This is a genomic window from Mycolicibacterium parafortuitum (assembly GCF_002086815.1).
Lineage (GTDB): Bacteria > Actinomycetota > Actinomycetes > Mycobacteriales > Mycobacteriaceae > Mycobacterium > Mycobacterium parafortuitum.
Map to the genome: position 1 here is coordinate 1 of NZ_MVID01000005.1, position 228,767 is coordinate 228,767.

The 228,767-nt window shown below is 68.9% G+C and carries 221 protein-coding genes, 6 tRNA genes and 1 other RNA gene (1 of these 228 running past the window's edge); 102 read left to right on the forward strand and 126 right to left on the reverse strand.

Annotated features, from left to right (window positions below):
- Positions 1–174: 174 nt before the first annotated feature.
- Both BST38_RS08145 and BST38_RS08150 read right to left on the reverse strand, forming a co-directional pair.
- Entirely contained in the window at positions 175–942 is a 768-nt protein-coding gene (locus BST38_RS08145; protein ID WP_083142784.1) for a CPBP family intramembrane glutamic endopeptidase, read from the reverse strand.
- 20 nt (positions 943–962) lie between these two features.
- On the reverse strand, positions 963–1,760 hold the full coding sequence (locus tag BST38_RS08150; protein ID WP_083142983.1) for a DUF2470 domain-containing protein: 798 nt from the start codon (positions 1,758–1,760) through the stop codon (positions 963–965).
- 113 nt (positions 1,761–1,873) lie between these two features.
- Here BST38_RS08150 and pheA point away from each other — a divergent pair, with 113 nt between their 5' ends.
- Both pheA and BST38_RS08160 read left to right on the forward strand, forming a co-directional pair.
- The gene (gene pheA, locus BST38_RS08155; protein WP_083142785.1) at positions 1,874–2,803 is read left to right on the forward strand and encodes a prephenate dehydratase; all 930 of its coding nucleotides are present in this window, start codon (positions 1,874–1,876) and stop codon (positions 2,801–2,803) included.
- On the forward strand, positions 2,800–3,495 hold the full coding sequence (locus BST38_RS08160) for a histidine phosphatase family protein (RefSeq protein ID WP_083142786.1): 696 nt from the start codon (positions 2,800–2,802) through the stop codon (positions 3,493–3,495). Before pheA ends, BST38_RS08160 begins: the two co-directional genes overlap by 4 nt.
- Here BST38_RS08160 and BST38_RS08165 read toward each other — a convergent pair.
- From BST38_RS08165 to BST38_RS08175, 3 genes are all read right to left on the reverse strand, one after another.
- On the reverse strand, positions 3,475–3,675 hold the full coding sequence (locus BST38_RS08165; RefSeq protein ID WP_083142787.1) for a hypothetical protein: 201 nt from the start codon (positions 3,673–3,675) through the stop codon (positions 3,475–3,477). The two genes, BST38_RS08160 and BST38_RS08165, sit on opposite strands and share 21 nt — an antisense overlap.
- 63 nt (positions 3,676–3,738) lie before the next feature.
- A complete protein-coding gene (locus BST38_RS08170) occupies positions 3,739–4,089 on the reverse strand; it encodes a metallopeptidase family protein (RefSeq protein WP_083142788.1) in 351 nt (116 codons plus the stop codon).
- Between the two features lie 4 nt (positions 4,090–4,093).
- Entirely contained in the window at positions 4,094–5,473 is a 1,380-nt protein-coding gene (locus BST38_RS08175) for a septum formation family protein (RefSeq protein WP_083142789.1), read from the reverse strand.
- A gap of 123 nt (positions 5,474–5,596) precedes the next feature.
- Here BST38_RS08175 and serS point away from each other — a divergent pair, with 123 nt between their 5' ends.
- Complete coding sequence (gene serS / locus BST38_RS08180; RefSeq protein ID WP_083142790.1) at positions 5,597–6,856, forward strand: serine--tRNA ligase; 1,260 nt, start codon at positions 5,597–5,599, stop codon at positions 6,854–6,856.
- On the opposite strand, the gene BST38_RS08185 is transcribed toward serS, so the two are convergent.
- The gene (locus BST38_RS08185) at positions 6,853–7,200 is read right to left on the reverse strand and encodes a hypothetical protein (RefSeq protein ID WP_083142791.1); all 348 of its coding nucleotides are present in this window, start codon (positions 7,198–7,200) and stop codon (positions 6,853–6,855) included. The two genes, serS and BST38_RS08185, sit on opposite strands and share 4 nt — an antisense overlap.
- Positions 7,197–8,759, reverse strand: a complete 1,563-nt coding sequence (locus BST38_RS08190; RefSeq protein ID WP_083142792.1) for an MBL fold metallo-hydrolase — start codon at positions 8,757–8,759, stop codon at positions 7,197–7,199. The genes BST38_RS08185 and BST38_RS08190 overlap by 4 nt, the downstream gene beginning before the upstream one ends.
- A gap of 131 nt (positions 8,760–8,890) precedes the next feature.
- On the opposite strand from BST38_RS08190, the gene BST38_RS08195 reads away from it, so the two are divergent.
- From BST38_RS08195 to BST38_RS08205, 3 genes are read left to right on the forward strand one after another with little or no spacing between them, the layout of a single operon-like run.
- Complete coding sequence (locus BST38_RS08195) at positions 8,891–9,679, forward strand: lysophospholipid acyltransferase family protein (protein ID WP_083142793.1); 789 nt, start codon at positions 8,891–8,893, stop codon at positions 9,677–9,679.
- A gap of 5 nt (positions 9,680–9,684) precedes the next feature.
- Complete coding sequence (locus BST38_RS08200) at positions 9,685–10,431, forward strand: lysophospholipid acyltransferase family protein (RefSeq protein ID WP_083142794.1); 747 nt, start codon at positions 9,685–9,687, stop codon at positions 10,429–10,431.
- The gene (locus BST38_RS08205; protein ID WP_083142795.1) at positions 10,428–11,240 is read left to right on the forward strand and encodes a Cof-type HAD-IIB family hydrolase; all 813 of its coding nucleotides are present in this window, start codon (positions 10,428–10,430) and stop codon (positions 11,238–11,240) included. The genes BST38_RS08200 and BST38_RS08205 overlap by 4 nt, the downstream gene beginning before the upstream one ends.
- A gap of 34 nt (positions 11,241–11,274) precedes the next feature.
- Here the strand turns inward: BST38_RS08205 and BST38_RS08210 are convergent, their stop codons facing one another.
- Positions 11,275–12,882, reverse strand: a complete 1,608-nt coding sequence (locus BST38_RS08210) for an N-acetylmuramoyl-L-alanine amidase (RefSeq protein ID WP_083142796.1) — start codon at positions 12,880–12,882, stop codon at positions 11,275–11,277.
- 157 nt (positions 12,883–13,039) lie between these two features.
- Positions 13,040–14,230, reverse strand: a complete 1,191-nt coding sequence (locus tag BST38_RS08215) for a hypothetical protein (RefSeq protein WP_083142797.1) — start codon at positions 14,228–14,230, stop codon at positions 13,040–13,042.
- 171 nt (positions 14,231–14,401) lie between these two features.
- Between BST38_RS08215 and glf the strand changes: the two genes are divergently transcribed.
- The 14 genes from glf to BST38_RS08285 all read left to right on the forward strand — a co-directional run bounded on the left by glf (position 14,402) and on the right by BST38_RS08285 (position 36,363).
- On the forward strand, positions 14,402–15,601 hold the full coding sequence (gene glf, locus BST38_RS08220) for a UDP-galactopyranose mutase (protein WP_083142798.1): 1,200 nt from the start codon (positions 14,402–14,404) through the stop codon (positions 15,599–15,601).
- 2 nt (positions 15,602–15,603) lie between these two features.
- Complete coding sequence (locus BST38_RS08225) at positions 15,604–17,547, forward strand: glycosyltransferase (protein WP_083142799.1); 1,944 nt, start codon at positions 15,604–15,606, stop codon at positions 17,545–17,547.
- Positions 17,540–18,049: a phosphatase PAP2 family protein gene (locus tag BST38_RS08230; RefSeq protein WP_083142800.1), complete on the forward strand. Its 510-nt coding sequence runs from the start codon at positions 17,540–17,542 to the stop codon at positions 18,047–18,049. Before BST38_RS08225 ends, BST38_RS08230 begins: the two co-directional genes overlap by 8 nt.
- Positions 18,046–18,975: a decaprenyl-phosphate phosphoribosyltransferase gene (locus tag BST38_RS08235; protein ID WP_083142801.1), complete on the forward strand. Its 930-nt coding sequence runs from the start codon at positions 18,046–18,048 to the stop codon at positions 18,973–18,975. Before BST38_RS08230 ends, BST38_RS08235 begins: the two co-directional genes overlap by 4 nt.
- Before the next feature lie 37 nt (positions 18,976–19,012).
- On the forward strand, positions 19,013–20,878 hold the full coding sequence (gene aftB / locus BST38_RS08240) for a terminal beta-(1->2)-arabinofuranosyltransferase (protein ID WP_181792083.1): 1,866 nt from the start codon (positions 19,013–19,015) through the stop codon (positions 20,876–20,878).
- A 362-nt stretch (positions 20,879–21,240) separates the two neighbouring features.
- Positions 21,241–22,293, forward strand: a complete 1,053-nt coding sequence (locus BST38_RS08245; protein ID WP_083142803.1) for an esterase family protein — start codon at positions 21,241–21,243, stop codon at positions 22,291–22,293.
- A 158-nt stretch (positions 22,294–22,451) separates the two neighbouring features.
- Positions 22,452–23,354 carry an esterase family protein gene (locus tag BST38_RS08250; protein WP_083142804.1) on the forward strand — a complete coding sequence of 301 codons (903 nt, stop codon included), beginning with the start codon at positions 22,452–22,454 and terminating at the stop codon, positions 23,352–23,354.
- Between the two features lie 36 nt (positions 23,355–23,390).
- Positions 23,391–23,876 (forward strand): DUF732 domain-containing protein, encoded by a 486-nt coding sequence (locus tag BST38_RS08255; RefSeq protein WP_237160709.1) that lies wholly within the window; start codon positions 23,391–23,393, stop codon positions 23,874–23,876.
- A gap of 15 nt (positions 23,877–23,891) precedes the next feature.
- A complete protein-coding gene (gene culp6, locus BST38_RS08260) occupies positions 23,892–24,899 on the forward strand; it encodes a carboxylesterase Culp6 (RefSeq protein ID WP_083142805.1) in 1,008 nt (335 codons plus the stop codon).
- A 199-nt stretch (positions 24,900–25,098) separates the two neighbouring features.
- Positions 25,099–26,988, forward strand: coding sequence for a long-chain-fatty-acid--AMP ligase FadD32 (gene fadD32, locus BST38_RS08265; RefSeq protein ID WP_083142806.1), 1,890 nt, complete (start codon positions 25,099–25,101; stop codon positions 26,986–26,988).
- 55 nt (positions 26,989–27,043) lie between these two features.
- Complete coding sequence (gene pks13 / locus BST38_RS08270; protein WP_083142807.1) at positions 27,044–32,488, forward strand: polyketide synthase Pks13; 5,445 nt, start codon at positions 27,044–27,046, stop codon at positions 32,486–32,488.
- The gene (locus BST38_RS08275) at positions 32,485–34,035 is read left to right on the forward strand and encodes an acyl-CoA carboxylase subunit beta (protein WP_083142808.1); all 1,551 of its coding nucleotides are present in this window, start codon (positions 32,485–32,487) and stop codon (positions 34,033–34,035) included. Before pks13 ends, BST38_RS08275 begins: the two co-directional genes overlap by 4 nt.
- A gap of 26 nt (positions 34,036–34,061) precedes the next feature.
- Positions 34,062–34,973: a DUF4331 family protein gene (locus tag BST38_RS08280; protein WP_083142985.1), complete on the forward strand. Its 912-nt coding sequence runs from the start codon at positions 34,062–34,064 to the stop codon at positions 34,971–34,973.
- A gap of 19 nt (positions 34,974–34,992) precedes the next feature.
- Complete coding sequence (locus tag BST38_RS08285; protein ID WP_083142809.1) at positions 34,993–36,363, forward strand: serine/threonine-protein kinase; 1,371 nt, start codon at positions 34,993–34,995, stop codon at positions 36,361–36,363.
- Between the two features lie 7 nt (positions 36,364–36,370).
- Here BST38_RS08285 and BST38_RS08290 read toward each other — a convergent pair whose 3' ends face one another.
- From BST38_RS08290 to pdxR, 10 genes are all read right to left on the reverse strand, one after another.
- Complete coding sequence (locus tag BST38_RS08290; protein WP_110781693.1) at positions 36,371–39,580, reverse strand: arabinosyltransferase domain-containing protein; 3,210 nt, start codon at positions 39,578–39,580, stop codon at positions 36,371–36,373.
- Positions 39,577–42,837, reverse strand: coding sequence for an arabinosyltransferase domain-containing protein (locus tag BST38_RS08295; RefSeq protein WP_083142811.1), 3,261 nt, complete (start codon positions 42,835–42,837; stop codon positions 39,577–39,579). Before BST38_RS08295 ends, BST38_RS08290 begins: the two co-directional genes overlap by 4 nt.
- A 66-nt stretch (positions 42,838–42,903) precedes the next feature.
- Positions 42,904–46,134: an arabinosyltransferase domain-containing protein gene (locus BST38_RS08300; protein ID WP_083142812.1), complete on the reverse strand. Its 3,231-nt coding sequence runs from the start codon at positions 46,132–46,134 to the stop codon at positions 42,904–42,906.
- Between the two features lie 4 nt (positions 46,135–46,138).
- Positions 46,139–48,004 carry a galactan 5-O-arabinofuranosyltransferase gene (locus BST38_RS08305; RefSeq protein ID WP_083142813.1) on the reverse strand — a complete coding sequence of 622 codons (1,866 nt, stop codon included), beginning with the start codon at positions 48,002–48,004 and terminating at the stop codon, positions 46,139–46,141.
- Entirely contained in the window at positions 48,004–48,786 is a 783-nt protein-coding gene (gene dprE2 / locus BST38_RS08310; RefSeq protein WP_083142814.1) for a decaprenylphospho-beta-D-erythro-pentofuranosid-2-ulose 2-reductase, read from the reverse strand. Before dprE2 ends, BST38_RS08305 begins: the two co-directional genes overlap by 1 nt.
- The gene (gene dprE1 / locus BST38_RS08315) at positions 48,787–50,178 is read right to left on the reverse strand and encodes a decaprenylphosphoryl-beta-D-ribose oxidase (RefSeq protein ID WP_083142986.1); all 1,392 of its coding nucleotides are present in this window, start codon (positions 50,176–50,178) and stop codon (positions 48,787–48,789) included.
- A 31-nt stretch (positions 50,179–50,209) separates the two neighbouring features.
- Positions 50,210–50,605 carry a GtrA family protein gene (locus BST38_RS08320; RefSeq protein WP_083142815.1) on the reverse strand — a complete coding sequence of 132 codons (396 nt, stop codon included), beginning with the start codon at positions 50,603–50,605 and terminating at the stop codon, positions 50,210–50,212.
- 32 nt (positions 50,606–50,637) lie between these two features.
- Positions 50,638–52,239: an HNH endonuclease signature motif containing protein gene (locus tag BST38_RS08325; RefSeq protein ID WP_083142816.1), complete on the reverse strand. Its 1,602-nt coding sequence runs from the start codon at positions 52,237–52,239 to the stop codon at positions 50,638–50,640.
- Positions 52,240–52,285: 46 nt separating this feature from the next.
- Positions 52,286–52,762 carry a nitroreductase family deazaflavin-dependent oxidoreductase gene (locus tag BST38_RS08330; protein WP_083142817.1) on the reverse strand — a complete coding sequence of 159 codons (477 nt, stop codon included), beginning with the start codon at positions 52,760–52,762 and terminating at the stop codon, positions 52,286–52,288.
- Between the two features lie 9 nt (positions 52,763–52,771).
- Entirely contained in the window at positions 52,772–54,193 is a 1,422-nt protein-coding gene (gene pdxR / locus BST38_RS08335; protein ID WP_181791965.1) for a MocR-like pyridoxine biosynthesis transcription factor PdxR, read from the reverse strand.
- A gap of 49 nt (positions 54,194–54,242) precedes the next feature.
- On the opposite strand from pdxR, the gene BST38_RS08340 reads away from it, so the two are divergent.
- A complete protein-coding gene (locus BST38_RS08340) occupies positions 54,243–54,704 on the forward strand; it encodes a carboxymuconolactone decarboxylase family protein (protein WP_083142818.1) in 462 nt (153 codons plus the stop codon).
- 71 nt (positions 54,705–54,775) lie between these two features.
- The gene (locus BST38_RS08345) at positions 54,776–55,219 is read left to right on the forward strand and encodes a pyridoxamine 5'-phosphate oxidase family protein (protein ID WP_083142819.1); all 444 of its coding nucleotides are present in this window, start codon (positions 54,776–54,778) and stop codon (positions 55,217–55,219) included.
- 3 nt (positions 55,220–55,222) lie between these two features.
- Here BST38_RS08345 and wzm read toward each other — a convergent pair whose 3' ends face one another.
- Genes wzm through BST38_RS08365 form a run of 4 tightly spaced genes read right to left on the reverse strand, consistent with a single transcriptional unit; the run spans position 55,223 to position 58,275 of the window.
- The gene (wzm, locus tag BST38_RS08350; protein WP_083142820.1) at positions 55,223–56,053 is read right to left on the reverse strand and encodes a galactan export ABC transporter permease subunit Wzm/RfbD; all 831 of its coding nucleotides are present in this window, start codon (positions 56,051–56,053) and stop codon (positions 55,223–55,225) included.
- Positions 56,050–56,946 (reverse strand): galactofuranosyltransferase GlfT1, encoded by an 897-nt coding sequence (glfT1, locus tag BST38_RS08355; RefSeq protein WP_083142821.1) that lies wholly within the window; start codon positions 56,944–56,946, stop codon positions 56,050–56,052. Before glfT1 ends, wzm begins: the two co-directional genes overlap by 4 nt.
- Positions 56,943–57,758, reverse strand: a complete 816-nt coding sequence (gene wzt / locus BST38_RS08360; protein WP_083142822.1) for a galactan export ABC transporter ATP-binding subunit Wzt/RfbE — start codon at positions 57,756–57,758, stop codon at positions 56,943–56,945. The genes glfT1 and wzt overlap by 4 nt, the downstream gene beginning before the upstream one ends.
- A 7-nt stretch (positions 57,759–57,765) precedes the next feature.
- Positions 57,766–58,275 (reverse strand): bacterial proteasome activator family protein, encoded by a 510-nt coding sequence (locus BST38_RS08365; protein WP_083142823.1) that lies wholly within the window; start codon positions 58,273–58,275, stop codon positions 57,766–57,768.
- A gap of 505 nt (positions 58,276–58,780) precedes the next feature.
- Here BST38_RS08365 and BST38_RS08370 point away from each other — a divergent pair.
- Positions 58,781–59,977 (forward strand): cysteine desulfurase-like protein, encoded by a 1,197-nt coding sequence (locus tag BST38_RS08370; RefSeq protein ID WP_083142824.1) that lies wholly within the window; start codon positions 58,781–58,783, stop codon positions 59,975–59,977.
- A gap of 6 nt (positions 59,978–59,983) precedes the next feature.
- Here BST38_RS08370 and BST38_RS08375 read toward each other — a convergent pair whose 3' ends face one another.
- Complete coding sequence (locus BST38_RS08375) at positions 59,984–60,958, reverse strand: NAD(P)H-quinone oxidoreductase (RefSeq protein ID WP_083142988.1); 975 nt, start codon at positions 60,956–60,958, stop codon at positions 59,984–59,986.
- Between the two features lie 78 nt (positions 60,959–61,036).
- Between BST38_RS08375 and BST38_RS08380 the strand changes: the two genes are divergently transcribed.
- The 3 genes from BST38_RS08380 to BST38_RS08390 all read left to right on the forward strand — a co-directional run bounded on the left by BST38_RS08380 (position 61,037) and on the right by BST38_RS08390 (position 63,067).
- Positions 61,037–61,549, forward strand: a complete 513-nt coding sequence (locus BST38_RS08380; protein WP_083142825.1) for a MarR family winged helix-turn-helix transcriptional regulator — start codon at positions 61,037–61,039, stop codon at positions 61,547–61,549.
- Between the two features lie 10 nt (positions 61,550–61,559).
- Positions 61,560–61,649 (forward strand) — tRNA-Ser (locus BST38_RS08385).
- Positions 61,650–61,735: 86 nt separating this feature from the next.
- Complete coding sequence (locus tag BST38_RS08390) at positions 61,736–63,067, forward strand: MFS transporter (protein WP_083142826.1); 1,332 nt, start codon at positions 61,736–61,738, stop codon at positions 63,065–63,067.
- 1 nt (position 63,068) lies between these two features.
- On the opposite strand, the gene BST38_RS08395 is transcribed toward BST38_RS08390, so the two are convergent.
- From BST38_RS08395 to hisC, 3 genes are all read right to left on the reverse strand, one after another.
- Positions 63,069–63,890, reverse strand: coding sequence for a crotonase/enoyl-CoA hydratase family protein (locus BST38_RS08395; RefSeq protein WP_083142827.1), 822 nt, complete (start codon positions 63,888–63,890; stop codon positions 63,069–63,071).
- 66 nt (positions 63,891–63,956) lie between these two features.
- A complete protein-coding gene (locus BST38_RS08400; RefSeq protein WP_083142989.1) occupies positions 63,957–64,391 on the reverse strand; it encodes a hypothetical protein in 435 nt (144 codons plus the stop codon).
- A gap of 44 nt (positions 64,392–64,435) precedes the next feature.
- On the reverse strand, positions 64,436–65,491 hold the full coding sequence (hisC, locus tag BST38_RS08405) for a histidinol-phosphate transaminase (RefSeq protein WP_083142828.1): 1,056 nt from the start codon (positions 65,489–65,491) through the stop codon (positions 64,436–64,438).
- 83 nt (positions 65,492–65,574) lie between these two features.
- On the opposite strand from hisC, the gene BST38_RS08410 reads away from it, so the two are divergent.
- Both BST38_RS08410 and BST38_RS08415 read left to right on the forward strand, forming a co-directional pair.
- A tRNA-Ser gene (locus BST38_RS08410) sits at positions 65,575–65,663 on the forward strand.
- A gap of 45 nt (positions 65,664–65,708) precedes the next feature.
- Positions 65,709–65,781 (forward strand) — tRNA-Arg (locus tag BST38_RS08415).
- Positions 65,782–65,785: 4 nt separating this feature from the next.
- Here the strand turns inward: BST38_RS08415 and BST38_RS08420 are convergent.
- Positions 65,786–66,148, reverse strand: coding sequence for a hypothetical protein (locus BST38_RS08420; RefSeq protein WP_083142829.1), 363 nt, complete (start codon positions 66,146–66,148; stop codon positions 65,786–65,788).
- Between the two features lie 48 nt (positions 66,149–66,196).
- On the opposite strand from BST38_RS08420, the gene BST38_RS08425 reads away from it, so the two are divergent.
- Complete coding sequence (locus BST38_RS08425; RefSeq protein ID WP_083142830.1) at positions 66,197–66,697, forward strand: metallophosphoesterase family protein; 501 nt, start codon at positions 66,197–66,199, stop codon at positions 66,695–66,697.
- Between the two features lie 27 nt (positions 66,698–66,724).
- A complete protein-coding gene (locus tag BST38_RS08430) occupies positions 66,725–67,138 on the forward strand; it encodes an MmcQ/YjbR family DNA-binding protein (RefSeq protein ID WP_083142831.1) in 414 nt (137 codons plus the stop codon).
- A 60-nt stretch (positions 67,139–67,198) separates the two neighbouring features.
- Here the strand turns inward: BST38_RS08430 and BST38_RS08435 are convergent, their stop codons facing one another.
- Entirely contained in the window at positions 67,199–67,759 is a 561-nt protein-coding gene (locus BST38_RS08435) for a cupin domain-containing protein (protein WP_083142832.1), read from the reverse strand.
- A gap of 49 nt (positions 67,760–67,808) precedes the next feature.
- On the opposite strand from BST38_RS08435, the gene BST38_RS08440 reads away from it, so the two are divergent.
- Positions 67,809–69,686 carry an alkyl/aryl-sulfatase gene (locus BST38_RS08440; RefSeq protein ID WP_083142833.1) on the forward strand — a complete coding sequence of 626 codons (1,878 nt, stop codon included), beginning with the start codon at positions 67,809–67,811 and terminating at the stop codon, positions 69,684–69,686.
- Between the two features lie 84 nt (positions 69,687–69,770).
- Here BST38_RS08440 and BST38_RS08445 read toward each other — a convergent pair whose 3' ends face one another.
- Positions 69,771–70,532 carry an SDR family NAD(P)-dependent oxidoreductase gene (locus tag BST38_RS08445; RefSeq protein WP_083142834.1) on the reverse strand — a complete coding sequence of 254 codons (762 nt, stop codon included), beginning with the start codon at positions 70,530–70,532 and terminating at the stop codon, positions 69,771–69,773.
- Between the two features lie 18 nt (positions 70,533–70,550).
- Between BST38_RS08445 and BST38_RS08450 the strand changes: the two genes are divergently transcribed.
- The 3 genes from BST38_RS08450 (at position 70,551) to BST38_RS08460 (ending at position 73,147) form a co-directional block, all read left to right on the forward strand.
- Entirely contained in the window at positions 70,551–71,162 is a 612-nt protein-coding gene (locus BST38_RS08450) for a histidine phosphatase family protein (RefSeq protein WP_083142835.1), read from the forward strand.
- Between the two features lie 10 nt (positions 71,163–71,172).
- On the forward strand, positions 71,173–72,195 hold the full coding sequence (locus BST38_RS08455) for a phosphotransferase family protein (protein WP_083142836.1): 1,023 nt from the start codon (positions 71,173–71,175) through the stop codon (positions 72,193–72,195).
- 100 nt (positions 72,196–72,295) lie between these two features.
- Positions 72,296–73,147, forward strand: coding sequence for a transglutaminase-like domain-containing protein (locus BST38_RS08460; RefSeq protein WP_083142837.1), 852 nt, complete (start codon positions 72,296–72,298; stop codon positions 73,145–73,147).
- On the opposite strand, the gene BST38_RS08465 is transcribed toward BST38_RS08460, so the two are convergent.
- The gene (locus BST38_RS08465) at positions 73,140–73,502 is read right to left on the reverse strand and encodes a LapA family protein (protein WP_083142838.1); all 363 of its coding nucleotides are present in this window, start codon (positions 73,500–73,502) and stop codon (positions 73,140–73,142) included. The genes BST38_RS08460 and BST38_RS08465 overlap by 8 nt on opposite strands.
- A 106-nt stretch (positions 73,503–73,608) precedes the next feature.
- On the opposite strand from BST38_RS08465, the gene BST38_RS08470 reads away from it, so the two are divergent.
- Genes BST38_RS08470 through BST38_RS08490 form a run of 5 tightly spaced genes read left to right on the forward strand, consistent with a single transcriptional unit; the run spans position 73,609 to position 77,730 of the window.
- Positions 73,609–74,559, forward strand: coding sequence for a glycine betaine ABC transporter substrate-binding protein (locus BST38_RS08470; protein WP_083142839.1), 951 nt, complete (start codon positions 73,609–73,611; stop codon positions 74,557–74,559).
- Between the two features lie 12 nt (positions 74,560–74,571).
- Positions 74,572–75,681, forward strand: coding sequence for an ABC transporter ATP-binding protein (locus BST38_RS08475; protein ID WP_083142840.1), 1,110 nt, complete (start codon positions 74,572–74,574; stop codon positions 75,679–75,681).
- 2 nt (positions 75,682–75,683) lie between these two features.
- Positions 75,684–76,358 (forward strand): ABC transporter permease, encoded by a 675-nt coding sequence (locus BST38_RS08480; protein ID WP_083142841.1) that lies wholly within the window; start codon positions 75,684–75,686, stop codon positions 76,356–76,358.
- Positions 76,355–77,137 carry an ABC transporter permease gene (locus tag BST38_RS08485; protein WP_083142842.1) on the forward strand — a complete coding sequence of 261 codons (783 nt, stop codon included), beginning with the start codon at positions 76,355–76,357 and terminating at the stop codon, positions 77,135–77,137. The genes BST38_RS08480 and BST38_RS08485 overlap by 4 nt, the downstream gene beginning before the upstream one ends.
- On the forward strand, positions 77,134–77,730 hold the full coding sequence (locus BST38_RS08490; RefSeq protein WP_083142843.1) for a putative glycolipid-binding domain-containing protein: 597 nt from the start codon (positions 77,134–77,136) through the stop codon (positions 77,728–77,730). The genes BST38_RS08485 and BST38_RS08490 overlap by 4 nt, the downstream gene beginning before the upstream one ends.
- On the opposite strand, the gene BST38_RS08495 is transcribed toward BST38_RS08490, so the two are convergent.
- Complete coding sequence (locus BST38_RS08495; protein WP_083142990.1) at positions 77,693–78,637, reverse strand: prephenate dehydrogenase; 945 nt, start codon at positions 78,635–78,637, stop codon at positions 77,693–77,695. The two genes, BST38_RS08490 and BST38_RS08495, sit on opposite strands and share 38 nt — an antisense overlap.
- Positions 78,638–78,710: 73 nt before the next feature.
- On the opposite strand from BST38_RS08495, the gene BST38_RS08500 reads away from it, so the two are divergent.
- The 3 genes from BST38_RS08500 (at position 78,711) to BST38_RS08510 (ending at position 79,908) form a co-directional block, all read left to right on the forward strand.
- The gene (locus BST38_RS08500; protein ID WP_083142844.1) at positions 78,711–79,235 is read left to right on the forward strand and encodes a tRNA adenosine deaminase-associated protein; all 525 of its coding nucleotides are present in this window, start codon (positions 78,711–78,713) and stop codon (positions 79,233–79,235) included.
- Positions 79,225–79,686, forward strand: a complete 462-nt coding sequence (locus BST38_RS08505) for a nucleoside deaminase (RefSeq protein ID WP_083142845.1) — start codon at positions 79,225–79,227, stop codon at positions 79,684–79,686. The genes BST38_RS08500 and BST38_RS08505 overlap by 11 nt, the downstream gene beginning before the upstream one ends.
- Positions 79,687–79,817: 131 nt before the next feature.
- Positions 79,818–79,908, forward strand: a tRNA-Ser gene (locus tag BST38_RS08510).
- A 56-nt stretch (positions 79,909–79,964) separates the two neighbouring features.
- Here BST38_RS08510 and BST38_RS08515 read toward each other — a convergent pair.
- From BST38_RS08515 to BST38_RS08525, 3 genes are all read right to left on the reverse strand, one after another.
- On the reverse strand, positions 79,965–80,954 hold the full coding sequence (locus BST38_RS08515; RefSeq protein WP_133057214.1) for a hypothetical protein: 990 nt from the start codon (positions 80,952–80,954) through the stop codon (positions 79,965–79,967).
- Positions 80,955–81,263: 309 nt separating this feature from the next.
- Positions 81,264–81,437, reverse strand: a complete 174-nt coding sequence (locus BST38_RS08520) for a CsbD family protein (protein ID WP_083142847.1) — start codon at positions 81,435–81,437, stop codon at positions 81,264–81,266.
- A gap of 82 nt (positions 81,438–81,519) precedes the next feature.
- Positions 81,520–82,605, reverse strand: coding sequence for a zinc-dependent dehydrogenase (locus BST38_RS08525; RefSeq protein ID WP_083142848.1), 1,086 nt, complete (start codon positions 82,603–82,605; stop codon positions 81,520–81,522).
- Between the two features lie 193 nt (positions 82,606–82,798).
- On the opposite strand from BST38_RS08525, the gene BST38_RS08530 reads away from it, so the two are divergent.
- A complete protein-coding gene (locus BST38_RS08530; RefSeq protein ID WP_083142991.1) occupies positions 82,799–84,784 on the forward strand; it encodes a PTS mannitol transporter subunit IICBA in 1,986 nt (661 codons plus the stop codon).
- Between the two features lie 9 nt (positions 84,785–84,793).
- Positions 84,794–85,552 carry a DeoR/GlpR family DNA-binding transcription regulator gene (locus tag BST38_RS08535; protein WP_083142992.1) on the forward strand — a complete coding sequence of 253 codons (759 nt, stop codon included), beginning with the start codon at positions 84,794–84,796 and terminating at the stop codon, positions 85,550–85,552.
- On the opposite strand, the gene BST38_RS08540 is transcribed toward BST38_RS08535, so the two are convergent.
- Genes BST38_RS08540 through BST38_RS08550 form a run of 3 tightly spaced genes read right to left on the reverse strand, consistent with a single transcriptional unit; the run spans position 85,549 to position 87,525 of the window.
- Positions 85,549–86,223: an SGNH/GDSL hydrolase family protein gene (locus tag BST38_RS08540; protein WP_083142849.1), complete on the reverse strand. Its 675-nt coding sequence runs from the start codon at positions 86,221–86,223 to the stop codon at positions 85,549–85,551. The two genes, BST38_RS08535 and BST38_RS08540, sit on opposite strands and share 4 nt — an antisense overlap.
- Before the next feature lie 9 nt (positions 86,224–86,232).
- The gene (locus tag BST38_RS08545; RefSeq protein ID WP_083142850.1) at positions 86,233–86,577 is read right to left on the reverse strand and encodes a hypothetical protein; all 345 of its coding nucleotides are present in this window, start codon (positions 86,575–86,577) and stop codon (positions 86,233–86,235) included.
- A 30-nt stretch (positions 86,578–86,607) separates the two neighbouring features.
- On the reverse strand, positions 86,608–87,525 hold the full coding sequence (locus BST38_RS08550; RefSeq protein ID WP_083142851.1) for an NAD(P)H-dependent flavin oxidoreductase: 918 nt from the start codon (positions 87,523–87,525) through the stop codon (positions 86,608–86,610).
- A 77-nt stretch (positions 87,526–87,602) separates the two neighbouring features.
- On the opposite strand from BST38_RS08550, the gene BST38_RS08555 reads away from it, so the two are divergent.
- Positions 87,603–88,619, forward strand: a complete 1,017-nt coding sequence (locus BST38_RS08555; protein WP_083142993.1) for a dihydrodipicolinate reductase — start codon at positions 87,603–87,605, stop codon at positions 88,617–88,619.
- Positions 88,620–88,651: 32 nt separating this feature from the next.
- On the opposite strand, the gene BST38_RS08560 is transcribed toward BST38_RS08555, so the two are convergent.
- Complete coding sequence (locus BST38_RS08560; RefSeq protein WP_083142852.1) at positions 88,652–89,020, reverse strand: hypothetical protein; 369 nt, start codon at positions 89,018–89,020, stop codon at positions 88,652–88,654.
- 89 nt (positions 89,021–89,109) lie between these two features.
- Between BST38_RS08560 and BST38_RS08565 the strand changes: the two genes are divergently transcribed.
- Positions 89,110–89,454: a DUF732 domain-containing protein gene (locus tag BST38_RS08565; RefSeq protein WP_083142853.1), complete on the forward strand. Its 345-nt coding sequence runs from the start codon at positions 89,110–89,112 to the stop codon at positions 89,452–89,454.
- A gap of 27 nt (positions 89,455–89,481) precedes the next feature.
- Here BST38_RS08565 and BST38_RS08570 read toward each other — a convergent pair whose 3' ends face one another.
- Together BST38_RS08570 and BST38_RS08575 are read right to left on the reverse strand one after the other, a co-directional pair.
- Positions 89,482–89,943, reverse strand: coding sequence for a lipoprotein LpqH (locus tag BST38_RS08570; protein WP_083142854.1), 462 nt, complete (start codon positions 89,941–89,943; stop codon positions 89,482–89,484).
- 75 nt (positions 89,944–90,018) lie between these two features.
- The gene (locus tag BST38_RS08575) at positions 90,019–90,477 is read right to left on the reverse strand and encodes a lipoprotein LpqH (protein ID WP_083142855.1); all 459 of its coding nucleotides are present in this window, start codon (positions 90,475–90,477) and stop codon (positions 90,019–90,021) included.
- Between the two features lie 17 nt (positions 90,478–90,494).
- Between BST38_RS08575 and tgt the strand changes: the two genes are divergently transcribed.
- Together tgt and BST38_RS08585 are read left to right on the forward strand one after the other, a co-directional pair.
- Complete coding sequence (tgt, locus tag BST38_RS08580; RefSeq protein WP_181791964.1) at positions 90,495–91,724, forward strand: tRNA guanosine(34) transglycosylase Tgt; 1,230 nt, start codon at positions 90,495–90,497, stop codon at positions 91,722–91,724.
- Positions 91,725–91,819: 95 nt separating this feature from the next.
- A complete protein-coding gene (locus BST38_RS08585; protein ID WP_083142856.1) occupies positions 91,820–93,037 on the forward strand; it encodes a cytochrome P450 in 1,218 nt (405 codons plus the stop codon).
- Between the two features lie 6 nt (positions 93,038–93,043).
- Here BST38_RS08585 and BST38_RS08590 read toward each other — a convergent pair whose 3' ends face one another.
- The 14 genes from BST38_RS08590 to BST38_RS08655 all read right to left on the reverse strand — a co-directional run bounded on the left by BST38_RS08590 (position 93,044) and on the right by BST38_RS08655 (position 105,476).
- Positions 93,044–94,402 (reverse strand): flavin monoamine oxidase family protein, encoded by a 1,359-nt coding sequence (locus BST38_RS08590; protein WP_083142857.1) that lies wholly within the window; start codon positions 94,400–94,402, stop codon positions 93,044–93,046.
- Between the two features lie 23 nt (positions 94,403–94,425).
- Entirely contained in the window at positions 94,426–95,196 is a 771-nt protein-coding gene (locus BST38_RS08595; RefSeq protein ID WP_083142995.1) for an amino acid ABC transporter ATP-binding protein, read from the reverse strand.
- Between the two features lie 28 nt (positions 95,197–95,224).
- Complete coding sequence (locus BST38_RS08600; protein WP_083142858.1) at positions 95,225–96,688, reverse strand: ABC transporter permease subunit; 1,464 nt, start codon at positions 96,686–96,688, stop codon at positions 95,225–95,227.
- A 44-nt stretch (positions 96,689–96,732) separates the two neighbouring features.
- Complete coding sequence (gene gluQRS, locus BST38_RS08605; protein WP_083142859.1) at positions 96,733–97,617, reverse strand: tRNA glutamyl-Q(34) synthetase GluQRS; 885 nt, start codon at positions 97,615–97,617, stop codon at positions 96,733–96,735.
- Positions 97,618–97,645: 28 nt separating this feature from the next.
- Complete coding sequence (locus tag BST38_RS08610; RefSeq protein ID WP_083142860.1) at positions 97,646–98,413, reverse strand: GntR family transcriptional regulator; 768 nt, start codon at positions 98,411–98,413, stop codon at positions 97,646–97,648.
- Between the two features lie 53 nt (positions 98,414–98,466).
- Positions 98,467–99,246 (reverse strand): 3-oxoacyl-ACP reductase FabG, encoded by a 780-nt coding sequence (gene fabG / locus BST38_RS08615; protein ID WP_083142861.1) that lies wholly within the window; start codon positions 99,244–99,246, stop codon positions 98,467–98,469.
- 25 nt (positions 99,247–99,271) lie between these two features.
- On the reverse strand, positions 99,272–100,264 hold the full coding sequence (locus BST38_RS08620; protein ID WP_083142862.1) for a phosphotransferase enzyme family protein: 993 nt from the start codon (positions 100,262–100,264) through the stop codon (positions 99,272–99,274).
- On the reverse strand, positions 100,261–100,926 hold the full coding sequence (locus BST38_RS08625; RefSeq protein ID WP_083142863.1) for a microcompartment protein: 666 nt from the start codon (positions 100,924–100,926) through the stop codon (positions 100,261–100,263). Before BST38_RS08625 ends, BST38_RS08620 begins: the two co-directional genes overlap by 4 nt.
- Positions 100,927–100,936: 10 nt before the next feature.
- Positions 100,937–101,218, reverse strand: a complete 282-nt coding sequence (locus tag BST38_RS08630; protein ID WP_011782687.1) for a BMC domain-containing protein — start codon at positions 101,216–101,218, stop codon at positions 100,937–100,939.
- Positions 101,219–101,291: 73 nt separating this feature from the next.
- On the reverse strand, positions 101,292–101,537 hold the full coding sequence (locus tag BST38_RS08635; RefSeq protein ID WP_083142864.1) for a EutN/CcmL family microcompartment protein: 246 nt from the start codon (positions 101,535–101,537) through the stop codon (positions 101,292–101,294).
- Positions 101,534–102,034 (reverse strand): hypothetical protein, encoded by a 501-nt coding sequence (locus tag BST38_RS08640; protein WP_083142865.1) that lies wholly within the window; start codon positions 102,032–102,034, stop codon positions 101,534–101,536. The genes BST38_RS08635 and BST38_RS08640 overlap by 4 nt, the downstream gene beginning before the upstream one ends.
- Positions 102,031–102,636 (reverse strand): BMC domain-containing protein, encoded by a 606-nt coding sequence (locus BST38_RS08645; protein ID WP_083142866.1) that lies wholly within the window; start codon positions 102,634–102,636, stop codon positions 102,031–102,033. Before BST38_RS08645 ends, BST38_RS08640 begins: the two co-directional genes overlap by 4 nt.
- Positions 102,637–102,639: 3 nt before the next feature.
- The gene (locus BST38_RS08650) at positions 102,640–104,199 is read right to left on the reverse strand and encodes an aldehyde dehydrogenase family protein (protein ID WP_083142867.1); all 1,560 of its coding nucleotides are present in this window, start codon (positions 104,197–104,199) and stop codon (positions 102,640–102,642) included.
- Positions 104,196–105,476, reverse strand: coding sequence for a class-III pyridoxal-phosphate-dependent aminotransferase (locus BST38_RS08655; protein WP_083142868.1), 1,281 nt, complete (start codon positions 105,474–105,476; stop codon positions 104,196–104,198). Before BST38_RS08655 ends, BST38_RS08650 begins: the two co-directional genes overlap by 4 nt.
- Positions 105,477–105,682: 206 nt before the next feature.
- Here BST38_RS08655 and BST38_RS08660 point away from each other — a divergent pair, with 206 nt between their 5' ends.
- The 4 genes from BST38_RS08660 to BST38_RS08675 are packed head-to-tail and all read left to right on the forward strand — an operon-like array spanning position 105,683 to position 111,510.
- Positions 105,683–107,215: an APC family permease gene (locus tag BST38_RS08660; RefSeq protein ID WP_083142869.1), complete on the forward strand. Its 1,533-nt coding sequence runs from the start codon at positions 105,683–105,685 to the stop codon at positions 107,213–107,215.
- A gap of 13 nt (positions 107,216–107,228) precedes the next feature.
- Positions 107,229–109,481: a propanediol/glycerol family dehydratase large subunit gene (locus BST38_RS08665; RefSeq protein WP_083142870.1), complete on the forward strand. Its 2,253-nt coding sequence runs from the start codon at positions 107,229–107,231 to the stop codon at positions 109,479–109,481.
- Positions 109,478–109,807 carry a diol dehydratase small subunit gene (locus tag BST38_RS08670; protein WP_083142871.1) on the forward strand — a complete coding sequence of 110 codons (330 nt, stop codon included), beginning with the start codon at positions 109,478–109,480 and terminating at the stop codon, positions 109,805–109,807. The genes BST38_RS08665 and BST38_RS08670 overlap by 4 nt, the downstream gene beginning before the upstream one ends.
- Positions 109,804–111,510, forward strand: coding sequence for a diol dehydratase reactivase ATPase-like domain-containing protein (locus BST38_RS08675; RefSeq protein ID WP_237160710.1), 1,707 nt, complete (start codon positions 109,804–109,806; stop codon positions 111,508–111,510). Before BST38_RS08670 ends, BST38_RS08675 begins: the two co-directional genes overlap by 4 nt.
- On the opposite strand, the gene BST38_RS08680 is transcribed toward BST38_RS08675, so the two are convergent.
- From BST38_RS08680 to BST38_RS08695, 4 genes are all read right to left on the reverse strand, one after another.
- Positions 111,491–112,138, reverse strand: coding sequence for an MBL fold metallo-hydrolase (locus BST38_RS08680; protein ID WP_083142873.1), 648 nt, complete (start codon positions 112,136–112,138; stop codon positions 111,491–111,493). The two genes, BST38_RS08675 and BST38_RS08680, sit on opposite strands and share 20 nt — an antisense overlap.
- Positions 112,139–112,253: 115 nt before the next feature.
- On the reverse strand, positions 112,254–113,129 hold the full coding sequence (locus BST38_RS08685; RefSeq protein WP_083142874.1) for an LLM class F420-dependent oxidoreductase: 876 nt from the start codon (positions 113,127–113,129) through the stop codon (positions 112,254–112,256).
- Between the two features lie 49 nt (positions 113,130–113,178).
- On the reverse strand, positions 113,179–114,261 hold the full coding sequence (locus BST38_RS08690; protein ID WP_181791963.1) for an ATP-dependent DNA ligase: 1,083 nt from the start codon (positions 114,259–114,261) through the stop codon (positions 113,179–113,181).
- Between the two features lie 35 nt (positions 114,262–114,296).
- Entirely contained in the window at positions 114,297–115,364 is a 1,068-nt protein-coding gene (locus BST38_RS08695; protein ID WP_083142875.1) for a S1C family serine protease, read from the reverse strand.
- A 122-nt stretch (positions 115,365–115,486) separates the two neighbouring features.
- Here BST38_RS08695 and BST38_RS08700 point away from each other — a divergent pair, with 122 nt between their 5' ends.
- The gene (locus tag BST38_RS08700; protein WP_083142876.1) at positions 115,487–117,085 is read left to right on the forward strand and encodes a GMC family oxidoreductase; all 1,599 of its coding nucleotides are present in this window, start codon (positions 115,487–115,489) and stop codon (positions 117,083–117,085) included.
- Positions 117,086–117,087: 2 nt separating this feature from the next.
- Here the strand turns inward: BST38_RS08700 and BST38_RS08705 are convergent, their stop codons facing one another.
- Complete coding sequence (locus tag BST38_RS08705; protein WP_083142877.1) at positions 117,088–117,906, reverse strand: mycofactocin-coupled SDR family oxidoreductase; 819 nt, start codon at positions 117,904–117,906, stop codon at positions 117,088–117,090.
- A gap of 74 nt (positions 117,907–117,980) precedes the next feature.
- Between BST38_RS08705 and BST38_RS08710 the strand changes: the two genes are divergently transcribed.
- From BST38_RS08710 to BST38_RS08730, 5 genes are read left to right on the forward strand one after another with little or no spacing between them, the layout of a single operon-like run.
- Positions 117,981–118,724, forward strand: coding sequence for an SDR family NAD(P)-dependent oxidoreductase (locus BST38_RS08710; protein WP_083142878.1), 744 nt, complete (start codon positions 117,981–117,983; stop codon positions 118,722–118,724).
- A gap of 40 nt (positions 118,725–118,764) precedes the next feature.
- Entirely contained in the window at positions 118,765–118,971 is a 207-nt protein-coding gene (locus BST38_RS08715; protein WP_083142997.1) for a ferredoxin, read from the forward strand.
- The gene (locus BST38_RS08720; RefSeq protein WP_083142879.1) at positions 118,968–120,302 is read left to right on the forward strand and encodes a cytochrome P450; all 1,335 of its coding nucleotides are present in this window, start codon (positions 118,968–118,970) and stop codon (positions 120,300–120,302) included. Before BST38_RS08715 ends, BST38_RS08720 begins: the two co-directional genes overlap by 4 nt.
- Positions 120,299–121,153 (forward strand): SDR family NAD(P)-dependent oxidoreductase, encoded by an 855-nt coding sequence (locus BST38_RS08725; protein ID WP_083142880.1) that lies wholly within the window; start codon positions 120,299–120,301, stop codon positions 121,151–121,153. Before BST38_RS08720 ends, BST38_RS08725 begins: the two co-directional genes overlap by 4 nt.
- Positions 121,154–121,157: 4 nt before the next feature.
- Positions 121,158–122,099: a TIGR03564 family F420-dependent LLM class oxidoreductase gene (locus BST38_RS08730; RefSeq protein ID WP_083142881.1), complete on the forward strand. Its 942-nt coding sequence runs from the start codon at positions 121,158–121,160 to the stop codon at positions 122,097–122,099.
- Here the strand turns inward: BST38_RS08730 and BST38_RS08735 are convergent.
- On the reverse strand, positions 122,062–122,733 hold the full coding sequence (locus BST38_RS08735; RefSeq protein WP_110781703.1) for a nitroreductase family protein: 672 nt from the start codon (positions 122,731–122,733) through the stop codon (positions 122,062–122,064). The genes BST38_RS08730 and BST38_RS08735 overlap by 38 nt on opposite strands.
- 93 nt (positions 122,734–122,826) lie before the next feature.
- Between BST38_RS08735 and BST38_RS08740 the strand changes: the two genes are divergently transcribed.
- Both BST38_RS08740 and BST38_RS08745 read left to right on the forward strand, forming a co-directional pair.
- On the forward strand, positions 122,827–123,597 hold the full coding sequence (locus tag BST38_RS08740) for an SDR family NAD(P)-dependent oxidoreductase (RefSeq protein ID WP_083142883.1): 771 nt from the start codon (positions 122,827–122,829) through the stop codon (positions 123,595–123,597).
- A 2-nt stretch (positions 123,598–123,599) separates the two neighbouring features.
- The gene (locus BST38_RS08745) at positions 123,600–124,022 is read left to right on the forward strand and encodes a VOC family protein (protein WP_083142884.1); all 423 of its coding nucleotides are present in this window, start codon (positions 123,600–123,602) and stop codon (positions 124,020–124,022) included.
- On the opposite strand, the gene BST38_RS08750 is transcribed toward BST38_RS08745, so the two are convergent.
- Positions 124,015–124,866: a TIGR03619 family F420-dependent LLM class oxidoreductase gene (locus BST38_RS08750; RefSeq protein WP_083142885.1), complete on the reverse strand. Its 852-nt coding sequence runs from the start codon at positions 124,864–124,866 to the stop codon at positions 124,015–124,017. The genes BST38_RS08745 and BST38_RS08750 overlap by 8 nt on opposite strands.
- Before the next feature lie 44 nt (positions 124,867–124,910).
- Here BST38_RS08750 and BST38_RS08755 point away from each other — a divergent pair, with 44 nt between their 5' ends.
- Positions 124,911–126,092 carry a cytochrome P450 gene (locus tag BST38_RS08755; protein WP_083142886.1) on the forward strand — a complete coding sequence of 394 codons (1,182 nt, stop codon included), beginning with the start codon at positions 124,911–124,913 and terminating at the stop codon, positions 126,090–126,092.
- On the opposite strand, the gene BST38_RS08760 is transcribed toward BST38_RS08755, so the two are convergent.
- The 5 genes from BST38_RS08760 to BST38_RS08780 all read right to left on the reverse strand — a co-directional run bounded on the left by BST38_RS08760 (position 126,089) and on the right by BST38_RS08780 (position 130,046).
- Positions 126,089–126,874: an SDR family NAD(P)-dependent oxidoreductase gene (locus BST38_RS08760; protein ID WP_083142887.1), complete on the reverse strand. Its 786-nt coding sequence runs from the start codon at positions 126,872–126,874 to the stop codon at positions 126,089–126,091. The genes BST38_RS08755 and BST38_RS08760 overlap by 4 nt on opposite strands.
- 4 nt (positions 126,875–126,878) lie before the next feature.
- The gene (locus BST38_RS08765) at positions 126,879–127,433 is read right to left on the reverse strand and encodes a nuclear transport factor 2 family protein (RefSeq protein WP_083142998.1); all 555 of its coding nucleotides are present in this window, start codon (positions 127,431–127,433) and stop codon (positions 126,879–126,881) included.
- An 87-nt stretch (positions 127,434–127,520) separates the two neighbouring features.
- Positions 127,521–128,147, reverse strand: coding sequence for a TetR/AcrR family transcriptional regulator (locus tag BST38_RS08770; protein WP_083142888.1), 627 nt, complete (start codon positions 128,145–128,147; stop codon positions 127,521–127,523).
- A 32-nt stretch (positions 128,148–128,179) separates the two neighbouring features.
- Positions 128,180–128,533 carry a VOC family protein gene (locus BST38_RS08775; protein ID WP_083142889.1) on the reverse strand — a complete coding sequence of 118 codons (354 nt, stop codon included), beginning with the start codon at positions 128,531–128,533 and terminating at the stop codon, positions 128,180–128,182.
- Between the two features lie 88 nt (positions 128,534–128,621).
- Entirely contained in the window at positions 128,622–130,046 is a 1,425-nt protein-coding gene (locus tag BST38_RS08780) for an aminotransferase class I/II-fold pyridoxal phosphate-dependent enzyme (protein ID WP_083142890.1), read from the reverse strand.
- Between the two features lie 52 nt (positions 130,047–130,098).
- Between BST38_RS08780 and BST38_RS08785 the strand changes: the two genes are divergently transcribed.
- From BST38_RS08785 to BST38_RS08800, 4 genes are read left to right on the forward strand one after another with little or no spacing between them, the layout of a single operon-like run.
- Positions 130,099–131,166, forward strand: a complete 1,068-nt coding sequence (locus BST38_RS08785; protein WP_083142891.1) for an ATP-dependent DNA ligase — start codon at positions 130,099–130,101, stop codon at positions 131,164–131,166.
- Position 131,167: 1 nt separating this feature from the next.
- On the forward strand, positions 131,168–132,226 hold the full coding sequence (gene ligD / locus BST38_RS08790; RefSeq protein WP_083142892.1) for a non-homologous end-joining DNA ligase: 1,059 nt from the start codon (positions 131,168–131,170) through the stop codon (positions 132,224–132,226).
- A 23-nt stretch (positions 132,227–132,249) separates the two neighbouring features.
- Positions 132,250–132,759, forward strand: a complete 510-nt coding sequence (locus BST38_RS08795; RefSeq protein ID WP_083142893.1) for a hypothetical protein — start codon at positions 132,250–132,252, stop codon at positions 132,757–132,759.
- A complete protein-coding gene (locus BST38_RS08800; RefSeq protein WP_083142894.1) occupies positions 132,756–133,508 on the forward strand; it encodes a thioesterase II family protein in 753 nt (250 codons plus the stop codon). Before BST38_RS08795 ends, BST38_RS08800 begins: the two co-directional genes overlap by 4 nt.
- Positions 133,509–133,581: 73 nt before the next feature.
- Here BST38_RS08800 and BST38_RS08805 read toward each other — a convergent pair whose 3' ends face one another.
- From BST38_RS08805 to BST38_RS08820, 4 genes are all read right to left on the reverse strand, one after another.
- Positions 133,582–134,652: an NAD(P)H-dependent amine dehydrogenase family protein gene (locus tag BST38_RS08805; protein WP_083142895.1), complete on the reverse strand. Its 1,071-nt coding sequence runs from the start codon at positions 134,650–134,652 to the stop codon at positions 133,582–133,584.
- A 50-nt stretch (positions 134,653–134,702) separates the two neighbouring features.
- Positions 134,703–135,716, reverse strand: a complete 1,014-nt coding sequence (locus BST38_RS08810; RefSeq protein ID WP_083142896.1) for a S1C family serine protease — start codon at positions 135,714–135,716, stop codon at positions 134,703–134,705.
- Positions 135,717–135,768: 52 nt separating this feature from the next.
- Positions 135,769–136,545, reverse strand: a complete 777-nt coding sequence (lucA, locus tag BST38_RS08815) for a lipid uptake coordinator LucA (protein WP_083142897.1) — start codon at positions 136,543–136,545, stop codon at positions 135,769–135,771.
- Positions 136,546–136,613: 68 nt separating this feature from the next.
- Positions 136,614–136,699: transfer RNA gene (locus BST38_RS08820), tRNA-Ser, on the reverse strand.
- Positions 136,700–136,792: 93 nt separating this feature from the next.
- Here BST38_RS08820 and ffs point away from each other — a divergent pair.
- From ffs to BST38_RS08835, 3 genes are all read left to right on the forward strand, one after another.
- An RNA gene (gene ffs, locus BST38_RS08825) (signal recognition particle sRNA small type) lies at positions 136,793–136,887 on the forward strand.
- A 41-nt stretch (positions 136,888–136,928) separates the two neighbouring features.
- Positions 136,929–138,215 carry an aspartate aminotransferase type Ic gene (locus BST38_RS08830; protein WP_083142898.1) on the forward strand — a complete coding sequence of 429 codons (1,287 nt, stop codon included), beginning with the start codon at positions 136,929–136,931 and terminating at the stop codon, positions 138,213–138,215.
- 140 nt (positions 138,216–138,355) lie between these two features.
- Positions 138,356–140,368, forward strand: a complete 2,013-nt coding sequence (locus tag BST38_RS08835; protein ID WP_083142899.1) for a DNA polymerase III subunits gamma/tau — start codon at positions 138,356–138,358, stop codon at positions 140,366–140,368.
- Positions 140,369–140,392: 24 nt separating this feature from the next.
- On the opposite strand, the gene BST38_RS08840 is transcribed toward BST38_RS08835, so the two are convergent.
- Genes BST38_RS08840 through BST38_RS08850 form a run of 3 tightly spaced genes read right to left on the reverse strand, consistent with a single transcriptional unit; the run spans position 140,393 to position 143,485 of the window.
- Positions 140,393–140,770, reverse strand: coding sequence for a phage holin family protein (locus BST38_RS08840; protein WP_083142900.1), 378 nt, complete (start codon positions 140,768–140,770; stop codon positions 140,393–140,395).
- A 16-nt stretch (positions 140,771–140,786) separates the two neighbouring features.
- Positions 140,787–142,109, reverse strand: a complete 1,323-nt coding sequence (locus BST38_RS08845) for a class I SAM-dependent methyltransferase (protein ID WP_083142901.1) — start codon at positions 142,107–142,109, stop codon at positions 140,787–140,789.
- Positions 142,106–143,485, reverse strand: a complete 1,380-nt coding sequence (locus tag BST38_RS08850) for an FAD-binding oxidoreductase (protein WP_083142902.1) — start codon at positions 143,483–143,485, stop codon at positions 142,106–142,108. Before BST38_RS08850 ends, BST38_RS08845 begins: the two co-directional genes overlap by 4 nt.
- Positions 143,486–143,589: 104 nt before the next feature.
- Between BST38_RS08850 and BST38_RS08855 the strand changes: the two genes are divergently transcribed.
- The gene (locus BST38_RS08855) at positions 143,590–144,036 is read left to right on the forward strand and encodes an SRPBCC family protein (RefSeq protein ID WP_083142903.1); all 447 of its coding nucleotides are present in this window, start codon (positions 143,590–143,592) and stop codon (positions 144,034–144,036) included.
- An 84-nt stretch (positions 144,037–144,120) separates the two neighbouring features.
- Here BST38_RS08855 and BST38_RS08860 read toward each other — a convergent pair whose 3' ends face one another.
- Positions 144,121–144,858 carry an Rv3717 family N-acetylmuramoyl-L-alanine amidase gene (locus BST38_RS08860; protein ID WP_083142904.1) on the reverse strand — a complete coding sequence of 246 codons (738 nt, stop codon included), beginning with the start codon at positions 144,856–144,858 and terminating at the stop codon, positions 144,121–144,123.
- A gap of 118 nt (positions 144,859–144,976) precedes the next feature.
- Here BST38_RS08860 and BST38_RS08865 point away from each other — a divergent pair, with 118 nt between their 5' ends.
- From BST38_RS08865 to BST38_RS08875, 3 genes are all read left to right on the forward strand, one after another.
- The gene (locus BST38_RS08865; RefSeq protein ID WP_083142905.1) at positions 144,977–145,309 is read left to right on the forward strand and encodes a YbaB/EbfC family nucleoid-associated protein; all 333 of its coding nucleotides are present in this window, start codon (positions 144,977–144,979) and stop codon (positions 145,307–145,309) included.
- Between the two features lie 4 nt (positions 145,310–145,313).
- Positions 145,314–145,925 (forward strand): recombination mediator RecR, encoded by a 612-nt coding sequence (recR, locus tag BST38_RS08870; protein WP_083142906.1) that lies wholly within the window; start codon positions 145,314–145,316, stop codon positions 145,923–145,925.
- 113 nt (positions 145,926–146,038) lie between these two features.
- Positions 146,039–146,923, forward strand: a complete 885-nt coding sequence (locus BST38_RS08875; RefSeq protein WP_083142999.1) for a hypothetical protein — start codon at positions 146,039–146,041, stop codon at positions 146,921–146,923.
- A 1-nt stretch (position 146,924) separates the two neighbouring features.
- Here BST38_RS08875 and BST38_RS08880 read toward each other — a convergent pair whose 3' ends face one another.
- Together BST38_RS08880 and BST38_RS08885 are read right to left on the reverse strand one after the other, a co-directional pair.
- Positions 146,925–147,641 carry a type 1 glutamine amidotransferase gene (locus tag BST38_RS08880; RefSeq protein ID WP_083142907.1) on the reverse strand — a complete coding sequence of 239 codons (717 nt, stop codon included), beginning with the start codon at positions 147,639–147,641 and terminating at the stop codon, positions 146,925–146,927.
- A complete protein-coding gene (locus BST38_RS08885; protein ID WP_083142908.1) occupies positions 147,638–148,858 on the reverse strand; it encodes a Mur ligase family protein in 1,221 nt (406 codons plus the stop codon). Before BST38_RS08885 ends, BST38_RS08880 begins: the two co-directional genes overlap by 4 nt.
- A gap of 77 nt (positions 148,859–148,935) precedes the next feature.
- Here BST38_RS08885 and BST38_RS08890 point away from each other — a divergent pair, with 77 nt between their 5' ends.
- Positions 148,936–149,937 carry a DEDDh family exonuclease gene (locus BST38_RS08890; protein ID WP_083142909.1) on the forward strand — a complete coding sequence of 334 codons (1,002 nt, stop codon included), beginning with the start codon at positions 148,936–148,938 and terminating at the stop codon, positions 149,935–149,937.
- Here BST38_RS08890 and BST38_RS08895 read toward each other — a convergent pair.
- Complete coding sequence (locus BST38_RS08895; RefSeq protein WP_083142910.1) at positions 149,924–150,781, reverse strand: helix-turn-helix transcriptional regulator; 858 nt, start codon at positions 150,779–150,781, stop codon at positions 149,924–149,926. The two genes, BST38_RS08890 and BST38_RS08895, sit on opposite strands and share 14 nt — an antisense overlap.
- A gap of 73 nt (positions 150,782–150,854) precedes the next feature.
- Between BST38_RS08895 and BST38_RS08900 the strand changes: the two genes are divergently transcribed.
- Positions 150,855–151,487, forward strand: a complete 633-nt coding sequence (locus tag BST38_RS08900) for a class I SAM-dependent methyltransferase (protein ID WP_083142911.1) — start codon at positions 150,855–150,857, stop codon at positions 151,485–151,487.
- Here BST38_RS08900 and leuA read toward each other — a convergent pair.
- The 9 genes from leuA to BST38_RS08945 all read right to left on the reverse strand — a co-directional run bounded on the left by leuA (position 151,456) and on the right by BST38_RS08945 (position 162,149).
- Entirely contained in the window at positions 151,456–153,276 is a 1,821-nt protein-coding gene (gene leuA, locus BST38_RS08905) for a 2-isopropylmalate synthase (RefSeq protein ID WP_083142912.1), read from the reverse strand. The genes BST38_RS08900 and leuA overlap by 32 nt on opposite strands.
- A gap of 166 nt (positions 153,277–153,442) precedes the next feature.
- Positions 153,443–154,603, reverse strand: coding sequence for a hypothetical protein (locus BST38_RS08910; RefSeq protein WP_083142913.1), 1,161 nt, complete (start codon positions 154,601–154,603; stop codon positions 153,443–153,445).
- Positions 154,604–154,622: 19 nt separating this feature from the next.
- Positions 154,623–155,282, reverse strand: a complete 660-nt coding sequence (locus tag BST38_RS08915; protein WP_083142914.1) for a helix-turn-helix domain-containing protein — start codon at positions 155,280–155,282, stop codon at positions 154,623–154,625.
- Between the two features lie 11 nt (positions 155,283–155,293).
- On the reverse strand, positions 155,294–156,490 hold the full coding sequence (locus BST38_RS08920) for an NAD(P)/FAD-dependent oxidoreductase (RefSeq protein ID WP_083142915.1): 1,197 nt from the start codon (positions 156,488–156,490) through the stop codon (positions 155,294–155,296).
- 28 nt (positions 156,491–156,518) lie between these two features.
- The gene (locus tag BST38_RS08925) at positions 156,519–157,853 is read right to left on the reverse strand and encodes an FMN-binding glutamate synthase family protein (RefSeq protein WP_083142916.1); all 1,335 of its coding nucleotides are present in this window, start codon (positions 157,851–157,853) and stop codon (positions 156,519–156,521) included.
- Between the two features lie 8 nt (positions 157,854–157,861).
- A complete protein-coding gene (locus BST38_RS08930) occupies positions 157,862–158,545 on the reverse strand; it encodes a GltB/FmdC/FwdC-like GXGXG domain-containing protein (RefSeq protein ID WP_083142917.1) in 684 nt (227 codons plus the stop codon).
- Entirely contained in the window at positions 158,533–159,441 is a 909-nt protein-coding gene (locus tag BST38_RS08935) for a class II glutamine amidotransferase domain-containing protein (RefSeq protein ID WP_083142918.1), read from the reverse strand. The genes BST38_RS08930 and BST38_RS08935 overlap by 13 nt, the downstream gene beginning before the upstream one ends.
- Positions 159,442–159,475: 34 nt before the next feature.
- Positions 159,476–160,783 carry a type III glutamate--ammonia ligase gene (gene glnT, locus BST38_RS08940; RefSeq protein WP_083142919.1) on the reverse strand — a complete coding sequence of 436 codons (1,308 nt, stop codon included), beginning with the start codon at positions 160,781–160,783 and terminating at the stop codon, positions 159,476–159,478.
- Positions 160,784–160,895: 112 nt separating this feature from the next.
- On the reverse strand, positions 160,896–162,149 hold the full coding sequence (locus BST38_RS08945; protein ID WP_083142920.1) for an ammonium transporter: 1,254 nt from the start codon (positions 162,147–162,149) through the stop codon (positions 160,896–160,898).
- A 148-nt stretch (positions 162,150–162,297) separates the two neighbouring features.
- On the opposite strand from BST38_RS08945, the gene BST38_RS08950 reads away from it, so the two are divergent.
- Positions 162,298–163,281: a bile salt hydrolase gene (locus BST38_RS08950; RefSeq protein WP_083143000.1), complete on the forward strand. Its 984-nt coding sequence runs from the start codon at positions 162,298–162,300 to the stop codon at positions 163,279–163,281.
- On the opposite strand, the gene BST38_RS08955 is transcribed toward BST38_RS08950, so the two are convergent.
- Positions 163,259–163,846 (reverse strand): nitroreductase family protein, encoded by a 588-nt coding sequence (locus BST38_RS08955; RefSeq protein WP_083143001.1) that lies wholly within the window; start codon positions 163,844–163,846, stop codon positions 163,259–163,261. The genes BST38_RS08950 and BST38_RS08955 overlap by 23 nt on opposite strands.
- 106 nt (positions 163,847–163,952) lie before the next feature.
- Between BST38_RS08955 and BST38_RS08960 the strand changes: the two genes are divergently transcribed.
- The 4 genes from BST38_RS08960 (at position 163,953) to BST38_RS08975 (ending at position 167,948) form a co-directional block, all read left to right on the forward strand.
- Positions 163,953–165,218, forward strand: coding sequence for an aspartate kinase (locus tag BST38_RS08960; protein ID WP_083142921.1), 1,266 nt, complete (start codon positions 163,953–163,955; stop codon positions 165,216–165,218).
- A gap of 2 nt (positions 165,219–165,220) precedes the next feature.
- Positions 165,221–166,267: an aspartate-semialdehyde dehydrogenase gene (locus tag BST38_RS08965; RefSeq protein ID WP_083142922.1), complete on the forward strand. Its 1,047-nt coding sequence runs from the start codon at positions 165,221–165,223 to the stop codon at positions 166,265–166,267.
- 6 nt (positions 166,268–166,273) lie between these two features.
- A complete protein-coding gene (locus BST38_RS08970) occupies positions 166,274–167,377 on the forward strand; it encodes a DUF4185 domain-containing protein (protein WP_083142923.1) in 1,104 nt (367 codons plus the stop codon).
- Between the two features lie 145 nt (positions 167,378–167,522).
- Positions 167,523–167,948 (forward strand): hypothetical protein, encoded by a 426-nt coding sequence (locus BST38_RS08975; RefSeq protein WP_083142924.1) that lies wholly within the window; start codon positions 167,523–167,525, stop codon positions 167,946–167,948.
- 3 nt (positions 167,949–167,951) lie between these two features.
- Here the strand turns inward: BST38_RS08975 and BST38_RS08980 are convergent, their stop codons facing one another.
- Complete coding sequence (locus tag BST38_RS08980) at positions 167,952–168,161, reverse strand: hypothetical protein (protein WP_133057215.1); 210 nt, start codon at positions 168,159–168,161, stop codon at positions 167,952–167,954.
- Positions 168,162–168,301: 140 nt separating this feature from the next.
- Between BST38_RS08980 and BST38_RS08985 the strand changes: the two genes are divergently transcribed.
- A complete protein-coding gene (locus BST38_RS08985; RefSeq protein ID WP_083142926.1) occupies positions 168,302–169,744 on the forward strand; it encodes a catalase in 1,443 nt (480 codons plus the stop codon).
- Between the two features lie 4 nt (positions 169,745–169,748).
- On the opposite strand, the gene rpsR is transcribed toward BST38_RS08985, so the two are convergent.
- The 4 genes from rpsR to rpmB are packed head-to-tail and all read right to left on the reverse strand — an operon-like array spanning position 169,749 to position 170,690.
- Positions 169,749–169,988 (reverse strand): 30S ribosomal protein S18, encoded by a 240-nt coding sequence (rpsR, locus tag BST38_RS08990; protein ID WP_083142927.1) that lies wholly within the window; start codon positions 169,986–169,988, stop codon positions 169,749–169,751.
- Positions 169,985–170,290, reverse strand: coding sequence for a 30S ribosomal protein S14 (gene rpsN, locus BST38_RS08995; RefSeq protein ID WP_083142928.1), 306 nt, complete (start codon positions 170,288–170,290; stop codon positions 169,985–169,987). The genes rpsR and rpsN overlap by 4 nt, the downstream gene beginning before the upstream one ends.
- Positions 170,290–170,454, reverse strand: coding sequence for a 50S ribosomal protein L33 (gene rpmG / locus BST38_RS09000; protein WP_083142929.1), 165 nt, complete (start codon positions 170,452–170,454; stop codon positions 170,290–170,292). The genes rpsN and rpmG overlap by 1 nt, the downstream gene beginning before the upstream one ends.
- On the reverse strand, positions 170,454–170,690 hold the full coding sequence (rpmB, locus tag BST38_RS09005; protein ID WP_083142930.1) for a 50S ribosomal protein L28: 237 nt from the start codon (positions 170,688–170,690) through the stop codon (positions 170,454–170,456). Before rpmB ends, rpmG begins: the two co-directional genes overlap by 1 nt.
- A gap of 102 nt (positions 170,691–170,792) precedes the next feature.
- Here rpmB and mrf point away from each other — a divergent pair, with 102 nt between their 5' ends.
- The 7 genes from mrf (at position 170,793) to egtE (ending at position 177,991) form a co-directional block, all read left to right on the forward strand.
- Positions 170,793–171,905, forward strand: a complete 1,113-nt coding sequence (mrf, locus tag BST38_RS09010) for a ribosome hibernation factor-recruiting GTPase MRF (RefSeq protein WP_083142931.1) — start codon at positions 170,793–170,795, stop codon at positions 171,903–171,905.
- An 8-nt stretch (positions 171,906–171,913) separates the two neighbouring features.
- Positions 171,914–172,570 (forward strand): sensor domain-containing protein, encoded by a 657-nt coding sequence (locus BST38_RS09015; protein ID WP_083142932.1) that lies wholly within the window; start codon positions 171,914–171,916, stop codon positions 172,568–172,570.
- Positions 172,571–172,672: 102 nt separating this feature from the next.
- Positions 172,673–173,947, forward strand: coding sequence for an ergothioneine biosynthesis glutamate--cysteine ligase EgtA (gene egtA, locus BST38_RS09020; RefSeq protein ID WP_083142933.1), 1,275 nt, complete (start codon positions 172,673–172,675; stop codon positions 173,945–173,947).
- On the forward strand, positions 173,944–175,233 hold the full coding sequence (gene egtB / locus BST38_RS09025; RefSeq protein ID WP_083142934.1) for an ergothioneine biosynthesis protein EgtB: 1,290 nt from the start codon (positions 173,944–173,946) through the stop codon (positions 175,231–175,233). Before egtA ends, egtB begins: the two co-directional genes overlap by 4 nt.
- On the forward strand, positions 175,226–175,909 hold the full coding sequence (gene egtC, locus BST38_RS09030; protein WP_083142935.1) for an ergothioneine biosynthesis protein EgtC: 684 nt from the start codon (positions 175,226–175,228) through the stop codon (positions 175,907–175,909). The genes egtB and egtC overlap by 8 nt, the downstream gene beginning before the upstream one ends.
- Before the next feature lie 19 nt (positions 175,910–175,928).
- Positions 175,929–176,894, forward strand: coding sequence for an L-histidine N(alpha)-methyltransferase (gene egtD / locus BST38_RS09035; RefSeq protein WP_083142936.1), 966 nt, complete (start codon positions 175,929–175,931; stop codon positions 176,892–176,894).
- Positions 176,891–177,991 carry an ergothioneine biosynthesis PLP-dependent enzyme EgtE gene (egtE, locus tag BST38_RS09040; RefSeq protein WP_083142937.1) on the forward strand — a complete coding sequence of 367 codons (1,101 nt, stop codon included), beginning with the start codon at positions 176,891–176,893 and terminating at the stop codon, positions 177,989–177,991. The genes egtD and egtE overlap by 4 nt, the downstream gene beginning before the upstream one ends.
- On the opposite strand, the gene BST38_RS09045 is transcribed toward egtE, so the two are convergent.
- Complete coding sequence (locus BST38_RS09045) at positions 177,978–179,291, reverse strand: sensor domain-containing phosphodiesterase (RefSeq protein WP_083142938.1); 1,314 nt, start codon at positions 179,289–179,291, stop codon at positions 177,978–177,980. The genes egtE and BST38_RS09045 overlap by 14 nt on opposite strands.
- 205 nt (positions 179,292–179,496) lie before the next feature.
- Between BST38_RS09045 and BST38_RS09050 the strand changes: the two genes are divergently transcribed.
- Positions 179,497–180,882: a cation:dicarboxylate symporter family transporter gene (locus BST38_RS09050; protein ID WP_083143002.1), complete on the forward strand. Its 1,386-nt coding sequence runs from the start codon at positions 179,497–179,499 to the stop codon at positions 180,880–180,882.
- Here the strand turns inward: BST38_RS09050 and BST38_RS09055 are convergent.
- From BST38_RS09055 to BST38_RS09075, 5 genes are all read right to left on the reverse strand, one after another.
- Positions 180,879–181,553 (reverse strand): SAM-dependent methyltransferase, encoded by a 675-nt coding sequence (locus BST38_RS09055; protein ID WP_083142939.1) that lies wholly within the window; start codon positions 181,551–181,553, stop codon positions 180,879–180,881. The two genes, BST38_RS09050 and BST38_RS09055, sit on opposite strands and share 4 nt — an antisense overlap.
- Positions 181,541–182,035, reverse strand: a complete 495-nt coding sequence (locus BST38_RS09060; protein WP_083143003.1) for a UCP032817 domain-containing protein — start codon at positions 182,033–182,035, stop codon at positions 181,541–181,543. Before BST38_RS09060 ends, BST38_RS09055 begins: the two co-directional genes overlap by 13 nt.
- Complete coding sequence (locus BST38_RS09065; protein WP_083143004.1) at positions 182,025–182,753, reverse strand: GOLPH3/VPS74 family protein; 729 nt, start codon at positions 182,751–182,753, stop codon at positions 182,025–182,027. Before BST38_RS09065 ends, BST38_RS09060 begins: the two co-directional genes overlap by 11 nt.
- Before the next feature lie 112 nt (positions 182,754–182,865).
- Positions 182,866–184,356, reverse strand: a complete 1,491-nt coding sequence (locus tag BST38_RS09070; RefSeq protein WP_083142940.1) for a glutamate-cysteine ligase family protein — start codon at positions 184,354–184,356, stop codon at positions 182,866–182,868.
- Between the two features lie 10 nt (positions 184,357–184,366).
- Positions 184,367–185,131 (reverse strand): class I SAM-dependent methyltransferase, encoded by a 765-nt coding sequence (locus BST38_RS09075; protein WP_181792081.1) that lies wholly within the window; start codon positions 185,129–185,131, stop codon positions 184,367–184,369.
- A gap of 9 nt (positions 185,132–185,140) precedes the next feature.
- On the opposite strand from BST38_RS09075, the gene glpK reads away from it, so the two are divergent.
- Positions 185,141–186,658, forward strand: coding sequence for a glycerol kinase GlpK (glpK, locus tag BST38_RS09080; protein WP_083142941.1), 1,518 nt, complete (start codon positions 185,141–185,143; stop codon positions 186,656–186,658).
- A 4-nt stretch (positions 186,659–186,662) separates the two neighbouring features.
- Here the strand turns inward: glpK and BST38_RS09085 are convergent, their stop codons facing one another.
- On the reverse strand, positions 186,663–187,514 hold the full coding sequence (locus BST38_RS09085; protein WP_083142942.1) for an SDR family oxidoreductase: 852 nt from the start codon (positions 187,512–187,514) through the stop codon (positions 186,663–186,665).
- A gap of 165 nt (positions 187,515–187,679) precedes the next feature.
- Here BST38_RS09085 and BST38_RS09090 point away from each other — a divergent pair, with 165 nt between their 5' ends.
- Positions 187,680–188,546, forward strand: coding sequence for a helix-turn-helix domain-containing protein (locus tag BST38_RS09090; protein WP_237160711.1), 867 nt, complete (start codon positions 187,680–187,682; stop codon positions 188,544–188,546).
- Here BST38_RS09090 and BST38_RS09095 read toward each other — a convergent pair whose 3' ends face one another.
- The 6 genes from BST38_RS09095 to BST38_RS09120 all read right to left on the reverse strand — a co-directional run bounded on the left by BST38_RS09095 (position 188,547) and on the right by BST38_RS09120 (position 194,900).
- Positions 188,547–190,184 (reverse strand): peptide chain release factor 3, encoded by a 1,638-nt coding sequence (locus BST38_RS09095; protein WP_181791962.1) that lies wholly within the window; start codon positions 190,182–190,184, stop codon positions 188,547–188,549.
- A gap of 51 nt (positions 190,185–190,235) precedes the next feature.
- Positions 190,236–191,108, reverse strand: a complete 873-nt coding sequence (locus BST38_RS09100; RefSeq protein WP_083142944.1) for an oxidoreductase — start codon at positions 191,106–191,108, stop codon at positions 190,236–190,238.
- 71 nt (positions 191,109–191,179) lie between these two features.
- Positions 191,180–191,878 carry a PadR family transcriptional regulator gene (locus tag BST38_RS09105; RefSeq protein ID WP_083142945.1) on the reverse strand — a complete coding sequence of 233 codons (699 nt, stop codon included), beginning with the start codon at positions 191,876–191,878 and terminating at the stop codon, positions 191,180–191,182.
- 81 nt (positions 191,879–191,959) lie between these two features.
- Complete coding sequence (locus BST38_RS09110; RefSeq protein WP_110781699.1) at positions 191,960–192,487, reverse strand: PadR family transcriptional regulator; 528 nt, start codon at positions 192,485–192,487, stop codon at positions 191,960–191,962.
- Between the two features lie 61 nt (positions 192,488–192,548).
- Positions 192,549–194,105 (reverse strand): NCS1 family nucleobase:cation symporter-1, encoded by a 1,557-nt coding sequence (locus BST38_RS09115; RefSeq protein WP_083142947.1) that lies wholly within the window; start codon positions 194,103–194,105, stop codon positions 192,549–192,551.
- Positions 194,106–194,198: 93 nt separating this feature from the next.
- A complete protein-coding gene (locus BST38_RS09120) occupies positions 194,199–194,900 on the reverse strand; it encodes a GntR family transcriptional regulator (RefSeq protein ID WP_083142948.1) in 702 nt (233 codons plus the stop codon).
- A gap of 108 nt (positions 194,901–195,008) precedes the next feature.
- Between BST38_RS09120 and BST38_RS09125 the strand changes: the two genes are divergently transcribed.
- Complete coding sequence (locus tag BST38_RS09125; RefSeq protein ID WP_083142949.1) at positions 195,009–196,343, forward strand: carotenoid oxygenase family protein; 1,335 nt, start codon at positions 195,009–195,011, stop codon at positions 196,341–196,343.
- A 13-nt stretch (positions 196,344–196,356) separates the two neighbouring features.
- On the opposite strand, the gene BST38_RS09130 is transcribed toward BST38_RS09125, so the two are convergent.
- Positions 196,357–197,193, reverse strand: coding sequence for an RDD family protein (locus tag BST38_RS09130; protein WP_083142950.1), 837 nt, complete (start codon positions 197,191–197,193; stop codon positions 196,357–196,359).
- Between the two features lie 28 nt (positions 197,194–197,221).
- Between BST38_RS09130 and BST38_RS09135 the strand changes: the two genes are divergently transcribed.
- Positions 197,222–198,214, forward strand: coding sequence for a stage II sporulation protein M (locus BST38_RS09135; RefSeq protein ID WP_083142951.1), 993 nt, complete (start codon positions 197,222–197,224; stop codon positions 198,212–198,214).
- 65 nt (positions 198,215–198,279) lie between these two features.
- On the opposite strand, the gene BST38_RS09140 is transcribed toward BST38_RS09135, so the two are convergent.
- The 7 genes from BST38_RS09140 to BST38_RS09170 all read right to left on the reverse strand — a co-directional run bounded on the left by BST38_RS09140 (position 198,280) and on the right by BST38_RS09170 (position 205,759).
- Positions 198,280–199,164, reverse strand: a complete 885-nt coding sequence (locus tag BST38_RS09140; RefSeq protein WP_083143007.1) for a type IV toxin-antitoxin system AbiEi family antitoxin domain-containing protein — start codon at positions 199,162–199,164, stop codon at positions 198,280–198,282.
- Positions 199,165–199,327: 163 nt separating this feature from the next.
- Positions 199,328–200,653: a DUF58 domain-containing protein gene (locus BST38_RS09145; protein ID WP_083142952.1), complete on the reverse strand. Its 1,326-nt coding sequence runs from the start codon at positions 200,651–200,653 to the stop codon at positions 199,328–199,330.
- Positions 200,654–200,662: 9 nt separating this feature from the next.
- Positions 200,663–201,583: an AAA family ATPase gene (locus tag BST38_RS09150; RefSeq protein ID WP_420872558.1), complete on the reverse strand. Its 921-nt coding sequence runs from the start codon at positions 201,581–201,583 to the stop codon at positions 200,663–200,665.
- 38 nt (positions 201,584–201,621) lie between these two features.
- Positions 201,622–202,767: a DUF4350 domain-containing protein gene (locus BST38_RS09155; protein WP_083143008.1), complete on the reverse strand. Its 1,146-nt coding sequence runs from the start codon at positions 202,765–202,767 to the stop codon at positions 201,622–201,624.
- Complete coding sequence (locus BST38_RS09160) at positions 202,764–203,414, reverse strand: DUF4129 domain-containing protein (RefSeq protein WP_083142954.1); 651 nt, start codon at positions 203,412–203,414, stop codon at positions 202,764–202,766. Before BST38_RS09160 ends, BST38_RS09155 begins: the two co-directional genes overlap by 4 nt.
- A gap of 1 nt (position 203,415) precedes the next feature.
- Positions 203,416–204,591, reverse strand: coding sequence for a glycerophosphodiester phosphodiesterase family protein (locus tag BST38_RS09165; protein WP_181791960.1), 1,176 nt, complete (start codon positions 204,589–204,591; stop codon positions 203,416–203,418).
- Positions 204,592–204,691: 100 nt separating this feature from the next.
- Positions 204,692–205,759 carry an NAD(P)-dependent alcohol dehydrogenase gene (locus tag BST38_RS09170; protein WP_083143009.1) on the reverse strand — a complete coding sequence of 356 codons (1,068 nt, stop codon included), beginning with the start codon at positions 205,757–205,759 and terminating at the stop codon, positions 204,692–204,694.
- 138 nt (positions 205,760–205,897) lie between these two features.
- On the opposite strand from BST38_RS09170, the gene BST38_RS09175 reads away from it, so the two are divergent.
- Both BST38_RS09175 and BST38_RS29340 read left to right on the forward strand, forming a co-directional pair.
- Entirely contained in the window at positions 205,898–206,884 is a 987-nt protein-coding gene (locus BST38_RS09175; RefSeq protein WP_083142956.1) for an LLM class F420-dependent oxidoreductase, read from the forward strand.
- A gap of 10 nt (positions 206,885–206,894) precedes the next feature.
- Positions 206,895–207,032, forward strand: a complete 138-nt coding sequence (locus tag BST38_RS29340) for a hypothetical protein (protein WP_165761568.1) — start codon at positions 206,895–206,897, stop codon at positions 207,030–207,032.
- Here BST38_RS29340 and BST38_RS09180 read toward each other — a convergent pair.
- The 5 genes from BST38_RS09180 to BST38_RS09200 all read right to left on the reverse strand — a co-directional run bounded on the left by BST38_RS09180 (position 207,029) and on the right by BST38_RS09200 (position 212,711).
- A complete protein-coding gene (locus BST38_RS09180) occupies positions 207,029–207,940 on the reverse strand; it encodes a phosphatase PAP2 family protein (RefSeq protein ID WP_083142957.1) in 912 nt (303 codons plus the stop codon). The two genes, BST38_RS29340 and BST38_RS09180, sit on opposite strands and share 4 nt — an antisense overlap.
- Positions 207,941–207,992: 52 nt before the next feature.
- Complete coding sequence (locus BST38_RS09185; protein ID WP_133057216.1) at positions 207,993–208,967, reverse strand: hypothetical protein; 975 nt, start codon at positions 208,965–208,967, stop codon at positions 207,993–207,995.
- A gap of 165 nt (positions 208,968–209,132) precedes the next feature.
- Positions 209,133–210,128 (reverse strand): hypothetical protein, encoded by a 996-nt coding sequence (locus BST38_RS09190; RefSeq protein WP_083142959.1) that lies wholly within the window; start codon positions 210,126–210,128, stop codon positions 209,133–209,135.
- The gene (locus BST38_RS09195; RefSeq protein ID WP_083142960.1) at positions 210,118–211,770 is read right to left on the reverse strand and encodes an Eco57I restriction-modification methylase domain-containing protein; all 1,653 of its coding nucleotides are present in this window, start codon (positions 211,768–211,770) and stop codon (positions 210,118–210,120) included. The genes BST38_RS09190 and BST38_RS09195 overlap by 11 nt, the downstream gene beginning before the upstream one ends.
- A 56-nt stretch (positions 211,771–211,826) precedes the next feature.
- Positions 211,827–212,711: a LysR substrate-binding domain-containing protein gene (locus BST38_RS09200; protein WP_083142961.1), complete on the reverse strand. Its 885-nt coding sequence runs from the start codon at positions 212,709–212,711 to the stop codon at positions 211,827–211,829.
- Positions 212,712–212,780: 69 nt separating this feature from the next.
- Between BST38_RS09200 and BST38_RS09205 the strand changes: the two genes are divergently transcribed.
- The 4 genes from BST38_RS09205 to BST38_RS09220 are packed head-to-tail and all read left to right on the forward strand — an operon-like array spanning position 212,781 to position 216,239.
- Positions 212,781–214,007, forward strand: a complete 1,227-nt coding sequence (locus BST38_RS09205) for an acetyl-CoA C-acetyltransferase (RefSeq protein ID WP_083142962.1) — start codon at positions 212,781–212,783, stop codon at positions 214,005–214,007.
- Positions 214,004–214,774 carry a 3-oxoadipate enol-lactonase gene (gene pcaD / locus BST38_RS09210; protein WP_083142963.1) on the forward strand — a complete coding sequence of 257 codons (771 nt, stop codon included), beginning with the start codon at positions 214,004–214,006 and terminating at the stop codon, positions 214,772–214,774. Before BST38_RS09205 ends, pcaD begins: the two co-directional genes overlap by 4 nt.
- The gene (locus BST38_RS09215) at positions 214,771–215,556 is read left to right on the forward strand and encodes a CoA transferase subunit A (protein ID WP_083142964.1); all 786 of its coding nucleotides are present in this window, start codon (positions 214,771–214,773) and stop codon (positions 215,554–215,556) included. The genes pcaD and BST38_RS09215 overlap by 4 nt, the downstream gene beginning before the upstream one ends.
- Positions 215,553–216,239 carry a CoA transferase subunit B gene (locus BST38_RS09220; RefSeq protein ID WP_083142965.1) on the forward strand — a complete coding sequence of 229 codons (687 nt, stop codon included), beginning with the start codon at positions 215,553–215,555 and terminating at the stop codon, positions 216,237–216,239. The genes BST38_RS09215 and BST38_RS09220 overlap by 4 nt, the downstream gene beginning before the upstream one ends.
- Here BST38_RS09220 and BST38_RS09225 read toward each other — a convergent pair.
- From BST38_RS09225 to benA, 4 genes are read right to left on the reverse strand one after another with little or no spacing between them, the layout of a single operon-like run.
- On the reverse strand, positions 216,185–218,812 hold the full coding sequence (locus BST38_RS09225) for a helix-turn-helix transcriptional regulator (RefSeq protein WP_083142966.1): 2,628 nt from the start codon (positions 218,810–218,812) through the stop codon (positions 216,185–216,187). The two genes, BST38_RS09220 and BST38_RS09225, sit on opposite strands and share 55 nt — an antisense overlap.
- Before the next feature lie 46 nt (positions 218,813–218,858).
- Positions 218,859–221,537, reverse strand: coding sequence for a benzoate 1,2-dioxygenase electron transfer component BenC (gene benC / locus BST38_RS09230; protein ID WP_083143010.1), 2,679 nt, complete (start codon positions 221,535–221,537; stop codon positions 218,859–218,861).
- A gap of 10 nt (positions 221,538–221,547) precedes the next feature.
- The gene (gene benB / locus BST38_RS09235; RefSeq protein ID WP_083142967.1) at positions 221,548–222,075 is read right to left on the reverse strand and encodes a benzoate 1,2-dioxygenase small subunit; all 528 of its coding nucleotides are present in this window, start codon (positions 222,073–222,075) and stop codon (positions 221,548–221,550) included.
- Position 222,076: 1 nt separating this feature from the next.
- Positions 222,077–223,444: a benzoate 1,2-dioxygenase large subunit gene (benA, locus tag BST38_RS09240; RefSeq protein WP_083142968.1), complete on the reverse strand. Its 1,368-nt coding sequence runs from the start codon at positions 223,442–223,444 to the stop codon at positions 222,077–222,079.
- Positions 223,445–223,696: 252 nt separating this feature from the next.
- Between benA and BST38_RS09245 the strand changes: the two genes are divergently transcribed.
- The 4 genes from BST38_RS09245 to catC are packed head-to-tail and all read left to right on the forward strand — an operon-like array spanning position 223,697 to position 226,884.
- Positions 223,697–224,608 carry a LysR substrate-binding domain-containing protein gene (locus BST38_RS09245; protein ID WP_083142969.1) on the forward strand — a complete coding sequence of 304 codons (912 nt, stop codon included), beginning with the start codon at positions 223,697–223,699 and terminating at the stop codon, positions 224,606–224,608.
- Positions 224,605–225,729, forward strand: a complete 1,125-nt coding sequence (locus BST38_RS09250) for a mandelate racemase/muconate lactonizing enzyme family protein (RefSeq protein WP_083142970.1) — start codon at positions 224,605–224,607, stop codon at positions 225,727–225,729. The genes BST38_RS09245 and BST38_RS09250 overlap by 4 nt, the downstream gene beginning before the upstream one ends.
- Positions 225,726–226,592, forward strand: coding sequence for a catechol 1,2-dioxygenase (gene catA, locus BST38_RS09255; protein WP_083142971.1), 867 nt, complete (start codon positions 225,726–225,728; stop codon positions 226,590–226,592). The genes BST38_RS09250 and catA overlap by 4 nt, the downstream gene beginning before the upstream one ends.
- Before the next feature lie 7 nt (positions 226,593–226,599).
- Positions 226,600–226,884, forward strand: a complete 285-nt coding sequence (catC, locus tag BST38_RS09260; RefSeq protein ID WP_083142972.1) for a muconolactone Delta-isomerase — start codon at positions 226,600–226,602, stop codon at positions 226,882–226,884.
- 3 nt (positions 226,885–226,887) lie between these two features.
- Here catC and BST38_RS09265 read toward each other — a convergent pair whose 3' ends face one another.
- The 3 genes from BST38_RS09265 to cds1 all read right to left on the reverse strand — a co-directional run.
- Positions 226,888–227,814, reverse strand: a complete 927-nt coding sequence (locus BST38_RS09265; RefSeq protein WP_083142973.1) for a phosphatase PAP2 family protein — start codon at positions 227,812–227,814, stop codon at positions 226,888–226,890.
- Between the two features lie 143 nt (positions 227,815–227,957).
- Positions 227,958–228,031 (reverse strand) — tRNA-Pro (locus tag BST38_RS09270).
- Between the two features lie 243 nt (positions 228,032–228,274).
- On the reverse strand, positions 228,275–228,767 hold the 3' end of the coding sequence (cds1, locus tag BST38_RS09280; RefSeq protein ID WP_083142975.1) for an L-cysteine desulfhydrase Cds1. The gene runs 602 nt beyond the window's last position; 493 of the gene's 1,095 nt are visible here — the last part of the coding sequence; the start codon falls outside the window, past its right edge; the stop codon is at positions 228,275–228,277.

The window sequence follows — 228,767 nt, forward strand, 5'->3', positions numbered from 1 at the left end:
GCCTGGCGGGGAGGTGGCGCCTGGCGGGGAGACGGGGTGAGCGGCGGACGGTAGTTCGGGTCGCGCCGGATGACCTCCGAGTGCTCGCGGCGCCACGGGGTTCCGCGCGGAGGAGGCGGCGGCACCGGCCCCGGGAAGGGTGGCCGCTTGTCGGTCACCCTAAGAATGTACGTGTTAGAGCAGCCAACTCAGCCGACCCGCCAGTAGCGAGTATCCGACGAACGCGACGACGTCGATCAGTGTGTGCGCGACGATCAACGGCCACAACCGGCCGGTGCGCTGCCATACGTAGCCGAACACCAGTCCCATCGCGACGTTGCCCAGGCCCGCGCCGAACCCCTGGTACAGGTGATAGAGGCCACGGAGCAGAGCCGAGGCCGCCAGCGCCACCCACGGATTCACGCGCAGCTGGCGCAGCCGGGTCATCAGGAACCCGACGACGATCACCTCTTCGGCCCAGCCGTTGCCGAACGCCAGCAGCAGCAGAACCGGGATGCGCCACCAGGTGTCGTTGAGCTCGGCCGGCTCGACCGACGCGTTGGCGCCGAGGAGGCGGGCGATCTGATAGAGCGCCAGGCCGGGGACGCCGATCAGCAGCGCGAGCCCGACGCCGCCGAGAATGTCCTGGCGCCAACGGATCCGGGCCAGTCCGATGCGGGCCGGGCCGTCGCCGCCGCGCCAGAGCAGGTAGACCGCGAGCGCACCCCAGGCGAGCAGCTGGAACAGGCTGGCGAGGTTCAGTCCCAGATCGATCAGATCGAACGGGGACCTCTTCGGATTCAGCGCGACGGTCTGCCCGGCCAGGCCGAGCAGCACGCCCTCGATGATCCTCAGCAGCGCCGTGTACGCGCTGAGCCCGAACGTGACCGCCAGCACGACGGCGATCTCCAGTCGTAGCGCCCGGCGTTGCGGCTCGGTCAGCTCGTCGTCGGTCGCGCTCACCGCAGTCACGGTAGTGGCTGTCAGGCTCCCCGCGCGCGCAGCCCGTTGAGGAACGGGCAGCCCATCAGCACCCGGATCGCCCGGCTGAGCCCGGTCACGTCGTCAACGGGTTTGCCGAACGGCAGCCGCACGTCGTGGTCGCCGTTCTCGCTCTCGACCCGCAGTGAGACGCCGTAGCGGTCCAGGCCGAGCGGGCGGACCCGGCCGCGCTGCAGCGAGGTGGGCAGTCGGGTGGCGAGGCGGTCGACCATGTCGCGATGTGCGGACTCCATGTGCTGCAGCCAGCTGGATTCCATGGCGCAGAACGGGTCCGGGCGTGCGCCGAGCAGTTCACCGACCGCGACGGACTCCGCGCCGGTCGAATCGGCGACCACGACGGACTCGATCTCCAGGCGCAGCAACGCATAGCGGGTCTCGCCGTCCCGGTTGTCACCGGAATTGACCTGCAGCAGCGCTGGATTGGGCTCGGATGTGGCGATCAGGTCGAGCAGTCCGGCGACCTCGGAGCTCGCGACGTCGCGCAGCACTCCCTGGATCCAGACCAGCGAGCGCACCGGTTCGCGCAGCGGCAGCGGCGAGTAGTCGGTCATCTCCAGCACGGCCTGGATGCCCGCGTTGCCCGAGGACACCACCGCCGCGGCCAGCGCGCCGTGGCCCGGCACGGTGATCGCGAACGACCCGTCGTCGAGGAGGTGGTGCACCGGCGTGGTGGCCGGTTCGAGTCCCTCGACGGCGAGCATCGCGCCGCCGGCCCGCGCGCACGCGCTGCGGATCCGCTCCGCCGTCGTGGGAGCTGCAGTCAGTGCCGGAGAAGCCATCATGCCCGCCTTTCACTTGGTAAGGTGAGCCTAAGTTAACTTGGGTGCCCGGCGGAGCGCAAGGCCTTCCCGCAGCGGAACGGGATTACCGCGCCGACAGATAAGGTGGGGCGGTGCCCGGCATCGCATACCTCGGTCCCGAGGGGACCTTCACCGAGGCAGCGCTGCGCGCACTCGCCGCCATCGGCATGATCCCGTCGGCGGATTCGGGCGCCGAGGCGCTGACCCCGGTCGCGACCGACAGCACGCCCGCCGCGCTGGAGGCGGTCCGCGCCGGCGCCGTGCAGTTCGCCTGTGTGCCGATCGAGAACTCCATCGACGGCCCGGTCCTCCCGACGCTGGACAGCCTGGCCGAAGGTGACCCGCTGCAGATCTACGCCGAACTGACCCTGGACGTGTCGTTCACGATCGCGGTGCGCCCCGGTCTCGCCGCGGCCGACGTGCGCACCGTCGCGGCGTTCCCGGTGGCCGCCGCCCAGGTGAAGAAGTGGCTGAGCGCCAACCTGCCGAACACCGAACTGGTTCCGTCGAATTCGAACGCCGCCGCCGCGCAGGACGTCGCGGCCGGCCGGGCGGACGCGGCGGTCAGCACCGCGCTGGCCACCGAGCGTTACGGCCTCGACACGCTGGCGTCGGGCATCGTCGACGAACCGAACGCCCGCACCCGGTTCGTACTCGTCGGCTGCCCCGGTCCGCCGCCGCCGCGCACCGGCGCCGACCGGACGTCGGTGGTGCTGCGACTCGACAACAAACCCGGTGCGCTGGTCGGTGCGATGAACGAGCTCGCGATCCGCGACATCGACCTGACCGGTATCGAATCCCGGCCCACCCGAACGGAATTGGGCACCTACAAGTTCTATCTCGACTTCATCGGGCATATCGACGACGATTCGGTGGCCGAGGCGATGCGGGCGCTGTACCGCCGCTGCGCCGACGTCCGCTATCTCGGGTCCTGGCCGACGGGGGACGTCGTCGGCGCCCTGCCGCCGTCGTTCGACGACGCGGCGGCGTGGCTACAGCGGCTGCGGGAGGGCAAACCGTGAGCGGACGGCTTGTCCTGGTCCGGCACGGTCAGTCGCATGCCAACGTGGAACGGCGCCTCGACACCCGCCCGCCCGGTGCCGAGCTGACCGGTCTCGGCCGCGATCAGGCACGCGAGTTCGCGCGGGGCCTGACCCGGCCGCCGGCGATGATCACCCATTCGATCGCGACCCGCGCCGTGCAGACCGCGGCCCAGATCGCCGAGGAGATCGGCCGGACCTTCGCCGGCGCGGGACCGGTGCCGTTCGAGGGCATCCACGAGGTCCAGGCCGGTGAGCTGGAGGACCGCTCCGACGAGGCCGCCCACGACGAGTTCAACGACGTCTACCGGCGGTGGCACGGCGGCGAACTGGACCTCGCCGTGCCCGGCGGCGAGACCGCGCGCCAGGTGCTCGGGCGCTACGTGCCCGTGCTCGACCAGCTGCGGATGCACTACCTCGACGACGCGGCATGGCGCGGCGACATCGTCGTGGTCAGCCACGGCGCCGCGATCCGCCTCGTGTCGGCGGTCCTGGCCGGGGTCGACAGCACGTTCGCGATCGACCACCACCTGGCCAACACCGAATCGGTGGTACTGGCGCCCGTCACCGGCGGGCGGTGGAGTTGTGTGCAGTGGGGCACGCTGACGCCGCCCTTCGAACCGGAGGCGCCGGTGACGACGGCTGACGCGCGCTCAGCCGACCCGATGGGCTGATTCGGCGGCGAACTCGTCACACAGGCATCCGACCGCGCTGCAGTCGAGGTGCATGTCGTGGTCGGAGGCGGCGACGAAGCAGTCGTCCTCGGTGCATTCGGGGCGCCGGACGGTGTGGTGGATCAACGCGCCATGGCAGTGCTCCAACCCCGTACGGCAGGCGCGGCACTGTTCGGTCATGTGCCGTTCATAGCACTCGGGACCGACGAATCACAGCGGGCGCGCGGTCATTTCGCCGGCCGGTCAGCCCCAGCCCAGTTCGTGCAGACGTTCGTCGTCGATGCCGAAGTGGTGCGCGATCTCGTGGATGACGGTGATCGCGACCTCGTCGACGACCTCCTGTTCGTCACCGCACACGTCGAGCAGAGCTTCGCGGTAGATGGTGATGGTGTCCGGCAACGATCCGGCGTACCAGGAATCCCGCTCGGTCAGCGCGACGCCCTCGTAGAGGCCCAGCAGATCGGGCTCGTCCTCGTTGCGGTCGGCGACCAGGATCACGACGTTGTCGATCGCAGACGCCAACTGCGGCGGAAGGAGATCGAGCGCGTCGCCGACCAACTCTTCGAACCGTTGCGGGCTCATCCGCACGGCCACCCGGCTACACCCCGGGCGGTAGCGGCGGCGCGGGCGGCAACGGTTCCGCGGGCGGAGCCGGCGGCGGGAACAGCGGCGGCGGTGGTGGTACGGCCTCGGGTGGTGGCGGAGGCAGCTGATCGGCGGGCGGAGCCGTACCAGGCGGAGGCGGGGGCCCGTTCAGGAACGTGTTGCCGCCCTGTTCGGGCAGTGGCTCGGCCGGTGGCTGGGGTGCCTCGGCGACGGGTGCGGGCGGGCCGTGCACGGTCTGCTGGTCGCTGCTGTCCGACGTCGAGGTCGACGAGCCCGAACCGGACGAACTCGAGGACGAACTGGAGCTCGACGAACCGGAACTCGACGACGAGCTCGGTGAGTCGGGGATCGGGATCGGCGGGAGGTTCAGCCGCTCCTCCGGGATGTCCGGCGGCGGGACCGGAGGCTGGCCGTTGATCATCAGCGGCCCCTTGGCGCTGTTGAGCAGCGTGGACCAACCGCCGTTGCCCAGCGTCGCGCCGATGCTGCACGACACCTGGCGGCTGCCCGCCGACCAGCTCGGCAACGACACCGTGCTGTAGACCAGGGTCAGCGTCGTCTCGCGCAGTTTGATCGGCGCCAGGTAGGCGTCGGTCATCTTGGTGCACTCGTCCTTGATGAACGTGTCCTGCTGGTTCTCCGCGGGCAGGGCGTCCGGGAACTTCGCGGCGAGGTCGACCGCGCCGGTGACCTCCATCGCGTGCGGCGCGGCGCAGTCGACCGGGATGTCGGTGGGCTGATTGGTGGCCGGGTCGATGCCCAGGCACGTGCCCGCGGGCCAGACCTTTGACTGGTCGATCTCGGCGACCTTGCCGGTGAACGCGAGCTGCTGATTGTTCGGGCCGGGCAGTTGCAGTCCGCACAGCATCCGGCGCTCGCCGGACTGCCGCCAGGCCTTGTCGCCGGACCACAGCATGCTGACGCTGAAGCGGCTGTTCGGGTCGAAACGCGGGCCCAGGTAGCGCTGGACCGCCGCCGAGCACTGCTCCTGGCTGATCTGCTGGATGCGCGCCGGGGACGGCGGCGCGGCGTCGGGGCCGTACTCGCTGCCCGGGAAGGTCCGCATGTCGACCGACTCGGCCACCTCGAACCGGTGCTCACCGGCGCAATCGACGATCTCGGCCGCGTCCGGGGTCCGTTCCGGCCAGTTCAGGCAGTCACCGGATTTGGCGTGGTCGAAGGTGTCGTTGCCGCGGGGACCCAGCGAGATCGAGTTCGCGGTGAGCCCACCGCTCGGGGAGGTCTCGGGGAGCACGGTGATCACCCCGGCGATCAAGAGCCCGCCGAGCGCCGTCAGAAGGAGGGCGCGCCGCGTCGAGGCGGCTTGCAGGCTCCTCCACCAGGGACCGGAAGACTCAGACATCCGCTCCATTGTGACAGGCGTGTCAGGTGCTGTGACAAGTGATGCAGTTGTAATGTGATGCGACTGAAGCCGCGCCGGTGACGACGGCACACGGTTGTGCCGGGCGGCTGTCGGACACCGTAGGGTTGGCCCGTGATCGACCTCAAAGTGCTGCGAGAGAACCCGGATGTCGTGCGCGCCTCGCAACGGGCCCGGGGCGAGGATCCCGGTCTCGTCGACGCGCTGGCCGACGCGGACACCGCTCGGCGCGCGGCGATCTCGGCCGCCGACAACCTGCGTGCGGAGCAGAAAGCGGCCAGCAAGCTGATCGGCAAGGCCTCCCCGGAGGAGCGGCCCGCACTGCTGGCCAACGCGAAGGAACTCGCCGAGAAGGTCAAGGCCGCCGAGGCCGAGCAGGCCGCCGCCGAAGCCGCGTATGCCGCGGCGCACATGGCGATCTCGAACGTGATCATCGACGGAGTCCCGGCCGGGGGCGAGGACGACTTCGTGGTGCTCGACACCGTCGGTGAACCGCCGGTCATCCCCGACGCCAAGGACCACCTCGAGCTCGGTGAGGCGCTGGGACTGATCGACATGGAGCGCGGCGCCAAGGTGTCCGGCTCGCGGTTCTACTTCCTGACCGGCTACGGCGCGCTACTGCAGCTGGGCCTGTTCCAGCTCGCGGTGCGCACCGCGACCGAGAACGGTTTCACGCTGGTGGTGCCGCCGGTGCTGGTGCGGCCCGAGATCATGCGTGGCACCGGGTTCCTGGGTGCGCACGCCGACGAGATCTACCACCTCGAAGAAGATGATCTGTACCTGGTCGGGACGTCCGAGGTGCCGCTGGCCGGGTTCCGCTCCAACGAGATCCTCGACCTCTCCGACGGTCCGCTGCGCTACGCCGGATGGTCGTCGTGCTTCCGCCGCGAGGCGGGCAGCTACGGCAAGGACACCCGCGGCATCATCCGGGTGCACCAGTTCGACAAGGTCGAGGGCTTCGTCTACTGCAGGCCCGAGGACGCCGAGGCCGAGCACGAACGGCTGCTCGGCTGGCAGCGGCAGATGCTGGCCGCGATCGAGGTGCCCTACCGCGTCATCGACATCGCCGCAGGTGACCTCGGCTCGTCGGCGGCGCGCAAGTACGACTGCGAGGCGTGGGTGCCGACCCAGCAGACCTACCGCGAGCTGACCTCGACATCGAACTGCACCACGTTCCAGGCCCGCAGGCTCTCGGTGCGCTACCGCGACGAGAACGGCAAGCCGCAGACGGCTGCGACGCTGAACGGGACGCTGGCCACCACCCGCTGGCTGGTCGCGATCCTGGAGAACCATCAGCAGCCCGACGGCAGCGTGCGGGTTCCCGAGGCGCTGGTGCCCTACGTCGGCACCGACGTCCTGCGCCCGAAAAGCTAACGGGCGGCCAGTAGCCGGTCGAGCACGCGGACGAACTCGTCCGGGTCGGCCGGGGTGCACGCCGGTTTGAACCGCACTCCCTCGACGTCGAGGGTCACCAGCGTGGACCGGAACGGCCTGCTGGTGTCCAGTGGCAGCCAGCGGCGGAAGTCGGAGCTGCCCCACACCCGGAAACGGTGGGTGAACGTGCCGAGCGGGTCGGCGGAGTAGCTCCGGATCTTGCGCAGCGGAATGACTTTCGACGTGCCCGACGGAAAGTGGTAGCGCCGCAGCGTCAGTGCCTCGTGATCGAGCTGGATGCGTCCGTCGTCGTAGTAGAGGGTCTGCGCGCCGGCGTCTGTCATAGCTTCTCCGACCTCAGTTCGTGGCCTTTGGTGGTCAGGCATCTCCCGTTGGGCAGGTTCCACTGCCAGCCGTGCAGATTGCAGGTCAGGGTGTCGCCCTCGACGACGCCGAACTTGGACAGATCGGCCTTCAGATGCGGGCAGCGGCGCTGGATCTCCCAGCCGTCGAGCGTGATCGACGCGCTGTCGTCATGGGCCTCGGCGAACCAGCCGTCGGCGTAGGCGATGCGCTCGTCGGTGAGGCACTTGAAGAACGTGTACAGGTACTCGTTGTATCCGCCGACCCGCCACGCGGTGAACCGGGTCGACAGGAAGATGGTGTTCACCCAGTCGGGTTCGTTGTCGCGCAGTACGGTGCGCACCAGTTCGGGCGCGATGCCGAAACCGTAGCGGAACTTCTCGTCCGGGATCGGTTCGCGCACAGCGCGTTTCGGGAAGTCCAACACCACTACTTCTTCGCGGTCCCCGGATCGCAGCCGCAACTCGACGGGATAACCGATGCCGTCGCAGATCTGATCGGACTGCACCATGATCGGTTCGAACAGCTCGCGCAGCGGCTCCAGCAGCGGCTCACCGGTGGCCGGCGCCCAGCCCGCCTTCTCGGCAGCGAGCACGGGCGCCATCCGCTCGGCGAAATCCTCGATGTAGGCGGCCTTGCCGGTCGTGAAGATCGCCTCGACGTCGGCCTCCGGGATCGGGTGTGTCAGCGAATTCAGTTGCGAACCGGTCAGATCCGCGGTCGAACCGGGGATCATCAGCAGTCCGCCGTGGTGGCCGTGGCTGCGCATCTGGTCCAGGAACACCATCTGGTCGGGGAAGATGTTCGCCGGGTCGCCGTGGTCGTCGTTGAGGTCGCGCAGCTCCGGATCCAGGAAGCACGGGGGGCCGGCGGACGGGATCACCCATGTCGCGCCGACCTGGGCGATGTACTGGCGGCAGCGGTCCATCTGTCGTTGCCGCTTCTGCACGCCGAACGCCTCCTTGGCGCGGGCCGGCATGTCGTAGACCATCGGGTACCAGATCGCCCCCGAGTACTGCAGCATGTGCACGTCGACCTGGCCGAAGTCGGCGTGCACCATGTCGAGATCCACGGGGCGCGCGTCGTTCATGTTGAACGCGACCGTCTCGCCGTCGTCGACGATCAGGCCGGAGTCGCCGATCGGGCCGTCGGCGGGCGCGCGCAGCGCGACGATCATCACATCGAGGTCGCCCTTGGGGCCGCTGACCCGGTGCTTGACCGAATCGGTGGTCTCGAAGAACGTGTGGAACCCGAGTTTCTCCAGTTCGCGGCGCAGATCCGGCACCGGGAAGTCCGGCAGCAGGACCACCGCGTCCTTGTTGACGTTCTCGCTGAGGTTCTTGGGGTCGAAGTGGTCCTTGTGCAGGTGCGAGACGTAGAGGTAGTCGACGTCGCCGAGCGCGGCCCAGTCCAGTCCGGTGTTGTCGGGGAACGGAAACCAGGACGCGAAGTAAGCGGGGTTGACCCACGGGTCGCACAGAATGCTGCCCGCTTTGGTGTCGATGCGGAAACCCGCATGCCCGACGCTGGTGACCTGCACAGATGTCCCTTCCGGGCCGGATACCCAAACTCCTTGCCCGTCTGGCAGTTTAGCCGGGCGCAAGGGGCTCCTCGTGCCGGCGAACGCCTCCGCTTGCCTCGGGTGTGCCCCAGCGCACTACGCTGGCGGCTGTGGAACCGGTATATGGCACCGCCATCCAGATCGCTCGGCTGGTCTGGCGGATCCAGGGGCTGAAGTTCACGATCACCGGCGTCGAGAATCTGCCCAAGACCGGTGGCGCGGTCATCGCGATCAACCACACCAGCTATTTCGACTTCACGTTCGCCGGGCTGCCCGCCTACCAGCAGCACCTGGGCCGCAAGGTGCGGTTCATGGCGAAGAAGGAAGTCTTCGACAACAAGATCAGCGGCCCGTTGATGCGCGGAATGCGCCACATCCCGGTCGACCGGGACAGCGGCGCGGCGTCCTTCGACGAGGCCTGCCGCAGGCTGGCCGCCGGGGAGTTCGTCGGCGTCTATCCCGAGGCGACGATCAGCCGCAGCTTCGAGATCAAGGAGTTCAAGTCCGGCGCGGCGCGGATGGCGATCGCGGCGAACGTGCCGATCGTGCCGCACATCGTGTGGGGCGCCCAGCGGATCTGGACCAAGGGCCATCCGAAGAACATGAAGCGGCCGAAGGTGCCGATCCACATCGCCGTCGGCACCCCGATCGAGCCGACGCTGCCCGCGTCCGAGTTGACCGCGCTGTTGCACTCCCGCATGCAGCATCTGCTGGAGCAGGTGCAGGACGCCTACGGCCCGCACCCGCCCGGTGAGTTCTGGGTGCCGCACCGGATGGGCGGCGGCGCGCCGACGCTCGCCGAGGCCAACCGGATGGACGCCGAGGAAGCAGCGCAAAAGGCCGCCCGGCGCGGCGGGACGCCCGGACTGGACGCCGGAGCCTCCGAGGCGCCGGGGTAGCCCAGATGGAACCGGTCTTCCGCGCGCTCGAGGTCACGGCCAAGTTCGCGGTGTGGGCCACCGGCACGAAGATCACCTTCCGCGGCCTCGACAACCTGCCCGCCACCGGTGGCGCGGTGGTCGCCATCAACCACACCGGCTACGTCGACTTCCTGCCCGCCGCACTCGCCGCGAACCGGCGGGGGCGCCGCATGCGGTTCATGATCAAGGCGGAGATGAACGAGGTGCGGCCCATCGGCTGGCTGATCAAGCACACCAGGACGATCCCGGTCGACCGGCAGGCCGGAGCGGGCGCCTACGCCGCCGCGGTCGCCTCGCTTCGCGACGGAGAACTCGTCGGGGTTTACCCGGAGGCGACGATCAGCCGCAGCTTCGAGCTCAAGGAATTCAAGTCCGGTGCGGTCCGGATGGCCCGGGAGGCGCAGGTGCCGATCGTGCCGCTGATCGTCTGGGGCGCCCAGCGGATTTGGACCAAGGGTCACCCGAAAGCGGTGGGACGCAACAAGTTCCCGGTGACCGTCATCGTCGGTGCGCCGATCGATTCGTCCGGTGATGCGGTGGCGCTGGACGCGACGCTTCGTGCCGAGATGAACCGTCTGCTGCACCGGGCGCAGGACGGCTACGAACAGCCGCCGGGAGCGTTCTGGCTGCCGCGGCGCCTCGGCGGTGGGGCACCGACCCCGGCGGAGGCGCGACTGATAGAGGAGGCCGAGATGGCAGAGCGCGCGCACAGACGGGGCGAGCGCCGATGACGCCGCTGCTGATCGCGACGGACGTCGACGGCACCCTGATCGACGACGACGAGAACGTCACCCCCCGCACGCGGTCGGTGGTGCGCGCCGCCGTGGACGCGGGTACGCGATTCGTGCTCGCGACGGGCAGGCCGCCGCGGTGGGTGCAGCCGATCGTGGACCAGCTGGGGTTCGCGCCGATGGCGGTGTGCGCCAACGGCGCGGTGATCTACGACCCGGCCACCGACCGGATCGTGTCGGCACGCACGCTGTCGACCGACGAACTCGGTGAGCTCGCCGAGATCGCGACGCGGGTGATCCCCGGAGCGGGTCTGGCCGTGGAACGCGTCGGCCAGAGCGCGCACGACGCGGCCACCCCGCAGTTCGTCAGCTCACCGGGCTACGAGCACGCGTGGCTGAACCCGGACAACACCGAGGTCTCGGTCGAGGACCTGCTGAGCGCACCCGCGGTGAAGCTGCTGATCCGTAAGGCCGGGGCGCGCAGCGCCGACATGGCCGAGGTGCTGGCCCGACACGTCGGCCTGGCGGGGGACCTGACGTATTCGACCAACAACGGGCTGATCGAGGTGGTGCCGCTCGGGGTCAGCAAGGCCACCGGTATCGACGAGGTGGCCCGCCCGCTGGGCATCGACGCGGCCGACATCGTGACGTTCGGGGACATGCCCAACGACATTCCGATGCTCGGGTGGGCCGGCCTCGGCGTCGCGATGGGCAATGCGCACCCGGAAGCGATCGCCGCGGCCGACGAGGTGACCGTGACGAACGCCGAAGACGGTGTCGCGCGTGTCCTCGAACGCTGGTGGCGTTAGACACCGGGATACGACAGGAACCGGCAGGTTCGCGTCAGGCCGGGTTGCTCGGCGGGGTGAACCGCTCCAGCTGAACGGGATTGAGATCGGCGGGCGGCAGTTCGACGGGCACCCCGTCGGTCACTCGTGTCACCCTGCCGTTCTCCCGGTCGAAGTTCAGCGTGCCGTGCTGGAAGTTCTGCACGATCCACAGCGGTTCCGGGATCTCGCCGCTGGTCGGCAGTCCCAGCGCGCCGCGCTCGAACCCGAGCGCACCCCAGGCGCGGTACAGCTCACCGGTGATCGGCTGCGCCCCGGTCTCTGGGGACCAGTACACGGCCCCGTGCTCGAAGGTCACATAGCGCGTCGCGCCCAGCCCGGAGGCCTCCGGCGACGTGGGCCGGCCGAGGTAGCTGTTCATCCCGCCCATGGCCTCCCACTTGGCGTGGATCGCGCCACCGCGCAGGGTTTCGGCGAGTTGCTCCGGTCCGGGCGGATCGTTGAACCGCGCGGCGATGTTGCGGATCTCGGGCATCAGCGCATACGCGGCAGCGCCAGGGCACTCGGTGTTCCCGACGTCGCGGTGGGTGAAGATCGTCGGCAGCGTCGGGGTGGCGCCGAACGGGAACTTGGTGAACGAGCCGCCCTCGGACGGCAGCACCACCGAACCCAGCGGGTCGACACTGGACTGGCCCAGCACCCAGCCGAGAAGCCGTGCGGTGTTACGCAATTGCACCGGGGTCGGCGGCACGGTCTCGAAGTTGCCGAGCATCGCGACGCCCCAGGTGTTGTGGTTGAAGCCGCCGGTGTGCGCACCCTCGACGGGCCGCGTCATACCGCCCGCGCGGCCCTCGAAGACCTGGCCGTACTTGTCCACCATCGCGTTGTAGGCGATGTCGCACCAGCCCAGCGTCCGGGTGTGGTACTCGTAGATCGATCTGATGATGCCCGCGGAATCCTCCGGCGCGTACTCGTTGCTGCCGGCCGTGTGGTGGACGACACCGGCGCGAACCTTGGTGTCGTAGCGCGGCTCTCCGCACCGCATCCCCTCGTCGGCACCCCACTGCGCGCGGTTGATGATGTGCGGAGGCTGGCCGGCGGGGGTCAAGGCGTTGGGCAGCGGGCCGAGATCCGGCGGCGCCTCGGGCGGGCTGATCAGCACCGCGGTGATGTTCTGGGCGAACGACTGCTCGACGTTGGCGGGCACGTACCCGAGCTCCGGGCCGTCGGTCTCGGGGGCCGCCGGCGCGGTGACCGGGGCGTCGTGCGGGCGCGTCACCGCGATCTGCACGGTCGTGGTGCGGCCGATGAACACCGGTTCGGTGCCGCGGGGGCCGGGCAGGTCGGCGCCGACGCCCTCGAGGGGTTCGGCCTGGTACCACGGGCCCCAGGTGCCGTCGTCCTTCTTGGCCCGCACCCGTGCCGACGTGCCGGTGAGATCGTCGGAGGTCAGCGCGACCATCGAGAACGGGGTGTCCTGGTGGAGCTCCCGGATGGTCTCACCGCCGCCGAGATCGGGCAGCGGTTGCTGGGCGAGTTGGGGCGCGGACGCGGCGGGACGGTCGTCCTCGCCGGGGAGTCCGGTGATCGCCCACGGCAGCAGCAGCACTGTCGCCGCTAGCGCGGTGAACAGCACCGATGGTGCGCGGCGCGGATACAGCACGGACTGATGTTACGTATGTGACAACTGATACCCGTGTTGCGACACACCGAAACCGCAGGACCCCTTACGCGCGGGGCCCTCTACACGCAACGGCACCGCAGAGCGTGCTGGCGCTTCTGCGGTGCCGTTCCGTGACAGGACTGAGAAGGAGTCTGGCTCAGGCTCCCGGCTCGAAGCTGGCCTCGGCGGCACCCAGGCCGGCCTCGACCGGGGCGGCCTCGCCGACCTCACCGGCGGCGGTGGCCAGCGGCGCGGCCGGGACCGGCGGTACGGGCGGCTTGACCGCCGACATGATCGCGGGCATCAGCACGCCCTTGAGCAGGTCGATCGCCTCGCCGGCACCCAGCGAATCGGCCGCGCTGGCCAGATCGCCGAGCAGCCCGCCGCTGCTGGTCGACACCGGCTGCGTCGCGGCCAGCGTCGGATCGCCGAGCACCGGGTAGGAGCCCAGCGCCGGGTCGAGGCCGATCGGCGCCGAGATCGGGATCTCACCGGGGGCCGTCAGGCCCGTCGAGATCGGCGAGACACCGAGTGCGGGGTCGGTCAGGCTCGGCGTGGTCAGTCCGGGCGTACTCAGTCCGGGCGTGGACAGGGCCGGGTCGGTCAGCGACGGGGTCGTCAGGCCGGGGGAGGCCAGCGCCGGGTCGGTCAGGCTGGGCGTGGTCAGACCGGGCGTGGTCAGACCGGGGGAGGCCAGCGCCGGGTCGGTCAGGCTGGGCGTGGTCAGACCGGGCGTGGTCAGACCGGGGGAGGCCAGCGCCGGGTCGGTCAGGCTGGGCGTGGTCAGACCGGGCGTGGTCAGGCCGGGGGAGGCCAGCGCCGGGTCGGTCAGGCTGGGCGTGGTCAGACCGGGCGTGGTCAGACCGGGGGAGGCCAGCGCCGGGTCGGTCAGGCTGGGCGTGGTCAGACCGGGCGTGGTCAACCCGGGCATGGCGCCGGTCGGGCTGGTCAGCGCCGGATTGGTCAGGGCCGGATTGGCCAGGCTCGGATCGGTCAGCGACGGGGCCGCGGACAGCCCGGGCATCAACCCGGGGGAGGTGAGCCCGGCGGTGCCCAGTCCGGGCATCAGCGTGGTCGGCGACGAGCTGGTTCCGGTCAACAGGCCGGTCGGAAGCGGAGGCAGGTTGATACCGAACTGGGAAAGGCCCTGCGACAGCGCCGTCATCAGCTCGCCGGGTAGGTCGGCGATGCTGGCGGCCTGGACGAACTCGCGATGCTGCGGCTCGTTGTCGAGCGCTCCTGCGGCGGACAATTCGGAAACGGCAATGACTGCAACTGGACTTGCGACGGCCAGAGCGGCGACTGTGCTCAGGGCTGTCGAGAGCCGGCGGCGACGTCGGTTCGGCACGGAAGTCTCCCTAATACATGGATTACGCGGATACGGTTCTGGCGTACGTGACTGATGCTACTGATGTGACAGCTGTGACTAGAGTGACGATATGGAATCGTGAGCGAATCGCGACCTGGACGGCTCGGCCAACTCGGGTGATCAGTGCGCGGTCGGATACCCTTGCTGCCGATGAACTCTGGATTCGATCTCTTCGTCGTGGGCTCCGGGTTCTTCGGTCTCACAATCGCCGAGCGGGCGGCCACGCAGCTCGGTAAGCGTGTTCTGGTCGTCGAACGGCGCCCGCACATCGGCGGTAACGCCTACTCCGAACCGGAGCCCGAGACCGGCATCGAGATCCACAAGTACGGCGCGCACCTGTTCCACACCAGTAATCAGCGGGTGTGGGATTACGTGCGCCAATTCACCGATTTCACCGGCTATCAGCACCGCGTCTTCGCGCTGCACAACGGTCAGGCCTACCAGTTCCCGATGGGGCTGGGCCTGGTCAGCCAGTTCTTCGGCCGGTACTTCACGCCGGACGAGGCGCGCGCGCTGATCAAGGAGCAGTCCGCCGAGATCGAAACGGCCGACGCGCAGAACCTCGAAGAGAAGGCGATCTCGCTGATCGGGCGCCCGCTGTACGAGGCGTTCGTCAAGCACTACACCGCCAAGCAATGGCAGACCGACCCCAAGCAGCTGCCCGCGAGCAACATCACCCGGCTGCCGGTGCGCTACACCTTCGACAACCGGTACTTCAACGACACCTACGAGGGTCTGCCCGTCGACGGCTACACCGCGTGGCTGGAGAACATGGCCGCCGACGAGCGCATCGAGGTGCGGCTGGACACCGACTGGTTCGACGTCGGTGAAGAACTGCGGGCCGCGAACCCGGACGCCCCGGTCGTGTACACCGGCCCGCTGGACCGCTACTTCGGCTACGCCGAGGGCCGGCTGGGCTGGCGCACGCTGGACTTCGAGCTCGAGGTGGTGCCGACCGGAGATTTCCAGGGCACGCCGGTGATGAACTACAACGACGCCGACGTGCCCTTCACCCGGATCCACGAGTTCCGGCACTTCCACCCGGAGCGGGACTATCCCGACGACAAGACGGTGATCATGCGGGAGTACTCGCGGTTCGCCGAGAACGACGACGAGCCCTACTATCCGATCAACACCGACGCCGACCGCGCGGTGCTCGCCGCCTACCGGGCGCGGGCCAAGGCGGAGACGGCGTCGTCGAAGGTCCTGTTCGGCGGCCGGCTCGGCACCTACCAGTACCTGGACATGCACATGGCGATCGCCAGCGCGCTGAATATGTACGACAACGTCCTCGCGCCGCATCTGCGCGACGGCGCGCCGCTGGCCGACCCCGAGACAGAAAGCAGTTGAGCATGAGTGACATTCCGTCCGGTGCGCTGGATACCGGGCAGTCACGCGCGGTCAGCCCGTTGGCCCGCATCATCCTGCCGCGGCCAGGCGAGCCGTTGGACGTCCGCAAGCTCTACGTCGAGGAATCGGAGACCAACGCCCGCCGCGCACACGCCCCGACCCGAACGTCGCTGGAGATCGGGCCCGAGTCCGAGGTGTCGTTCGCCACCTACTTCAACGCGTTCCCGGCCAGCTACTGGCGGCGCTGGTCGATCCTGGAGTCGGTGGTGCTGCGCGTCGAACTGTCGGGCAGCGCCCGGGTGGACGTGTACCGCTCGAAGGCCACCGGTGCCCGCATCACCGTCGGCGGGGCCCCGGTCGTCAGCACGGTCGAGGGCGAACCAGCCGTCGCCGAGTTCGAGATCGAACTGGCCCCGTTCGAGGACGGCGGCTGGATCTGGTTCGACATCACCACCGACGCGAAGTCCACGCTGCACCACGCGGCCTGGTACGCGCCGCTGCCCGCCCCCGGACGGGCGAGCGTCGCCGTCGGCATCCCGACCTTCAACCGGCCGGCCGACTGCGTCAGCGCGCTGGCCGCGCTGACCTCCGACCCGCTGGTCGACGAGGTCATCACCGCGGTGATCGTGTCCGACCAGGGCAACAACAAGGCCAAGGACCATCCCGGTTTCACCGAAGCCGCCGCGGCGCTCGGTGACCGGTTGTCCATCCACAACCAGCCGAACCTCGGCGGGTCCGGCGGCTACAGCCGCGTGATGTACGAGGCGCTGAAGAACACCGACTGTGAGCAGATCCTGTTCATGGACGACGACATCCGCATCGAACCCGATTCGATCCTGCGGGCGCTGGCGCTCAACCGGTTCGCGAAGGTGCCCACCCTCGTCGGGGGCCAGATGCTCAACCTGCAGGAGCCCTCGCACCTGCACGTGATGGGCGAGATGGTCGACGCCGCGACCTTCATGTGGACCGGCGCGGTCAACACCGAGTACGACCACAACTTCGCCAAGTACCCGCTCAACGACGAAGAGGAATACCGCAGCAGGCTGCTGCACCGCCGCATCGACGTCGACTACAACGGCTGGTGGATGTGCATGATCCCGCGGCAGGTCGCCGAGGAACTCGGCCAGCCGCTGCCGCTGTTCATCAAGTGGGACGACGCCGACTACGGCCTGCGCGCCGGCGAGCACGGCTATCCGACGGTGACGCTGCCGGGTGCGGCGATCTGGCATATGGCCTGGAGCGACAAGGACGACGCGATCGATTGGCAGGCGTACTTCCACCTGCGCAACCGGTTGGTGGTCGCGGCGCTGCACTGGGACGGCGACATCAAGGGCCTGCTCGCCAGCCACGTCAAGGCGACGCTCAAACACCTTCTGTGCCTTGAGTATTCGACGGTCGCCATCCAGAACAAGGCGATGGACGACTTCCTGGCCGGGCCCGAGAACCTGTTCTCGATCCTGGAGTCGGCGCTGCCGGACGTGCGCAGGATGCGTCAGGACTACCCCGACGCCGTCGTGCTGCCCAGCGCGACCACGCTCCCGGCGCCGTCGGACAAGCGGTGGCGCAAGAAGGTCACCATCCCGACCAACCCGCTGGCGATCTCGACCCGGTTGGCGCGCGGCGTCGTCCACCAGTTGCGTCCGCACGACCCGATCCATCACCAGCGCCCGCAGATCAACGTCGCGACGCAGGACGCGCGCTGGTTCTCGCTGTGCAAGGTCGACGGTGTCACGGTGACCACGGCCGACGGACGCGGCGTCGTGTTCCGCCAGCGGGACCGCGACAAGATGTTCGAGTTGCTGCGTGAGTCGCTGAAGCGGCAGGCGTTGCTGGCCCGCAAGTTCAACCACATGCGCAAGGTGTACCGCGCCGCGCTGCCGACGCTGACGAGCCAGCAGCGGTGGGAGAGCGTGCTGAACTCGGCGCCGGAGTCGGTCAATGGCTGAGAGCCCACGCGGTGAGGACGCCGTGCTGGTCGCGGTGCAATCCGCGGTGGCCGAGCGGCCCGGCGTTCTGCCTGCGGCGCGGGCACTTTCACACTTCGGTGAACACAGCCTGGGCTGGCTCGCGGTCGCCGGCCTGGGCGCGCTGCTGTCCAAGAGCAAGCGCGACGAGTACGTGGCCGCCGGGGTGGGCGCCTTCCTGGCACACGCGGCCGCCGTGGTGATCAAGCGGGTGGTGCGCCGCGAGCGGCCGCATCACCCGGCGATCGCGGTGAACGTCGGAACGCCGAGCCGGCTGAGCTTCCCGTCCGCGCACGCGACGTCGACCACGGCGGCGGCGGTGTTGCTGGCGCGCCCCACCGGGCTGCCGCTGCCCGCGCTGCTGGTGCCGCCGATGGCGTTGTCGCGTCTGGTGCTCGGCGTGCATTACCCGACGGATGTGGTGACCGGTGTCGTCGTCGGGGCGGCGGTGGCAAAGGCGGTCGAAAAAGTGAGGCGGTCATGAGTACGTCCGAGGTCGCACACGGCACCAGCTCCACCGCGGGCCCGCCGAAGAACATCTTCACCGGTGTCATCAAGGCGATGCGGCCACGTCAGTGGGTGAAGAACCTGCTCGTGCTGGCCGCGCCGGTCGCCGCGCTCGGTGGCGACGTCCGATACGACTTCGACGAACTGGCGATCAACATCCTGATCGCGTTCGTCGCGTTCTCGCTCGCGGCGTCCTGCATCTACCTGGTGAACGACTCGCGCGACGTCGAGGCCGACCGCCAGCACCCGACCAAGAGATTCCGGCCGATCGCCGCGGGCGTGGTCCCGGAATGGCTGGCCTACACGCTGGCGGTGGTGCTGGCCGTCGTGTCGCTGGGTATCTCGCTGCTGGCCTCGGTGAACCTCACGATCGTCATCGCGGTGTACATCGCGATGCAGCTCGCCTACTGCTTCGGCCTCAAACACCAAGCGGTGCTCGACATCTGCATCGTGTCGTCGGCCTACCTGATCCGCGCCATCGCGGGCGGGGCGGCGGCGGGCATCCCGCTGTCGCAGTGGTTCCTGCTGGTGATGACGTTCGGTTCGCTGTTCATGGTGGCCGGCAAGCGCTACGCCGAACTGCAACTCGCCGAGCGCACCGGGGCCAAGATCCGCAAGTCGCTGGAGAGTTACACGGCGTCGTACCTGCGGTTCGTGTGGACGGTGGCCGCCACCGCGATGGTGGTCTGCTACAGCCTGTGGGCGTTCGAGCGCGACGGCTCCGCGGCTTCGTGGTACGCGGTCACGATCATTCCGATAACCATCGCGATCCTGCGCTACGCCGTCGACGTCGACGGCGGACTCGCCGGTGAGCCCGAGGAGATCGCGCTGAAGGACCGGGTACTGCAACTGCTGTTGCTGGCATGGATCGGGACCATCGGTGCGGCAGTCTTCCTCGGCTGAGACCGGCTCGTCCGCTTCGGTGCGGATCAGCCTGTGGATGAGCACCGCGGTGGTCGCGGTGCTCTTCGGCTGGGGCGCGTGGCAGCGGCGCTGGATCGCCGACGACGGGCTGATCGTGCTGCGCACGACGCGGAACATGTTGGCGGGCAACGGCCCGGTGTTCAACGCCGGCGAGCGGGTGGAGGCCAACACCTCGACGGCGTGGTCCTATCTGATGTATTTCGGCGGCCTGGTGGCGGGGCCGGCCCGGCTGGAGTACGTCGCGCTGACGTTCGCCCTGATCCTCAGCGTGCTGGGGGTCGTGTTCGTGATGCTGGGCACCGCGGGGCTGTACGGCCCGGTCCTGGGCGGGCGGTCGGCGGTGATGCTTCCCGCCGGTGTGCTCGTCTACATCGCGATCCCCCCGGCGCGCGATTTCGCCACCTCCGGTCTCGAAAACGGTTTGGTGCTGGCCTATCTGGGCCTGCTGTGGTGGATGATGGCGAGCTGGGCGCTGCGTCGCGACAAACCGGCTTCGACGTGGTTCGACATGACGCTGGCGTTCGTCGCCGGATTCAGTGTGCTGGTGCGCCCGGAACTCGCACTGGTCGGCGGGCTGGCGTTGGTGATGATGCTGATCGTCGCCTCCGGCTGGCGCAGGCGCATCCTGATCGTCCTCGCCGGAGGCCTGCTTCCGGTCGCCTACCAGATCTTCCGGATGGGCTACTACGGACTTCTGGTGCCTGGGACCGCGGTGGCCAAGGACGCCACCGGGTCGAAGTGGCATCAGGGTTTCATCTACCTGGCGAACTTCAACCAGCCGTATCTGCTGTGGGCGCCCGCGGTCCTGCTGATCGGGCTGGCGCTGATGGTGATGCTGCTGTGCGGGCGCTCCCCGCGGGTGCACCGGCCGACCGCCACGGGGTCGGGCCGGTTCGCCCGGATGGTGCAAAGTCCCTCTGCGGTGGTGGCTTTCATGCTCCTCAGCGGATTCCTGCAGGGCCTGTACTGGATCCGCCAGGGCGGCGACTTCATGCACGGTCGCGTGCTGCTGACACCGTTGTTCATGATGCTGGCCCCGGTTTCGGTGATCCCGCTGATGCTGCCCGACGTGCGCAGGATGGCGCGCGGTGCCGGCTACCTGTACGCCGGCGCGACCGCGCTGTTGTGGCTGGCGGTCGCGGGCTGGTCGCTGTGGACCGCGAACTCGCCGGGCATGGGTGCCGATGCGACGCGGGTGACCTACACCGGCATCGTCGACGAGCGACGGTTCTACGCGCAGGCGACCGGCCACGCCCACCCGCTGACCGCCGCCGATTATCTGGACTACCCGCGCATGCGCGCGGTGCTCACCGCGATCGAGAACACCCCGGACGGCGCGTTGCTGCTGCCGTCGGGCAACTACGACATGTGGGATGTGGTGCCGGCCTATCCGCCGCCCCCGGACGCGCCGCCGGATTACCGGGGGCCGCACACCGTCTTCTTCACCAACCTGGGCATGGTCGGCATGAATCTCGGCCTCGACGTCCGCGTGATCGACCAGATCGGTCTGGCGAATCCGCTTGCCGCACACACCGAACGGATCGAGAACGGCCGGATCGGCCACGACAAGAACCTGTTCCCGGACTGGGCGGTCGCCGAGGGACCGTTCTTCAAGGAACGGCCCTACATCCCGAGGTACCTCGACGAGGACTGGATCCGGCAGGCAGAGGCGGCGCTGCAGTGCCCCGAGACCCAGGAGATGCTCGACGCGGTCCGCGCCCCGATGGGGCCGCGCCGTTTCCTGTCAAACCTGGTGCACGCCGCCGAGTACACCAGCTACCGCTTCGACCGGGTGCCGCGATACGAACTGGCGCGCTGTGGTGTGCCGCTGCCCGAACCGGTCCATCCGCCCTACACCGGGATGCCGCCGACGGGTCCGTGAGGCGCCGCGCTCGGTTTGGTCACTCCCGCAACAGCTGTCCGCTTCGCAGGTGCTCAGACGTGTGACGGGTGTCTGACGGATCCGGATTGTGCCGCTGCTTGTGTCTTTGAAATGCGATCACGCGATTTGCTGGCAGAGCGGTCTTTCTGATTTCGTAACGCTGTAGCCATGTCGGTCGGATAAGGCATGTGACGCAATGTCTGCGGCTTCGCAGCGGTGTTACGGAAATGAGAGATCACCACAAAGGTGTGGTTGACTACAAGGCAACTGGGCCGGACTCGGGGATCGCTCTGATGGAGCTCGTTCCTTCACAGGAACGACGGGCCTGCTGCCGTTGAACGACAGATGGGAAAAACTCAAGCATGAAGTTCGTTGGGAGGCTGCGTGCCGCAGCCCGCCGATTCACGGTGGTCGCTGCTGCGGCTGTCGTGCTGCCCGGCCTGATCAGCGCGGTGGGTGGCTCGGCCACTGCCGGCGCGTTCTCGCGTCCGGGTCTGCCGGTCGAATACCTGATGGTGCCCTCGGCCGGAATGGGCCGTGACATCAAGGTCCAGTTCCAGAGCGGCGGGCCGAACGCCCCGGGTGTCTACCTGCTCGACGGTCTGCGCGCCCAGGACGACTTCAACGGCTGGGACATCAACACCCAGGCGTTCGAGTGGTACCTCGACTCCGGTCTCGCGGTGATCATGCCCGTCGGCGGCCAGTCCAGCTTCTACAGCGACTGGTACAGCCCGGCCTGCGGCAAGGCCGGCTGCCAGACCTACAAGTGGGAGACGTTCCTGACCCAGGAGCTGCCTGCCTACCTCGCCGCCAACAAGGGCGTCGACCCGAACCGCAACGCGGCCGTCGGTCTGTCCATGGCCGGTTCGGCGGCGCTGACGCTGGCGATCTACCACCCGCAGCAGTTCCAGTACGCGGCGTCGCTGTCGGGCTACCTGAACCCGTCCGAGGGCTGGTGGCCGTTCCTGATCAACATCTCGATGGGTGACGCGGGCGGCTACAAGGCCAACGACATGTGGGGCCGCACCGAGGACGAGAGCAGCGCCTGGAAGCGCAACGACCCGATGGTCAACATCGGCAAGCTGGTCGCCAACAACACCCGCATCTGGGTCTTCTGCGGCAACGGCAAGCCCGCCGAGGTCAACGGCAGCGTGGCGGGCGACAACCTGCCCGCGAAGTTCCTGGAGAGCCTCACGCTGCGCACCAACAAGACCTTCCAGGAGGAGTACATGGCCGCGGGCGGTAAGAACGGCGTGTTCAACTTCCCGGCCGGCGGTACGCACGACTGGCCGTACTGGGGTCAGCAGCTGCAGCAGATGAAGCCCGACATCCAGCGGGTGCTCGGCGCCGTGCCGCAGCCGTCGGCTCCGGTCGACGCCGCGGTTCCGGCCGAGACCGCGGCCACGGGCGGCTGACGCACCGATAGGCTGACGCACCGATAGACGGCACTGACGGCGGTGATCCCCAGGGGTCACCGCCGTCAGTCGTTTTGGCCTCCAGCCCGTGCAGGTGATGTGATTCACTACGCCAGGTAGGAAGCCAGGCAGGAAACGGACGGCGAGAGAGGTCGCAGATGCGCGGGATGTTTCGAGCGGTAGCCGCTGCGGCGATGGCGGTGCTGCTGTGGTCGGGTGTGGCGGCACCGTTCACGCCGTCCACTCCGGTGGCCCGGGCCCAGGGCGTCGAGATGCTGATGGTGCCCTCGGCGGCGATGGGCCGCGCGATCCCGGTCGCGTTCCAGGGCGGCGGCCCGCACGCGGTCGTCCTGCTCGACGCGTTCAACGCCGCACCCGACGTCAGCAACTGGGTGACCGCCGGCAACGCGATGAACACCCTGTCGGGTCTCGGTATCTCGGTGGTCGCGCCCGCGGGCGGCGCCTGGTCCATGTACACCAACTGGGAGCAGGACGGCAGCAAGCAGTGGGAGACGTTCCTGGCCGACGAGCTGCCGAACTGGCTGGCCGCCAACAAGGGCCTGGCCCCGGGCGGGCACGGGATCGTCGGCGCGGCCATGGGCGGCACCGGCGCGATGACGATGGCCGCGTTCCACCCCGACCGGTACCGGTTCGCCGGCTCGCTGTCGGGCTTCCTGACCCCGTCGGCGACGGCGATGAACGGTGCGATCACCGCGGGCCTGGCCCGGTTCGGCGGCGTCGACACCCGGAACATGTGGGGATTGCCACAGCTGGGCCGGTGGAAGTGGCATGACCCGGACGTGCACGTGCAGCTGCTGGCCAACAACAACACCAGGCTGTGGGTGTTCAGTCCGGCGACCACCACCTGCACCGACGTGCCCGCCATGATCGGGTACTGCGACCAGGCACAAGGCAGCAACCGCACCTTCTACCAGCACTACCGCGGGGTCGGTGGCGGCAACGGTCACTTCGACTTCCCGACCTCGGGAAACCACGACTGGGGCAGCTGGAGCGGACAGCTCGCAGCGATGTCCGGCGAACTCGTCGCGACCATCGCCTGACCCGGTGTGGCCGGCGCAGGCCGGTACGTTGGAGTCGTGCAACACGGCTCACGCTCGGCGATCGCGGGATTGGCAGGACTGTCCGCGCTGGTCGCTCTCCCCGCGGCGTGGCTGACCGGCTGTTCGAGCGACATGATGGCCGGCATGGGCTCGGAGGTCGAGACAGCGCCCCCGCACGCGCAGTCCAGCGTCCAGCCGCCCGGGCCCGGTAATGCGGGCGCGAAGTCCAACGCCCTGGTCGTCACCCCGAACCAGCAGGACTATCTCGACGCGCTGGGCGCGGCGGGTGTGACGCCGTCGAGCGAGTTGTCGGCGCTGAGCATCGGCTCCTACGTGTGCCAGGCCCGCGCGGCCGGCCAACCCGACCAGGCGGTGTGGGATTTCGTCGCACCGCTGGTCCGCAACGACCTCCGCGGCGCCGAGGAGTCCGACGGCGCGCGCGCCGAGTCGCCGTCGGCGGATGACACCGACGCCGCGACGGCCGACTACATTCGGATCGCGACCGAACGACTCTGTCAGTAGGAGCTCCACACCCTCATGGCGAAGACCAACCGGCGGAAACGCCATCGCATCCTCGCGCTCGCTGCCGCCGGGGCAGTGGCCCTTGTCGTGGTGCTGATCGTCGCGATCGTGATCGTGGTGCTGCGCCGCCCCGACGCGCCGCCGACCGCGGTGCCGCCGTCGGCGGTACCGCCGGCCGGGGTGCCCCCGACGTCGAAGCCGCGCCCGGACTTCCAGGATGCGAGCTGCCCCGACGTCCAGCTGGTGTCGATTCCGGGCACCTGGGAGTCGTCGGTGGTGCTGGATCCGTTCAACCCGGTGCAGTTCCCGGCGGCGCTGCTGCTGAACGTCACCAATCCGATCCGCGGTGCGTTCGACAACCAGCGCCTCGAGGTCTACACCGTCCCGTACACCGCGCAGTTCCGTAACCCGTTGTCGGCGGACGGGCAGATGTCCTACAACGACAGTCGCGCCGAGGGCACCCGCAACGCGATCCAGGCGATCACCGACATGAACAACCGGTGCCCGCTGACCAGCTACGTGCTCGTCGGGTTCTCGCAGGGCGCGGTGATCGCCGGCGACATCGCCTCCGACATCGGCAACGGGCGCGGACCGGTCGACCAGGACTTGGTGCTCGGGGTGGCGCTGATCGCCGACGGCCGGCGCCAGGCCGGGGTCGGCCAGGAGATCGGGCCGAATCCGCCCGGGCAGGGCGCGGAGATCACGCTGCACGAGGTGCCGACCCTGTCGGCGTTGGGGCTGACGATGAGCGGCCCGCGGCCCGGGGGCTTCGGGATGCTCAACGACCGCACCTTCGAGATCTGCGCCAGGGGCGACCTGATCTGCGCGGCCCCGGAGTCGGCGTTCAACATCACCCAGCTGCCGCAGACCCTGCAGGTGCTCTCCGGCGGGGCGGGCCAGCCGGTGCACGCGATGTACGCGACGCCGGATTTCTGGAACCTGGACGGTTTACCCGCCACAGGATGGGCATTGAACTGGGCGCAGGGTTTGGTGGACAACGCGCCGCGACCGAAGCACGGCTGACGTGAGCCTCGTAACGTTTCGAGCAAAATTCGTCAGGTCGACGGCAGGTTGATTTGGCCTCGGTTGCGCAGGTCGCCTAGCATATCGTCAGATTAAGGAAAATCTAAGAGCGGTCGCCGGTGGTTGATGGGTTGGGGGCCTCCTCCCCGGTACGATTTTCCGGGGTTTCCGGGATCCCGCTTGATTGGAGTTTAAGAAAATGGCCTTCCACAATCCGTTCCTCAAGGACGGTTTGATCAAGTTCCCGGACAACGGAAACCTGGTCAAACACATCGAGCGATGGGCAAAGGTGCGCGGCGACAAGGTCGCGTACCGGTTCATCGACTTCTCGACCGAGCGCGACGGTGTGGAGCGCGATCTGAACTGGGCCGACTTCGGCGCCCGCAACAAGGCCATCGGTGCACGGCTGCAGCAGGTCACCCAGCCCGGTGATCGCGTCGCGATCCTGTGCCCGCAGAACCTGGAGTACCTGGTGGCCTTCTTCGGCACGCTGTACTCCGGGCGCATCGCGGTGCCGCTGTTCGATCCGAACGAGCCCGGACACGTCGGGCGGCTGCACGCGGTCCTCGACGACTGCTCGCCGTCGGCGATCCTGACCACCACCGCCGCGGCCGAGGGGGTGCGCAAGTTCTTCCGGACCCGGCCCGCCAAGGACCGTCCCCGCGTCATCGCGGTCGACGCGGTCCCCAACGAGGTCGGCGCCACCTGGGAGCCGGTCCACGTCGAGCACGACACGATCGCGTACCTGCAGTACACGTCGGGATCGACCCGGATCCCGACGGGTGTGCAGATCACCCACCTCAACCTCGCCACCAACGTGGTGCAGGTGATCGAGGCGCTGGACGCCGAAGAGGGCGACCGCGGGGTGTCCTGGCTGCCGTTCTTCCACGACATGGGGCTGATCACGGTGCTGCTGTCGCCGATGCTCGGCCACTACATCACCTTCATGACGCCCGCCGCGTTCGTCCGCAGGCCGGGTCGCTGGATCCGGGCGATGGCGCGCAAACCCGACGACACCGGCGGTGTCATCTCGGTGGCCCCGAACTTCGCGTTCGACCATGCCGCCGCTCGCGCGGTGCCCAAGGACGACGAGCCGCCGCTGGACCTGTCGAACATCAAGTGCATCCTCAACGGCAGCGAGCCGATCTCGGCGGCCACCGTGCGCCGGTTCAACGAGGCGTTCAGCCCGTTCGGCTTCAAGCCCGAGGCGATCAAGCCGTCCTACGGCCTGGCCGAGGCGACGCTGTTCGTGTCCACCACCCCGATCCACGAGCATCCGAAGATCGTCCTGGTGGATCGCGACGAGCTGAACAACCACCGGTTCGTGCCGGTGCCCGACGGTTCGCCCAAGGGTGTCGCGCAGGCAGGCGCCGGCAAGGTCGGCGTCGCGGAATGGGCGGTGATCGTCGACCACGAGACCGCCACCGAGTTGCCCGACGGCCAGATCGGCGAGATCTGGATCAGCGGCCAGAACATGGGCACCGGGTACTGGGGGAAAGAGGAAGCGACCCGCGAGACGTTTCACAACATCCTCAAGTCGCGCACCACGCCGTCGCACGCCGAGGGTGCCACCGACGACGCCACCTGGGTGCGCACCGGTGACCTCGGCGCGTACTACGACGGCGAGCTGTTCATCACCGGCCGCGTGAAGGATCTGGTGATCATCGACGGCCGCAACCACTACCCGCAGGACCTGGAGTACTCCGCGCAGGAGGCCACCAAGGCGCTGCGGACGGGGTTCGTCGCGGCGTTCTCGGTACCGGCGAACCAGTTGCCCGACGAGGTGTTCGACGATTCGCACGCCGGCCTCAAGCGCGACCCCGACGACACCTCGGAGCAGTTGGTCATCGTCGGTGAGCGCGCGCCGGGCGCGCACAAGCTCGACGTCGGGCCCATCATCGACGACATCCGCGCCGCGATCGCGGTCCGTCACGGCGTCACGGTGCGTGACGTGCTGCTGACCGCAGCGGGCGCGATTCCGCGCACCTCCAGCGGCAAGATCGGCAGGCGGGCCTGCCGGTCGGCGTACCTGGACGGCAGCCTGCGCAGCGGCCGGGTGGCCAACGCCTTCCCCGATGAAATGGACTGACGCTCAACACATCTGCGGCCGTGCCGGTCGCTTCGCGATCGTGAGGTAAACGAACATGGCTGAAGCACAAGACGACTCGGCGAAGACCGGTCCGGATATGACCGTCGCCGAGATGCGTGAATGGCTGCGCAACTGGGTGGGCAACGCGACGGGGCAGTCCCCGGACTCGATCAACGAGAGCGCACCGCTTGTCGAACTCGGGCTGTCGTCGCGCGACGCGGTCGCGATGGCCAGTGACATCGAGGACCTCACCGGGGTCACGCTGACCGCGACCGTCGCGTTCCGGCATCCGACCATCGAGTCGCTCGCGACGGTGATCATCGAGGGCGAGCCCGAGGAAGATGAGGTGGACACTTCCTTCGACTGGTCGCGCACGGTCGACGAGGGCATCACCAACATCGCGATCGTCGGTGTGGGAACCCGTTTCCCGGGCGATATGAACACCCCCGACGAGATGTGGAAGGCCCTGCTCGAGGGTCGTGACGCGATCACCGACCTGCCCGAGGGACGCTGGTCGGAGTTCCTGTCCGAGCCGCGGGTGGCCGAGCGTGTCGCCAAGGCCCGCACCCGGGGCGGCTACCTGTCCGATATCAAGGGGTTCGACTCCGAGTTCTTCGCGCTGTCGAAGATGGAAGCCGACAACATCGATCCGCAGCAGCGGATGGCGCTCGAGCTGACGTGGGAAGCGTTGGAGCACGCGCGGATTCCCGCATCCAGCCTGCGCGGGGAAAGCGTCGGCGTCTACATCGGCAGCTCGGTCAACGACTACATGTTCATGTCGGTCGCCGACCCCGCCGTCGCGCACCCGTACGCGATCACCGGCAACTCCAGCGCGGTGATCGCCAACCGGGTGTCGTATTTCTTCGACTTCCGCGGCCCGTCCATGTCGATCGACACGGCCTGTTCGTCGTCGCTGGTCGCCGTGCACGAGGGCATCAAGGCGCTGCGCGCCGGGGATGCCGACGTGGTGGTGGCCGGTGGCGTCAACGCGCTGATCACCCCGCTGGTCACCCTCGGCTTCGACGAGGTCGGCGGCGTGCTGGCCCCCGACGGCCGGATCAAGTCGTTCTCCCAGGACGCCGACGGATACGCCCGCTCCGAGGGTGGCGGCATGGTGGTGCTCAAGCGCCTGGCCGACGCGCGCCGTGACGGCGACCAGATCCTCGCGGTGATCGCCGGTGGCGCGGTCAACCACGACGGCCGTTCCAACGGCATGCTCGCACCGAATCCCGATGCGCAGGAAGAGGTGCTGCGCAAGGCCTACAAGGATGCCGGCATCGACCCGCGCAGCGTCGACTACGTCGAGGCGCACGGCACCGGCACCATCCTCGGCGACCCGATCGAGGCCGACGCGCTGGGCCGCGTCATCGGCCGCGGCCGCGCTGCCGACAAGCCCGCGCTGCTGGGCGCGGTGAAGTCCAACATCGGTCACCTGGAGTCCGCCGCCGGCGCGGCCAGCCTCGCCAAGGTGGCGCTGTCGTTGCGCAACAACAAGATTCCGCCGTCGATCAACTACACGGGCCCGAACCCGTACATCGACTTCGAGAAGGAACACCTGAAGGTCACCGACACCGCGACCGACTGGCCGCGCTACAGCGGCTGCGCCATCGCCGGCGTGTCGGGCTTCGGGTTCGGCGGCGCGAACGCGCACCTGGTGGTGCGCGAGTTGCTGCCCACCGATCTGGTCGAGCCGGCTCCCGAGCCGGACCTCGCGGTGGTCTCGCCGGCCAACGACGACGCCAAGGCGGTCTACGTCGGTGGCGTCCGGATGGACGAGTACGGCGAGTTCATGAACGACGACAACGACGACGACCGCGGGGACGACGAGTTCTACGGCCGGATCGCCGACGACGAGCCGGAACTGCCCGGGCTGACCGACGAGGCGCTGCGCCTGCTCGAGGTCGCCCGCGAGGAACTGGCCGCGCAGGAGGCCGCCGAGCCGCCGGCAAGGATTGTGCCGCTTGCGGTTTCGGGATTCCTGACCTCCCGTAAGAAGGCCACCGCCGCCGAGCTCGCCGACTGGATCGACAGCCCCGAGGGGCGCGCCGCGTCGCTGGAGTCGATCGGACGGTCGCTGTCGCGGCGCAACCACGGCCGGTCCCGCGCCGTGGTGCTCGCCCACGACCACGACGAGGCGATCAAGGGTCTGCGCGCGATCGCCGAGGGCAAGCCGAACCCGATCGTGATCACCGCCGACGGCCCGGTCACCAACGGCCCGGTGTGGGTGCTGGCCGGATTCGGTGCCCAGCACCGCAAGATGGCCAAGAGCCTGTATCTGCACGACGACACGTTCGCCGAGTGGATCAACAAGGTGGACGCGCTGATCCAGGACGAGCGCGGCCATTCGATCGTCGAGATGATCCTCGACGACGCGATCGACTACACCGACGAGACCACCGACCTGCCGATCGAGAAGGTGCAGCTGGTCATCTTCGGGATCCAGATCGCGCTCGGCGAGGTGCTCAAGGCGCACGGAGCGAAACCCGGTGCGCTGATCGGGCAGTCGCTCGGCGAGGCCGCGGCCGCGTACTTCTCCGGCGGTCTATCGCTGGAGGACGCGACCCGCACCATCTGCTCGCGCGCCCACCTGATGGGTGAGGGCGAGGCGATGCTGTTCGGCGAGTACATCCGGTTGATGGCGCTGGTCGAGTACTCGGCCGAGGAGATCGAGACCGTCTTCGCCGATTACAAGAACCTCGAAGTGTGCGTGTACGCCGCACCGACCCAGACCGTCATCGGCGGTCCGCCTGACGAGGTGGACGCGATCATCGCCCGCGCCGAATCGGAGGGCAAGTTCGCCCGCAAGTTCCAGACCAAGGGCGCCAGCCACACCACGCAGATGGACCCGCTGCTCGGCGAACTCGCCGCCGAACTGCAGGGCATCGAGCCGCATACCGTGCAGGTGCCGTACTACTCGACGGTGCACGAGGGCTCGCTGGTGCGGGCCGGCTCGGACCCGATCCACGACGTGGACTACTGGAAGAAGGGTCTGCGCCACAGCGTGTACTTCACGCAGGGCATCCGTAACGCCATCGACAACGGGCACACCACGTTCCTGGAGCTGGCGCCCAACCCGGTGGCGCTGATGCAGGTGGGTCTGACCACCGCCACGGCGGGACTGCATGACGCGCAGCTGATTCCGACGCTCGCGCGCAAGCAGGACGAGGTCGACTCGATGACCACGGCGATGGCGCACCTGTTCGTGCACGGGCACGACCTGGACTTCCGGACGCTGTTCCCGCTGCCGAAGGACCGGGCGCTGGACCCGGCGGTGGACTACGCCGACATCCCGCCGACCCGGTTCCGGCGCAAGCCGCACTGGCTCGACGTGCGCTTCACCGGCGACAGCTCGACGGTGATGCCGGGCAACCACGTCGCCACCCCGGACGGCAGGCACGTGTGGGAGTACGTCGGGCGGGGCGCCGTCGACGCGCAGACCCTGGCCGCGCTCGTGAAAGCCGCTGCCGCAGCGGTGCTTCCGGATGCCAAGCTGACCGCGTCCGAGCAGCGCGCGGTGCCCGCCGAGGGGGCCCGGCTGGTGACGACGCTGACCCGTCACCCGGGTGGTGCCAGCGTGCAGGTGCACGCCCGGATCGACGAGTCCTTCACGCTCGTCTACGACGCGATCGTGACGCGCGGCGGTGCGCAGACCGCGCTGCCGACCGCCGTCGGTGCCGGCGCCGTCAGCGAGATCGCCGCTGTGGCACCGGAGCCCGAGCCTGAAGAGGACAATGCGGCGATCCTGCAGGACAACCTCACCGCGGGAGCGGGCCTGGCGGCCGGCTTCGCGAAGTGGTCGCCGGACTCCGGGGAGACCATCGGTGAGCGGCTCGGCGCGATCGTCGGTGCGGCGATGGGTTACGAGCCCGAGGACCTTCCGTGGGAGGTGCCGCTGATCGAGCTCGGGCTGGATTCGCTGATGGCGGTGCGCATCAAGAACCGTGTCGAGTACGACTTCGACCTGCCGCCGATCCAGCTGACCGCGGTGCGCGACGCGAACCTGTACGCGGTCGAGAAGCTGATCGCCTACGCGATCGAGAACCGCGACCAGGTCGAGGAGATCGCCGAGGCGCAGAAGGGGCAGACCGCCGAGGAGATCGCCGCGGCGCAGGCCGAGCTGATGGGCGGCGCGACCACGGTCGCCGAACTCGAGGCGAAGCTGGCCGAGGCCGGTCATCCGATCGCCGCCAAGCCTGAGGACTTGGGCGACGAGGTCACCCAGGCCGCGGGAACCGAAGCGCCGCCCAGCATCCCCGCGCCGGCGTCTGATGTCGCGGGCGTCCCCGCTCCGCCGTCGGATCCGTCGGGGCCTTCCCTCCCGCCGCCGCCGAGCAACCCGGCCGGACCCGCGGCAGCCGAGCGCTCGTCAGCCGCAGGCATGGCCGCCAAGGTCCTCACCCAGGAAGCGGTCGCCGAGGCGCTCGGCGCCGACGTGCCGCCGCGCGACGCGGCCGAACGCGTCACGTTCGCGACGTGGGCGATCGTGACCGGCAAGTCGCCGGGCGGCATCTTCAACGAATTGCCGTCGATCGGCGACGACGTCGCCGAGAAGATCGCCCAGCGGCTCTCCGAGCGTGCCGAGGGCACCATCACCGCCGAGCAGGTCAAGACGGCTCGCACCATCCAGGACCTGTCCGTCGCGGTGCGCGATGAGATGGACGCCGGTGAGCTCGACGGGTTCGTCCGCGTCCTGCGTCCCCGGCCCGAAGGGTCCACCCGCGTCCCGGTGTTCGTGTTCCATCCCGCAGGCGGCACCACCGTCGTGTACGAGCCGCTGATGAAGCGGCTGCCCGCCGACACCCCGGTGTACGGCATCGAGCGGGTCGAGGGCTCCATCGAGGAGCGGGCCCGCGAGTACGTGCCGAAGCTGATGGAGATCCAGGGCAACGGCCCCTACATCCTGGCCGGCTGGTCGCTGGGCGGGGCGCTGGCCTACGCCTGCGCGGTCGGGCTGAAGAGCCAGGGTGCGGACGTGAAGTTCGTCGGTCTGATCGACACGGTACGCGCGGGTGAGGAGGTGCCGCAGACCAAGGAGGAGATCCGGGCCCGCTGGGACCGCTACGCCTTGTTCGCGCAGCGCACCTTCAACGTCGAGGTACCGCCGATCCCGTACGAGGAGCTCGAAGCGCTCGACGACGAGGGTCAGGTGAAGTTCATCCTCGACGCGGTCAAGGCCAGCGGCGTCGACATCCCCGGCGGCATCATCGAGCACCAGCGCACGTCCTACCTGGACAACCGCGCGCTCGACACCGCGAAGATCGAGCATTACGACGGGCACGTCACGCTCTACATGGCCGACCGATACCACGACGACGCGATCATGTTCGAGCCGCGCTACGCGACCCGTAAACCCGATGGTGGATGGGGTGAATTCGTCGACGACCTGGAGGTCGTGCCGATCGGGGGCGAACACATCCAGGCCATCGACGAGCCGTACATTGCAAAGGTCGGTGCCCACATGAGCGAGGCGATCAGCGCGATCGAGAGCGAGAACAAGTGACCGAACGAACGACTGCCGAACTCCTGGCCGAACTCCGCGAGAAGCTGGAGATCGCCAAGGAACCCGGTGGTGAGAAGGCCGTCGCCAAGCGGGAGAAGAAGGGCATCCCGAGCGCCCGCGCCCGGATCCACGCGCTGCTCGACCCGGGCAGCTTCCTGGAGATCGGTGCGCTGGCCAAGACCCCCGGCGACCCGGACGCGCTCTACGGCGACGGTGTGGTCACCGGTCACGGCACCATCAACGGCCGTCCGGTCGGCGTGTTCAGCCACGACCAGACGGTGTTCCAGGGTTCGGTCGGAGAGATGTTCGGCCGCAAGGTCGCCCGGCTGATGGAGTGGGTCGCGATGGTCGGCTGCCCGATCATCGGCATCAACGACTCCGCGGGCGCGCGGATCCAGGACACCGCGACGTCGCTGGCCTGGTACGCCGAGCTGGGGCGCCGCCACGAGCTGCTGCGCGGTCTGGTCCCCGAGATCTCGCTGATCTTCGGTAAGTGCGCCGGCGGTGCGGTGTACTCGCCGATCCAGACCGACCTGATCGTCGCGGTGCGCGACCAGGGCTACATGTTCGTCACCGGGCCCGACGTGATCAAGGACGTCACCGGTGAGGAGGTCACCCTCGACGAGCTCGGCGGCGCCGACGCCCAGGCCCGCTACGGCAACATCCACCAGGTCGTCGAGTCCGAGGCCGCGGCGTTCCAGTACGTCCGCGACTACCTGAGCTTCCTGCCCGCCAACACCTTCGACGATCCGCCGATCGTCAATCCGGGTCTGGAACCGGAGATCACGCCGCACGACCTCGAGCTGGACGCGATCGTGCCGGACGCCGACAACCAGGCCTACGACATGATGGAGATCCTGCTGCGGATCTTCGACGACGGCGACGTGTTCCAGGTCGGCGAGCAGTCCGGGCCCGCGATCATCACGGCGTTCGCGCGCGTCGACGGCCGTCCGGTCGGCATCATCGCCAACCAGCCGATGTACATGTCCGGTGCGATCGACAACGAGGCGTCGGACAAGGCGGCCCGCTTCGTCCGGTTCTGCGACTCGTTCAACACCCCGCTGATCTTCGTGGTCGACACCCCGGGCTTCATGCCGGGCGTCGAGCAGGAGAAGGGCGGCATCATCAAGCGCGGTGGCCGCTTCCTCAACGCCGTGGTGGAGTGCGACGTCCCGAAGGTGACGATCACCATCCGCAAGTCCTACGGCGGCGCCTACGCGGTGATGGGCTCCAAGCAGCTCACGTCGGACTTCAACTTCGCGTGGCCGACCGCGCGGATCGCGGTGATCGGCGCCGAGGGGGCCGCCCAGCTTCTGGTCAAGCGGTTCCCCGATCCGACGGCGCCCGAGGTGCAGAAGATCCGGGCCGACTTCATCGAGGGCTACAACACCAGCCTGGCCACGCCGTGGATCGCGGCCGAGCGCGGCTTCATCGACGGCGTCATCGAGCCGCACGAAACCCGCCTGCTCATCCGCAAGTGCCTGCACCTGCTTCGCGACAAGCAGATCAATCGCGTGCAGCGCAAGCATGGCCTGACACCCATCTAGAAAGCGGATGCGGTTGGATGGGGTCTGTGTCTGCTGATTTCACCGGGTTGAGGCGCGCGGCGCCGCTCGGCGACCCCCGCTTGGACCTGTGCGATCTGTACGTGTTCCAGTCACCCACCGATCCCGAGCGGACCACGCTGATCCTGACGGCGAATCCGGAAGCGGGTCCGCTGCACCCCAAAGCGGTGTACCGCATCGGCATCGACAACGACGGCGATCTGCGCAACGACATCGCGTTCAACTTCGTGTTCTCCGAACCGACCTACGACGGCGAACAGCCGCACCAGCGCGTCGACGTCCGGCTGGCGTTGCAGGCCGAGGCGAGGGTCGAGTCCGCGTGCGGGTCGGAGATCTTCGGCAACGTCGACGTGTCGTTCCACGGGGATCCGCACATCTGGCGGTCCCGCGGCGGGGGTTTCGTGTTCTTCGCCGGCGCCCGCCGCGACGCGTCGTTCGACTCGAACGTGATCGCGATGGCCGTCGAGCTGCCCACCAGCTATCTCGGGGCCGCCCCCGACGTGCGGATCTGGGCGCGGTGCACGCTGCGCCAGGACGGCCGCTGGGTACACGCCGACCGCATCGGCCACCCGTGGGTGAGCGGTTTCTTCAGCACCGACGAGGAACTGGCCGAGTTCAGCTCCGGCGAGCCGAACATGGACCGTCCGCACTGGATGGGTCACCTGATCGAGCTGATGGCCGAGACGGGCGGCTACAGCCGTGAGGAGGCCATCGACGCGATCGAGGCCGAGGGCACGCTGCCGGACGTGTTGACGTTCAACCCGGCCAAACCGGCCGCGTACCCGAACGGGCGGGCGCTGACCGACGATGTCGCCGACTACCGGTCGCGGTTCCTGACCAAGGGGCAGAAGGGCTTCTCCGGGCTCGGTGCGCCGACGGATCTGCTGCCCGAATTCCCGTACCTGAGCGATCCTCGGTAAGCGCTTATAGGATGCGCGCATGCCGCTGAGCGACGGCGAGGTCATCTCCGGATACACGATCTCGCGCATGTTGGGAGCCGGCGGTATGGGCGAGGTGTACCTCGCCAAGCATCCGCGCCTGCCGCGCTACGACGCGCTGAAGGTGCTCTCGGCGGCGGTGTCCACCGACAGCGAGTACCGGGAGCGGTTCAACCGTGAGGCCGACATCGCCGCGTCGCTGTGGCATCCGCACATCGTGCAGGTCCACGACCGCGGTGAGTTCGACGGCCGGTTGTGGATCTCGATGGACCATGTCGAGGGCACCGACGCGGCCAAGCTGCTCGCCGACCGGTATCCCGGCGGGATGCCGCCGGACCTGGTGGTCCGGCTGGTGACCGCGGTCGGGGAGGCGCTCGACTACGCGCATCAACGGGGTCTGCTGCACCGCGACGTCAAACCCGCCAACATCCTGATCGCCGACCCGGAGACCGAGAACGAGCGGATCATGTTGGCCGACTTCGGCATTGCCCGCCGGCTCGGCGAGGTCAGTGCGTTGACCGGGACGAACATGACGGTCGGCACCGTCGCGTACTCCGCCCCCGAGCAGCTGACGGCCGACGAGGCGATCGACGGCCGCGCCGACCAGTACGCGTTGGCGGCCACGGCGTTTCAGTTGCTGACCGGGACCCCGCCGTTCCAGCATTCGAATCCGGCGATCGTGATCAGCCAGCACCTCACCGCGCAGCCCCCGTCGATCGCGGTGCACCGGCCCGAATTGTCGGGTCTGGGTGAGGCGTTCACCAAGGCGCTGTCGAAGTCGCCGTCGGACCGGTTCGACCGGTGCGTGGATTTCGCCCGTGCGCTGGGGAATCGCAGTGGCGTGACCGGGCGGGGGAGTTCGGTGGACCACGACGCGACGACGTATTCACCGGCCGCCCCGGCCGGCCCCCGGCACGCCAAACCGGTGCCGGCCGCACCGGCCGGTTCCGGTATGCGCAACCGCATCCTGATCGGCTCGGCGGTGGTGCTGGCACTGGCCGCGGCGGCGGCGGTGGCCCTGCTCGCGGTGTTCGAGAAGGACGAGATCCGCGCCGGCGCCAAGGGACCGTCACTGCCGGTGGTGGTGGTCGGCGCGGACTGCGCGACGCTCGGCGGGGCCGGGATCACCCAGGACGGCAAGTCCGCCTACTGTGCCCGGCTGTCGTCGACGGGTGAGCCGCTGTGGTCGCTGTACGACGGGGAGATCCCGCACCCCAGCGCCACACCGGAACCCGGAAGCACCGCGCCCGCGGACGCCCCGGTGCTGGTGTGCATGGAGCAGACGGGCCAGAGCCAGAACGACTGTCACAGCGACATCCAGCAGGAGAACTCCGACCCGACCGCCAACGACAACCAGGGCGGCCAGAACTAGCCTCGCGTCACGGCCGGAATCGCATCGGCCCCGGCGAGTACAGACCCGAGTGGGTCGTCGACCCCAGTTCGATCTCGGCCGGCGTGGCGTCGACGATGGTGTCGAAGCGCCGCAGCGAACCCCAGTCCTGACCCCAGTCGTTCGACAGGTAGGTCGACATCACCGACGCCCGCAGCAGCAGGTCCGTGATGCCCAGCAGGCCGCCGTTGAGGCCGTCCTGCCAGGTGTCGGTGCTCTGCAGCTTCGCGTAGTAGTCCGGTGAGATCCTGAATTTGGGTACTTCGGTGACACCGTTGGCGTGCAGCATCGGCTGCTGGCACGGGAACGCCAGCCCGACCGCCCAGTCCATCAGCACCGGCTGCTCAGAGCCGACGTATTCCTGCACCGAGCGCAGCTCGGGAACCCGCGGCGGGGTCACCGCGACCCAATCCCCTTGTCCCAGCGACAGATCCTCGGCGACGACACGCACCGCGACCGCGTCGGCGGGTATCGCCGAGCGCGGGTAGCGCAGGTTGCGCCACGACGGGGTCGGGCCGATGTCGTACGGGCTGACCCGTCCCGCGGGCACCGGCGCCCCGTCGGGGCCGGCCACGGCGTACTCCAGATCCACGGTCTGGCCGGTGGTCAGGTTGTTCGCGACGCTGGTTCCGGTGATGGTGCCGGCGGCGGTGATCACCACCAGCGGGTGCGCGTCATCCGGTGCGGGCAGCTCGTACCATGCCGACGCGAGGCGGCTTTCCTGTTGCGGCCCCGTGGAATACGTGCCCGCCACCGGTACCCGGGCCGGGTCGAGCCCGTAGGGCAGCGGCACCGTGGACCCGTTCACGCCGGGCCGGGACAGCTTGATCGGACGGTTCCAGTCGTAATCGGTGCCGGGCTGCGGATTGTTCAGCCGGATCGCCTCGGCGATGATCCGGTCCGGAACTCCGTTGGGGGAGAAGCCCGTCGGCTCCTCACCGCCGAGCGCTCCGAGTGGGCCCCAGGAGGGTTGACCGGGGCCGTCCGGCAGGGGTGACAGGAAGCCGTCGTTGGAATCGGGTTCGACCAGCACGTCGTCGGCGAGGCCGCAGCCGCCGGCGAACGCGCGGATGTTGGCCCAGCCGTTGGAGTACGTCGGGTACTGGCGAACCACCCCGATGGCCATCGACGCCACCATGAACAGCACCATGAAGCCGGCCGCGATCGGGATCGGCGCCGCGGTCAGCACGTCGACGACGCGGGACTGCTGCTTGCCCCGCAGGTGCAGCCAGAACGCCGCGAACGCGGCGACGAAGAACAGTACGAAGAACACCGTGCTGGCGGTGACCCCGCCCAGTTGCGGTACCGAGTTGTTGAACGGCGCACCGAAATTCGACACGTACCACCACCCGTTGGTGGACGCGAAGCACAACGCCAGCACGAGCAGCAGCCCGGCCAGGAACGCCATCCGGTTGCGCGCCGAGCGCAGCACCGCCGGGGACACCAACACCGTGGCCAGTGCCGCCATCGCACCGCCCACAGCCGCGAACAGTCCGAAGTGGTGGATCCACTTGGTGGGGGTGAACATCAGGAAGAAGATCGTCGCGAAGATCACGCCCATCAGCCGCCACGCCGGCCCGCGGGCGACGCCGGGAACACGCTTGCGGCGCAACATGATGAACAGCGACGCGAACAGGCTCAGCGCGGTGAACAGGAACGCCACCCGGCGGGCGATCGCCCCGTCGGTGGTCGGCAGGATCAGGTAGTAGTAGCGCAGGTTCTCGGTCCACCACTCCTGGCTCGGACCGATCGCGGTGCGGATCTTGGTCGCCTCCAGCACCGTCGCCAGCGTCTGGTCGGCGAACACCACGGCCAGGATTACGGTGCCGGCGGCCAGCAGCGGCGCCAGCAGCGGCCACAGCCCGACGCTCTGGCGGCGCCGCATCAGGATCCGCAGGATCGGGCGGCCGCCCGCGAGCAGCGCGGCGACCGCGATCAGGCCGGTCGGCTGGATACCGAGGGTGAACGCCGCGGTGGTGATCGCCAGCGCGGCCGGGGTGAGCCGGCCCGAGGTGATCGCGCGTTCGATCAGGACGTAGGTGATCAGCGCGCCGGTGGCGATCTGGCCCTCGGGGCGCAGCCCGTTGTTGAACGGCATCCACGCGCCCAGCAGCACCAGCCCGGCCGCCCACAGCGCGGGGCGGCTCGCGATCACCGCGGGCCCGAGGCGGGGCAGCACCTCACGCGACAGCAGCAGCCAGCAGATCACCGCGCAGATCAGGTCGGGCAGCCGCATCCAGATGCTCGCGGTGCTGACCTGGCTCATCAGCGCCAGCACGTTGTAGTACCAGCCGAACGGGTCCTCGGGGCTGCCGAACCAGCGGAAGTAGTTCGACATGTAACCGGCGTGTTCGGCGACCCGCGCCATCTGCAGGATGTAGCCGTCGTCGGACGAGTTCGCCCCGATCACGTACCAGATCGCGAAGCCGCCGAGCACCACGCCGTCCACCGCGGTCACGGTGCGCCAGCGGGTCGGGATCAGGTGGTGCATCCGGCGCCCGTCGAGGCGGTCGAGCCGCCACAGCGCCAGGATCGCCAGGATCGTGCACACGACGGCGAGCACCATCGCGGCCAGTTTCAGCGCGGTCGGGTGCGTCGTGAAGCGGGTGTCGATCTCGGCGGAGAACTGCAGGCCGGGCGGGGCCGGGCCGGTCAGGTCGGTGAAGACGCCGACGATCGCGGGCCGCAGGTTCGGGTCCGGGTAGCCGCTGCGCTGCGGTTGGCCGGCGTCGGCGCCGTCGGTCTTGGTCAGACCGACGAACTCGGCGTAGGTGCCGTCGTGATTCGACGTGATCTCGATGCTGGAACAACCGGGGGCACCCCCGGTTCCGGCGACCCGATCACGCTCGACGCTGGCGACCACGACGTTGCGCACGATCACGTCGACGCGGTCCTCGGTGACGTTGAGCAGCATCGCGTTCAGCGCGGCGTCGCGGCCCTGCGCGGGGGCGGTGCCGAACACCAGGCCGCCGTCGGCGGGCATACCGCGCACGACGTCGCAGGGCACCGTCGCGGTCAGACTGACCGGGGCCTGGGAGATCAGCGGCGCGGTGACGTTGGCGAGCTGTCCCTGCTGCGGCCAGTTCAGCGTCGCGGTGGTCTGGGTGACCGGCAGCAGCGGCACCGCGACGGCCATCACGAAGCCGAGCAGGCCGGCGATGGTGGCGACCCAGCGCGCGATCTTCACGTCATCTTTCACGGGAGTGCCCTGATCGGTCCGCCGCGGCTCCAGCCGAACACTCGCTTCGACCCTTCCTCGATCACCGCGTCAGGTGCCTGCTCGGGCGGCACGACGCGCAGGTAGCGCTCCAGCGAGCCCCAGTCGCGGTACCAGTCGCCGCTCAGATAGCTCGGGATCGACTCGGTCCGCAGCAGCGCCTGGATGAACAGGAACGGCCCGCCGTCCTGGGCGGCCTGCCACTGGTTCGACGACACCACGATCTGCTTGAAGTTCGGCATGATCCGGTACTGCGGCAGCTCCGCGATGCCGAGGTGCTCGGCGAACGGGCGCTGGCACGGGAAGTTCGCGGCGGTGGCGATGTCCATCAGCACCGGGGTCTGCGTGCCGAGGAACTCGCTCGCGGTCTGCAGCACCGGAACCCGCGGCGGGGTGAACCCGAACCACTGGTCCTCCGACAGGTTCGGGTCGTCGGCGACGATGCGCGCGACGTTGGCCTCCGGCGGTGCGGTGTCCAGCGGGAAACGCAGGTTGCGCCAAGCCTTCTGGGCGAAGATGTCGATCGGGTCGACCTCGTTGAGCGCCTCGTACGAGCCGTCGGGGCGGTGCACACCCCACTGCAGCTTCAGCGACTGGCCGTAGTTGAACGAGCCGTCCTCGTTGTAGTACCAGATCGCGCCCGCGGCGGCGACGGCCACCAGCGGCCGGTCGGGGGTGCGGGGCGGCAGCTGATACCAGGCCGAGGTGGCCTTGGCGGCGATCCCGGCCTCGTCCGAACCGGGCTCCGCCCAGCTGCCCATCACCGGGGTGGTCTGCGGGTCGAGCCCGAACGGCAGGAACACCCGGGATCCGTTGACACCTTCGGGGCCGTAGCCGCCGCCGGTGCCGGCCGCGTAGCCGACACCGATGTTCGGCTTGTCGACGGGCCCGTCGGAGTTCGGGGTGCCGGGGTTGGCGGCCACCGGTTCGGCGGGCTCGAGGGTGTCGCTGACGCCGTTGGGGGTGAAGCCGACGGGGTTCTCGCCGCCGAGCGGGCCGTACTCACCGAAGCGCTGCCCCGGAACCGGTTGCAGCATCCCGGCGTTGGTGTCGGCTTCGACGAGGACGTCGTCGGCCATCGCGCAGCTCGTGCCGCCGGAGCGCAGCGCGGCGATGTTGGCCGCGCCGATGGTGTAGACGGGGTAGCGGCCGACGGTGGCCTTGACCATCGAGCCGAGTTCGAGCACGACCATGATCACCGCGACGATCAGCAGCGGCGTCGAGGCCAGCGCGCGGTTGCGGCCGGTGTCGGCGACCTGGGTGTGGCCGGCATAGTCCATCCGGAAGTGCAGCCAGCCCGTCAGCAGGCCGCAGGCGATGGCCAGCACCAGGAAGATCGTGGTGACGGGGTAGCCGACGATCACCGGCTGCTTGTCGAACCACGGCACGCCGTAGTTGGCGTTGTAGAACCAGCCGTTGATGCCCGAGGTGGCCCAGGCCAGCACGAACAGCAGTGCGGTCACGTACAGCGCCAGGTTGCGTCGGCTGTGCAGCCCGACCCGGGCGAACGCGAACGCGGTGACCGCGCCGAGCGCGCCCGCCAGCCCGGCGAACGCGCCGAACTGCACCGCCCACTTCGTCGGGGTCGGGATCAGCAGCAGCAGCCCGATCCCGGTGGTGCCGACCAGCCGCCACAGCGGCCCGTTCACCGCACCGGGCACGCTGCCGCGGCGCAGCAGCACCGCGATCACGCCGAACAGGCACAGCAGCAGGATCAGCACCGAGAAGCGCCGCGTCAGTGAGCCGTCGACGCTGTCCTCGACGGTCAGGTAGTAGTAGCGCAGGAACTCCTGGTACCACGGCACCGTCGGGCCGACGACGTACTTGATGCGCACCGACTCGGCGACCGAGGCCAGCGTCTGGTCCCGGAACACGACCACGAACAGCAGCGACGTGGCCGCGGTGAACGGTGCGACGGCCGAGAGCAGTCCGTCGGTGGCGCGCCGGGCCGACACCACGCGGGCGACGGCGCGCGCCCCGACCAGCAGCGGCGCGACCGCGACGAGGCCCTGCGGGGCCAGCGTCACGCAGAACACGGCGACGACGATCGCCACCGCGTAGGGCGCCAACTGCCGTCGCGCGACGCAGAGTTCGACCAGCATCCACACCGCGATCACACCGAACGCGATCAGCGGTTCGGGGCGCAGCCCGTTGTTGAACGGCAGCCACGCGGCCAGGAACACCGCGCCCGCGGTCAGCACCGCGACCCGGTTGTCGGCCAGCCGTTTCCCGAGCCGGGGCAGCACACAGTGGCTCAGGATCAGCCACGTAGCGATCGCGGCGGCGGTGGCGGGCAGCCGCAGCCACACACTGGCCGTGCTGATCGACGCCATGTGGGCCAGCACGCTCTGGTACCAGTCGAACGGCGCTTCGGACGCGCCGAAGTACCGGTAGTAGTTGGTGGTGTAGCCGGCCTCGGCGGACACCCGCGCGATGGTGGTGTTGTAGCCGTCGTCGGAGGTCTGGGCGCCGACGATGTGCCAGATCAGCAGGCCGCCGACCACGGCGGCATCGGTCAGCCACGTCCACAGCCCGGCGCGGCGCCCGCGGCGCAGCTCGCGCGGGATCCGGCGCCCGGACCGGCGGTCCAGGACGGCCAGCGCGACGATCGACGCGAGCACGCAGAGCACGCCGAGGGTCATCACGGCCAGCTTCAGCGTGGTCGGCGACGTGATGAACCGGGTGTCGACGTCGACGTGGGCGCGCAACCCGGCGTCGAGCCCGGTCTCCAGGTCGGTGAACATGCCCGACACCTGGGGCCGCTTGTCCGGGGGCAGCGTGCCCGCGGCGCCGGGGATCCCGACGAAGTCGGCGCCGACCGCGCCGACGTCGGCCCACACCCGCAGTTCACTGCACTCGCCGGCGTCGACGGCCTCGCGCGGGGCGACCGCGGCGACCGTGTCTCGGAACGCGACGTAGACGACGTCGGCGTTGGCACGCACGAACAGGCCGTTGCGTCCAGCGTCGATGCCGTCGGCCGGGTTGGTGGAGAACACCACGCCGTCCTCACCGGGCAGGCTCGCCACGGCGCGGCACGGGATGGTGACGTCGAGCGAGCGCGGCGCCCCGGACACCAGCGGCGCGGTGACGTCACTGACGTAGCCGTCGGCGTCCACGCTTTGCGGCCAGCTGATGGCCGCGGTGGACTGGGTGACCGGAAGCAGCGGGGTGAGCCCGCACAGCACGAGTCCGGCGAGCCCCGCGATGACGGCGACGAGGCGGGCGGACGGGGCAGGCACGAGGGTCGATCGTAGGCGACGTTCTTAAGCGGCCGGGTCCGGCGTGCCGGGGTTCAGCCCAACCGGCTAGCTCAGGCGAAGCGGCGCCGGGCTCCACAGGCCGCCGCGCTGGACCGTGCCGAGGTCCAGCCGCGCGGGTTCGGCGTCGGGGTAGAACGGCACCAGCCGCTGCAGCGCGCCCCAGTCGCGGAACCAGTCGTCCTTCAGGTAGGTCGGCACGCTGACCGGCCGCAGCAGCAGCTCGGTGATGCCGAGCGGGCCACCGCCGAGGTAGTCCATCACCGGTGAGTTGGCCTCGGCGCCGAACCTGTCGGGCAGGATCCGCCACTTCGGCACCTCGACGACTCCGTTGCGGTGGCCGAACGGCCGCTGGCACGGGAACGCGAGCCCGACCAGCCAGTCCAGCAGCACCGGGTCGGAGGATCCGACCACGTCCTGCAGGGTGCGCAGCTCGGGGATCCGCGGCGGGGTGATCGCGATCCAGTGCTCGGGGTTGAGGTCGTCGTCGCTGGCGACCAGCCTGACGCGGGTGGCCTCGGCCGGGATCGACGACAGCGGGACCCGCAGGTTGCGCCACGCCGGGGACGCCCCGACGTCGCCGAGGCTGATGTCGCCCGCCGGTTCGCCGTCGGCGCCGGCCCACTGTACGAGGACCTCTCCGGTGTCGAAGCGCCCGGCGGCGGCGACCACGAGCAGCGCGTCGGACGGGTCTTCCTCGTTCCAGCCCGCCGGCAGCTGGTACCACGCCGACCGCAGGAACGCCGGTTGCTGAATGTTGCTGCTCCAACTGCCCATCACCGGGACGCGGGCCGGGTCCAGCCCGAACGGCAACCGGGCCCTGGAGCCGTTGATGCCCGCCCGGGCGGTTGTGCCGCCCTCGGTGCCGGGTTCGCTGCCGCTGGCGGCGTCGCTGTCGGAGTCGGCGAAGTTGTCCGAGCCGGGCTGGTCCATCACCGGGTCGGCGGACAGATCCGACGGGATGCCGTTGGGACTGAAGCCTTCCGCGGTCGTGCCGCCGAGCGCCTCACCGACGGGGACGCCGTCGGCCGGTGCCAGGACACCCGCGTTGACGTCCTGCTCGACGAGGACGTCCTCGGCGAGCCCGCACGTCTTGCCGGTCAGGGCGCCCAGGTTGGAGCGCCCGACCGTCCAGGCCGGGTACTGGCCCAGCATCGCCGTGGTCAGCGACACCACCTCGAAGGTCACCAGCGCCCAGGTGGCGACCGCCAGCGGTGCCCGGGTGACGCGTTTCCAGATCGGTGGAGTGCCCGGCGGGGGCGGCTTGTCGCGGCCGGTGAAGTGCAGCCAGGCGGCGATCAGCAGCGCCAGCAGCGAGGCGCCGAGCAGCATGGTGGTGAAGCCGAACTTCCATTCCGGGAACGCGTTCGACCACGGCACCCCGAAGTTGGACACGTACCACCAGCCGTTGACCGTCGCGAACGACAGCGCGGTGATGAACAGCACCGCGGCGGCGAACACCGCGCGGTTGCGCGGTGAGCGCATCGCGGCCGCCGACACCGCGACCGCGGCGAGTGCGCCGAGCGATCCGGCCAGCCCGGCGAACACCCCGAAGTGGTGGGTCCACTTGGTCGGGGTGAACATCATCGCCAGGAACGAGATGATCGTGATGCCGATGATGCGCTGGCTCGGTCCCGCGGCCGTGCCGGGGATGCGGCCCTTGCGCAGCGTCATCGCGAGCGCGACGGTCAGCGACAGCAGCACCGCGAGCACCGCGAACCGGCGCGCCACCGAGCCGTCGGGGCTGGTGGTGAACAGCCGCGAGTAGCGGATGTGCTCGTCGAACCAGGCCAGGCTCGGGCCGACGGCGGACTTGAAGCTGCTGGCCTGCATCTCGGCGGCCAGGGTCTGGTCGCGGAAGATCAGGAAGATCGTGACGGTGCCCGCGGCGGCGATCGGCGCCAGCAGCGCCCAGTAGCCGAAGCGTGAGACATGGGCGGCCACAATGGTTTTCAGCGGTCCGATGGCGACCAGTAGGGCGCCGACGGCGGCGATGCCGGTCGGCCCGGAGAACAGGGTCAGCGCGCCGATGATGATCGCGACGGCGACCGGCAGCAGCCGGCTGGTCGCCACGCCGCGCTCCACCGAGCACCAGGTCAGCAGGATGCCCAGGGCGATGATCGGTTCGGGGCGCAACCCGTTGTTCAGCGGCAGCCAGAACGCGAGGAACAGACCGGCGGCCGTCCACGCCGCGGCGCGGCTGTGTTTGACCGAGGTGCCCAGGCGCGGGATCACCTCGCGGCTGATCACCCACCAGCAGGCCAGGGCCATCAGCAGTGTCGGCAGCCGCATCCACACGCTGGCGGTGCTGACGTGCGACCACAGCGCGAGCAGGTCGTAGTACCAGCCGAACGGGGCCTCGGGGGTGCCGAACCAGCGGTAGTAGTTCGCCATGTAGCCGGCGTTCTCCGACACCCGCGCCATGGTCAGGATGTAGCCGTCGTCGGCGGTATTGGCCCCGACGAAGTGCCACCACACCAGCACCGCGGTGACCAGCCCGTCCAGCGGCGACATCGACCACCAGCGCGGCGGCAGGAAGCGCTTGTGGCGGCGCCCGTCGGCGCGGTCCAGCACGTGCAGCGCGCCCAGCGCGATCACCGTCATCGCGACGCCGAGGATCATCGCGAGCAGCTTGATCCACGTCGGGGAGGTGCTGTAGCGGGTGTCGATGGTGGCCGAGAACTCCAGGCCGGGCGGGGCGGGGCCGGACAGGTCGGTGAAGACGCCGACGATCTGGGGCCGGAAGTCGTAGCCGCCCCGCTCACCGCGCAGCGGTTCGGGTCCGTCGGTGTCGGGCTGGCCGGCGCGGTCGGATTCGTCGGTCAGGCCGACGAACTCGCCGGTCACCTTGTCGGCGTGCGCGGTGAACCGCAGTTCCCGGCAGTCCGGGCCGAGCACCTGGTCCAGCGGGGCGCTGACGACCGGGGTGTTGCGGACGATCACCAGCAGGTCGTTGTTGACGCGCTCGATCAGCAGCCCGCGGTCGACGGCCTTGGGCGCCTGCTTCGGGACGGTGGACAGCAGCACGGTCCGGCCGGGCCGGTCCAGGCCGGCGGCGGCGCTGCACGGGATGGTGATCTCGAGATCGGTCGCGACATAGCCGATCAGCGGCGCGTCGACGCTGTTCAGCACGCCGTCCTGCGGCCAGTTCAGTTCTGCGGTGGTCTGGTCGACCGGCAGCAACGGGGTTGCCACAGCGAGCACCGTGCCGAGCAGCCCCGCGATGATCGCGATGAGGCGCGCGGTGCGGTGGTTGCTACCTGCAACGGGCTTGACCACGGGGCTAGATGGTAATTGGCTTGCGGATGGCCAGTACGAACGGCCCGATGGTGGACACGTCGAACCGCGGGTCGTCGAACAGCGCGTCGTCGAGGGAGACGTGGTAGCGCCGGACGTTCGGCTGGTTCGGATAGACGTCCTCGGCCAGGCGCAGCGTGTAGGTGTCGTTGGCGCCGCGGCGCATCAGGAACACCGCCGGCGGCTCCCACGGCATCGCGTCGAGTTCGGCGATGAACCGGTCGGCGTCGGTCAGCATCGCCCAGCTCTCGATCGCGCGGGCGCGCTGCTCGAACTCCGCGAGCGGGTTCGCGTAATGCGAGGTCAGGCCCTGGAAACCGTAGTACGGGTAGTACGACAGGAAGCTGTAGTCAGCGGTCAGCACCACCGTCTCGTTGCGGGGCCGGCCGGTGACCTCCTGGATGCGGGCGTCGACCTCGCGGTAGTACTGCTCGGCGCCGGGCGGGCGGCGGTCGGCGCGTTCGCCGTAGCCGTCGGTGTCGGTGTAGGCGACCACGATGTCGGGGCGCAGCACGTCGGGGATGTCCTGGGCGAAGGTCAGTGCGCCGAGTGTGCCGATCGCGGTCGCGGCGGCGACCACCCGCGGCGCGTTCTCGGCCTTCACCCGGGCCGCGACCATGCGGGTCACCTCGATGAAGCCGAACGCGCCCGCGGCGGCCAGCAGGATCGTCAGCGTCGGCTGCAGCCGGAACGACAGCAGCGTGGTGCCCAGCAGCGTCGTCAGCATCGACAGCAGCGACCACGCGTACACCGCGAGGACGGCGACCGTCAGCGCGCCGGCCCGGGTCGAGGAGCGGGCCCGGATCACCAGCCAGATCGTGCCGAGCATGCACAGCGCGCCGAGCAGGGTGAACTGCAGCATCGGGAACGACAGCTCGGCGCCGTCCTTGGGCAGGTAGTGCTGGGCGGTGCCGGACTCGGCGGGGGTGCCCCGAGCGGCCGCGAGCAGGTACGGACCCCAGGTGAGCAGCATGATCAGGCCCGAGACGACCGCGATCACGGCGACGCGCAGCAGCGGATCCCAGCGCCTGCGGGCGACGGCCAGCAGCACCGCCATGATCGCGATGGTGAACGCCGCGTAGCCGAACAGCAGCGTGTAGAACAGGCCCGCGACGCCGAGGAAGATGCCGGTGCCCAGCACGGCCGCCCAGCCGCCGTGGGGTCGGTCGCCCCCTTGCAGGCCGGACCACGCCAGCACGAACACCGGCGGCAGCAGCACCGCGATGATCGCGGCGTACGGCTCGGCGGGGGAATAGGCCAGCGCGGCGGCCGCGGTGGCGGTGGCGACCACCAGCGCGTACTCGAAGCGGATCATCCGCGCCCACAGCACGAACGCGAGCACGATCGCGATCGTGATCGAGACGATCGACCAGGGTTTGAACATCTCCCAGGCCGGCGTCCCGGTCAGCGCGGCGAGCCGGCCGCCGATCCAGAACCAGCCGGCCGGGTAGAACGGCGGCAGCCCGATGTAGGTCATGTCGTGCAGGCCGGGCGCATCGGCGAGCCGGGTCAGGTATTCGGTGCGGAACTGCTGGTCGACGGAGATGCCGAACAGGTAGAGCCGGGTCGCGCCGAGCGGCATCGCGAGCGTGACGACCGAGAACGCGGCCAGGAACAGCACCGCCGCGATCCGCGCCACCAGCTGGCGGCCCCGTCGCCACAGGATTCCGGCGGCGAGCAGGCCGATCAGACAGCCGACCTGGCCGACGGTGGTCAGCGCGTGCAACTGATTCGACGAGTTGTAGGCCGGCCACTCGACGCGTGAGATCGCGACGAGGCTGACGGTCGCGACGAGCGCGGCCACGACCGTCGCGACGAGCATCTGACCGAGCGTGGCCAGCGCTGCGCGCATCAGATAGGCAGCTTGCGGAAGATCGGCCGCGGGATGTGGCGCAGCACCATCATCACGAACCGGAACGCTCCCGGCGCCCAGATCAGGTCCTTGCCCTTGTTCGACGCGGTGACGGCCAGTTCGGCGACGTCCTCCTTGTCGACGGTGAACGGCGCCTCCTTGGCCCCGGTGGACTTCCAGTGCTCGATCGTCGTGGTGGTGCGGACCTGGCCGGGACGGATCACCAGCACGCGAACGCCGTACTCGCGCAACGCCTCTCCGAGGCCGAGGTAGAAGCCGTCCAGCCCCGCCTTGGTGGAGCCGTAGACGAAGTTGGAGCGGCGCACCCGCTCACCGGCGGCCGAGCTCATCGCGATGATGCGGCCCGAACCCTGGGCGCGCATCTTCTCTCCGAGCAGCACGCCGACCGAAACCGCTGCGGTGTAGTTGATTCCGGCGATCTGCACGGCCTTGCGCTGGTTCTGCCAGAGCTCCTCGGCGTCGCCGAGCAGACCGAACGCGACGACGGCGACGTCGACGTCACCGTCGGCGAACGCGGCGTCGATCACCTTCGGGTGGTTCTCGGTGTCGAGGGCGTCGAAGTCCAGCCACTCGACGGACTTGGCGCCGGCAGCGGCGATCTGCGCGAGCGCGGCGTCCTTGCGGGGGTGGTTCGGCAGATCGGCGAGGATCACCCGGGCCTTCGCGTTGCGCAGGTAGCGCTCGGCGATCGCGAGGGCGATCTCCGAGGTGCCGCCGAGAAGCAGGATCGCCTGGGGGTTGCCGGTGGCGTCAAAGACCATCTAGAGGAGCTCCAGTCGTCGGGCCATGTCGGAGGCGAACACCCCGTCGGGATCGACGCTGCGGCGCAACGCGATCCATTCGTCGATCCGGGGATACATGGCGTGGAAGGTTTCTGCGGTGGTGCGCGAATCCTTGGCGGTGTAGAGGCGTCCGCCGAACTCGAGCACCCGTTTGTCGAGACCGTTGAGGAATTCGTTCAGGCCGGCGGTGATCGGGAAGTCGACGCACACGTTCCAGCCCTTCATCGGAAAGCTCAGCGGCGCTTGATTTCCGGGGCCGAACAGCTTGAACACGTTGAGGAACGAGTAGAACCCCGAGCGTTGGATGTCGACGATGATCGCCTTGAACTCGTCGACCGCGTCGGTGGGCACCACGAACTGGTACTGGCTGAATCCGGCAGAGCCGTAGGCGCGGTTCCACTCACCGAACATGTCGAGCGGGTGGTAGAACTGCGTCAGGTTCTGCACCTTGCCGCGGTAGGTGCCCGATTTGAGGTACCAGAGCTCGCCGATCGGGCCGAACGTGTACTTGTTGGCCAGGCCGTTGGGGAACACGTCGGGGAACGTCAGCAGTTGTGGCGCATCGAATTTCAGCGGATTCTTCTGCAGCTTCTTCGGGAGCTGGTCGAGGGTGGCCAGCGATCCGCGCGAGATTGCGGCGCGGCCGAGCTTCGGGGGTGCGCTGATCGCGTCGAACCACGCGCTGGAGTAGGTGTAGTTGTCCTCGGTGCCGTCGCTGTGGAACGCGATGGTCTCGTCGAGGGTTCTGGTGACGTCGCCGTCGGCGATGAAATACGCGGTCTCGGTGGGGGTCATCTCGATGGTGGCGCGCAGGATGATGCCGGTGAGTCCGTTGCCGCCGACGGTGGCCCAGAACAGTGCGCTGTCGTCGCCGTCGGGCGTCACGGTGCGGATCCGGCCGTCGGCGGTGAGCAGGTCCATCGAGCGGACGTGGTTGCCGAAGCTCCCCGCGCTGTGGTGGTTCTTACCGTGGATGTCGCAGGCGATGGCGCCGCCGACGGTGACCTGGCGGGTACCGGGCAGCACAGGGACCCACAGTCCCAGCGGGAGCGCGGCGCGCATCAGTTGGTCGAGGTTGACGCCGGCATCCACGTCGACGAGGCAACTGTCGGAGTCCATCGAGTGGATGCGGTCGAGCGCGTTCATGTCGATGACGAGCCCGCCGCCGTTCTGGGCGTTGTCGCCGTAGGAACGGCCGAGGCCGCGCGCGATCACCCCGCGGCGGGATCCCTTCGGGCCCTCGGCGACCTGCGCGACGGCCTTGGCGATCACCTCGGGATCCGGCGTCGACAGCACCTGCGCGACGGACGGGGCGGTACGGCCCCACCCGGTCAGCCGCTGGGCGGTGGTCGGAAACTCGGTGCTCAACATCGTCACAGAGGGTACCGCCTGCGGCAGGTGGTCAGCGGAGCCGGAATATCACCGCTCGCTGGACGATGAAGTTGATCACGGTCGCGGTGCCCTGCGCGATCACGAACGCGACCGGCACCCGCCAGGGCTTTTCGTCGAACTCCATGTAGAAGAAGTAGTTGATGCCGACCTGCACGGCGTAGGTCAGCGCGTAGAGCACGCAGACCGCGATGAAGCGGGCCTTGCTCGGGGGCGCCTGGAACGTCCAACGCCGGTTGATCAGGTACGCGGTGGTGGTTCCCGCGATGAAGCTGAGCGTCTTGGCGATGTTGACGTGCAACCCGGCGGCCAGCATCAGCACGTACAACCCGAAGTCCACGACCGCCGCCAGCCCGCCGGTCACGAGGAACCGCCAGATCTGTGTCTTCAGGCTCAGCTGGGGTGACATCGGAGGCTCGGCCACCCGCGCAGCTTACGGGTTCAGAACGGCGGCGGGTCATCGCCGTAGTCCGGGTGATGTCGGTATCCGGGAATGGCGACACCGGGTAGCGGTGTGCGTCCCCGGGCGGCAGGTTGGCGTGCCAGGGCGGCGCGCTCGGCGGCGTTGCGCCGGCGTTCGGCGGTGATCCGGGCGGCCCGGTTCTGGCTGCGTGTGCGCCGCCGGGTGGGCATCGACAGGTGCCGTCCGGCGCGCGGCGGCGGCGTCTCTCCGGCGGGCGGCGGCGGTGGGGTGGTGGTGTCCCAGTCGGCAAACAGCAAGCCACTCAAGGGGTGTGTGGTGTACGTGTGCCCGGTCGGTGTGGTGATCGTGACACGGCCGTCCGGGTACTGGGTGTCGCTCCAGCCGGCCCAGAAAGTCTTGAGGAGATGGTGAAGACGGCAGTAGCACTTGGTGTTGGCGGGGTGGGTGACGCCCGCGGGCCACGGCACGGTGTGGTCGATGTCGGCGGTGTCGGCGGGCCGGTCGCACCCGGGGAAGCGGCACGTCAGGTCGCGTGCGCGGATGAACTCCTGCAGTTTCGCCGACGGCCGGTAGTGATCCTCGGTGCCGGTGGGGTCGCCGACGAATCGGACCGCGGCGCCGTGCGCGATGAGTTCGGCCAGCATCGGCGCGGGCAGCATCGCCCCGCGGGCGGTATAGATCAGGGCGGGCTTGGGGCGCGGTGGGGGCCCGGGCGTCTCGGGCGTCTCTGGCCCGGGTGTCGCGGCGTCCTCGCGGGGTTCCGCGCCGTGCAGCAGCGGGTCCTGGTCGGCGTCGATCGACTCCCGATCGGCGACGACGTGGATGACGAAGCTGGAGGCGCGGCCATCGTCGCCTTTGGCGGCGCACTCGGGGTTGTCACATCGGCAGGCCAGGAACGTCGCACCCGCGCTGATCGCCCCGGCCGCGTCGCTTCGGCGCTGATCGAGGGTCCGCGGATCGTCGGGGCAGACTCCGCGGGCGAACGTGGCGACGCGATGCTCAAGCAGTGCGGCATCGGAGACCGACATCCGGCCGTGCACGCTGGTGGTGCCCGCGGCGTCGGTGTGGGAGCCGACGGTGAAGTAACGCCCTCGGCTGCTGTGCTGGGTGCGCTTGACCGCATCGGGGTCATAGCGGTCGACCCAGGTGTCCACGGCCTGCTTCAGCTTGTACTTCGACAGCGGGCCCCACTTCGCCGCCCGCTCGGCCAGCGCGGTGTCCAGTTCGGCCAACGCCGTGGGGTCGGTGACCAGTTCCGTCCGCTCCAGGATGACCGTCACGGTCCATACCGGGATGTCTCCTGCCAGGAAGCGGGCGCCGAGTTTCGGGAAGCGATCATGCACCCCGACCGCAAGCTCGATCTGCTCGATCGCCCGCCCGTGCCCCAGGTTCAACGCGCACGCCAGCTGCGCGGCCAGCGCATCGCAGTCGTCGCACACCCAGAACGGATGATCCGCGCCCGCCTCGTCGCACAGGCGGCGGTGCAGTTCGGCGATCGCGGCCGTCTTGCGGGCCTCGGCCGCTGCGGCGGTGCGCGCCCAGGCGGTCACGGCGTCGATGAGCTCGGCATCCGAGCGCCCGGCGAGGTCGCGGAGCTCTGGAGCCGATCCATCGAACATGTGTTCGAGTCTACCTGCTCCTGCCGACAGGCCACGGCACCGAAAGTCAGCGGACCAGGCGGATCAACGGGATCGTCCGATTGCCGGCGCGCACTTCGTAGTCGCTGTAGCCCGCGTACATGTCGAGGGCTTTGTCCCATGCCGCCGAGCGCTCAGCGGGGTCGGTGATCTCACTGGCGGTATACGTGCCGCTGTGCTTGCCGGCGAGCACCTCGACGCGAGGGTTCGCTGTCAGGTTGCGGTACCAGGCCGGATGTCCGGGGCGACCGTAGTTCGATGCGATCAGGATCAGGGAATCGCCGTCGACGGCGTAAACCAGAGGTAGCTGGCGGCGCAACCCCGATTTCGCCCCCGTCGTCGTCAAGAGCATGACGGGAAGTGGGTAGACGCTGCTGACCCTGCCGCCGGTGAGTTTCAGTAGCGGTGGATCGAGCTTCGGTGCGACGCGGGTGGCGAACCACATGCCGGTACGGGTGCGGCCGAACTGCTCGATCGCCTTCCGGTACACGTCGAGCGCAGCCATGCCAAAACGCTACAACCCGCTGGCGCGCAGCACGTCGCATAACGCGGAAACCGCTGCGGCGAAGGCATGTTCGGCCGGGGCCGCGAAGCCGATGACGAGCCCGTCGCGGTGCGGGACGTCGGGTCCGGCGTGCGGGTGGCGCATGAGGGACAGGCCGACCAGCGTGATACCGGCCTCTCCGCACCGGTGCATCACCTCCGGTTCGGCGCCGTCGGGGAGCGTCACCAACAGGTTGAGCCCGGCATCCAACCCGCCCACCTCGACCTGAAACCGGGACAGCGCGGAGACGAGCGTGTCGCGCCGCCGCCGGTAGCGGTTGCGCATTCGGCGGATGTGGCGGTCGTAGTGCCCGCCGGTGATGAAGTCGGCGAGCGTCAGTTGGGTGATGGCGTCGACGTAAAACTGTTGTCCGCCAGCGGTTTCCACGACACGATCCACGAGCTCGTCCGGTAGCACCATCCAGCCCAGCCGCAGCACCTGGGTCAGGCTCTTGCTCGTCGAACCCAGATACGCGACGCGCTCCGGCCGCAGCGCCTGCAGTGCGCCCACCGGTTGGCGATCGAAGCGGAACTCGCCGTCGTAGTCGTCGTCGAACACGAAACCCCCGGTGCGGTCGGCCCATTCGACTGCTGCCATCCGGCGTGCCGGGTCCAGCGGCACGCCCAGCGGGTTGTGGTGCGCCGGTGTCAGGAGCGCCGACGTCGCGGTGCTGGACTCCAGGTCGGCGACGACGGCCCCTTTTTCGTCGATGCCGATCGGCACCGTGTCGACTCCGCACGCGGCGATCACGTCGCGGAAGATGAACAGGCCGTAGGCCTCCACGGCGATCGGGCCACCGAGCGTGCGCGCCAGTAGTTCGACGGCATGACGCACCCCGGCGCAGATCACGATGGAGTCCGCGGAAGCCCGCACCCCACGGGCGCGGGCGAGGTATTCGGCCAGCGCAGAACGCAATTCGGGCCGTCCCCGCGGATCTCCCATGCGGAGCGCCTCGGTCGGTGCCGCGCTCAGGGCCCGACGGGTCGACGCGGCCCACTGGGTACGCGGGAATTCGGAGACGTCGGGGGTGCCTGCCATCAGGTTGTGCACCGGAGCGACCCGGGCGCCGTGCGGGCGCGGCGGAACCGGACTCGCCGGCGCGGACACGTGGGCGGTGTCGACGACCCACGTTCCCGCGCCCTGCTTGGCGGCCAGCCAGCCTTCGGCCACCAGCTCGGCATAGGCGTCGGCGACGGTGTTGCGGGCCAGCCCCAGGTCCGCGGCCAGCGTGCGTGACGGCGGCAGCACGGTGCCCGCCGCCAATCGGCCGGACCGCACGGCGTCGCGCAACGCCGCAATCAACGTGTCCTTGGTGCCCCGGGCCCCCGGCCGCAGCACCCCGCGCAGATCCAGGTGCAGATCCCGGGCACCAGAATTGGACCATGAAGTCACGACGCAATTGAACCATCATTGTGGGTCAATGACTCCTAGTGTCGAAGACATGACCGCCACACTCAGCACCCAGTCCCGACTCAAGATCTACAAGTCCTCGCCAGAGCTGTACGACGCCATGATGGCGCTGTCCACGGCAGCGGCCAAGGACGTGGACCCGAAACTGGGCGAACTCATCAAGATCCGCGCGTCCCAGATCAACCGGTGCGCTTTCTGCCTCGACATGCACACCCGCGACGCCCGCAAGATCGGCGTCAGCGAGCAGAAGCTGGACGTGGTCGCCGCCTGGTCGGAAGCCGGTGACCTGTTCGACGAGACCGAACGTGCCGCGCTCGCGCTGACCGAGGCGATCACCGTCCTCGGCCCGCACGGCGTCCCCGACGACGTCTACGAGGACGCCGCGGCCGCGTTCTCCGATCGCGAACTCGGCCAGGTCATCGCGCTGGCCGTCACCATCAACGCCTGGAACCGCATCAACGCGGCCGTGCACACCGCGCCACCGCGCCGCTGACCCGAAGCCCGAGCGCGGGAAGTGTCTTTGGACCCTAGGGGGCGCCGGCGACAGCGACGAGGCTGAGTGGCATGGACGTCAAGACCTCTACCGATGCCCCGGTCACCGTGCTGTCGGACAGCGAGAGCTGGGATCTGCTGGGCAGCGTGTCGCTGGGCCGGCTCGTCACCACGGTCAACGGCTGGACCGAGATCTTCCCGGTGAACTTCGTCGTGCAGAAGAACACCGTGTTGTTCCGGACCGCCGAGGGCACGAAACTGCTGACCACCGCGCTGAACGAGTACGTCGTGTTCGAGGCCGACGACCACAACCTCGCCGAGGGATGGAGTGTGGTGGTGCGGGGCAAGGCCAGGCTGCTGGCCACCTCGACCGAGATCGCCGAGGCGCGGCGGGCGTCCCTGTACCCGTGGATCGCCACCCAGAAGGAACGCTTCGTCCGCATCACACCGCAGACGGTGACGGGCCGTCGCTTCGTCTTCGGCCCCGAACCCGACGCCACCGGGCTGTCGAGCTGAGCGTCACACCCAGTACGCGACGCGGGCGCGGTACTGGCGCATGGCCAGTGCCGCGAAGCCCCAGCCGACGACGGTGAGCACCAGCACCACGATCCAGTGCCGCAGTTCCTGATCGGCACCCAGCAGTGGGGCGCGGACGATGTCCAGATAGTGCAGCAGCGGGTTGAGTTCGACGATCTTGGCCCATCCGCCCGCGCCTTGGGCCTGCAGCGTCGACTCGTTCCAGATGATCGGCGTCATGAAGAACAACAGCTGCACGAGGCTGCCCAGCAGCGGGCTGATGTCGCGGTAGCGGGTGGCCAGGATGCCGAAACACAGGGCGACCCAGACACAGTTGAGCGCCAGCAGCATCAGGGCGGGGATCACCGAGAGGTCTGTCCAGCTCCACGGTTTCGGATAGATGATCGCGATGATCACGAAGATGATGATGTTGTGCGCGAACAGCAGCATCTGGCGCCACACCAACCGGTACACGTGCACCGACAGCGGTGTCGGGAGCTGTTTGATCAGACCCTCGTTGGCGACGAACACATCGGCGCCCTCGAGGATCGATGCGTTGATCAGGTTCCAGACGATCAGGCCCAGCGTGACGTACGGGAGATGCTCGGAGAGTTCGAGTTTGAACAGCATCGAGTACAGCCCGCCCATCGCGACGGCCGTCGTGCCGGTCGCGATGGTGATCCAGAACGGGCCGAGCACCGACCGCCGGTAGCGCTGCTTGATGTCCTGCCAGCCCAGGTGAAGCCACAGCTCGCGCTTGCCGAAGCCCGCCACCAGGTCGCCCCACGCCCGCGCGAACGTCCTGGACTGCGCGGCGGCATCCATGATCGTCATCGTCCAAACCTTTCGCGCCTACCCAAGCGGCGCAAGCGAATCCACTCGCGCAGGCCGGCGGGGTCTCGCCGGGAGATCAGAAAGTACCAGCCGTAGCGCAGCCACTCCTGCAGCAGCAGCTTGCGCATACCGGGCTGCGCCTGAAGGTAGCCGCGGTTGCGATAGGTGAAGTAGCGCTTCGTGTCGTTGTCCGGGTACTGGGCGTGCATCTTGCCACCGAGAATCGGTTTGAACTCGTCGCCGCCCTGCGGATGCAGGTACACCGCTTTGAGACAGGTGCCGAACGGAAGCCCGGAGCGCTGCAGCCGCCGATGGAGTTCGGTCTCGTCGCCGCGGAAGAACAGTCGCAGGTCCGGCACGCCGACGGCTTCGAGCGTCTCGGCGCGAAACAGCGCGCCGTTGAACAGATGTGAGATGCCCGGCATCAGGTCCGGCAGGCTCGATTCCACCCGAAGCTCGCTGACGTACCGCCGCCACGACAACCCCCGCCGTAGCGGGAACGCGAGCTTGTCCGGGTTGTCGAGATCGCAGATCATCGGTGAGACCTCGGCAAGGCCGTGCCGTTCGGCGCAGTCCAGCAGCGTGGCCAGCACGTCGGAATCCGCCGGACGGCCGTCGTCGTCGGCCAGCCAGACCCAGTCGGCGCCCAGGCTCAACGCGTGCAGCATTCCGAGCGCGAATCCGCCTGCCCCGCCGAGGTTCCGGAGGGACCCGAGGTACGACGTCGGCACCGGTTGGCCGGTGACGAGGTCGCGTACCCGGTCGTCGTGGTCGTTGTCGACGACGATCAGGTGGTCGGGGCGGCGGCTCTGCGCGCACACCGCGTCCAGGGATTTCGCGAGCTCGTCGGGCCTGCGGTGGGTGACGACGACCGCGACGATGGTCTCCGTCATGCGGACCGGTTCTCCCGCTTGTTCTCTTCCAGCACCTCACGCACATGCCGAGCGGCGTCCTCGCCCTCGTACGCCCGCACGACGTCCTCGATCTCGCCCTGCATCCTGATCGTGCCGTGGTCGATCCACATCGCCGTATCGCACAGCCGGGCCAGGAACTCGTTGGAGTGGCTCGCGAACACCAGGATCCCGGAGCGCGCGACCAGATCGGACAGCCGTGACTGCGCCTTCTTCAGGAACTCCGCGTCGACCGCGCCGATGCCCTCGTCGAGCAGCAGGATCTCCGGGTCGATGCTGGTGACCACGCCCATGGCCAGGCGCACCCGCATGCCGGTGGAGTAGGTGCGCAGCGGCATGTTCAGGTAGTCGCCGAGCTCGGTGAACTCCGCGATCTCGTCGACCTTGGCCATCATCTGCTTGCGGGTCTGCCCGAGGAACAGGCCGCGGATGATGATGTTCTCGAACCCGGAGATCTCCGGATCCATCCCGACGCCGAGGTCGAAGACGGGGGCGACGCGCCCGCGCACCGAGGCGACGCCGCGTGTGGGCTCATAGATGCCCGACAGCAGCCGCAGCAGCGTCGACTTGCCCGCTCCGTTGTGGCCGACCAGGCCGACCCGGTCACCGAGCTTGAGGGACAGCGTGATGTCGCGCAGCGCCTCGATGACCACCACGTTGGACTCGTTGCGCCCGATCGCCCCGCCGGCCTTGCCCAGGAAGGCCTTCTTCAGGGAGCGCGTCTTGGCGTCGAAGATCGGGAACTCGACCCATGCGTTGCGCGTCTCGATACAGGGTTCGTCGGGACTGGTCACGCGGCTCTCACAGGTACTGGCCGGTGCCGTGTCCCTGACCGCCGCGCTGGTTGGGGATCACCACACCGGGCGGCAGCGCGCCCTGACGCATCTGTTCCAGCTGCTGGCGCGCGGCCATCTGCTGGGCGAACAGCGCGGTCTGGATGCCGTGGAACAAGCCCTCCAGCCAGCCGACGAGCTGGGCCTGCGCGATGCGCAGCTCGGCGTCCGACGGCAGGGACTCGTCGGTGAACGGCAGGGTCAACCGCTCCAGCTCGTCGCGCAGCTCGGGGGCCAGGCCCTCCTCGAGCTCCTGGATGCTGGTGCGGTGGATATCGCGGAGCCGGCCGCGGCTGGCCTCGTCGAGCGGAGCGGCGCGGACCTCCTCGAGCAGCTGCTTGATCATCGTGCCGATCCGCATCACCTTGGCGGGCTGCTCGACGAGCTCGGTCAGCGACTTGCTGTCGGCGTCCCGCTCGGACTCGAGCTCGCCGTCACCGATCACCTCGATGTTGTCGTCCTCGGAATTGGTAGCCATGTCCTTAAGAGTGCCCCAGCTTTTCTGACCTGTTGCGTCCGGGCTCCAGGTCGGTGGCGGACGCGGCGTCACCCGCTGCGTAGATCATCTCCCACCGCGGCGATTTGTCCAGCGAAGCGGGCCCGCCGAATGACGTGCGGGACGGCCGGCCGAGGGGCCCGGGCCTGAGACGAACGCCACAGGCGCGCACCCCGAGTGCGTCCAACCGGGCGCGGCCGGGCGATTTCGGCAAACCTCATCGTGCTGCGACAAAGGGGCCGTGGGGTGCTCGCCGCAGCGGGTGCGACCAGCGAATTCGTCTGGCGTGCGGACAGATTGCCGGTCGGCGCACCAGCAACGGGGCTTCCACAGACCCTCCGTGCTTGTCGGTGACTCGACTAGTATGGCTGCGCAGATGACCTGTGCTCGATCGGGCACGGGCGGCAAATAGCGAAGTCAGGCAGAGCCGGACCGCCCTCTCGGCGGCGGCACGGCTAATTTCAAAGACGCACGAAGGTGGGCTGGCATGGCATATGACGTCGCCCGGGTGCGTGGTTTGCATCCTTCGCTGGGCGATGGCTGGGTGCACATGGACCCCCAGAACGGCATGTTGCTTCCCGACTCGGTGGGCCGGGCGGTCTCCACCGCATTCCGCGGCTCGATGCCGACGACGGCCAGTGCCCATCCCGCGGCCAGGCGCAGTGCAGCGGTGCTGGCCGCGGCCCGCCAAGCGGTGGCCGACCTCGTCAACGCCGATCCGGCGGGTGTGGTGCTGGGCGCCGACCGGGCGGTGCTGCTGACCTCGCTGGCCGACGCCGCATCGGGTCGCGTCGGCCTGGGCTACGAGCTGGTGGTGACCCGCCTGGACGACGAGGCCAACATCGCGCCGTGGCTGCGCGCCGCCGACCGCTTCGGCGCGAAGGTGAAGTGGGCCGAGGTCGACATCGAGACCGGTGAGCTGCCCAGCTGGCAGTGGGAGGGCCTGGTCAGCCGGCCCACCCGGGTCGTCGCAATCACCTCTGCCTCAGCGACTCTGGGGACCGTCACCGAATTGCGCGAGGTGACCAAGCTGGTGCACGAGGTCAACGGCATGGTGATCGTCGACCATTCCGCCGGCGCGCCGTACCGGCTGCTCGACATCAACGAGATCGATGCCGACGTGATCGCCGTCAACGCCCAAGCCTGGGGCGGCCCGCCGATCGGGGCGTTGGTGTTCCGCGACCCGTCGGTGATCGACAACTTCGGTTCGGTCTCGCTGGATCCGTACGCCACCGGTGCAGCCCGTCTCGAGCTCGGCGCCCACCAGTTCGGCATGCTGGCCGGGGTGGTCGCGAGCATTGAATACCTTTCCGCTCTTGATGACTCGGCTCAGGGCACGCGCAGGGAGCGGCTGGCCCTTTCGATGCGGTCGGCGGCGGCCTACATGAGTGGGTTGTTCGACTACCTGCTGACGTCGCTGCGCTCGCTGCCGACGGTCACGGTGATCGGAAGCCCCGAGGTCCGGATCCCGGTGCTGAGCCTCGCGATGGAGAACGTGCCGGCCGAGCGTGTCGTGCAGCGACTGGCGGACAACGGGATTCTGGCGATCGCGAACGCGCAATCGCGGGTGCTGGACGTGATCGGGGTCAACGACGTCGGCGGTGCGGTCACCATCGGGCTGGCGCACTACAGCACCGCGGCCGAGGTCGATCAGCTGGTGCGCGCACTCGCCTCGCTCGGTTGATCCTCGCTAAACGTCAACGCGCAGAATGACTTTCCCGGACACGTCGCCGGAGGCCAGCAGTTCGTGGGCGGCCTTGGCCTCCGACATCGGGAACTCGGCGCCGATCACCGGACGTACCTCGCCGTCCTGAACCAGCGGCCACACGTTCTCGACCACCTCGGCGACGATCTCGCTCTTGCTGCCGGGCCCGTCGACGGGCCGTGAGCGCAGCGCGGTGGCGATCACGCTGCCGCGCTTGGCGAGGAGCTTGCCGATGTTGAGTTCTGCTTTGACGCCGCCCTGCATGCCGATGATCACCAGCCGTCCGCCGGTGGCAAGCGCGTCGATGTTGCGGTCGAGGTAGGCCGCGCCCATGATGTCGAGGATCACCCCGGCGCCACCGGCCTCGCGGACCACCGAGACGAAGTCCTCGTTGCGGTAGTCGATGGTGATCTCGGCGCCGAGTTCGGCGCACAGATCGAGCTTGTTGCGGGAGCCCGCGGTGACGGCGACCGGACAGCCCAACGCCCGCGCGACCTGGGTGGCGTGGGAACCGATACCGCTGGCCCCGCCGTGCACGAGGAACAGTTCGGGAGCGGTCAGGCGCGCGGTCATCACCACGTTGGACCAGACGGTGCACGCGACCTCGGGCAGCCCCGCGGCGTGATGCAGCGGCACCCCGTCCGGAACCGGCATCACCTGACCGGCGGGCACCGCGACGTACTCGGCGTAGCCACCGCCGGCCAGCAAAGCGCAGACCGGCTGCCCCTCGGTCCAGCCGGTGACCCCGTCGCCGAGCGCGGCGATCGTTCCCGCCGCTTCCAGGCCGAGAACGTCGCTGGCCCCGGGCGGCGGGGGGTACTTTCCGGCGGCCTGAAGCAGGTCGGCGCGATTCACCCCGGCCGCCACGACCTTGATCAAAATCTCGCCCGATTTGGGGGCGGCGTCTGTCACAGACTGCCAATTCAGCTGGTCAGGGGCCCCCGCCACGATCGCACGCATTCCCATAACGCTACTACGCTGGGGAAAGTCCCTGAGAATTTCCCACGGGCAACACCTTTGCGGCCCTACTATGTGGCCATGGAGGGGATCATCGGGGGGCGCACGGCGAGCGATACGCCGGGGCTCGACATTGCTGAGCAAAGAGCGTGGCAGAACTTTCTGGACGCCGCGCTGAGGTTGTACGCGACCATGAACCGGTCGCTTTCGGACGAACACGGGCTGACGCTGAACGACGTGCGGCTGCTCGACATGCTGGCGAAGTCGCCGACGGGGTCGGCGCGGATGGGGGACGTGGCGGAGACGCTGATGTCGCTGCCCAGCCGGGTGACACGCCAGATCCACCGGCTGGAGGTGCAAGGCCTCGTGCTGCGCGGCGCCAGCCCGGACGACGGGCGCGGGGTGCTGGCCAGCATCACACCCGACGGCAGGACGGCTCTTGCCAAGGCGTTGCAGACGTACGGGTCCGCCGTGCGCGCGCACTTCCTGGACCGGCTCAGCCGGCCGCAGGTCACCGCCATGGGGGAGAACTGCCGGCGGATCAGCGCCGGGCTGAAAGCCGGTGGCCCGGCCGCGAAGATCGGTCGCGTCTAGACTGTCCCGCGGTGGCGTGGCAGAGCGGCCTAATGCACTCGCCTTGAAAGCGAGAGACGGCTAACACCGTCCGGGGGTTCAAATCCCTCCGCCACCGCCAAGGGTCTGGTGTCCCCCGATCGGTGGACACCAGCATCAGCCGATCAACGGCTATGCGCGCGAGGCGATCTCGGCGACGATAGCGCCATGCAGACGAGCGCACCGTTGGCCGGGGCCACCGATTTCGGCACCGATTCCGGCACCGATCGCGAGCTCCGGAAGATCTCGGTGGCCGGCTATGTCGGCTCGGCGATCGAGTTCTACGACTTCTTCATCTACGGCACCGCCGCGGCTCTGGTGTTCCCGACGGTGTTCTTTCCCGACCTCGGGCACACCATGGCGATCACCGCGTCGCTGGGCACCTTCGCCGCGGCCTTCGTCGCCCGGCCCGTCGGCGCGGCGGTGTTCGGCCACTTCGGTGACCGGATCAGCCGCAAGCAGATGCTCGTCGCGACGCTGATGCTGATGGGTGTCGCGACCGTCGGCGTCGGCCTGATCCCGAGCACCGCGAGCATCGGGATCGTCGCGCCGCTGCTGCTGCTCACGATGCGGCTGGTGCAGGGCTTCGCCGTCGGCGGCGAATGGGCCGGGGCAGTGCTGATGAGCGCCGAGAATGCGCCCGCGCGCCGCCGCGGCTTCTACGGCATGTTCACCCAGCTCGGGCTCGGCACGGCGCTGGTGATGTCGAACCTGGTGTTCCTGGCCGTGCACGTCGCCGTCGGCGACGCGACCCCGGCGTTCATGCAGTGGGGCTGGCGCATCCCGTTCCTGCTCAGCGGGGTGCTGATCGTGACGGCGCTGGTCATCCGCCTCAGGATCAAGGACGACGCGATCGATGCCGGATCGTCCACGCGCTCAAAGGATTCCGGTATCCCGCTGGTGGCGTTGCTGCGCCGCCAGGGCAAGACGGTGCTGCTGGCCGGGGGCGCGGCGATGTGCGCGCCGATGCTGGTGTTCCAGGCCGGGACCTTCATCACCCACTACGCGGCCGACCACATGGAGTACTCGACCAACGTCGTGCTGCTCAACAACGTGGTCGGCGGAATCTGCGCGATCGGGTGCGCGGCGCTGACCGCGATCCTCAGCGACACCCGCGGCAGGCGCCGGGTCATGCTGATCGGGCTGTCGCTGGCCGCGCCGTGGTCGTTCGTGGTGATCCCGCTGATCGAGACCAACAACGAGATGGTGTTCGGGCTCGCGGTGGTGATCACCTACGCGTTGATCGGGACGTGCATGGGCCCGCTCGCGGCGTTCGTGCCGGAGGTGTTCGCCGGCGAGTACCGCTACACCGCGGCCGCGCTGGCGCACACCGGCGGGGCGATCATCGGCGGCGCGCTGCCGCCGGTGGTGTCGCCGGTGCTGATGGACACGTTCGGCGGCTGGGTGGTCGCGGTGATGATGGGCGGGCTCGCCGTGATCAGCGTGCTGTGCGCGGCGGCGCTGCCCGAGACATTGCCGCGGTTGACTGCTCCCCGGTGATCTACTCGCCGGTGAACTGAGGAGGCCGCTTCTCGAACATCGCCTTGATGCCCTCGGTGAGGTCCTTCGACGGCAGGAAGGCGGAGTTCCACGCGGCGACGTAGCGCAGGCTGGCCGCGACCTGGGCGGTGCGCTGCTCGTCGAGCACGTCCTTGACACCGTGCACGGTGTGCGGCGGGTTGGCGGCGATCTCGGCGGCGGTGGCCCGCGCGGCGGCCAGCGACGCGCCGGCGTCGGGGTAGACGTCGTTGACGAGCCCGATCTTCTCGGCGCGCGCGGCATCGATGTCCTTGCCCGTCAACGCCAGCTCGCGCAGATGCCCGTCGGACAGGATCAGCGGAAGCCGCGCCAGCGAGCCCACGTCGGCGACGATCGCGAGCTTGACCTCGCGCACCGAGAACTTGGCGTCGGCGCTGGCGTAGCGGATGTCGACGGCCGAGATCAGGTCCACGCCGCCGCCGATGCACCAGCCGTGCACCGACGCGATGGTCGGGGTCCGGCAGTCGGCGACCGCGGTGATCGCGTCCTGCATCGACTTCAGTCGGGCGTGGAAGTCGGCGCGGGGCTTCGACGAGCCCGCGTCGGACATCATCGAGCCGAGGGTCTCGCCCATCGCCGCCAGGTCGAGGCCGTAGCTGAAGTTGCGGCCCGAACCGGTCAGCACGATCGCGCGGACGTCGGGATCGGCGTCGAGCTCGTTGAACACGACCGGCATCTCGGCCCAGAACGCCGGGCCCATCGCATTGCCCTTGCCCGGTCCGATCAGCGTCACCGTAGCGATGTGGTCGCCGATCTCGACGGTGACCGATTCGTAGTTACTCATGGGTAGCAGGCTAGCTACTCACGGCGGCGAGCCGCCTATCGGGCACGGCGGCGAGCCGCCTATCGGCTAGGGCGGCGAGCCGCCCATCAGGACGTCGCTGACCTTCGCGCTCGGGATGAACTGGCAGGCCGCATCGGCGAGCACCTGCCCGATGAACTCCCCGTCGGGGCCGAGCGGATTGCCCTCCTGCGACAGGATCTCGCGCACCACCGCGACCCGCGTCGCCTCGTCCAGCGCGTTGTACTCCCGGCACGGCATCTGCAGCGAGTTCGCCGGAGCGGGCACCTCGGGCACGTCGGTGTTGCGGGTCGGCAGCGGCAGGTTCGGGATCTGGATGTCCGGCAGGCCCGGGATCAGCGGTTCGCGGGTGCTGGGGCTGCGTTCGGTGGTCAGCGGCGGGCCGGGTTCGGTGGTCTGCGCGACGACCCCCTCGGTGGTGCGGCCGCACCCCGTCGCCAGGCCGACGACGATGCCCGCGCCGACCAGTGCTGTGGCGGTCATCCGCGCGTAGGTCTTCACCCCGGCCACGATAGGCGTGCCGGAGGTCACTTGTCCGCGATCCAGCGCCGCGCGAAGTCGAGGAACATGTCGTTCTCGTCGGGGGCGGCCACCGTGACGCGCACCCCGTCCTCGCCGTACGGGCGGACGATGACGCGGTTGTTGGCGGCGTCGCCGGCGAACTGCTGGGCGCGCCCGACCAGCGGCAGCCAGACGAAGTTCGCCTGCGACGGCGGCAGGTCGTAGCCCGCGTCGCGCAGCGCGGCCGACACCCGCACGCGTTCGGCGACGACGGCGTCGGTGCGTTCGAGCAGTTCGTCGGCGGCGTCGATGCACGCGATCGCGGCGGCCTGGGCCAGGCTGCTGACGGTGAACGGCACGTAGACCTTCGACAGCGCGGCGATGATCTCCGGGTCGGCCACGGCGTAGCCGACCCGCAGGCCGGCCAGCCCGTAGGCCTTCGAAAACGTGCGCAGCACAACAACATTGCTGTGCTCTCGGACCAGGCGGAAGCTGTCCGGCGCCATGTCGTCGCGGATGTACTCGATGTAGGCCTCGTCGATGACCACCAGGATGTGCGACGGCACCGCTTCGACGAATCGGGCCAACGCGTCGGGGTCGACAACCGTGCTGGTCGGGTTGTTCGGGTTGCAGACGAAGATCAGCCGGGTGCGGTCGGTGACCGCGGCGAGCATCGCGTCCAGGTCGAAGGTGTGGTCGCGCAGCGGGACCTGCACGGGCGTCGCGCCGGCGGTGCGGACCTGCAGCGGGTAGATCTCGAAGCTGCGCCAGCCGAACAGGACTTCGTCGCCGACGGTGCTGGTGATCTGGATCAACTGCTGGCACAGGCTGACCGACCCGCTCCCGGCGGAGATGTTCTCGGGAGCGAAGCCCACGTACTTGGCCAGGCGCTCCCGGAGCTCGACGTAGCCGTTGTCGGGGTAGCGGTTGAGGCCGCCGATGGCCCGCTCGATCGCGGCATGCACGCTGGGCAGCGGACCGTGCACGGTTTCGTTGCTGGCGATCTTGATGGCGCCGGGAACCGTCTTGCCGGGGGCGTAGGCGGGAAGATCGGCAAGTTCGGGGCGCAGACGGGCGGACACCTGGACAGTTTATGGCCCGTCCAGAGCTACTTTGCTTCGCACCGTGGGGGCTGTGTACTCTGTCGCAGCGGCGGTAAACGTCGGGAGGCGTGCCAGAGCGGCCGAATGGGACTCACTGCTAATGAGTTGTCCGCCTTAAAGCGGACCGGAGGTTCAAATCCTCTCGCCTCCGCGTGCAGTACCCGGCTTGCCGGCACAACTGAAGATGTACGACCACGCGCCCGTAGCTCAACGGATAGAGCATCTGACTACGGATCAGAAGGTTAGGGGTTCGAATCCCTTCGGGCGCACTTTCTACGACTCGAGGCTGGGCCGATATTCGGCGGCCTCCGCCTCAGCGGCCAGTAACGCGCCGAGCTCGCCCTCCTGCTGGGCGACGAACACACCGATCACCTGACGGCACACCTCCGGCACGCTCACCCCGCGCACATCGGCAATGCGTTTCAGCCCGACCAGCATTGACGTGGACACGTGGAACTGCACGGCGAACTGACCGCACGAACCATCCTCGGGCGGTAAGCCCGGCCCCACCACCACCGGTTCGTCGATCACGTACTCGCCCATCTCGGCACGCCGAGCCCGCTCCACAGCCCCACCGGTAGCGCCGCCCTCGCCGCCGGCCGAGGCGCTGAGGTCCTCATGACTGAACAAACCCATCCACCCACGCTAGACGCCCAGAGTGGGGTGCCTCGCTAGCCTGGAACCGTGCGCCTTCTGCTGATCGCCGACACGCATCTGCCAAAACGCGCCAAGGACCTGCCGCCGCAGGTGTGGGATGCCGTCGACGACGCCGATGTGGTGATCCACGCCGGCGACTGGGTGGAACCCGACCTGCTGGATCAGCTGGAAGCGCGCGCCAAAAGGGTGGTGGCGTGTTGGGGCAACAACGACGGGCCCGAGCTTCGTCGCCGACTGCCCGAGCGGGCCGACGTCGTGCTGGAGGGTGTGAGATTCACCATCACCCACGAGACGGGCGCATCCTCGGGTCGGGACGCCCGGATGGCCAAGGCGTACCCGGACACCGATGTGCTGGTGTTCGGGCACAGCCACATCCCGTGGGACACCACCGCCGATACCGGTCTGCGGCTGCTCAACCCCGGCTCTCCGACCGACCGCAGGCGCCAGCCGTACTGCACCTACATGACCGCGACCGTGCAGGACGGCCTGCTGCGGGACGTCGAGCTGCACCGGCTGGAGCGGCCATGAGCGCTTGCGTGAAGAGCGGACGGTACCGTGCGTGATCGCCCCGCGACCGTCGACGACGTCCACCGGATCGCGTCGTCGATGCCGCACGTCACCCGCGTCGAGGGACCCAAGGCGGGCAACCCGGTCTACCAGGTCGGCGGAAAGTCGTTCGTGTACTTCCGCACGCCACGCCCCGACGCGTTCGATCCGGACACCGGTGCGCGCTACGACGACGTGATCATCGTGTGGGTGGAGTCCGAGGACGACAAGCGCGCGCTGACCCAGGACCCCGACTCGCCGTTCTTCACCACCGGGCACTTCGACGGCCACCTGTCGGTGCTGGTGCGGGCTTGCCGCCTCGGCGAGATCAGTGTCACCGAGCTGCGCGAGATCATCCAGGACGCGTGGCTGTCGCGGGCGTCGAAGCGCCGTGCCGAGAAGTGGCTCGCCGAACAGGGCTGACCGGCGTCCGCCCAATTACCCATCGGCTCAAGCGCTTCCGGTAGCTCCGGCCTGGAACGTCTACGGTGCCGCTTCCCGGCTGACCTCGGCGTGATGGGCGCCGCACACGAACAGCGCCAGGCGCGCGGGGGTGTCGCCGCCGTTGTGCCAGCGGTGCCGGGTGCCGTTCTGCACCACGGTGTCTCCCGGATGCAGGGTCACCGTCGCGCCGTCGTCGAGTTCGAGCACCACGGTGCCCTCCAGCACGACCTCGAAGTCGACGGTGTCGGTGGTGTGCATGCCCGGATCCTCGGGTTCCATGTAGCCCAGCAGCCCGGGCAGCTGCTCTTCGACCTCGGCCGCCGCGTTCTCGTCGAGGTTCTCCAGCGCCGCGGTGGCCGCCGACCCGCGCGGCGGGATGGTGAACATCGAGAACCGGAAGCCGCCGACCGGCGGGAAGTAGGTGTGCCACTGCGGCATCGACCCGTCGTCGGGGAAGCGGGGAGTCTCGTCACCGCCCCACAGCATGGTGAACTCGTAACCACCGAGCAGGGCGGGTTTGCGCGGTGAGACCACGTCGTCACTGGCGAACACGGACTTTCCGGACGCATCGTGTCCGGTGACAACTCGGCGGGTGTCCATTCGGTCAGTCAAGCACCGGACGGGGTGCTGTCGTGGCAATGTTCGCGATATGGACAGCAAGCCGCCCACCCCGACCATCGAGGCCGCCCACCGCCGCCACGCGGAGAGCCTGCCGTTCGCCGACACCCGGGATTTCGCCGACGCCGACCGGGGCTTCATCGCCGCCCGGCAGCCGTGTGTCATCACCGCCGCCGACGGCCGCGTGGTGTGGGACAACGACGTCTACGCGTTCCTGTCCGGTGACGCGCCGCCGACCGTGCACCCGAGCCTGTGGCGGCAGTCGATGCTGGCCGCCAAACAGGGCCTCTACGAAGTCGTCGAGGGCATCTATCAGGTCCGTGGTTTCGACCTGTCCAACATCACCTTCGTCGAGGGTGACACCGGCATCATCGTGATCGACCCGCTGGTGTCCACCGAGGTCGCCGCCGCGGCGCTGGCGCTGTACCGACAGCACCGAGGGGACAGAGCAGTGAACGCTGTCATCTATACCCACAGCCACGTCGACCACTTCGGCGGTGTGCTCGGCGTGACGTCGCAGGCCGACGTCGACGCGGGCAAGGTCGCGGTGCTCGCCCCGGAGGGCTTCACCGCACATGCGGTGCAGGAGAACGTCTATGCCGGCACCGCGATGACCCGGCGCGCGGGGTACATGTACGGCACGGTGCTCGAGCGCGGTCCGCACGGCCAGGTCGGCTGCGGGCTCGGGCAGACCCCGTCGACGGGGGAGGTCGCGATCATCGTGCCGACCGTCGACATCCGGGAGACGGGGGAGACCCACACCATCGACGGCGTCGAGATCGAGTTCCAGATGGCCCCCGGCACCGAGGCGCCGGCCGAGATGCACTTCTACTTCCCGCGCTTCCGTGCGCTGTGCATGGCCGAGAACGCGACCCACAACCTGCACAACCTGCTGACGCTGCGCGGTGCGCTGGTGCGCGACCCGCACGGGTGGGCCGGGTACCTGACCGAGGCGATCGACACATTCGCCGACCGCGCCGACGTCGTGTTCGCATCGCACCACTGGCCCACCTGGGGCAAAGAGAACATCGTCGAATTCCTGTCCCTGCAACGGGATCTGTACGCCTACCTGCACGACCAGACCCTGCGTCAGCTCAACCAGGGCTACACCGGCATCGAGATCGCCGAGAACTTCGCGATGCCGCCCGCCCTGGACAACGCGTGGCATGCGCGCGGCTACTACGGCTCGGTCAGCCACAACGTCAAGGCCGTCTACCAGCGCTACATGGGCTGGTTCGACGGCAACCCCGCCCGGCTCTGGCCGCATCCGCCGGAGGCGATCGGGCCGCGCTACGTCGACGCGATGGGCGGTATCGACCGCGTCGTCGAGCTCGCGCAGAAGGCGTTCGGAGACGGTGACTTCCGCTGGGCGGCAACCCTTCTCGACCATGCGATGTTCACCGACGAGAACCACGCCGGTGCCCGGGCGCTCTACGCCGACACCCTCGAGCAGCTGGCCTACGGCTCGGAGACCGCGACGTGGCGCAACTTCTTCCTGGCCGGGGCGACCGAACTGCGCGACGGGAACTTCGGTACCCCGGTGCAGGCGAACTCGACGGCGATGGTGGGCCAGCTGACCCCGGAGCAGATGTTCGATGTGCTGGCGATCAGCGTGAACGGTCCGCGCGCATGGGATCTCGACCTCGCGATCGACGTGACCTTCCTCGACACCGACGCGAATTATCGACTGACACTGCGTAACGGTGTGCTGGTGTACCGCAGGACCGCCGCCGACGAAACCAGCGCCCAGGCGACGATCCGGCTGGCCTCCAAGCTTCGGCTGCTGACGCTGGCCGCGGGGGACAACAGCTCACCCGGCCTGGAGATCGCCGGCGAAGCCGAGGTTCTCGCGTCGCTGGTGTCGGTGCTCGACAAACCCGACCCCGACTTCAACATCGTCACGCCCTGATCCGCGCGAGCAGACGCACCATCCGGCGTGTTGTCGGCGTGTCGCGCGAGTTTGTGTCTGCTCGCGGACCTCGGTGACGACCCGCTAGCCGCCGCCATCGGCGCGCAGGATCGAGCCGGTGGTGAAGCTCGACGCGTCCGACATCAGAAACAGTGCGGCGCCGACGATCTCGGCGGGCCGGCCGGCGCGCTGCAGCGCACTGTTGCTGAACGGGTTCTCGGTGCCCTCGAAGTTCCATGCGTTGCTGATGTCGGTCAGGAACGGCCCGGGCATCAGCGTGTTGACGCGGACCTCGGGTCCGAACGCGAGCGCCAGGCCCTCGGTCATCGCGTTCAGGCCGGCCTTCGACGCGGCGTACGGGATGAACGACGGATGCGGCCGCAGTGACCCGTGGGTGCTGACATTGATGATCGCGCCGCTGCCCGCGGCCTTCATCCGTTCCCCGATGAGCGCCGACAATCGGAACGGCCCCTTCAGGTTCAGGTTCACCACCGCGTCGAACAGCTTCTCGGTGACCGACGACAGCGAGTCGTACAGCGGGGACATGCCCGCGTTGTTGACCAGCACGTCGACCTTGCCGAACCGCTCATAGGAGGCGTCCACCAGCCCGTCGAGCTCGTCCCAGTGCCCGACGTGCACCTGGTACGGGAACGCGGCCCGGCCGGTCTCCGCGGTGATCTGCTCGGCGGTCGACACGCACGCGTCGTACTTGCGACTGGCGATGATCACGTCGGCGCCGCATCGTGCCGCCGCGAACGCCATCTCCCGCCCCAGCCCGCGGCTGCCGCCGGTGATCAGCACCACCCGGTCGGTCAGGTCGAACAGCTGGTCGGCGAAACCGGTCATGGGCCATATGGTGTCACGGTGCAATTGCTTCTGGTCCGACATGCGCTGCCGCTGCGGAGCGAGCCCGGACAGGGTTCGGATCCCCGCTTGTCCCCCGAGGGGGTCGAGCAGGCGAAACGGCTGCCCGACGCGTTGTCCCGCTTCCCGATCACCCGGCTGGTGAGCAGCCCGCAGGTGCGGGCGATCGAGACCGGCAGGCCCGTCGCCGACAAGCTCGGGCTGAGCATCGACGTCGACGAGCGGCTCGCCGAGTACGACCGCGACCTGCCGCACTACATCCCGATCGAGCAGATCGCGAAGGAGAACCCGCAGGAGTTGCAGCGCCTCATCGACGGGCATCTGCCGAGCAGCGTCGACGAGGACGTGTTCAAGGAGCGCATCTGGGCCGGCATCACCGACATCGTCGACTCCGCGGACCGCGACGACACCGTGGCGATGTTCAGCCACGGCGGTGTGATCAACGTGCTGCTGCATCAGATCCTCGGCACCGAGCGGCTGCTGTCGTTCCAGGTCGACTACGCGTCGGTGACGCGACTGCTGGCGTCGTCGCGGACGGGGCGCCTCGGAGTGGCCGGGGTCAACGGCACCGAACACGTATGGGATCTCCTGCCGCGCAACCACAGGTGGTAGACAGAACGCCGTGACTGAGCTCGAAGGCCTCGATCTTGCCGCCCTGGACCGCCACCTCCGTGAGGTCGGAGTGCCCCGCAGCGGGGATCTGCGCGCCGAGCTCATCGCAGGTGGGCGCTCGAATCTGACCTTCCTGGTCGCCGACGACGCCTCCGAATGGGTGCTGCGCAGGCCGCCGCTGCACGGGCTGACCCCGTCGGCGCACGACATGGCCCGCGAGTACCGGGTGGTGGCCGCGCTGGCGGGCACCGCGGTGCCGGTGGCCCGCGCGGTGACGATGAGCAACGACGACTCCGTGCTCGGCGCCCCGTTCCAGATGGTCGAGTGGGTCCGCGGCCGGGTGGTACGCCACGCCCCGGAGTTGGCCGCGCTCGGCGACCAGAACACGATCAACGCCACCGTCGACGCGCTGATCCAGGTGCTGGCCGATCTGCACGAGGTGGATCCGGAGTCCGTCGGGCTGGGCGATTTCGGCAAGGCCGACGGCTACCTGGAGCGCCAGGTCCGGCGCTGGGGATCGCAGTGGGATCTGGTCAAGCGCGACGACGATCCGTCCGACGCCGACGTGCGGAAGCTGCACCAGCGGCTGGCCGAGTCCGTCCCCGCGCAGTCCCGTGCCGCGATCGTGCACGGCGACTACCGCATCGACAACACGATCCTCGACGAACACGACCCGACGAAGGTCGCCGCGGTGCTGGACTGGGAGATGTCCACGCTCGGTGACCCGCTCAGCGACGCCGCGCTGATGTGCGTGTACCGGCTGCCGACGTTCAATGCCGTGCACGACGACGCGGCGTGGGCGTGTGACCTGATGCCGCCGACCGAGGACCTGGCACAGCGCTATGCGCTGGCCAGCGGTAAGCCGCTGGATCACTGGGACTTCTACATGGCGCTGGGCTACTTCAAGATCGCGATCATCGCGGCCGGCATCGCCTACCGGGCCCGGGTCGGCGGCGGGGTCGCCGACGGCACCGAGGATGTCGACCGGGCGGTGCGCCCGTTCATCGCGGCGGGGCTGGAAGCCCTATCCTGATTCGGTAGGTTTCACCGCAGGTCGTCGGTGGGTAGAAGGACGCGTGCCTTCCACCCGCCCCACCCGCTTGCTCCCTCGGATCGGAAAGAGACGACCTGCCGTGGACACCGCCACCCACGACGCATCCCCCCGCGACGTTTTCAAACGCGATGTCGGCGCCGAACTCGACATCGAGATCACCGATCCGACCACACTCGAGTTCCAGATCGCCGTCGCGCCGCAGCCCGGCGCCGAGGTGTCCGAATCGCTGTCGTTCGTGTTCAACGGCAAGGAGATTCCGCTCAGCGAGATTCAGGAGATCAGCGGTGAGCACGGCAACCGGATCCACAAACTCGAAGCGCCCGTCGGGAACCTGAAGGTCAGCTACTCCGCGACGGTCCTCGGGCACGCCGATCCGCCGCCGGTGCGCGAGTTGGACCTGTCCACCTATCTGCGGCCCAGCCGGTACGCCGAGGCGGACAAGTTCTTCGGCTTCGCGGGCACCGAGTTCGGGGACATCGCCGACTCGGCGACGATCCTGGAGAAGATCGCGGCCTGGGTCGGGTCGCGGCTGAACTACGTTCCCGGCTCCAGCGATCCGATCGACGGTGCCGCCGACACCCTGCTGGCCGGCTCCGGCGTGTGCCGCGACTACGCGCACCTGGTCATCGCACTGCTGAGGGCGGTCAACGTGCCCGCCCGACTGGTCTCGGTGTACGCGCCGGGCTGCCAGCCGATGGACTTCCACGCCGTCGCGGAGGCCTACGTCGACGGACAGTGGCGGGTCGTGGACGCGACGCTGCTGGCGCCGCGACAGTCCTTGGTGCGCATCGCCACCGGCCGCGACGCAGCCGACACCGCGTGGCTGGACAACCACAAGGGCCAGATCACGGTCAACAACATGGAGGTGTTCGCGACCGTCGACGGGGACCTGCCCAGGGATTCGGTCGATCAGCTCGTCTCGATCAGGTGACCGGCGGCAGCCCCGCCTTGAGGTTCTTCTTGGCCGCGCGCCGCAGCTGGAAGATCCGCACCGCGCCCACCGCGAACGTGAGCAGACCGCCGGCGACGGCCGCGAACAGAATGCTCACCCCCAGCGGCAGTGTCCACTCCCAGGCCAGGAAGTGCAGCGGGGTGGACTCGGTGTTCTGCGCGATGAAGATCAGCAGCACGATCAGGACGAGGAACCCGAACGCCAGCGAGCCCCACATCGCGGCGGCCTTGGTGAACTTCACCGCCGACTGCGGAGGTGGCACCGATCCCGACTGCGGATGCGGCGGCGCATCGAAGGCAGGCGGGTCGGACGATGCGAACGGATCGCTGGTCATGGGTCCATCTTTGCCCTTTCGCTCTTTGAATGAAACCACTTCGCAGGTGTCGTAAGGTCTGCGAAACCACTTCTCGCAGGCGCAGCGAGATGGAAAGGACGTCCGGATGAACCGCACCCGACGCACCAAACCCGCTTTCGTCCCGGTGGTCATGGCCCTGATCGCTGTTCTGCTCGCCGGTTGCGGCAGCTCCAATCCGCTCGGCGGTGGGGAGATCTCCGGCGATCTGAAGACCATCAAGGTCGGCTCGGCGGACTTCACCGAATCGAAGATCATCGCCGAGATCTATGCGCAGGCGCTGGAGGCCAACGGCTTCACCGTCGGCCGTCAGTTCGGCATCGGCAGCCGGGAGACCTACATCCCGGCCGTGCAGGATCATTCGATCGATCTGATCCCCGAGTACACCGGGAACCTGCTGCAGTACTTCGATCCCGAGAGTCCCGCGACCACACCGGACGAGGTGCTGCTCGCCTTGTTCAAGGCCCTTCCCGGGGACCTGTCGATCCTGTATCCGTCTCCGGCGGAGGACAAGGACACCCTCGCGGTCAGTGAGGAGATCGCGCAGCAGTGGAACCTGACCTCGATCGCCGACCTGGCCACCCGCTCGCCCGAGGTGAAAGTCGGTGGGCCGTCGGAGTTCCAGACCCGCCAGACCGGGCTGGTCGGCCTCAAGGCCAAGTACGGGCTGGACATCGCACCGGCGAACTTCATCGCGATCAGCGACGGCGGCGGCCCCGCCACCGTCGCGGCGCTGAAGGACGGAACCGTCACGGCCGCCAATATCTTCAGCACGTCCCCGGCGATCGAGCAGAGCAACCTGGTGGTGCTGGAGGACCCGGAGAACGTGTTCCTGGCCGCCAACGTGGTCCCGCTGGTCGCATCCCAGAAGATGTCGGACGAACTGAAGACGGTGCTCGATGCCGTCAGCGCGAAACTCACCACCGAGGCGCTGATCGAACTGAACACCTCGGTGGAGGGCAACCGGGGTGTCGATCCCGACGAGGCCGCACAGAAGTGGGTGGCCGACAACGGCTTCGACCAACCGATCGGGAAGTAGGGGGAGCCTCCGGTGATCGAATTCCAGAACATCACCAAGAAGTATCCGGACGGCACCGTCGCGGTCGACGATCTGACGCTCGAGGTCCCCGAAGGCACCCTCACAGTCTTCGTGGGACCGTCGGGCTGCGGCAAGACGACGTCGATGCGGATGATCAACCGGATGATCGAACCGACGTCGGGCACGCTCACCGTCGACGGCAAGGACGTCAGCACCGTCGACGCGGTGAAGTTGCGGCTCGGGATCGGGTACGTGATCCAGAGCGCGGGGCTGATGCCGCACCTGCGGGTCGTCGACAACGTCGCCACCGTCCCGGTGCTGCGCGGTGAATCACGGCGCAGTGCACGCAAAGCCGCGTTGGGTGTGCTGGAACGGGTCGGACTCGATCCGCGGCTGGCCGACCGCTATCCGGCGCAGCTGTCGGGGGGCCAGCAGCAGCGTGTCGGGGTGGCCCGCGCGCTGGCCGCCGACCCGCCGATCCTGTTGATGGACGAGCCGTTCAGCGCCGTCGACCCCGTGGTTCGCGAGGATCTGCAGACCGAAATCCTGCGTCTGCAAAGCGAATTGCGCAAGACGATCGTGTTCGTCACCCACGACATCGACGAGGCGGTCAAGCTCGGCGAGAAGGTCGCGGTGTTCGGCCGCGGCGGGGTGCTGCAGCAGTACGACGCCCCGGCCCGGCTGCTGTCCAACCCCGCCAACGACGCGGTCGCGGGCTTCGTCGGCGCCGACCGGGGCTACCGGGGACTGCAGTTCTTCCACGCCAGCGGCCTTCCGCTGCACGAGGTCCGCCATGTCGCGGAGGCCGAGATCGACACGCTGACAATGAGTCCCGGTGACTGGGTGCTGGTGACCAAACCCGACGGCAGCCCGTACGCGTGGATCGATACCGAGGGTGTGCAACTGCACCGTAACGGAAGTTCGTTGTACGACAGCACGATCGCCGGCGGATCGCTGTTCCGGCCGGACGGGACGCTGCGGCAGGCGCTGGACGCGGCGCTGTCGTCGCCGGCCGGGGTCGGTGTCGCGGTGGACGGTGACGGTCAGGTGATCGGCGGGGTCAAGGCCGACGACGTGCTGGCCGCGCTGGAGGCGCAGCGCAGCGCAAGGCACGGGGCGTAGCGATGCGCTACCTGTTCACCCACCTCGACACCCTGTGGGACCTGACGGTGATCCATCTGCGGTTGTCGCTGATCCCGATCGTGCTCGGGCTGCTGATCGCGGTGCCGCTCGGCGCGCTGGTCCAGCGCACCACGGTGTTGCGCCGCCTGACCACCGTCACCGCGAGCATCATCTTCACGATCCCGTCGCTGGCGCTGTTCGTGGTGCTGCCGCTGATCATCCCGACCCGGATCCTCGACGAGGCCAACGTGATCGTCGCGCTGACGCTGTACACGGTCGCACTGTTGGTGCGGGCGGTGCCCGAGGCGCTGGACGCGGTGTCGCCGGCGGTGCTCGACGCGGCCACCGCCGTCGGCTACAAACCGCTCACCCGGATGCTGAAGATCGAACTGCCGCTTGCCCTTCCGGTGCTCATCGCGAGCCTGCGGGTGGTCGCGGTGACCAACATCTCGATGGTCGCGGTCGGCTCGGTGATCGGCATCGGCGGGCTCGGCACCTGGTTCACCGAGGGCTATCAGGCCAACAAGAGCGACCAGATCATCGCCGGCATCGTCGCGATCTTCGTGCTGGCGATCGTGGTCGACACCCTGATCATGCTGCTCGGCAGGGTCCTGACGCCGTGGATAAGAGCCCAGCCCCGGGCGACCCGGAAGCAGAAGGCGGGGGCTGCGGCATGAACTTCCTGCAGGAGGCGTTGTCCTTCATCTTCACCGCGGCCAACTGGGGCGGGCCCGCCGGGCTGACCGCACGCATCCTTGAACACCTTCAGTACACCGCGATCGCGGTGTTCTTCTCGGCGCTGATCGCGGTGCCGCTGGGCATGGTGATCGGGCACACTGGCCGCGGCACCTTCCTGGTCGTCACCGGTGTCAACGCGCTGCGAGCCCTGCCGACCCTCGGCGTGCTGCTGCTCGGGGTGCTGCTGTGGGGGCTGGGGCTGGTCCCGCCCACGGTCGCGCTGATGTTGTTGGGTATCCCGCCGCTGCTGGCCGGCACCTACTCGGGCATCGCGAACGTGGACCGCACGGTGGTCGACGCGGCCAGGTCGATGGGCATGACGGAGACCCGGATCCTGCTGCGGGTGGAGACCCCGAACGCGATGCCGTTGATCCTCGGCGGGCTGCGGACCGCCACCCTGCAGATCGTCGCGACCGCGACCGTCGCCGCGTACGCGAGCCTGGGCGGGCTGGGCCGCTACCTGATCGACGGCATCAAGGTGCGCGAGTTCTATCTGGCGCTCGTCGGCGCGCTGATGGTCACCGCGCTGGCCCTGATCCTCGACGCGCTGCTCGCGTTCGCGGTCTGGGCGTCGGTGCCCGGCACCGGCCGGCTGAGCCGTGGCCGCACGCTGCCGCAACCGTTCCTCGACGACGAGGTGGCACTGGAATCTGCTTCGCCGGGCCGTACGCGGTCCGTTCACGGCCGGGCTGGACCGTCGCCTACGGTAGAGGCATGAGTGAAGCCGATCGCTCGGAGGCGAACACCTGGCCCGCGGTCCTGACGTGGCGTGCGCATGACGAACCCCGGATGGAGTCGGTCCGGGTGCAGATGTCCGGCAAACGCATCAAGGCCTACGGCCGCGTCGTGGCGGCCGCCACATCGGCGCATCCTGCGTTCAGCGCGTCCTACGACCTGGTCACCGACGAACTCGGCGGGACCAAACGGCTGTCGCTGACCGTCACGCTGGCCGAACGGGAGCGTCAGCTCTCGATCGCGCGTGATGAGGAGAACATGTGGCTGGTACAGGAGCATTCCGGGCAGACCAGCCGGTCGGCCTTCGACGGTGCGCTCGACGTCGACATGGTGTTCAGCCCGTTCTTCAACGCGTTGCCGATCCGCAGGCTGGGGGTGCTGCCGGGCAGTGGAGAGTCCGCCGTCGTCCCGGTGGTCTATGTGCGGGTGCCCGACCTGTCGGTGGTGGTCGAGACGATCAGCTATGACGCGACCGACACCGGAATCAAACTGAAGTCGCCGGTCGCCGACACCACGATCACCGTCGACGACGACGGTTTCATCCTCGACTATCCAGGGTTGGCAGAGCGGCTCTGATCACCCCGCCGGCGCGCCCGGCCGCGGCGAGTTCGTCGCGCCAGCCGTCGGATCCGATCACCACCGTCACGATCTGCGGGCGGGTGAACGTGTCGTAGCGGATCCGGGCGGCGTGCCCGATCTCGACCAGATCGGCCACCGACTGGTGGCCGGCGAGATGGTTGCGGGCGTCGATCAGCAGCCGCAGCGTCTGGTCGAGCACCGGCAGCAGCTGGTCGGCGTTCGCCTCGCACATGGCCCGGACCAGGTCGGGTGCGGTGCCCGCGACCCGGGTGCCGTCCCGGAACGACCCGGCGGCCAACGCGTACGCCAGCGGCACCTCCCCGGCGGTGGCGGCGAGCGCCTCGGCGAGCAGGTGCGGCAGATGCGAGATAGTCGCGGCCGCGATGTCGTGCTCATCGGAGCGGGCCGGCACCACGAACGCGCGGCAGTCCAGCGCCAGGTGCATCACGGTCGCCCAGATGCCGGGATCGACATGGTCGTCGACGCTGAGCACCCACGGCGTGTCCGCGAACAGGTCCGCATCACCGGCGGCCCAACCCGAGTACGCGGTTCCGGTCATCGGGTGGCCGCCGACGAACCGGTCGAGCAGCCCGGCCTCGTCGACCTCGCGCAGCACGGCACCCTTGACGCTGGTCACGTCGGTCAGCGCACAGTTCGGGGCGGTGTCGCGGACGTGGCGCAGCATCAGCGGCAGCGCGGGCATCGGTACGGCCAGCACGATCAACGCGTCGACGGCTGCCGCGCGCGACAGTGCCTCGCCGAGATCGGTGGTCGCGTCGAATCCGTCGCGGCGGGCGGCGTCGACGCCGTCGACCGAACGGTTGTAGCCGAAGACCTCTCGGCCGGCCGCCTTGGCGGCCCGCATCAGTGACCCGCCGATCAGGCCGAGGCCGATCACGCACACCGGTGTCTTCGCCACCCGCCCAGGGTACGGACCCGCTGGTCAAGGCACTTGCTGGGGACTACCGTTAGCTCCCATGGGAGCGCAGAGTGCACAGAAGCAGGAGCGGGCGACCGACGTCCCGGACGGCTTCGGCGTGGCGGTCGTCCGGGAGGACGGCAAGTGGCGATGCACAGCGATGCGGAAGTCCGCATTGACCAGCCTGACCGACGCCGAGACCGAACTGCGTGAGTTACGCAGTGCTGGAGCGGTTTTCGGCATTCTCGACGTCGACGACGAGTTCTTCGTGATCGTACGGCCCGCACCGTCGGGGACGCGGCTGCTGCTCTCGGATGCCACCGCGGCGCTGGACTACGACCTCGCGGCGGAGGTGCTGGAGAAGCTCGACGCCGACATCGACGACGACGAACTCGAGCGGTGTGACCCGTTCGAGGAGGGCGACCTCGGGGTGCTCGCCGACATCGGCCTGCCCGAGGCGGTGCTCGGGGTGATCCTCGACGAGAGCGACGACCTGTACGCCGACGAGCAGGTGGACCGGATCGCGCGGGAGATGGGCTTCACTGACGAGCTGTCGGCGGTCCTCAAGCGTCTTGGCCGGTGATCCGCGCGACGAGGCGCTGATCCGGGCGGCACTGGCTGCCGCGCGTGAGGCCGGACCGCGGGACGTCCCGATCGGTGCGGTGGTGATCGGCGCCGACGGCACGGAGTTGGCGCGCGCGGCCAACGCCCGCGAGGCGCTCGGCGACCCGACCGCGCACGCCGAGATCCTGGCGTTGCGGGCGGCGGCGCTGGTCAACGGTGACGGCTGGCGGCTGGAGGGCGCGACGCTGGCGGTGACGGTCGAGCCGTGCACGATGTGCGCCGGCGCGCTGGTGATGGCCCGGGTGGCGCGGGTGGTGTTCGGGGCCTGGGAACCGAAGACCGGCGCGGTCGGCTCGCTGTGGGACGTGGTGCGCGACCGGCGCCTGACGCACCGCCCGCAGGTGCGTGGGGGAGTGCTGGAGGCCGACTGCGCCGCCCCGCTGGAGGAGTTCTTCGCCCGCCACCGCTGACCCCCTTCCTTTTCCCCGCGAGCGTGCGTGTCTGCGCGCGACACGCCGGGCAGAGACCGCAGTTGGCGCACGCTCGGCGCCCAATAGGCGGCGTTTTGGTCCACACCGGCTCGGTCGGTAAGCTGCCACACGGTGGCGTGTCCGAGCGGCCTAAGGAGCACGCCTCGAAAGCGTGTGACGGGTAACCCCCGTCCGAGGGTTCAAATCCCTCCGCCACCGCCATAGTGAAAAGCCCCGACTCATCCGGTCGGGGCTTTCCGCTTTCTGCGGCCCGGTCCTCAGGCCGCGGCGGCAGCACACCACGGGTAGGGCGCCTCGGGGCCCGCGCACCGGCGCGAGTTCGGCGCGGCAGCTCCGAGTGCGGTGAGATTGTTCAGGATCAGCACCACCGCGTAACCGTCGTGATCGCCGGTCGTCACCGTGGCGGTGTTGTAGGAGTTCGCCAGGGAGACCGTGCCTCCCGACGTAGCCCGACCGCTCGCGATGAGTTTGGCGGCCAGCGCGTCGCGGGCCTGGTTCGACGACACATACGCGTGCCGGGGCAGCCGCTGATAGAAGACGAACTCCTCGGTGCTGAACGCCCCGCTCCACACGTAGCCGCCCGCCGTCTCGACGGGATCGGGCCCGAAGATCCGTCCGTGGTTGTTGGGCGCCAGGAAGAACGCATCGGAATAGCCGACCAGCAGACCCTGCGGCTGCTGCCGGTAGAGCTGATTGTCGATGAGGCCGCGGAACCCGGTGCTGTGGATCAGCCGGGGTGGGAAACCGGCCCGCCGCATCGCGGCGTTGAGCCGCCACGTCGCCTCCAGTCGGCTCCGGGAAGTGGTGTCGACGATCACCACGTTCACCGTTTCCAGCACCGTGCGGCCCTCGAACGGCAGCCCGCCGTAGTCGGCGATGTCTCCGCGGGAGTCCTGCATCCACTTGCCGATCTGGCCGTAGGGGGTGGCCACCTGATCCGCCGCTGCGGGTACCGGCTCGACCTCGGGTGTCGGCTCGGTCTCGGGTGCCGGGTCCACCTCGTCCAACACCCCGACGTCGGGTTCTGCCGTGAGCGACGGCCGCGCGGTCGAATCGCGGCGCGCACCGGTGCGGGCGCCTGCCGGCATCGACGCGGGGTCGTCCCGGACGGCGCGGTCCGTGGTGGACGCGGATGGCGCACGCGACTCCCGGCCACCGGTCGGCTTGGCCGATGTCACCGAGCCGGCGCGAGCCGAGACGTTGCTGGAATCATCACCGGCGTCCGCTGTGGCGGGGCTCGCGGCCACCCCTGCCGCGATAGCGAGCGCGACCGCCAGCAAACCCGAAAGAACGACGAATGTGGGCGCACGGACCGCCAAAACGCCTGGTTGCGAGCGTTCTTCGACGTCGACGGCCGATCGTTGCATACGTCTACTCAAGGCTGTTCCCCCGTTGCGCCCCCAGTAACGGACGCATCCTGCGCCCGAGTTCACGCAGCGTAACGCGCCACGATGGGCTGCGGTCCAGTTCGTAAAGTTTGCTGTCGCGTCAATTATCGGACACGCGAAAAGGCCCGCCACCGTGTCGGTGGCGGGCCCTTCGCAGACGTGCGCGGTCTAGTTCTTGAACGCGTCCTTGATCTTCTCGCCGGCGTCCTTGAGGCTGGACTTCGCCTGGTCGAACTTGCCCTCGTTCTCGGTGCTCTTGTCACCGGTCAGCTTGCCCAGGCCCTCCTTGGCCTTGCCGCCGAGGTTGTCGATCTTGTTGCTGGCCTTGTCTTCGGCGCCCATGTGCGTTCCTCCGCATCAGTGTCGAGCCGGCCCGTGGTCGAACCGTGCGGATGGAATACCTGTACGGCGCGATTTCGAAACCTCAGACGCCGGCGGGCACGTCAGCCGGCGTGGGCTCCACCGTCACCTTGATCGCCTCGCCGTTCTTGACGATCTCGAACGCGCTGAGCACGTCGTCGAGCGGGATGTGCCGGGTGATCAGGTCCTTGACGGGGACCTGTCCGGTCGAGATGTACTCGAGTGCGCGCTTGTTGTGTTCGGGCGCCGAGCCGTTCGCGCCGTGGATGTGCAGCTGCCGATAGTGCACGAGGTTCGAGTCGCATGTGATGGTCGGGTCGGTCTTGGGCAACCCGCCGAAGAACGAGATCCGGCCGTTGCGCGCCGCCATCGAAATCGCCTGCTCCTGAGCGATGTTGGCGGCTGTCGCGGTGATCACGATGTCGGCGCCGCGGCCGCCGGTGAGCTCCATGACCTTCTCGACGACGTCCACCTCGGCGGCGTTGATCACGCCGTCGGGCTGTACCGCGTCGGCCGACATCTTCAGCCGGGCGTCGTTGACGTCGACGAGATAGATGGGCCCGCACTTGTGCACGCCGCGGGCGATGCGGATGTGCATGCAGCCGATCGGGCCCGCGCCGAACACCACGACGGTGTCGCCCTCTTCGATGCCGAGCAGCTCCTGTGCGTTGATCGCGCATGCGAACGGTTCGGCGGCCGACGCCTCGTCGAACCCGACACTGTCCGGAATCCGGTTCAACCCATCGACTTTGAGCACTTGGCGGGGCACGATCATGTACTCGGCGAAGCCGCCGTCGTACTGGTAGCCCATCGAGGTCTGGTTCTGGCACACCGCCATCCAGCCCTTGCGGCACTCGTGGCATTCTCCGCACGGCACCGCGGCGATCACCTGCACGCGATCGCCGACCTGCCAGTTGCTGCCGTAGGTCGCATTCACATCGGCGCCGACCTCGACGATCTCGCCGGCGATCTCGTGTCCGATCGTGCGCGGCGGGGTCAGGTTCTGGTGACCGTTGTGGAGGATCTTCACGTCGGTGCCGCACGTCGAGCAGTTGCGCACCCGCAGCTTGACCTCGTCGGGCGCGCAATCGGGCTCCGGCACGTCTTCCAGTCGGACGTCCTCGGGGGCGTAGAAGCGCAGGGCCTTCATCGTGAGTCCTCTCGGCAGGTGCCATCAAGATGTGTGCTCTTCAACACTCTAACGCGCATTCGGGCACAAAACCACCGCCACTTATGACCGATTTTGACCGAATGCTTGCATTGATGCCCGTTTGTGCGGTCTACTGAGCTTCAGGTGTGGTGTGACCGGTATCACCCGGCCGCGGACGAAATCGGAGGCTGAGATGTCGCAAGCAGTGGTCCAGGAACCGCCCGAGCGGACCGGGGTGCGGGTCCGGGTGCAGAAACTGGGCACCGCGCTGTCCAACATGGTCATGCCCAACATCGCCGCGTTCATCGCGTGGGGCCTGATCACCGCACTGTTCATCGAGCAGGGCTGGCTACAGGGAATCTTCGCCGGGCTCAGGGACCCCGACGGCTGGGTTGCCAAGATCGGTGGCTGGGGAGCCTACGACGGCGCCGGGATCGTCGGCCCGATGATCACCTACCTGCTGCCGATCCTGATCGGATACACCGGCGGGCGGATGATCCACGGCAACCGCGGTGCGGTGGTCGGCGCGATCGCCACCGTCGGCGTCGTCACCGGCGCCGACGTCCCGATGTTCCTCGGCGCGATGATCATGGGTCCGCTGGGCGGCTGGTGCATGAAGAAACTCGACGCGCTGTGGGAAGGCAAGATCCGTCCCGGCTTCGAGATGCTCGTCGACAACTTCTCCGCCGGCATCCTCGGCATGATTCTGGCGGTCTTCGGGTTCTTCGGCATCGGACCGATCGTCTCGGCGTTCACCCGCGCCGCGGGTAACGCGGTGGACTTCCTCGTCGAGAACGACCTACTGCCGCTGACCTCGATCCTGATCGAGCCGGCCAAGGTGCTGTTCCTGAACAACGCGATCAACCACGGGGTGCTGACCCCGCTGGGCACCACCCAGGCGCTGGAGACCGGCAAATCGATCCTGTTCCTGCTCGAGACCAACCCGGGCCCGGGTCTCGGAATCCTGTTGGCGTTCACGGTGTTCGGCAAGGGTGTCGCACGGGCGTCGGCGCCCGGGGCCGCGGTGATCCAGTTCTTCGGCGGCATCCACGAGATCTACTTCCCGTACGTGCTGATGAAGCCGAAGCTGATCGCCGCGGTCATCCTCGGCGGCATGACGGGCGTGTTCATCAACGTGTTGTTCGGCTCCGGTCTGCGAGCTCCGGCCGCGCCGGGTTCGATCATCGCGATCTACGCCCAGACCGCCAGCGGCAGCTTCCTCGGAGTCACGCTGTCGGTGCTCGGGGCCGCCGCGGTGTCGTTCGTCGTCGCGGCGTTCCTGCTCAAGACCGACCGCGCCGACGACGAGCAGGACCTCGCCGCGGCCACCGCGTCGATGGAGGAGATGAAGGGCAAGAAGTCCAGCGTCTCGTCGGCTCTGGTGGGCGCGGGAGCGGGCCACAGCGGGCCGATCAGGAACATCGTGTTCGCCTGTGACGCCGGCATGGGGTCCTCGGCGATGGGAGCATCGGTGTTGCGCAGGAAGATTCAGCAGGCCGGCTTCGGCGACGTCAAGGTGACCAACTCGGCCATCTCGAACCTGACCGACAGCTACGACCTGGTGGTGTCGCACCGGGATCTGACGGCGCGCGCGTCGCAGAAGACGGGTTCGGCGATCCACGTGTCGGTCGACGACTTCATGAGCAGCCCCCGCTACGACGAGATCGTCGAACAGCTCAAGCAGACCAACGGAGCAGGCGCACAGACCGCTCCGGAGGACGCTCCCGACGACGAACCCGCCGCCGACGTCGACGTGTTGCCGCTGTCGTCCATCGTGCTCTCCGGTTCGGCCTCATCGGCGGCCGACGCGATCGACGAGGCCGGCCGCCTGCTGGTCGACGCCGGTGCCGTGGATCCGGCGTATGTCGCCGCGATGCACGACCGGGAGAACTCGATCTCGACCTACATGGGCAACGGGCTCGCGATCCCGCACGGCACCAACGAGGCCAAGGACGCGATCCGGCGCACCGGGTTGTCGTTCGTGCGCTACCCCGAGCCGATCGACTGGAACGGCAAGCCCGCCGAGTTCGTCGTCGGGATCGCGGGTGCGGGTAAGGACCACATGGCGCTGCTCACCAAGATCGCGCAGATCTTCCTCAACGCCGACGAGGTTGCCCGGCTGCGGCAGGCGACCACAGCTGAGGAAGTCAGGTCGATCTTGATGGGTGCGCAAAAGTAGCCTGTGTTGGTGGATTCCGACACCCGGCAGAGCAGGATCGTCGAATTCGCCCGCACCCGCGGGCGGGTGGAGGTCGCCGCGCTCGCGACGGAGCTCGACGTCGCGAGCGAGACGATCCGGCGCGACCTGAAGGTGCTGGCCGGCCGCCGCCTGCTCAAGCGGGTGCACGGCGGCGCGGTGCCGTTGGAGACCGCGGCGTTCGAGTCCGGCGTCGAGTACCGCAGCCGGGTGGACCTGGCGCAGAAGCACCGGATCGCGAGTGCGGCAGCCGAATTGCTGCACGGGGCCGAGACGGTGTATCTCGACGAGGGCTTCACGCCGCGGCTGATCGCCGAACGCCTCGCCGAGCAGGAGTTGACTGTGGTGACGTCGTCGCTAATGGCGGCCGAGGCGCTGGCCCACAGCCGCACGGTGACCGTGCTGCTGCTCGGCGGGCGGATGCGCGGGCGCACCCTGGCCACCGTCGACCACTGGGCCACCGACATGCTGCGCAGCCTGGTGATCGATGTCGCTTTCCTTGGTACCAACGGGATTTCACTCGAACACGGGTTGACCACCCCCGACCCGGCGGTGGCGGCCGTGAAGAGCACTGCGGTGACGGTGGCGCGCCGGGCCGTGATGGTCGCCGCGCACTCGAAGTTCGGGGAGAGCAGCTTCTGCCGCTTCGCCGACGTGCCCGATTTCGAGGCGATCGTCACCGGCACCGAACTCGGCGCCGCCGAAGCGCTGCGCTACGAGGCCCAGGGGCCGTTCGTCGTGCGCGTCTAGTCGCCCGACGGCGCCGCGCCCAGGATCCCGCGGATCTGTTCGGCCATCGCCCGGCCCAACTCGGCGTTGTTCTGCTCGGTGAAGTGGATCCCGTCCACGCCGTCGGTCGAGATCACCGAACCCGCGTCGAAGAACGGCACTTTCACGAACGACGCCATCGCGGAGTACACCTCGGCCAGCTTGGCGCTCTTGTCCTGGCTGCCGTCGAAGATGAACTGAAACCACGGGTGCGGTGTCGCCGCGACCGGTGGCGGCGAGACCACCAGCGCCTGTGGCGCGGGGTAGGAGGTCCCGACGCCGCCACCGCTGGTGAGTACCTGCGTCACCAGCACCGACATCCCCAGGGCGATCTCCAACGGGGTACGGCCGAAATACGCCTTGGTGTCGTTGGTGCCGAGCATCAGAACCACGAGGTCCAGCGGCAGGTGGCCGGCGAGGCAGGACGGCAGGTACGCCGCCCCGTTGAGTCGCGGATCGGTCGGATCGTCGAGGTTGGTGGTACGCGCCGACAGTCCTTCTTCGATGACCTCGTAGTCCGGCCCCAGTTCGGCCGCCAGCACGCCCGTCCAGCGGACGTCCGGGGCGAAGCGTTCGGTCGGCATCCCGTCGGCCACCGGCACCCAACCCCAGGTCAGCGAATCACCAAAGCAGAGAATCCTTTTCGTGGGCATGAGGCCACGCTAGTCCTCGATGATGGTGTCCGCCTCGTCATCGCCCGGAACGGCCTGGTGCTCGTCGTCGTCGACCACGGTGAAGAAGGAGTCCCCGTCTTCGGGGGTGCCGTCGATCTGCCCGCGGTTCTGCCGGGTGGGCCGGTTGTCGGGCAGGTCCTCGTCGGGCTGCACGTCGGGCACTTCGGCGGCCAGTTGTTCGTCGAGGCTGTGGTGCTCTTCGGCTTCGATCCACCGCTCGGGCGGGTCGACGACGATGTCGCCGTCGTCGTTGCGGATCTCGTCGGAGTCCAGGGCCTCACTGGGGCTCAGGGTGTCGTCGCCGGTGAAGGCACTGTCGTTGTCGCTGTCCATGTCCACCAGTGTGCCCCGCGGGACGGCGGATCAACCGAGCCTTGGACCAGCCTGGTCGAGCACCGCCTGGATGTCGGTCCAGGTCTGGCGGACGATGTCGGCGACGGGGCGCACGTCGGTGATCCGCGACGACACCTGGCCGGTGTTGGCGACGCTGGCCTCCAGGTCTCCGCCGAAGTACAGGTCGGTGATCCGGCCCAGCAGTTGCGCAGTCGGGTCGTGTTCGCCGATCCGCGCCGCCAGGCCGGTGCGCAGCACTCTCATCGTCGGGTTGCCGGGCACTTCGAGCAACACTGTGCCCGCGTCGTCGGCGGCGACGATCGCGTCCTTGAAGTTCGTGTGCACGGCGGCTTCGACGCTGGCGAGCATGCGGGTGCCCATCTGCAGACCCTCGGCGCCGAGCACCACGGCCGCCGCCGCCGAGCGGGCGTCACACATGCCGCCCGCGCAGATGATCGGCAGGTCGACGCGGTCGGCGACCAACGGCAACAGCACCATCGTCGACGCACCCAGCGCGGATTTGAACCCGCCGCCCTCGACACCCTCGACGACGAGCGCGTCGACGCCGGCGTCGGCCGCCTTCAACGCACCCTTCAGCGAGCCGACCACGTGCACCACCACCATCCCGGCGTCGTGCAGCCGCTCGGTGAACAGCGCCGGATCCCCGGCGGAGGTGAACACGTGCCGCACCCCGGCCGACGCGAGGACGTCGACGATCGACGGATCCCGCTTCCAGCCCTGAATCATCAGGTTCGCCGCGACCGGACGATCGGTGAGGTCACGCACGCGCAGCAGATCGGCACGTCCGTCCTCGGTCAGCGTCTCGATCATGCCGAGCCCGCCGCCCTCGGACACCGCCGCGGCGAGTTCGGCGCGGGCGATGTAGGTCATCGGCGCCTGCACCACGGGGAACTCGACACCCAGCAGGTCCTGAACACGATTGGTCACGGGCGTAACGGTAATACTGCTACCGTCCGGCTGTGTATCGGGTGATCCAGTGGGGCACAGGCGCTGTCGGCTCGGAGATGATGACCGCGATCCTCGACGGTCGCCCCGACCTGGAGCTCGTCGGCGCGAAGGTGTACTCCGACGCCAAAGACGGTGCGGACCTGGGGGAACTGGTCGGCCGGGCGCCGATCGGGGTGCGGGCCACCACCGACGTCGACGCGATCCTCGCGACCGACGCCGACTGCGTGCTCTACACGCCGCGCACCGCGCACCTCGACGACGTGTGCGCGGTGCTCGCGAGCGGCAAGAACGTCGCGACCACCGCGTTCCTGTTCCATCCCCGCCGGATGAACCCGGCCGACCGCGACCGGGTGCTCGCTGCGTGCGAGACGGGTGGCAGCTCGGTGCACGGCAGCGGGCTGAACCCGGGCAACCTGTCGGGCGTGCTGCCGCTGGCGCTGTCGGGGATGAGCCGGCGCATCGACAAGGTCACGCTGCAGGAGCGCGCCGACTGGTCGGTGTACGAGAGCACCGGGATCACGTTCGACAACATGGCTTTCGGTGCGCCGGTGGACTCGATCAGCCCCACCTCGACGGACTTCCTGGCCTTCAACAGCTCGATCTTCACCGAGCAGGTGTGGTTTCTCGGCGACGCGCTCGGTGCCGACCTCGACGAGGTCACCGCTACCGTGGAAGCCGTTGCCGCCCAACAGGATCACCAGATCTTCGACCATCTGCTGGCGGCCGGGACGACCGCCGGCCAGCACTGGCGCTGGACCGGGCTGCGCAACGGTGAGCCGCTCGTCGAGATCGAGACGCTCTGGACGGTCGGCAACGAGTATCCGGGGCACTGGCCCAAACCCCGGCACGGTTGGACGCTGACGATCGAGGGTGATCCGTCGATGCAGACCCACTTCTTCTCGATGGCGAGCTTCACCCGTGCGGCGAGCATGGAGGAACACGTGCGGTCGGCGAACGTCGCGACCGCGATGCAGGTGCTCAACGCCGTTGCGGCGGTGTGCGAGGCGCCGACGGGGTTCGCGACGTCGGCAACGCTGCCGCTGATCTACAACGCCGGCGCGTTCGCCCGGTAGAACGGCAGCCCTAGAACGTCAGCCGTAGAACGTCAGCCGTAGAACATCGTCCAGTAGTCGGCCGACCACGCGCCGTCCTTGCAGACGAGCGGGACGCCGTCCGGGCTCTGGGCCACCCCGGTGGAGTCGCACGCCGACCGCAGGGTGCGCACCCCGACCAGCGGCGGCGACGAGATCCAGGTGCTCTTCGAGTTGCAGGCCAGCGTGTTGCCCGAACCGTCGAATCCGTAGTTGTAGCGCGTGTTCTGCTTGCAGAACTCACCGAGCTGCGCCTCGGTGCTGACGTACGGCACGCACCCCGCGCCGTCGCAGACGTTCGGGATCGCCGACGCAGTGCCCGCGCCGATCATCGGCGCGGCAACGAGACCACCGGCGATCGCCGCCGCTGCCATCAACTTCATGGGCCCACCCTAAATCGCGCGGCCGCGCCACGGGGTGAGCTTGCCCGCATTGCCGCCGCGGCTCGGCGCGCAGCGTAGATTCATCACCCATGAACTCGCTGGTGAAGGTGTTGCTGTCGAGCGCGATCCCGGCGGCGGCGCTGCTCGCCGCGCCGTCCGCGCACGCCGACACGGTCGCGTATCTGGTCAACGTGCACGTGCGGCCCGGCTACAACTTCCCGAACGCCGAGGCCGCGATCGGCTACGGAAACACCGTCTGCGATCGGGTGGCGGCGCAGATGAGCTACGCCGAACTGGTCGACCAGGTGAAGGCCGACTTCCACACCACCGACTACTACCAGGCGGGATACCTGATCAATCAGGCCGTCAACGAGCTCTGCCCCGCGCAGATCTGGCAGCTGCGGCAGTCGGCCGCCGGCTATACCGGGTCCTGAGCCGGGTCCTGACCGGGCCCTGACTGGCTACGGGCAGGTCACCTCGATCTCGAACGGCTTCGTCACCGGCGCCATCGGGTTGGCCATGTCGACACCGGTGGCGGTGCCGGAGATCTTGTAGGTCTTGTCGTCTTTATCGACCTTGGCCTCGCCCTGGCCGGAGCCGCTGGCGTAGCCGAGGGTGACGCCGTTGACGTTGCCGAGGCCGACGGACACCACGGTCGGCTCGTCGCCGGTGGTCACGACGGCCCCGATGCCCGCAGTGGCGTCGCCGATGGCGATGTTGGTGTTGCCGCCCATGTCGGAGCAGACGACGGTGCCTTTCACCTCCTGGTCGGCGCCGTCGATGGTGACGGTGCTCTTGCCCTCGGCGGCCGCTGCCGACGAGGTCTCCCCGGTGGTCTCGGATTTGTCAGAGCCGCCGCAGCCCGACAGGCCGGCGATGAGGAGGGCTGCGCCGCTTGCTGCGACGACGAGTTGACGGTTCATCACGGAGCTCCTTTGCATCGTGTGATTCGCCGAGATCGGCGGACCATCGAGTGCAGTATTACCGCTGAAACCGCGTCAACAGGCGATCTTGATCTTAAAATTGCCTGTTGTTCGAAAGCTCGGGTTGTCGGTGTCGAATCCGTCCGCGGTGCCCTGGATGTCGTAGGTGCGGTCGGTCATCGTCACGGTCGCCTCGCCGCCGAGGCCCTGGTTGTAGCTGCCGGTGAACCCACCGAGGTCGCGGATGCCGACCTGACGGACCACGAGTTCGTCCTCGCTGGCGATCGTGGCCGAGATGCCAGGGGCTTCGGGGTCGTCGGGATCGCGCGTCGTCATCATCAGCAGCGTCCCGGCCGGGTCGCACTGCACGGTGTCGGTGAGCCCCAGGTCGGTGCCGTTGACGCTCACCTGCGCGGTGCCGGCGACCAGCGCGCCGGGCGGCGGGTCGTAGTCGGGCGGCGGTGACGAGCACCCGGTCAGGGCCAGCGCGGCCAGGGCGGTGGCCGCGGCGGCCAGAGTCCAGCGTGATTGCACAGGGCAGAATCTACGGCGTGCCCGTCCCCTTTTTCACCGTGAACAGTCAACTGCCCGGACAACTCGGCCGCACCGGAACGATCCGAACCCCGCACGGCGACATCCAGACTCCGGCATTCATCGCGGTGGGCACCCAGGCCACGGTCAAGGCCGTACTGCCGGAGACGATGAAAGAGATTGGCGCGCAAGCGGTGCTGGCCAACGCCTACCACCTCTACCTTCAGCCCGGCCCGGACATCGTCGACGCGGCGGGCGGTCTCGGGGCGTTCATGAACTGGGACGGGCCGACGTTCACCGACAGCGGCGGGTTCCAGGTGATGTCGCTCGGCGTCGGCTTCAAGAAGGTGCTCGCGATGGACACCAAGCGGGTGCAGGCCGACGACATCATCGCCGAGGGCAAGCAGCGCTTGGCCCATGTCGACGACGACGGGGTGACGTTCCGCTCCCACCTGGACGGGTCCACCCACCGGTTCACGCCGGAGGTGTCGATCGGCATCCAGCATCAGCTCGGCGCCGACATCATCTTCGCGTTCGACGAGCTGACCACGCTGGTCAACACCCGCGCCTACCAGGAGCAGTCGGTGCAGCGCACCCACGAATGGGCGGTGCGTTGTCTGGCCGAGCACCGCCGGCTGTCGGTGGAGCGCTCGCACAAGCCGCCGCAGGCGCTGTTCGGGGTGGTGCAGGGCGCCCAGTACGAGGATCTGCGCCGGAAGGCCGCGCGCGGCCTGACCGAGATCGTCGACGCGGACGGCCGGGGCTTCGACGGCTACGGCATCGGTGGGGCGCTGGAGAAGCAGAACCTGTCCACCATCGTCGGCTGGGTGAGCAGCGAACTGCCCGAGGACAAGCCGCGCCACCTGCTCGGGATCAGCGAACCCGACGACCTGTTCGCGGCCGTCGCCGCGGGCGCCGACACGTTCGACTGCGTCTCGCCGTCACGGGTGGCCCGCAACGCGGCGGTGTACTCGCGCGACGGCCGTTTCAACATCACCGGGGCGCGCTACCGCCGCGACTTCACCCCGATCGATGCCGACTGCGACTGCTACACCTGCGCCAACTACACCCGCGCCTACCTGCACCACCTGTTCAAGGCCAAGGAGATCCTGTCCAAGACGCTGTGCACGATCCACAACGAGCGTTTCATCATCCGGCTCGTCGACCAGATCCGCGAGTCCATCCCGGCGGGCCGGTTCGACGAGCTGCGTGAGGACGTGCTGGGGCGCTATTACGCGACGAAGGTCTGACGACTGTGGGCCCTGTGTACGCGGACCCGCCGATCCGCGTACACCAGGCCCACAATTGTGACCAGGCACTCTTTAGACGTATGCACAATAAGAGCATGACGACCGCCGCCGACCCGCAGTCGCTGCTGTTGACGATGCTTGACCCCGCCGTCCGCGCCGATCCGTACCCGCTGTACGCGCAGATCCGTGCGCGGGGTCCGCTCCAGCTGCCGGCCAACAACCTGACGGTGTTCTCCACCTATGCCGCATGCGACGAGGTGCTGCGCCACCCGGACGCGGCGAGCGACCGGCTCAAGTCCACGATCGCTCAGCGGGCGATCGCCGACGGCGCCGAACCTCGCCCGTTCGGCCCGCCGGGCTTCCTGTTCCTCGACCCGCCCGACCACACCCGGCTGCGCCGGCTGGTCAGCAAGGCGTTCGTGCCGAAGGTGGTCAAGGCGCTCGAACCGGAGATCGTCGCGCTGGTCGACGGTCTGCTGCGCGACGTCGACGGGACGTTCGACGCGATCGCCGGGCTGGCCTATCCGCTTCCGGTCGCGGTGATCTGCCGGCTGCTCGGGGTCCCGCTCGAGGACGAACCCGAGTTCAGCGCGGCCTCGGCGCTGCTCGCGCAGTCGCTGGACCCGTTCGCGACGGTGACCGGTTCGGCCGGCGACGGTTTCGAGGAGCGGATGCGGGCCGGCCGGTGGCTGCGCGGCTATCTGCGCGACCTGATCGCCCGGCGACGCCGCGACCCCGGAGAGGACCTGATGTCGGGGTTGATCCACGTCGAGGAGTCCGGTGACCAGCTCACCGAGGACGAGATCGTCGCGACGTGCAACCTGCTGCTGGTGGCCGGGCACGAGACGACGGTGAACCTGATCGCGAACGCGATCCTGGCGCTGCTGCGCCACGACGGGCAGTGGGCGGCGCTGGCCGCCGACGCGGACCGCGCCGCACCGGTGATCGAGGAGACGCTGCGCTACGACCCGCCCGTGCAGTTGGTGGGCCGGATCGCCGCCGAGGACATGACCATCACGGGGGTCACGGTTCCCAAGGGCGACAACATGATGCTGCTGACCGCGGCCGCGCACCGCGACCCGGACGCCGTGCAGCGGCCTGACGAGTTCGACCCGGACCGGGAGACGATCCGCCACCTCGGGTTCGGGAAGGGCCCGCACTTCTGCATCGGCGCACCGCTGGCGCGGCTGGAGGCCACCGTCGCGCTGACCGCGCTGACGTCCCGCTTCCCGACGGCCGCGCTGGCCGGTGAACCCGGCTACAAGCCGAACGTCACGCTGCGCGGTATGACGGAGCTTCCGATCACGTTGTGAGACAACTCAACCGAGCGTTTCGATGACCTCACGGGCGGCCCGCTCACCGGCCTCGACGGCGCCCTCCATGTAGGCGCTCCACTCGACGGCGGTGTCGGTGGAGGCCCAGTGGATGACGCCGATCGGCTCGGCGAGCGCGTCGCCGTACGTGGTCCACACCAGCGGGCCGCAGTTGGCGTTGTAGCAGCCGCGGGTCCACTGCCGGTCGGCCCACTCGCCGTCGACGTAGTGCAGCGGACGGGCGGCCTGGTCGCCGAAATGGCGGACCAGTTCGGCGGTCAGCGCGGCCCGGCGGTCGGCCTCGGTCCAGCGGCCGTGGGTGCGGGCCTGCTCGCCTTCGAGGAACAGCAGGATCACGCCGTGGCCGTCACCCTGGATGCAGGTGTCGTTGGACATCCGGGCCGGGCCGATGTCGGAGATCAGCTGGCCGTTGAGTCCGTCGGCGCGCCAGAACGGTTCGTCGTAGACGAAGAACGCCTTCATCGCCGCCGCGTTCGGCATCCGCTGGGTGAGCTGGTCGCGGTGGCCCGGCAGCGGAGGGTCGTACATGATGCGCCCGGCCAGGGCCGGCGAGACCGCGACGATCACCCGGCGCCCGCGGGCGGTCAGCCCACCGCGGCAGTGCACCGTGGCACTGTCGGCGGTGTGCTCGATGAACTGGACGGGGGAGTCGAGCACGATGTGCTCGGACATCAACGCCGCCAACCGCTTCGGGATCTCGGCGGTGCCGCCGACGAACCGGGTGGTCTGGGCGCCGCCCTCGGACTCGGCGAACAGCTCGGAGGTGACCCCGCACGTCTGGATCGTGAACAGCAGGTGCAGGAACGACACCTCGACGGTCGGCACGGCGAGGATCCCGACGGTGCAGATCTCCAGCAGGGTGCGCGCCACCGGCGAGAGCCCCTGGGCGTCGTACCAGGCGCCGGCGGTGATCGCGTCCCATTCGGCCGCGTGCGGCGCGGTCCACGGGGTGGCCGGGGACACCTCGGCGGCCAGCTCGTCGAGGCGGCGCAGCACCTTTTCCAGCTCGGCCAGCTCGTCGGCGAAGCGGTCGTGAAATTCGTTGCCGCGCAACACCCCGGTGCCGGCGATCTCATAGCTGGTCTCGCCGTCGTCGAACTGCGGGTAGGTCTCGACGCCGAGTTCGTCGGCGAGTGCGAACATCCGGTGGTGGGTGTCCCCGATCCACTGCGCGCCGAGCTCCATCGGCAGCCCGGCGACGTCCTCGGTCAGCACCCGGCCACCGACCCGGGTGTCGGCCTCGAGAATCAGCGGCGTCAACCCCGCCGCCAGCACGGTACGGGCCGCGATCAGCCCCGAGATCCCCGCACCGACGATCAGGACGTCCGCTTCACGACTTGCCATGACGGACACCCTCTCACGGCCCGCTACAGCGGGTTGAGGATGCGCTGCAAGAACTGCCGCGTCCGCTCCTCTTTCGGGTCGCCGATCACCTCGGCCGGGGAGCCCTGCTCCAGCACGACCCCCTGGTCGAGGAACAGCACCTGCTCGGAAACCTGTCGAGCGAACTGGATCTCGTGGGTCACCACCACCAGCGTCCAGCCCTGTACGGCGAGATCCCTGATCACGCCGAGGACCTCGCCGACGAGCTCGGGGTCCAGCGCCGAGGTCGGCTCGTCGAACAGCACCACCTTGGGCTTCAGCGCGAGTGCGCGGGCGATCCCGACGCGCTGCTGCTGGCCCCCCGACAGCTCGAACGGGTACCGGTCCCGTTTGTCCTTCAGCCCCACCTGGTCGAGCAGTTCCACGGCGTCGGCCTCGGCCTCGGCGCGGGGGCGCTTCTGGGCGACGATCGGCCCCTCGGTGACGTTCTGCAGCACCGTCTTGTGCGGAAACAGGTTGTGCGACTGGAACACGAAACCGCTTTGCGCGCGATAGCGCTTCAGCTGGTCCTTGGCGACCGGCTTTCCGAAGTCGATCTCGGTGTCGCCGACCTTGATCACGCCGGAGTCGGCGACGTCGAGCGCGTTGAGGGTGCGCAGCAGCGTGGTCTTGCCCGAGCCCGACGGCCCGATGACCGCGGTCGCGGTGCCGCGCGGCACGGTGAATGACACGCCCTTGAGGACCTCCAGCGGCCCGAAGGATTTTCGTACGTCGGTGGCGACGACCCGGTTCTCGGGCTGTTCGGGAACGCTCATCATTTTCGATTCCTCGCGCAAGCGCTGGTCATTTCGCCACATACCTTTCCAATCGGCGTTCGAACCTCGCCTGCCCGAACGACAGCACCAGACAGATCACCCAGTAGTAGACCGCGGCGGTGCCGTACAACGCGAAGAACTCGAACGTCGGCGCCGCGATGATCTGGGCCTGCCGCAGTAGCTCGGTGACGAGAATCGTCGAGGCCAGCGACGTGTCTTTGACCAACGAGATCAGGGTGTTCGACAGCGGCGGCACCGCGACGCGGGTGGCCTGCGGCAGGATGATGCGCCGCAGCGTGCCGACGTAGTCGAGCCCGATCGTCTCGGCCGCCTCCCACTGGCCCTTCGGGATGCTCTGGATCGCCGAGCGGATGATCTCGGCCGCGTAGCCACCGACGTTGAGGCTGAACGCGATGACGGCCGCCGGGAACGGGTCGATCTTGATGCCGAACTCGGGCAGCGCGAAGAACACGATGAACAGCTGCACGAGCAGCGGGGTGCCGCGGATCAGCGAGATGTAGAACCGGGCCAGGTTGCTGAGCACGAGGTTCGACGACAGCCGCGCCAGTGCGACGCCGAGCGCGATGACCAGTCCGATGACGAAGCTGATGATCGTCAGCGGGATCGTCATGGTCAGCGCCGCCTTGGCCAGCGGCCACAGGTTGTCGAGCACGAGCTTCAGCGTGGAGCGGGGCTGGGTCTGCGGGGTGTCCTGGCCGCCGGATGCGTTGGTCTTGAGGTATTTCTGCGAGATCTCGGCGAGCGTGCCGTCGGCCTTGAGTTCCTCGACGGCCGTGTTCAGGTCAGGCAGCAGACCGGAATTCTTCCGGGCGGCGAACCCCTGTTCGCTCTTCTCGCCGGTGGTGCCGGAGATCTTCACCGCAGGGTCGTTGGTCTCGGCGAGGTAGGCGTAGATCGACAGGCTGTCGTTGACCACGACGTCGACCCGGCCCTGGCTCAGCAGCGCCATCGCCTGGGTCAGCCCCTCCACCGCTTCGATCTGGGCACCGGCGTCGCGGGCCACCTGCGCCCAGTTGCTGGTGGTGCTCTGGGCCGCCCGCTTGCCCAACAGGTCGGCCAGCGAGGTGATCGAGTCGTCGTCGGCGCGCGTGACGATGACGCCCTCACCGATCGAGTACGGCTCGGACAGGTCGTACTTCTGTTCGCGTTCACCGGTGATGGTTACCTGGTTGGCGACGACGTCGAACCGGTCGGCCTCGAGCGCGGCGAAGATCGAATCCCACGGGGTCTCGACGAATTCGACGTTCACACCCAGCTTCTCGCCGACCGCGCGGGCGACGTCGACGTCGTATCCGGTGAGCGCCCCGGTGGCCGGGTCGTGGTAGCTGAACGGGGCGTAGACGCCCTCGGTGCCAACGCGCAGCACGCCGCTGTCCTTCACCGAGTTTCCGGACTCTGACGAGCCGCACGAGGTCAGCAGCACGGCGAGTGCGATGAGCACCGCCGGCAGGAGTCTTCGGAACTGGCGCATCGCCGGACGGTAACAAGCTCAGCGGTCCGGCCCAAGGGTTCTGCTCAACCCGGCTGATAGATCCACGGGGTCCGGGGCAGCCTCGCCGGGTCGAACTCGCCGAGCATGTCCTCGACGGTGCGGGCCGCATATCCCAGCGAATCGGCGATCTGGGCCAGCGCCTCGGGCACCCCGATCTCGGCCAGTGTGACCGCGCCGTCTCGCTTGGCCAGCCGGGCACCGTCGGCGTTGAGCACCAGCGGCACGTGCGCGTACACCGGCTCGGGGTGGCCGAGCAGGCGTGCCAGGTAGGCCTGCCGCGGCGACGACGACAGCAGGTCGTCGCCGCGCACCACCTGATCGACTCCGGAGGCGGCGTCGTCGACGACGCCGGCCAGGTTGTATGCGGGCACCCCGTCCCCGCGCCGGACCACGAAGTCGTCGACCAGGCCGGTGTAGTCGCCGTGCAGAACGTCGTGCACGGTGTAGGCGGTGACGTCGGAGCGCAGCCGAAGAGCGGGCGGGCGTCCGGTCTCCTCGCGGCGCCGTTCGCGCTCGGCGTCGGTCAGGTTCCGGCACGTCCCCGGGTAGGCGCCCTCGGGTGCGTGCGGAGCCCGTGGGGCTTGCGCGATATCCCTTCTGGTGCAGAAGCATTCGAACAACAGGCCGCGCTCCCTGAGGCCGTCGACGACGGCGTCGTAGCGTTGCGGATGCTCGGTCTGGCGGGTTGCCTCCTCATCCCAGGTGAGGCCAAGCGCGGCGAGGTCGGCGAGCTGGCGTTCGGCGATCTCGGGGAATGTGCGGTCGTCGAGGTCCTCGACGCGCATCAGGAACCGCCTGCCCGTGGACCGGGCGAACAACCAGGCCAGCACGGCGGTGCGGAGATTGCCGATGTGCAGATCCGCCGACGGGCTGGGCGCGAACCTGCCCGCGCCGGATGAGCTCGTCACGGGTTCTACTGTGTCAGACAGCGCGACGTCACACGGCCTGGCTCTGCAGCGCGACCGATGCGGCGGCCACCGACGGTGCGACCCCGACACCGTGGCCCTGGGCGGTGACGGCCAACCGCGTCCGGTCACCGCGGAACAGATCACGGGAGAACTCGCAGGGCCGGTCGTGTTGGTCGAACGCGACCCGGGTGATCAGCAGCAGCGCCGAGTTCGGTTTGATGCCGAGCAGATTGGCTTCTTCGGGTGTGGCGTTGACGGCCTCGATCCGCTCGTCGGCGCGCGCGGTGACCAGACCGTACTTGCTCTCCAGGATCTCGTAGAGCGAGCCACCGAGCTGTTGTTCGAGCAGATTGGGGAATGCGTCGGCCGGAAACTGCGCGAGCTCCAACGAGATCGGTGAGCCGTCGGCCAGCCGCAGCCGCTGGATCTCGATGACGAAGTCGTCCGCGGTGATCGACAACGCCTGCTGGGTGGTGGCGTCGGGGGCGCAGATCTTGGTCGACAGCACCCGGGTGCCTGCCACGTAACCCTGGCTGGCCAGGAACGCCGGCACCCCGACGACGTCGGTCAGGCTGCGCTGCACCTGTGCGTGGCTGATGAAGATGCCCCCGGACCGGCCGATCACCCGGTCGACGAGACCGGCCTCCTCCAGCGCGGCGAGCACCTGACGCAGGCTCGACCGGCTGGTCCGGTAGCGTTCCGCCAGTTCGCGCTCGCTGCCGAGCTTGGTGCCGGGTTTACCCGCGTTGATGTCGGCCACGATCCGGCGCCGCAGATCCTCGGTCTGTGTGGCCACCGGACCTCTCCTCGCCTGCAGAATTGGTTAGACCAAATCTACGATACGGCCCGTCACAGGTCGGCCAGCGCTTCCGGCGATTCGGGCAGGATCTGACCGCCGTCGACCACCAGGGACTGTCCGGTGATGTAGGCGGCCTCGTCGGTGGCGAAGAACAGTGCGGCGTTGCCGATATCGGCGACCTCGCCGAGCTTGCCGGCCGGCACCGACGCGGCCATCTGATCCATATAGGTCTGGCCCATCTCGATCAGGCCTTCGGTGACGATGTTGCCGGGCAGCACCGCGTTGACGGTGATCTTCTTCGGGGCCAGTTCGATCGCTGCAGTGCGCAGGAATCCGAGCTGGGCGGCCTTGCTCGCGCCGTAATGCGACCATCCGGGGAAACCGGTGACGGGCCCGGTGATCGACGACGTGATGATGACCCGGCCGTGACCGCTGGCGGTCAGCGCATCCAGCGCGGCCTGCACGATGTACACGGTGCCCTTGAAGTTCACGCCGATGACCTGCTCGATGTCCTCGGGCGTCAGGTCGGCGAGCCGGCCGGACGGGAAGATCCCGGCGTTGGGGCACACGATGTCGAGGCCGCCGTTGCGTTCCACCGCGGTGGCGACCACGCGACGGCAGTCCTCGGGGCTGGTCACATCGGCGGCCACCCCGGTGACGGTGCCGGTGAGTCCGCCCAGATCCGCGACGGTCGAGTCGATGTCGGCCTGGGTGCGTGCGGTGATGACGACGTTCACCCCGGCCTTGGCGAAGGTCTCGGCGATGCCGCGACCGATGCCCTTGCTTCCGCCGGTGACGATGGCCGAGCGGCCCTGCAACGAGTTGAACATAGCCATAAGCCCTTTCGGTACGGGATCAGAACAGCCGGTGGCCGTCGGAGGACAGGTATTGCTCGGCGAGTTTGCAACTGCCCGCGGCATAGGTCACGGAGATCGCCTGGGACTCCTTGGAGTGGCTGTGCGTCCCCATCCAGGCCAGCAGCAGCAGGCGCCGCAGCAGGATGAACGAGGCCAGCATGTCCTCGTCTGAACTGCTGATCGTGCGGCGGGTGCGGTATCCGCTGACCCAGGCGTCCTGCCATTCCGGAACCGACGGGTGATCTTCGAAGAACGACACCGCGGTGCCGAAATCGTAGAAGTACCAACCCAACCCGCAGTCGTCGAAGTCGATCACGGTGATCGTGTCGTCGTCCACCAGCAGGTTGGCCAGTCGCAGATCCGCATGCACCAGGCCGAAAGTGTCGGGCCCGGTGCCGTATTCGGTCAGGCGACGGTGCAGCAGCGTCTGTGCGCGGGAGAGAACCTCGGCCTCGTGTTCGCCGACCCCGACGGCGTCACGCCAGCGTCCCCATCGCGGAGTGCCTCCCAGGCTGTGCTCCCAGTCCCAGGCGAAGCGGCTGAACCCCGTCGGTCGCTGCCAGCTGCGGGCATGGTCGTGCAGCGCGGCGGTGATGCACCCCAGGGTGTGGAAATCGGTGGAGGTGACGGTGTCCTCGTCCGGTTCGGCACCGGGCACCATCTCGAAATGCACGACGTAGCGGTCATCCCCGCCGTGCTGCACCGTGACCACGCGGCGCCCGTCGTGGGCGGGGATCACAGTCGGCACGGTGACGTCGCTGTCCCGGCGCAGCGCGTCGAGCCACATCAGCTCGGACTCGATCTGGTCGACGCGGTGATAGTCCTTGCGGTGCACCCGCAGGATGGACCGGTGCCCGCAGCCGGGTTCCTCGACGGCGTAGGTCGCGTTTTCCGACAGGTTGAGCAGCCGCAGCGCCGAGCCCTGCGGCAGATCGAACGCCGCCAGGGCCTTCTCGGCGACGATCTCGTCGTCAGTGAAGTCTGCCGTCAATGCTCCCGTCCTTCGATCGCACCGAGTACCTCGGTGATGCGGTCCCGCGCCACCACCACGTCCTTGGTGCTGCCGCTGATGTAGAGCCTGCCCGCCGCGCCGATCATCTGCACGTCGACGAGCGTCAGGCCCGGTGCGGCCCGCTCGGCCTCGTTGGCCGCCACCGCCGCGAACAGGGCGGGGGTCATCTCGTACACCAGCAGGGATTGACCGGGCAGCACCATCGACGCCTGCCGGTTGCGGTTGAGGATCACCGCGTGCTGATCGGTGATGTCCTCGATCACGTCGTGGTAGAGCACCCGGGGCCGCAGCTGATCGGACGCCGAGTTCTGGGTGCCCGCCAGGATGGCCTCGCCGGCGCGCCGCACGTCGGCGAGGTTTCCGGAGTGGATCTCCAGCACACCGAACTGCCGTTCCACGTAGAGGATCCCGGGCTGGATGCCGGGCACCTCCCGCAGCGCGAGGTCGATGACCCGTTCGATCGCCAGCGCGGGCGACACCTCGACGATGAGCGCGTGCTCGCCGGCATACGGCGGATAACCGCGCGCCCGGGTCGGTGTGCCCAGGTAGGCGGCGAACTGCTGCTGGAGGTCCTCGACGAGCAGGTAGACACGGATGTCGGTCCTGGTCGGTGCGGAGGACCTGGCCTCGGATACAGCCACTGTCGGCAGACTACTGGGCGGCGACGGAGAAGTGCGCACCGAGCTCGCTGTGCGGCCGCGGGATCACGTGCACGCTGACGAGTTCGCCGACCTGGGAGGCGGATTCGGCGCCGGCCTCGGTGGCGGCCTTGACGGCGCCGACCTCGCCGGTGACGATCACGGCCACCAGGCCGTCACCCACCTGCTGGCGGTCGGTGATCGTCACGTTGGCGGCCTTGACCATCGCGTCGGCAGCTGCGAGCGCGGCGACGTAGCCCTTGGTCTCGATCATTCCGATCGCGTTGCTGGCCATGGTGTTTCTCCTTTGTGTCGGTGATGAGAGGTGTCGGGTTTGTCGAACAGACGGGGACCGGTAGCCGGGGCGGCTAGCCGGTGGGATCGATGGAACCGATGATCAGCGCGTCGACCGGGGGCGGTGTGCCGGTGAACCAGCTCGCCGCCACCGAGCCCTGGGTGACGAGCACATGCTCGCCGACCCCGCTGCCCAGCACGTCGAAGGCGACCAGCCGGGAGCCGGACCCGTCGACCTCGACTTCGAGGAAGGCGCCGGCCGGGATGCCGTCGATGCGGCGGGTCGACCAGACCTGACCGATGACCGTGCCACGAATCATGTTCGCTCCTTGTGGATCGTCACGCCCAGCGCGCGGGCGCGCTCACGGGCCAGCGGGGTGAGCACAGCGCGGGGGCCGAGTACCAGCGATGCGCCGGAGGCGGCGATGTCGGTGATCTGCCGTTCGGTGACCGCGCCGCGCTCGATGCGTGTGGTGGCGCCCGGGCCGCTGCGTTCGGTTCCGGCGAGCCGGAACGACAGCCGGCCGTGCCGCAGATCGGCGCGTGTCTTCGGATTCTCGAACAGCCGCAGCAGGTTCCGCACGAACACGTCGAGGTCACGATCGTTGGCGATGCGCACGGTGTCGGTGCGGGACCGTTCGTCGGCGGCCAGCGGACCGGTGGCGACCGGGCCGTCGGGGACAGCCGGGGGTGCCGCCGGGGCAGGAGTGGGCCGCGGGGCCTGCGCCTTCTGGGGTGACTGCGACGCCAGATCGCCCACGGCTTCGCGAACCACCTCGCGGACGAGCTGGCGTAACACCTCGCGGTCGAGGCTCACCGCACGCTCCGGGCGAGGGCTTCTTCGGCCGCCGCGGCAGCCTGGCGGATGTCGGATTCACTGCCGGACAGGTACACCCGGCCGGTGGCGCCGATCATCCGGAAGTCCACGACCTTCACGTCGGCAGCCTTCTCGGCTTCGTTGGTGGCCAGGATCGCGTAGGAGGCCGGGGATACCTCCAGCACGTAGAGGGTCTCGCCGGCCAGCACCATCGAGCCGATCTTGTTGCGGTTGATCAGGAATGCGTGCTGCTGGTCGATGCTGGAGATGATGCGTGACGCCAGGATCTGCGGCGGGGTCGCCGCGCCCGCGTCGCTGCCCAATTCGGCGAGTGCGGCGTCGGCGGCGGCCTCGACGTTGGCCGTGTCGCCGTGGAACTCCAGGTAGCCGAACTGCCGCTCGACCACGAGCACCCCGGCCTGCACCTCGGCGTGCTTGAGCGCGACGTCGGTGACGCCCTCGATGTCGAGCCCGGGGGCGACCTCGATGATCTGCGCGGCGACGCCGGCGCGCGGCAGGGCACCCTTGATCCAGGTACCCAGATACGACATCGTCTGCGGCTGGAGCCGGTCGATGAAGATGAACGAACGCAGTTCAGCCACGGGTCACCTCTTGATCAGTTGTGCGAGTTCTTCGGCCACCAGGGCGCGCAATTCGGCGCGCAGGGCCTCGATACCGGGATCGGCGGCGCGCCGGGCGGCGGGCCTGCTGACGGGTGCGGGCGCCACAACCGCCGCCGACGGGTCGTTGGAGGCCCGGGGATAGGCGGGCACGGGACCGGCGGGTGAGCGCCACGGCGAGAGTCCGGCGAAGTTCGGCATCGTCACCGCCGAGTCGGCGTTGTAGGCGATCCTGGCCCAGTTCAGCAGGTTCTCCGGCTGCAGGTTCTCGCCGATGGAGCTGCGGCCGACGAATCCCGTGCCGATCGTCATCGACGGCGCGAGGTTGGTGTCCAGCCCGGAGCTTCCGGTGCTGTTGCCGACGTTCACCGACACCCGCAGCACCGGCACCTGGGCCGCGAAGTCGGTGATGACGGCGGCATCTTCGCTGTGGATCGCCGCCGAATGCCCGGCGCCGGCGATGCGGATCACGGCCCGGGCCGCGCGGATACCGCGCTGGGCGTCGGCGACGGTCGTCATCCCCAGGACCGGGCACAGCTTCTCGTGGGTGAGCACCTCTTCACCGATGACGTCGGTGAACGGGGCGATCAACGCCCGGGTCTTCGGCGTGACCCGGACACCGATGCGCTCGGCGATCCACGCCGCGTCGCGCCCGACCACCTCGGTGTTGAGCGCACCGCCGGGGAACATGTACTCGCGCAACCGGTCTGTGGAATCGGCGTCGAGGATGTGTGCGCCGTGGCGGGTCAGTGCCGTGCCGAGCTTCGCGGCGACGCTGTCCTCGACGATCAGAACCGACTCGTTGGTGCACAGCACCGAGTTGTCGAAGGCCTTGCTGTCAACGATGCGGCGGGCGGCGGCGTCGATGTCGGCGGTCGCGTCGACGAACACCGGGACGTTGCCCGGCCCGACGCCGAGGGCCGGGTTTCCGGACGAGTACGCGGCGCGTACGACGCCGGTACCGCCGGTCGCGACGATGACGTCGGTGCGCTCGTCGGACATCAGCGCCTCCACCAGTGGCAGCGTCGGCTCGTCGATGACCTGCACGATGCCGTCCGGGGCGCCGGCCGCCTCGGCGGCCTCGGCCAGCAGCCTCGCCGCGTCGGCCGAGCACTGCTTGGCGCGGGGATGCGGGGCGACGACCACCGCGTTGCGGGTCATCAACGCCAGGATCACCTTGAAGTACACGGTCGCAACGGGATTGGTGGTGGGAGTCAGTGCCAGCACCACACCCGCCGGGCGCGGGATCTCGACGATCTTGCGCGCACTGTCGATGCGCGGCGTCACGTAGTCCTGACCGCGGTAGAACTCGACGATGCCGCGGGAGCAGGCGCGGTTCTTGGTCACCTTGTCGGCGACGACGCCCATCTGGGTCTCGGCGACGGCGGCGGCGGCGAAGCGCTCGGCGTTGCGGTGGCCGGCGTCGGCGACCGCGTCGACGATCCGCGCCACCGAGGCCTGGTCGTACTCGGCGTAGGCGGCCGCGGCGAAGCGGGCGCGTTCGAGCAGTTGACCTGCGTGGGGTACCAGGTGTGTACCGGTCACGGCTTCCTCCGTCCGGTCGCGGCCAGCTTCGCCCGTCCGACGGCAACCTCGACGCGGTCGAGCACGTCCTCGCAGAGGTCACGGTTGAGCAGCAGGCCCGGTTTGAATTGCAGGACACGGGGATCCAGCGTCGAGAAGATCGCCCACACCCCGTTCTGGTAGAGCTCGCGCATCACGAACTTCGCACCCTCGGGATGGTCGAATTCCAGACCGATCACCACGCCGTTCTGCCGGATGCCGACAAACCAGTCCGGGTAGTCGGCCTGGATACGGGCCAGGCCCGTGGCGAACAGGTCGGCGATGTAGTGCACCGACGAGCGCACCTCGGGCCGGCCGGTGATCTCCAGGGTCTTGATGGCGGCCACGCAGCCGAGTTCGGCACCGCCGAACGTCGAGATGTGCCCGAAGCCGTCCTGTTCGAGCCACTGCGCCGCGCGGTCACTGAGCAGCGCCGCGGTGATCGGGTACATGCCGCCCGAGAGGCCCTTGCCGGTGACCATGATGTCCGGGTCGATGCCGTGCTTGGTGATGCCCCACATCTCGCCGGTGCGCATCAGCCCGGTCTGCACCTCGTCGGCGATGTAGAGCGCGTCGTAGCGCACGCACAGGTCCTTGACCGCCTCCAGATATCCGATGGGCGGCAACGGGAATCCGTAGGTGGCCGGAATGGTCTCCATGATCACCGCGGCGACGTCGCGGCCCTTCAGTGCCTGTTCCATCGCGTCGGTGTCACCGAACGGAACCTGGACGAACTCGTCGGGCCGGTCGGCGAGGAACAGTTTGGCGAAGCGGTCGTCGCCGGTGGCGACGGCCAGGCCGGTGTGCCCGTGGTAGGCCTTCACGATCGAGACGATCTTGCGGCGCTGGGTGGCGTGCCGGGCGCTCTTGAGGGCGATGTCGATGGCCTCGCCGCCGCCGGATCCGAACGCCACCTTGCTCAGCGATGCGGGCGCGGACTCGATCAGCTTCTGGGCCAACGCGGTTCGGGCCACCGACGGAAAGTGGTGGTTGCCGACGTCGAAGTGCTCCATGCCCTCGGTGATCGCGGCCATCACCTCCGGGTTGCGGTGCCCGAGGTTGTAGGTGCCGCCGTTGAGGTGCATGTCGATGAGCCGGCGCCCGCTCATGTCCCACAGGAAGTAGTCCTGCCTGCGGTCGATCACGAGGTCGACGCCGGAGTCGGTCCAGAATTGCGTCTTGTCCGGGTTCCAGAACTCCTTGGCACGTTCCAGCACCTGGGCTTTGGAATCGAACGAGAACGTGCCGTAGTCGAACACGGGACTCCCTGTCGTGAGGTCGGCCGGGGATGTGACCAAAAACCTAAATGGCCGGACCATTTATGTCAATCCCGGGCTCACAGGGCTTGCGCAGCTTAATTGGTAGTGCCAATATGTCTTCGGTTCGCACTGTGGTCTGGACCACACCCGCGGTGCTCCCGCGGGTTGAACCTCTTCTATCCTTCGCCTCTGGAAGGTCTCTGTAGATGACAGAAGACGTCGTTTCCCCTGAAACACACAGCAAGGACTCGGTCCAACGCCTGAAACGAAACGCCGTGGGCACGTTCGGCGTGATCTTCATGGCGGTAGCCACCGCGGCGCCGATCACCGCGATGGTCGGCAATGTCCCGATCGCGGTGGGCTTCGGAAATGGTTCGCACGCCCCGGCCGGCTATCTGGTCGCCACGATCGTGCTCGGCCTGTTCGCGATCGGCTACGCGACGATGGCCAAGCACATCACCGCGACCGGCGCGTTCTACGGCTACATCTCCCACGGGCTGGGCCGCGTGATGGGCATGGCCAGCGGCCTGATCATCACGCTGGCCTACATCGTGTTCGAGGCGTCGCTGATCGGCATCTTCGCGTTCTTCTTCCAGAACTTCCTGTCCTCTCAGCTCGGGATCACGATCCACTGGCTGGTCCCCGCGCTGTTGATGCTCGTACTGAACAGCGTCCTGACCTATTTCGACGTGAACCTGACGGCGAAGGTGCTCGGAGTCTTCCTGATCACCGAGATCGTGATGCTCGGCCTTGGCGCGATCGCGGTGGCCGTCAAGGGCGGCGGACCCGACGGCTTCGCCGTCGGCGAGATCCTCAACCCGGTCGGTGCGTTCCAGCCGGCGGCGATCGCCGGTGCCAGCGCGGGTCTCGGCCTTTTCTTCGCGTTCTGGTCGTGGGTGGGTTTCGAGTCGACGGCAATGTACGGCGAGGAGTCCAAGGACCCCAAGCGGATCATCCCGCGCGCCACCATGATCGCGGTGCTGGGTGTCGGCATCTTCTACATCTTCGTGTCGTGGATGGCGATCGCCGGCACGGGCCCGCAGCAGGCCATCGAGTTGGCGCAGAACGCCGATACGTCGTCGGAGATCTTCTTCGCCCCGGTGCGCGACACCTACGGCGAATGGGCCATCACACTGTTCAACATCCTGCTGGTGACGGGCTCGTTCGCGTGCGGCATGGCGTTCCACAACTGCGCGTCGCGCTACCTGTACGCGCTGGGACGCGAAGGTCTGTCCAGCGGGCTGCAGAAGACGCTGGGTGCCACCCACAAGACGCACGGCTCGCCCTACATCGCGTCGTTCGTGCAGAGCGGCATCGCCCTGGTGCTGGTGCTCGCGTTCTTCTTCGCGGGCATGGATCCGTACATCCACATGTACACACTGCTGGCGATCCTGGGCACGATGGCGATCCTGATCGTGCAGTCGCTGTGCGCGTTCTCGGTGGTGGCGTACTTCCACTTCCACAAGAACCACCCGTCGAGTGCGCACTGGTTCAAGACGTTCCTGGCGCCACTGACCGGCGGCATCGGCATGCTCTACGTGGTGTACCTGCTGTGGGAACACAAGGAATCCGCCGCGGGCGCGGCGTCGGGCACCTTGCTGTTCAAGCTGACACCATGGATCGTGATCGGAGTCTTCGTGTTCGGCGCGGCGATGGCGTTGTACTTCAAGTTCAACGACAAACGGCGCTATGAACTGATCGGCCGGATCGTTTACGACGACAGCGAAGTTCGCGACTAGGAAGGACGCCTCAGTGGCTGACGAGTTGGGCAGGTTTCGGGTCCTGAACTCGAAACCTGTCAATCTCGACGGGTTCAGCGTCCCCGACGCCGCACTCGGGCTGGTCGCGATGAGCAGCCCGCACGACCCGTCGCCCTCGCTGACGATCCAGTGGGGCGACGGTGGTCCGCGCGTCACAGAACTCGACGGCAAGGACATCGCCGAATTCGACGTCATCGACGAGTTCATCGCCCGGTACGGCATCGATCTCGCCGTCGCCGACGAGGCGATGGCGCTCGATGACGAGACGTTGGCGCGCATGGTGGTCGACATCAATGTGCCGCGGGCGGAGGTGGTGCGGCTGATCGGCGGCACCACCCCCGCCAAGCTCGCCCGTGTCGTCGCGCTGCTGTCACCGGTGGAGATGCAGATGGCGATGGTCAAGATGCGGGCCCGCCGCACGCCGAGCAACCAGGCGCACGTCACCAACCAGCTCGACGATCCGCTGCTGATCGCCGCCGACGCGGCCAGTGCGGTCGCCTATGGCTTCCGTGAGGTGGAGACGACGGTGCCGGTGCTCGGCGATGCGCCGTCGAACGCGGTGGCGTTGCTGATCGGTTCGCAGGTCGGGGCGCCCGGCGCGATGGCGCAGTGCTCCATCGAAGAGGCGCTCGAGCTGCGGCTCGGTTTGCGTGGGCTGACCAGCTACGCCGAGACCATCTCCATCTACGGCACCGAGCAGGTGTTCACCGACGGTGACGACACCCCGTTCAGCAAGGCGATCCTGACCTCGGCGTACGCGTCCCGCGGCCTGAAGATGCGGGTGACCAGCGGCGGCGGTGCCGAAGTCCTGATGGGTGCGGCGCAGATGTGCTCGATCCTGTATCTGGAGTCCCGCTGCGTCTCGCTGGCGCGGGCGCTGGGATCCCAGGGGGTGCAGAACGGCGGTATCGACGGGGTCGGTGTGGTCGCGTCGGTACCGGAGGGCATGAAGGAACTGCTCGCCGAGAACCTGATGGTGATGCTGCGCGATCTCGAGTCGTGCGCGGGCAACGACAACCTAATCTCCGAATCGGATATCCGGCGCAGTGCGCACACCCTGCCGGTACTGCTGGCCGGTGCGGACTTCATCTTCTCCGGGTTCGGCTCCATCCCGCGCTACGACAACGCGTTCGCGCTGTCGAACTTCAACGCCGACGACATGGACGACTTCCTTGTGCTGCAACGCGACTGGGGCGCCGACGGCGGCCTGCGCACCGTGTCGCCGCAGCATCTGGAGACGGTGCGGCGGCGGGCGGCCAAGGCGGTTCAGGCCGTCTACCGGGACCTGGGCCTGGCCGACTACGACGACGCCCGTGTCGAGCAAGTGGTGGCCGCCAACGGTTCCCGCGATCTTCCCGCCGGCCATCCGAAGATGGTCGCCGAAGCGGCGGCCTCCATCGAGGCACGGCAGTTGACGGTGTTCGACGTGATCGCCTCGCTGCACCGCACCGGCTTCGCCGAGGAGGCCGAGGCGATCACCACTCTGACCCGGGAGCGGTTGCGCGGGGATCAGCTGCAGACCTCGGCGATCTTCGACGAGCAGTTCCGGGTGCTGTCCAAGATCACCGACCCGAACGACTACCGCGGCCCGGCAACCGGTTACGCCATCACCGATGCGCGGCGCGCCGAGATCGACGGGATCCGGCAGGCCCGAAGCGGGGCCGAGCTGACCGTCGACCAGGAGCACCACCGCGGTCACGTGCTTGTCACCGAGGTCGAACCCGCGCAGCAGGGCAGCGATCCGAGGGAGGTCTGCGTCGGGCTGTCGCCGGCCTGGGGCCGCAGCGTGTGGCTCACGCTGTGCGGCCTGACCGTCGGTGAGGTGCTGCGGCAGATCGCGGCGGGGCTGGAAGAGGAGGGCTGCATCGCCCGCACGGTGCGGGTCCGCTCCACCATCGACACCGGCCTGATCGGGTTGACCGCGGCCCGGCTGTCGGGGTCCGGCATCGGAATCGGCTTGCAGGGCAAAGGGACTGCGTTGATCCATCGCCGCGACCTGGCGCCGCTGGCGAATCTGGAATTGTTCAGCGTCGCGCCGCTGCTGACCGCGAAGATGTATCGCGAACTCGGTAAGAACGCCGCGCGCCACGCCAAGGGGATGGCCCCGGTGCCGATCTTCACCGGCGGCACGGACGAGTCCATCTCGGCGCGCTATCACGCCCGGGCGGTGGCGCTCGTCGCGCTGGAGCGCGAGGCGTGCGAGCCGGGCCGACCGCCGGTCACGGTGAAGGTGGGGAATCCATGAACGAGATAACCGTCCAGAATGCCGTCGACGGCAAACTCGGTCTCGGGGATCTGCGGATGGATCCGGCCGTACTCAAACATCAGGCGGACGTCGCGCGGATGGGCGGGAACCCGCAACTCGCCGAGAACTTCCTGCGGGCAGCAGAATTGGCCACCATCGACGACGAACAGGTGATGGCGCTGTACGAGGCGCTGCGGCCCCATCGGTCGACGGCGGTCGAGCTGGCGCAGCTGCAGGAGTCGCTGATCGCCCGGGGGGCACCGCGATGTGCCGCGCTCGTCGAGCAGGCCGCCGTTGTCTACGCTCGGCGCGGATTGCTGCGTTGACGCCTGCGCGTACGGTCGCCGGCATCGACATCGGCAACCACACGACCGAGATCGTGCTGGCCCGCGTGCGTGACGGGGCGGTGACCACGGTCGCGCACGGACAGGCTCCGACCCGGGGCCGCAAGGGGAGCGCCGAATCCCTGCAAGGGGCGGCCGCGTTGCTGCACAAAGTGGAGGTGGACGCCGGCTGCCGCGCCGACGAACTGCTCTTGTCGGCGTTACGGCCCGTCGACACCGCCACTGCGCCGATACCGCCCGCCTACTCACCGTCGGCCCCCGTGCGCAGCGTGCGGCGTCCCGATGCGTCCACGCCGGCAGGATCCGGACATGGTGTCGGAGCGCATGTTCGGCTCGCTGATCTGCAATCCGATGTCCTCGACGGGCCTGTCGTGATCTCGGTGGACGAGAGCACCGACTTCGAGGTGGCGGCGCGGGAGATCAACTCGGCCGTCGCGCGTGGCTGGCGGGTCTGCGGCGTACTCGCCGCCCAGGACGACGCGGTGCTGATCAGCAACCGGATCACGGTGGACGTGCCCGTGGTCGACGAGGTGGACCTGACGGGTTTGGAGCGCGGTGCGCTCGTCGCCGTCGAGGTGGTCGAGCAGGGCCGGTCCTACCGGGCGATGGCGGATCCGATCGCGCTGTCGTCGGCGCTTCGGCTGCCGCCGGACAGACTGGTCGACGTCGCCGAATTCTGCCGTGAGCTCGCCGATTCCGCAGCGATCGCGGTGACCCCGCGCACCGGCGCGCCCCCGCCACCGGAACCCGACGACGACTACGTCGACGTCAGGGTGGACGGGGCCGCGGTGCGCTACACCCCGGCCGACGCGCACCCGGTGCTGCGTCGCTCGGTCCCGGGGTGCGTGACCGGTCTCCGGTTGCGCGCGGTGCCCACCGCAGCCGACGGCCTGGCCGTCCACGACGCGTTCTTCACCGACCTCGCGTCGATCGACAACGGGGCGTGGCTGCGCCGCGGCGTCGCCGATACACAGGGCACCGTGGTGGCGCTTCTGGCAGCCGAGGAAGCCGCGGACGCAGCCCACACCCTCAGCGAGCTGACCGGTCGCCCCGCGCGCACGTTGAGCTCCGAACCGGAGGCGGCCGCCTGGGGCGCGCGCACCACTCCCGGCATACCCGCGGGTTCGGCGGTCTGCGATATCGGCGGCGGCACAGTGGATGTGATCGGGGCCGACTGCACGGTGGTCGCCGCGGGAGCGGGTGAGTCCATCACGGTCGCGGTCGCGCGGGTACTGGGCATCCCGCTCGCGCTGGCCGAGACCGTCAAGCGGAGCCCGGCGATCCGGGTGGAGGGCCCGCACGTCGCGCATGAGGAGGACGGGCGGCGCGTCTTCCTCAACGCCCCGGCGTCGTCGGACGCGATCGGCAGGCTGTGCACGCGCGGGAGCGCGGGGTTGGTGCCCTTCTCGAATCGGCTGGCGGCCGAGGAATGGCGCAGCCTGCGGTTGGCGATCAAACAGGAGACCGTCGCGGCGAACATCGCCCGCTGCCTCGCCGCGTTCGAAAGACCGCCCACCGCAATGGTGTTGGCCGGCGGAGGCGCACTTGACGACGAGCTGATGCGGACCGTCGGCGAGACGCTGCGCGGTGTCCCCATCGTGGTGGGACGCGCCGACATCGACGGGGTGCACGGACCGCGATTCGCGGTGGCGCGCGGGTTGGTCGCTATGTACGCGCAGCGGTGAGCAGACCGTCGACCGCGTGCGCGATGTGCCCGCGCCAGGTGCCCGCGTCGATCCGGTGCACCGCCGAATCACCCTGGAAAGCACTGGAGATCACGTAGTCGGGGGTCAGCTCGGCGAGGGTGCGCAGGCTTTCGGCGATCGTTTCGGCGTCGGCCGGCTGGTGGAATCCCTCGATGTAGCCGGCCTGCCAATGTCCCTGCGGACTGCAGAACAGGGTGTCGCCGGTGAACAGGTACCGGCCGTCTGCGCCGTCGACCAGGTAGCAGACCGCGCCGGGGGAGTGGCCGGGGGTCGGCACGATCTCGACGCCGTTGTAGTCGACGTAGCGCCCGGTGACCGGCACGTCGACGTGCGCGTGCTTGCTGATGTCGGTCAGGTCGTCCTTGGGGGCGTGCAGCGTGGAGCCGAACCGCTCGGCGATGCGGGTCAGCATCGGACCTGCCTCGTCGCGGTGTGACAGGTACTGGTCGTCGACGCCGCCGAGGCCGGCGAGGTCGTCGAACTCCGCGTCGGTGGCGGGCGAGTAGAAGAGCACGTTCGACGGCCGCCACAGGTAGGCGTGTGTCGTCAGGCCCGGAAACGGTGAGTCGGTGCGGGTTTCCCAGAGATCGGTGAGTACTTGTTTCATGGATCCAGGCTGCAACCTCAACAATTGTTCAGGTCAAGATCTTCTGGCGAGCAGACGCAAACTCCAGCGTGTCGGGTGGGACACGCCGGAGATTGTGACTGCTCGCGGAGGGAACTCAGCCCAGCTCGGCCAACTGCTTCACCGCGGGGGCGATGCTGTCGATCCACTTCGCCGGTGAACCGGTCGGCGGGAACACGATCACCTCGTCGATACCGAGCTTTGCGTAATCGCCCATGCTGCGAACGAATTCGTCCGCGGTGTCGGGCGCCGGGCTGAGGTCGTTGACCATGATCGTCTTGCGAATGGTGCTGTAGTCGCGGCCGAGCTTGTCGCAATGGTCGTTCAGCACGCGCAGCTTGTGGGCGACCTCGTCGGGCGAAGTGCCGGACAGGTTGCACGCGTCGCCGTACTGGGCGACCAGTCGCAGCGTCTTGCGCTCTCCGCCACCTCCGATCAGCACCTTGGGCCGGTTGATCGGCTGCGGGTTGCACAGCGTCTCCTGCAGTTGGTAGTGCTTGCCCTCGAATGCGCCGTTGTTGTCGGGGTCCCACATCTGGTCGCAGATCTGCAGCGCTTCCTCAAGCCGTTCGAACCGCTCCGAGATCGGCGGATACGGCACGCCCAGGCCGACGTGCTCGCGTTCGAACCATGCCGCGCCGATACCCAGCACCGCGCGGCCACCGGACAATACATCCACCGTCGTCACGGTCTTCGCGAGCATGCCGGGGTGCCGGTAGGTCACCCCGGTGACGAGCAGCCCGAGGCTGATCCGTGAGGTGTGCCCGGCGAGGTATCCGAGCAATGTGTAGCCCTCCAGCATGTTGGCTTCCGCGGGCAGCCCCGTGGGCTCGATCTGGAAGAAGTGGTCCATGAACCACAGGGAGTTCGCGCCTGCCGCTTCCGCGGCCGTGCCGACCTTGGCGAGTTCGGGACCGATCGCCGCGGTGCCACCGTCGATGTCGAGAATGGGAATGCTGAGTCCGAGATCCATGTCCGATTCAAGACGTTATCCGGGGCGGTCATTCCGGTTTGGCAGCAATTCAGCCGCGGGGCGAAGAACCGCCAAGGCCGGGGACGATGTCGTCGAGGCTGAACCGCACGGGCTGATCGAGCTGCTCGTAGGTGCACGACCGTGGCTCCCGGTCCGGTCGCCAGCGATTGAATTGCGCTGTGTGCCGGAACCTTCGGCCTTCCATATGGTCGTAGCGCACCTCGACGACCCGCTCGGGCCGCAACGGGACGAACGACAGATCCTTGCCGGCGTTCCACCTCGACCCGCCACCGTGGCGGCGCGCCACGTCCGGGTCGACGTGGGCCGCCCAGTTCCACGGGTGTTCGTCGAACGTGGTCACCAGCGGCTGCAACTCGGCGAACAGTTCCCGCCGGCGCGCCATCGGGAACGCCCCGATCACCCCGACCGACGCCAGCGAGCCGTCGGCGTCGTAGAGCCCCAGCAGTAGCGACCCGACCGCGTCGCCGCCGGACTTGTGCAGCCGGTAGCCCGCCACCACGCAGTCGGCCGTCCGCTGGTGCTTGATCTTGAACATCGTCCGCTTATCCGGCAGGTACAGCCCGTCGAGCGGTTTGGCGATCACCCCGTCCAGCCCGGCGCCCTCGAACTCGTCGAACCACACCTCGGCGGTGCCGCGGTCCAGCGTCGCCGGCGTGACGTGGAAGGTCGGCCCGGCGCCTGCCAGCGCGTCGACCAGTGCCGCGCGCCGCTCGTGGAACGGCCGCGACGTGAGGTCGGAATCGCCGAGAGCCAGCAGATCGAACGCGATGAACGACGCCGGCGTCCTACCGGCCAGCATCGCGACCCGCGACGCCGCCGGATGCAGCCGCAGTTGCAGCGCCTCGAAGTCGAGCCGGCCGTCGGTGGCGATGACGATCTCGCCGTCGACCACGCAGCGCTGCGGCAGTTCTGCCAGGGCCGCGGCGACGAGCTCGGGGAAGTACCGGGTCATCGGTCGTTCGTTGCGGCTGCCGAGTTCCACCTCGTCGCCGTCGCGGAACACGATCGAGCGGAACCCGTCCCACTTCGGCTCATAGGACGCACCCGTCGGAATCTCTCCCACCGATTTCGACAGCATCGGGGACACGGGTGGCATCACGGGCAGCCTCACCGCTTCATTGTGGACACCCGGGGCGTGTCCAGGGTTCAACCACCGCGCGATCCGACGGTCACTTGCAACGTGACGCGCTGTCCACCGCGCATCACCACCAGCGACTGCGGTGTCCCGGGTCGGCTGCGACGCAGCGCCCCGAGCAGATCCTCCACCGACTTCACCTGATCGTCGCCGAGGCCGACGATGACGTCTCCGGGGCGCACCCCCGCCGTAGACGCCGGGCTGTTGGGCTCGACTCCGCGCACGAGCGCGCCGCTGTCGACCGGGACGCCGAGTTCGCGCCGGATCGCCGGGGTCAGCCGGCTCGTGGAGACGCCGAGGAACGGATGTGTCGCGCGGCCGGTGCGCAGCAGCTGTTCGGTGACGTCGAGGACCGTCGCGGTCGGGATCGCGAAGCCGAGCGACACCGCGCCGGCCGTCGGTGGAATGTAGGCCTCGTTGACCCCGACGACCCGTCCGTCCGCGTCGAGCAGCGCGCCGCCGGAGTTGCCGGGTGAGATGGACGCGTCGGTCTGGATGAGGTCCACCAGGGACGCGCTCTCCAGGGCAGAGTCCGGAATGTTGCGGTTGAGCCCGGAGATGATGCCCAGCGTCGCAGTGTTCTCGAACCCGAGTGGGCTCCCGATGGCGATGGCGATGTCTCCCGGGCGAGGCAACTCGCTGCGGTACTCGGGCACTGGCAGGTTGCCACGCTCGGAGCGAACCACCGCCAGATCGGTCACCTCATCGGTGGCCAGCACCTGCCCGGTGACGCTGGCGCCATCGGCGAACCCGATCGTGACCTGCCGGGAGCTCCCGACGACGTGGGCGTTGGTGACGATGATGTCGGGACGGAGCACCACCCCGCTACCGACGCCGCCATCGATCTGGATGGTGACCACGCTGGGGCTGACCTGCTCCACCACATCGGCGAAGCCCGCCGCCAGGGGGCCGCCCGCCGGTGCCGCACCGGTTTGTGGGGCACCGGTCGGTACGGGGTCCGCGGAGGTCGTGTTCGCCGGCGGCGACGCCGACGTCGACCCATCCTGCGGTGCGGGCGCGCCGCACGCCGCCAACAACAGCACTGCCGCTCCCGTCGCGGCAACCGGTGCCCAATTCACCTTGTCAAATTACCCGGCATCAGGTCGTGCCAAGCGTGCCGGCCGATCTCTGTACCGCAGCGCCCGGCGCCGCGTACTATACGTTCGTACAGCGCCCGGGCACGGAGAAACACGAGGTGGCAGTGACGCGCTACGACTACATCATCGCCGGGGCCGGCTCGGCCGGATGCGTGCTGGCCAACCGCCTGTCCGCGGACCCCAGGAACAGCGTGCTGCTGCTGGAGGCCGGCGGCGGCGACCGCAACCTGTGGCTGCACATTCCCAAGGGGGCCGGGAAGCTGTTCGAGAGCGAACGGCACATGTGGCACTACGAGACCACACCCTTCGGCCCGAAGCCCCATGTCGAACAGTGGATGCGCGGCAAGGTCCTCGGCGGGTCCAGCGCGATCAACGGCATGATCTACAACCGCGGCCAACGCGCGGACTACGACGGCCTGGAGCAGCTGGGCAACAAGGGCTGGGGCTGGGACGACATCCTGCCGATCTTCAAGGCTTTCGAGAACCACGAGTTCGGCGCGTCGGCCACCCGCGGGTCCGGCGGTCCGTTGCACATCTCGGTGCCGCGCGACCCCGACCCGCTGTGCGAGGAGATGATCGACGCCGCGGCCGCGGCCGGCATCTCGCGGGTGCGTGACATCAACGAGTCCGATGACGAGCGAATCGGATACGCGACGTCGACGATCCGCGGCGGACTGCGCGTCAGCGCGGCGACGGCGTTCCTGAAGCCCGCGCTGCACCGGCCGAACCTGACGGTGCGCACGGGTGCGTTGGTCCGGCGCGTGCTGTTCCAGGGTGAAAGGGCCGTCGGTGTCGAGGTCGGCGTCGGAAGCGGCGTCGAGCAGCTGCACGCTCGGGAGGTGGTGCTGTCGCTGGGCAGCCTGAACACCCCGAAAGTGTTGCAGCTCTCCGGTATCGGGCCTCGCGACGTGCTGGTCGCTGCCGGGGTGCCGGTGTTCGCCGACCGCGACAACGTCGGCAGGCGGATGCGGGAACACCGCTGTGCCACCCTACGCTTCCGGCTCAAGGACGACCTGGGTTACAACAAGCTGCTCGCGACCAGCCTCGGCCAGGCGATCACCGGCGTGAAGTATCTGGCCACCCGCAAGGGCCCGCTGGCCGCACCGTCATTCGACATCGTCGGATTCGTCAAGGATCACCCCGACGGCGAGCGGCCCTACGGTCAGGTGATGATGGGTCCGTGGACACTGCCGCCGTACAACACCGGCGAGCCGGTGGTCATCGAGCGTGAGCCCGGAATCTCCTGCCTCGGAATGGTTCTGCGCCCCACCTCGCAGGGCTCGGTCGAGATCACGTCGGCCGATCCCGCAGGTGCGTTGCGGATCGACGCGAACTATCTGGCCTCCGAGCATGACCGCACCGCGACGGCGAACCTGTTGCGCCGGATGCGGTCGATCTTCGAGCAGTCCCCGATCGCCGAGCGGATCAGCCACGAGACCTATCCCGGCCCCCGGGTGGACAGCGACGAGGAACTGGTCGATGCCGCCCTCGACGGCGGATACTGCGGCTACCACGCGGTGGGTACCTGCGCGATGGGGCCGAACGACGACGACGTGGTGGACAGCCAACTGCGGGTGCGGGGTGTCGAGGGGTTGCGGGTGGTGGACTGCTCGGTGCTTCCGACGATGGTGGCCGGGAATCTGAACGGCCCGATCATGGCGATGTCCTGGCGCGCTGCGGATTTCATGCTGAACGGACGCTGAAGCTACATCACGGCGAAGCCGGCGTCGACGGGTAGCGCGGTGCCGGTGATGTATCGGGCGCCGTCACTGACCAGATACAGCACCGCGGCGCTCACATCGCTGGGTTCGACGAACGGCACCGGCAGCAGGTTGCCCGACATCGCGCTGCCCTCGGGGTTCGCCGCGAACACCTCGGCCATGTGCTCGTTGAAGATCATCGGCGTCGCCACTCCGGTCGGATGGATCGAGTTGACCCGGATATTGTGCGGGGCATACGCGTTGGCGGCCGACCGCATCAAGCCGACGACACCGTGTTTGGAGGCGGCATAGGCGAACGTCGCCGCGCTGCCGTCGCCGCCGCGGCCGACCAGGCCCTGCATCGAACTGATCAGCACCATGGACCCTCCGGTGCCGCGGCGGATCATCGACGGCGCCGTTGCGGCGATGGTGTGCCAGACCCCGAGCAGGTTCACATCGACGATGTCGCGGTAGAGCTGATCGTCGGTGGGGTCCGGGCGCCCGATCGCCACCACGCCGGCGTTGGCGATGACGATGTCCACGTCGCCGAATCGGGCGATGCCGCGATCGATCCCGGCCTGCAGAGCGTTCAGGTCACGCACGTCGGCGACCACGGTCTCGACGTCGGCGCCGGCCTCATGCACGAGTTTCGCGGTTTCGTCGAGATCCGCGGTGGTCGCCAGCGGGTACGGAACCGACTCGATATCGGCGCACCGGTCCACGGCGATGATGTCGATGCCCTGTTCGGCCAGTGCCACCGCGTGGCTACGGCCCTGCCCCCGTGCGGCGCCGGTGAGCACCGCGACCCTGCGTTGTGCGTTCATCTCAACCCTTCGGATCTGTTGGTCCGAGCATAGAGCGTGTGCTATACATCCGTACAGCGGCGTGAGGAGATGCGGTGAGTCGTGTAGCGGTGGTGACTGGCGGGGCGTCGGGACTGGGCGAGGCGATCTGCGCCGGCCTGGCCGCGCAAGGCCACCGGATCGCCGTCCTGGACCTCGACGCGGGCGCAGCGGACAAGGTCGCCGCCGACCTGCGAGGCCACGGTGCGCAGGCCGTCGGAATCGCGGTGGACGTCGCCGACGAGGCCGCGGTCGATCGCGCATTCAGTATGGTGCGAACCGAATTCGGGCCGACCGAGATCCTGGTGACCAGCGCCGCGATGGGTGGGTTCACCCGCCTCGACAAGATCACCCTCGACGAGTGGAACCGCTATCTCGCGGTCAATCTCACCGGGACCTTCCTGACCCTGCGCGCCGCCCTGTCGGACATGGTCGCGGCGGGATGGGGCCGGATCGTGACGATCTCTTCGGCGGCGGGCCAGCAAGGCGCGCCGCGGCAGGCGCACTACTCGGCCACCAAGGGCGGGGTGATCGCCCTGACGAAGACCGTCGCGCGGGATTATGCGAAGTACGGCATCACCGCGAACTCGGTGCCGCCGTTCGCGATCGAGACGCCGATGCTGCGCCGGCAGCAGGCTGAGGGCAAACTCCCGCCGGACGAGTATCTGACCCAGGCGATCCCGGCCGGCCGGGTCGGCGCACCCGAGGACGTCGCCGCCGTGTGTGCGTTCCTGTGCTCGGAGGCGGCTGGATATGTGACGGGTCAGGTCATCGGTGTCAACGGCGGTGCGGTCGTCTGACCGGCGATCACCGAACGACAGAACCAGGAAGGCAGTGACGATGCGGGTCGAGGTCGAATCCTCCCGGTGCCAGGGGCACACCCTGTGCGCCATGATCGCGCCGGAGTCGTTCGTGCTCGACGACGTCGACGGTCATGCACACGCCGTATCCGGGCAGGTCCCGGACGATCACCACGCTTCGGTGGCCGAGGCTGCCCGCTCCTGCCCCGAGCAGGCGATCCTGCTGACCGACGGGGGCCCGCGATGACGAACTACCACTTCGACCGGCACGCCCCCGACTATCGCGACAAGTTCCTCGACATCACCCACGAGATGCACCAGAGGTGCCCGCTGGCGTGGACGGACACCTACGACGGGCACTGGGTGGCCGCGGGCAGCGACGCGGTGTTCGAGCTGGCGCGCTGCCCGCACGTGTCCAACGATCACGACGTCAACAACGAACGCCGCGGATACAAGGGCATCTCGATCCCGCGGATGGTGGAGGCCGAGGGCTTCCGCGGCGGTATGCTCGAGATGGACGACCCCGAGCACCGCCTCTACCGCACCGCGCTGAACCCGTATCTGTCCCCGGCGGCGGTGAAGCGCTGGGAACCGTTCGTCGACGAGATCGTCCGCGCCTGCCTCGACGACCAGATCGAAACAGGGCGCATCGATTTCGTCGACGACCTGGCCAACGTGGTGCCCGCGGTGCTCACCCTCGCGATGCTCGGTGTGCCGCTGGAGAAATGGGAGCTCTACAACGAGCCGGCGCACGCGTCGGTGTACACGCCGCCGGACTCCCCGGACGCCGACCGGGTGCGGGAGATGTATCTGGCGATGGGCGTGGACCTGTTCACCAACCTGATGGAGATCCGGGAGAACCCCCGTCCCGGCATCATCGACGCGCTGGCGCGCCTGCGCATCGACCGCGAGGCCCCGCCCGACATCGAGCTGATCGGCATGCTGAACCTGTTGATCGGCGGCGGATTCGACACCACCACCGCGCTGACCGCACACGCCCTGGAATGGCTGTCCGACAATCCCGATCAGCGCTCCCGGCTCAGTGCCGAACGCGACACACTGCTCAACCCCGCCACCGAGGAGTTCCTGCGGTACTTCACCCCGGCGCCCGGTGATGCCCGCACCATCGCCGAGGACATGTCCCTCGGCGACATCGAGCTGCGCGAAGGCCAGCGGCTGTGGCTGTCCTGGGCGATGGCCAACCGCGACCCCGCCGTGTTCGGCGACCCGGACCAGGTGATCCTGGATCGTAAGGGTAACCGGCACTTCAGCTTCGGTCTCGGCGTGCACCGCTGCATCGGCTCGAACGTGGCCCGCACGGTCTTCAAGTCCATGCTCACCGCGGTGCTGGACCGGATGCCGGACTACCGCTGCCTGGTCGAGGGCACCGTGCACTACGACAGCATCGGCGTGATCCAGGGCATGCGGCACCTGCCCGCCGAGTTCACGCCGGGGCCCCGGTTGGGCGCAGGCGTCGCCGAAACCGTCGCCAGGCTCCAGAAGGTCGGCGACGAGCAAGGTTTGGCACGGCCCATCACCGAGCTCAAGGACGCCGCGCGCATCGAGGAGACGGTATGAGCCGTCCCGTCGCGGTGGTGACCGGGGCCAGTCGCGGCGCCGGTGTCGGGATCGCGCACGCGCTGGGAATGCACGGCTGCACCGTCTACGTGACGGGCCGCACCGTCGAGTCGGGTGGCTCCGCGGCGGGGACCATCGGCGAGACGGCCGCCAAGGTCACCGCCGCCGGCGGCGAGGGTATCGCCGTTCAGGTCGACCACGGCGACGACGAGCAGGTAGCGGCGTTGTTCGATCAGGTCGCCCGCGACCACGGTCGCATCGACATCCTGGTCAACAACGCGGCCGTCATCCGCGACGAGATGATGGGGCGCACCAAGTTCTGGGAAGAACCGATCAACGTCATCGACACGCTCGACGTCGGCCTGCGGAGCAGCTATGTCGCCACGGTGTACGCCGCGCCGCTGATGGTGCCCAACGGCACGGGGTTGGTGGTGTTCACGTCGTCCTCGGGTGCGGTGCACTACGCGTTCGGACCCGCCTACGGCGTCCCGAAGGCCGGCACCGACAAGATGGCTGCCGATATGGCCTACGACTTCCGCGACGTGGGTATCGCCGCGGTGTCGATCTGGATGGGATCGCTGCTCACCGACCGGGTGCGCGGGATCATCGCGAGCAACCCGGCGAAGTTCGGCCACATCCTCGACACCGCGGAAACCCCGGAGTTGACCGGACACGTGATCTGGGCGCTGCACGCAGATCCGGACGTGATGGCGCTGAGCGGCCAGACCCTGATCGGGGCCGAGTTGGCCGTCAAGTACGGGATCACCGACGAGGATGGTCGTCAACCCCCGTCGTACCGCGACCTTTTCGATGTGCATCCGCCCGCGCAGTGCGCTCATGTGATGCGATGAGGGCATGCGGATCGGACTGACCGGAGGCGCTTCCTCCGTCGACAAGATCGTCGCGCAGGCCCAGCAGGCGGAGGCCGACGGATTCGCCGCACTCTGGTACGCCAGCGCGGTCGCCGGTGACCCGCTGGTCGCGATGGCGATCGCCGGACGGGCCACCGCGTCGATCGAATTGGGCACCGCGGTACTGCAGACCTATCCGTGTCATCCACTGCTGCAGGCGAACCGGGTTGCCGCGGCCGTCAACGCGATGGGGCGGCCCGGGCTGACGTTGGGTATCGGGCCGTCCCACGAGCCGATCGTGCGCGATGTGCTCGGCCTGTCCTACGACCATCCGGTCCGCAACACCCGTGAGTACCTGCAGATCATCACCGCGCTGCTGGCCGGCGACGAGGTGGACCTCGACGGCACGGACTGGAGCGTGCACAGCGCCGGCCGGATGGCGGCGCTCGACCACCCGGTGCCGGTGCTGCTGTCGGCGCTGTCGCCGCGGATGCTGCGTGTCGCCGCCGAGTATGCCGACGGCGTGGTGTTGTGGCTGGCGTCGGCGGCGGTGATCGCCGAGCGGATCGCCCCGGCGGTCGCCGGCGGCCGCATCGTCGCGGGGCTGCCCGTCGCGGTGCACGACGACCCCCGGGAAGCGCGTGAGGCGATCGCCGCGACGGCCGGTGGTTACGAGCGGATGAGCAACTACCAGAACATCATCCGCGCCGGAGGCGGCGCATCAGCCGCTGACGTCGGAATCGTCGGCGACGAAGCGGCGGTGACGCGCCAGCTCGAAGAACTCATCGCCGCGGGTGCCACCGACGTCTGGGCACAGCCCGTGGCGGTGGGATCGGATCGGGCGCAGCGCTCGGCATCGGTGAAACGCACCAGGGCGCTGCTCGCGGCGCTGGCGGCCGAAGGTCAGGTCACTGACCCCGTGGCCGGGCCCCGCGCCCGTAGGTGATGTCGGCGCGGTCGGGATCCCAGCGGTTGCGGAACACCACGTCCGTCAACGGTCTACGGCGCACCGGACCGTGTTTACCCCGTGGCCAGCCCACCACGACGTGGCCTGCGAGGAACCATTCGTCGGGGATCCCGGCCACCTCGCGCAAGGCCTTCTCGCCGCCGTAGGACGCCCAGCTGGTGATGCACGCGCCGAGCCCCTGCGCGCGGGCCGCGAGGTAGAAGTTCTGCAGCGCCGGGTAGATGGAACCGCCCTGCAGGAACTCCGAGGAGAACTCGTTCTTGTACGCGACGAACAGCACCGAGGTGAACTCACCGGCGCGGTCGTGCAATTCGTAGGTGGCCCGGTTGTTGCGGGCGGCACGGCTGTCGTCGCCGGCGGCCGGACGCGTCATGCCGTAGATGGATTCGATTGATTCCAAGGCGATCTTGGCCGCCTGCGCGACCGCGGCGCGCTGTTCGGAGCCGTCGAGCACGATGAACCGCCACAGCTGCGCGTTCGCGCCGTTCGGTGCCCAGGTCGCCGCCTGCAGGCAGCGATTCAGTGTTTCGTCGTCGACAGGCTCATCGGTGAACCGACGGATCGAACGCGCGGTGGACAGCACTTCCCAGACGTCGTCGGTCGGATGCGGCATGTCCATTGGTGTACTCGACTCAAGCCGGGGTGTCCAGCACCACACATGCTGTACAGTCGTACTGCACGTTCGGCGAGCGATGGGAGTGATGCTGTGAGCGACAGGTTTTCGATGGAAGGCAGGGTCGCGGTCATCACCGGCGGCGGCACCGGCATCGGGCGCGCCTCGGCGCTGGTGCTTGCCGAGCACGGCGCCGACGTGGTGCTGGCCGGACGGCGCGCCGAGCCGTTGAAGGAGACCGCCGCCGCGATCGAGGCGCTGGGGAGGCGCGCGCTCGCGGTGCCGACCGATGTCACCGACGCCGACGCATGCCAGGCTCTGGTCGACTCGACGCTGGCGGAGTTCGGCCGGCTCGACGTGCTGCTCAACAACGCCGGCGGCGGCGAGACGAAATCACTGATGAAGTGGACCGACGAGGAGTTCCACCAGGTGCTGGACCTGAACCTGTCCAGCGCCTGGTATCTGTCGCGAGCCGCGGCCAAGCCGATGATCGATCAGAAGAGGGGCGCGATCATCAACATCTCGTCCGGCGCCGGGCTGCTGGCCATGCCCCAGGCGCCGATCTACGGCGCCGCCAAGGCCGGTCTGCAGAATCTGACCGGGTCGATGGCCGCGGCGTGGACGCGAAAGGGTGTGCGGGTCAACTGCATCGCCTGCGGCGCGGTCCGCACTCCCGGGCTGGAGGCCGACGCGAAGCGGCAGGGATTCGACATCGACATGATCGGGCAGACCAACGGTTCCGGCCGGATCGCCGAGCCTGACGAGATCGGTTACGGCGTGCTGTTCTTCGCCTCCGACGCATCGAGCTACTGCTCCGGGCAGACGCTGTACATGCACGGTGGCCCCGGCCCGGCGGGGGTGTGACCATGGACGTCAGCCACATCGGCGTCCGGGTGCGTGACCTCGACGCGTCCCTGAAGTTCTATACCGCCCTTGGATTCACCGAGGTGAAACGCCTGACCGTGCCCGATCAGATGGCCGAGGGTCTGCTGGGGCTGGCGCCACCGATCGGCTTCGAGGCGGTGTACCTGCGCAACGGAGGTGTCGTGCTGCAGTTGCTGACGTTCTCCGGATACCCGGCCCCCGACGAGCCCGAGCGCGGCCTGGTCCAGGCCGGGCTGACCCACCTGTCCATCGCCGTCGCGGATCTCGCCGCGGCGCGGGACGCGGTGACGTCCGCCGGGGGAGCCGTCGTCGCCGACCCGGGTGGCGGATTCGCGTGCATGGTCCGCGATCCGGATGGTCAACTGATCGAACTGGTCAACGAGAAGGTGCGTCCGGTCACCTGAGGCCGGGGACCATCGCCGCGTAGCGGTCGAGGAACTCCCATGTGGTCGAGGGGTCGTTGCCGTCCCGAAGGCCGCCGCCGACCACGACCCGGGTGAACCCGAGGTCGCGGTACCGGGCAAGACGGTTCTCCGACGGGTCCCCCCACGCCATCACGGTCAGGTCCAGCGCGGCCGGATCCCGGCCGGCGTCCTCGGCCCGCCTCCTGAAGTCCTGCAGGGCCGCAGGGAGATCGCGGTATGCGGCATCGCCGGGTAGCCACCCGTCCGCCCACGGCAGGCACTCGCCGATCGCCTTCGGCCCGGTGGCCGCGGCCAGCAGTGGCGGTCCCGGCTGCTGCTGCGGCTTGGGATGGCTCCAGACCGGTTCGAAGTCGAAGAACTCGCCGCGGTGCGACGCCTCGTCCTGCGTCCACAACGTCCGCAGCGCGGCGACCATGTCCGCCAGCGCCCGGTAGCGGTCCGCCCACGAGATCTCACTCGACACCGCGAGCTCGGCGCGCACCCCCACGCCGACGCCGAGCAGTAACCGGCCGCCACTGAACTGGTCCAGTGTCGCCACTTGCTTGGCAAACGTGAACAATTCGTGCTCCAGCGGCAGCGCGACCGCGGTGCCGAGCCGCAGCGTGGACGTGACCTGTGCGGCAACCAGCAAGGACAGCAGGGGATCCCAGATCCGCTGCTGGGCGTGCAGCAGAGCCGGCGGCATGGAACCCGCGGCGGACACCGGGATCTGCGGGTGCTCGCCGACCCACATCGATTCGAAGCCACGCTGTTCCAGTTCGCGCGCCAACACGTCCGGAGCCGTATCGGCCGGGGTGTTCATGCTGACGAATCCGATGTGCATCGACTCTCCCTCGATCGGTCCCGCGGTGCTGTACGATCGTACAAGTGAGTGGCGTGTATTACGACCCCTACAACGTCGAGATCGACGTCGATCCGTATCCGGTGTACAAGCGGCTGCGCGACGAGGCGCCGTTGTACTACAACGAGAAGTTCGACTTCTGGGCGCTGAGCCGGTTCGCCGAGGTCGACGCCGCGCTCAAGGACGTCGACAACCTCAGCAACGCCAAGGGGGACATCCTCGAGGTCGTCAAGGCCGAACCGGTGATGCCCGACGGGGTGTTCATCAACGAGGACCCGCCGCTGCACACCGTGCACCGGCTGCTGGTGTCGCGGGCGTTCACGCCGCGCAAGATGAACGCCATCGAGGAGCAGGTGAGGGCGTTCTGCCAGGCGTGCCTGGACCCGCTTCGGGGCGGAGACCGCTTCGACTTCACGCTCGACCTCGGCTCCGAGATGCCGATGCGGGTGATCGGCATGCTGGTCGGGATGCCGGACTCGCTGCAGCGCAGCGTCCGCAAGGTCGCCGGGGCGCGACTGCGCAACAAGCCCGGGGAACCGCTCCCGGTGAAGAAGGACAACTACTTCAACGGCAACATGTTTCGCGACTACGTCGCATGGCGCAAGGACAATCCGTCCGATGATCTCGTCACCGAACTGCTCAACGTCGAGTTCGAGGACGTCGACGGAAGCCGGCGCAAACTGCGGACCGAGGAACTGCTGGTGTTCCTCGGCGTCATCGCCAATGCCGGAACCGAAACCGTGGGCCGGCTGTTCGGCTGGCTCGGCAAGATGCTTGCCGATCATCCGGATGCGCGCCGCGAACTGGCGGCCGACCCGTCGCTGATCCCGTCGGCGATCGAGGAGATCCTGCGCATGGAGCCGCCGGTGCACAACATCGCCCGGTATGTCGCCAACGATGTGGAGTACCACGGTCAGACGGTGCCGGCAGGCAGCGCGCTGCTGCTGATGGCCGGTGCCGCGAACCGGGACGAACGCCGGTTCGCCGATCCCGACGTCTTCGACATCCGGCGCAACCCGAACCATCTGACGTTCGGGCGCGGGGCGCACTTCTGCCTCGGTACGTCGCTGGCCCGCATCGAGGGCCGGATCGCGTTGGAGGAGATCCTGAAGCGCTGGCCGGACTGGACGATCGACGAGCGCAACGCCGTGCGCGCCCCGACAGCGACGGTGCGCGGCTGGGATTCGATGCCCGCGATCGTCGGCTAGCGGGGGCGCACCGGCACGTTGAGCCGGCTGTCGGGACCCGGCACGGGGGCGAACTCCATGGCCCACGCCGGTTTTCCGTGCTGAGCCACCCAGCACGTGCCGGTTGACTCCGGGGGTGCGGCCAACGCGGCCATCACCGCGTCGGCGACGGCCTGCGGTTCCATCACAGGAACCCCGATGCGTTCGACGAGCGAGCGCCGGTCACCGAGCACCCCGGTCTCGGTGATCCCTGGGCAGATCGTGTGCACCGCAATGCCTTCGGCGGCGAGGTTCGGCGCGATCGAGCGCATCAACCCGACGACGCCGTGCTTGCCCAACGAGTAGACCGGGTCGGGATGCCAGGGCATCAGCCCGGCCAGGGACGCGGTGGCCAGAATCGCCCGATCGGTGCCGGTGCCCAGTGCTCGCATGGTGCGCACGGCCGCCCGCGCACCGAACACCACGCCGTCGAGATTCACCCCGACCGAGCGCCGGTACTGGGCGAGGTCGAGGGCGCCGATGTCGCCCGACCAGTCGATGGTGATGCCTGCATTCAGGAAGGCGAGGTCCAGCCCGCCCAAACCGGCGACGCACGACGCGAAGGTCGCGTCGACCTGGTCGGGATCGGCGACGTCACAGCGCAATCCGATCCCGTCGAGTGGTCCGGCGACCGCCTCGGCGGCAGCGCCGTCGATGTCGACGACGCACACCCGCATGCCCTCGGCGGCCAATCGCACGGCGGTCGCGCGGCCGATACCCGACGCGCCGCCGGTCACCAGCGCGACGCGTCCCGCGAGTTTCACACCGTCACCACCGGTCGACGGGATCGTCCAGCTTCAGCGGGCGCAGGTAGGACGCGTCGGTCGTGTCCCACTTGCCCTTGATGAACCCCCGCACCGCACCCTTGCCCAGGATCGACGAGTCGCCGCTGATCATCCATTCGATGGTGCAGCGGCGCAGCGCGATCTTCCAGACGCCGTCGCGGCGTTCCAGTCGGTCGATGTAGCGGCCGCCCATCAGCGAGACGATCTTGCCGCCCTTGACCCGCATCGCGCCCATCACATAGCTCTCGGCATGGGCGACGTCGCCGTCGATCTCGCAGGTGTGGGTGGTGATGTTGTGCAGGTGGTCCTCGAACACCGCGGTGTGTGCCTCGTTGGCCCAATCACCGTATTCGGGGCCGGTTTTGACGGTAGGACCGTGCTCGTCGACGCCGTCGTCGAAGTACACGCTGCCCATCAGGTCGGCGTCGTGACGGTCGTGTCCGCGGGCCTGGTTCATCACGCAGTCGAGGATCGCGGTGCGGTCCTCCAGGTACTGCACGCGCTTGCGCAGCTCCTCGAGCTCGTCGGTGTTCGTCAACGTCGTCCCTTCGCCGCAGTGCCCGTGTTTGTACACTTGTATAGCACATCGGGGTGTGGGGATATACCGACTTCGCGACGCGGTGATCTACCGGGACCGCTTGCGCGCGGTAGGTTTCCGGGTGGCGGGTGGCTCGATGGAATCCAGGTGGCCCTCGAAAGCTTCGACCAACTCGGCGTGCGCCATCTCGACACCGACGCCCTTCTCCAGGTTCAGGAACTTCGGCAGGCTCGACAGCAGCAGCTGCAACGCGGGCAGGGACAGGTCTCCCCAGGGCCGGGCGCCCTCACCGAACTTCGCGGTCAGTGCGTCGAGTTGCAGCGTGCGCACACTCTCGGTCACCGTGGCGATCTCGGTGCGAATGGACTTGCGATGGTTGCTCAGGGCCATGAACTCCGTCATCAAGGTGCCGGTGGCCTCGTCCCAGCTGTACTCCCACAGCGCCCGCAGCGGATCGTCGGCACGCTTCTCCAGCACCTTGTTCAGGTGGGCCAGGTTGCGCTCGGAGTAGCGCCGGATCGCGGCGATGAAGACGTCGTCGAGGGTCGGGAAGTAGTACTGCACCAGGGAAGGGGTCACCCCGGCCTTGGCCGCCAGCGCGCGGTAGGTGACGCTGGCGTAGCCCTCCTCGAGCATCATCGTCTCGACACAGTCGAGCAGCGTGTCTCTGGTCTTGGAGGTTTCAGCGCCGACGCGCCGCGACGAGGTCGCCATGGACGTATTCTGTCACCCCGTCGGGTCCTGACTCAGCGGTTGAGCGGCTTGTAGAACACCAACCCGTTGCCCTTGTTGTCGTAGACCACTGCTCGGCGCTCGTGTGCGTCGTCGTAGGGACCCTTCACGATGCCCCCGCCACTGGCCTCGATCGCCTTGGCCGCGGCATCCACATCGGCGGTCTTGATCCCGACCACCACCTGGCCCGGAATCGGATGGTCCACCGATGTCGCCAGTGCGAGGGTCACCGGCCCGCCGTCGAGGGCGGCGAAGTGGGCTCCGTCGCGGAACTTCAGCGACATCCCCAGCGTCTCGGTGTAGAAGTCGATCGATTGGTCAAGGTCGTCCGTGGACAGGATGATCATCTTGACTTCGTGGTCGCTCATGGGTGGTCTCCTCGATGTCGAACGCCCCTTTGGGACGGTGCCCAGAATGACACGCGAGTTCTTCTCGTATCTAGGGACTTTCGTCTCTTTACCCCTTCACCACCCGCAACGTTTCCAGCGCCGGGTCGGCGGCGTAGGCGATGCGGACGCCCGCCGACCGGGCGCTGTGCAGCGCCTCGAGTACGCCGGCGGTGACCCGCTCACCCGGGGCGAGCACCGGGATACCCGGGGGATACGGTGCGACGAGCTCCGCGCTGACCCGGCCGATCGCATCGCGCAGCGCGACCGCCTCACGTGCTGCGAAAAACGCGGCACGCGGTGCCATCTCGGTGACCGGCGTCACCGCGTACGCCGCCCCGGTGATGACCGGGCGCGACGGCCCGCGGTGCCGCGCGATGGAGTCGACGAGCACATCGACCAGCCGCGTCAGCGACTCCGTCGTGTCCGCCAACGACACCTGTGCGACGATCGTGTCCCGCTCGGCGGCCTCCACCGGAAGACCCGCGGCGAGCAGATCACTTTCGACGGCGATGCCGTCGGCCCCGGTACCCGGCAGCACCAGCGTCAGCTTCAGGGGCTCGACCCCGGGACCGTCGAGAACCACCAGTCCGTCGACATCGGACAACCTCTCCCGGGCCCGTCGCACCGCCGAGATCGCCTCGCCCAGCAGCATTTCCCCGTCGCGTTCCAGCAGCGCCCTGGCCGCGTCGATACTCGCCAGGATCGCACCCGCCGGGCTGGTCGTGTGCGTCGCGTCCACGCCCGCGTCCAGCCGTGCCGGATCGATCCGCTCACTGTTGGCGAGCACCAACGCCGCCTGACTCCACGCAGGCAGTGTCTTGTGCGCACTGACGACCATCGCGTCGGCGCCGAGTTGCAGAGCATGCCGGGGCAGTTCGGGATGGAATCCGAAGTGGGCCGCCCACGCCGCATCCACGATCAGCGGCACGCCGTACGCGTGCGCGGTGTCCGCCAGCGCGGCGACGTCACCGACGGTGCCCACGTAGGACGGATCGCCGACGAGCACCGCTGTCGCCTCCGGGTGGGCACGCAGCACGGCGTCGACGGACGCAGCGGCCACACCCAGCGGAAGACCCGTCGCCGGGTCGATCTCGGGGCGCACCCACAGCGGCGTCAGCCCCGCCAGCACCAGCCCGAGCAGCATCGACCGGTGCAGTGTGCGACTGACCACCACCGAACCGCCTGCGGCGGAACCGAGCGTCAACGCCAGCGCCTGGTTCGCCTGCGTCGCGCCGCCGACGGAGAACCGGCACACGTCCGCACCCCACAACCGCGCCGCGCGGGACTCGGCGTCGGCCAGCACGCCGGCGGTGAGCTTCATCGTGTCGAGTCCGGCGTAAAGCGGGACGTCGCCGGCCACCACGTCCCCGACCAGATCGTGGCGCTGTTTGTGGCCGGGAATCGTGAACGGCGTCGGCGGGTTCTCGTAGAACCGCAACCACGCGTCGAGCAGCGGTGCCTCGACGCGCAGGCCTCGTGGATCGGTGGGCACGCGGTCACGTTAGTGCCGATGACATTGTCGAGGTACCCGGGTCTACGTGAGTATGGATGCTATGGGTCTGCCCGTGTCACCCCCGCTGGAGCCGATGTTGGCCAAGGCGCAGGCCAAAGTGCCCGATGAGCCCGGCGTGTGGTCCTACGAACCGAAATGGGACGGCTTCCGCGCGCTGGTGTTCCGCGACGACGGCCCAGGTAGAGACAGCGTCGTTCTCTTATCCCGCAGCGGCAAGGACCTGGCCCGGTACTTCCCCGAGGTGCTCGATGCGGTGCGCGACGAACTCGCGCCGCGCTGCGTCCTCGACGGGGAGATCGTCGTGCCCCGCGAGATCGGTTCGCGCACGCGGCTGGACTGGGAATCGCTGAGCCAGCGCATCCATCCCGCCGAGTCCCGGATCCGGATGCTGGCCGAGCAGACCCCGGCACATTTCATCGGTTTCGACGCGCTGGCCCTCGGGGACACGTCGCTGCTGAAGGAGCTGTTCCGCACGCGCCGCGAGGCGCTGATCGACGCGGTCGCGGCCAAACAGTGGTGCCACGTCACCCGCACCACTGAAGACCCCGCGCTCGGCGCGCAATGGCTCGACGAGTTCGAAGGCGCCGGTCTCGACGGGATCATCGCCAAACGGCTCGACGGGCCGTACCTGCCCGGTAAACGGGAGATGGTCAAGGTCAAACACCACCGCGACGCCGACTGCGTGGCCATCGGTTACCGGATCCACAAGAGCGGTGAGGGTATCGGGTCGATCCTGCTCGGCCTCTACCGCGACGACGGGGAACTGCAGATGGTCGGCGGCGCAGCATCGTTCACCGCCAAGGCTCGGCTGACACTGCTGGCCGACCTCGAGCCGCTGCGCATCGGAGACGATATGCGCGACGGTGAACCGAGCCGCTGGAACTCAGCCGCCGACAAACGCTGGATCCCGGTGCGCCCGGAGAAGGTGTGCGAGGTGGCCTACGACCAGATGGAGGGCAACACCGCCGACGGCAGGAGGTTCCGGCACGCGGTGAAGTTCCTGCGCTGGCGCCCCGACCGCGATCCGGGCAGCTGCACCTTCGACCAGCTCGACGTCCCGCTGAACTACGACCTCTACGACGTGCTGGAAGGCTCCTAGGATGGCCGCAAAGAGCTCCGCTGCAACAGAACTCGACGTCGACGGGGTCAAGGTCCGGCTCACCAACCCGGACAAACCGTACTTCCCGAAGCTCGGCAAGGACGGCACCAAGGGCAAGCTCGTCGACTACTACCTGTCGGTGGCCGACCGGATGGTCGCGCTGCTGCGGGACCGGCCGGTGCATCTGCAGCGGTTCCCCGACGGGATCGACGGCGAGGAGATCTACCAGAAGCGGGTGCCGCAGAAGCATCCCGACTATCTCGAAACCTGCACGGTCACCTTCCCGTCCGGGCGCACCGCCGACGCGCTGAAGATCACCCATCCGTCGGCGATCGTGTGGGCGGCCCAGATGGGCACCGTGACGCTGCATCCGTGGCAGGTGCGCTGCCCTGACACCGAGCACCCCGACGAACTGCGCATCGACCTCGATCCGCAACCTGGCACCGGCTTCCCCGAGGCGGCAGGGGTGGCCGTTGGCGTGCTCAAGCCACTCCTCGACGAACTCGGCCTGGTCGGCTACCCGAAGACCTCCGGCGGCCGGGGCGTGCACGTGTTCCTGCGGATCAAGACCGACTGGGACTTCGTCGCGGTGCGCCGTGCCGGCATCGCGCTGGCCCGCGAGGTCGAACGCCGCGCCCCGGACGCGGTCACCACGTCCTGGTGGAAGGAGGAGCGGGGAAAGCGGCTGTTCATCGACTACAACCAGAACGCGCGCGACCGCACGTTCGCCTCGCCGTACTCGGCGCGCAAGACCCCCATCGCGACCGTGTCGACGCCGCTGACCTGGGACGAACTGCGCGGCGCGGACCCCGACGACTACACCATCCTGACCGTGCCGGACTTCGTCGCCGGCCGCCCGGACCCGTGGGCGGACATCGACAAGAAAGCCCAGTCGATCGCGACACTGCTGGACATGGCCAAGGCCGACGAGGAACGCGGCGAGGGTGACCTGCCGTACCCGCCGAGTTATCCCAAGATGCCGGGCGAACCGCCACGGGTGCAGCCGAGCAAGAAAGTGGCCGCGCACTGGGATGAGCACGGCAATCGCATCGCCGACTGACAACGCCCGTTACCCTGCTCTGCATGCCGATCAACACGCTGCGAAAGCTGCTCGCTGCCCTGGCGATCGTCGGGATGCTGGCCAGCGGTATCGGCATCGCGGGTTTCATGATCTTCGGCAATCGCGACCTGCAGGAGTCGGCGGCCCCGCGGTACACCCCGCCGGCCCCGCCCCCGCCGTCGGTGCCGACGCCGAAGGAGTTCATGATCGGGGTCGGGGTCACCGCGCAGAACTGCGACCCGGCAGCCGGGGCCTGCCTGTACACCTACACCATCGATCCGAAATACATTGGTCTGCACCCGTTCCCGGAGACGCCGTTCACCGTCGAATACGAGGTGGTCGGTGGGCATGCACCCCAGCAGGGCAAGTTCACCGTCAGTGGTGACCAGGCGGAGATCCTCAAGGACGTGACCGTTGAGGGCCCGCCCGGGGCGACGTTGTCGGCCAACGTCGTGCGTGTCTTCGAGGAGCCCCCGCCCCCGGCCGAACCGCCACCACCGCCGCCTGCCGGTGAACCGGTGCCCCAGCCGTGACGGCCCAGCCGCAGCGCAGCCGCTGGCTCCGCAACTTCCACCCCGCACCGAACGCCCGGATCCGGCTGGTCTGTTTCCCGCACGCGGGCGGATCGGCCAGCTACTACTTCCCGATGTCGGCCGCGCTCGCCCCCGAGTTCAACGTCTACGGCGTGCAGTACCCGGGCCGGCAGGACCGGCACAGCGAGCCGTTCGTCGAGACCATCGACGACCTCGCCGACCAGGTCTTCACCGCGCTCACCGCGCTCCCGGAGCAGCCCACCGCGTTCTTCGGGCACAGCATGGGCGCGGTGCTCGCGTTCGAGGTGACCCGCCGCTACGAATCGCTGTCCGGCCGTCGCCCGGTGGTGGTCTTCGCGTCGGGCTCGCGCGCGCCGAGCCGCTACGGCGACGAATGGGAACGCAAGAGCGACACCGACCTGATCGACGTGATGCGGGACCTGGGCGGTACCGATCCGCGGGTGCTCAACGACCCCGACCTGTTGTCGACGTTCCTGCCCGCATTCCGCAACGACTACCGCGCCCTGCAGGCGTATCACCGCGGCACCGACGTCGCCGTGCACGCGCCGATCGTGGTGATGAGCGCGACCGACGATCCGAAGACCAGTGAAGACGACGCCAGGGCGTGGTTGCAGCACACCTCCGGCGGCGGACAGGTGCATCTGTTCACCGGCGGGCACTTCTACCTGGAGAAGCAGCCGCAGAAGGTGATCGAGGTGGTCACCCAGACGCTACGCGACGTCGGCTGAACCTCGAGATCCGTCCAACCCGGTCGTCCCGATAGCGTTGCGGCGCAGGGTTTCCCAGGCGCGCCCGGTTTCGCTACCGCCCCGCGACGACGCCCCGCGGCTGCGGCAGCGGAAGGTCGGCGTACGTCGCGATGCCCGGCGCCGCTGCCACCACCGCCGGGATCGCGTGGATCGGCGGCATCGCGGTCATGATGTGGCCGAGCACGAAGAAGTCCTCGAGCGTCTTGGCGTTCTCGATCATGTCCTGCGGCGGCAGGAAGCCCACCTGCATGTTGACCGTCGGGCGGCCGTCGATGGTGATCTTCCAGCCGTCCCCGTCGAGTTGCCAGTCCGGTTCCAGGGTTTGCCCCTTCTTCCACCGCACGTTGATGTCGATGACGGTCCTGCCGTCGACGATTCCCTGCCAGCTGGCATACACCCCGGCGACGTGACCGGCCGGGATCGTCCACGACGCCATCTCCAGATCCTCTGTGGTCTGGGCGTATTCGGACACACACTTGATCTCGTCGAGCTCGATGCCCAGCGAGTCGGCGACCAGTCGCACGGCTTCGGCGAACACCGCCGTGCCCTGCGACGCCATCGGCGCCAGGCCGGGATCGTCGATCGCGGTGCCGAATCCGACCGGGCGCTCGGTGTCGGGGGAGTCGTAGAGCGTGGTGTCGGCGGACTCGGCGATGGTGATCTTGTCGATGCGGTCGCAGGCGGTGCCGGCCACGATGGCCAACAGCTCGGCGAAGCCGGGGCTGACGCCGGAGCCGAACAGCGTCGAGCCGCCCCGCTGGCACGCCTGCGCCAGCTTGTCGCGTCCGTCGCCCAGGTTGTGTCCGGTGATGAACGACGCCGAGGCCACCACGTTCACCCCGGCCTCGAGGATGCGCACCAGCTCGTCGACATCGATCCACATCGGGTTGTAGACCACGACGTCGGGTTTGAGCGACAGCAACGCATCGATGTCGGCGGTGGCGGCCACCCCGAGCGGTTCGATGCCGACGAGCTCGCCGACGTCGCGGCCGACCTTGTCGTCCGACCATGCGTAGCAGCCGACCAGTTCCAGGAGCGGATTGGCGGCTATCGCCGCGACCGAGGACTTACCGACATTTCCTGTCGTCCACTGGACGACGCGATATGACGCATTGTTGGGCACTCGCTCAGCATAGGGTTGACGGCTAGCCCGGTTAACGGCTTTGCCGGAAATCAGACGCCGGGCGTCAGCAACACCGTGCCGGTGCGCTGTTGGCCGGCCCCGTCGATCCAGGAGAGCTCGAGCGTCTCCCCGGGGTAGTGCCGGTCAAGCACCAAGGTCAGCGTCGTGGTCGAATCCAGCGGTGTGCCGTCGAGGACGGTCAGGATGTCCCCCGGCCGCAGCCCGGCCTGCTCGGCCGGTCCTCCGATCATCACGTCCCGGATCAGCACCCCGGGCCCGCCGCGCGGGCTGGTCTGGACCCCGACCCCGAGCAGGGTGGGCGGACCGATGTGGACCGAGTCGGACCGGACCCCGGCGCGAATCTGGTCGACGACGCCCATCGCGTCGTTGATCGGGATCGCGAATCCCTTACCGCCGGGCCCCATCCGGAAGTTCACCGACGCCGCCGTGGTGATCCCGACGACCCTGCCCGACGAGTCGACCACCGGTCCGCCGGAATCCCCGGCGCGCACCGGCGCTGCGAACTCGAAGAGCCCGGTCAGTTCGTCGGCCGATCCGGTCAAGGTGTCCTCGGCCTTCACCGTGCGGCTGAACCCGGTCAGGGTGCCGACCTCCTGCGTCAGCGGTGCGTTGGACCCCATCGCGTTGCCGAGTGCGACGACGGGCTCGCCGGGGGCCAGCAGGTTCGCGTCGCCGATCGGTGCCGTCGGCAGCCCGCCGGCGCCCAGCAGCTGGAGGACCGCGACGTCGCGCCTACGGTCGTAGCCGACGAGCTGGGCGGGATACGGGCGCCCGTTGACGGTGCCCACGATGCGGTCCGCACCCTGCACGACGTGGAAGTTGGTCAGGACCTGCCCGCTCTGATCGATCACCACACCGGTGCCGAGACCGACGACGCCCTGATAGTCGACCGTGGTGTCGATACGCACGACCGCGGGTTCGACCTGTGCGGCAGCCGCGACGGGATCACCGGGAACGGCCGCGGCGGGGGCGGCGGGGGAGACGAGCGCGAGGGTTGCGACCAGCGCAATCAGCAGCGTGCGGTGGCGGCGGAAGAGGCCCATAACCATCAATACTGGCTGCGACGTCGGCGACTGTCGACGTGGGGCCGTCGCGTCAGTCCTCGACGGCGACGCCGCCGCGGGTTCTGCGGCGCCGGCCCAGGACCGTTCCCTTGCCGTTGGGGCGCTGGTTGCGCAGTTTGCCGTCGTCCGGCTCGGTCGCGTTGGGATCGGACTCATCCTCGGCTTTTACCCCGTTCTGAGCGGAGTCCACCTCGACGCCGGCGTCGGTCGCCTCGGCTTCGGCGCTCTCCGTCGACTCCACGACGGAATCCTCGACGACCGAAGTCTCAGCCTCGGAATCCTCCACGACGGAAGTCTCGGCAGTCTCGTCGGCGCCCTCGCCGGCCTGCTTGCGGCCGCGTCGGCTGGTGCGTTCCTTGACCTTGACCGGTTTCGGGGGCGGCGGCGGCAACTCGGCGACGAACGCCAGGTAGAACGCGAACATTCCGAGCAGCGCGATCGCGGCGGCGGCGCCGTAGATGCCGAACAGCCACTGACCGGCCGAATCCAGCGACAGCCAGATCTCGCTGATCGCGGTCGCGACGATCAGCACGCCGGCCACCACGTGCAGCACGATCGAGGTGGTGCGCAGATTCAGCGCCATCTGGGGCGTGCCGAACTCGGGCTTGCGGGTGCGCAGCAGGGTGAACACGACAGGCAGCGCGGCCAGACCGATCAGGGCGCCAGTGACGATGCGCAGCGCGGTCCCGAGTCCGTGCGGTGTCTCACCGAGCAGTTCGGGGGTGCGCGGAAGTACGAAGAAGAAGTAGAGGACCCCGGCGGCGACTGAGAACGATGCGTGCCAGATCACCGCAGCGGTGCGGCCCATACTCCTCCTCGATGTGTTGCCCGGGGTGCGACCACAAGGCCGTGACCAGGTCGCACCCCGGGCGAGTGCGGAGGATAGGGGATTTGAACCCCTGAGGGCTATTAACCCAACCCGCGTTCCAGGCGAGCGCCATAGGCCACTAGGCGAATCCTCCGCCGGTCATGGTAGCCGACGGCAGCGGTGTCTCCCCAAATCCGCCGTTGAGCTGCTCGCTGATGGCTCTCGGGCGCCGGGGTATTACACTCGCCGTGGACCCCGCGCGGCGTCCATCCTGTGAACTCCCCCAGGGCCGGAAGGCAGCAAGGGTCAACGGGCTCTGGCGGGTGCGCGGGGTCCCCTTGATTTCTCCAGCCGGAATTACCCACCACGGTGAAAGGCGAGCGGTGTCTTTTCATTCGCTGGGCCGCGACGACCTGCGCGCACAGCACGAACTGCAGCAACGCGACTACGCCGAGCTGCAGGCCAAGCGCCTCCGTCTCGACCTGACCCGCGGTAAGCCCTGCACGGAGCAGTTGGACCTGTCCAACGCCCTGCTTGCGCTTCCGGGCACCGGCCCCGACTCATACCTGGACCGCGACGGCACCGACACCCGCAACTACGGCGGACTGCACGGACTGCCCGAGCTGCGCGCCATCTTCGGCGAGCTACTCGGCATCGCGGTACCGAACCTGATCGCGGGCAACAACGCCAGCCTGGAGTTCATGCACGACGTGATCGTGTACTCGCTGCTCCACGGAGGCGTGGACTCGCCGCGGCCGTGGAGCCAGGAGCCCGTCGTCAAGTTCCTGTGCCCGTCCCCGGGCTACGACCGGCATTTCGCGATCACCGAGAGCCTCGGCATCGAGATGATCACGGTGCCGCTGCGCGACGACGGACCCGACATCGACCTGATCGAAGAGCTCGTCGCCGCCGACCCGGCGATCAAGGGCATCTGGTGCGTGCCGGTGTACTCGAACCCGACCGGCACCACCTACTCGTGGGAGACGACCCGGCGCCTGGTCCAGATGCAGACCGCGGCAAGCGATTTCCGCATCATGTGGGACAACGCGTACGCCGTGCACACCTTGACCCACGAATTCCCCAAGCAGGTCGACATCCTGGGGCTGGCCGAGGCGGCGAACCATCCGAACCGGCCGCTGGTGTTCGCGTCGACGTCGAAGATCACCTTCGCCGGTGGCGGCGTGAGCTTCCTGGGCGCATCGCTGGGCAACATCGCGTGGTACCTGCAGCACGCGGGGAAGCGTTCGATCGGCCCGGACAAGATCAACCAGTTGCGCCATGCCCGGTTCTTCGGCGACGCCGACGGGGTGCGGTTGCACATGCAGCGCCACCAGCAGCTGATCGCGCCGAAGTTCGCACTCGCGCTGGAGATCCTGGAAGACCGGCTGGCGGACTCGAAGATCGCATCCTGGACCGAGCCCAAGGGCGGCTACTTCATCAGCCTCGACGTGCTGCCCGGCACCGCCAAGCGCACAGTTGCGCTGGCCAAGGACGCCGGCATCGCCGTGACCGAGGCCGGGTCGGCTTTCCCGTACCGAAAAGACCCGGACAACAAGAACATTCGGATCGCCCCGACCTTCCCCGCCACGTCCGACCTACGCGACGCGATCGACGGGCTCTCGACGTGTGCGCTGCTGGCCGCCGTCGAGCACCTGCTCGCCGCCGAGTAGTCGGACCGTCTGGGAACATGGTCGGCCTCCTCCTCGTCCGCTGGCGCGTCCGCATCGTCGGACCGACTGGCCACATGGTCGGTCTCCTCCTCGTCCGCTGGCGCGTCCGCATCGTCGGACCGACTGGGTAGCCTGCTCCCGTGGCTCTCTACCGCAAGTACCGCCCAGCGACGTTCGCCGAAGTCGTGGGCCAGGAACACGTCACCGAGCCGCTGTCGACGGCGCTGAACTCGGGCCGCATCAACCACGCCTACCTGTTTTCCGGACCGCGTGGCTGTGGCAAGACCTCGTCGGCGCGCATCCTGGCCCGCTCGCTGAACTGTGCGCAGGGCCCGACGGCCACGCCGTGCGGGGTGTGCGACTCGTGCGTCGCGCTGGCCCCGAACGGGCCCGGCAACATGGACGTCACCGAGCTTGACGCGGCCAGCCACGGCGGTGTGGACGACACCCGCGAACTGCGGGACCGCGCGTTCTACGCGCCGGCCCAGTCGCGCTACCGGATCTTCATCGTCGACGAGGCGCACATGGTCACCACGGCCGGCTTCAACGCGCTGCTCAAGATCGTCGAGGAGCCACCCGAGCACCTGATCTTCGTGTTCGCGACCACCGAACCCGAGAAGGTGCTGCCGACGATCCGGTCGCGCACCCACCACTACCCGTTCCGGTTGCTGGCACCGAAGACGATGCGCACGCTGATCGAGAAGATCATCGCGTCCGAGAACGTGACCGTCGACGACGCGGTCTACCCGCTGGTGATCCGCGCCGGCGGCGGTTCACCCCGTGACACCCTCAGCGTGCTCGACCAGCTGCTCGCGGGCGCCGACGGTAACCACGTCGCCTACCAGCGCGCGCTGTCACTGCTGGGGGCCACCGACCTCGCCCTGATCGACGAGGCCATCGACGCGCTCGCGGCCAACGACTCCGCGGCGCTCTTCGGCGCCGTCGAAGGGGTCATCGACGCCGGGCACGACCCGCGCCGCTTCGCCACCGACCTCCTCGAACGGTTCCGCGACCTGATCGTGCTGCAGGCCGTGCCCGACGCGGTCGCGCGTGGTGTGGTGGACGGGCCCGAGGACGTGCTGGAGCGGATGCGCGAACAGGCCTCGCAGCTGGGCACCGCGACGCTGACCCGCTTCGCCGAGGTGGTGCACGCCGGGCTCGGCGAGATGCGCGGCGCGACCGCACCCCGGCTGCTGCTCGAGGTGATGTGCGCGCGGCTACTGCTGCCGTCGGCCAGCGATACCGAGGCGGCGCTGCTGCAGCGGGTCGAGCGCATCGAGACCCGGCTCGACCTGTCGATCCCGGCCAGCGACGAGATCGCCACGAGCACCCAGGCGCCGCCGCGCAAGCAGTTCGTCCGCAAGAGCGAAGCCGCTGCGCCGCCCGCGCCGGCACCCGCCCCTGCGCCCGCGCGCGAACCCGAGCCCAAGCCGGTGCCGCCCGCCGCGGCTGTCCCGCCGCGCCGGCCCGAGCCCGAACCTGCGCCGAGAGTCGCCGCGCCCGAGCAGGTTCCGGCACCACCGCCGCCCGCACCACCGCAGCCGCAGCCTGCACCATCTCAGCCACCCGCACCAGCTCAGCCGCCCCGGCAGGCGCCACCTCCTCAGGCCGCGCCCGCTGCGCCGCCCCCACCGGTGCGCCAGCCCGCCGCCCCGGCCGTCGAGGCGCCCCCGGCGACCCCGGCCGCCGCTGTCGCGGCGGGCGAACCCAATGCGGCCGCGGTGCGCAGCATGTGGTCGACGGTGCGGGAGAAGGTGCGTGAGCGCAGCCGCACCACCGAGGTGATGCTCGCGGGGGCGATCGTGCGTGCGGTCGAGGGAGACACCCTGATGCTCACCCACGAATCGGCTCCGCTGGCCCGGCGGTTGTGCGAACAGCGCAACGCCGACGTGATCCGGGAAGCGCTCAAAGACGCCCTCGGCGTGAACTGGAAGGTGGTGTGCGAGCCGGGAACCGCCGCCGCACCCGCGCCGGCCCACTCCGAGCCGACACGCGCCCCCGCCGAGCCCCCGCCACCGCCGGACGGCGACGACGAGGAGAGCATGCTGGCCGAGGCCAGCACGATCGATCCGGCTGCTCCGCGCCGCGATCCCGAGGAAGCGGCGCTGGAGTTGCTGCAGAACGAACTGGGTGCGCGCCGGATCGACGGCTGACGCGAAGCCGGCCGGGTAGTCGAGCTACGCGGCCTTCTTCTCCTTGAGCACCAGCGCCGGTAGGACCAGCGTCGCCAGGGCCGTGACCAACCAGACCACCACCGTCGCGGCGATCCACGATCCGACCCCGCGGATACTCAGCCCGTTGGAGAACAGCGAGGCGAGCAGGAGCGCGGCGAACGTGGACACCAGACCGATGCCGCCGAGGAACGCCGAGGCGTAGCGGCTGGCCATCTTCAGGAAGAACGGTGACAGGATCGCCTGTGCCACCGTGAAGATCACCACCGCGGTGACGAACCCCCACACCGACAGCGACACCCCCGGCACCAGCCATCCGGCCACGAGCAGACCGATCGCCGATGATCCCAGGAACACCGCGACACGCAGCAGAAACCGCACCATCCGCGCAGCATAGCCGTCAGGCGTTCCACCACGGCCGTAATGGCAGCCCGCCGTCGCGGCCACGCTCGTCGACCTTGACGGCCAGCACCTGGTGCAGCTGGATGGCGTTCTGCTCGAACCCCACCCGCGACGCGGCCATGTAGAGCCCCCACACCTTCGCGGTGGGCAGACCGACCTCGGCGACGGCTTCGTCCCAGTGCTCCACCAGGTTCCGGTTCCAGTCCCGCAACGTCATCGCGTAGTGGTGACGCAGGTTCTCCTCGTGCACGACCTCAAGGCCGACGTCCTGCGCCTCGGTGATGATGCGGCCAGAGCCGGTCAGCTCCCCGTCGGGGAACACATAGCGGTCGATGAAACCGCCTGCGCTGGCGGTGGAATGGTTGTTGTGGCGGGTGATGCAGTGGTTGAGCAGCAGTCCGCCGACGCGCAGCTTCGACTTCAGGAAGCGGAAGTACGCGGGATAGTTGGCCACCCCGATGTGCTCGGTCAGGCCGATGGAAGACACTGCGTCGAACTGTGATTCACGCACATCCCGGTAGTCACCGTGGCGCACCTCGGCGAGCTCGCCGAGGCCGTCCCGCTCGATCGCGGCCGTGGCCCACTCCGCCTGTTCCTTCGACAAGGTCACCCCGACGGCATGGACTCCGTGGCGCGCGGCGTAGCGCACCATGCCGCCCCAGCCGCATCCGACGTCGAGCAGCCGGTCACCCGGCTTGAGGCGCAGCTTCTCGAACACCAGCCGGTACTTGTTCTCCTGCGCCTCTTCCAGCGTGGCGTCCTGGTGCGGGTAGCACGCGCAGGTGTAGGTCATCGACGGCCCGAGCACCCACCCGTAGAAGGTGTTCGACACGTCGTAGTGGTGATGGATGGCCTCGGCGTCGCGGGTCTTGCTGTGCCGCAGTCCTTCTGCGATGCGCCGCCAGCGGGGGAGATGCTCCTGAGGTGGCGGCGGGATGATCTTGAGGTGCTCGACACCGATCGACCGGACCACCTGGGCCAGCACCCGCGCCGGTGGCCGCTTGTATTCGAGCTTGTCGGTCAGCGAGTTGAGCAGGTCGTACGGATCTCCCGGATGCACCCCGCGAAGCTCAAGGTCACCGGCGATGTAGGCGCGCGCGAGGCCGAGATCACCGGGGGCGGTGGCCAGATAGGTCGTCCCGCGCGGGGTCAGCAGATCGATCCCGATCGCCGCATCCTCGGGGCCGGTGCTGCTTCCGTCGTAGGCGGTGAACTTCAGCGGGAACCGTCCCGCGGCGAAGATCTCCAGCACCTCCGCCAGTGTCAGCCGCCCGTCGGGGTTCGCGGTCGGATCGTTGGTTCGCTCACGAAAAGTGGTCATTGCCGCTGTACCGCCTTCGCATAGAGGTCGAGAAAACGGGAGTCCGGGTCGTAAGTCTTCTTGACAGTCTTGTACACCTCTCCGCCGTAGAGCGCTTCGAACTCCTCCGCCGAGTAGTACGAATCCGAGTACAGCGACTTGTGGCCGTCGAGCTCGCTGACCTTGTGCTCGATCAGCTTGTTGGTGTAGCCCTCCTCGGGGCCGACCGGCACCGACGACCAGAAACCGACATTGACGTAGGTGTGCTGTGGGCGTATCGGATACAGCGACCAGGACCGGTCGTCGCGCAGACGCAACGGGCACAACCAGATCGGCTCGATCGGGACGGTGTCGAGGAACCACCGCACAAACTCGGCGGTCCGCTCGATCGGCACCTCGATGTCCTGGACGACGCGCTCGCGCGGTGGCCTGCCGTTGCGCATCTCGATGCGGTCGGCGATGTCGAAGCGCTGGTCGTAACCGATCAGCTTCCAGTAGAAGCTGCTTCGCCGGAGCCGGCGTGGCCAGAACCGCCGGATCCGGGGGTTCTGGGCGCCGAAAGCTCTTGAACACCAGAACCAGTCGGTGTCCCACCGCCACAGGTAGTCGTGGATGGTCAGCCGGTCGTGCTTCTCGCCGTCCGGATGCTGGATCGAGCGGTAGTAGATCTGCGCTCCGGTGTAATCGCTGACCGGACCCGGTGTCGCGGACTGGATTCCGAGGCACAGATAGCTCTCGTCGGCGCTGAACACCACGCCGTCGAGGTAATCGATACGTTCCCCGTTCAGGCCACCGGTCTCGACGATCCGGTCCATCGTCTCGATGAGTTCCGGCAGTGAGTGGAATCGCAGATGGCGAAGTTCGACGAACGGCTTGACCGGCTCCAACTCGATCTTCAACCGGACCGAATAGCCGAGCGTGCCATAAGAGTTCGGGAAGGCGCGGAACAGCTCGACGTTCTCGTCGGCCGAGGCGCGCACGATGTCGCCCGTTCCCGTGAGGATGTCCATCTCCAGCACGGATTCGTGCGGCAGGCCGTTGCGGAACGACGCCGACTCGATACCGAGCCCGGTGACGGCGCCGCCGAGGGTGATCGTCTTGAGCTGCGGGACCACCAGCGGCGAAAGTCCGTACGGCAGTGTCGCGGCCACCAGGTTCTCGTAGGTGCACATCCCGGCCACATCGGCGGTGTGGGTTTCGGGATCGACCGCGATGACTCCGCCCAGACCGGAGACGTCCAAACCCTTGGTGGTGTTCTTGGCCCTGGCGCGGAACAGATTGGACGTGGGTTTGGCCAGCCGGACGGCGGCGTCGGCCGGGATGGCGCGGTAGCTCGCCAACAAACGCTGGACGCCCGCAGTGTATGAAGCTCGTGCGTCGGTCGGGGAAACAGACACACATATACGCTAGTCCGCAGTGGAAGCTGATGCGACCGCACTCGCCCGGCTCACAGACACTGCAAAGACAACTGTGACCCCCGCTTGACAAGGAGTTTGCACTGATGGGACAGGTCAGCGCGTCCAGCACGGTCCTGATCGACGCCGACCCGGAGACGGTGCTCGGCGCCGTCGCGGACTATCAGGCCATGCGCCCGAAGATCCTCTCCGCGCACTACAGCGGCTACCGGGTGCTCGAAGGCGGTCAGGGCGCGGGCACCGTCGCCGAATGGAAGCTGCAGGCGACCAAGTCCCGGTCCCGTGACGTCAAGGCCTCCGTCGACGTCGCCGGCCGCACCGTCATCGAGAAGGACGCGAACTCGTCGATGGTGACCAACTGGACCGTCGCACCGGCGGGTCCGGGCTCGTCGGTGACGGTCAAGACGTCGTGGCAGGGCGCCGGCGGCATCGGCGGCTTCTTCGAGAAGACCTTCGCTCCGCTGGGGCTGCGCAAGATCCAGGCCGAGGTGCTGGCCAACCTCAAGCGTGAGGTCGAGGGCGCCAAGCCCTGACCTTCCCCCCGACACTTCGCGAGACCGCCATCACGGTAGCGAGATGCGCCCGGCGACTACCGGGGTGGCGTTTTCGCGAGGCGGTTAGGACTGGCCCAGGAACGCGACGATCCCGCGCACGACCGCGTCGGCGTAACGCTGCCTGCCCTCGGCGGTCTTCATCAGCGCCGAGTCGACCGGGTTCTTCATGTTGCCGAGCTCGACGAGGATCGACGGGTACTGCGCCAGATTGAGCCCGGCGATGTCCGTGCGCGGGTTGAGGCCCTGCTGGCCGATGTAGGTGGCCGGCGGAATCCCGGACCCGGCGAGCGCATCGCGCATCACCTTCGCGAACTGCACCGAGGGCCCGGCCTGCGCGGCGTTCAGCGGCGGCGACGAGTAGAGCACGTGGAAGCCGCGCCCGGTGGGCGGGCCGCCGTCGGCGTGGATCGACACGACGGCGTTGGGCCGGACCGAGTTGGCCAGCGCGGCGCGCTCGTCGACGCACGGACCCGGACCGGTGTCGTCGCCGCGGGACATCGCGGTGCGCACCCCGAGCGCGGTCAGCGCCTGGCGGATGCGCAGCGTGGTGTCCCACGCGAAGGTGTGCTCGGAGAGACCGTCCTCGGTGGAGGTGCCGCTGGCCTGGCACGCCTTGGTACCGCCGCGGCCGGTGGGCACCTGGCGGCTGAGCCCCTCCATCGAGGCCTGATGGCCGGGGTCGAGGAAGACGATCTTCCCCGCGATGTTGGTGGGCGCCGCCTGAGCCGGTCCGGTGAGGATCGTCGACGCGGCGAGCATCCCGGCGGCCACCGCGGCCCCGACACGCAGTCTGGCTGGCATGGGCACGGCGACACGGTAGCCCCACCGCGGACTAGGCTGGAACCCCAAAGTGCCGCTTCAGGGCGAGCGCAACCAAGTCGAGACCGTGACGCAACCAAACCCGTACAGAGGATCAGCCATGCAGCCCGGTGGACAACCCGATATGTCAGCCCTCCTCGCCCAGGCCCAGCAGGTGCAGCAGCAGCTGATGGAAGCCCAGGAGGCGCTGGCCAACTCCGAGGTGCACGGGCAGGCCGGGGGCGGTCTGGTGCAGGTGACGATGAAGGGCAGCGGTGAGGTGACCGGGGTCGCGATCGACCCCAAGGTGATCGATCCAGCTGACCCGGAAACCCTGCAGGATCTCGTGGTCGGGGCGATCGCCGACGCCGCCAAGCAGGTCACCATCCTGGCGCACGACCGGCTGGGGCCGCTCGCGGGCGGCATGGGCGGCCTCGGGCTGCCGGGGATGTGACTTTTTGTTCGAAGGACCTGTCCAGGATCTGATCGACGAGCTCGGCAAGCTGCCCGGGATCGGGCCCAAGAGTGCCCAGCGGATCGCGTTCCATCTGCTGTCGGTCGAGCCGCCCGACATCGACCGGCTGACCGCGGTACTCAACCGGGTGCGCGACGGCGTCACGTTCTGCGCGGTGTGCGGCAACGTCAGCGACGAGGAGCGGTGCCGCATCTGTGGTGATCCGCGCCGGGACGCGTCGTTGATCTGCGTCGTCGAGGAACCCAAGGATGTGCAGGCCGTGGAGCGCACGCGGGAGTTCCGCGGCCGCTACCACGTGCTCGGCGGCGCGCTGGATCCACTGTCCGGGATCGGGCCGGACCAGCTGCGGATTCGCGAGCTGCTGAACAGGATCGGTGAACGTGTCGACGGCGTGGACGTCGCCGAGGTCATCATCGCGACCGACCCCAACACCGAGGGGGAGGCGACCGCGACCTATCTGGTGCGGATGCTGCGCGACATCCCGGGGCTCTCCGTGACGCGCATCGCGTCCGGGCTGCCGATGGGTGGGGACCTGGAGTTCGCCGACGAGCTCACACTGGGCCGCGCGCTGGCCGGCCGCCGCGCGATGGCCTGACGAACTCCGCGACGAAGTACGCCGAAATCCACTTTTTGCAGGCGGTTACTCGCACTTTCGCTGCAAAAGGTGGATTTGGGGACATGTCGGTGGCAGGCGGCACCATGACAGCCATGGACCGGGTGATTCTGGGTGGTGAAGCGGTCAGGGCCGGCGTCGCGACGCGTCACGAACTCGCGCGCGACTACACGCGGCTCTACCGCGGGGTGTTCGTACGCAACGGCATCGAGGTCACGCTGCGTGACCGGGCCATCGGCGCGTGGCTGGCCACGGGACGCAAGGGAGTGATCTCGGGCCGTACCGCGGCGGCGTTGCACGGTGCACCCTGGGTGGATCTCACGATCCCGATCGAGCTGACCGGAGCGAAGGGCAGACCCCAGGACGGCCTGATCCTGCGCACCGAGACGCTCGCCGCGGACGAGGTGACACGCCGATCGGGCCTGCCCGTCACCACGCGCGTCAGGACCGCGTTCGACCTGGGGCGCCTTCTCGACAGAGCCGAGGCGTTGGTGCGGCTGGACGCTCTGATGTGGAACCAGCGCTACGAGATCGACGACGTTCTCACCCTCGCCGAACGACACCCGCGCGCCCGGGGAGTGATCCAGCTGCGCGAACTGCTTCCGCTCGTGGACGGCGGTGCTGCGTCACCGCGCGAGAGCACGATTCGGCTGACGCTGATGGACAACGGATTTCCGAAGCCGGAGACCCAGATCCCGGTGCTTGCCGGCACGAAACCCGTCGCCTTCCTCGACATGGGGTGGGACGAGTTCGGCGTGGCCGTCGAATACGACGGTGACCACCATCGCAAGAACCGCGCTCAGTACGTCAAGGACATCGCCCGGCTGCGGATGCTCGAGGAACGGGGGTGGATCGTCGTCCGCGTCATCGCCGAGGACAAGCCGGCGGCCTGGCTGAAGCGCGTCGAGATCGCCTTGCGAAGCAGAGGATGCCCGCTCACGCTGCGCGCGTCCGCATCAGCGGGGATCGTTGCCGCGTAGCTCACACCCGCCGCGGGGCCGCCAAACGTTCCTTGCGTAGCCGGTCGACCTCCGGAAGATGCAGCGGCGCAAGTGTTCCCACCACCTGCGTCAGCAGGTGGTCGGCCAGCTCCGGGTTGCGGGCCAGACAGCAGCCGTGCAGATAGGTCGCGACGACGCTGCCCTGCACCGCACCGTCGATTCCGCCGCCGGCGCGGTTGCCGTCGCCCTTGGTCACCGACGCCAGCGGTCGGGCGTCGGTGCCGAGAACCGTTCCGCCGCGATGGTTCTCGAATCCGGTCAGCGGTTGCGTCAGGCCGTCGATCAGCGGTGCCGCGGCGACCTCGCCGATCGAGCGCTCCGGTTGCGGTGAGGTCGTCACGTCCAGCACGCCGACGCCGTCGACCCGCTCACCCGCCGACGTCTCGTACCAGTGCCCCAGCACCTGGATCGCGGCGCAGATCGCCAGCACCGGTGCACCCCGCGAAATCGCCTGCTGCAGGCCGGGGTAACGGATCAGGTGCTTGGTGGCCAGTCGCTGTGCGTAGTCCTCGGCGCCGCCGAGGGTGTACAGGTCCAGTTCGGCGGGCACCGGATCGTCGAGGGTGATCTCGGTGACCTCGGCATCGATGCCGCGCAGCCGCAACCGCTGCCGCAACACCAACGCGTTGCCGCCGTCGCCGTAGGTGCCCATCACGTCGGGCAGGACGAGCCCGATCCCCACCGTCGATTCGCTCACGAGATACGCCTGTTCAGTGCAAGGAACGCGGTGTAGTTGGCCAGCACCTCGACGTGCCCCGGCGGGCAGGATGCGATCGCCGCGACCGTGTCGTGGACCAGCGTGTGCTCCACTCCCGCATAACCGAGCCGCACCGCGAGGTCGGTGCCGCGTTCACCGGCCGCCACGACGGGCACCGATTCGAAATGCTCGAACCGGACGTCCCACAGCCACGACAGGTCCTCGCCGTCGGGCACCCGGCCGTTCACCGCGATCACCACCCCGGCGGCGTCGCGGTCGAGCATCGACAGCGCCTCCTGCCAGCCCGCGGGATTCTTCGCCAGCAGCAACCGCGCGGTGTGCGCGCCGATCTGCACCGTCCGGTACCGGCCCGCGACCTCGTCCACCCTCGACACCGCGGCGACCGCGGCCGCCGGGTCGGCGCCCAGCGTCACCGCCGCGGCCACCGCCTGCGTCGCGTTGCCCCGATTGACGGCGCCGGGCAGCGCCAGCGCCATCGGCAGTGTGAACCCGTCCGGTCCGTGGATGTGGGTGTCGTCGTACCACCAGGCCGGGTCCGGGCGCTTGAACTCGCAGCCCGTCGAATACCAGTGCCCGCCGTCGCGGACGATCGTCTCCCCGGACCGGGGGCAGCTCACCGAATCGCTGGCCCAGCCGCCGCCCGCGGCCACCCACACCACGTGCGGATGGCCGTAGGCCGCCGACGTCATCAGCACGTCGTCACAGTTGGCCACCACCACCGCCGACGGGTGGCGTGCCAGCCCGGCCCGCAGCGTGCGCTCGATGTGATTGATCTCGCCGACGCGGTCGAGCTGGTCCCGGGACAGGTTCAGCAAGGTGATGACCGCGGCAGGCACTGCGTCTAAGACGTGCGGGACGTGCATCTCATCGACCTCGAGGGCGGCCAGATGCGCGTCCGGGGCGGCGGCCAGCGCGGCGACCAGCCCGGCGTCCATGTTGGCGCCCTCGGAGTTCGTGGCCACCGGGCCCAGCGTCGCCAGCGCCGCCGCGGTCATCCGCGTGGTCGTGGACTTTCCATTGGTGCCGGTGATCACCACCGTGCGCCGGCCCGCAGCGAGCTGGCCCAGGATCGATTTGTCCAGCGTCATCGCGACGAGGCCGCCGATCATGGCGCCGGCTCCTCGCCCCGTGACACGGGACGCCCACCGTGCGCCCGCGCCTGCGGCGAGTGCGAGCCGTCCGCGTCCAGTCACCATTCCCGGCAGTTTAGAAGAGCCGCCGACACGCGGGCGATGGAGCGGGGCTTGTCAGCGGCCCGTGCCATCCTCGGATCATGAGCTCAACCGCTGTCACTCGCTGGGGCAGGCCCGCCCACGAGGACGGCGCGGGCTGGGCGGTCGTCGACGTCGAAACCTCGGGATTCCGGCCGGGTCAGGCCCGCGTCGTCAGCGTCGCGGCGTTGGCGCTGTCCGACGACGGCAATGTCGAGAAGAGCCTGTACAGCCTGCTGAACCCGGGCGTCGATCCCGGCCCCACCCACGTGCACGGTCTGACCGCCGAGATGTTGGAGGGCCAGCCGACGTTCGCCGACGTCGTCACCGACCTGTGCGAGGTGCTGCGGGGCCGCACCCTGGTCGCCCACAACGTCGGCTTCGACTACGCGTTCCTGACCGCCGAGGCCGAGCTGGTCGGCGCCGCGCTGCCGATCGACTCGGTGATGTGCACCGTCGAGTTGGCGCGCCGCCTCGATCTCGGTCTGGAGAATCTGCGGTTGGAGACGCTGGCCGCGCACTGGGGCGTGACGCAGATGAAGCCGCACGATGCGCTCGACGACGCGATGGTGCTGGCGCAGATCCTCAAACCCGTGCTGGTGCGGGCTCAGGAGCGCCGCAAGTGGCTGCCGGTGCATCCGGTGACGCGCCGCACCTGGCCCAACGGCCGGGTCACCCACGACGAGTTCCGGCCACTGAAGGCGACGGCCGCCAGGATGCCGTGCCCGTACGCACATCCCGGCCGGTTCGTGCCGGGCAGGCCGCTGGTGCAGGGCATGCGGGTCGCGCTGTCGGCGGAGGTCGGACACACCCACGAGGAGCTCGTCGAGCGGATCCTGCACGCCGGGCTCGCATTCACCGAGGCGGTGGACGACTTCACCTCACTGGTGGTGTGCGACATCGCCGCCCCGGAACAGGGCAAGGGGTATCAGGCGAACGAACTCGGGGTGCCGACGCTTTCCAGCACCGAGTTCGTCCGCCAATTGGACGCGGTGATCGGCGGGTCCGCCGTCGAGGAGTTCGCCGAGCCGTCCCCGTCGGGGGATCAGTTCACGCTGTTCTGAGCCGACGCCACACCCGCGGCGACGTACCGTGGACGCGACGGAACTGCCGAGTGAAGTACCCCTGATCGGCCATGCCGACCCGGCGGGCCACCTCACCGATGCTCAGGTCGGTGCCGAGCAGCAGTGCCCGCGCCTCGGCCATCCGTCGCTCGACGATCCACGCGCCGACGGTGCGTCCGGTGCGCCGCCGCACCAGCGTCGTGAGATGTCCTGCGGTGAGACCGCATTCGTCGGCGACGTCTCGCAGCGACAGGGGTTCGCCGAGGCGGCGCTCGATGACGTCGAACACCTGGGCCAGCACCGGCTCGTTGCTGCGGCGCAGATCGCCGGGCAGATCGTCGGAGATGCGCGCCAGGTCGATCAGCAGCACGGTCAGATGCGCCAGCGCCGCCTGTTCGTAGCCGTCTCGGCGCTCGGTGAGCTCGGTACGCAGTGCGTCGATTCCGTTGCGCCACAACCGACGCCGGGTCGGCGGGATCCGCAGCCGCAGCACGCCGTCGTACCGGTCGTGCAGGAACGGCGCCAGCAGCGGATGAACCCGCCACGTCGGCCACGGCGAGCGTGGGCCGTCGCCGAGCGCGGCCGGATCGAAGAACACCGCCACCGACCCGGCGCGGGCGTCGGCGGCCGCCGGATCGACGGGCGTACCCGCGGCCACCACGTCGACCAGCCCCGCGCCGGGCCGGCAGATCAGCACAGGGAACTCGTGAATGTGCGTGGTGTGCACGGGAAGTGCTCCGGGCCCGAGTGTCAGGACCGAGACCGGCGCGCGGGAATGATCGCGCGGGTAGGCGTAGACCGCAATCCCCTGACGGCGGCCGGCGAACCGGGCGAGCTCGGCCATGAGTCGAAGATAGTCCCAATATCACCGAACAGCGGTCCACATCGGCTGCCGGGCAGCGAACAGCATGGACCGTATGACACAGAATCCTCCGAAACAGCCGACCCCGTCGCGGGGTAACCGCCACGACTACCTACCCGCCGCCGGGCACGACGCTTTTCTGCCCGCCTACGACCTGCTGGTCCGCGCGCTCGGCGCGCACCGCGTCTACGACGAGCTGATCGAACAGGCCGACCTGGCCGGAGAGGTGCTGGAAATCGGCTGTGGCACAGGGAATGTGACACTACGCGCAATGCGCGCCGCGCCGGCGGCGCGGATCACCGCCGTCGACCCCGATCCGCGCGCACTCGCCCGCGCCCGCCGCAAGGTCGGCGCCGGGCGCGTCAGGTTCGAGACCGCCTACGCGCAGCGGCTGCCGTTCCCCGACGCGTCGTTCGACCGGGTGATGTCCTCGCTGATGCTGCACCACCTCGACGACGACGTGACGGCCGCCGCGCTGGCCGAGGCCTGGCGCGTCCTGAAACCCGGCGGGCTACTGCACATCGCCGATGTCAGAGGCGCCGACCTGCCGAGGGCCGTCGCCGCCGCCGGGTTCGAGACCACAGTGCTGGGGCACCGGCGGCTCCGGGTGTTCGGGCCGGTGACGTTCCTACGCGCCGTGCGAACCGATGCGGCGGTCAGACCACGCCCTGCCGGGCAGCCCGGTTGACCGCGGAGACGACCGCGCGCAGCGAGGCCGTCGTGATCGACGTCGCGATCCCGACACCCCATACGGTCTTGCCGCCGACCTCGGCCTCCACGTAGGCCGCGGCCTGGGCTTCCTCGCCGGCGGACATCGCGTGCTCGGAGTAGTCCAGCACATTCACCGTGAAGCCGACCGCACCCAACGCGTCGACGAACGCCGCCAGCGGGCCGTTGCCCGCGCCGACGATCTCACGCTCCTCGCCGTCGATCTTGACGACCGCGGTGATGGTGTCGGTGCCGCCGTCGACCTCGGCGGCGTCCACCTTCTGCCGCATCCGCTCCAGCGGGGTGATCGGCGCCAGGTACTCGTCGTAGAACGCGTCCCACATCTCCTTCGGGGAGACCTCGCCGCCCTCGCCGTCGGTGATCTTCTGGATGGCCTGACTGAACTCGATCTGCAGCCGGCGCGGCAGGGCCAGACCGTGATCGGCCTTCATGATGTAGGCGACGCCGCCCTTGCCGGACTGCGAGTTCACCCGAATCACGGCCTCGTAGGTACGCCCGACGTCCTTCGGGTCGATCGGCAGGTAGGGCACCTGCCACAGCAGATCGTCGACGTCCTTGTCGGCCGCGTCGGCGTCGAACTTCATCGCGTCCAGGCCCTTGTTGATCGCGTCCTGGTGGCTGCCGGAGAACGCGGTGTAGACCAGATCGCCGCCGTAGGGATGACGCTCGGGTACCGCCAGCTGGTTGCAGTACTCGACGGTGCGGCGGATCTCGTCGATGTTGGAGAAGTCGATCTGCGGGTCCACGCCACGGGAGAACAGGTTCAGCCCCAGCGTCACCAGGCAGACGTTGCCGGTGCGCTCACCGTTGCCGAACAGGCAGCCCTCGATCCGGTCGGCGCCCGCGGCGTAACCCAGTTCGGCTGCGGCGACAGCCGTTCCGCGATCGTTGTGCGGATGCAGGCTCAAGATGATGGAGTCCCGCGGGGTCAGGTGCCTGTTCATCCACTCGATCGAGTCGGCGTACACGTTCGGGGTCGCCATCTCGACGGTCGCGGGCAGGTTCACGATCAGCGGCCACTCGGGTGTCGGCTGGATCACCTCGGCGACCGCGTTGCACACGTCGACGGCGTACTCCAGCTCGGTGCCGGTGTAGGACTCGGGGGAGTACTCGTAGCGCCACAGCGTGCCCGGGTACTTCTTGGCCTCCTCGACGCACATCCGCGCGCCGTCGGTGGCGATCTTCTTGACCGTCTCGCGGTCGGCGCGGAACACCACGCGCCGCTGCAGGATCGACGTCGAGTTGTAGAAGTGCACGATCGCGCGCGGCGCACCCTGACAGGCCTGGAACGTCTTCTCGATCAGCTCGGGGCGGCACTGCGTCAGGACCTGGATGGTGACGTCGTCCGGGATCGCCCCGTCTTCGATGATCTCGCGGACGAAGTCGTAGTCGGTCTGGCTCGCCGACGGGAAACCGACCTCGATCTCCTTGTAGCCCATCCGGACCAGCAGGTCGAACATCCGGCGCTTGCGCTGCGGGCTCATCGGGTCGATCAGGGCCTGGTTGCCGTCGCGCAGATCCACCGCGCACCACATCGGCGCGGTGTCGATGATCTTGTCCGGCCAGGTCCGGTCCGGCAGCCGGATGGGCTCGACTTCCTCGTCGAAACTCCGGTACCGGTGCACCGGCATCTGCGAACCGCGCTGGGTGTTCCACGCGGGCTGGCCGGGATGCGGCGGACCCGCGGGCGTGGAGATGGTGCGTACCGACGAGAAGGCATCGGCAGAAGGGTTGTAATTCTCAGTCATTTGGTGCTCCGGTTTGGTTCTTGGGGAACTTCAGACCGGCGCATCGCGAACACCCGCGACGGGAGGCCGGTCTGGATCAGACCCCGTCGCGGCGTCCGAGAAGGAGCACACGCTGCACGCGAGACACTGTACTCCGCGGCCCTCGGAACCCCAAACAGAGTCGGTCTCAGACGGAGGCGGCCAGGAATTCGCGCAGCCGCCGGAAGCAGCTCAGCGCGTCGATGTAGTGGTCGACGTGGTGGCGCGGCACCGGTTCGGGTTCGAACTCCGCGCCCAGTGCCTTCTGGGTGAGAAGTTCGACACAAGTTGTGCCGCAGTCGGATTCGCGGGTCTCGAAATGGTGGAACCGGTACCGCAGGTGGGGGTCGCTGATGACCCGCATGATCGTCAGCCTGGCGGGCAGACCGCCGGTGGCCGCGCGGACGCTGTACTTGCGGTCCTCGTCGATCAGGTCGTGGTCGTAGGTCGCGCACCGGTTGACCACCAGCGGGTGCAGCAGCACCGCGTCCATCGACTCCGGGGAGACCTCGGCGTGGAAGCGGTCGTGCAGTTCGGTCCCCGAGCAGCCCAGCAGTTCGGGTTCGGGGACGAACAGGTCCTCGGCGGGATCGCAGATCGGATCGGCGAACGGGTCCTGGCCACCGGTCACGGCATCGAGGACTTCGATCGGCTCGACCCAGTCGGCGACGCCGTTCGGCGGCAGCGCCCCGTCGTGGACGTCCCCGTCGTGGATGTCCTCGTCGGCGACGTACTTGTCGGTGATCACACAGCAGGCATGTGCTCTGGGCAGGAAGTCGGTGGCGTCGCGGAACAGGAACGCGGTGTTGCTGACGCCGTGGCGGCGCCGGATCCGCTCGTCGTCGACGCGGTAGCCGTCGGCGATCAATGCGGGCGCCGAGATCGGCCCCCGGACCATCAGGTTCCCGGCCTCGCCGACCCCCCACCAGGCCCGGCGCAGCCGCAGCGCCCCGCCGACGAAGGTTTCCTGGTCGAACGTGATCAGGTAGTCGGCCTCCAGATCACCGAGCACGACGAGGTGGGTGCCCCCGTCGAAATCACTGTTGACGATCGCGCGGGCGCGCACCGATCCGCGGATCAGCAGCAGGAACGGCAGGGGCTGGTCGAAGTCGTTCGGGTACAGGTTGTCCAGGTTCAGGTCGAGGTCGCCCGCGTCGAGGTCACCGTCGAGCACGACGGCGCGCGCCGCGGCGAAAGCAGGGTTCCCGACGGCGAGGTCACTGAGCTCGGATTCCCACGGCAGCCACGAGGTGATGGCGCCGAGTGTGGTCTCCTGGAGCACGAACCGGGTTAGGTCGACGCTCGACACCCGGTAATTATTACCTGTGTCAAACCTGTGAGTCTGGGAAAGCGATAACCGAGAGGAACCGGATCGGGACCTCGACCAGGTCGACTGGGCCGTGGGCCCCCTCGCCGTCGATCTGCAGCGAATCTCCTGGATGGAGCCGATACACCGACCGGCTGTGGCTGTAGTCCATCACGCCTTCGAGCATGTAGATGAACTCGGTGCCCGGGTGCTGGAACAACGGGTAGGTCTGACTCTTCTCCGACAGCGTGACCTCGAGGCACTCCAGCCGCTTGTGCTCGCCTCGCAGCGAACCCAGCAACTGGTAGTCGTGGCCTTCTCGGGTGCCCTCCCGCACGATCCGCGCTCCGGTCCCGGATTTGACGAATGCGGCGGGCCGCTCGACGTCGGCGCCGCGGAACAGGCTCGTGACCGGGACATCGAAGCCCTTCGCGAGCAGCGACAGCGTCGACAGGCTGCACGAGGTCTGGGCATTCTCGATCTTGCTCATCATGGCCTTCGAGATACCGACCTTGGCGGCCGTCTCGGCGACGGTCAGTCCCTGCTGCTGGCGCAGCAGACGCACGTTGCGGCCGATCGCCGCCTCGATCTCCAGCTCCTCGACCGGGGCAGCGGGGTCGCGTTCACGAGCGGTGCCCGAGGTGTTCCGGAGCAGCGGGACGTCATCGTCAGTGGAGGCCACAATGCTCCTGTCTAGCGCATCTGTCCCGCTCCGACGTACGGGTAGGGGGTCTTGAGCGGATCGCCCTCGGCGAAGCGGGAGAACCGGAAGTCCGATGCCGGGATGCGCGGGTCGCTGCTGTGCCCGTCGACGACGAGGTCGGCGACCAGTCGCCCGACCGCCGGCGCGATCTTGAAGCCGTGACCGCTGAACCCGACCGCGAGCACCAGCCCGTCCAACGGTCCGCGGGAGATGACCGGGTTGTAGTCGGGGGTGACGTCGTAGCAGCCGGCGTAGCTGCTGGAGATCGACGCATCGGGGAGGCCGGGGAAGCGGGTGCCGACCTTGTCGACGGTCAGGTCGACGAAATCGTCGGTGGCGCGGTTGAGGTAGCTGTCCGGATCCGTCGGGTCTATCGCGTCGTAGCCGGGCAGGTCGCTGTTGCCGAACAGGATCTCGCCGCCGACCTCGGGCCGCACGTACTGCAGCGACACCAGGTCGGAGAAGACAGGTACCTTCCCTACATCGATGCCCGGATCGATCATCACGATCTGTTCGCGGATCACCTTGATCGGCATGTCGATGCCGTGAGGTGCCAGGAACGGCCGGGTCCACACGCCGGTGGCGACGACGGTCGTGCCCGCCGAGATCTCGGTGCCGTCGGCCAGGCGCACCCCGGTGACGCGGTCCCCGTCGACCAGCAGCCCGGCGACGGCGGTGCCCTGGCGGACCCGCACGCCTGCCGCACGCGCCGAGGCCGAGAACGCCTGCGCGGTCTGGTAGGCGTCCCCGTAGCCGCCGCGGGCCTCCCAGCCGAACGCGGCGAACGGGGTCAGGTCGGCGAACGGCCACAGCTTCGCGACCTCGGATTTGTCGATCTCCTCGGTCTCGACGCCGACGGAGCGTTGTGCGGCAAGGCTTTTACGCAGGGCATCGACGTTCTGTTCGCCGACCCCGACGACGTAACCGGTCTGGCGGAACCCGATGTCGGTGCCGAAGATGTCCTCGGCTTGTTCGAACACCTCCAGCCCGGTGGCGGCCATCGCGGCCAGCGAGCTGACACCGTAATGGCAGCGCACGATCCCGCTGGACTTGCCGGTCATCCCGGATGCGACCGTGTTGCGTTCGGCGACAACCACATCGGTGACGCCACGTTGGCTCAACGCCCAGGCCGCGGCGGTGCCCTCCAGACCGCCGCCGACGATGACGACGTCCGCGGTCTCGCTCATCGGGATTGTCTCCTCTTCGCGCGAGCGCTCATCGGGATTGCCCCGGGATCCAGTCCGTGCCCGCCAGCGGGACGCGCGCCATCGCGGCCGCTTCGATGCTGACCGCGACGAGGTCGTCGGGTTCGAGATGGCACACGTGCGACTTGCCGCAGGCGCGCGCGATGGTCTGGGCCTCCATGGTCAGCACCCGCAGGTAGTTCGCCAACCGGTGCCCGCCGGCGATCGGGTCGAACCGCGCGGCCAGCTCCGGATCCTGCGTGCTGATCCCGGCCGGGTCCCGGCCGTCCTGGTAGTCGTCGTAGAAACCCGCTGCGCTGCCGAGCTTCTCGTAGTCGGCGGCATACCGCGGGTGGTTGTCGCCGAGGGCGATCAGCGCGGCGGTACCGATCGCGACCGCGTCGGCGCCCAGAGCGAGTGCCTTGGCAACATCCGCGCCGTTGCGGATGCCGCCCGACACGATCAACTGGACTTTACGATGCACGCCCAGTTCCTGCAGCGCCTGAACGGCCTGCGGGATCGCCGCGAGCGTCGGGATGCCGACGTGTTCGATGAAGACCTCCTGGGTGGCGGCGGTGCCGCCCTGCATCCCGTCGACCACCACGACGTCGGCGCCGGCGTGCACGGCGAGCTTCACGTCGTAATAGGTGCGGGTGGCCCCGACCTTGACATAGATCGGCTTCTCCCAGTCGGTGATCTCCCGGAGCTCGTTGATCTTGATGGTCAGGTCGTCGGGGCCGGTCCAGTCGGGGTGCCGGCAGGCCGACCGCTGGTCGATGCCCTCGGGCAGGGTCCGCATCCCGGCAACCCGCTCGGAGATCTTCTGGCCCAGCAGCATTCCGCCACCGCCCGGTTTGGCGCCCTGGCCGAGCACGACCTCGATCGCATCGGCCTTGCGCAGATCGTCGGGGTTCATCCCGTACCGCGACGGCAGGTACTGGTAGACGAGGTACTTGCTCTGGCCGCGTTCCTCGGGCGTCATCCCGCCGTCGCCGGTGGTGGTCGACGTGCCGACCTCACTGGCGCCGCGGCCGAGGGCCTCCTTGGCCGGACCCGACAGCGCACCGAAGCTCATCCCCGCGATCGTGACGGGGATCTCCAGGTGCAGAGGGTGTTTGGCGAATCGGTCACCGAGCACCACATCGGTGGCGCAGCGCTCGCGGTAGCCCTCGAGCGGGTAGCGCGACATCGACGCGCCGAGGAACAGCAGGTCGTCGAAGTGGGGGAGCGGACGTTTGGCGCCCCAGCCGCGGATGTCGTAGATGCCGGTGTCGGCGGCACGCTGGATCGCGGCGATGGTGGCGCGGTCGAAGGTCGCCGACTCACGCAGCCCGAGGCGCGCGCGATCGTCACTGGTGTAGGTCATCAGAAGTCCTAATACGAAGAGCTGTTGTCGACGTGGAAGTGGTACAGCGAGCGTGCCGACCCGTAGCGGGTGTAGTCGCTGGTGCTGTCTCCTTCGAAACCGGCGGTCTTGAGCAGGTATTCGAGTTCACGGTGATGTTCTTCGCGCATCGGTTTGGCGATGCAGTCGGCGCCGAGCGACGCGACGTCGCCGCGCACGTACAGCCGGGCCTCGTAGATCGAGTCGCCGAGCGCCTCCCCGGCATCCCCGCGGATCACCAGCCTGCCTGCCTGAGCCATGAACGCGCTCATGTGACCGACGTTGCCGCCCACCACGATGTCGACGCCCTTCATCGAGATACCGCAGCGGGCCGCCGCATCGCCGTCGACGACCAGCAGACCGCCGTGTGCGGTGGCCCCCGCGGACTGGGACGCGTTGCCCTTCACCCACACCGAGCCGCTCATCATGTTCTCGCCGACCCCGGTGCCCGCGTTGCCGTCGATGATTACCTCGGCCTGCTGGTTCATCCCCGCGGCGTAGTAGCCGACGTGGCCCTTCACGGTGACATTCACGGGCGCGTTCAGGCCGACCGCGACGTTGTGAGCACCCGCGGGATGTTCGATGACGATCTCGCCGTCCAGGTCTGGCGCGTGCAACGCGGTGTTGACCTCGCGCAGCGACGTGGTGCGAAGGTCGTATGTCAACGCTGCCATGCGTACACCACCTCGGGTTCCGGTTCCCAGATCTTGGCGCTCTCCACGCCGGGAAGCCCTGCCAGGGCGCGGTATTCGCTGCCCATCGCGACCCAGTCGGCCGTCTCGGCGATCACGGCCGGCTTGCACGCGATCGCGTCACGCACCACCGCGAACGAGTCGCGGTTGGACACCAGCAGCGTGTAGAAGCCGTCGAACGTGGCGCACAGCTCCTTGAGTGCACTCTCGATGTCACGGCCCTCGGCCAGCTGTTTGGCGATGAACCGCGCCCCGACCTCGGTGTCGTTCTCGCTGTCGAACACCACACCCTCGGCGCGCAGCTCGCGCCGGATCGTCGCGTGGTTGGCGAAGGATCCGTTGTGCACCATGCACTGGCCCGGGCCGACGGCGTACGGGTGACAGCCGGCCGGCGTCACCGCCGACTCGGTGGCCATCCGGGTGTGACCCACACCCTGCCAGCCCTGCGCCCCGGCCAGCCCCCAGCCGTCGGTGAGGGCGCGGGGGTGCCCGACGCCCTTGAGAACCGCGATGTCGGACCCGAATCCGGCGATGATCGCCTGGGGATAGGCGGCGCGCACCGCGGCCAACAGCACCTCGGAGTCGACGTCGGCGGACAGCACGAAGCTGACGCCGACCGCGACACCGTCGACGTCCCCGCCGAGTTCGGCGCCGACCGCGGCGGCCACCTGTGTCGCGTCCTCGAGCACCCCGGTGCCGAGGTCGGCGAGCGACACGCATCCGCGCCCGGGGGGTGACCAGCTCGGGTCGCCGTAGACGGCGACGCCGGCGGAGTCGCTGCCGCGGTCACCCATCTCGCACAGCATGCCGGTCAGCAGTTCGCCGAGCCGGGGGTAGAGATCGGGTGTCCGCAGATGCAGCCCGACGATCCCACACATGGATGAATTCCTCTCGTATCGAACGTGATCGGTGTCAGAACGCGGTGAGGTAGTTGTCGATCTCCCACGGCGTGACCGAGCTGTGGTAGGCGAAGAACTCGTCGCGTTTGACGTTGGCGAAGTAGGCCGCGACACCTTCGCCCGCGGCATCGAGCACACCGGTGACCACTGGATCGGTCTCGAAGGCCTCGACCGCGTGCAGCAGCGTGGCGGGCAGGGGGGTGGTGCTGACGCCCTGACCGACCCCGCCGGGATCGGTGCTGCGTTTGATGCCGTCGAGACCGGCGCCCAACGCCGCGGCGATCGCCAGATACGGGTTGGCGGAGCCGTCGCCACCGCGCATCTCGATGCGGTCGGAATCCGGTACCCGGATGTAGTGGGTGCGGTCGTTGCCGCCGTAGGTCGGAAGGCGCGGCGCCCAGGACGCGCCTGAGGACGTCGCGACGGCGCCGGTGCGCTTGTAGGAGTTGACCGTCGGCCCGACGACGGCCTGCAGTGCGCACGCGTGCTCGAGGATGCCGCCGATGAACCCGTATGCGGTGTCGGACAATCCGAGCCCGCGATCGTCGTCCTCGGCCGGGAAGACGGGGGTGCCGGCGCTGGTCAGTGACAGGTGGAAGTGCAGTCCGTTGCCGGTCTTGTCGCCGAACGGTTTCGGCATGAACGTCGCGATCATCCCGCGCTCGGCGGCGATCATCGACAGCAGGTAGCGCAGCGTGATGACGCGGTCGGCGGTGACCAATGCCTCGGCGAACTTGAAGTTCTGTTCGAACTGACCGTTGCCGTCCTCGTGGTCGTTGGCGTAATTGGACCAGCCGAGCTGGTTCATCGCGGTGGAGACGGCGGTGAGGTGGTCGTACATGCGGGTGACACCGCGCGCGTCGTAGCACGGTTGCGACGCCGTGTCGGCGGTGTCGGCGACCGAGACGCTGCCGTCGTCGTTGCGGGACAACAGGAAATACTCGACCTCGGCGCCGACCCACGGTTCGAAACCGGCGTCGGCGCACTTCTGGATCAGCGACTTCAGGATCACCCGGGGCGCGTACGGCCACGGCTGCCCGTTGACGTGTGGATCGCAGTGCACGATCGCCAGGCCCTCTTTGATGAACGGGATCGGCGTGAACGACTCCGGATCCGGGATCGCCATCAGGTCGGGGTCCTTGGGTTCCTGACCCATCGCGCCCACGGCGTAGCCGGCGAAGCCGACGCCCTCGGTGGCCAGCAGGTCGACGGCCTCGACGGGAACCAGCTTGGCGCAGGGCTTTCCGCGCAGATCGACGAACAAGGCGAGGATGAACTTGGTCCCCGACTGTTCGGCCAGGGCGGCGAGGTCTTGAGGCATGTGCGTCACCTTTGTCTCTTGTTGTGAATCAAAGTATCACTGAGTGAAACAGCCCGCATGTCGAACGGCCGGCGCGGTCCTTGAAGGTCCGTACCGGCCGCCGACGTGCTGGTCAGATGGTCTGCAGCTCGTACGCCGCGTCCCGGTGGAACTTGGCGTCGATGCCGCTCTCCTCGTCCTCGGGGGAGATCCGGATGCCCATCGTCTTCTTGATCACGAACGCGATGGCGAAGGCCACCAGGAACGAGTAGGCCATCACGGCGAACGCGGCTACGGCCTGCTTCCACAGCTGCTCCACGCCGCCGCCGTACAGCAATCCGTTGGTGGCGTTCGGCATGCCCTCGCTGGCGAAGAAGCCGATCAGCAGGGTGCCGATGACACCGCCGACGAGGTGAACCCCGACGACGTCGAGGGAGTCGTCGTAGCCGAACTTCGATTTCAAGCCGACGGCGTACACGCAGATCGCTCCCGCGATGCCGCCGACGAAGATCGCCCCGATCGGGGTGACCGCACCGCAGGCCGGGGTGATCGCGACCAGGCCGGTGATCGCGCCGGAAGCGGCGCCGACGCCCGTCACGTGACCGTCCTTGATCTTCTCGACCGCAAGCCAGGCCAGCGTCGCAGCGCACGTCGCCACGAAGGTCGTGACCATCACGATGGCCGCGGAATTACCCGCGGCCAGTGCGGATCCGCCGTTGAACGCATACCAGCCGGCCCACAGCAGGCCGGCGCCGAGAAGGGTCAGCGGCACGTTGTGCGGCTTGCGCGCCTGACCGAACATCGCGGACTTTCCGAGCACGATCGCGACGGCCAGCGCGGCGGCACCGGCGTTGATATGCACCGCCGTACCGCCGGCGAAGTCGATGGCCTTGAGCTGGTTGGCGATCCAGCCGCCGACCGAGTTCTCGGTGACGACGCCGTCGAATGCGAAAACCCAGTGCGCGACCGGGAAATAGACCAGCACGGCCCAGACTGCGGCGAACAACATCCAGGCGCCGAACTTCATCCGGTCGGCGACCGCGCCCGAGATCAGCGCGACGGTGATCGCCGCGAACAGCGCCTGAAACAGGGCGAACAAACTCACCGGCAGCCCGGCGATCGTTGTCTGGGACTCCAAAAGATCTGTCATCCCGGCGAACTCGGTGAAGCTGCCGACGAACCCGCCGTAGGACGTGCCGAAGACCATCGAGAAGCCGAACAGCACCCAAAGCACGCCGACGAGCGCCACCGCGCCGAACGTCATCATCATCATGTTGGTCGAGCTCTTCACCGACACCATGCCGCCGTAGAACAGCGCCAGGCCGGGGATCATGAGTGTGAGGCCGATGATGCAACACAGAATGAACGCGGTGGTCCCTGTATCCATTGGTTGTTCCTCCTGCATGTGAGGCCCCGACGCGGAGCCGTTCACCGGACAGTTACTGCCGCCTCTGTTACGTGGGGCGTCGTCATTCGTTGCAGGGGGGTAACGAGCTTCTGTCAGAAACCTGTGTACTGGCACTACGGTGATCGCCATGTGCACACGCGTGGTTTACCTGGGCGACGGGGATCGGATCGTGACCGGACGCTCGATGGACTGGAAGGTCGAGATCGGGACGAACCTGTGGGCGCTGCCCCGCGGCGTGAAGCGCACCGGGCAGGCCGGACCGGATTCGGTCGAGTGGACCGCCAAGTACGGCAGCGTCGTCGCGACCGGCTACGACATCTCCACCACCGACGGTCTCAACGAGGCCGGCCTGGCGGCGAACCTGCTCTGGCTCGCCGAATCCCAGTACCCCGACAACACCGGGGACCGTCCGGCGCTGGCCATCTCGTTGTGGGCGCAGTACGTGCTCGACAACTTCGCCACGGTCGCCGAGGCCGTGGCCGCGCTGACCGCGACGCCGCTGCGGGTGGTCACCGCCGAGGTGCCCGGGCAGGAGCGGATGGCGACCGTGCACCTGGCGATGTCGGATGCCACCGGAGACAGCGCCATCGTCGAGTACATCGACGGCGAGCAGGTGATCCACCACGGCCGCGACTATCAGGTGATGACCAACTCGCCGATCTTCGACAAGCAACTCGCGATCACCGAGTACTGGAACGAGATCGGCGGCACCGTGATGCTGCCCGGCACCAACCGCGCCGCCGACCGGTTCGTGCGCGCGTCGTTCTACATCAACGCGGTGCCCAAGACCGACGATCCGCTGTTGGCGGCCGCGACCGTGTTCAGCGTCGTGCGCAACGCGTCCGTGCCGTACGGGATCGCGACCGCCGAGGAGCCCAACATCTCCAGCACGCGGTGGCGCACCGTCATCGACCACAAGTCGCTGCGCTACTTCTTCGAGTCGGCGCTCTCGCCGAACACGTTCTGGGTCGAGCTGAAGAACCTGGATTTCAGCGAAGGCGCCCCGGCGCTGCAGTTGCCGCTGGGCGAAGGGGAGAAGACCGTCTACGCCGGCGACGCGAGCGGCAGCTTCGCGCCCACCGAGCCGTTCACGTTCCTCGGGCTCGGGTAGGTCCGCGCAGCACCACCTCGTCGAGCGGCAGCCGTTCCCGGGGCCGGGCGTCGCGCGCGGCGATCTCGGCGTCGACGTCCGCGGAGTCCGCGAGCCGGCCGAGCGCGACCATCACCAGCGGGTGCAACGTGTCGGGCAGCCCGAAGGCGGCGGCGGCGCCCGCGACGTCGAAGCCTGCCATCGGGTGCGCGATCAACCCGCGCGAGACCGCCTCGATGATCAGGTTGGTCATCGCGGCACCGGCGTCGACGCTCGAGTACAGCTTGGTGCGCTCGTCCTCGCCCTCGTCGGAACACAGCAGGACCAGCGCGTTCGCGGCCTTGGCGTAGCTGTTCCCGCGCCGGAGCAGCCCGCCCAGCGTCGCGAACGTCTCGTCCCCGCGCACCCCGACGACGAACCGCACCGGCTGGCGCGCACCCCAGGTCGGGGCCCAGCGGGCGGCTTCGAGCACCGCGGTCAGGTCGTCGCCGCCCAGCTCGCCGGCGGGGTCGAACGCCCGCGGACTCCAGCGGCCGGCGATCGGCGGATGCAGTGGGACGGAGGTCACGGCCGAGCGGTCGGACATGTGGTGCAGGTTACCGCCGATCACCGTCGAGCCACCGGCGGGGAAAACCAGGTGCGCGCAGCCCTTATCCTTTATGGGATCTCCCCGGCTTCGGAAAGGTTCTTCAGTGGCGCTCGTCGTACAGAAGTACGGCGGATCCTCGGTGTCGGACGCCGAGCGGATCCGACGTGTGGCCGAGCGCATCGTCGAGACCAAGAAGGCGGGTAACGACGTCGTCGTCGTCGTCTCCGCCATGGGTGACACCACCGACGAGCTGCTCGACCTGGCCAAGCAGGTCTCCCCGGCACCGCCCGCGCGCGAGCTCGACATGCTGCTGACCGCCGGTGAGCGCATTTCGAACGCGCTGGTCGCGATGGCGATCGAGTCGCTCGGTGCGCAGGCCCGGTCGTTCACCGGATCGCAGGCCGGCGTCGTCACCACCGGTACGCACGGCAACGCGAAGATCATCGACGTCACACCGACGCGGCTGCGCTCCGCGCTCGACGAGGGCCAGATCGTGCTCGTCGCCGGGTTCCAGGGCGTCAGCCAGGACACCAAGGACGTCACCACGCTGGGCCGCGGCGGCTCGGACACCACCGCGGTCGCGGTGGCCGCGGCGCTCAACGCGGACGTCTGCGAGATCTACACCGACGTCGACGGCATCTTCAGCGCCGACCCGCGCATCGTCCCGAACGCGCACAAGCTCGACACCGTCACCTTCGAGGAGATGCTCGAGATGGCCGCGGCCGGTGCGAAGGTGCTGATGCTGCGCTGCGTCGAGTACGCCCGCCGCTTCGACCTGCCCATCCACGTCCGGTCGTCCTATTCGGACAAGCCAGGCACCATCGTCAAAGGATCGATCGAGGACATCCCCATGGAAGACGCCATTCTGACCGGAGTCGCCCACGACCGAGGCGAGGCCAAGGTCACCGTCGTCGGTCTGCCCGACGTGCCGGGTTACGCCGCGCGGGTGTTCCGCGCCTGCGCCGAGGTCGACATCAACATCGACATGGTGCTGCAGAACATCTCCAAGGTCGAGGACGGCAAGACCGACATCACGTTCACCTGCTCGCGGGAGAGCGGACCGGTCGCGGTGGAGAAGCTCACCTCGCTGCAGGACGAGATCGGGTTCACCCGGGTGCTCTACGACGACCACATCGGCAAGGTGTCGCTGATCGGGGCCGGGATGCGCTCGCACCCCGGTGTGACGGCGACGTTCTGCGAGGCGCTGGCGGACGCGGGCATCAACATCGATCTGATCTCCACCTCGGAGATCCGGATCTCGGTGCTCATCAAGGACACCGAGCTCGACCGTGCGGTCGCCGCGCTGCACGAGGCGTTCGGCCTCGGCGGCGACGAGGAAGCGGTCGTGTACGCGGGAACGGGACGATAGTTATGGTGCGCATTGGTGTCGTGGGCGCGACCGGACAGGTCGGCCAGGTCATGCGAGCCCTGTTGGCGGAACGCAACTTTCCCGCCACCGAAGTGCGGTTCTTCGCATCGTCGCGCTCGGCGGGCAAGAAGCTGGAGTTCCGCGGACAGGAGATCGAGGTCGAGGACTCCGAGACCGCCGACCCGTCTGGGCTGGACATCGCGCTGTTCTCGGCGGGCGCGACGATGTCGCGGGTGCAGGCTCCGCGTTTCGCGGCCGCGGGCGCCGTCGTCGTCGACAACTCCTCGGCGTGGCGCAAGGACCCCGACGTTCCGCTGGTCGTCTCGGAGGTGAACTTCGAAAGGGACGTGGCCAACGGCGCTCGGTCCCTTCCCAAGGGCATCATCGCGAACCCGAACTGCACCACCATGGCCGCGATGCCGGTGCTCAAGCCGCTGCACGACGAGGCCGGTCTGACCAGGCTGATCGTCTCGAGCTACCAGGCGGTGTCGGGGAGTGGCCTGGCCGGCGTGGAAGAGCTCGCGACGCAGACACGCGCCGTCATCGACGGCGCCGAGGCGCTGGTGCACGACGGTTCCGCGCTGGAGTTCCCGGCGCCGAACAAGTACGTCGCGCCGATCGCGTTCAACGTGATCCCGCTGGCCGGTGCGCTGGTCGACGACGGCTCCGGTGAGACCGACGAGGACCAGAAGCTGCGCAACGAGAGCCGCAAGATCCTGGGCATCCCGGAACTGCTGGTGTCGGGCACCTGCGTGCGCGTCCCGGTGTTCACCGGACACTCACTGTCGATCAACGCCGAGTTCGACAGGCCGCTGTCGGTGCAACGCGCGACCGAGATCCTCAGCAGCGCACCGGGTGTGACACTGGCGGACGTGCCGACACCGCTGGCCGCAGCCGGTGCCGACGACTCACTGGTCGGGCGGATCCGCCAAGATCCCGGCGTCCCGGACGGACGCGGGCTCGCGTTGTTCGTCTCGGGCGACAACCTGCGAAAAGGCGCGGCGCTCAACACCATCCAGATCGCCGAACTGCTGGCCGCCCAACTGTAGAGACCGTTGCGCCGACATCGCATTCCCGCGGGCGTGCTCTCGGCGCTGCTCTGCTGGAATGCGGTGTCACCGGCCGCCGCGACTCCGGTCGCGCTGCCGCCACTGATGCCGGGGCAGGTGCTGCGGATCGCTGCTGCCGCCGGCACCGGAACAGCCACAGCCGATTACGGTGTCGGGGCGACCGACCTGTGCGAATTCATGGAGTTCCCGAGCGGGATCCTGCAGGTCTGCGGTGACAGTTTCGCCGGGCAGGGGGTCGGCTTCGGCGGCTGGTTTTCGCCGATCGCGCTGCACGTCGTGGACGGCTCGCTGGAGGACCCCGCGGGTATCCGCTACGACGGCGTGACGGGCGTCGGCACCCGGCTGCTGGCCGACCCGACCCCGCCGGGCGAATCGCAGCTGCCCGCCGGGATCATCGAGATCAACCGCGAGAACTGGATGCTCGTGACCACCACCCGCGAGCTGGTGCCGCAGCGCTCGCGACTGGTGAAAGCCGAAGCCGGACAGGGTAATTGGAAGACCGTGCCCGGTTCGGAGCGCCCCGCTGAGTACGCCGGGGGCAGACAGACGCAGATCAGCGGCTACTACAACCCGATCCCGACCGCGGAATCCGAACGCGGCTGGGTGTACATCGTCGCCAACAGCTTCGACCGCAGCGGCCCCGTCGTGCTGTACCGGGCCACGCCGCAGAGCTTCACCAACCGGGCGGCGTGGCAGGGCTGGACCGGATCCGGGTGGGGCGGCGAACCGGTGCCGCTGTGGGACGAGCGGGTCGGGGAGATCAGTGTCCGCCAGATCGACGGTATGGCGATGCTGTCGTACTTCAATGCGAGCACCGGCAACATGGAGATCCGGGTGGCCGCCGACCCGACGCAGCTCGGGACGGCGCCGGTGACGACGGTCGTGGTGGCCGCGCCGTGGCCGGACCCCGCCGACGTGCTGCCCCCCGCCCATGACAATCGACTCGCCCAGCCCTACGGCGGTTACATCTCGCCGGGCTCGACGCCGGATGCGGTGCGGGTGTTCGTCAGCCAGTGGAACACCACCCCGCGCGGCGGCACGCCCTACCGCGTCATCCAGTACGCGGTGAACCCGTACAAGCCCTGGTGACAGGCGTCGAGTCTGAAGTTGTGCGCGAACTTCGCGCCGGAATTGAGCATCTACTTCAGATTCGGCGGAGGCGGGCGAAGCGCTCATAGCTGATTCACAGCGCTCACCTAACGTCCGCCGGAAATCGCGGCGCACCATCGACCTCATGAGCGATGTGACACCTGAGCGGCCCGACCGGTCCGAACCGGTGACGGGCCCCGTCCTGACAGCGCCGCCGGCGGCGGTCCCCCCTTGGCCGCCGGCGGCGCCCCCGGCCTACGTGCAGTCTCAGCCGAGCAAGTTGAACAAGGCGGCGGCCTGGGTCGGCATCGTCGCCGGTTCGTTGTTCGTCGTGGCGGTGATCTTCGGGGCGGGGGTGCTGGTCGGCAAGGGCCTCGACGGCGGCGGGTCGGGCCCCCACCGCGGACCCATGATGGTCCACGGCGGACCGGCCGGATTCCCGATGGGACCACCGCGGGGCGGCTTCGACCGTGGCCCCGATTTCGCCGGGCCATTCGGACCGGGCGGACCGATGATCGACGCGCCGCGTTCCCCGAACCAGCCGGCGCCCACGGCGCAGCCGCGCCCCTGAGCGTCAGACGCGGATCTCGCCGGCGTGCGATGACAGCCAGTCGCGGAAGGACTGCAACTCGGGGTTGAGCTCACGCACCGACGCCAGATCACGGGCGCTGACGAACGCGCAACGGGTCCGCGAGTTCTTCGTCGACGTGCTCGGCCCGCAGCGGCTGCGGCCATGGGTGCGGCGTCCCGCGACGTCGTCGCCGCGCTCCGAGACCACCTGCACCGCGACTGCGCGTTGGACGAGGACGCGTCGCCGGTGACCTGAGCGGTTCGCATTGTGGATGGCCCACGCCACTTTCGGGTACCCCGTCGTCGAAGACGGCGGCCTTCAGCCCACCGGTGCTGCCCTTCGTGAGGAGAGAAATGCCCGAGAAGTACACGACGACCGACGCCGGCGCCCCCGCCCCCAGCGTGGAACATTCGCTGACCGTGGGACCCGACGGGCCGATCCTGCTGCAGGACCACTACCTGATCGAGCAGATGGCCAACTTCAACCGTGAACGCATCCCCGAGCGGCAGCCCCATGCCAAAGGCGGTGGCGCTTTCGGCCAGTTCGAGGTGACCCAGGACGTCAGTGCCTACACCAAGGCGGCATTCCTGCAGCCGGGTGTGAAAACCGAGATGCTGGCCCGGTTCTCGACGGTGGCCGGTGAGCGGGGCAGCCCGGACACCTGGCGTGACCCGCGCGGCTTCGCGCTGAAGTTCTACACCTCCGAGGGCAACTTCGACATGGTCGGCAACAACACCCCGGTGTTCTTCCTGCGCGACCCGATGAAGTTCCAGAACTTCATTCGCAGCCAGAAGCGCATGCAGGCCACCAACCTTCGTGATCACCACATGCAGTGGGATTTCTGGACGCTCTCACCCGAATCGGCGCACCAGGTCACGTGGTTGATGGGGGATCGTGGCATCCCGAAGACGTGGCGCAACATGAACGGCTATTCCAGCCACACCTACAGCTGGCTCAACGACAGCGGTGAGTTGTTCTGGGTGAAGTACCACTTCAAGACCGACCAGGGCATCGACTTCTTGACCCAGGAGGACGCCGACCGGCTGGCGGGCGAGGACGGTGACTACCACCAACGTGATCTGTACACCGCGATCGAGGACGGCAACTTCCCAAGCTGGACGCTGCACGTGCAGATCATGCCGTTCGAGGACGCCAAGACGTACCGCTTCAACCCGTTCGACCTGACCAAGGTGTGGCCGCACGGTGACTACCCGCTGCACGAGGTCGGCAGGATGACGTTGAACCGTAACGTCGTCGACTACCACGCCCAGATCGAGCAGGCGGCGTTCGAGCCGAACAACATCGTGCCGGGCACCGGTCTGAGCCCGGACAAGATGCTGTTGGCGCGGGGATTCTCCTACTCCGACGCCCACCGTGCCCGCCTCGGGGTGAATTACAAGCAGATCCCGGTCAACGAGCCGCACGTCGAGGTGAACGCGTACTCGAAGGACGGTGCGATGCGGATCCGCAACGTCACCGACCCGGTGTACACACCCAATTCGATGGGCGGCCCGGAAGTCGACACTCGCCGCGCATCGGAGGTGCACTGGGCTTCTGACGGGGACATGGTGCGCTCGGCCTATGCGCTGCGGTCCGACGACTCCGACTGGGGCCAGGCAGGCACCCTGGTCCGGGATGTCCTCGACGACGCCCAACGGGAACGCTTGGCGCACAACATCATCGGCCATGTGTCGAAGGGCGTGCGGGAGCCGGTGTTGTCGCGGGTGTTCGAGTACTGGCGCAACGTGGACCCCGATCTCGGTAAGAAGGTCGAGGAGGGCGTGCGCGGCAGCTGACCGGCTACCCCTGACCCGGATACGGCAGCAGCGCCATCTCGCGGGCGTTCTTGACGGCGACCGTGACCTGGCGCTGCTGCTGGACGGTGAGACCCGTGACCGTGCGGGAGCGGATCTTGCCGCGCTCGGAGAGGAACTGCCGCAGCGTGGATGTGTCCTTGTAGTCGACGCGCTCGATGCCGAGTTGGTCGAACAAGTTTCGGCGCTTCTTCGGCAGCGGCGCCGCCCGCCTGGCGCGCTTCACCAGCTCGACTTCCGGACGCCGGGCAACTGACCCCGATGGGCGAGCTCGCGGACCCGCACCCGTGACAGACCGAACTTCCGCAGGTGCCCGCGGGGCCGGCCGTCGACCGCATCCCGGTTGCGCACGCGCACCGGGCTCGCGTCGCGCGGTTGACGGTTCAGCTCGGACTGCGCGGCCGCCCGGGCGTCTGCCGGGGTCGACGGCGAGGAGATGACCGCTTTCAGCTCGGCCCTACGCGTGGCGTGGCGGGCGACGATGGCGCGTCGGCGCTCGTTCGCGACGATCTTGGACTTCTTGGCCATCAGCGCTCCTCGCGGAAATCGACGTGCCTGCGGACGACGGGGTCGTACTTGCGCAGCACGATCCGATCCGGGTCGTTGCGGCGGTTCTTGCGGGTGACGTAGGTGTAGCCGGTGCCCGCGGTAGAGCGCAGTTTCACGAGCGGCCGGATCTCATTGCGTGCCATCAGAGTTTCTGTCCTTCCCGGCGGAGGCGAGCCACCACCGATTCGATGCCGTCGCGGTCGATGATCTTGATGCCTTTCGCGCTGACGCGCAGCGTGATCCTGCGGCCCTCCGACGGTAGGTAGTAGGTCTTGCGCTGGATGTTGGGATCCCAGCGACGACGGGTGCGGCGGTGCGAATGCGACACCGCGTTGCCGAAACCCGGCCTCCGTCCGGTGACCTGACAGTGCGCGGACACGGCACTCCTCTCTGCTAGATGAAAATGATTTTCGACAAGGTCCGGTCTGGACTGTAGCGTGAACCCCCGCCTAATGAAAATCATTCCCATTAAGGAGCGAGGATGCGTACACCCGTCGTCGTCGTCAGCGGCCAGAGCGACACCGGCGAGATCGCCAGGGCACTACTGGACAGCCCGGGCGCGGCGTTGGTCGAGCACCGTTTCGACGGTCATGTCGTGCACCGCAGCACCGCGCTGCTGCGGGACGGCATCACCGTCGAGGCCCACGCCGTCCTGGAACTGACCAACTGCTGTGTGTCGTGCACCGTGCGACACGATCTGATCCAGCACCTACGGAAACTGCACCGCCGGCCGGATGTCGACCGAATCGTGGTGCGGCTCGGGCCGTATCTGGAACCGGAGCCGGTCTGTTTCGCGCTTCGCCATTCGCCGGCCGCGCGCGAGGTCACGGTCTCGGCGGTCGTCACGGGCATTGACGCCGCAGGGTGGCTCGACCAGGCACTCGGGGACGACGAACTCGACGACGGGCGTACTGTCGCCCAAGTCGTGGTGGCCCAGGTCGAATTCGCCGACGTCGTCGTCCTCACCGAACCGCACGCCGATACGCTGGCCGTTGCCCGCAGGTTGGCGCCGAAGGCCCGTATCACGGTCGGTACCGAACAGCTCGCTCTCGCACTGGCCAACCTCGACAGGGACAGTCGCCGGGGCCGCAGCGATGACATCCACGGATCCCTGCTGTCCGGTCAGCCACCGCTGGAGGCGGCGGGCGGCGTCCAGATCGTCGAGTTCCAGGCGCGCCGCCCGTTCCACCCGAACAGATTGCATTCGGCCATCGATCTGCTGCTGGAGGGCGTCGTGCGCAGCCGAGGGCGGCTGTGGCTGGCGAACACGCCGGAGAAGGCCATGTGGTTGGAGACCGCGGGTGGTGGCCTGCGCATTTCCGCGGGCGGGAAGTGGTTGGCCGCCATGACGTCTCGCGAGATCGCCTATGTCGGCTCCGAACGCAGGGCGATGGCGGACCTGATCTGGGAGCACCGGCACGGCGACCGGCACACGTCGATGACGGTTCTGGTGTGCGGCGCCGACCCAGCGCAGATCGCCGATGCTCTGCGCGCTGCCCTGCTCACCGACGCCGAGATGGCGCGGCCGCAGGACTGGCGGCGCTACGAGGATCCGTTCGGCGACTGGCTTGCCGAGGAGGCGCGGCTGGCATGATCGGGTGAATGGGCATCGAAGTGACCGTGCGACTGCTCGCGGTCGGCGCAACCCTCGGTGCGGCACTGGCGTCGGCGGGCCCCGCGCACGCGCGGCCGTCGGATCCCGGTGTCGTGAACTACGCCGTGTTGAACAAGGGCTCGGTCGGCAACATCGTCGGCGCACGGATGGGTTTCGAGACCACGTTCGCGGCGCCGTTCCAGGCGTTCTACGTCGACACCCCGGCGTGCAACAACTGGGCCGACATCGGGCTACCCGAGGTGTACAACGACCCCGACCTGGCCTCGTTCAGCGGCGCCGTCGCGCAGGAGTCGCCGACGGACGCGACGCACCTGGTGAAACAGGCGGTCGGGGTGTTCGCGACCACCGACGCGGCGAACCGCGCGTTCCACCGGCAGGTGGATCGGACCGTCGGCTGTGCCGGCCAGACCACCGCGATGCACCTGGACAACTTCACCACGCAGGTGTGGACGTTCACGGGCGGGCCGACCAGCGCGACCGAGGCCAACTGGGTCAAGCAGGAGGCGGGCACCGACCGGCGCTGCTTCGTGACGTCCCGGGTGCGGGAGAACGTGCTGCTGCAGGCCAAGGTGTGCCAGTCGGGCAACGGCGGCCCGGCGGTCAACGTGCTCGCCGGCGCCATGCAGAACACGCTTGGCCAGTAGGACGTCACCGACAAGTCACTGAGTAAAACAGCAGACTTTGTCGGTCGGCTCTGGAAGATGGGTAGAGACGCAGCGATCGTTCCGCACCCGGAGGGGGTGGCTATGGCCCGGACGATGGCATCCGACGGTGTCGTCGAGCATGGCATGGACCCGCTGACCAGCGCTGAAGATGCCGCGCGCCACATCGCCGACACGTGTTTGACGGACGCGCCGGTCGGTCCGGTGGGACTGGAGATCGAGGCGCACTGTTTCGACCTGGCCGATCCGCGGCGCAGGCCGGGATGGGATGAGCTGTCCGCCGTGATCGCCGGGCTGCCGACGCTGCCCGGCGGCAGCCGGGTCACCGTGGAGCCCGGCGGCGCGGTCGAGCTGTCCGGCCCGCCGCTGGCCGGCACCTCCGCCGCGGCGGCGGCGATGACCGCCGACCGGTCGGTGCTGCGGACGGGCTTCGCGCAGGCCGGGCTCGGGCTGGTGCTGCTCGGCGCGGACCCGCTGCGCTCGGCCAAGCGGGTGAACCCCGGAGCGCGGTACGCGGCGATGGAACGGTTCTTCCACGACAGCGGGACCCCCGAGGCGGGCGCGGCGATGATGACGTCGACCGCGTCGGTGCAGGTGAACCTGGAAGCCGGACCCCGCGCGGACTGGGCGCGGCGGGTCCGGCTGGCGCACGCGCTCGGGCCGACGATGATCGCCATCGCCTCGAACTCGCCGGTGCTGGGCGGCAAATTCACCGGCTGGCGCTCCACCCGCCAACTCGTCTGGAGCGAACTCGACGACGCGCGGTGCGGTCCGATCCTGGGTGCCGACGGCGACGACCCGGCCAGTGACTGGGCGCGCTACGCGCTGCGCGCGCCGGTGATGCTGGTGCACACCCCCGACGCGGTTCCGGTGAGCCAGTGGGTGCCGTTCGCCGACTGGGCCGACGGGCGGGTACTGCTCGACGGCCGCAGACCCACGATGGCCGACCTGGACTATCACCTGACGACCCTGTTCCCGCCGGTGCGCCCGCGCGGCTTCCTGGAGGTGCGCTACCTCGACAGCGTGCCCGAGGACACCTGGCCCGCGGTGGTGTTCATGCTGACCACCCTGCTCGACGACCCCGCCGCGGCCGATGCCGCCGCCGAGGCCACCGAGCCGGTCGCCACCGCGTGGGACCGCGCCGCCCAGCTCGGCCTCGAGGACCGCAGACTGCACACCGCCGCGCTGCGGTGCGTGCAGGCGGCCGCCGAACGCGTCCCGGCCGCGCTCGAGGAATCGATGTCGCTGCTCGCGCGTTCGGTCGAACAGGGACGCAGTCCGGCCGACGATTTCGCCGACCGCGCGGTGCGTTACGGGATCGCGCGCGCGGTCACCCAACTGGCACAAGGAGAGATGTGACGACGCGGCAGACGCTCGCCGACGAACTGACCAGGGCCAGGAACCGCACGCTGCGTCTGGTCGACTTCGACGACGCCGAGCTGCGCCGTCAGTACGACCCGCTGATGAGCCCGCTGGTCTGGGACCTCGCCCACATCGGGCAACAGGAGGAGCTGTGGCTGCTGCGCGGCGGGGACCCGCACCGCGCCGGCCTGCTGACCCCTGAGATCAACGACCTCTACGACGCGTTCGTGCACTCCCGCGCCGCGCGGGTGAACCTTCCGCTGCTCCCGCCGACGGACGCGCGCAACTACTGCGCAACGGTGCGGGGGAAGGCGCTCGACCGGCTGGACGCGCTGGCCGACGACCACCCCGACGCGTTCAGCTACGCGCTGGTGATCAGCCACGAGAACCAGCACGACGAGACGATGCTGCAGGCGCTGAACCTGCGCACCGGGGCACCGCTGCTCGACCGTGGTGCCGGACTGCCGGCCGGTCGCGCCGGCGTGGCGGGCACATCTGTGCTGGTGCCCGGTGGCGAGTTCGTGCTCGGCGTCGACGCGGTCGACGAGCCGTTCTCGCTGGACAACGAACGACCCGCGCACCGCGTCGACGTGCCGGCCTTCCGGATCGGCCGGGTCCCGGTCACCAACGCCGAGTGGCGGCAGTTCGTCGACGACGGCGGATACGGGCAGCGGCGCTGGTGGTCGGAGGCGGGCTGGGCGCACCGGCACCAGGCCGGGCTGACCGCACCGCTGTTCTGGAACCCCGACGGGACCCGCACCCGGTTCGGCCACGTCGAGGACGTTCCCGGGGACGAACCGGTCCAGCACATCACCTTCTACGAGGCCGAGGCCTACGCCGCGTGGGCGGGTGCACGGTTGCCGACCGAGATCGAGTGGGAGAAGGCCTGCGCGTGGGATCCGGACCTCGGTGCCCGTCGCCGGTTCCCATGGGGGGCAACCGAACCCAATGCCGCCCTGGCCAATCTCGGCGGCGACGCGCTGCGCCCCGCACCGGTCGGCGCCTACCCGGCATCGGCGTCGGCCTACGGCGCGGAACAGATGCTCGGCGACGTCTGGGAGTGGACGAGTTCGCCGCTGCGGCCGTGGCCGGGGTTCACCCCGATGGTCTACCGGCAGTACTCGGAGCCGTTCTTCGACGGCACCGCCTCCGGCGAGTACCGCGTGCTGCGCGGCGGATCGTGGGCCGTCGCCGCCGGCATCCTGCGGCCCAGCTTCCGTAACTGGGACCATCCGATCCGTCGGCAGATCTTCTCCGGCCTCCGATTGGCGTGGGATGTGTAGGCATCTGGCGTGGCTCGGCGAGTCGACTTCGGTCGCCGCGCTGGTCCTCGACCCGCCGTCGGGTCTGCTGGTGCAGTCCTACGCGCCGCGGCGGCAGAAGCACGGCCTGATGAACGCCGACGGTTGGGGCGTCGGCTTTTTCGACGCCGGCGTGCCGCGGCGGTGGCGCAGCGCGGCTCCGTTGTGGGGCGACGCGTCGTTCGCGTCGGTCGCGCCCGCGTTGTCGAGCACCTGCTTGGTGGCCGCGGTGCGGTCGGCCAGCGTCGGTATGCCGATCGAGGCGTCCGCGTCCGCGCCGTTCACCGACGGGACCTGGCTGCTGTCGCACAACGGGCTCGTCGACCGTGCCGTGTTACCGACCTCCCGGACCGCGGAATCCACCAACGACAGCGCACTGCTGGCCGCGCTGATCTTCGATCGCGGCATGGACGACCTCGGCGGCACCGTCGCCTCGGTCGCCGCCGACGACCCGAACGCGCGTCTGAACATCCTGGCCGCCAACGGGTCCCGGCTGGTCGCGACGACGTGGGGGGACACCTTGTCGGTGCTGCGCCGCGACGACGGTGTGGTGCTGGCCAGCGAGCCCTACGACGACGACCCCGGCTGGCAGGAGGTCCCGGACCGGCACCTGGTCGAGGTCGCGGACGCCCGCGTGCGCATGACACCGCTGACATGACACCGCTGAAAGGATCGTGATGACGTTCTCCCTGGCGAACTACCTCGCCGCCGACGCCGCCGACGAGGCGCTGCGTCGCGACGTCCGCCACGGACTGAGCCAACAGCCGAAGACGCTGCCGCCCAAATGGTTCTACGACGCCACCGGCAGCGAGTTGTTCGACCAGATCACCCGGCTGCCGGAGTACTACCCGACCCGTGCGGAGGCGCAGATCCTGCGCGCGCGGGCCGGTGAGATCGCCGAGGCCTCGGGTGCCGACACGCTCGTCGAACTGGGCAGCGGCACCTCGGAGAAGACGCGGATGCTGCTCGACGCCCTGAGTGAGCGTGGATCGCTGCGCCGCTTCGTGCCGTTCGACGTCGACTCCAGCGTGCTGCAGGCCGCGGGCGCGGCGATCGAGCAGGAATACCCGGGCATCGAGATCGACGCAGTGTGCGGCGATTTCGAGGAACACCTGGGCAAGATCCCGCGGACGGGACGGCGTCTGGTGGCGTTCCTGGGCTCGACGATCGGGAATCTGACACCTGGCCCGCGGGCGGAGTTCCTGGCGTCGGTGGCCGAGATGATGCAACCCGGCGACACGCTGCTGCTGGGCACCGACCTGGTCAAGGACACCGGCCGTCTGGTGCGGGCATACGACGACAGCGCCGGCGTCACCGCGCGATTCAACCGCAATGTGCTCACCGTGGTGAACCGGGAGCTCGGCGCGGACTTCGACGTCGACGCGTTCACCCACGTCGCGGTCTGGAACCCCGACGAGGAGCGCATCGAGATGTGGCTGCGGTCTGACCGCGCGCAACGGGTGCACATCGCCGCGCTGGCGCTCGACGTCGATTTCGCCGACGGGGAGGAGATGCTGACCGAGGTGTCGTGCAAATTCCGGCCGTCCGGTGTCGAGGCGGAACTCGCCGCGGCCGGTCTGCGCCGAACCCATTGGTGGACAGACGATGCGGGAGACTTCGGGCTGTCCCTGGCGGCGAAATGAGCCGGTCCGATCCGACGACGCTGGCCGAGACCTGGCGTGCGGCGCGGCCGGCCCCCGCCGGGGTGCACGTCGACAGCGCGGCGTGCTCGCGGCAGAGCTTCGCGACCATCGACGCCTGCGCGCAGCACGCCCGCCACGAAGCCGAGGTCGGCGGCTACGTCGCCGCGGAAGCCGCCGCCCCGGTGCTCGACGCCGGTCGCGCGGCGGTGCGCGCGCTGACCGGAATGCCCGACGCCGGAGTCACATTCACCACCGGGTCCAACCACGCGCTCGACATCCTGCTCGGCGACTGGACGGGGGAGCGCACGGTGGCGTGCCTGCCCGGTGAGTTCGGGCCCAATCTGGCCATCATGGCCCGGCACGGGTTCGACATCCGCGTGCTGCCCGTCGACGAGTACGGCCGGTTGGACGTCAACGCGATCGGCGCCGCACTGGCACACCGTCCGCCGGCGTTGGTGCACTTCACGGTGCTGGGCAGCCACAGCGGGGTCGTCCAGCCCGTCCACGACATGGCGCTGGCCTGCCGCGGCCACGACATCCCGCTGTTCGTCGACGCCGCACAGGGATTCGCCCACGTCGACGTCGCGAACACCGGCGCCGACGCCGTCTACTCCTCGTCACGGAAGTGGACCGCGGGTCCGCGCGGGGTCGGTGTGCTGGTCACCCGGGCCGGGGTGTTGTCGGACGCGACCCGGGAGCGGATCGGCCATGTCGAGACGAATGTCGGCCTGCACGTGGGTTTCTCGGTCGCGCTCGGCGAACACATGGCGGTCGGGCCGGCGGCGATGCAGGCGCGGCTGCGGGAGGTCGGCGCCGCCACCCGGACGGCGCTCGCCGACGTGCCGGGCTGGCGGGTGCGGGAACACCACGACGAACCCAGCGCGATCACCACCCTCTATCCGCCGCCGGGGGTGGACCCGCAGGTGGTGCGGGCCCGGCTGATCGACGAGCACGCGATCGTGACGACCTACCTCGGGGTGGAGCGCGCGCCGCGGGAGCTGACCCGCCCCGCGCTCCGGGTGTCGCCGCACGTCGACGTCACCGACGCCGATCTGGCCGCGGTCGCCGAAGCGCTGTCGGCGGTCACGCCCGGTTGAGCAGGCTGCGCGCGGCCGCGGCCACCCGGTCCCGGTCGAAGGTGATGACCGCGGCGAATCTGCGGTCGTTCTCGACACCCTGTCCGGGTGGTTCCAGTTCGCGGGCGACCAGTGCCGCGGCGGTGTCGGGACCGAGCACCACGATGGTCCATTCCAGTGCCATGCGGTCGCCGGCGTCGATGTCGACCCACTGCACGCGGTGGGCAGCGTCTCGCGGCGCGTTCACGGCGAAGGCCACTACCAGCGGCGACCGCTTCGCCAGCATGGTGATGTTGTGCCGGGTCTCGCCGCGGAAGTTGTCCTGGCTCTGCAGGGTGAACAGCACGATCGGCGCGCTGTCGGCGGCTGCGGCGAGCCGTTCGATGTGGCGTGACATCTCGATCAGGGTCCGTTTGCGCACGGTGCGCGCGCTGTGTGCCGCGGTGGCGATCTCGAACGGGGTCTTGGTGAGCGCGCGGTCGCGGTCGTCGACGAGCGTGTCGCGGCGTTCGGTCGATCGCGCGAACCGCGGCAGGATCGCCGGATCGGGTGCGGTGGCCAGGGGTCCGGGACGGCCGAAGCGGTAGCCCTGACCGAGGGTCGCGCCGTAGGCCAGGGCCTGCTCCAGGTGCTCGTCGGTCTCGATGCCCTCCGCCAGGATCACCGCGCCGGTGCGCTCGTGGTGCGCGATGACCGCGGCGATGATGCGGGTCTGCAGCTGGTCGGGTTGGCGCTGGACCAGTCCGAGATCGATCTTCATCACATCCGGGGAGATGATGTCGAGCAGCGCCAGCGAGTCGGGGTGCGCGCCGATGTCGTCGAGGGCGATGCGCACCCCGCAGGAACGCAGCGCTGCGACCTTGTGCAGCAATGCCGGCGGATTCCGTAGCAGGCCGCGCTCGGTCAGCTCGAACATCAGCGTGAAGGTGCGGGCCGCCTCCGCGACCGCGGACTCCGGCGGTACCTCCATGCCCGCGGCGACCGGTTCGGAGTTGAGCAACAGCAGCATCCCTGCCGCAGAAGGTGATTCGAGTGCCGCGTGCGCGGCGGACCGGATGCACGCGTGGTCGAGCATGTCGAGCCGTCCGGTCGCGGCGGCGTGGGCGAACACGTCGGCCGGGGACGGATGGTGCAGTGACGGCCAGCGTGCGAGCGCCTCATAGCCGACCACCGTCTCGTCCGGCAGCGACACCACGGGTTGGAACGCGGGGACCAGACCCTCTCCGCGGACCGCGGCATCGAGCAGGTCCGTCGCGTCGCTCGGACGTGGGGGATGGATGATGTCTTCTCTCGGGTCGGGCGGGCGGCGGAGCGTGCCCATGGTCACGCCATTCTCCCGTGTCGTTGCCGCTACACGGTAACGGGGCCGGTGCTCATCCGCACCGGCATCGGCCGCACCCGGGGCACCGTCCTCGCCTGCATGCGCACCACCTCGACGTCGAGTTCGAGGTCCTCGACGCGAACGCGCGGTTGAGTTGGGGCCGTTGCGGTTATCCAGGCTGCACCGAAGGGTGGAGGGGATCACGATGACTACCGGCGCCGGCAGTGACGAAGCCCAGACCAAGGATCAGCCCGAGAAGAAGCGCGACCGTACGCACTGGCTGTACATCCTGGTGATCATCGCCGTGATCGCCGGCATCGTCGTGGGGCTGGTCGCACCGGAGACCGCTGCGTCGCTCGGCATCCTCGGCGAACTGTTCGTCAAGCTGATCAAGATGATGATCGTCCCGGTCATCTTCTGCACCGTGGTCCTCGGCATCGGCAAGGTGCGCGCCGCCGCCGCGGTCGGCAAGGTCGGCGGTCTGGCGATCAGCTACTTCCTGATCATGTCGACGATCGCACTGGGCATCGGGCTGGTCGTCGGCAACCTGATCAGCCCCGGCACCGGCCTGAACGTCCCCAACGATCCGAGCAAGGGCGCCGAGCTGGCCGGCGAAGCCGAATCCGCGGGCGGCACCATGGAATTCATCGCCGACATCATCCCGGCGACGTTGTTCTCCGCGGTCACCGAGGGCAACGTGCTGCAGGCGCTGTTCGTGGCATTGCTGGTCGGTTTCGGGATCCAGAGCATGGGCCGGACCGGCGAAGGGCTGCTCCGCGGCATCGAAGCGGTGCAGAAGCTGGTGTTCCGCATTCTCATCGGCGTGCTGTGGCTGGCCCCGATCGGAGCGTTCGGCGCGATCGCGGAGGTGGTCGGCGACACCGGGTTCGAGGCCGTCATCCAGCTCGGGGTGCTGATGCTGGCGTTCTACGTGACGTGCCTGCTCTTCATCTTCGGCGTGCTCGGAGCGCTGCTGTACATGGTGGCCCGGGTGTCGATCTTCAAGCTGGCCCGCTACCTGGCGCGCGAGTACCTGCTCATCGTCGCGACGTCGTCGTCGGAGTCGGCGCTGCCGCGGCTGATCGCGAAGATGGAGCACGCGGGCGTGGAACCCGCGACCGTCGGCATCGTGGTGCCGACCGGATACTCGTTCAACCTCGACGGCACCGCGATCTACCTGACGATGGCATCGCTGTTCATCGCCGACGCGCTCGGCGATCCGCTGTCCATCCCCGAGCAACTCGGCCTGCTCGCGTTCATGATCATCGCGTCCAAGGGTGCGGCGGGCGTCAGCGGAGCCGGCCTGGCCACACTGGCGGCGGGTCTGCAGAGCCACCGGCCCGAATTGCTCGACGGCGTCGGCATCATCGTCGGTGTGGACCGCTTCATGTCCGAGGCCCGCGCGCTGACCAACTTCTCCGGCAACGCGGTGGCGACCGTGCTCGTCGGCTCGTGGACGGGCACGCTGGACAGCGAGCGGCTCAACCAGGTCCTCGACGGGGACAGGCCGTTCGACGAGGCCACGATGATCGACGACGAGGACGACGCCACGGATCGCGAGCGGGCCTCGGCGGCAAGCCCTTCGGCCTAACCGTCCTTGTGCGCCTCCAGCAGGAACGCGTGCATGCACATCCTGCCCTTGTCGTCGAGCAGGTCCAGCGGTGGCGGCGGCATGCCGGGGATCCTGGGCACGTTCGAGTGGATCAGCGCGGGCCGGATGTCGTCGATCACCCAGTAACGCGAAACTGCTTCGCGCAGTTCGAGTTCGGTGACCTCGTTCGGCCCCTCCTGCATCTCGGGAGGGAACGCGCCCTTGGCGAACACGAGCACGAAGTACCCGGCCCCCGGTGCGGCCGCGCGGTGCATCGACTGCAGATACGGATCGCGAGCCTCGACCGGGATCGAATGGAACAGCGTGCTGTCGACGATCGTCGCGAACCGGCCGTCGAAACCGGTCAGCGCGGTGACGTCGGCCGCGACGAAGCCGGCCCGCTCGGACAGTCCGCGTTCGGCGGCCGCGGTGGTCGCTGCCTGCACCGCGGTCGGGCTGATGTCGACCCCGGTCACCGTGTAGCCGTCCGCGGCCAGTGCCAGCGAGAGTTCGGCGTGGCCGCACCCGGCGTCGAGCACCTCGCTGCGGAACTTGCCCGCATGCCACAGCGCCGCCAGCTCCGGCTGCGGCTCACCGATGTTCCACGGCGGAGGCCCGTCGAATTGGCTCTCACCGCGATACGCGCCGTCCCAGTCCATCACGTCGGCCATGGACGCCAAGGTACTCGCCGCGCGGTGATCTGGAGCGCGGCCACCACGGCCGGGTCGACACCCCAGGGTTCGTCGAGGCCGAGCCGTTCGTCGAGATCCCACAGCACACAGATCTCGCCGGGCCGTGCCACCTGCGCCCACGCCGCGACGGTTCGGTGTAACTGGGCATGCGCCGGCTCACCGGCCATCCCGGCAGGGGTCACACCGACGGGGTGGTGGTGCAGATACCTGCCGTAGGCGCGACGGCAGAACTGCGAGTACAGCCGGGTGCACAGGATGAAGCCGTGCCATGCCTCGTCCACCGCGCGGCTCGGCATCCCGAGCGCCCGCCCACCCCGGCGTGCTGCGCAGCAGCGCAACCATTGGTGCAGACCGGTGACGATCAGCGGCCGCGGCTCCCACGGACACGTCCGGAACACCGCGTCGGGCAGGTCCAGGGTCGCCAGCGCACCGACGGTCCTGGCCTGCCCTCTACCCGCCACCGCAGCCTCCGCCACACCCGCCGCCACACCCGCCACCGCAGCCGAAGCCGCTGGAGCAGCCGAAACTACGGGACCTGCCACAGCGGCCCGAGTAGGTCTGTTGCGCAACGATCCGCGCGATGGTGTCGAGCGCCGTATGTAGGCCCAGGACCGGCGGCAGGTTCGCCTCCGCGGGGCGGGCGATCACGTCGTGCACCAGGAACTGGTCGGGCAGATCGCCGAGCACCGCGATCCGCCCCACCGCCAGCGTCCGCGGATCCGTGTGCCTGCCGCCGGCGGCGTCCCGCAGGGCACGCGCCACCGAATCGGCGAGACGTCCGACGGCCTCCTCGTCGTAGACGCCGGGGCGCCTGACGGGGATCACCCCGAGCGACAGGCGCCAGCGCCGGTCGATCCAGCCCCCGCACTCCAACTGCCAGCGGACCGGGGCGGTGGTCGACGTCGATCCGGCGGTGGCCAGCCACGCCCACGTCCGCGCCGGTCGCCCGGTCAGTTCGGCGAGCGTGTCGGCCAGCAGCGGATCCGCGGGCCGACTCGACGACGCCACCCGCGCGATGCCGTCGTCGTCGGTCAGATAACCCGTCAGGTACAACTCGGTCAGCATCGCCGCCCGCACCGCGTACCCCAGCAGTGGCAACTTGCGCTCGTCGAAGCAGTGCCGGTCCCGGTCGTAGCTCAGCAGATAGAGCCGGCCGTGCAGCGTCTGTGGAAGTTCCATCGTCGTCTCCCGTCAGCGTGTCGCTTCTGATGGGAGTGATGGTCGGCTCGGGGGCCCCGGGGCGGAAGCATCGGGGCGCCGAAAGCCGGGATTCCTAGCGGAATTCAGAGATTCAGGCGGGCAGGTCCCAGGTGTGCACCGGTTCGTTGGTGTGCATGCGCTCGCAGTACAGCCGCAGCATCTCGGCCAGCGCCTCCGGCCGGCTCATACCGCGACCCTGGAGCGCGGTCACCGTCGAGGACTGCCAGCTCGCGCCGTTGCGGCCGGTCTTGGCGCGGCCCTCGATCACCCCGAGGTAGCGGTCACGCACCTCGGCGGACACCTCCCACCGGCGCAGCCCCTCCTCGGCCAGCGGCAGCAGCTGCCGCAGCACCAGTTCGTCGGGTGTCACCTCACCGACGCCGGGCCAGTACAGCCGTGCGTCCATGCCGTGATGGGCGGCGGCGACGAAATTCGCCTCGGCGGCGGCGAAGCTCATCTTCGTCCACAGCGGGCGATCCTCCTCGGACAGCGTGCGCAGCACGCCGTAGTAGAAGGCCGCGTTGGCCATCATGTCCAGCACCGTCGGCCCGGCCGGCAGGACCCGGTTCTCCACCCGCAGATGCGGTCGCCCGTTCACGATGTCGTACACCGGCCGGTTCCAGCGGTAGATGGTGCCGTTGTGCAGCCGCAACTCGGAGAGCTCCGGGGTGCGCCCGGCCGCCAGCTCCGCCGCCGGATCCTCGTCGGACAGCTCCGGCAGCAACGACGGGAAGTAGCGCACGTTCTCCTCGAACAGATCGAAGATCGAGGTGATCCAGCGTTCCCCGAACCACACCCGGGGCCGCACCCCCTGCGTCTTCAGTTCGTCGGGGCGGGTGTCGGTGGCCTGGGTGAACAGCTCGATGCGGGTCTCGGCCCACAGGTGGTGGCCGAAGAAGTACGGCGAGTTGGCGCCGACCGCCAGCTGCGGACCGGCCAGCACCTGGGCGGCGTTCCAGTTGTTCGCGAAATCCGCCGGCGACACCTGGAGGTGCAATTGCATGCTGGTGCAAGCGGATTCGGGCGCGATGGATGCGGTCTGCAGGCTCAGCCGCTCCGGTCCGGCGATGTCGATCATGATGTCCTCGCCGCGCGCGGTGAAGATCGAGTCGTTGAGCGCCTGATAGCGGCTGGACTCGCTCATCCACTCACCCGTCAGATGCTCGGGCATCAGCGTGGGCAGGATCCCGATCATCACGATGTGCGAGCCGTCGGCGCCGGCCTTCGCCTCGGCAGCGTTCAGGCTGGCGCGGACATCGGCCTCGAGGTCGAGTGCGGCGCGGCCCGGCAACCGGCGCGGCGGCACGTTGAACTCGATGTTGTAGGCGCCCAGCTCGGTCTGATACGCCGGGTCGGCGATCGACGCGAGCACCTCGGAGTTGTTCATCGCGGGTTGGTAGGCGGAGTCGACGAGGTTGCACTCGATCTCCATGCCCGTCAGCGGCTTCTCGAAGTCGAAGCTCGCCTGGGCCAGCATCGTCTCGAACACGTCGAGGCACAGCTGCACCTTGCGCCGGTACTCGCGGCGGTGCGCGCGACTGAACTCGGTCTGCTTCAGCGCGGGATCGATGTCCTTGCCCACGGGACCGAGCCTATCGGCGCGACGCGATCGCGACCTGCGGACTGAACAACCCGCCGCGCAGTTCGACGGCGGCGCCGGCGGACTCGGCCAGCGCGCGCAGCGCCGCCGGGCTGTAGGCCCGCAGCGAGCTGATCACCCCGTCGTGGACGAACGGCACCAGCGGGGCCCACGGCAGCATCGCGGCGAGCCGCAACATGTGCAGCGGGGCCGGTGGCCGGGGCAGGTCGATGATCACGAGGCGGTCGGCGGCGCGGGTGCCCTCGGCGATCACCCGGGCCGCGTCCTGCGGAGGAAGGTGGTGAAACGACAGCGCGAACACCGCCAGGTCGAACTCGCCGTCCTCGGCGTCCAGAGCTGTCGCGTCCATCCGGCGCACCGTGGCCCGCCGGTGCCGGCCCAGGTCGCCCGCGGCGATCGCGGCCACCGATTCCGGGGCGACGTCGGTGACGGTCAGCCGGGCGGTCGGGTGCCAGTCCAACAGCTTGCGCGACAGCGCGCCGTGGCCGGCCCCGAGCTCCAGGATCTTCGGGTCAGGCACCTCGGCGACCTCGTCGAGGACGATCTGGGCGAACCGTTCGTGGTTGCCGAACGTCTCGCCGGTCCAGTCCAGCGCGCGGATCACGCTGCGTTTGCGGGCGACGTCGGCCGGGCGCTCGGAGGCCCGGTCGAGGTACTCCTGCCGGTCGGTCTCCAGCAGCCGGTCCAGGCACGATGCCCGCGGTCCGCCGCGCGGCATCGTCGAGATGTCGGTCTGGGCTGTCGGCATGTAGTCCATCATGGACGAATGGCCGACTTCGTCGCTGCAATCGACCAGGGCACCACCAGCACCCGCTGCATGATTTTCGACCACGACGGCGCCGAAGTGGGCCGTCACCAGCTCGAACACGAGCAGATCCTGCCCAGGGCCGGCTGGGTCGAACACAACCCCGTCGAGATCTGGGAGCGCGCCGCCTCGGTGGTCGCGACCGCGCTGAACAAGACCAAGCTCGCGGCATCGGACCTCGCGGCGCTGGGCATCACCAACCAGCGCGAGACGTCGCTGGTGTGGAACCGCCGCACCGGGCGGCCCTACTACAACGCGATCGTCTGGCAGGACACCCGCACCGACCGGATCGCCTCGGCGCTGGACCGCGACGGCCGCGGCGAGGTGATCCGGCGCAAGGCCGGCCTGCCGCCGGCCACCTACTTCTCCGGCGGCAAGCTGCAGTGGCTGCTGGAGAACGTCGACGGGCTGCGCGAGGATGCCGAGAAGGGTGACGCGATCTTCGGCACCACTGACACCTGGGTGCTGTGGAACCTGACGGGCGGCCCGCGCGGCGGGGTGCACGTCACCGACGTCACCAACGCCAGCCGCACGATGCTGATGAACCTGGAGACCCTGGATTGGGACGACGAGCTCCTGGGGTTCTTCGGCGTTCCGCGCCAGATGCTTCCCGGGATCTGTCCGTCGTCGTCGCCGGAGCCCTACGGTGTCACCGTCTACGGGGACCTGCCGATCACCGGGATCCTCGGTGACCAGCAGGCCGCGATGGTCGGCCAGGTCTGCCTGTCCGCCGGCGAGGCCAAGAACACCTACGGCACAGGAAATTTCCTGCTTCTCAACACCGGAGAGACGATCGTGCGGTCCGACAACGGGCTGCTCACCACCGTCTGCTACCAGTTCGCGTCGAGAGACGGAAGCCCGGCGAAACCCGTTTACGCCCTTGAGGGTTCGATCGCGGTGACCGGTTCGGCGGTGCAGTGGCTGCGCGACCAGCTCGGCATCATCAGTGGTGCGGCCCAGAGCGAGTCGCTGGCCCGGCAGGTCGAGGACAACGGCGGGGTGTACTTCGTGCCGGCGTTTTCCGGCCTGTTCGCCCCGTACTGGCGTTCGGACGCCCGCGGCGCGATCGTGGGGCTGTCCCGGTTCAACACCAACGCACATCTGGCCCGTGCGACGCTGGAGGCGATCTGCTACCAGAGCCGCGACGTCGTCGACGCGATGGCCGCGGATTCCGGTGTGCACCTTGAGGTTCTGAAGGTCGACGGCGGGATCACCGCCAACGACCTGTGTATGCAGATCCAGGCCGATGTGCTCGGTGTCGACGTGGTCAGGCCGGTGGTCGCCGAGACGACGGCGCTCGGCGCCGCGTACGCGGCGGGCCTGGCCGTCGGGTTCTGGGACGGACCCGACGACCTGCGCGCGAACTGGCAGGAGGACAAACGCTGGACCCCGAACTGGTCGGAAGAGCGGCGTGCCAACGGATATGCCGGTTGGCGCAAGGCCGTCGAGCGCACCCTGGACTGGGTCGACGTCGACTGATCCGTCACGTGTGGTCGGTGGTGACCGCCAGGTCGTAGCCGGCCTTCACGTCGGCGGCCATCGCGTCGATCTTGCCCTGGGCCATCGCCACCGCATCCGAACCGAGCGGCTGGTGCAGCGGTCCCCGTCCTGTCACCGCGATCTCGATGATCGCCGCGGCACCCTTGACCGGGTCGCCGAGCTGGGTGCCCTGCATCTGCAGATGCTGTTCGGTCATCTCCCGCAGCGCCGGGTAGGCGTCCCCGGCGGCGGTGGGCAGTGCCAGCGAGTCGGTGGTCAGGAAGTCGGTACGGAAGTACCCGGGCTCGACGATCGTGACCTGGATGCCGAAATCGGCCAGCTCCTGGGCCAGCGCCTCGCTGAGCCCGTTGAGCGCGAACTTGCCCGCGCTGTAGAGGGCCCACCCCGGGAACGCGGTCACGCCGAGGATCGACGACACGTTCACGATGTGCCCGCTGCCCGCGGTGCGCAGGCGAGGGATGGCTGCCCGCAGCACATTCCAGACCCCGAACACCTGGATGTCGAACATCGCCCGGGCCTCGGCGTCGGTGGTCTCCTCGACAGCACCGATCAGTCCGTAGCCGGCGTTGTTGACCACGACGTCGAGATGGCCGAACTTCTCGGCGGTGTCCGCGACGGCCGCGCCGACCGAGGTGGGGTCGCCGAGGTCGACCTGCAGGGGCAGCAGCCGGGCGGTGTCGACGCCTGCCAGCGCGCCGAGCAGCCGGTCGGTCGAGCGGGTGGTCGCCGCGACGTTGTCGCCGCGCTGCAGCAGTTGGCGCACGAGTTCGAGGCCGAGGCCGCGGGAGGCGCCGGTGACGAACCAGGTGGCGGGACGGTCGGTGGGATAGGCCATGATGTCTCCTCGAAATGATGTGGCTCCGAACTCGTTTGAGAACGGCATGCACTCAGTCTGGAAGTCGCGAGCGCGCTGTGGGCCGCCATAACAGGGCCGCCTCGGCCTATGTGCGGGCAACCTAGGACTCGTTGTCCTACCCCCGTGCCGCGCGGTTCTGCGATGATGGCGGTCGTGGCGGACGTCAACCGCGAACTCGCGGATTTCCTGAAACGCGCTCGCGCCGCGGTCGATCCGGAGCGTGCGGGTCTGCCCGCCGACAGCCGGGTCCGCCGGGTGCCCGGGCTGCGCCGCGAGGAGGTCGCGCTGCTCGCCGGGGTGTCGACCGACTACTACACCCGGCTGGAACAGGGACGGCGGATCACCCCGTCGACGGCGGTGCTGGACGCGATCGCCCGCGCGCTGGATCTCGACGCCACCGGCCGCGCCCATCTCGGGCACCTGGTCGGCGCGCCGTCGCACCGGCGCGCGAAGTCCCGCCCGGTGCAGCGGGTGCGCCCAGGGCTGTACCAACTGCTGGACTCGCTGGACAACGCGCCGGCGACGATCCTGGGCCGGCACACCGACGTGCTGGCCAGTAACCGGGCCGCGCGCGTGCTGTTCGCCGATTTCGAGGCGATGCCGCCCGCCCAGCGCAATTACGCGCGGTGGATGTTCACCTCACCGCAGGCGCGGGAGTTGTTCGTGGACTGGGAGATCCAGGCGCGTTCGGCGGTGGAGAACCTGCGGCTGGACGTGGGTGGGGATCCGAACGATCCGGCGGCCGCCGCGCTGGTCGATGAATTGTCGTCAGCCAGCGAGGAATTCAGGACGTGGTGGTCCGAGCACCGGGTCTTCCAGCGCACTCACGGCACCAAGCGGTTGCGTCATCCCGTCGTCGGCGAACTGAGCGTCGACTTCGAGACGTTCACGATGCCCGGCGACGCCGAACAGACGCTGTTCGTGTACACCACCGAGCCGGGATCGCCGTCGCGCGATGCACTCACCCTGCTGTTGAGCTGGAGCTCCACCCGTCCCGTCGACGCGGGGTGATCACTGACCGGCGGCGACGAGTTCGCGCAGTTCGATCTCGGGGTTGTCCCGCTGCACCGTCTCCAGCCGCCACTTCGTCGAGAACACCGCCAGCATCACGCCGTCGGTGCGGGTGAAGACCTCCACCGCGGCCATCTTCTGCAGCGCCTCGGCGTCGGCGGGGTCGCAGATCCGCGCCACCGTGTACGGCAGCCCCTCCAGCTCGATCGGCGCGCTGAACTCGGTGGCCATCCGGTGGCTGGCCACCTCGAACTGCATCGGGCCGACCGCGGCCAGCACCGGGGCCTGGTCGCCGCGTCGGTCCGAGCGCAGCACCTGGACCACGCCTTCCTGGTCGAGCTGCTCGATGCCCTTGCGGAACTGCTTGTGCTTGCTGGGATCGGTGCCGCGCGCGACGGAGAAGTGTTCGGGCGAGAAGCTCGGGATCGGCGGGAATTCCACCGCGACGTCCTGGTAGAGAGTGTCGCCGGGCCGCAGCGCGTTCGCGTTGGCCAACCCGATCACGTCGCCCGGCCACGCGGTGTCCAGCGTCGAGCGTTCCCGGCCGAACACCGACTGCGCGTACTTGGTCACGAACGGTTTTCCGGTCGCGGCGTGAGTCAGCACGTCACCGCGTTCGAACGTGCCCGAGCACACCCGCGCGTACGCGATGCGGTCGCGGTGCGCGGAATCCATACCGGCCTGCACCTTGAACACGAACGCGCTGAACGGGGCGGTCGCGTCGCGGCGGTTGCCCTCGACGTCGAGCTGGCCGGCCGGTGCCGGCGCCAGCTGCGCGAGCACGTCGAGCAACTGGTTCACGCCGAAGTTCAGCGCCGCGGACGTGAACAGCACCGGGGTGGAGGTGCAGTCGAGGAAGCTCTGCGGGTCGAAGTCGGCGCCGTCGGCCTCCAGCAGCTCGCATTCCTCGACCGCGTTGTCCCAGTCCACACCGGCGGCGTCGTGCGCCCTGTCGGGGGCGATGTGCTCCTCGGGCGCGACGGTGGCGCCGCCCGCGGTGCGGGTGAAGCGGATGAACTTGCCGGTGCGCCGGTCCAGCACACCCTTGAAGTCGCCGGCGATGCCGACCGGCCACGTCAGCGGGGTCGGGCGCAGCCCGATCCGCTCCTGGATCTCGTCCATCAGCTCGAGGGCGTGCCGGCCCGGGCGGTCCCACTTGTTGATCACGGTGATGATCGGGATCTTCCGGTGCGCGCAGACCTGGAACAGCTTCAGGGTCTGCGGCTCCAGGCCCTTGGCCGCGTCGATGAGCATCACCGCGGAGTCGACGGCGGTCAGCACGCGGTAGGTGTCCTCGGAGAAGTCCGCGTGGCCCGGGGTGTCGAGCAGGTTGACCACGCAGGTGTCGCCCGTCTGCGTCTTGTACGGGAACTGCAGGGCCGTCGACGTGATCGAGATGCCGCGGGCCTTCTCCATCTCCATCCAGTCCGAGACGGTGGCGCGCCGGCCCTGCTTGCCGTGGATGGCGCCGGCCTCGGTGATCGCCTTGGCGTGGAGGACCAGGGCTTCGGTCAGGGTGGACTTGCCCGCGTCGGGGTGGCTGATGACGGCGAACGTTCTGCGGCGCTGTGCTTCGGACGAGACACGATCTGATCGCTTGGCCGCCGCGGTCGACGCATCGGCGGTGGTGTTGCTCATGATGACCCCGAGTTTATTGGCCGAGGTCACCAAACCGATAATCGCGACGGGTCAGGCCGCCGCGTCCAGCTCGCTCTTGGTCTCGTCGTCGAGGGTGATGTCGCGCACGGCGGTGTTCTCCTCCAGGTGCGCCACCGACGAAGTTCCCGGAATGAGAAGTACATTCGGCGCCACCGACAGCGTCCACGCCAGCGCGATCTGTGCCGGCGTGCGCCCCAGCTTCTGGGCCTCCCGGACCACCGCCGGGTGGTTGAGCACCGGGCTGTCCGGTACGAAGCCCGAGCCCAGCGGGAAGAACGGCACGAACGCGATCTCGTGTTCGCCGCACAGGTCCAGGACCGGCTGGGACGCTCGGTCCACCAGGTTGTACGCGTTCTGCACACAGACGATCTCGGTGTGCGTCAACGCGATTCGCAGGTGCTCGACGCCGATGTTGCTCAGCCCGATGCCGCCGATCAGGCCCTCGTCGCGGGCCGCGATCATCGCCGGGAGCTGACGGTCGAACAATTCGCGGTCGACGGGTCCGACCTCGCCGGGCTCTCCGGAGTGGATCCGCAGATTGACCGCGGCGAGCCGGTCGACCCCGAGTGTCCGCAGGTTCTCCTCGATGTCGGCGCGCAGCTCGTCGGGTTCCTGGGCCGGCAGCCAGTTGCCCGCCTCGTCGCGCCGCGCCCCCACCTTGCTGACCAGCGCCAGGTCCTCGGGGTACGGGTGCAACGCCTCGCGGATCAGTTCGTTGGCGACATTCGGTCCGTAGAACTGGGAGGTGTCGATGTGGTTGATGCCCAGCTCGACGGCGCGTGTGAGGACCGCGATGGCCTGGTCGTGGTCGCGCGGCGGACCGAAGACCCCGGGACCGGGCAGCTGCATGGCGCCGAAGCCGACGCGACCGACGGTGTACGAGCCGAGGGGGAACGTGTCCATAACTCTTGCTTACACGGATTCGGCGCGGTTTCTTCCCCTGTGGGTGACAAACCGCGCCGAATCCGCGTCGTCTAATCCTCTCCGAGGATGTTGTAAATCTCGCGGCGGGCGTTGTTGACCACATCGAGAATGCGTTGCTGCTGCTCAGCCGAGGCCGCGTGGGCCGACTGGGCGACCGCGCCCATCAGCTGGCCGGCCGCGTTGCGCAGCCCGACCGCGGCGGGATCGGCGCCTTCGGTGATCTCGTCCCACGGCGCGGTGGCGATCTCGTCGGCGGCGGCGCGGCCTTCGTCGGTCAGCTCGAAGAGCTTCTTGCTGCCGTCGGATTCGGTCGACACGAGCAGGCCTTCGTCGACGAGCAGCTGCAAGGTCGGGTACACCGAGCCGGGGCTGGGCTTCCACAGCTGCTGGCTGCGTGCGTGGATCTCCTGGATCATCTCGTAGCCGTGCATCGGCCGGTCGGTCAGCAGCTTCAGGATCGCGGCACGCACGTCGCCGCGCCTGCCGCGACCGCCGCCGCGGGGACCGCCTCGCCGGCCGCCGGGACCGAAGCCGAATCCGGGACCGAATCCGGGACCGAAGGTTCTGCCGCCGGGACCGAAGCCGCCGAAATCGGGACCGAAGCCGGCGTCGCCGCGGTGTCCGCGGACGTGCTCACGGAACTCGCGGCGAGCCTGCCGGCGCTGCTCGTGCAGGGCGCGTCGGTCGGCGGGGCCGAAGCCGAAGGCGCCGGGCTGGAAGGGGTTCTGCGGGGGAGGGAAGAACGTCATGTCTGTCGTCTTTCGTCAGGGAAGCACAAATCAGCTTCCGATACGTTGACGATATATCGGAAACTATCGCGATGCAACGATCTATTGCGACCGTTCGTCGATCCGGACGGCCACCCAGCGCGCCCACTCGGCCGTCATCGCCGCCTCTCTGAGCCCGAATTCCAAGGCCGCCCGGCCGTAGAAGTCGGTGTCGCTGGTGTCGTTCCAGGGCACCGCATCGCGCAGTGCCTCGTAGCGGGCAAGTGTCGATTCCGCGCGTGCGGCGACCGCCATCAGGTAGTCGCCGGCCTGCTCGGGTGTGACTTCACCGAGCAGGAACACCCGCAGCAGGGCCGCGCTGCGCAGCGGCGGATCGTGGTGGAAATCCAGCACCCAGTCGCGCAGCGCGTCGCGTCCGGCGGCGGTGATGCCGTACTCCTTGCGCCCGCGCGCCCCGACGGCGGTGACCTCGATCAGGCCCTCGTCGGCGAGCTTGTTGAGCTCCGAGTACAGCTGGCTCTGCGTCGCCGGCCACACATTGGCCATCGACACCTCGAACTGCTTCAACAGGTCGTAGCCGCTGGCGGGACGCCGGGCCAGCAGTCCGAGCGCAGCCATCCGAAGGCTCATGGCGGCATAGTACGGCCCCGATATTCCAGTTCTGGAACATCGGGGCCGTCTGCGGCCTGGATCAGCCCTCGACGAGCTCGGCGCCCTGGGGCAGACGCAGCGCGGTCAGCTTCCACGGGCCCCGGGTGGCGAACACGTGGTAGAGACCGAACGCGACGCCGCAGCCGATGAACCAGCTGTACTGCGCCGCGGTCGTCATGCCGGTCACGTATCCGCCGAGCAGCACCGGGATCACGGCCAGCAGCGCGCCGACGATCGTCGCCGCGACGGCTGCCGGGTTGTAGCCCTTGCGGTACCAGTAGTTGCCTGTCTCGGTCATCCGGAACAGGTCGTCGACGACGATCTTCTGCTTGCGGACCAGGTAGTAGTCACAGATCAGCACGCCGAACAGCGGACCGATGAACGCACCGAGCGTCTCCAGGGTGTAGTGGATGACCTCGGGGTTGCTGTAGAGGTTCCACGGCGTCAGCAGCACCGATCCGATCGCGGCGATCATGCCGCCCATCCGCCAGCTGATCTTCTGCGGGCTGACGTTGGAGAAGTCGAACGCCGGGCTGATGAAGTTGGCGACGATGTTGATGCCGATCGTCGCGATCGTGAACGTCAGCGCGCCCAGCACGATCGCGGTGGTGCTGTCGATGCGGGCGACGGTCTCCACCGGGTCGGTCAGCAGTTCACCGAACACCGGCACCGTCGCGGCCGCGGTGACCACCACGAGCAGCGAGAACACCAGGAAGTTCACCGGCAGCCCGAGGAAGTTGCCCTTCTTGACCGACTCGAAACTGCGGCCGTAGCGGGCGAAGTCGCCGAAGTTCAGCATCGGGCCGGAGAAGTACGACACCACCAGCGCGATCGCGCCGAGCATGATCGCCAGGGTGTTGCCCTGCTTCTCGCCGCCCAGGGTGAGGCTGACGTGCCAGCCCGACTTCCACAACAGGTAGCCGCACAGGATGAACATCACGACATAGACCGCGGGACCGCAGAAGTCGATGAACTTGCGGATCGATTCCATCCCGCGCCAGAACACGCAGGCCTGCAGCACCCACAGCAGCATGAAGCTGCACCAGCCCAGCAGCGACAGCCCGGTGAACCCGTACTGGTCGACGTCGGCGTACGGAGCCAGCCCGGGAAACAGCTTGAGCAGCACCACATCCAGCGCGGCGGAGGCGAGGTAGGTCTGGATGCCGTACCAGGCGACCGCGATCAGGCCACGGATGATCGCGGGGATGTTGGCGCCGAGCACGCCGAACGAACTGCGGCAGACCACCGGGTACGGCACCCCGGCCTGCTGGCTCGGTTTGGCGACCAGGTTGCAGAAGACGTTGACGATGACGATGCCGACCAGCAGCGCGATCAGCACCTGCCAGCTGGCCAGGCCGAGCGCGAACAGGCTGCCCGCGGTCACGTACCCGCCGACGCTGTGCACGTCCGACATCCAGAACGCGAAGATGTTGTACGAACTCCAGGACTGCTTGCCCAGCGGTGCGAGGTCCTCGTTGGTCAACCGTGGGTCGTAGTCGTCTTTGATGACACCCCCGCCGACCGGGTGTCCTGCGGCTTCGACGATGTCGTTGGCGCCGACCACGGCGCTGGGAGGCAGATCTCGGATGTCTGACATTGCTGCGCTTCCTGCCTGTGAACGGAGGGTCGTTTGCAGGGAAGCTAGTTACGGCGTGTTTCCTGACCGTTGCGCCGAGAATATATTTCTGGGTTACCGGTCGCCGAGTACCAGGCCGGTGTCGGTCGGCAGCGATTCGACGACGACGTTGAGGCGCCTGTTGTGGACCGCGGCGGCGGCGAGTAGCCCGTCGGCGTCGCCGGCGAGGAACGCGTCGAGCATCACCCGGTGGTCCTCGTGCAGCAGGACGCGCTGTTGCGGCTCGACATGCACCATCAGCTGCACGGGTTCGGTGATGTTCCAAGCGGATTCGAGCATGTGTACCAGTCGCAGCATCCGTGACGGTCGGCTCAGCGCCATGTGAAACTGCCTGCTGTGCCGGTGATAGGCCTGGGCGTCGTCGAATTTCAGTGCCTGCTGCAGGGTTTCGTGGACGTCGGCCAGGTGTGCGCGGTCGGATTCGGTGGCGTTGACGACCGCGGCCGCCATCGCCGCCGATTCCAGCGTCTCGCGGACCAGGTACATCTCGACGAGTTCGCTTGCGGTCAGCTGCGCGACGGCATAACCCGAGTTCTGCCGGTGCTGGACCAGTCCCTCGGCGGTGAGGGTCTTCAGGCTCTCCCGCACCGGGATGTGGCTGACGCCGAACATCTCGGCGACCTCGCCGACGGGGATCGGGGTTCCAGGCGGTACGGCGCCGTCGAGGATCACCCGGCGCAGCTCGTCGACGATGCTCACGGCGTCACGGCCGACCGCCGCCTTGAACAGCGCGGCGGAGTGTCGGCGATCCGGCATCCCGAGATCTTCCTCCTTCCGCGGGTGGCCGGCGACTCAAGAACATTCCACTATTGACATGTCACTAGTGGGGTGTCAGTGTGAGGTAACCGCGACAGGAGGTTCACGATGACCGACACCGCCCCGGATCAGACCGATCCCGCCCGGGAAATCTTCCAGGTCGGCAACTACGCGCCGGTTCCCGACGAACTCACCGCGACCGATCTGCCCGTCGAGGGCGCCATCCCGCCGGAGATCGACGGCTGGTACCTGCGGAACGGTCCGAACCCCCGCGAGGCCACCGGGCACTGGTTCACCGGCGACGGCATGATCCACGGCGTCCGCATCGAGAACGGCCGCGCGGCGTGGTACCGCAACCGCTGGGTGCGCACCGACAGCTTCATCGACCCGTTCCCGGTCTACAACGAGGACGGCACCCGGAACCTGCGCTCCAGCGTCGCGAACACCCACGTCGTCAACCATGCGGGGAAGACGCTGGCGCTCGTCGAATCGTCGCTGCCCTACGAGATCACCAACGACCTGGAGACCGTCGGCGCCTACGACTTCGGCGGCAAGCTCACCGACGCGATGACCGCGCATCCGAAGATCTGCCCGACCACCGGAGAGTTGCACTTCTTCGGGTACGGCAACATCTTCACCCCGCACGTCACCTATCACCGCGCAGATGCCAACGGCGAGTTGGTGATCGACCGACCGCTCGAGGTTCCGGCGTTGACGATGATGCACGACTTCGCGCTGACGCAGAACTACGTCGTGTTCATGGACCTGCCGATCGTGTTCAACTTCGACATCGCGATGCGCGGCGAAGGCGATATGCCGTACCGGTGGGACGACTCGTACGGTGCCCGGTTCGGGCTCCTGCGCCGCGACGATCCGTTCGGCGAGGTGCGCTGGTTCGACATCGACCCGTGCTACGTCTTCCACGTCGCCAACGCCTATGACGCCGGCTCCACGCTGGTGCTGCAGGCGGTGCGCTATCCCGAACTGTGGCGGGACAACGGCGGATTCGACGCCGAGGGGGTGATGTGGACGTGGCGGATCGACCTCGGCACCGGCGCGGTGAGCGAGGGCCCACTCGACGATCGCATCGTCGAGTTCCCCCGCATCGACGACCGGCTCGCGACCCTGCCCGCGCGCTACGCGGTGTCGGTCGGCGATGCGCGACTGATCCGTCACGACCTGACCACCGGCGCGGCCGAGGAACACGGATTCGGTACCTCGGAATCGCCGGGCGGGCCGGGGGAAGCGGTCTTCGTGCCGTCGTCGTCCGGTCCGGCCGACGAGAGCAGCGGGTGGTACGTCGCCTACGTCTACGATCCGGCGCGCGACGGCAGCGATCTGGTGATCATCGACGCATCCGATTTCACCAGTCCGCCGGTGGCGAGGATCAAACTGCCGCAACGGGTTCCATACGGGTTCCACGGCAACTGGATACCGGCCTAGCGGGACGGTCCGGTCAGGAGGGCGGGGCGAACCCGCCCGGGCCCGGCGGCATGGGCATCGGCGGGGGTGGCGGCGCGGTCCAGTGGGACGCCGCCGGGTTCTGCTGCAGCCGGTCGAGTTCGCGGCGGTGCCGCTCGGCCAGGACGGCGGCGAGCACCATCCCCGGGGGTGTCCCCGGCGGCGGTGGCGGCGAGATCCGTGACACCACGTCGGAGGTGATCCGGTAGGCCATCTGGTCACGCACCTGGGGATCCAACTGCGGTGCGCGGGCCAGGAATTGGCGCGCCATATCGGCCTGCGCCGGGGCCAGTCCGGAAAGCTGCAGCGTCGAGGCCCACCAGGCCAGCTGCGGCGGCATCGCCGGCGGCGGCGCCTGACGTGCGGCTCGTTCGCTGATCACCACGGTGCCGGCGAAGATGTCGCCGACGCGTTTGCCCTGCGGCGACAGCATGCTGCACAGCACGGCCGGGGCACCGGTCAGCATCCAGAGTTCGATCACCCCGGCCAGCGCGCGGAACAGCGCCTGCCGGAAGCGTTCAGGGCTACCGTCGTCGGACACCACCCGCAGGCCCAGCGCCATCTTGCCGAGCGTCCTGCCCCGGGTGGCGGTCTCGAAGATCGCCGGATACCCGACGATCGCGAGCACCGTGAAGATGATCAGCACCGCCGCGGAGAACGCCGGGTCCGTGTCGTTCAACGTCAGCGCCCACAGCAGCACCCCGGCGACGTAGAGCAGCGCGACGACGGTGACGTCGATCAGCGCCGACAGCACCCGTACCGGCAGCTGGGCGATCTGGATGTCGAGGACCACGGCGTCGCCGGTCACCACGGGTTGTTGCTGGCCGACCATAACTAGCCACGCTACTAAAGTCGCGGGAGTGGATGTCGATGCGTTTGTCCTGGCGAACCGGCCGACGTGGGACCGCCTCGAGTATCTGGTCAAGCGGAAACGGCATCTGACCGGCGCGGAGGTCGACGAATTGGTCGACCTGTACCAGCGGGTGTCGACGCACCTGTCGATCGTGCGGTCGTCGTCCTCGGACGCGGTGCTGGTCGGCAAGCTGTCCGGGCTCGTCGCGCGGGCGCGTGCCGTCGTCACCGGCGCCCACGCCCCGCTGTGGCGGGAGTTCGCCCGGTTCTGGACCGTGTCGTTCCCGGTGGTGGTGTTCCGCTCGTGGCGCTGGTGGGTGGCGTCCGGGGCGGCGTTCTACCTGGTTGCCGCTGTCGTCGCGGTGTGGGTGGCGCGCAATCCCGAGGTTCAGGCGGCGATCGGCACGCCCAGTGAGATCGCGCAGATCGTCAACCACGACTTCGCCGACTACTACAGCGAGCACCCGGCGTCGTCGTTCGCGCTGCAGGTCTGGGTGAACAACGCGTGGGTGGCCGCGCAGTGCATCACGATGGCGATCCTGCTGGGGATCCCGATCCCGTACATCCTGTTCCAGAACGCGGCCAACCTCGGGGTCAACGCCGGCCTGATGTTCGACGCCGGTCGCGGTGACATCTTTCTCGGGCTGATCACCCCGCACGGGCTCATCGAGCTGACGGCCGTGTTCGTCGCGGCCGGGGTCGGGATGCGGCTGGGCTGGTCGGTGATCGCGCCGGGGGACCGGCCGCGCAGCCAGGTGCTCGCCGAGCAGGGCCGCGCCGTCGTCTCGGTGGCGATCGGGCTGGTGGCGGTGCTGCTGGTGGCCGGTGCGATCGAAGGGTTCGTGACCCCATCCTCGTTGCCGACCGCGGCGCGCGTGACGATCGGCGTGCTGGCGCTGGCGGCGTTCATCGGCTACGTCGTGTACTTCGGGCGGCGCGCGGTCGCGGCGGGGGAGACCGGCGACATCGAGAACGCCCCGGACGTGCTGCCCACGGGGTAGGTCTTTCTCGCGAGCAGACACACACTCGCGCGACACGCTCGCGACACGCCGGACTTCGCGTCTGCTCAGCAGGCCAGGGCGGCGCGCTCCAGGTGATCGTTGAGGCGTGCGGCCATGCGGGCGGGATGGAGCCGGACGTCGGAGACGACGATCGGGACGACCGTCCACCCGCCGTGCTGGATTCCAGCGAGACGTCTCCTGTCCCTGAGCATCTCGGCCGGCCCCGAATGCCAATCGATACTTTCGTACTCCGCGGCCACCAGGTGCTCGGGCCAGGCGAAGTCGACGCGCCAGCTCCCGTCCGCCCCGTCGATGACGTACTGCAGCTCGGGACGGGGAACGCCGAAGTCGTGCATCACCAGCCGCGCCTCGCTCTCCATCGGGGACTCGGCGCGACCGTCGGCGATGCACAGCAGTTCGCGCACTCTGACGATGCCGCGGCGTCCGCGCTGCTCGTGCGCCGCGGCGTCCAATTCGGCGGGCGAGCAGAGCCCGGAGTGCAACACCGCGTCCAAGGTGGCCAGGGCACGCGGGCGGGTGAGCGTGCGCGCGACCTCGACAGCCGTCCACGCCGGTGTGGTGGCCAGGCGACCGTTGACGCGGCGCAGCGGAGCACCGACGCGCTGGTGCACCATCAGGCCGACGGTCGGGCGGACGCGCACGCCCGGATCGAGGATGTGGATCGCCGTCGTGGCTTCGGTGTCGAACTCGTAGAGCCTGGCCGCGGTGCCCATACAGGCGACGGCGCGCCGGCCGATGAAGGCATCGAGAGCAGCCAGCCTTCCCCAGTAATCGGGTTCGGCCATCGCGTACACCCCGTGCCACACGCGGACCAGCTCACCCCGGCGCACGAGCCCATCGAGCTGCTGACGCGAGATGGCCCCGAGGAGCGTGGCTGTCCTGGCATACCCGCCGGCGGCCCGCACGAGGTCCTCGACTGCTTTATGCACACCTGGATCGTCGCGCCGACGCACAGGCATGACGTGGCACCAGCTGCACCGGCTGGGGATGAAATCGGTTGTGGGGATGGGTCTCTGCTGCCGAGCAGACACAAACTCGCACGACACGCCCGCGACACGCCGGAGTTCGCGTCTGCTCGCGGAGAAAGGTGACCTACAGCCGGCCGGTGGCCTTCATCGCCAGGTAGTGGTCGGCGAGGTCCGGGGCGAGCTCGTCGGGCGGCGAGTCGACGACCTCGACGCCCATGCCGCGCAGCCGCGAGGCCACCGCGCGGCGATCGTTGCGGGCCCGCTCCGCGGCGGCGGCGTCGTAGACCTCGACGGCGTCGGCGCGGCCCGCGGCCAAGGTGTCCACCCGCGGGTCGGACACCGCGGCCACCAGCACCCGATGTTTGGCGGTCAACTGAGGCAGCACGCTGAGCAGCCCTTCGTCGATCGCCGACGCATTCAGGTCGGTCAGTAGCACCACCAGGGCGCTCCGCCGCACCCGCCGCTGCACCGCCGCGACCATCGCCCGCGCATCCGATTCGACCAGCGCGGGTTCCAGCGGCGCCATCGCCGAGACCAGCTTGGCCAGCAGTTCGGTCCGTGACGCGTTGACCACCGCCGCGCGTGTCTCCCGGTCATGTGCCAGCAGGTCGACGTGGTCACCGGCGCGGGCGGCCAACGCGGCCAGCAGCAGCGCGGCATCCATCGACCAGTCCAGCCGTGGCCAGCCGGTGGCGGGATTCGCGCCGGTCGGATCCACCCCGACCCGGCCGGCCGAGGTGCGCCCGGTGTCGAGCACGATCAGCACCCGCCGGTCCCGCTCGGGGCGCCAGGTGCGCACGACGACGTCGGCGCGCCGTGCAGTGGCGCGCCAGTCGATGGAGCGGACGTCATCGCCGACCACATACTCACGCAGCGAGTCGAATTCGGTGCCCTGACCGCGGATCAGCACCGGCGTCATGCCCTCCAGCTCGCGCAGCCGTGCCAGCCTCGACGGGAGATGCTTGCGCGACAGGAACGGCGGCAGGATCCGGATCTGCCACGGCACCCGGTGCGACGCCTGCCGCCCGGCCAGCCCGAGCGGCCCGACCGACCGCGCGGTGACCAGCGCCGAAACCTGATCCCCACGCCGCGCCGGCTGTAGCTCGGTGGCCACCTGGATGCGTTGTCCGCCGGCCAGATTCACCGGATGGATGCGCGGCTGCGCCCGCGCACTCGGTGCCCACGCGTCGCGGACCACCCCGCGGAACCGGGCGCGACCGGGATTCTCCACCGTCAGCTCCGCCACCACCGGTTGCCCCAGCCGCGCCGACGTCGGCCCGCTGCGCGTGAGCCGCAGCGCACGCGGGCTGCCCGCCAGCGCGACGTCGACGATCACCGCCACCGCCAGCAACAACGCCAGCACCCCGAAAACGACTGCGGGGGAAGGGGAGAGTACGACGGGTAGCGCGCACAGCAGTGCGATGAGCGCGGCCCGGCCGGTGAGAACCACAGCGGTCGGCTATCTCGGCACGGGCACCGCGGACAGGATGCCCTCGATCACGCCGTCGGTGCTGGCGCCCTCCAGCTCGGCCTCCGGCCGCAGCGCGACCCGGTGCCGCAACGTCGGGCGTGCCATCGCCTTGACGTCGTCGGGAGACACGTAACCCCGGCCGGACAACCACGCCCACGCACGCGCGGTCGACAGCAGCGCCGTCGCGCCGCGCGGGGACACCCCGAGCTGAAGCGACGGGGAATGCCTTGTCGCCCCGACGATGTCGACGATGTAGCCGAGCACCTCGTCGGCGACGAGGACCTGCCGGACGGCCTCGCGGCCCGCTGCGAGCTCGGCCGGTCCGGCCACCGGCTGGACGAAGCTGAGATCGCGGGGATCGAAGCCGCGGGCGTGCCGATGCAGGATCGCGATCTCCTGATCTCGCGGTGGCAGTGGCACATTGAGCTTGAGCAGGAACCGGTCCAGCTGCGCCTCGGGCAGCTGATAGGTGCCTTCGTATTCGATCGGGTTCTGGGTGGCCGCGACGATGAACGGGTCGGGCAGCGGGCGCGGCTGACCGTCGACGCTGACCTGCCGCTCCTCCATCGCCTCCAGCAGTGCCGCCTGGGTTTTCGGTGGGGTGCGGTTGATCTCGTCGGCGAGCATCAGATTGGTGAACACCGGGCCGGCGCGGAACTCGAACTCGGCGGTGCGGGCGTCGTAGACCAGAGATCCGGTCACGTCGCCGGGCATCAGATCCGGAGTGAACTGCACCCGCTTGAACTCCAGCTGCAGCGCCGCGGCGAGGGTGCGCACCAGCAAGGTCTTCGCCACGCCGGGCACGCCTTCGAGGAGCACGTGGCCGCGGCACAGCAGGGCGACCACCAGGCCGCTGACGACCGCGTCCTGGCCGACGACGACCTTCGCGATCTCGGCGCGCAGCGCCATCAGCGCGGCGCGGGCGTCCTCGTGCGGGGAGGGCTGTGTCACGACTGTGCGACCTGCCTTTCGATGTCGTCGAGTGCACGTGCGAGGTTCACCAGTTCGGTGTCGTCGGCCGGTGCGGGTCCGTACAGACTATGGGCGACGGCCTGAGGATCCAGGCCGCACCGGTCGGCCACGGCCTGGGTGATCGCCGCAGGCGATGCCGCGTGGTTGAGGCCGAGCCGGGGCAGAAGCCGTTGCCGTGTCGCGGTGCGCAGCGCCTCGGCCGCGACGTCGCGAGCGCGCCGGGACCGGTACAGCCGGCCGCGGCCTTCCACGGTCTCCGATGCGCGCACCACCACCGGCAGCTGCTCGGCGACCAGCGGTCCGACCCGCCGGCCCCGCCACCAGGCCAGCAGCACGACGGCCAGCGCCAGCTGCAGCACAAGCCAATACACCTGCCGCGGAATGAGATCGGGCAGCGCCGCGCCACCGGGCGCACCGTCGCTCTCGCTGAACTGCGGGGCGAACCAGATCATCCGAGGATGCGTACCGGCGAGGTTCATCGCCAGGGCAGCGTTACCCTCTTGCAGCAGTTGGGAATTCGTCACGAACCCATCACTGCCGACCACCGTGACGGTGCGGCCGTCGTCGGTGTAGCGCGCCAGCGCGCCGTCGTAGCAGCGGGTCACCCGAACCGGGCCTGTCGCGTCGTAGGTCTCGGCGATCCCGAACTGCACGGTGCCCGCACGGGTCGCCTCGCGCAGATCACACCCCGGCCGCAGCCCCGCGTACTCGGTCACGTCGTCGCGGCGCAGCCGCGGCGCCAACGCCTCGCGGGTGCGCCCGATCGGTGCGATCAGCAGGCGGTCTCCCGGTACGTCGGCGAGGCGGTCGAGCAGATCCTCGTCGAACAGGTGGAAGGTCTGGGCGGCCACCAGCAGGGTGTCCTCGCGCGCCTCACGTTCGACGTCGGCGATGGAGGCGGCCTCCACGACCGTGACGCCGCGCTCGCGCAGCAGCGCGATCAGTGCGTGGGTGCCGTCGGCGGATGTCGACCCGGGATCGAGCGGACCGCCGCTGCGGGGCGAGGTCAAGAGCGTGCTCAGCACCGCCACGGCGGCGATCGCGGCCAGCGCGAGCAGCACCCAGCGCAGAACGCGCCACCGTTCGGTCAGGGTCGACCCGACCACCGTCTGGGTGCTCACCGCACCTCGGCCCACGGCAGGTGCACGTCGCCGTACCCGGCCCCCGACGACGCGGGCGTGTGCTTGGCCAGTCCGTCGTCGAGCCCGGTGATCATCCCGTACTGATCCTCGGTCGCCGGCCGCTCGCCGTAGGTGACGTCGTTGAACACCTCGGCAGCGGTGTGCAGGTCAGCGGCCAGCGCGGGTAACGCGCCGCCGGCGGTGCGGGCCAGCTCGGTCGCGGTGCGCCCGGGCACCGGCTGCACCACCCCGGTGTCCTCCAGTTGCCGGGCGATGGCCCGCAGCCGGTGGCGGATCGCCGGAGCCCAATCCCCGGCCGCGGCATGGCGTTCCGCGGTGGCCCGGTGTTCTGCCGCGCTCAGCACGTGATCATCGAACAGGGCGAGGGTGTCGCCGCGACTGCTGCGCATCGCCCGGCGCGCGATGCGGACCGCGATGACGACCGCGGCGACGATCAGCACCGCCAGCACGGTGATGGTCAGCCAGCCGCCGGGCATCTCCGACGCGCCGGCGGTGAGCCGGTAGAGCAGCCTCTCGAACCATTCCGAGAGCACGTCCATCACCGACGGCTTCGGATAGATCGGTTTCGAGAGCTCTGCCTGCGCGGCATCGTGGGCCGCGTCGCGGTCGATGTCGATTGTCGACACGTCAGCGGGTCAGCCAGAGGTCGTCGGTGGACTCGGCCGGGGCGTACGGGCCGGCCGCCGCGCCGGTCTGCAGCACCAGATCGAACGCCTCCGCACGGATCCGGCGGTCGGTGTACTGCAGCACCGCCACGCCGGCGGTGAACGGGCCGGTGATGATCTGGCCGATCGCGCCGCCGATCGCCAGCAACACCAGCGACAGCACGAACGTCGCGTCGGACGGCGACAGCGACACCGCGAACTGCCCGCCCAGGGTGAACGGGATCGACACCGCGGTGGCGATGAACTGCGCGACGATGTAGGCCAGCAGCCAGATCCCGAACACCCGCCAGAAGTCGGCCTTGATCAGGGAGAACGAGCGCTTGACCGCGGTGATGAGGTCGCGGCGCTCCAGCACGATGATGACCGGCGCGAAGGTCAGCATCACCGACAGCCACACTCCGGCCATGACCGAGACGATGACCAGCGGGATCGCCACCGCGACCGCGACGACCCCGTTGAGCACCACCGCGGCGCCGCCGATGATCAGTCCGACGAGTGCGATCCACAGCAGGAACGCCAGCATCTTGAGCGCGGTGAACCCGATCAGCGCCCAGATCCGGGGCTTGAGCCGCCGCCAGGCCTCCCCGATGGTGATGTGCGCCCCGAACACCGAGCGGCCGATCACCACCGTCAGCAGACCACTGAGCACCGTCATCGACAGCGTGGTGGTCACGGCGCCGGCCAGGCTCGACGCGATCCAACTGACGATGACCTCGGCCGACGCGGCGTCGGTCTCGAACGCGTCGGCGAACTGGCCGCCGAACGTGAACGGCCACAGCGACAGCAGCAGCGCGATGATCTGGGTCGCGATCACCACGATCGCCGTCAGGCCCAGCGTGGCCTTGGGATTGGTGCGCACGTAGGCGACGGCGCCGTTGAAGATGTCCGACAGGGTCAGCGGCCGCAGCGGCACCACCCCGGGCTTGAGCACGGGCGGGCCGTACGGCGGCGGGTACCCGGGCGTCCCGGCCGCGGGCGGGTAGCCCGGGGATTGCCAGTTCGGCGGGGGAGCGCCGTATCCAGGCGGGGGGTAGCCCGGATATCCGGGTGGCGCATATCCGGGCGGTGGATAACCCGCGGGCGCCGCGCCAGGGGGCGGTGGCCCCGGCGGGCCGTAAGCGCCCCCGTTGTAGGTCATGATCACCATCCTGTCGATCACCGGCGAAATTGACAACGTCGCCGGTCACGAGGACGTCGCCGGTCAAGAGATCGTCGCATCCCGCTGGTCGTAGACCCCGCTAGTCGTAGACGATGACCGCCCGGCCCAGGATGTCGCCGCGCGCGATCGCCTCGAGGGTGTCGTTGACGTCGTCGAAACGCACCCGGGTGACCGAATGGGTGATCTGGCCGGCCCGAGCCAGTGCCAACACCTCGGTCAGGTCGTTGTAGTTGCCCCAGAATGAGCCGTAATAGGTGTATTCGCGTGCCACCAAAGGAAACAGCGGGATGTCGACACGGTTGCCGATGAGGCCGACTGATGCGACGGCGCCCTCGGCGGCCAGCAGGGAGAACGCGAGACGGATCGACTCCGCGGAGCCGGCACAGTCGATGACCGCATCCAGTTCGGCTCTGCCGGTGGCGGATTCGAGCTCGACACGAACGGTGTCGGTGTCCTTGTCCCGGACGTTGACGACGTGGTCGGCGCCGTTGTCGGCGGCGATCTTGAGCTTCTCGTCGCTGCGCGCGAATGCGACCACAGTGGCACCGCCGCCGAGCAGCTTCGCGTATTGCACCGCGTAGCTGCCCAAGCCGCCGATCCCCGACACCGCGACCGTGCGGCCCGGACCCAGATGACCGGCGTTGCGCAGCTTCTTCAGCCCCCGGTACGGCGTCAAACCGGCATCGGTCAGTGGCGCCAGGGTCTCCGGCGAGAGCCCGCCGCGGCCCGGCATCTTGATCAGGTAGCGGTAGTCGACCGGCATGTACTCCTGGTACCCGCCGTGCCTGCCGAACCCGGCCCACACCCCGTGCGCGCAGAGCTGCTCGTTGCCCTCATGGCACTGGCGGCACGCACCGTCACCCCAGCTGCCGAACACCACCTGGTCGCCTTCGGCCAACCGCGCCGATTTCGGCACCGCCGATCCGATCCCGTCGACCCACCCGGCCACCTCGTGACCCGGAGTGATCGGGAAGTCCATCGACAGGCCGGTGTCGAAATAGCCATCGACGAGTTGAAAGTCGGTGCGGCACATGCCCGCGCCGCCGACCCGCACGAGTACCTCCTCCGGACCCGGGGTTGGCACATCGATCTCTTCGAGACGCAGGGGCTGCTTGTAGCCGTACATGCGTGCTGCCCGCATTTTCATGGGCTTCTCCTCGTCGACCAAGATCATTGTCGCGGATCGGACGCGCCGCGCGCAGGACAGTGCCGAAAGTCGTGCCCTCGAATTTCGCGCCGGATCCGCCGGCTGTTTCGGGTACCGGAGCGCGGGTAACCGTCGCGCATGACCCGTTTCGGCTACACCCTGATGACCGAGCAGAGCGGACCCAAAGACCTTGTCCGCTATGCGGTATCGGCAGAACAGGTCGGTTTCGACTTCGAGGTGTCCAGCGACCACTACTTCCCGTGGCTGGCCTCGCAGGGCCACGCGCCCTACGCGTGGTCGGTGCTCGGCGCGGTCGCGCACGCCACCGAGCGCGTCGAGTTGATGACCTATGTGACCTGCCCGACGGTGCGCTACCACCCGGCGATCGTCGCGCAGAAGGCCGCCACGCTGCAGATCCTCGCCGACGGCCGGTTCACCCTCGGGGTGGGCAGCGGCGAGAACCTGAACGAGCACGTCGTCGGCGAGGGCTGGCCGACGATCGCCCGACGCCAGGACATGCTCAAGGAGGCCATCCAGATCATCCGCGAGCTGCAGTCGGGGGAGATCGTCGACTGGAAGGGCGAGTACTACGAGGTCGACTCCGCCCGGCTGTGGGATGTGCCCGAGGTGCCGCTGTCCATCGCGGCGGCGGTGTCCGGTGAGCGGTCCGTGGAACGTTTCGCGCCGCTGGCCGACCACCTGATCGCCGTGCAGCCCGACAAGAGCCTCGTCGACTCCTGGCACGAGGCGCGGCGGGGCACCGGTCTGCCCGGCCATGCGCGGGTGATCGGCCAGATCCCGATCTGCTGGGATCCCGACCGCGACGCCGCGATCGACCGCGCGCACGACCAGTTCCGCTGGTTCGCCGGCGGCTGGGCGGTCAACTCCGACCTGCCCACCACCGCGGGTTTCGACGGCGCCACGCAGTTCGTCCGCAAGGAGGACGTCGCCGAATCCATCCCGTGCGGCCCCGACCTGGATGCGATCGTCGACGCGGTGCGCGAATACTGGGAGGCGGGCTTCACCGACATCGCGCTGATCCAGGTCGGCGGCGACACCCAGGACAGGTTCCTCGCCGAGGCAGCAGCGCCGCTGCTCGAGCTGCTCCGGTCCGCGTCCCACTGAGAGGTTTTCGATGACCCGAGGTCAAGGTATCTACGACGACGAAGAAGGCTCTGCGGCGTCCACGTCCGCCAAGTCCTCCAGCACGGAGAAGGACCCCGACAAGGACACCCCGGACGTCGACAAAGACGCCGGCGAGCCCACCGCCTAACGCGCCGCCACCGGATCGCCCCGGCGTTTGGTCTCCAGCCGGTGCCAGGTCCACCAGAACAGCAGCGCCGAGAAGATCGAACCGGCCGCGGCCACCCACTGCGCACTCAGGAACAGCGCCCATTCGACGTTGTCGTCGATGCTGCGGTGCAGTGCCGCCACCAGCGCCGTTCCGCCGAGCGCCAGGCAGAGCACGCCCACCGCGGCCACCGCGGCGACGAACACGGTGCGCAGCGTGAACCGGGCCGCGCCCGGTGACACGACCGCCCGGAGGCGGCCGGTGCGGGCCAGGAAATGCGAAGCGGCACAGGCGACGACGAGCGTCACCGCATCGGCGGCCAGGGTGTCCGACAATCGGTGCCATTGGGCGATCACGGTGTAGGCGCCGATCCCGACGGCCCAGGTGAGCGCGAAGAACATCGCGACGCCGCGGAACCGGTACGGCATCACGATCAGCGTTGCGAACAGCACCGACATCGCCGCGGTGGTGTGGCCGCTGGGCAGCGTGTTCTCCAGGTACTGGTGGGTGTTCAGCAGTTCTGGGCGCTGCAGCACAACGTATTTGAGGAACTGTGTGACTGCCTGACTGCCGAGGATGACGGCCATCGCGGCCACCGCGAGATGGACCTGTCGGCGCAGCAGACCGATCGCCCCGACCAGCACGGTGGCCAGCGCGAGCGACGAATAGGTGATCGTGCTCAGCGCCTTGCTGGCGGCCAGATACGCCCGTGGACCGACCTGGTCGGCCCCGTTGAGCGCGGCGTTCTCGATCGCCTGCCCCGTCGTGGTGCGCACGGCGAGCAGGTACACCGCGACGAAGAACAGCGATGCGCAGATCGCGATGACGGTCCAGCGGTGACGGGCATGGCGGAGCCGTGTTTCATCGGCGTAGGAGAGGTCGGTCTGCACGAGAGCAGAATCCTCTCATGCCATCTCGGGTGCGGCAGCCCGGCGGTGCGGGTTACGCGGCGTCCTTATCGGCTCCGGTGCCATCGGCCGGGGCGGCGTCGTTATCCGAGTCGGTATCCTGATCGGGCGCCTGTGGGGTGGCGATGGCTGAACCGCGCACCCGGTGCGGCTTGCCGGAGGTGCGCGGCGCAGCATCGGATTCGGCGGTGTCCGCGTCGTCGGTCGCGATGTTCTCGTCGACGGGCGTGTCCTCGTCGTCGTGCGTGGCCTCGTCGTCGCGGGGGATGTCGTCACCGGTGGTCTCGCCGACCACTGTGTCGACGGCGGTGACCGTGATGGCGGCGGCGTCGGGATCCGGCAGGTCGCCGACCTGCGCAGGTGTGTCGCGCGGCGGGATCGCGGCGGCCATGTCCTGGTCCAGGCTGATGCCGACTGCGATCGGCCCCGGCGGAACGTCGTCCGACAGCGGGCTCAGCAGCCCCGGGAGATCCTCCAGGATCCCGACCGACGCACCCTGTACGCCGTTGAGGACGCCGTCGACGATCCGGCCCGGGATGTTGAGCACGGCGTATGTGGCGCCGATCACATCGAGCTTGGTGAGCGCCTCGAACACCTCTCCGACGGCGCGTCCGGTGGCGACCAGGCCCGCCAACACCGGGCTGACCGCGATGAGGAAGAAGCCCTCGACGGCGAACGGCTGGTTCAGCAGCGCGGTCAGATGGGACAACGCGGCGCCCCCGCCGCGGAACGGTTCGAGCACCACATCGGTGGCCGCCGCGACCAACGCGGCGTAGTCACCGGCACCGAGCGCTGCGACGGCATCGGCCACGGCCGACGCCTGGTTCTGCAGGATCGCCCTGGTGATCGGGAACGGGTCGTCGAAGTATTGCCGGGCGACGGATGACGCGTTGCTGAGCGACTGCTGAAAGACCTCCTGGTACAGCTGCAGCGGACTGGGCACCGCCGTCAACCGGACCGCCTGCGCAGTCGCCGTAGCGGTCGGCGAGGTGACCGGATGTACTGGCATTACCGCAATCGCACTCGCGCCGAGCACCGCGACCCCCGCGGTGACACAAGACCGCACGCCCACCCTCATCCGACCCCCTCGTTGACGCCGCAGCAAATTAATGGTGATTGCTGGCGTACCTTACCGCGGAAGCCGTGTCGGTGTCGGCAAGTTGGTGAATGCGTATCAGCCGCGGCCCAGGGCGGTGCCGCGACGGCGACGGGCCTCCTCGTGCTGGGTGATGTTCGAGTTGTCCAACACGATCGTCATCATCACCGCGAAGAACCGCGCCGGGCTCAGTTCATCGGGCACCAGATCGGTGCGCAGCGTGACATCCGGCAGCGCGGCGAGTTGGGCGTCGACGTCGGCGGTCGCCGACTCGTCGTCGCCGGTGTCGACCTCCACCTCGAACAGCTCGAGGATCACGTCGTCGGGTTCGGGGACCGGACCGGGCGGCGCGTCGCCCTCCCACTCCGGTACGACGAGCGCGCACGCATCGTAGGCGTCGTCCTCGCGGCCGAGCTTGGTCAGCAGGTCGACGATCCAGTCGAACTGCCGCCGCTCCTCGGTGTAGGCCGTCGAACGCAGCGAGTACATGAAGCCCAGCGCGGCCAGGGGGTGGCGCAGCGCGAGGTTCTTCGCATCGCCGTAGGACTCCTCGACGCGGTTGGCGGCGTTCTTGCCGAACGACGAATCCATCCGCTTGGTCGAGATCAACAACTCCGGGCCGGTCTGCCAGGACGACATGATCACGTCGACCTGTTTGAAGTAGTTCTTGCCGGCGATGTTCGCCGACGCGGCGCCCACCCCACCCGAGGAGCCGGTGCGCAGCCGCTCCATCAGCTCGTCGCGGCCGGCGGACTTCGGGATGGATTTGACGAAGTTCAGCACGTCCCGGTCGACGACCCGAGGAGCTTCGGCGCGCGGCCACACCGCGTCGGGTTCCAGGCCGGCGCGGCGCAATTCGTAGGCCACCCAGACATCGAGCGCCAGCGCGGGCACGCCGGACCGGCTTTCCGCGCCCAGCAGGATCGGCACGGCCAGCAGCTTGCGCAGCGCGCCGTAGTCCGGGCAGAACGAGCCGTCGGCGGTCCACGGGTTGACCGTCTTGAACTCCGACCGGTCGACGATGGCGTCGAACAACGGCCAGGCGAGCGCCTTGGCGCTGGGTTTACCTGCCACCGTTGGCTTTTCCGCGGGCGATCCGGCGGGCCGTCAGGGCGCTGTGGTCGCGCCGCAGCGCGCGCAGCTGACGTTCGGTCAAGGTGGATGTCTCGAGCAGCAGCACCTCGTCGACCAGCTCGACCGCGGCGAGGAGGCGGCCCTCGCGTAGCCGGGCGGCCACCGCGGGGCGCACCTGGCGAAGGCCATCGGCGTTGCGGCGCACCAGATCCGGTGCGGGGACCGGCAGCACGTCGGCCTCCCGGGGCTCGATCTTCAACATCCCGCCACCATAGGCGCGCCCGACGGTCTCGGCCCCCAGCAGGGTCACCGAGTTCAGCGCGGCCACCGGCAGCAGGTTCATGCCGTCGGTCCGCAGGCCGTCACGCAGGTACACCCCGTGCACCGAGTTCAGGTGGTGTGCCCGGGCCCGGTTGCTGGTCAGCCGAGGGGTGTCGGCGTTCATGTAGGTCAGGAACAGGTCGGCCGGCCGCAGATACGGCACCCGCCACCACGGCGTGCGGACACGGCATTTGTAGGCATGGTGCACGTCGAGGTCCTCACCCGACTGGATGTAGTGCCACGCTGCCGGCGACGGTTCGTGGGCGGGCCGGAACAGGGAGGTCGCCTGGCCGGCATCGCCGAGGGCGCGCAGTGTGGCCGCCGTCAGGCCGAGGCCGCGCAGGTGGCGCGACCCGGGCGGGGACAACGTGAGCACGTCGGACGGCGCGAGTCCGAGCGCTTCGACCTTGGCAGGGGACAGCGTGAAGAACCGGTTGCTGCCGGTGACCATGCCGAGCGTGGTGTCGCCCCATGTCTCCAGCACGGTGAACGCATCGCTTCTGACCGCGGCGTCGAACGCGGACAGGCCCGCACTCGACAGCAGGCCCGCCGACCATTTGGCGCCGTTGCCGGGCGGGGTCCACCGCCGCGACGCGGTCAGCCGGGCCAGACCCTCGGCATCGCGGACCTGGGACAGCTCCATGTGGGTCGCGCCGGCGCCGCCGTCGGTGCGGTACCCGTCAGCGAGCAGCAGCACCACCTCTTCGAGCACGCCGGGGAACACCCGCTCGTCGAACAACACCAGGCCCACGGAGGTGAAGTGGTCCATCAGGAACTGCCGCACGCCGGCGGCGTAGTTCACGCTGAGCAGTTCCGCGGGCAGGACCAGCCCGAGCCGGCCCCCGGGTTTGAGGTGCAGCGCCGAGTGCACGGTGAACGCCGCCCACGAGGACGCGAGGTTGGACAACGTCACGCCGGCGCGCAGCGCGGCTTCGCGGGCCCGGGCCCGTGACTCACCCGCGAAGTCCTGGTAGCGCACATACGGCGGATTGCCGACCACCGCGTCGTAGGCGCCGAACTCGTTGTGGGAGAAGAAGTCCCGGGCGTAGATGGTGGCGTCGATGCCGACCTCACGCAGGCTGCGCTCGGATGCGGCAGCGGAGTCGGCGTGGATCTCGACGCCGACCAGGGGGCCGACGTGGCCGCCGCGGCGACCGATCTCGTGCAGGAACACCGCCTCCCCGCAGGACGGTTCCAGCACGGCGTGGGCGGGATCGCGGACCGCCCAGTCGGCAAGGAAACGCGCCACCGGTGCCGGCGTGAAGAACGCGCCGCGCGCCTTGCGCAGCGCGGCGTCGTCCTTCGGGTCGCCGGGAAGCATGCCGATATCGTGCCGCAGCGCACCGACAGTCCCGCGGCGCCCCGCCGACCTGCAGCTCAGACGGTCGTGCGCAGGATGTCGACAACTCGCGCCGTCAGCGGGGACGCGTCCGCGGTCACATACGCCGCCAGCAGTTCGATGGTGGTGCCGGCCTCGGAGGCCAGCGGCCGGTAGGTCACCCCGCCGATCTCCAGTGCCGCGGTCGGCTCCGGGACGAGCGCGACCCCGAGCCCGGCGGCCACCAGGGTGACCAGCGTCGAGGTCTCGTCGACCTCGTCGCGGATGCGCGGCCGGAAACCGGCGTCGGCGCACAGACCCGCCAGCAGCGCGCTCATCCGGGACCGCCCACCGCCGGCATGGCCGATGAAGTCGTCGTCCCGCAGCTCGGCCAGCGCCACCTCCTCCTGCTCGGCGCAGCGGTGGCCCGCCGGAAGCGCGACGAGCAGCCGGTCGCGGCGCAACGGCACCGCCGTCAGGGCGGGGTCGTCGACGGGTGGGCGCATCAACGCGAGGTCGATGTCCTTGGCGTGCAATGCCGCCAGCTGCGCCGATGCCAGCATCTCGCCGCGCACCCGCAGGTCGACGGCGGGCAGCGCGGCCCGCAGCTCCCGGACCAGTCGGGGCAGCAGCGAGTACGTGGCCGAGCCGACACAGCCCACCACCAGACGGCCCTCGGTGCCCGTGCCGATCCGGCGCGCCTGGCCGACCGCGTCGTCGACGGCGTCGAGGATGCGGACCGTGCGATCCAGGAACGCCCGCCCCGCCTCGGTGAGCTCGACACTGCGGGTCGAACGCAGAAGCAGGGTGACACCCACCTCGCGCTCCAGCTGACGGATCTGTTGGGACAGAGGCGGCTGCGCGATCAGCAGCCGTTGCGCGGCGCGCCCGAAGTGGAGTTCCTCGGCAACCGCGCGGAAGTACCGCAGATGACGGAGTTCCATATCTCCTACATATCAATAGGGGGTTTTTATGTATTTCAGAATATGGCCGCACCGGCCTAGCGTCGAGGCATGGACGTCGTCATCTGCAATCCGGTACGGACGCCGGTCGGGCGCATGGGCGGCGCGCTCGCGCCCCTGACCGCTGCCGATCTGGCCACCGTCACGCTGCGCGCGCTGATCCACCGCACGGGACTGCGCGAGGGTGACGTCGACGACGTGGTGCTGGGCAACGGCTACGCCAACGGCGAAGCGCCCGCACTCGGCCGGATCGCCGCACTCGACTCCGGGCTGGGCACCGCGGTGCCGGGGCTGCAGATCGACCGGCGCTGCGGGTCCGGGCTGCAGGCCGTGCTGTACGCCGCCGGACAGGTCGCCACCGGGGCGGCCCGCACGGTGATCGCCGGAGGCGCGGAGTCGATGTCCAACGTCGAGCACTACGCGCTCGGCCTGCGCGCCGGTGTGCGCCAGGGTGGCATCGCGCTGCAGGACCGCCTCGACCGGGCCCGCAAAACCGCGGGCGGCACAAGTCATCCCATCGCCGGCGGCATGATCGAGACCGCCGAGAACCTGCGGGCCCAGTACGGAATCACCCGCGAGGAGCAGGACGAGCTGGCGGCGCGCTCCCACCGGCGCGCGGTGGCCGCGCACGAAAGCGGTCACTTCGCCGACGAACTCGTCCCGGTCACCGTCCCCGGCACGCGGGGACGTGCCGACACCGTCATCGACCGCGACGAACACCCCCGCGCCGACCTCACCGTCGAGAAGCTCGCGCAGCTGCGCGCCGTCCGGTCGCGCCACGACTCCGCTGCCACCGTCACCGCGGGCAACGCGTCGGGCCAGAACGACGGTGCGGCGATGTGTGTCGTGACCACCCGCGCCGAGGCCGAAAAGCGGTCCTGGGAGCCGCTGTTGACGCTGCGGTCCTGGGCGGTGACCGGCTGCGCGCCCGAGACGATGGGCCTCGGTCCGGTCGCCGCCACCGCCGCGGCTCTGGAGCGTGCCGGGCTGACCCTCGACGAGATCGACCTCATCGAACTCAACGAGGCGTTCGCCGCGCAGGTGCTGGCCGTGCTCGCCGAATGGAAAGTCGACCCGCTCGACGACCGCCTCAACCCGAACGGCTCCGGAATCTCACTGGGTCACCCCATCGGCGCCACCGGCGCCAGGATCCTCGCCACCGCCGCCTACGAGGCGCGCCGGCGCGACGCCCGCTACATGCTGGAGACGATGTGCATCGGCGGGGGACAGGGTCTGGCCGCGGTGTTCGAAGCGACGCGGTTCGAGGTGACCCGATGAGCGCGGTCGACGTGAACGTGATCGAAAGCGGAGTTCCCGACGGGCCCCCGGTGGTGCTGTCCAACTCGCTCGGTGCCACCCACCGGATGTGGGCCCCGCAGTTGGACGCGCTGGAGAGCCGGTTCCGGGTGCTGCGCTACGACACCCGCGGTCACGGCGGCTCGCCGGTGCCCGGCGGCCCGTACTCGATCGACGACCTCGCCGACGACCTGGTCGGGATCCTCGACCGCCGCGGCATCGAGCGCGCCCACCTGATCGGGCTGTCGCTGGGCGGGATGACCGCGATGCGGGTGGCCGCACGCCATCCCGGCCGGGTCGACCGGATGGTGCTGCTGTGTACCGCCGCCGAACTCGCACCCGCCCAGGCCTGGACCGACCGTGCGGCGGCGGTGCGCGCCGGCGGCGCCGAAACCGTTGCGCCCGCAGTGGTCGCCCGGTGGTTCACGCTGGGCCACCTGGAGACCCATCCGGCCGAACGCGCGGAGTGGGTGGCCATGATCGCGGGAACGCCGGCCGAGGGTTACGCCTCGTGCTGCGAGGCGATCGCCGAACTGGATCTGCGCGAACAACTTTCGCAGATCAAAGCGCCGACGCTGGCGATCGCCGGCGCCGACGACCCGGCCACTCCGCCGGCCAGGCTGGAGCAGATCGCCTCCCGCATCCCCGATTCGAAGCTTCTCGTCGTCGACGGGGCCGCCCACCTGGCCAACGCCGAACAACCCGAGCAGATCACCGCCGCCATCATCGAACACCTGGAGCAGTCATGACCCTCGACAAAGTGGTCGCCACGGCACGCGAGGCCGTCGACGACATCCCGTCCGGATCGAGTCTCGCGGTAGGCGGCTTCGGCCTCGCCGGTATCCCGTGGTTTCTGATCGAGGCGCTGCTCGAGCAGGGCGCCGACGACCTGACCATCGTCAGCAACAACTGTGGCGTCGACGGCGGCGGTCTGGGTCTGCTGCTGGAGGCCCGTCGGATCAGCCGGGTCATCGCGTCCTACGTCGGGGAGAACAAGGAATTCGCCCGCCAGTACCTCTCCGGTGAACTCACCGTGGAGCTCACCCCGCAGGGCACGCTGGCCGAGCGGTTGCGCGCCGGCGGCAGCGGCATCGGGGCGTTCTTCACCCCGACCGGGGTCGGCACCCTGGTCGCCGACGGCGGTCTGCCGTGGCGTTACCACCCCGACGGCAGCGTGGCGCTGGCTTCCCCGCCCAAGGAGGTCCGCTCCTTCCGCGGGCGCCGGATGCTGCTGGAGGAATCGATCGTCACCGACTACGCGCTGGTGCGCGCCGCTGTCGCCGACCGGGCCGGAAACTGCGTATTCCACGCCGCAGCACGCAATTTCAACCCGCCCGCGGCGATGGCCGGCCGGGTCACGGTGGTCGAGGCCGAGCGTGTCGTCGAGGTCGGTGAACTACACCCCGACGAGGTCCACCTGCCCGGCATCTTCGTGCAGCGCATCGTCGAGCTCAGCCCGCAACAGGCGGCCCGCAAGGGTATCGAGAAGCGCACCACCCGGCCGCGACCCCGAGAAGAGGCACTGGCATGAGCTGGACCCGAACCGAGATGGCCGCCCGCGCCGCCCGCGAACTGCGCGACGGCGACTACGTCAACCTGGGGATCGGACTGCCGACCCTGATACCCGACTACCTGCCCGAAGGCTCCGATGTCACGTTGCACGCCGAGAACGGCATCCTCGGGGTCGGGCCGTTCCCGTACGACGACGAGGTCGACCCCGACCTGGTCAACGCCGGTAAGCAGACCGTGTCCGTGCTGCCGGGCGCGTCGTTCTTCGACTCGGCGACCAGCTTCGCGATGATCCGCGGTGGACACGTCGACGTCGCGGTGCTCGGTGGGATGCAGGTCGCGGTCAACGGTGATCTGGCGAACTGGATGGTGCCCGGCTCGATGGTCAAGGGTATGGGTGGCGCGATGGACCTGGTCAGCGGTGCGGAGAAGGTGATCGTACTGATGGACCACAGTGCGAAAAACGGTGATGCCAAGCTTGTTTCGGAGTGCGACCTGCCGCTGACCGGAAAGGCGGTCGTGCAGCGGGTGATCACCGACCTCGGCGTGTTCGACGTCACCGGCACCGAGTTCGGTGTGGTCGAGCTCGCCCCCGGCGTCGACCTCGACGAGGTGGCCGCCAAGACCGGCGCACCGGTGGCCGACCACCGTCAACGTCTCAGCGCAGCCAGCTCGGAACGCGAACGGATGCCCAGCTTGGCGTAGATCCGGGTCAGGTGGTACTGCACCGTCTTCGGTGACACGTAGAGTTCGGCCGCGACCTCGCGATTGGACAGCCCGCGCGACACCAGCGTCGAGACCGCCTCCTCCTGTGGCGTGAGCTCGACGGCGTGGCGGGACTCGCGGCTCTGGTGCAGCCCACCGGCTTTGAGCTCCCGGTCGCAGCGCGCCACATAGGTGCCGGCGCCGAGGCCGACGTAGAGCTCGCGCGCGGCGCTGATCACCGTATCGGCCTCGCGCCGCTTACCTGCCCGGCGCAAGGTCTGCCCGTAGGCGAAATCGACCCGCGCCGTCTCGTAGCGCAACGGCAGCCCGTCCAGCAGGGCCAGGGACTGCTCGAAAGCCTCACGGGCGGCGGCGATGTCGCCCTGCGCACCGAGAAGGCGGCCGCGAACCCACCCGAGACGGGCCTGCGCGCTCCGGTGCCCCCGACTCCGAGCTCGCTGAGCGTGCGGGCGCAGGAAGCTCTCGGCCCCGGCCAGGTCCCCGGTGAGCACCATCGCGTTGGCCAGAGCGTCGACCCACGGCCAGTACCCGGGTTCCTGCAGCGAGGTGCCGGGCGCCAGCTTCGTGAGCGGTTCCAGGATCCGGCGGACCGCCGCGTAATCGGCCTGGGCCTCCGCGATCTGGGCGCGCAGCAGCAGCGCGGGGATGCGCATCATCGCGTACTCGCCACCCTGCGCGGCGGCGCGCGCGGCGGCTTCCGCCGCCGCCCAGTCACCGCGCAGCGCGGCGATCTGCCCGGCGGTCCACTCCAGCAGCGGCGTGGCCAACACGATGCCGCTGGCCTCGGCGAGCCGGCGGCCGTGCTCGACGTTGAGCAGGGCCGCATCCCATTCCCCGAGGCTGAACTGCGTGCGTGCCAGCCACGCGTGCGACCACAGCGTGATGCGGGTGGATCCACCGAGACCTGCGGCGGCAACAGCACTTTCGAGACTGGAGCGGGCTTCCTCGACCTCGTCGCGCATCAGCTGCACCCACCCGCGTCCCATCACGACGCGCTGCGCCTGCGCGCCGTGACGCACCCGCTCGTGCAGGTCGTCGTACTCGGTGGCGGCGCGGCGGGGCTGTCCCGAGGCCAGCAGGCCCAGCCCGCGGATCGCGGCGGCCTCGATGCCGGCGGGAGAATCGCGTTCGGCGAGCGCCAGCGCGCGGTCGGCCCACGCCACCAACTGCTCACCCTGACAGTGCACCAGCGCGTGCAGGACGTGACGCTGGGCGATGAACGCCGCGGTGTCGGTGTCCCGGTCGATATGGACGATGTCCCAGGCGCGGCGCAGCCGCACCTCCGCCTCGGTGGCGCGTCCCCGCAGGATCGCCAGATAGGCCAGGGTGGCGTTGCGCAGCGGTGTTTCGCGCAGGTTCTCCACCACGGGGACCATCGCCGCCGCACCGACACAGTCTCCGGCGGCGATCAGCGCGTCCACCGCCCGGGTGAGCCGTTCGTCGCGGCGCAGCGGATCGGAGGTGAGCCGCGCGGCGTCGCGGAACAGCGCCGCGGCGCGACTCCACTCACCGTCGGCACCCGAGGACCGGGCCAGCGCGTCCACCTCGTCGGCCAGCGCCTCGTCGGGCACCGGGGTGGCGGCGACGCGATGGCGAAGCCGCGCAACAGGATCGGTGACGACATCGGCAGCGCGGCGGTGCGCGTCGGCCGTGGCCCGGACACCGTGCACATCGAGGACGGCGGCCGCGGTCAGCGGATCGCGAAGTTCGGGTTCCCACGGGTCGCCTGGCGCAAGGAGGCCGGCGCCGGTCGCGGCCGCCACGGCAGCCAGCGGATCGTCGACGCCGGCCAGCTCCACGGCCTCCGACAATGTCGCTCCGTCGCCGAGGACGGCCAGCGCCACCGTCAGCGCACGCCCGTCCGGTCCCGCGGCGTCGAGATCCCGTTCGACCTGCGCGACGACCTCCCGCGGCGCGGGCAGGCGGGCATCCAGCGTGGTCCATGTCCGAGCCGGCAGTTCGTCGAGCAACGCGCGCAGATGGCCGGGGTGCCCCCCGGTGTGGCGGGTGAGCAACTCCGCCGTCGAGGCGGGCAACACGTGCCCGCGCGCCGAGGCCAGGTCGGCCACCTCGCGGGTGCTCAGACCGCCCACCACCAGCTCATCGCCGCCGAGCCCCGGCACGCAGCGGGGACGTCCGTCGGTCACCAACGCGATGAGGACGGGCAGTGTCCGGTGATGTCGGACCAACGTCGAAAGGGCTTGCAAGGACAGCGTATCCGCGTACTGTGCATCGTCGACGACGAGCAGCGTCGGATCCTCATCCGACAGCGTGTGCGCCAATTGCCCGGCCGCCTCGGCCACGTCGGTCGGCGCCGGGCCGGTGAGCAGCTGGGCGAGCACCGCGCCGTCGAGGGAGCTCTCCCACGGGACGGCGGTGGCCCACCGGGCGGCGGGGACCTGGGCGGCCGTGCGCCGCAGCAGAGCGGTCTTGCCGATCCCCGCGGCCCCGCGGACGGTGACCACGGACGCACCGCCGCCCACCGTGGCCGTCGTGCGCCGGATCAACTCCTCCAGATCGGCGGCGCGACCGACGAACGTGACAGGCGCCATGGGCACCTGCCCATCGTAGGGGCCCGCCGCGCCGCTCCCAGCCCGATCAGCCCAGATCGCCACCGGCGACGGGCAACACGGTTCCGGTGATGTACGCCGCCTCGTCGGAGGCCAGGAAGCAGATCGCCGCGGCCTGCTCGTCGAGCGTCCCGTACCGCTTCATCAGGGAGGAGTCCAGCGTCTGGGTGATGTGCGCGTCGAACCACGCCTGCTCGGTGTCGTCGCGCGGCACCGCGGTGCCGCGCGAGATCCGCCTGGGCGGCGCGGCGGTTCCGCCGGGTGCGGTGGCGACGACTCTGATCCCCGCGTCGGCGTACTCCATCGCCAGCGAGGCCGTGATCGCGTTGATGCCGCCCTTGGCCGCCGAGTACGGGATGCGGTGAATGCCCCGGGTAGCCGCCGAGGAGACGTTGACGATCACCCCGTGTCCCCGCGACACCATCGCGGGCAGCGCCGCATGACAGCAGAACAGAGTGGTCATCAACGACCGGTCGATCTCGGCGCGCACCTCGGCGGGCGTGAACTCGGTGAACGGTTTGAAGTTGATCGCCCCGCCCACGTTGTTGATCAACACGTCGATCCGGCCGAATGCCGAAAGCGCCTGCTGGACCACCGATTCGGCACCCTCGTGGTGTTCGAGGTCGGCCGTGACGGCCACCGCGGGTGAACGTGCCGCCAGCTCGTCGGCGAGTTCCTTGACCAGCTCAGAACGGTCGGCGAGCACCAGCACCCCGCCCTCGGCGTGGATGCGGCGGGCGGTGCGCTCACCGATGCCCTGCGCGGCGCCGGTCACCACCACGACCTTGCCGGCGAACCGGCCCGGGGTCACGAACGCCGGCGCCGTCGCGTCCGCGGTATCGGCCATCGCCCGGCGCATCGTCTGCTTGGACCGCTCGGCGTGCGCGGTGATGAGTGCGCGGGCCGCCTCGCGGTCCCCGGCCTCGAACGCGGCGACGATGTCGACGTGGTCCTGCGCGCACCGGGGATGGCACCACGTCGCGTGGCGCAGCACCTCGGTCATCCGGCCCTTGACCCCCAGCGCCTGATACGCCTGCAGCAGGTGGTCGTTGCGGGTGAGCGTGAACAGGTAGTCGTGGAACGCCGCGTTGGTCTCGGTGTACTGCTCGGCGTCGACGAAGTGATCCCCGTCGACGTACGGCAGTGTCGACTCGGCCAGCAACCGGTATCCGGCCAGCTGGGCGCTCGTGAGGCGTCCCATCGTGAGTTCCAGCGCCCCCAGCTCCAGCGCGGACCGGGCCTCGAAGATCGCGTCGGACTCGCGGACCTCGGGATGCTCCTCGCCGATTTGATAGCCGTCGTCGCTGACCACGGTCGCGGTGTCGGCGGTCTGCGGTGCGTGCGCCGACGCGGCGACCGGGTCGAACAGGGACTGTCCGGCGATGGCCCGTGCACCGGTGGGCAGCAGCCGGCCGTCGTCGCCGTCGAGCGCCGAGACCGCGCCGCCGCTCGCCGCCACCATGACCTGACCCGCGACGACCTGACCCGCGACGACCTGACCCGCGACCCGCCGGATCGCGTCGTCCTCCGCGACGACGGGGCGCGCGGCCGCGGGTGCCAGGTCGGCACGAGGCAGCACGACCTGCCCGGCCACCGCGCGGGCGTCGGGGGCTGGAAGCAGAACCTCCGCGGCGGGGCCGGCGGACTCCGCGGCCGGTGCGGGTGCCGGCGCCGAGGCCGCGGCCTTGGCCAGCCCGAACTTCTCGTAGTAGAAGCCGGTGGGTTCCACGCCCGCGGTGTTCAGGTGGGTACGCACCGACTCGACCATCGGCGGCGGTCCGCACAGATAGATGGCCAGGTCGCCTCCGTGGAGGTGTTCCGGGGCGATCAGGTTGGTGACGTAGGGGCGGTCGGGGCCCCGGTTGGGCGCCGAGCTCGCCGGATCGGACACGCAGTAGTCCCACGTGAAGGCCGGGAGCTGCGTCGCGATCTCCTCGATCTCGTCGACGGCGGTCAGATCGTCGTCGGAGCTGACTCCGTAGATCAGATGGGTCGCGCGGGTGCTGCCCGCGGCCCGCATCGCACGCAGCATCGCCAGGATCGGCGCCAGCCCCGTGCCACCGGCCAGCAGCAGCACCGGACGTTGCGCCTCCCGCAGGAAGAACGATCCGTTCGGGCCGGTGAACGTCAGCGCGTCCCCGACCTGTGCGCGCTGCGCCAGATAGTCCGACATCGCGCCGCCGGGAGCCAGCTTCACCAGGAACGTCAGCAGTTCTTCGTGGGGCGCGTTGGAGAACGAGTACGAGCGGGTCTGGTCGGTGCCCGGAACCGCGATGTTGACGTACTGACCGGGCAGGAAGGCGAGTTCACCGCGGTTGGGGATCTCGATGCCGATCTTGACGGTGGTCGGGGAGAGCCGCTCCAGCAGGGTCAGGGTGCCCTGGTAGGTGGCGGCCTGGGTCTTCGCCGAATCCGAGGTGGCCGCGATCTGCAGGACCAGATCCGAGCGCGGCGTCATGCTGCACGGCAGCACGAAGCCGGCGGCCGCCTCGTCGGGGGCCAACGCGTCGTCGATGTAGGTGCCGCCGTCGTATCTTCCGCTCTCGCACAGCGCCTTACAGGTTCCGCAGGCGCCGTCGCGGCAGTCCAGCGGGATGTTGATGCGCTGCCGGTAGGACGCGTCGGCGACGGTCTGATCGGGTCGGCAGTTGATGAATCGCGTGACTCCGTCCTCGAAAGACAGGGCCACCGAGTATGTTTCGGTCACTGTGCTCACCTCAGAAGTGGTAGACGTCCACCACGTGGTGGATGTAGTCGTTCTTGAGCACCACGGTTTTGCGGCGGATCAACGGCTGCTCACCGCCGAAGTCGATGGTGTAGAAGGAGGTGCCGTAGTACGGATCGATGGTCTTGTAGCGGAAGTACATGGTGTGCCAGTTGAATCGCACGTCGACGACGTCGCCTCGACGCTCGATGACCTCCACGTTCGAGATGTTGTGGCTGGTGCGCGGTTCCGGCAGAGAGGTTGCCGACGACCGTTCGGTGCGGATCCGGAACACCCGGTCCTCCAGCCCGCCCTTGTTCGAGTAGTAGATCAGCGAGATGTCGCGTTGGGGATCCTCGACGAGCCGGTCGTCGTCGGTCCAGGCCGGCATCCAGTAGACGACGTCGTCGGCGTAGCAGGCCAGCCACTTCTCGAATTCGCGGTCGTCCAGATACCGGGCCTCGCGGTACAGGAACTGCTCGATCGCGTTCTGGGTGATGAGTGCGCCTGTGGTGACGGCATTTTCGGTGGTGGCGGTCATGTCAGTGAACATCCTTCTGCGCCGCGGCGCGCATCGTTTCCAGCCAGTAGCCGTGCTGCACCGGGTAGAGGCCTTCGTCTTCGTTCTTGACGCCGGACGAGATCACGTTGTCGAGCCCGAGCGAACGCGCGACGTCGTCGGGGCCGTCGAGCCAGTGCTGGGCGCCGCGGCTCATGTCGTTCCACGGTGCCGCCTCGGCGCGGAAGGTGAGCTGGCAGGACCGGAACTCCTCGAGGTCGTCGGGGGTGGCCATGCCGGAGGCGTTGAAGAAGTCCTCGTACTGCCGGATGCGGTTGGCGCGGGCCTGTGCGCTCTCGCCCTTGGGGGCGATGCAGTAGATGGTCACCTCGGTCCGGTCCGGCGCGATCGGGCGGAAGTGCCGGATCTGTGTCGAGAACTGGTCCATCACATACACATTCGGGTAGACGCACAGGTTGCGCGACCCCTTGACCATGAACTCGCCCTTGGCGTCGCCATGGGTGGCCTTGAGGTCGTCGAGCTTGTCCCACAGTGGCCGGTCCTGCGGGTTGGCCGCCCACGTCCACAGGCACAGATGACCGTGCGGGAACGACCAGTACCCGCCACCTGACTTGCCCCACCCGCCGGCGTCGAGGGCCTTGGTCTCGTTCTTGGACTCGCCGGTGCCGCGGCGGCTGGTGGTCGCCGCATAGTTCCAGTGCGTCGCGGTGACGTGATATCCGTCGGCGCCGTTCTCCGCCTGGACTTTCCAGTTGCCGTCGTAGGTGTAGGTGGAGGATCCGCGCAGCACCTCCAGTCCGTCGGGGGACTGGTCGACGAGCATGTCGATGACCTTGGTCGCGTCGCCGAGATGGTCGGTCAAGCCGACCACGTCGGGGTTGAGGCTGCCGAACAGGAAACCGCGGTAGCTCTCGAAGCGGGCGACGCGGGTCATGTTGTGCGAGCCGTCGACGTTGAACGCCTCCGGGTACCCGGCGCCGTCGGGGTCCTTCACCTTCAGCAGCGCGCCGTCGTTGCGGAACGTCCAGCCGTGGAACGGGCACGTCAGTGTCATCCGGTTGTCGGTCTTGCGCCGGCAGATCATCGCGCCGCGGTGCGCGCACGCGTTGATCAGACAGTTCAGGCTGCCGTCCTTGGAGCGGGTGATCACCACGGGCTGACGCCCGATGAAGGTGGTGAAGTAGTCGCCGGGATTGGCGACCTGACTCTCGTGCGCCAGGTAGACCCAGTTGCCCTCGAAGATGTGCTTCATCTCGAGTTCGAAGATCTCCTCGTCGGTGAAGATGCGCCGGTTGGCGCGGAACACGCCGGCCTCCGGGTCGTCGATGACCGCGTCGGCGAGGACCGCCGCCACATGTGTCCTGGGTTCGGTCGATGCCGTGGTCGTCATCAGGGAGCCTCCGCGAGTCCGTGAAAGTGATGTCTACCTGCACACTGGCAGTGAGTGGCGGTCGTCACACTAGGGCTATGCCTAGTCCTGACCTGGGCGGCAATTGATAAAGAAAGTCGCTCAAAAGCGCCAAATCAGGTCTTTGTGATGTATGGATGGCGGGTCTACCGTCGAGGGTGTCGACGGTCACAGAGCGACCGTCCGAGGACCCCGGCCACACCGCCCGGCCGACGGGAGAACAAGGAGTCACCGATGGAACTGCGTCACCTGCGCTACTTCCTGGCGGTGGCCGACACCTGCCATTTCGGGCAGGCCGCCGAGCAACTGCACATCGCGCAGCCTGCGCTGTCATATGCCATCCGGCAACTGGAGAACTCGGTGGACGCGACCTTGTTCACCCGGACCACCCGGCACGTGGCGTTGACCCCGGCAGGGGAGTTCCTGCGGGCGGAGGCCACCCGGATCCTCGACGGTGTCGATGCGGCGCAACGAGGGGTGCGCCGCATCGCCGCCGGCCGCAGCGGCCTGCTGCGGCTCGGCCTGACCGGGACCGCGGCGTTCTCACACCTGCCGAGGATCGCCCGGATTGTGCGGCAGGAGCTGCCGGCCGTCGCCCTCGACATCCACGCCGACCTGCTGACCCCGACCCAGTGCGAGGGGCTGCGCACCGGCGCGCTCGACCTCGGTGTGCTGCGTCCACCGGCGGTCGGCGGCGACGTGGCAACGCGCACCATCGACGCGGAGCCGTTGATCCTCGCGCTCTCCGCCGACCACCGCCTGGCCGCCGAACCGGTGGTGTCGCTGGCCGATCTGCGCAGCGAGCCGTTCATCGGCTACTCCGCGCAGGATTCGGCCGTCAACGACGCGGTGACGCGCAGTTGCCGCACGGCCGGCTTCGTGCCGCACCGTGAACACAGTGCCCCGGGGACCGCTGTGCTGCTCGCCCTCGTCGCCGCCGGCCTCGGCGTATCCGTCGTCCCGGCATCGGTGCGCGCACTGCCGTTGCGCGGCGTCGTGTTCCGGGATCTCGTCGACGGCGGAACCGTCGACCTGGCACTGGCCTGGCGCGACGGCGCCGACAACCCGGTGGTCGATGCCGTCGTCGCCGTGCTCGCCGGGGCACTGAGCCCCCTCGACCATTCCGCATTTCAGGAGCAACCGTGAAAATCACTGCCGTCGAGGCGATCCCGTTCGCGATCCCTTACCTCAAGCCGCTGAAGTTCGCCTCGGGAGAGGTCCGCACCGCCGAGCACGTGCTGGTGCGGGTGCACACCGACGAAGGTGTCGTGGGGGTGGCCGAGGCGCCGCCGCGGCCGTTCACCTACGGCGAGACCCAGGACGGCATCCTCGCGGTGATCCGGCAGATCTTCGCCCCGCAGATCGTCGGCCTGACACTGACCGAACGGGAAGTGGTGGCCTCACGGCTGGCGCGCACGGTCGGCAACCCGACCGCGAAAGCCGCTGTGGACATGGCGATCTGGGATGCGCTGGGACGCAGCCTCGACCTGTCGGTCAGCGCGATGCTCGGCGGCTACGGCGACCACATGCGCGTCAGCCACATGCTCGGCTTCGACACCCCGGACAAGATGGTCGCCGAGGCCGAACGCATCCAGGCCGAGTACGGGATCTCGACGTTCAAGGTGAAGGTGGGCCGCCGCCCCGTCACGCTGGACACCGCGGTGGTCCGCGCGCTGCGGGAACGCTTCGGCGACACCGTGGACCTCTACGTCGACGGCAACCGCGGCTGGACGGCGTCGGAATCGCTGCGCGCGCTCAAGGAGATGGCCGACCTCGACCTGATCTTCGCCGAGGAATTGTGCCCCGCCGACGACGTTCTGGGCCGGCGATGGCTGGTCCAACACACCGACATCCCGTTCATCGCCGACGAATCCGTGCCCACGCCCGCCGACGTGACCCGCGAGGTACTCGGCGGATCGGCCACCGCGATCAGCATCAAGACCGCCCGCACCGGCTTCACCGGATCCCGGCGCGTCCACCACCTCGCCGAGGGACTCGGCCTGGAGATCGTGATGGGCAATCAGATCGACGGCCAACTCGGTACCGCCTGTGCGGTGGCGTTCGGCGCCGCGTTCGAGCTGACCTCGAGGCGGGCCGGGGAGCTGTCGAACTTCCTGGACATGTCCGATGACCTGCTCACCAGCCCGCTGTGCATCCGCGACGGATTACTCCACGTACCCCCGGGACCCGGCCTCGGAATCGAGATCGACCCGGACAAGCTCGACCACTACCGCACCGATCACCAGAACCAGAAGGACCAGCCATGACCACCATCGAGAGCCCGATCGACACCGCATCGGCCGCAGCCTCCGGCGCCTCGGCCACCGAACGCTTCCAGACCGACAAGTCGCCGTTCGACGCGGTGCGCGACACCCCGAAGGAGCGCGTCGATCTGCTTGCCCGCGAAGTGCTCTCGGCGGTGCACGACACCATCCGCCGCCACCGCGTCACCTACGACGAGTACAACGCACTCAAGGCGTGGCTGATCAACGTCGGCGCCGACGGGGAATGGCCGCTGTTCCTCGACGTCTGGGTCGAGCACGTCGTCGAAGATGTGGCGACCGACCACCGCGAGGGCAACAAGGGCACCATCGAGGGTCCCTACTACGTGCCGAATTCACCCGAATGCGGTGCGCGCGGCACCATTCCGATGCGCGACGGTGAGCAGGGCACCCCACTGGTGTGGGACGGCGTCATCACCAGCACCGACGGATCGCCGCTGCAGGGCAAGGTCGAACTCTGGCACGCCGACGCCGACGGCTTCTACTCGCAGTTCGCCCCGAACCTGCCGGAGTGGAATCTGCGCGGATCCTTCAGCACCGGCCCCGACGGCGCGTTCGAGATCACCACGATCCGTCCCGCGCCGTATCAGATCCCGACCGACGGATCCTGCGGCAAGCTCATCGCGGCGGCCGGCTGGCATGCGTGGCGTCCCGCCCATCTGCACGTGAAGGTGTCCGCGCCCGGCCACGAACTGCTGACCGCGCAGCTCTACTTTCCCGGTGATCCGCACAACGAGGACGACATCGCCGGGGCGGTCAAGGACGAACTGATCCTGGCGCCGCGTGAGCAGGCCGACGGCACGCACCGGGTCGGCTACAACTTCGTCCTCGACCCGGTGAAGGCGTGACCGGCTGATGCTCTTCCACGTACGCATGGACGTCGCGATCCCGCCGGACATGGATCCGCAGGTGCGGGCGCAGACGGTGCACCGGGAGAAGGAGTACTCCCAGCAGCTGCAGCGTGACGGCAAGTGGCCCCACATCTGGCGCATCGTCGGCGAGTACGCGAACTATTCGATCTTCGATGTCGACTCCAATGACGAACTGCACCAGATCCTTTCCGGTCTGCCGCTGTTCCCGTACATGAAGATCCACGTCACCCCGCTGGCGGTGCATCCGTCGGACGTGAAGGCGGGCTAGGGGTCAGCGGCTGCTTACAGGATCGTGGCGTCGTTTGGTCTCCAACCGATACCACGTCCACCAGAACAACAGTGCTGCGGCGATTGAGCCGGCTGCGGCCAACCACTGCGAACTGAGGAACAGCCGCCACGCCGTCGGCTCGTCGTTCAGGTGCGCAGACGCGGCGAGCACCGTCTGGACCACACCGAGGGCGAGGCTGGCCGCCCCGACAACGCCGACAAGGACGACGAAGATCGTCCGTAACGTGTAGCGGTGGGGTTCCGGCGACACCACCGCCCGGATCCGGCCGGTCCGCGCCAGTAGCAGGGACGCGGTGGACGCCACGACCAGGGCGACGGCATTGGCGGCCAGCGTGTCAGACAGTCGGTGCGCGCCGATGATGACGGTGTAGGCGCCGATGCCCACCGCCCAGGTGAGCGTGACGAACATCGCCACACCGCGGAAGCGATACGGCATCACGATCAGCGTCGCGAAGAGAAGGCACATCGCGGCCGTGGTGTGCCCACTCGGCAGCGTGTTATCGGCGAAGCCGCCGTCCGTCGCGGCAAGGTCGGGACGGGTCAGGAGGTGATACTTCAACACCTGAGTGACGGCCTGCCCGCCGAGGATGACGCCCACTCCCGCGACGGCCAGCAAGACCTGCCTGCGGAGCAACCCGATCAGCGCGACGACGAACGCGGCACCAAGTTGCGACGTCACCGAGATCGTGTGGAACGCCTCCAACGCGACCCGATGCAGTTCGGGGTCGACCTGATCGGAACCGCGCAGGGCCGCGTCCTCGAGTCGTTGTCCAGTCGTGGTGCGCACCGCCAGCAGGTACACCGCAGCGCCGAACAGCAGGGCGAACACCAGGACCGCCGCCCACTTGAATCGGGCTCCCCGCAATCGCCGATCACCGGCAACCACCACCAGCTTCCGTGACCGCGTCACCGGCCTCCCGTCCGCTCAGTTTCACGATTGGCGGGCCGCGGCGATGAGATCCCCCCGTTCACGTCGTCCTCACGTCGACACTAGCGCGGACAGCAAAAAGGCCCCGACCAGAACGGTCAGGGCCTTTTCGCTGTTCACACGAGTCGGGGTGGCGGGATTCGAACCCACGACCTCTTCGTCCCGAACGAAGCACGCTACCAAGCTGCGCCACACCCCGAGTGAAGCCACGACAGCGTATCGCACGCCATGCCCTTGAAGCCAAACGGCCCGATCTGTTTACGACACACCGTGGGAAGGAACAGAGGCGTCGGTGGCGTTATGCACACTGAGAAAAGAATTCGACCGGAACGGGGCGTGACATGACTGGCTTGGGCGCATCGATTTACCTGGGATTCTTCCTACTGGCAGCGCTCTGGCTGTTCCTGACCTCGGATGTTCCGCTAACCCGGCGGCCCAAGGATCAGGACCAGCGGCCCGACCGCTCGAACTCCGCCAACGACGCGGCGGACTCGGACGGCTCCATGCCGTGGCTGGTCAGCCACTCGTCGCAGAAGTAGGTGTCGTCGTAGCGGTCACCGCTGTCGGCGAGCAACGTCACCACCGACCCGCTACAGCCGTTCTCGATCATCTCCGCCAGTAGCTTGAACGCACCCCACATATTGGTCCCGGTCGACGGACCCACCCGCCGGCCCAGCACCCGGCCCACGTGGTGCGCGACGGCCACCGAACCGCTGTCCGGGACGCTGATCATCCGGTCCACCACCCCGGGCACGAACGACGGCTCCACCCGGGGGCGCCCGATGCCCTCGATTCGCGACGACGCACCCGTCACCACGTCCGCACCCTGCTCATACGACGGGAAGAACGCCGAGTTCTCCGGATCGACCACACACAGCCGGGTCGGGTACCGCCGGTACCGGATGTACCGCCCGATCGTCGCGCTCGTCCCACCC

Bases quoted from the DNA above. Each gene is read 5' to 3' on its own strand.
- BST38_RS08200 (WP_083142794.1), top strand. From the start codon at position 9,685: ATGGAACCGGTCTTCCGCGCGCTCGAGGTCACGGCCAAGTTCGCGGTG.
- BST38_RS08705 (WP_083142877.1), bottom strand. From the start codon at position 117,906: ATGAACGCACAACGCAGGGTCGCGGTGCTCACCGGCGCCGCACGGGGG.
- BST38_RS08955 (WP_083143001.1), bottom strand. From the start codon at position 163,846: ATGTCCGACCGCTCGGCCGTGACCTCCGTCCCACTGCATCCGCCGATC.
- BST38_RS08565 (WP_083142853.1), top strand. From the start codon at position 89,110: ATGAACTCGCTGGTGAAGGTGTTGCTGTCGAGCGCGATCCCGGCGGCG.
- BST38_RS08205 (WP_083142795.1), top strand. From the start codon at position 10,428: ATGACGCCGCTGCTGATCGCGACGGACGTCGACGGCACCCTGATCGAC.
- BST38_RS08165 (WP_083142787.1), bottom strand. From the start codon at position 3,675: ATGACCGAACAGTGCCGCGCCTGCCGTACGGGGTTGGAGCACTGCCAT.
- BST38_RS08555 (WP_083142993.1), top strand. From the start codon at position 87,603: ATGATGACCGCGATCCTCGACGGTCGCCCCGACCTGGAGCTCGTCGGC.
- BST38_RS08630 (WP_011782687.1), bottom strand. From the start codon at position 101,218: ATGGCCAGCAACGCGATCGGAATGATCGAGACCAAGGGCTACGTCGCC.
- catC (WP_083142972.1), top strand. From the start codon at position 226,600: ATGCTCTTCCACGTACGCATGGACGTCGCGATCCCGCCGGACATGGAT.
- dprE2 (WP_083142814.1), bottom strand. From the start codon at position 48,786: ATGGTCTTTGACGCCACCGGCAACCCCCAGGCGATCCTGCTTCTCGGC.
- BST38_RS08930 (WP_083142917.1), bottom strand. From the start codon at position 158,545: ATGGCAGCGTTGACATACGACCTTCGCACCACGTCGCTGCGCGAGGTC.
- BST38_RS09120 (WP_083142948.1), bottom strand. From the start codon at position 194,900: ATGCCGGATCGCCGACACTCCGCCGCGCTGTTCAAGGCGGCGGTCGGC.
- rpsN (WP_083142928.1), bottom strand. From the start codon at position 170,290: ATGGCCAAGAAGTCCAAGATCGTCGCGAACGAGCGCCGACGCGCCATC.
- BST38_RS08390 (WP_083142826.1), top strand. From the start codon at position 61,736: ATGCAGACGAGCGCACCGTTGGCCGGGGCCACCGATTTCGGCACCGAT.
- BST38_RS08750 (WP_083142885.1), bottom strand. From the start codon at position 124,866: ATGCACATCGGATTCGTCAGCATGAACACCCCGGCCGATACGGCTCCG.
- BST38_RS08500 (WP_083142844.1), top strand. From the start codon at position 78,711: ATGGGAGCGCAGAGTGCACAGAAGCAGGAGCGGGCGACCGACGTCCCG.
- BST38_RS08715 (WP_083142997.1), top strand. From the start codon at position 118,765: ATGCGGGTCGAGGTCGAATCCTCCCGGTGCCAGGGGCACACCCTGTGC.
- BST38_RS08545 (WP_083142850.1), bottom strand. From the start codon at position 86,577: ATGGACAGCGACAACGACAGTGCCTTCACCGGCGACGACACCCTGAGC.
- BST38_RS09065 (WP_083143004.1), bottom strand. From the start codon at position 182,753: ATGGAACTTCCACAGACGCTGCACGGCCGGCTCTATCTGCTGAGCTAC.
- BST38_RS08590 (WP_083142857.1), bottom strand. From the start codon at position 94,402: ATGGCAAGTCGTGAAGCGGACGTCCTGATCGTCGGTGCGGGGATCTCG.
- BST38_RS09110 (WP_110781699.1), bottom strand. From the start codon at position 192,487: ATGAGCCTTCGGATGGCTGCGCTCGGACTGCTGGCCCGGCGTCCCGCC.
- BST38_RS08720 (WP_083142879.1), top strand. From the start codon at position 118,968: ATGACGAACTACCACTTCGACCGGCACGCCCCCGACTATCGCGACAAG.
- BST38_RS08845 (WP_083142901.1), bottom strand. From the start codon at position 142,109: ATGACCACTTTTCGTGAGCGAACCAACGATCCGACCGCGAACCCCGAC.
- BST38_RS08345 (WP_083142819.1), top strand. From the start codon at position 54,776: ATGGACGTCAAGACCTCTACCGATGCCCCGGTCACCGTGCTGTCGGAC.
- BST38_RS08435 (WP_083142832.1), bottom strand. From the start codon at position 67,759: ATGGACACCCGCCGAGTTGTCACCGGACACGATGCGTCCGGAAAGTCC.
- glfT1 (WP_083142821.1), bottom strand. From the start codon at position 56,946: ATGACGGAGACCATCGTCGCGGTCGTCGTCACCCACCGCAGGCCCGAC.
- culp6 (WP_083142805.1), top strand. From the start codon at position 23,892: ATGGCGAAGACCAACCGGCGGAAACGCCATCGCATCCTCGCGCTCGCT.
- BST38_RS08725 (WP_083142880.1), top strand. From the start codon at position 120,299: ATGAGCCGTCCCGTCGCGGTGGTGACCGGGGCCAGTCGCGGCGCCGGT.
- BST38_RS08680 (WP_083142873.1), bottom strand. From the start codon at position 112,138: ATGAAACAAGTACTCACCGATCTCTGGGAAACCCGCACCGACTCACCG.
- BST38_RS08795 (WP_083142893.1), top strand. From the start codon at position 132,250: ATGCCGATCAACACGCTGCGAAAGCTGCTCGCTGCCCTGGCGATCGTC.
- BST38_RS08375 (WP_083142988.1), bottom strand. From the start codon at position 60,958: ATGCGTGCGATCGTGGCGGGGGCCCCTGACCAGCTGAATTGGCAGTCT.
- BST38_RS08420 (WP_083142829.1), bottom strand. From the start codon at position 66,148: ATGGGTTTGTTCAGTCATGAGGACCTCAGCGCCTCGGCCGGCGGCGAG.
- BST38_RS08235 (WP_083142801.1), top strand. From the start codon at position 18,046: ATGAGTACGTCCGAGGTCGCACACGGCACCAGCTCCACCGCGGGCCCG.
- BST38_RS08530 (WP_083142991.1), top strand. From the start codon at position 82,799: ATGTCGCAAGCAGTGGTCCAGGAACCGCCCGAGCGGACCGGGGTGCGG.
- BST38_RS08810 (WP_083142896.1), bottom strand. From the start codon at position 135,716: ATGGGCCTCTTCCGCCGCCACCGCACGCTGCTGATTGCGCTGGTCGCA.
- leuA (WP_083142912.1), bottom strand. From the start codon at position 153,276: ATGACTGAGAATTACAACCCTTCTGCCGATGCCTTCTCGTCGGTACGC.
- glpK (WP_083142941.1), top strand. From the start codon at position 185,141: ATGGCCGACTTCGTCGCTGCAATCGACCAGGGCACCACCAGCACCCGC.
- BST38_RS08380 (WP_083142825.1), top strand. From the start codon at position 61,037: ATGGAGGGGATCATCGGGGGGCGCACGGCGAGCGATACGCCGGGGCTC.
- egtA (WP_083142933.1), top strand. From the start codon at position 172,673: ATGGCCCGGACGATGGCATCCGACGGTGTCGTCGAGCATGGCATGGAC.
- BST38_RS08325 (WP_083142816.1), bottom strand. From the start codon at position 52,239: ATGTTCGATGGATCGGCTCCAGAGCTCCGCGACCTCGCCGGGCGCTCG.
- dprE1 (WP_083142986.1), bottom strand. From the start codon at position 50,178: ATGTTGAGCACCGAGTTTCCGACCACCGCCCAGCGGCTGACCGGGTGG.
- BST38_RS09170 (WP_083143009.1), bottom strand. From the start codon at position 205,759: ATGAAAATGCGGGCAGCACGCATGTACGGCTACAAGCAGCCCCTGCGT.
- BST38_RS08445 (WP_083142834.1), bottom strand. From the start codon at position 70,532: ATGACCGGTTTCGCCGACCAGCTGTTCGACCTGACCGACCGGGTGGTG.
- benA (WP_083142968.1), bottom strand. From the start codon at position 223,444: ATGACGACCACGGCATCGACCGAACCCAGGACACATGTGGCGGCGGTC.
- BST38_RS09215 (WP_083142964.1), top strand. From the start codon at position 214,771: ATGACCCTCGACAAAGTGGTCGCCACGGCACGCGAGGCCGTCGACGAC.
- BST38_RS08570 (WP_083142854.1), bottom strand. From the start codon at position 89,943: ATGAACCGTCAACTCGTCGTCGCAGCAAGCGGCGCAGCCCTCCTCATC.
- BST38_RS08855 (WP_083142903.1), top strand. From the start codon at position 143,590: ATGGGACAGGTCAGCGCGTCCAGCACGGTCCTGATCGACGCCGACCCG.
- BST38_RS09130 (WP_083142950.1), bottom strand. From the start codon at position 197,193: ATGGTCGGCCAGCAACAACCCGTGGTGACCGGCGACGCCGTGGTCCTC.
- BST38_RS08735 (WP_110781703.1), bottom strand. From the start codon at position 122,733: ATGCCGCATCCGACCGACGACGTCTGGGAAGTGCTGTCCACCGCGCGT.
- wzm (WP_083142820.1), bottom strand. From the start codon at position 56,053: ATGACGATCATGGATGCCGCCGCGCAGTCCAGGACGTTCGCGCGGGCG.
- BST38_RS08370 (WP_083142824.1), top strand. From the start codon at position 58,781: ATGGCATATGACGTCGCCCGGGTGCGTGGTTTGCATCCTTCGCTGGGC.
- pks13 (WP_083142807.1), top strand. From the start codon at position 27,044: ATGGCTGAAGCACAAGACGACTCGGCGAAGACCGGTCCGGATATGACC.
- BST38_RS09015 (WP_083142932.1), top strand. From the start codon at position 171,914: ATGGGCATCGAAGTGACCGTGCGACTGCTCGCGGTCGGCGCAACCCTC.
- BST38_RS08885 (WP_083142908.1), bottom strand. From the start codon at position 148,858: ATGGTGACTGGACGCGGACGGCTCGCACTCGCCGCAGGCGCGGGCGCA.
- pcaD (WP_083142963.1), top strand. From the start codon at position 214,004: ATGAGCGCGGTCGACGTGAACGTGATCGAAAGCGGAGTTCCCGACGGG.
- BST38_RS08250 (WP_083142804.1), top strand. From the start codon at position 22,452: ATGCGCGGGATGTTTCGAGCGGTAGCCGCTGCGGCGATGGCGGTGCTG.
- BST38_RS08440 (WP_083142833.1), top strand. From the start codon at position 67,809: ATGGACAGCAAGCCGCCCACCCCGACCATCGAGGCCGCCCACCGCCGC.
- BST38_RS09205 (WP_083142962.1), top strand. From the start codon at position 212,781: ATGGACGTCGTCATCTGCAATCCGGTACGGACGCCGGTCGGGCGCATG.
- BST38_RS08985 (WP_083142926.1), top strand. From the start codon at position 168,302: ATGCCCGAGAAGTACACGACGACCGACGCCGGCGCCCCCGCCCCCAGC.
- BST38_RS08965 (WP_083142922.1), top strand. From the start codon at position 165,221: ATGGTGCGCATTGGTGTCGTGGGCGCGACCGGACAGGTCGGCCAGGTC.
- BST38_RS29340 (WP_165761568.1), top strand. From the start codon at position 206,895: ATGACCCGAGGTCAAGGTATCTACGACGACGAAGAAGGCTCTGCGGCG.
- glf (WP_083142798.1), top strand. From the start codon at position 14,402: ATGAACTCTGGATTCGATCTCTTCGTCGTGGGCTCCGGGTTCTTCGGT.
- BST38_RS09095 (WP_181791962.1), bottom strand. From the start codon at position 190,184: ATGAGCAACACCACCGCCGATGCGTCGACCGCGGCGGCCAAGCGATCA.
- mrf (WP_083142931.1), top strand. From the start codon at position 170,793: ATGCGTACACCCGTCGTCGTCGTCAGCGGCCAGAGCGACACCGGCGAG.
- BST38_RS08285 (WP_083142809.1), top strand. From the start codon at position 34,993: ATGCCGCTGAGCGACGGCGAGGTCATCTCCGGATACACGATCTCGCGC.
- BST38_RS09045 (WP_083142938.1), bottom strand. From the start codon at position 179,291: ATGGGCACGCTCCGCCGCCCGCCCGACCCGAGAGAAGACATCATCCAT.
- BST38_RS09090 (WP_237160711.1), top strand. From the start codon at position 187,680: ATGGCGGTCGTGGCGGACGTCAACCGCGAACTCGCGGATTTCCTGAAA.
- egtE (WP_083142937.1), top strand. From the start codon at position 176,891: ATGAGCCGGTCCGATCCGACGACGCTGGCCGAGACCTGGCGTGCGGCG.
- BST38_RS09115 (WP_083142947.1), bottom strand. From the start codon at position 194,105: ATGTCAGACATCCGAGATCTGCCTCCCAGCGCCGTGGTCGGCGCCAAC.
- BST38_RS08950 (WP_083143000.1), top strand. From the start codon at position 162,298: ATGTGCACACGCGTGGTTTACCTGGGCGACGGGGATCGGATCGTGACC.
- BST38_RS08480 (WP_083142841.1), top strand. From the start codon at position 75,684: ATGCGCTACCTGTTCACCCACCTCGACACCCTGTGGGACCTGACGGTG.
- BST38_RS09075 (WP_181792081.1), bottom strand. From the start codon at position 185,131: ATGGACTACATGCCGACAGCCCAGACCGACATCTCGACGATGCCGCGC.
- BST38_RS08890 (WP_083142909.1), top strand. From the start codon at position 148,936: ATGAGCTCAACCGCTGTCACTCGCTGGGGCAGGCCCGCCCACGAGGAC.
- BST38_RS08485 (WP_083142842.1), top strand. From the start codon at position 76,355: ATGAACTTCCTGCAGGAGGCGTTGTCCTTCATCTTCACCGCGGCCAAC.
- BST38_RS08770 (WP_083142888.1), bottom strand. From the start codon at position 128,147: ATGGCGACCTCGTCGCGGCGCGTCGGCGCTGAAACCTCCAAGACCAGA.
- BST38_RS09200 (WP_083142961.1), bottom strand. From the start codon at position 212,711: ATGGAACTCCGTCATCTGCGGTACTTCCGCGCGGTTGCCGAGGAACTC.
- BST38_RS08600 (WP_083142858.1), bottom strand. From the start codon at position 96,688: ATGCGCCAGTTCCGAAGACTCCTGCCGGCGGTGCTCATCGCACTCGCC.
- BST38_RS09175 (WP_083142956.1), top strand. From the start codon at position 205,898: ATGACCCGTTTCGGCTACACCCTGATGACCGAGCAGAGCGGACCCAAA.
- BST38_RS08925 (WP_083142916.1), bottom strand. From the start codon at position 157,853: ATGACCTACACCAGTGACGATCGCGCGCGCCTCGGGCTGCGTGAGTCG.
- BST38_RS08400 (WP_083142989.1), bottom strand. From the start codon at position 64,391: ATGACCGCCACAGCACTGGTCGGCGCGGGCATCGTCGTCGGCCTGGCG.
- BST38_RS08975 (WP_083142924.1), top strand. From the start codon at position 167,523: ATGAGCGATGTGACACCTGAGCGGCCCGACCGGTCCGAACCGGTGACG.
- BST38_RS09100 (WP_083142944.1), bottom strand. From the start codon at position 191,108: ATGGACACGTTCCCCCTCGGCTCGTACACCGTCGGTCGCGTCGGCTTC.
- BST38_RS08865 (WP_083142905.1), top strand. From the start codon at position 144,977: ATGCAGCCCGGTGGACAACCCGATATGTCAGCCCTCCTCGCCCAGGCC.
- lucA (WP_083142897.1), bottom strand. From the start codon at position 136,545: ATGGGCCGCACCGCTGCGGTGATCTGGCACGCATCGTTCTCAGTCGCC.
- BST38_RS09225 (WP_083142966.1), bottom strand. From the start codon at position 218,812: ATGGCGCCTGTCACGTTCGTCGGTCGCGCCGCCGATCTGGAGGAGTTG.
- egtC (WP_083142935.1), top strand. From the start codon at position 175,226: ATGTGTAGGCATCTGGCGTGGCTCGGCGAGTCGACTTCGGTCGCCGCG.
- BST38_RS08785 (WP_083142891.1), top strand. From the start codon at position 130,099: ATGGATGCTATGGGTCTGCCCGTGTCACCCCCGCTGGAGCCGATGTTG.
- BST38_RS08745 (WP_083142884.1), top strand. From the start codon at position 123,600: ATGGACGTCAGCCACATCGGCGTCCGGGTGCGTGACCTCGACGCGTCC.
- BST38_RS08860 (WP_083142904.1), bottom strand. From the start codon at position 144,858: ATGCCAGCCAGACTGCGTGTCGGGGCCGCGGTGGCCGCCGGGATGCTC.
- BST38_RS08840 (WP_083142900.1), bottom strand. From the start codon at position 140,770: ATGGTGCGGTTTCTGCTGCGTGTCGCGGTGTTCCTGGGATCATCGGCG.
- BST38_RS09105 (WP_083142945.1), bottom strand. From the start codon at position 191,878: ATGACGTTCTTCCCTCCCCCGCAGAACCCCTTCCAGCCCGGCGCCTTC.
- BST38_RS08595 (WP_083142995.1), bottom strand. From the start codon at position 95,196: ATGAGCGTTCCCGAACAGCCCGAGAACCGGGTCGTCGCCACCGACGTA.
- BST38_RS08895 (WP_083142910.1), bottom strand. From the start codon at position 150,781: ATGGCCGAGCTCGCCCGGTTCGCCGGCCGCCGTCAGGGGATTGCGGTC.
- BST38_RS08525 (WP_083142848.1), bottom strand. From the start codon at position 82,605: ATGAAGGCCCTGCGCTTCTACGCCCCCGAGGACGTCCGACTGGAAGAC.
- BST38_RS08225 (WP_083142799.1), top strand. From the start codon at position 15,604: ATGAGTGACATTCCGTCCGGTGCGCTGGATACCGGGCAGTCACGCGCG.
- BST38_RS09245 (WP_083142969.1), top strand. From the start codon at position 223,697: ATGGAACTGCGTCACCTGCGCTACTTCCTGGCGGTGGCCGACACCTGC.
- BST38_RS08585 (WP_083142856.1), top strand. From the start codon at position 91,820: ATGACGACCGCCGCCGACCCGCAGTCGCTGCTGTTGACGATGCTTGAC.
- BST38_RS08465 (WP_083142838.1), bottom strand. From the start codon at position 73,502: ATGACCAGCGATCCGTTCGCATCGTCCGACCCGCCTGCCTTCGATGCG.
- BST38_RS08520 (WP_083142847.1), bottom strand. From the start codon at position 81,437: ATGGGCGCCGAAGACAAGGCCAGCAACAAGATCGACAACCTCGGCGGC.
- BST38_RS08230 (WP_083142800.1), top strand. From the start codon at position 17,540: ATGGCTGAGAGCCCACGCGGTGAGGACGCCGTGCTGGTCGCGGTGCAA.
- BST38_RS08685 (WP_083142874.1), bottom strand. From the start codon at position 113,129: ATGGATCTCGGACTCAGCATTCCCATTCTCGACATCGACGGTGGCACC.
- BST38_RS08175 (WP_083142789.1), bottom strand. From the start codon at position 5,473: ATGGAGCGGATGTCTGAGTCTTCCGGTCCCTGGTGGAGGAGCCTGCAA.
- BST38_RS08340 (WP_083142818.1), top strand. From the start codon at position 54,243: ATGACCGCCACACTCAGCACCCAGTCCCGACTCAAGATCTACAAGTCC.
- BST38_RS08150 (WP_083142983.1), bottom strand. From the start codon at position 1,760: ATGGCTTCTCCGGCACTGACTGCAGCTCCCACGACGGCGGAGCGGATC.
- catA (WP_083142971.1), top strand. From the start codon at position 225,726: ATGACCACCATCGAGAGCCCGATCGACACCGCATCGGCCGCAGCCTCC.
- BST38_RS09195 (WP_083142960.1), bottom strand. From the start codon at position 211,770: ATGCTTCCCGGCGACCCGAAGGACGACGCCGCGCTGCGCAAGGCGCGC.
- BST38_RS09050 (WP_083143002.1), top strand. From the start codon at position 179,497: ATGACTACCGGCGCCGGCAGTGACGAAGCCCAGACCAAGGATCAGCCC.
- BST38_RS08900 (WP_083142911.1), top strand. From the start codon at position 150,855: ATGACACAGAATCCTCCGAAACAGCCGACCCCGTCGCGGGGTAACCGC.
- BST38_RS08920 (WP_083142915.1), bottom strand. From the start codon at position 156,490: ATGAGCGAGACCGCGGACGTCGTCATCGTCGGCGGCGGTCTGGAGGGC.
- BST38_RS08305 (WP_083142813.1), bottom strand. From the start codon at position 48,004: ATGCGCGCAGCGCTGGCCACGCTCGGTCAGATGCTCGTCGCGACGGTC.
- BST38_RS08490 (WP_083142843.1), top strand. From the start codon at position 77,134: ATGAGTGAAGCCGATCGCTCGGAGGCGAACACCTGGCCCGCGGTCCTG.
- ligD (WP_083142892.1), top strand. From the start codon at position 131,168: ATGGCCGCAAAGAGCTCCGCTGCAACAGAACTCGACGTCGACGGGGTC.
- BST38_RS09165 (WP_181791960.1), bottom strand. From the start codon at position 204,591: ATGACCTACAACGGGGGCGCTTACGGCCCGCCGGGGCCACCGCCCCCT.
- BST38_RS09055 (WP_083142939.1), bottom strand. From the start codon at position 181,553: ATGGCCGACGTGATGGACTGGGACGGCGCGTATCGCGGTGAGAGCCAA.
- BST38_RS08185 (WP_083142791.1), bottom strand. From the start codon at position 7,200: ATGACAGACGCCGGCGCGCAGACCCTCTACTACGACGACGGACGCATC.
- BST38_RS08635 (WP_083142864.1), bottom strand. From the start codon at position 101,537: ATGATTCGTGGCACGGTCATCGGTCAGGTCTGGTCGACCCGCCGCATC.
- BST38_RS08395 (WP_083142827.1), bottom strand. From the start codon at position 63,890: ATGAGTAACTACGAATCGGTCACCGTCGAGATCGGCGACCACATCGCT.
- aftB (WP_181792083.1), top strand. From the start codon at position 19,013: ATGAGCACCGCGGTGGTCGCGGTGCTCTTCGGCTGGGGCGCGTGGCAG.
- BST38_RS08330 (WP_083142817.1), bottom strand. From the start codon at position 52,762: ATGGCTGCGCTCGACGTGTACCGGAAGGCGATCGAGCAGTTCGGCCGC.
- BST38_RS09085 (WP_083142942.1), bottom strand. From the start codon at position 187,514: ATGGCCTATCCCACCGACCGTCCCGCCACCTGGTTCGTCACCGGCGCC.
- benB (WP_083142967.1), bottom strand. From the start codon at position 222,075: ATGACCGCCACCACCGAAAATGCCGTCACCACAGGCGCACTCATCACC.
- BST38_RS08245 (WP_083142803.1), top strand. From the start codon at position 21,241: ATGAAGTTCGTTGGGAGGCTGCGTGCCGCAGCCCGCCGATTCACGGTG.
- BST38_RS08730 (WP_083142881.1), top strand. From the start codon at position 121,158: ATGCGGATCGGACTGACCGGAGGCGCTTCCTCCGTCGACAAGATCGTC.
- BST38_RS08875 (WP_083142999.1), top strand. From the start codon at position 146,039: ATGGACCGGGTGATTCTGGGTGGTGAAGCGGTCAGGGCCGGCGTCGCG.
- BST38_RS08320 (WP_083142815.1), bottom strand. From the start codon at position 50,605: ATGTCACCCCAGCTGAGCCTGAAGACACAGATCTGGCGGTTCCTCGTG.
- rpmG (WP_083142929.1), bottom strand. From the start codon at position 170,454: ATGGCACGCAATGAGATCCGGCCGCTCGTGAAACTGCGCTCTACCGCG.
- BST38_RS08365 (WP_083142823.1), bottom strand. From the start codon at position 58,275: ATGGCTACCAATTCCGAGGACGACAACATCGAGGTGATCGGTGACGGC.
- BST38_RS08470 (WP_083142839.1), top strand. From the start codon at position 73,609: ATGAACCGCACCCGACGCACCAAACCCGCTTTCGTCCCGGTGGTCATG.
- BST38_RS08660 (WP_083142869.1), top strand. From the start codon at position 105,683: ATGACAGAAGACGTCGTTTCCCCTGAAACACACAGCAAGGACTCGGTC.
- egtD (WP_083142936.1), top strand. From the start codon at position 175,929: ATGACGTTCTCCCTGGCGAACTACCTCGCCGCCGACGCCGCCGACGAG.
- BST38_RS09220 (WP_083142965.1), top strand. From the start codon at position 215,553: ATGAGCTGGACCCGAACCGAGATGGCCGCCCGCGCCGCCCGCGAACTG.
- fabG (WP_083142861.1), bottom strand. From the start codon at position 99,246: ATGTTCAACTCGTTGCAGGGCCGCTCGGCCATCGTCACCGGCGGAAGC.
- BST38_RS08775 (WP_083142889.1), bottom strand. From the start codon at position 128,533: ATGAGCGACCACGAAGTCAAGATGATCATCCTGTCCACGGACGACCTT.
- BST38_RS08670 (WP_083142871.1), top strand. From the start codon at position 109,478: ATGAACGAGATAACCGTCCAGAATGCCGTCGACGGCAAACTCGGTCTC.
- BST38_RS08560 (WP_083142852.1), bottom strand. From the start codon at position 89,020: ATGAAGTTGATGGCAGCGGCGGCGATCGCCGGTGGTCTCGTTGCCGCG.
- BST38_RS08935 (WP_083142918.1), bottom strand. From the start codon at position 159,441: ATGTGTGGGATCGTCGGGCTGCATCTGCGGACACCCGATCTCTACCCC.
- BST38_RS09125 (WP_083142949.1), top strand. From the start codon at position 195,009: ATGACCGACACCGCCCCGGATCAGACCGATCCCGCCCGGGAAATCTTC.
- BST38_RS08540 (WP_083142849.1), bottom strand. From the start codon at position 86,223: ATGCCCACGAAAAGGATTCTCTGCTTTGGTGATTCGCTGACCTGGGGT.
- fadD32 (WP_083142806.1), top strand. From the start codon at position 25,099: ATGGCCTTCCACAATCCGTTCCTCAAGGACGGTTTGATCAAGTTCCCG.
- BST38_RS09185 (WP_133057216.1), bottom strand. From the start codon at position 208,967: ATGCCAGTACATCCGGTCACCTCGCCGACCGCTACGGCGACTGCGCAG.
- BST38_RS09150 (WP_420872558.1), bottom strand. From the start codon at position 201,583: ATGGCGCTGCGCGCCGAGATCGCGAAGGTCGTCGTCGGCCAGGACGCG.
- BST38_RS08945 (WP_083142920.1), bottom strand. From the start codon at position 162,149: ATGGATACAGGGACCACCGCGTTCATTCTGTGTTGCATCATCGGCCTC.
- glnT (WP_083142919.1), bottom strand. From the start codon at position 160,783: ATGCCTCAAGACCTCGCCGCCCTGGCCGAACAGTCGGGGACCAAGTTC.